General features: G+C 49.5%; 189 protein-coding genes, 3 tRNA genes, 3 rRNA genes, 1 other RNA gene, 4 pseudogenes and 1 riboswitch (1 of these 201 running past the window's edge). Of the genes and pseudogenes, 85 read left to right on the forward strand and 115 right to left on the reverse strand.

From position 1 onward, the window contains the following. From FQV43_RS09080 to FQV43_RS09110, 7 genes are all read left to right on the forward strand, one after another. On the forward strand, positions 1 to 935 hold the 3' portion of the coding sequence (locus FQV43_RS09080; protein ID WP_146340110.1) for an alpha/beta hydrolase family protein. 139 nt of this gene lie to the left of the window's left edge; only the last 935 of its 1074 coding nucleotides appear in the window; its start codon lies beyond the left edge, outside the window; it ends in the stop codon at positions 933 to 935. A gap of 69 nt (positions 936 to 1004) precedes the next feature. Continuing rightward, positions 1005 to 2390, forward strand: coding sequence for a M1 family metallopeptidase (locus tag FQV43_RS09085; protein ID WP_146340112.1), 1386 nt, complete (start codon positions 1005 to 1007; stop codon positions 2388 to 2390). Positions 2391 to 2392: 2 nt separating this feature from the next. Further along, a complete protein-coding gene (gene rfbB, locus FQV43_RS09090; protein WP_146340114.1) occupies positions 2393 to 3403 on the forward strand; it encodes a dTDP-glucose 4,6-dehydratase in 1011 nt (336 codons plus the stop codon). Positions 3404 to 3445: 42 nt separating this feature from the next. Next, positions 3446 to 4891, forward strand: coding sequence for a dTDP-4-dehydrorhamnose reductase (rfbD, locus tag FQV43_RS09095; RefSeq protein WP_246847012.1), 1446 nt, complete (start codon positions 3446 to 3448; stop codon positions 4889 to 4891). Continuing rightward, the gene (gene rfbA / locus FQV43_RS09100) at positions 4892 to 5752 is read left to right on the forward strand and encodes a glucose-1-phosphate thymidylyltransferase RfbA (protein ID WP_146340116.1); all 861 of its coding nucleotides are present in this window, start codon (positions 4892 to 4894) and stop codon (positions 5750 to 5752) included. A gap of 84 nt (positions 5753 to 5836) precedes the next feature. Next, a complete protein-coding gene (locus FQV43_RS09105) occupies positions 5837 to 6748 on the forward strand; it encodes a thioredoxin domain-containing protein (RefSeq protein WP_146340118.1) in 912 nt (303 codons plus the stop codon). Between the two features lie 20 nt (positions 6749 to 6768). Beyond that, on the forward strand, positions 6769 to 7605 hold the full coding sequence (locus FQV43_RS09110) for a cytochrome c biogenesis CcdA family protein (RefSeq protein WP_146340120.1): 837 nt from the start codon (positions 6769 to 6771) through the stop codon (positions 7603 to 7605). A 165-nt stretch (positions 7606 to 7770) separates the two neighbouring features. Here the strand turns inward: FQV43_RS09110 and FQV43_RS10145 are convergent, their stop codons facing one another. The 4 genes from FQV43_RS10145 to FQV43_RS09125 form a co-directional block, all read right to left on the reverse strand. After that, the gene (locus tag FQV43_RS10145; RefSeq protein WP_168195085.1) at positions 7771 to 7929 is read right to left on the reverse strand and encodes a hypothetical protein; all 159 of its coding nucleotides are present in this window, start codon (positions 7927 to 7929) and stop codon (positions 7771 to 7773) included. A gap of 274 nt (positions 7930 to 8203) precedes the next feature. Continuing rightward, a complete protein-coding gene (locus FQV43_RS09115; RefSeq protein WP_210415242.1) occupies positions 8204 to 9802 on the reverse strand; it encodes a DHA2 family efflux MFS transporter permease subunit in 1599 nt (532 codons plus the stop codon). Positions 9803 to 9958: 156 nt separating this feature from the next. Further along, entirely contained in the window at positions 9959 to 10597 is a 639-nt protein-coding gene (locus tag FQV43_RS09120) for a response regulator transcription factor (RefSeq protein ID WP_146340122.1), read from the reverse strand. After that, the gene (locus FQV43_RS09125) at positions 10594 to 11631 is read right to left on the reverse strand and encodes a sensor histidine kinase (protein ID WP_146340124.1); all 1038 of its coding nucleotides are present in this window, start codon (positions 11629 to 11631) and stop codon (positions 10594 to 10596) included. The genes FQV43_RS09120 and FQV43_RS09125 overlap by 4 nt, the downstream gene beginning before the upstream one ends. A 113-nt stretch (positions 11632 to 11744) precedes the next feature. Here FQV43_RS09125 and FQV43_RS09130 point away from each other — a divergent pair, with 113 nt between their 5' ends. From FQV43_RS09130 to FQV43_RS09155, 6 genes are all read left to right on the forward strand, one after another. Continuing rightward, entirely contained in the window at positions 11745 to 12674 is a 930-nt protein-coding gene (locus FQV43_RS09130; protein ID WP_146340126.1) for an FtsX-like permease family protein, read from the forward strand. After that, on the forward strand, positions 12668 to 13441 hold the full coding sequence (locus FQV43_RS09135) for an ABC transporter ATP-binding protein (protein WP_146340128.1): 774 nt from the start codon (positions 12668 to 12670) through the stop codon (positions 13439 to 13441). The genes FQV43_RS09130 and FQV43_RS09135 overlap by 7 nt, the downstream gene beginning before the upstream one ends. A 229-nt stretch (positions 13442 to 13670) precedes the next feature. After that, positions 13671 to 14903, forward strand: coding sequence for an MFS transporter (locus FQV43_RS09140; RefSeq protein ID WP_146340524.1), 1233 nt, complete (start codon positions 13671 to 13673; stop codon positions 14901 to 14903). Between the two features lie 62 nt (positions 14904 to 14965). After that, complete coding sequence (locus tag FQV43_RS09145) at positions 14966 to 15973, forward strand: IS1595 family transposase (protein WP_146339836.1); 1008 nt, start codon at positions 14966 to 14968, stop codon at positions 15971 to 15973. Positions 15974 to 16428: 455 nt separating this feature from the next. Beyond that, complete coding sequence (locus FQV43_RS09150; protein ID WP_146340130.1) at positions 16429 to 17109, forward strand: NAD(P)H-binding protein; 681 nt, start codon at positions 16429 to 16431, stop codon at positions 17107 to 17109. A gap of 157 nt (positions 17110 to 17266) precedes the next feature. Continuing rightward, positions 17267 to 18283: an iron-siderophore ABC transporter substrate-binding protein gene (locus tag FQV43_RS09155; protein WP_146340132.1), complete on the forward strand. Its 1017-nt coding sequence runs from the start codon at positions 17267 to 17269 to the stop codon at positions 18281 to 18283. A gap of 129 nt (positions 18284 to 18412) precedes the next feature. Here FQV43_RS09155 and FQV43_RS09160 read toward each other — a convergent pair whose 3' ends face one another. From FQV43_RS09160 to FQV43_RS09195, 8 genes are all read right to left on the reverse strand, one after another. Then, positions 18413 to 18739 (reverse strand): hypothetical protein, encoded by a 327-nt coding sequence (locus FQV43_RS09160; protein ID WP_146340134.1) that lies wholly within the window; start codon positions 18737 to 18739, stop codon positions 18413 to 18415. Positions 18740 to 19025: 286 nt separating this feature from the next. Next, positions 19026 to 19769, reverse strand: coding sequence for an ABC transporter permease (locus tag FQV43_RS09165; RefSeq protein ID WP_146340136.1), 744 nt, complete (start codon positions 19767 to 19769; stop codon positions 19026 to 19028). 6 nt (positions 19770 to 19775) lie between these two features. Next, positions 19776 to 20504, reverse strand: a complete 729-nt coding sequence (locus tag FQV43_RS09170) for a hypothetical protein (RefSeq protein ID WP_144275182.1) — start codon at positions 20502 to 20504, stop codon at positions 19776 to 19778. Positions 20505 to 20508: 4 nt separating this feature from the next. Then, entirely contained in the window at positions 20509 to 21402 is an 894-nt protein-coding gene (locus FQV43_RS09175; protein WP_146340138.1) for an ABC transporter ATP-binding protein, read from the reverse strand. A gap of 496 nt (positions 21403 to 21898) precedes the next feature. Further along, on the reverse strand, positions 21899 to 23494 hold the full coding sequence (locus tag FQV43_RS09180) for an MDR family MFS transporter (protein WP_246846910.1): 1596 nt from the start codon (positions 23492 to 23494) through the stop codon (positions 21899 to 21901). Between the two features lie 57 nt (positions 23495 to 23551). Continuing rightward, the gene (locus tag FQV43_RS09185) at positions 23552 to 24151 is read right to left on the reverse strand and encodes an EXLDI protein (RefSeq protein ID WP_210415243.1); all 600 of its coding nucleotides are present in this window, start codon (positions 24149 to 24151) and stop codon (positions 23552 to 23554) included. Positions 24152 to 24278: 127 nt separating this feature from the next. Next, positions 24279 to 24351 (reverse strand) — tRNA-Thr (locus FQV43_RS09190). Positions 24352 to 24435: 84 nt separating this feature from the next. Continuing rightward, entirely contained in the window at positions 24436 to 25668 is a 1233-nt protein-coding gene (locus FQV43_RS09195) for a DNA polymerase III subunit delta' (protein ID WP_146340528.1), read from the reverse strand. A gap of 93 nt (positions 25669 to 25761) precedes the next feature. Between FQV43_RS09195 and FQV43_RS09200 the strand changes: the two genes are divergently transcribed. Next, complete coding sequence (locus FQV43_RS09200) at positions 25762 to 27288, forward strand: adenylate/guanylate cyclase domain-containing protein (RefSeq protein ID WP_144275174.1); 1527 nt, start codon at positions 25762 to 25764, stop codon at positions 27286 to 27288. A 33-nt stretch (positions 27289 to 27321) separates the two neighbouring features. On the opposite strand, the gene topA is transcribed toward FQV43_RS09200, so the two are convergent. Beyond that, positions 27322 to 30228: a type I DNA topoisomerase gene (gene topA, locus FQV43_RS09205; RefSeq protein WP_146340140.1), complete on the reverse strand. Its 2907-nt coding sequence runs from the start codon at positions 30226 to 30228 to the stop codon at positions 27322 to 27324. A gap of 396 nt (positions 30229 to 30624) precedes the next feature. After that, entirely contained in the window at positions 30625 to 30828 is a 204-nt protein-coding gene (locus FQV43_RS09210; protein WP_144275170.1) for a cold-shock protein, read from the reverse strand. A gap of 267 nt (positions 30829 to 31095) precedes the next feature. Here FQV43_RS09210 and FQV43_RS09215 point away from each other — a divergent pair, with 267 nt between their 5' ends. Beyond that, a complete protein-coding gene (locus tag FQV43_RS09215; protein WP_146340142.1) occupies positions 31096 to 33492 on the forward strand; it encodes a DEAD/DEAH box helicase in 2397 nt (798 codons plus the stop codon). Positions 33493 to 33527: 35 nt separating this feature from the next. On the opposite strand, the gene FQV43_RS09220 is transcribed toward FQV43_RS09215, so the two are convergent. The 11 genes from FQV43_RS09220 to FQV43_RS09270 all read right to left on the reverse strand — a co-directional run bounded on the left by FQV43_RS09220 (position 33528) and on the right by FQV43_RS09270 (position 42622). After that, positions 33528 to 33863: an Rv3654c family TadE-like protein gene (locus FQV43_RS09220; protein ID WP_168195086.1), complete on the reverse strand. Its 336-nt coding sequence runs from the start codon at positions 33861 to 33863 to the stop codon at positions 33528 to 33530. Positions 33864 to 33870: 7 nt separating this feature from the next. Then, complete coding sequence (locus tag FQV43_RS10220; RefSeq protein ID WP_246846914.1) at positions 33871 to 34302, reverse strand: hypothetical protein; 432 nt, start codon at positions 34300 to 34302, stop codon at positions 33871 to 33873. Positions 34303 to 34371: 69 nt separating this feature from the next. Beyond that, positions 34372 to 34563 (reverse strand): DUF4244 domain-containing protein, encoded by a 192-nt coding sequence (locus tag FQV43_RS09230; protein WP_146340146.1) that lies wholly within the window; start codon positions 34561 to 34563, stop codon positions 34372 to 34374. A 139-nt stretch (positions 34564 to 34702) separates the two neighbouring features. Then, positions 34703 to 35350: a type II secretion system F family protein gene (locus FQV43_RS09235; RefSeq protein ID WP_146340148.1), complete on the reverse strand. Its 648-nt coding sequence runs from the start codon at positions 35348 to 35350 to the stop codon at positions 34703 to 34705. Then, complete coding sequence (locus FQV43_RS09240; protein ID WP_146340150.1) at positions 35347 to 36162, reverse strand: type II secretion system F family protein; 816 nt, start codon at positions 36160 to 36162, stop codon at positions 35347 to 35349. Before FQV43_RS09240 ends, FQV43_RS09235 begins: the two co-directional genes overlap by 4 nt. Further along, entirely contained in the window at positions 36144 to 37235 is a 1092-nt protein-coding gene (locus tag FQV43_RS09245; RefSeq protein WP_146340152.1) for a TadA family conjugal transfer-associated ATPase, read from the reverse strand. Before FQV43_RS09245 ends, FQV43_RS09240 begins: the two co-directional genes overlap by 19 nt. Positions 37236 to 37240: 5 nt before the next feature. Next, positions 37241 to 38344 carry a septum site-determining protein Ssd gene (gene ssd / locus FQV43_RS09250; RefSeq protein ID WP_168195087.1) on the reverse strand — a complete coding sequence of 368 codons (1104 nt, stop codon included), beginning with the start codon at positions 38342 to 38344 and terminating at the stop codon, positions 37241 to 37243. 287 nt (positions 38345 to 38631) lie between these two features. Then, on the reverse strand, positions 38632 to 40092 hold the full coding sequence (locus FQV43_RS09255; protein ID WP_146340156.1) for a hypothetical protein: 1461 nt from the start codon (positions 40090 to 40092) through the stop codon (positions 38632 to 38634). Between the two features lie 383 nt (positions 40093 to 40475). Beyond that, complete coding sequence (locus FQV43_RS09260) at positions 40476 to 40835, reverse strand: DoxX family protein (RefSeq protein ID WP_144275152.1); 360 nt, start codon at positions 40833 to 40835, stop codon at positions 40476 to 40478. Beyond that, positions 40832 to 41431: a TetR/AcrR family transcriptional regulator gene (locus FQV43_RS09265; protein ID WP_246846916.1), complete on the reverse strand. Its 600-nt coding sequence runs from the start codon at positions 41429 to 41431 to the stop codon at positions 40832 to 40834. Before FQV43_RS09265 ends, FQV43_RS09260 begins: the two co-directional genes overlap by 4 nt. A gap of 21 nt (positions 41432 to 41452) precedes the next feature. Next, entirely contained in the window at positions 41453 to 42622 is a 1170-nt protein-coding gene (locus FQV43_RS09270; RefSeq protein WP_146340158.1) for an ATP-binding protein, read from the reverse strand. A gap of 138 nt (positions 42623 to 42760) precedes the next feature. Here FQV43_RS09270 and FQV43_RS09275 point away from each other — a divergent pair, with 138 nt between their 5' ends. The 3 genes from FQV43_RS09275 (at position 42761) to FQV43_RS09285 (ending at position 44292) form a co-directional block, all read left to right on the forward strand. Further along, on the forward strand, positions 42761 to 43354 hold the full coding sequence (locus FQV43_RS09275; RefSeq protein ID WP_146340160.1) for a DJ-1/PfpI family protein: 594 nt from the start codon (positions 42761 to 42763) through the stop codon (positions 43352 to 43354). A gap of 130 nt (positions 43355 to 43484) precedes the next feature. Then, complete coding sequence (locus FQV43_RS09280; RefSeq protein WP_146340161.1) at positions 43485 to 43964, forward strand: hypothetical protein; 480 nt, start codon at positions 43485 to 43487, stop codon at positions 43962 to 43964. Positions 43965 to 43974: 10 nt separating this feature from the next. Beyond that, positions 43975 to 44292 (forward strand): transcriptional regulator, encoded by a 318-nt coding sequence (locus FQV43_RS09285; RefSeq protein WP_144275146.1) that lies wholly within the window; start codon positions 43975 to 43977, stop codon positions 44290 to 44292. A 210-nt stretch (positions 44293 to 44502) separates the two neighbouring features. Here FQV43_RS09285 and FQV43_RS09290 read toward each other — a convergent pair whose 3' ends face one another. Continuing rightward, the gene (locus FQV43_RS09290) at positions 44503 to 45183 is read right to left on the reverse strand and encodes a hypothetical protein (protein ID WP_146340163.1); all 681 of its coding nucleotides are present in this window, start codon (positions 45181 to 45183) and stop codon (positions 44503 to 44505) included. A gap of 113 nt (positions 45184 to 45296) precedes the next feature. Between FQV43_RS09290 and FQV43_RS09295 the strand changes: the two genes are divergently transcribed. Then, positions 45297 to 45800: a phage holin family protein gene (locus FQV43_RS09295; protein ID WP_144275142.1), complete on the forward strand. Its 504-nt coding sequence runs from the start codon at positions 45297 to 45299 to the stop codon at positions 45798 to 45800. A gap of 15 nt (positions 45801 to 45815) precedes the next feature. Continuing rightward, positions 45816 to 46748 carry an alpha/beta fold hydrolase gene (locus tag FQV43_RS09300; RefSeq protein WP_144275139.1) on the forward strand — a complete coding sequence of 311 codons (933 nt, stop codon included), beginning with the start codon at positions 45816 to 45818 and terminating at the stop codon, positions 46746 to 46748. Between the two features lie 7 nt (positions 46749 to 46755). Here FQV43_RS09300 and FQV43_RS09305 read toward each other — a convergent pair whose 3' ends face one another. The 5 genes from FQV43_RS09305 to FQV43_RS09325 form a co-directional block, all read right to left on the reverse strand. Continuing rightward, complete coding sequence (locus FQV43_RS09305) at positions 46756 to 47949, reverse strand: MarP family serine protease (RefSeq protein WP_146340532.1); 1194 nt, start codon at positions 47947 to 47949, stop codon at positions 46756 to 46758. Between the two features lie 125 nt (positions 47950 to 48074). Next, positions 48075 to 48821 (reverse strand): CoA pyrophosphatase, encoded by a 747-nt coding sequence (locus FQV43_RS09310; RefSeq protein ID WP_371710943.1) that lies wholly within the window; start codon positions 48819 to 48821, stop codon positions 48075 to 48077. Between the two features lie 2 nt (positions 48822 to 48823). Continuing rightward, positions 48824 to 49396: a TlpA disulfide reductase family protein gene (locus tag FQV43_RS09315; RefSeq protein ID WP_146340165.1), complete on the reverse strand. Its 573-nt coding sequence runs from the start codon at positions 49394 to 49396 to the stop codon at positions 48824 to 48826. Between the two features lies 1 nt (position 49397). Then, complete coding sequence (gene nth, locus FQV43_RS09320) at positions 49398 to 50210, reverse strand: endonuclease III (RefSeq protein WP_146340167.1); 813 nt, start codon at positions 50208 to 50210, stop codon at positions 49398 to 49400. 10 nt (positions 50211 to 50220) lie between these two features. After that, positions 50221 to 50856, reverse strand: a complete 636-nt coding sequence (locus FQV43_RS09325) for a TetR/AcrR family transcriptional regulator (RefSeq protein ID WP_168195088.1) — start codon at positions 50854 to 50856, stop codon at positions 50221 to 50223. 109 nt (positions 50857 to 50965) lie between these two features. Here FQV43_RS09325 and FQV43_RS09330 point away from each other — a divergent pair, with 109 nt between their 5' ends. Together FQV43_RS09330 and glxR are read left to right on the forward strand one after the other, a co-directional pair. Then, positions 50966 to 52033: an ABC transporter permease gene (locus FQV43_RS09330; RefSeq protein WP_168195089.1), complete on the forward strand. Its 1068-nt coding sequence runs from the start codon at positions 50966 to 50968 to the stop codon at positions 52031 to 52033. Positions 52034 to 52224: 191 nt separating this feature from the next. Then, entirely contained in the window at positions 52225 to 52908 is a 684-nt protein-coding gene (gene glxR / locus FQV43_RS09335) for a CRP-like cAMP-activated global transcriptional regulator GlxR (RefSeq protein WP_144275130.1), read from the forward strand. Between the two features lie 56 nt (positions 52909 to 52964). Here glxR and FQV43_RS09340 read toward each other — a convergent pair whose 3' ends face one another. The 4 genes from FQV43_RS09340 to FQV43_RS09355 all read right to left on the reverse strand — a co-directional run bounded on the left by FQV43_RS09340 (position 52965) and on the right by FQV43_RS09355 (position 54860). Beyond that, positions 52965 to 53777: an MBL fold metallo-hydrolase gene (locus FQV43_RS09340; protein WP_146340173.1), complete on the reverse strand. Its 813-nt coding sequence runs from the start codon at positions 53775 to 53777 to the stop codon at positions 52965 to 52967. A 91-nt stretch (positions 53778 to 53868) separates the two neighbouring features. After that, positions 53869 to 54345, reverse strand: a complete 477-nt coding sequence (locus tag FQV43_RS09345) for a RidA family protein (RefSeq protein WP_146340174.1) — start codon at positions 54343 to 54345, stop codon at positions 53869 to 53871. Beyond that, on the reverse strand, positions 54345 to 54500 hold the full coding sequence (locus FQV43_RS09350; protein WP_146340176.1) for a DUF4177 domain-containing protein: 156 nt from the start codon (positions 54498 to 54500) through the stop codon (positions 54345 to 54347). Before FQV43_RS09350 ends, FQV43_RS09345 begins: the two co-directional genes overlap by 1 nt. Before the next feature lie 33 nt (positions 54501 to 54533). Continuing rightward, entirely contained in the window at positions 54534 to 54860 is a 327-nt protein-coding gene (locus tag FQV43_RS09355; RefSeq protein WP_144275123.1) for a WhiB family transcriptional regulator, read from the reverse strand. Between the two features lie 138 nt (positions 54861 to 54998). Here FQV43_RS09355 and FQV43_RS09360 point away from each other — a divergent pair, with 138 nt between their 5' ends. Next, complete coding sequence (locus FQV43_RS09360) at positions 54999 to 57395, forward strand: transglycosylase domain-containing protein (RefSeq protein ID WP_146340536.1); 2397 nt, start codon at positions 54999 to 55001, stop codon at positions 57393 to 57395. Here FQV43_RS09360 and codB read toward each other — a convergent pair. The 4 genes from codB to FQV43_RS09380 are packed head-to-tail and all read right to left on the reverse strand — an operon-like array spanning position 57392 to position 61184. Next, complete coding sequence (codB, locus tag FQV43_RS09365; RefSeq protein ID WP_144275121.1) at positions 57392 to 58645, reverse strand: cytosine permease; 1254 nt, start codon at positions 58643 to 58645, stop codon at positions 57392 to 57394. The two genes, FQV43_RS09360 and codB, sit on opposite strands and share 4 nt — an antisense overlap. Then, entirely contained in the window at positions 58638 to 59099 is a 462-nt protein-coding gene (locus FQV43_RS09370; RefSeq protein WP_144275120.1) for a nucleoside deaminase, read from the reverse strand. Before FQV43_RS09370 ends, codB begins: the two co-directional genes overlap by 8 nt. Before the next feature lie 24 nt (positions 59100 to 59123). Then, on the reverse strand, positions 59124 to 59879 hold the full coding sequence (locus FQV43_RS09375; protein WP_146340179.1) for a creatininase: 756 nt from the start codon (positions 59877 to 59879) through the stop codon (positions 59124 to 59126). Continuing rightward, positions 59880 to 61184, reverse strand: a complete 1305-nt coding sequence (locus FQV43_RS09380; RefSeq protein ID WP_144275116.1) for an MFS transporter — start codon at positions 61182 to 61184, stop codon at positions 59880 to 59882. Positions 61185 to 61369: 185 nt separating this feature from the next. On the opposite strand from FQV43_RS09380, the gene FQV43_RS09385 reads away from it, so the two are divergent. Further along, complete coding sequence (locus FQV43_RS09385; RefSeq protein ID WP_146340181.1) at positions 61370 to 62611, forward strand: amidohydrolase family protein; 1242 nt, start codon at positions 61370 to 61372, stop codon at positions 62609 to 62611. Here the strand turns inward: FQV43_RS09385 and FQV43_RS09390 are convergent. Then, entirely contained in the window at positions 62605 to 63066 is a 462-nt protein-coding gene (locus tag FQV43_RS09390; protein ID WP_144275113.1) for a GatB/YqeY domain-containing protein, read from the reverse strand. The genes FQV43_RS09385 and FQV43_RS09390 overlap by 7 nt on opposite strands. Before the next feature lie 71 nt (positions 63067 to 63137). Between FQV43_RS09390 and FQV43_RS09395 the strand changes: the two genes are divergently transcribed. From FQV43_RS09395 to FQV43_RS09405, 3 genes are all read left to right on the forward strand, one after another. Next, positions 63138 to 64031: a metallophosphoesterase gene (locus tag FQV43_RS09395; protein ID WP_146340183.1), complete on the forward strand. Its 894-nt coding sequence runs from the start codon at positions 63138 to 63140 to the stop codon at positions 64029 to 64031. 8 nt (positions 64032 to 64039) lie between these two features. Continuing rightward, positions 64040 to 64113, forward strand: a tRNA-Pro gene (locus FQV43_RS09400). Between the two features lie 101 nt (positions 64114 to 64214). After that, positions 64215 to 65177, forward strand: a complete 963-nt coding sequence (locus FQV43_RS09405) for an HNH endonuclease signature motif containing protein (protein WP_146340185.1) — start codon at positions 64215 to 64217, stop codon at positions 65175 to 65177. Here FQV43_RS09405 and FQV43_RS09410 read toward each other — a convergent pair. Then, positions 65174 to 65737, reverse strand: coding sequence for a nucleosidase (locus tag FQV43_RS09410; RefSeq protein WP_146340187.1), 564 nt, complete (start codon positions 65735 to 65737; stop codon positions 65174 to 65176). The genes FQV43_RS09405 and FQV43_RS09410 overlap by 4 nt on opposite strands. A gap of 16 nt (positions 65738 to 65753) precedes the next feature. Here FQV43_RS09410 and FQV43_RS09415 point away from each other — a divergent pair, with 16 nt between their 5' ends. Then, entirely contained in the window at positions 65754 to 67007 is a 1254-nt protein-coding gene (locus FQV43_RS09415) for an MFS transporter (protein WP_246846918.1), read from the forward strand. Between the two features lie 10 nt (positions 67008 to 67017). Then, the gene (locus tag FQV43_RS09420) at positions 67018 to 67323 is read left to right on the forward strand and encodes a helix-turn-helix transcriptional regulator (protein WP_246846920.1); all 306 of its coding nucleotides are present in this window, start codon (positions 67018 to 67020) and stop codon (positions 67321 to 67323) included. Here FQV43_RS09420 and FQV43_RS09425 read toward each other — a convergent pair. Then, positions 67291 to 68691, reverse strand: a complete 1401-nt coding sequence (locus tag FQV43_RS09425) for a hypothetical protein (RefSeq protein WP_146340191.1) — start codon at positions 68689 to 68691, stop codon at positions 67291 to 67293. The genes FQV43_RS09420 and FQV43_RS09425 overlap by 33 nt on opposite strands. A 151-nt stretch (positions 68692 to 68842) precedes the next feature. Between FQV43_RS09425 and FQV43_RS09430 the strand changes: the two genes are divergently transcribed. The 9 genes from FQV43_RS09430 to FQV43_RS09470 are packed head-to-tail and all read left to right on the forward strand — an operon-like array spanning position 68843 to position 77591. Beyond that, positions 68843 to 71704, forward strand: coding sequence for a DUF4040 family protein (locus tag FQV43_RS09430; protein ID WP_146340192.1), 2862 nt, complete (start codon positions 68843 to 68845; stop codon positions 71702 to 71704). Next, positions 71701 to 72102 carry a cation:proton antiporter subunit C gene (locus FQV43_RS09435; RefSeq protein ID WP_144275097.1) on the forward strand — a complete coding sequence of 134 codons (402 nt, stop codon included), beginning with the start codon at positions 71701 to 71703 and terminating at the stop codon, positions 72100 to 72102. The genes FQV43_RS09430 and FQV43_RS09435 overlap by 4 nt, the downstream gene beginning before the upstream one ends. After that, on the forward strand, positions 72102 to 73604 hold the full coding sequence (locus FQV43_RS09440) for a monovalent cation/H+ antiporter subunit D family protein (RefSeq protein WP_146340193.1): 1503 nt from the start codon (positions 72102 to 72104) through the stop codon (positions 73602 to 73604). The genes FQV43_RS09435 and FQV43_RS09440 overlap by 1 nt, the downstream gene beginning before the upstream one ends. A 1-nt stretch (position 73605) precedes the next feature. Continuing rightward, entirely contained in the window at positions 73606 to 73992 is a 387-nt protein-coding gene (locus tag FQV43_RS09445; protein ID WP_246846921.1) for a monovalent cation/H+ antiporter subunit E, read from the forward strand. Positions 73993 to 74033: 41 nt separating this feature from the next. Next, complete coding sequence (locus tag FQV43_RS09450) at positions 74034 to 74267, forward strand: cation:proton antiporter (RefSeq protein WP_370511225.1); 234 nt, start codon at positions 74034 to 74036, stop codon at positions 74265 to 74267. Continuing rightward, a complete protein-coding gene (locus tag FQV43_RS09455) occupies positions 74268 to 74555 on the forward strand; it encodes a Na+/H+ antiporter subunit G (protein WP_146340196.1) in 288 nt (95 codons plus the stop codon). It abuts the gene before it with no gap. Positions 74556 to 74566: 11 nt separating this feature from the next. Further along, a complete protein-coding gene (locus FQV43_RS09460; protein ID WP_144275089.1) occupies positions 74567 to 75556 on the forward strand; it encodes a BRCT domain-containing protein in 990 nt (329 codons plus the stop codon). Positions 75557 to 75582: 26 nt separating this feature from the next. After that, positions 75583 to 76860, forward strand: coding sequence for a MurT ligase domain-containing protein (locus FQV43_RS09465; RefSeq protein ID WP_146340198.1), 1278 nt, complete (start codon positions 75583 to 75585; stop codon positions 76858 to 76860). Next, on the forward strand, positions 76857 to 77591 hold the full coding sequence (locus FQV43_RS09470; protein WP_144275085.1) for a type 1 glutamine amidotransferase: 735 nt from the start codon (positions 76857 to 76859) through the stop codon (positions 77589 to 77591). The genes FQV43_RS09465 and FQV43_RS09470 overlap by 4 nt, the downstream gene beginning before the upstream one ends. 32 nt (positions 77592 to 77623) lie before the next feature. Here the strand turns inward: FQV43_RS09470 and FQV43_RS09475 are convergent, their stop codons facing one another. From FQV43_RS09475 to ffs, 11 genes are all read right to left on the reverse strand, one after another. Next, complete coding sequence (locus tag FQV43_RS09475) at positions 77624 to 81079, reverse strand: bifunctional proline dehydrogenase/L-glutamate gamma-semialdehyde dehydrogenase (RefSeq protein ID WP_146340540.1); 3456 nt, start codon at positions 81077 to 81079, stop codon at positions 77624 to 77626. A 400-nt stretch (positions 81080 to 81479) separates the two neighbouring features. Next, positions 81480 to 82136 (reverse strand): recombination mediator RecR, encoded by a 657-nt coding sequence (locus FQV43_RS09480; protein ID WP_144275081.1) that lies wholly within the window; start codon positions 82134 to 82136, stop codon positions 81480 to 81482. 54 nt (positions 82137 to 82190) lie between these two features. Next, positions 82191 to 82511, reverse strand: a complete 321-nt coding sequence (locus tag FQV43_RS09485) for a YbaB/EbfC family nucleoid-associated protein (protein WP_144275079.1) — start codon at positions 82509 to 82511, stop codon at positions 82191 to 82193. Positions 82512 to 82559: 48 nt separating this feature from the next. Next, positions 82560 to 84884, reverse strand: a complete 2325-nt coding sequence (locus tag FQV43_RS09490; RefSeq protein ID WP_146340200.1) for a DNA polymerase III subunit gamma and tau — start codon at positions 84882 to 84884, stop codon at positions 82560 to 82562. Between the two features lie 68 nt (positions 84885 to 84952). Next, positions 84953 to 85504 (reverse strand): suppressor of fused domain protein, encoded by a 552-nt coding sequence (locus FQV43_RS09495; protein ID WP_146340202.1) that lies wholly within the window; start codon positions 85502 to 85504, stop codon positions 84953 to 84955. 51 nt (positions 85505 to 85555) lie between these two features. Next, positions 85556 to 86854, reverse strand: a complete 1299-nt coding sequence (locus FQV43_RS09500; RefSeq protein ID WP_371710891.1) for an aminotransferase — start codon at positions 86852 to 86854, stop codon at positions 85556 to 85558. A gap of 271 nt (positions 86855 to 87125) precedes the next feature. Continuing rightward, positions 87126 to 87923 carry a hypothetical protein gene (locus FQV43_RS09505; protein WP_146340204.1) on the reverse strand — a complete coding sequence of 266 codons (798 nt, stop codon included), beginning with the start codon at positions 87921 to 87923 and terminating at the stop codon, positions 87126 to 87128. Beyond that, positions 87917 to 89434 carry a hypothetical protein gene (locus FQV43_RS09510; protein ID WP_146340206.1) on the reverse strand — a complete coding sequence of 506 codons (1518 nt, stop codon included), beginning with the start codon at positions 89432 to 89434 and terminating at the stop codon, positions 87917 to 87919. Before FQV43_RS09510 ends, FQV43_RS09505 begins: the two co-directional genes overlap by 7 nt. Continuing rightward, on the reverse strand, positions 89431 to 89814 hold the full coding sequence (locus FQV43_RS09515) for a hypothetical protein (RefSeq protein ID WP_146340208.1): 384 nt from the start codon (positions 89812 to 89814) through the stop codon (positions 89431 to 89433). Before FQV43_RS09515 ends, FQV43_RS09510 begins: the two co-directional genes overlap by 4 nt. Continuing rightward, positions 89801 to 93163 carry a hypothetical protein gene (locus FQV43_RS09520; RefSeq protein WP_146340210.1) on the reverse strand — a complete coding sequence of 1121 codons (3363 nt, stop codon included), beginning with the start codon at positions 93161 to 93163 and terminating at the stop codon, positions 89801 to 89803. Before FQV43_RS09520 ends, FQV43_RS09515 begins: the two co-directional genes overlap by 14 nt. Positions 93164 to 93297: 134 nt before the next feature. Next, positions 93298 to 93394: signal recognition particle sRNA small type (gene ffs, locus FQV43_RS09525), an RNA gene on the reverse strand. 133 nt (positions 93395 to 93527) lie between these two features. Here ffs and FQV43_RS09530 point away from each other — a divergent pair. Further along, positions 93528 to 93614: transfer RNA gene (locus FQV43_RS09530), tRNA-Ser, on the forward strand. A 47-nt stretch (positions 93615 to 93661) separates the two neighbouring features. Here FQV43_RS09530 and FQV43_RS09535 read toward each other — a convergent pair. Next, positions 93662 to 95482 carry an ATP-binding protein gene (locus tag FQV43_RS09535; protein WP_146340212.1) on the reverse strand — a complete coding sequence of 607 codons (1821 nt, stop codon included), beginning with the start codon at positions 95480 to 95482 and terminating at the stop codon, positions 93662 to 93664. Positions 95483 to 95806: 324 nt separating this feature from the next. Beyond that, complete coding sequence (gene glf / locus FQV43_RS09540; RefSeq protein ID WP_144275069.1) at positions 95807 to 96970, reverse strand: UDP-galactopyranose mutase; 1164 nt, start codon at positions 96968 to 96970, stop codon at positions 95807 to 95809. Between the two features lie 324 nt (positions 96971 to 97294). On the opposite strand from glf, the gene FQV43_RS10290 reads away from it, so the two are divergent. Next, entirely contained in the window at positions 97295 to 99436 is a 2142-nt protein-coding gene (locus FQV43_RS10290; protein ID WP_146340544.1) for an N-acetylmuramoyl-L-alanine amidase, read from the forward strand. A gap of 9 nt (positions 99437 to 99445) precedes the next feature. Here the strand turns inward: FQV43_RS10290 and FQV43_RS09550 are convergent, their stop codons facing one another. From FQV43_RS09550 to FQV43_RS09565, 4 genes are all read right to left on the reverse strand, one after another. Then, on the reverse strand, positions 99446 to 100282 hold the full coding sequence (locus FQV43_RS09550; RefSeq protein WP_146340214.1) for an HAD family hydrolase: 837 nt from the start codon (positions 100280 to 100282) through the stop codon (positions 99446 to 99448). A gap of 68 nt (positions 100283 to 100350) precedes the next feature. Next, complete coding sequence (glpK, locus tag FQV43_RS09555) at positions 100351 to 101889, reverse strand: glycerol kinase GlpK (RefSeq protein WP_144275065.1); 1539 nt, start codon at positions 101887 to 101889, stop codon at positions 100351 to 100353. Positions 101890 to 101983: 94 nt separating this feature from the next. Next, the gene (locus tag FQV43_RS09560) at positions 101984 to 102724 is read right to left on the reverse strand and encodes an MIP/aquaporin family protein (protein ID WP_144275063.1); all 741 of its coding nucleotides are present in this window, start codon (positions 102722 to 102724) and stop codon (positions 101984 to 101986) included. 33 nt (positions 102725 to 102757) lie between these two features. Beyond that, positions 102758 to 104479, reverse strand: a complete 1722-nt coding sequence (locus tag FQV43_RS09565) for a glycerol-3-phosphate dehydrogenase/oxidase (protein ID WP_146340216.1) — start codon at positions 104477 to 104479, stop codon at positions 102758 to 102760. A gap of 585 nt (positions 104480 to 105064) precedes the next feature. Here FQV43_RS09565 and FQV43_RS09575 point away from each other — a divergent pair. Beyond that, the gene (locus tag FQV43_RS09575) at positions 105065 to 105445 is read left to right on the forward strand and encodes a hypothetical protein (RefSeq protein ID WP_246846922.1); all 381 of its coding nucleotides are present in this window, start codon (positions 105065 to 105067) and stop codon (positions 105443 to 105445) included. 23 nt (positions 105446 to 105468) lie between these two features. Here the strand turns inward: FQV43_RS09575 and dcuC are convergent, their stop codons facing one another. The 3 genes from dcuC to serS form a co-directional block, all read right to left on the reverse strand. Then, positions 105469 to 106863, reverse strand: coding sequence for a C4-dicarboxylate transporter DcuC (gene dcuC, locus FQV43_RS09580; protein WP_144275059.1), 1395 nt, complete (start codon positions 106861 to 106863; stop codon positions 105469 to 105471). 23 nt (positions 106864 to 106886) lie between these two features. Next, complete coding sequence (locus FQV43_RS09585; RefSeq protein WP_168195090.1) at positions 106887 to 108707, reverse strand: 1-acyl-sn-glycerol-3-phosphate acyltransferase; 1821 nt, start codon at positions 108705 to 108707, stop codon at positions 106887 to 106889. Positions 108708 to 108899: 192 nt separating this feature from the next. Beyond that, the gene (gene serS, locus FQV43_RS09590; RefSeq protein ID WP_144275055.1) at positions 108900 to 110168 is read right to left on the reverse strand and encodes a serine--tRNA ligase; all 1269 of its coding nucleotides are present in this window, start codon (positions 110166 to 110168) and stop codon (positions 108900 to 108902) included. Between the two features lie 45 nt (positions 110169 to 110213). Here serS and FQV43_RS09595 point away from each other — a divergent pair, with 45 nt between their 5' ends. Further along, complete coding sequence (locus tag FQV43_RS09595; protein WP_246846923.1) at positions 110214 to 111341, forward strand: septum formation family protein; 1128 nt, start codon at positions 110214 to 110216, stop codon at positions 111339 to 111341. A gap of 30 nt (positions 111342 to 111371) precedes the next feature. Here FQV43_RS09595 and FQV43_RS09600 read toward each other — a convergent pair whose 3' ends face one another. After that, positions 111372 to 112013, reverse strand: coding sequence for a histidine phosphatase family protein (locus tag FQV43_RS09600; RefSeq protein ID WP_168195091.1), 642 nt, complete (start codon positions 112011 to 112013; stop codon positions 111372 to 111374). 25 nt (positions 112014 to 112038) lie between these two features. Then, a complete protein-coding gene (gene pheA / locus FQV43_RS09605) occupies positions 112039 to 113001 on the reverse strand; it encodes a prephenate dehydratase (protein WP_146340225.1) in 963 nt (320 codons plus the stop codon). Positions 113002 to 113043: 42 nt separating this feature from the next. Between pheA and FQV43_RS09610 the strand changes: the two genes are divergently transcribed. The 4 genes from FQV43_RS09610 (at position 113044) to FQV43_RS09625 (ending at position 117989) form a co-directional block, all read left to right on the forward strand. Continuing rightward, entirely contained in the window at positions 113044 to 114381 is a 1338-nt protein-coding gene (locus tag FQV43_RS09610) for an amidase (RefSeq protein ID WP_146340227.1), read from the forward strand. A 52-nt stretch (positions 114382 to 114433) separates the two neighbouring features. Further along, a complete protein-coding gene (locus FQV43_RS09615) occupies positions 114434 to 115162 on the forward strand; it encodes a CPBP family intramembrane glutamic endopeptidase (protein WP_246847015.1) in 729 nt (242 codons plus the stop codon). 57 nt (positions 115163 to 115219) lie between these two features. Then, entirely contained in the window at positions 115220 to 116467 is a 1248-nt protein-coding gene (locus tag FQV43_RS09620; RefSeq protein WP_144275047.1) for an LCP family protein, read from the forward strand. An 85-nt stretch (positions 116468 to 116552) separates the two neighbouring features. Continuing rightward, positions 116553 to 117989 carry an APC family permease gene (locus tag FQV43_RS09625; protein WP_210415244.1) on the forward strand — a complete coding sequence of 479 codons (1437 nt, stop codon included), beginning with the start codon at positions 116553 to 116555 and terminating at the stop codon, positions 117987 to 117989. Positions 117990 to 118047: 58 nt separating this feature from the next. On the opposite strand, the gene FQV43_RS09630 is transcribed toward FQV43_RS09625, so the two are convergent. The 4 genes from FQV43_RS09630 to FQV43_RS09645 all read right to left on the reverse strand — a co-directional run bounded on the left by FQV43_RS09630 (position 118048) and on the right by FQV43_RS09645 (position 122888). Then, positions 118048 to 119550, reverse strand: a complete 1503-nt coding sequence (locus FQV43_RS09630; protein WP_144275043.1) for a sodium:alanine symporter family protein — start codon at positions 119548 to 119550, stop codon at positions 118048 to 118050. A 146-nt stretch (positions 119551 to 119696) separates the two neighbouring features. After that, a complete protein-coding gene (locus FQV43_RS09635) occupies positions 119697 to 120608 on the reverse strand; it encodes a DUF5926 family protein (protein ID WP_144275041.1) in 912 nt (303 codons plus the stop codon). A 38-nt stretch (positions 120609 to 120646) separates the two neighbouring features. After that, complete coding sequence (locus tag FQV43_RS09640; protein ID WP_146340229.1) at positions 120647 to 121339, reverse strand: glycerophosphodiester phosphodiesterase family protein; 693 nt, start codon at positions 121337 to 121339, stop codon at positions 120647 to 120649. Positions 121340 to 121352: 13 nt separating this feature from the next. Next, a complete protein-coding gene (locus FQV43_RS09645) occupies positions 121353 to 122888 on the reverse strand; it encodes a catalase (protein ID WP_146340231.1) in 1536 nt (511 codons plus the stop codon). A gap of 222 nt (positions 122889 to 123110) precedes the next feature. On the opposite strand from FQV43_RS09645, the gene FQV43_RS09650 reads away from it, so the two are divergent. After that, positions 123111 to 123680 (forward strand): RNA polymerase sigma factor, encoded by a 570-nt coding sequence (locus FQV43_RS09650; protein WP_144275036.1) that lies wholly within the window; start codon positions 123111 to 123113, stop codon positions 123678 to 123680. Positions 123681 to 123685: 5 nt separating this feature from the next. Here the strand turns inward: FQV43_RS09650 and FQV43_RS09655 are convergent, their stop codons facing one another. The 3 genes from FQV43_RS09655 to leuA all read right to left on the reverse strand — a co-directional run bounded on the left by FQV43_RS09655 (position 123686) and on the right by leuA (position 128084). Then, positions 123686 to 124723 (reverse strand): aspartate-semialdehyde dehydrogenase, encoded by a 1038-nt coding sequence (locus FQV43_RS09655; protein WP_146340233.1) that lies wholly within the window; start codon positions 124721 to 124723, stop codon positions 123686 to 123688. A 77-nt stretch (positions 124724 to 124800) separates the two neighbouring features. Continuing rightward, positions 124801 to 126066 carry an aspartate kinase gene (locus FQV43_RS09660; protein ID WP_144275032.1) on the reverse strand — a complete coding sequence of 422 codons (1266 nt, stop codon included), beginning with the start codon at positions 126064 to 126066 and terminating at the stop codon, positions 124801 to 124803. Between the two features lie 197 nt (positions 126067 to 126263). Beyond that, positions 126264 to 128084: a 2-isopropylmalate synthase gene (leuA, locus tag FQV43_RS09665; RefSeq protein ID WP_144275030.1), complete on the reverse strand. Its 1821-nt coding sequence runs from the start codon at positions 128082 to 128084 to the stop codon at positions 126264 to 126266. Positions 128085 to 128389: 305 nt separating this feature from the next. On the opposite strand from leuA, the gene FQV43_RS09670 reads away from it, so the two are divergent. Continuing rightward, positions 128390 to 129625 carry a glycosyltransferase family 39 protein gene (locus FQV43_RS09670; RefSeq protein WP_146340235.1) on the forward strand — a complete coding sequence of 412 codons (1236 nt, stop codon included), beginning with the start codon at positions 128390 to 128392 and terminating at the stop codon, positions 129623 to 129625. On the opposite strand, the gene msrA is transcribed toward FQV43_RS09670, so the two are convergent. Beyond that, the gene (msrA, locus tag FQV43_RS09675; protein WP_144275026.1) at positions 129622 to 130281 is read right to left on the reverse strand and encodes a peptide-methionine (S)-S-oxide reductase MsrA; all 660 of its coding nucleotides are present in this window, start codon (positions 130279 to 130281) and stop codon (positions 129622 to 129624) included. The two genes, FQV43_RS09670 and msrA, sit on opposite strands and share 4 nt — an antisense overlap. Before the next feature lie 204 nt (positions 130282 to 130485). Here msrA and FQV43_RS09680 point away from each other — a divergent pair, with 204 nt between their 5' ends. From FQV43_RS09680 to FQV43_RS09695, 4 genes are all read left to right on the forward strand, one after another. Beyond that, positions 130486 to 131091 carry a superoxide dismutase gene (locus tag FQV43_RS09680; protein WP_146340237.1) on the forward strand — a complete coding sequence of 202 codons (606 nt, stop codon included), beginning with the start codon at positions 130486 to 130488 and terminating at the stop codon, positions 131089 to 131091. A 208-nt stretch (positions 131092 to 131299) separates the two neighbouring features. Beyond that, on the forward strand, positions 131300 to 132307 hold the full coding sequence (locus FQV43_RS09685; RefSeq protein ID WP_146339836.1) for an IS1595 family transposase: 1008 nt from the start codon (positions 131300 to 131302) through the stop codon (positions 132305 to 132307). A 360-nt stretch (positions 132308 to 132667) separates the two neighbouring features. Then, on the forward strand, positions 132668 to 133507 hold the full coding sequence (locus FQV43_RS09690) for an ABC transporter ATP-binding protein (protein WP_144275022.1): 840 nt from the start codon (positions 132668 to 132670) through the stop codon (positions 133505 to 133507). Between the two features lie 2 nt (positions 133508 to 133509). Continuing rightward, positions 133510 to 135108 carry a hypothetical protein gene (locus tag FQV43_RS09695; protein ID WP_146340239.1) on the forward strand — a complete coding sequence of 533 codons (1599 nt, stop codon included), beginning with the start codon at positions 133510 to 133512 and terminating at the stop codon, positions 135106 to 135108. On the opposite strand, the gene FQV43_RS09700 is transcribed toward FQV43_RS09695, so the two are convergent. Next, entirely contained in the window at positions 135099 to 136679 is a 1581-nt protein-coding gene (locus FQV43_RS09700; protein ID WP_146340241.1) for a TM0106 family RecB-like putative nuclease, read from the reverse strand. The genes FQV43_RS09695 and FQV43_RS09700 overlap by 10 nt on opposite strands. Positions 136680 to 136823: 144 nt before the next feature. On the opposite strand from FQV43_RS09700, the gene FQV43_RS09705 reads away from it, so the two are divergent. Beyond that, positions 136824 to 137456, forward strand: coding sequence for a DUF6474 family protein (locus tag FQV43_RS09705; RefSeq protein ID WP_146340243.1), 633 nt, complete (start codon positions 136824 to 136826; stop codon positions 137454 to 137456). Positions 137457 to 137479: 23 nt separating this feature from the next. Here FQV43_RS09705 and FQV43_RS09710 read toward each other — a convergent pair whose 3' ends face one another. Both FQV43_RS09710 and FQV43_RS09715 read right to left on the reverse strand, forming a co-directional pair. After that, positions 137480 to 138118, reverse strand: a complete 639-nt coding sequence (locus FQV43_RS09710) for a response regulator transcription factor (RefSeq protein ID WP_144275015.1) — start codon at positions 138116 to 138118, stop codon at positions 137480 to 137482. Positions 138119 to 138215: 97 nt separating this feature from the next. Further along, complete coding sequence (locus FQV43_RS09715; protein WP_144275013.1) at positions 138216 to 139454, reverse strand: sensor histidine kinase; 1239 nt, start codon at positions 139452 to 139454, stop codon at positions 138216 to 138218. A gap of 185 nt (positions 139455 to 139639) precedes the next feature. Here FQV43_RS09715 and yidC (FQV43_RS09720) point away from each other — a divergent pair, with 185 nt between their 5' ends. Beyond that, complete coding sequence (gene yidC / locus FQV43_RS09720; RefSeq protein ID WP_146340245.1) at positions 139640 to 140764, forward strand: membrane protein insertase YidC; 1125 nt, start codon at positions 139640 to 139642, stop codon at positions 140762 to 140764. Here yidC (FQV43_RS09720) and FQV43_RS09725 read toward each other — a convergent pair. After that, positions 140756 to 141400, reverse strand: coding sequence for a TetR/AcrR family transcriptional regulator (locus FQV43_RS09725; protein WP_144275009.1), 645 nt, complete (start codon positions 141398 to 141400; stop codon positions 140756 to 140758). The genes yidC (FQV43_RS09720) and FQV43_RS09725 overlap by 9 nt on opposite strands. A 113-nt stretch (positions 141401 to 141513) precedes the next feature. Beyond that, positions 141514 to 142407 carry a universal stress protein gene (locus tag FQV43_RS09730; RefSeq protein WP_371710944.1) on the reverse strand — a complete coding sequence of 298 codons (894 nt, stop codon included), beginning with the start codon at positions 142405 to 142407 and terminating at the stop codon, positions 141514 to 141516. Positions 142408 to 142520: 113 nt separating this feature from the next. Here FQV43_RS09730 and FQV43_RS09735 point away from each other — a divergent pair, with 113 nt between their 5' ends. Further along, on the forward strand, positions 142521 to 143522 hold the full coding sequence (locus FQV43_RS09735; protein ID WP_371710892.1) for a pseudouridine synthase: 1002 nt from the start codon (positions 142521 to 142523) through the stop codon (positions 143520 to 143522). A 119-nt stretch (positions 143523 to 143641) separates the two neighbouring features. Here the strand turns inward: FQV43_RS09735 and rrf are convergent. The 6 genes from rrf to FQV43_RS09765 all read right to left on the reverse strand — a co-directional run bounded on the left by rrf (position 143642) and on the right by FQV43_RS09765 (position 151587). Beyond that, a 5S ribosomal RNA gene (gene rrf / locus FQV43_RS09740) occupies positions 143642 to 143758 on the reverse strand. Positions 143759 to 143913: 155 nt separating this feature from the next. After that, positions 143914 to 146965 (reverse strand): 23S ribosomal RNA (locus tag FQV43_RS09745). Positions 146966 to 147293: 328 nt separating this feature from the next. After that, positions 147294 to 148812, reverse strand: a 16S ribosomal RNA gene (locus FQV43_RS09750). Together the 16S, 23S and 5S rRNA genes form the textbook arrangement of a ribosomal RNA operon. A 396-nt stretch (positions 148813 to 149208) precedes the next feature. Further along, positions 149209 to 150273: a hypothetical protein gene (locus FQV43_RS09755; protein WP_146340251.1), complete on the reverse strand. Its 1065-nt coding sequence runs from the start codon at positions 150271 to 150273 to the stop codon at positions 149209 to 149211. Beyond that, entirely contained in the window at positions 150263 to 151171 is a 909-nt protein-coding gene (locus FQV43_RS09760; RefSeq protein WP_146340253.1) for an ABC transporter ATP-binding protein, read from the reverse strand. The genes FQV43_RS09755 and FQV43_RS09760 overlap by 11 nt, the downstream gene beginning before the upstream one ends. A 41-nt stretch (positions 151172 to 151212) precedes the next feature. Then, positions 151213 to 151587 carry a GntR family transcriptional regulator gene (locus FQV43_RS09765; RefSeq protein WP_144273492.1) on the reverse strand — a complete coding sequence of 125 codons (375 nt, stop codon included), beginning with the start codon at positions 151585 to 151587 and terminating at the stop codon, positions 151213 to 151215. 260 nt (positions 151588 to 151847) lie between these two features. Between FQV43_RS09765 and FQV43_RS10295 the strand changes: the two are divergent. The 5 genes and pseudogenes from FQV43_RS10295 to FQV43_RS09785 all read left to right on the forward strand — a co-directional run. Beyond that, positions 151848 to 152427: pseudogene (locus FQV43_RS10295) on the forward strand (NYN domain-containing protein); the annotation flags it as partial. A 341-nt stretch (positions 152428 to 152768) separates the two neighbouring features. Continuing rightward, positions 152769 to 153260 (forward strand): annotated as a pseudogene (locus tag FQV43_RS10300) (NYN domain-containing protein); the annotation flags it as partial. A gap of 695 nt (positions 153261 to 153955) precedes the next feature. Next, complete coding sequence (locus tag FQV43_RS09775; protein ID WP_146340257.1) at positions 153956 to 154504, forward strand: hypothetical protein; 549 nt, start codon at positions 153956 to 153958, stop codon at positions 154502 to 154504. A gap of 44 nt (positions 154505 to 154548) precedes the next feature. Then, complete coding sequence (locus tag FQV43_RS09780) at positions 154549 to 155220, forward strand: hypothetical protein (protein WP_146340259.1); 672 nt, start codon at positions 154549 to 154551, stop codon at positions 155218 to 155220. 3 nt (positions 155221 to 155223) lie between these two features. Then, positions 155224 to 155841, forward strand: coding sequence for a hypothetical protein (locus FQV43_RS09785; protein WP_144273496.1), 618 nt, complete (start codon positions 155224 to 155226; stop codon positions 155839 to 155841). 79 nt (positions 155842 to 155920) lie between these two features. Here FQV43_RS09785 and FQV43_RS09790 read toward each other — a convergent pair whose 3' ends face one another. Together FQV43_RS09790 and trxA (FQV43_RS09795) are read right to left on the reverse strand one after the other, a co-directional pair. Next, the gene (locus FQV43_RS09790) at positions 155921 to 156676 is read right to left on the reverse strand and encodes a PspA/IM30 family protein (protein ID WP_146340261.1); all 756 of its coding nucleotides are present in this window, start codon (positions 156674 to 156676) and stop codon (positions 155921 to 155923) included. A gap of 84 nt (positions 156677 to 156760) precedes the next feature. After that, positions 156761 to 157123: a thioredoxin gene (trxA, locus tag FQV43_RS09795; protein ID WP_144273498.1), complete on the reverse strand. Its 363-nt coding sequence runs from the start codon at positions 157121 to 157123 to the stop codon at positions 156761 to 156763. A 98-nt stretch (positions 157124 to 157221) separates the two neighbouring features. Here trxA (FQV43_RS09795) and FQV43_RS09800 point away from each other — a divergent pair, with 98 nt between their 5' ends. Together FQV43_RS09800 and FQV43_RS09805 are read left to right on the forward strand one after the other, a co-directional pair. Continuing rightward, a complete protein-coding gene (locus FQV43_RS09800; protein WP_246846925.1) occupies positions 157222 to 157440 on the forward strand; it encodes a heavy-metal-associated domain-containing protein in 219 nt (72 codons plus the stop codon). Next, complete coding sequence (locus FQV43_RS09805) at positions 157415 to 159643, forward strand: cation-translocating P-type ATPase (RefSeq protein ID WP_146340550.1); 2229 nt, start codon at positions 157415 to 157417, stop codon at positions 159641 to 159643. The genes FQV43_RS09800 and FQV43_RS09805 overlap by 26 nt, the downstream gene beginning before the upstream one ends. Positions 159644 to 159732: 89 nt before the next feature. On the opposite strand, the gene FQV43_RS09810 is transcribed toward FQV43_RS09805, so the two are convergent. The 10 genes from FQV43_RS09810 to FQV43_RS09855 all read right to left on the reverse strand — a co-directional run bounded on the left by FQV43_RS09810 (position 159733) and on the right by FQV43_RS09855 (position 172084). Continuing rightward, the gene (locus tag FQV43_RS09810) at positions 159733 to 161406 is read right to left on the reverse strand and encodes a hypothetical protein (protein ID WP_146340263.1); all 1674 of its coding nucleotides are present in this window, start codon (positions 161404 to 161406) and stop codon (positions 159733 to 159735) included. A gap of 187 nt (positions 161407 to 161593) precedes the next feature. After that, positions 161594 to 163075 carry a replicative DNA helicase gene (gene dnaB / locus FQV43_RS09815; RefSeq protein WP_144273500.1) on the reverse strand — a complete coding sequence of 494 codons (1482 nt, stop codon included), beginning with the start codon at positions 163073 to 163075 and terminating at the stop codon, positions 161594 to 161596. A gap of 44 nt (positions 163076 to 163119) precedes the next feature. Then, the gene (locus FQV43_RS09820) at positions 163120 to 165030 is read right to left on the reverse strand and encodes a glycoside hydrolase family 15 protein (RefSeq protein ID WP_146340265.1); all 1911 of its coding nucleotides are present in this window, start codon (positions 165028 to 165030) and stop codon (positions 163120 to 163122) included. A gap of 746 nt (positions 165031 to 165776) precedes the next feature. Continuing rightward, the gene (gene rplI, locus FQV43_RS09825) at positions 165777 to 166229 is read right to left on the reverse strand and encodes a 50S ribosomal protein L9 (RefSeq protein ID WP_144273502.1); all 453 of its coding nucleotides are present in this window, start codon (positions 166227 to 166229) and stop codon (positions 165777 to 165779) included. Positions 166230 to 166321: 92 nt separating this feature from the next. After that, a complete protein-coding gene (locus tag FQV43_RS09830) occupies positions 166322 to 166891 on the reverse strand; it encodes a single-stranded DNA-binding protein (protein ID WP_144273503.1) in 570 nt (189 codons plus the stop codon). A gap of 86 nt (positions 166892 to 166977) precedes the next feature. Beyond that, positions 166978 to 167265 carry a 30S ribosomal protein S6 gene (rpsF, locus tag FQV43_RS09835; RefSeq protein ID WP_185967164.1) on the reverse strand — a complete coding sequence of 96 codons (288 nt, stop codon included), beginning with the start codon at positions 167263 to 167265 and terminating at the stop codon, positions 166978 to 166980. 176 nt (positions 167266 to 167441) lie between these two features. After that, positions 167442 to 167630: a hypothetical protein gene (locus tag FQV43_RS09840; protein WP_144273505.1), complete on the reverse strand. Its 189-nt coding sequence runs from the start codon at positions 167628 to 167630 to the stop codon at positions 167442 to 167444. After that, positions 167620 to 169203 (reverse strand): glycosyltransferase family 87 protein, encoded by a 1584-nt coding sequence (locus FQV43_RS09845; protein WP_146340267.1) that lies wholly within the window; start codon positions 169201 to 169203, stop codon positions 167620 to 167622. The genes FQV43_RS09840 and FQV43_RS09845 overlap by 11 nt, the downstream gene beginning before the upstream one ends. 74 nt (positions 169204 to 169277) lie before the next feature. Further along, the gene (locus FQV43_RS09850) at positions 169278 to 171695 is read right to left on the reverse strand and encodes a transglycosylase domain-containing protein (RefSeq protein ID WP_146340269.1); all 2418 of its coding nucleotides are present in this window, start codon (positions 171693 to 171695) and stop codon (positions 169278 to 169280) included. Positions 171696 to 171703: 8 nt separating this feature from the next. Continuing rightward, positions 171704 to 172084, reverse strand: a complete 381-nt coding sequence (locus FQV43_RS09855) for a DUF5318 family protein (RefSeq protein ID WP_144273507.1) — start codon at positions 172082 to 172084, stop codon at positions 171704 to 171706. 156 nt (positions 172085 to 172240) lie between these two features. On the opposite strand from FQV43_RS09855, the gene FQV43_RS09860 reads away from it, so the two are divergent. Genes FQV43_RS09860 through FQV43_RS09875 form a run of 4 tightly spaced genes read left to right on the forward strand, consistent with a single transcriptional unit; the run spans position 172241 to position 174992 of the window. Then, positions 172241 to 172702, forward strand: a complete 462-nt coding sequence (locus tag FQV43_RS09860) for a MarR family winged helix-turn-helix transcriptional regulator (protein ID WP_144273508.1) — start codon at positions 172241 to 172243, stop codon at positions 172700 to 172702. 50 nt (positions 172703 to 172752) lie between these two features. Continuing rightward, positions 172753 to 173766 (forward strand): universal stress protein, encoded by a 1014-nt coding sequence (locus FQV43_RS09865; protein ID WP_146340271.1) that lies wholly within the window; start codon positions 172753 to 172755, stop codon positions 173764 to 173766. Between the two features lie 23 nt (positions 173767 to 173789). Further along, complete coding sequence (locus FQV43_RS09870) at positions 173790 to 174479, forward strand: SDR family oxidoreductase (RefSeq protein WP_146340273.1); 690 nt, start codon at positions 173790 to 173792, stop codon at positions 174477 to 174479. 12 nt (positions 174480 to 174491) lie between these two features. Next, positions 174492 to 174992: a hypothetical protein gene (locus FQV43_RS09875; protein ID WP_144273511.1), complete on the forward strand. Its 501-nt coding sequence runs from the start codon at positions 174492 to 174494 to the stop codon at positions 174990 to 174992. Positions 174993 to 175021: 29 nt separating this feature from the next. On the opposite strand, the gene FQV43_RS09880 is transcribed toward FQV43_RS09875, so the two are convergent. Further along, a complete protein-coding gene (locus FQV43_RS09880; protein ID WP_146340275.1) occupies positions 175022 to 175978 on the reverse strand; it encodes a rhodanese-related sulfurtransferase in 957 nt (318 codons plus the stop codon). A gap of 39 nt (positions 175979 to 176017) precedes the next feature. On the opposite strand from FQV43_RS09880, the pseudogene FQV43_RS09885 reads away from it, so the two are divergent. After that, positions 176018 to 176850 (forward strand): annotated as a pseudogene (locus FQV43_RS09885) (Fpg/Nei family DNA glycosylase). On the opposite strand, the gene FQV43_RS09890 reads toward FQV43_RS09885, so the two are convergent. Continuing rightward, positions 176840 to 177937, reverse strand: a complete 1098-nt coding sequence (locus tag FQV43_RS09890; RefSeq protein ID WP_144273514.1) for an esterase-like activity of phytase family protein — start codon at positions 177935 to 177937, stop codon at positions 176840 to 176842. The pseudogene FQV43_RS09885 and the gene FQV43_RS09890 sit on opposite strands and share 11 nt — an antisense overlap. A gap of 163 nt (positions 177938 to 178100) precedes the next feature. Next, a complete protein-coding gene (gene leuS / locus FQV43_RS09895; RefSeq protein ID WP_144273515.1) occupies positions 178101 to 180989 on the reverse strand; it encodes a leucine--tRNA ligase in 2889 nt (962 codons plus the stop codon). A 334-nt stretch (positions 180990 to 181323) separates the two neighbouring features. On the opposite strand from leuS, the gene FQV43_RS09900 reads away from it, so the two are divergent. Next, positions 181324 to 182457, forward strand: a complete 1134-nt coding sequence (locus tag FQV43_RS09900; RefSeq protein ID WP_210415245.1) for a TDT family transporter — start codon at positions 181324 to 181326, stop codon at positions 182455 to 182457. 44 nt (positions 182458 to 182501) lie between these two features. On the opposite strand, the gene FQV43_RS09905 is transcribed toward FQV43_RS09900, so the two are convergent. The 6 genes from FQV43_RS09905 to FQV43_RS09930 all read right to left on the reverse strand — a co-directional run bounded on the left by FQV43_RS09905 (position 182502) and on the right by FQV43_RS09930 (position 188254). After that, positions 182502 to 183308 carry an energy-coupling factor ABC transporter ATP-binding protein gene (locus FQV43_RS09905; RefSeq protein WP_146340277.1) on the reverse strand — a complete coding sequence of 269 codons (807 nt, stop codon included), beginning with the start codon at positions 183306 to 183308 and terminating at the stop codon, positions 182502 to 182504. 18 nt (positions 183309 to 183326) lie between these two features. Beyond that, a complete protein-coding gene (gene cbiQ, locus FQV43_RS09910; protein WP_168195093.1) occupies positions 183327 to 184046 on the reverse strand; it encodes a cobalt ECF transporter T component CbiQ in 720 nt (239 codons plus the stop codon). A gap of 5 nt (positions 184047 to 184051) precedes the next feature. Continuing rightward, positions 184052 to 184384 carry an energy-coupling factor ABC transporter substrate-binding protein gene (locus FQV43_RS09915; RefSeq protein ID WP_144273518.1) on the reverse strand — a complete coding sequence of 111 codons (333 nt, stop codon included), beginning with the start codon at positions 184382 to 184384 and terminating at the stop codon, positions 184052 to 184054. Next, the gene (locus FQV43_RS09920; protein ID WP_144273519.1) at positions 184384 to 185094 is read right to left on the reverse strand and encodes an energy-coupling factor ABC transporter permease; all 711 of its coding nucleotides are present in this window, start codon (positions 185092 to 185094) and stop codon (positions 184384 to 184386) included. The genes FQV43_RS09915 and FQV43_RS09920 overlap by 1 nt, the downstream gene beginning before the upstream one ends. Before the next feature lie 41 nt (positions 185095 to 185135). Beyond that, positions 185136 to 185367, reverse strand: a riboswitch (cobalamin riboswitch). Between the two features lie 60 nt (positions 185368 to 185427). Further along, on the reverse strand, positions 185428 to 186924 hold the full coding sequence (locus tag FQV43_RS09925; RefSeq protein WP_255455978.1) for a DUF1846 domain-containing protein: 1497 nt from the start codon (positions 186922 to 186924) through the stop codon (positions 185428 to 185430). A gap of 94 nt (positions 186925 to 187018) precedes the next feature. Continuing rightward, positions 187019 to 188254, reverse strand: coding sequence for a dicarboxylate/amino acid:cation symporter (locus FQV43_RS09930; RefSeq protein WP_144273520.1), 1236 nt, complete (start codon positions 188252 to 188254; stop codon positions 187019 to 187021). A gap of 121 nt (positions 188255 to 188375) precedes the next feature. Between FQV43_RS09930 and FQV43_RS09935 the strand changes: the two genes are divergently transcribed. The 10 genes and pseudogenes from FQV43_RS09935 to FQV43_RS09980 all read left to right on the forward strand — a co-directional run bounded on the left by FQV43_RS09935 (position 188376) and on the right by FQV43_RS09980 (position 197920). Then, positions 188376 to 188903 carry an SdpI family protein gene (locus FQV43_RS09935; RefSeq protein ID WP_146340281.1) on the forward strand — a complete coding sequence of 176 codons (528 nt, stop codon included), beginning with the start codon at positions 188376 to 188378 and terminating at the stop codon, positions 188901 to 188903. Positions 188904 to 189158: 255 nt separating this feature from the next. Further along, positions 189159 to 190754, forward strand: a complete 1596-nt coding sequence (locus FQV43_RS09940) for an anthranilate synthase component 1 (RefSeq protein ID WP_146340284.1) — start codon at positions 189159 to 189161, stop codon at positions 190752 to 190754. Continuing rightward, the gene (locus FQV43_RS09945; RefSeq protein WP_146340286.1) at positions 190747 to 191424 is read left to right on the forward strand and encodes a gamma-glutamyl-gamma-aminobutyrate hydrolase family protein; all 678 of its coding nucleotides are present in this window, start codon (positions 190747 to 190749) and stop codon (positions 191422 to 191424) included. The genes FQV43_RS09940 and FQV43_RS09945 overlap by 8 nt, the downstream gene beginning before the upstream one ends. Before the next feature lie 18 nt (positions 191425 to 191442). Then, entirely contained in the window at positions 191443 to 192483 is a 1041-nt protein-coding gene (gene trpD, locus FQV43_RS09950) for an anthranilate phosphoribosyltransferase (RefSeq protein WP_146340288.1), read from the forward strand. Then, positions 192476 to 193900 (forward strand): annotated as a pseudogene (gene trpCF, locus FQV43_RS09955) (bifunctional indole-3-glycerol-phosphate synthase TrpC/phosphoribosylanthranilate isomerase TrpF); the annotation flags it as partial. The gene trpD and the pseudogene trpCF, both read left to right, overlap by 8 nt. A gap of 36 nt (positions 193901 to 193936) precedes the next feature. After that, positions 193937 to 195175 (forward strand): tryptophan synthase subunit beta, encoded by a 1239-nt coding sequence (gene trpB / locus FQV43_RS09960; protein WP_144273526.1) that lies wholly within the window; start codon positions 193937 to 193939, stop codon positions 195173 to 195175. Continuing rightward, entirely contained in the window at positions 195172 to 196017 is an 846-nt protein-coding gene (trpA, locus tag FQV43_RS09965) for a tryptophan synthase subunit alpha (RefSeq protein WP_146340290.1), read from the forward strand. Before trpB ends, trpA begins: the two co-directional genes overlap by 4 nt. Positions 196018 to 196120: 103 nt before the next feature. Next, on the forward strand, positions 196121 to 196525 hold the full coding sequence (locus FQV43_RS09970) for a Rieske (2Fe-2S) protein (RefSeq protein ID WP_144273528.1): 405 nt from the start codon (positions 196121 to 196123) through the stop codon (positions 196523 to 196525). Between the two features lie 47 nt (positions 196526 to 196572). Continuing rightward, positions 196573 to 197532 carry a bile acid:sodium symporter family protein gene (locus FQV43_RS09975; RefSeq protein WP_146340552.1) on the forward strand — a complete coding sequence of 320 codons (960 nt, stop codon included), beginning with the start codon at positions 196573 to 196575 and terminating at the stop codon, positions 197530 to 197532. A gap of 70 nt (positions 197533 to 197602) precedes the next feature. Continuing rightward, a complete protein-coding gene (locus tag FQV43_RS09980; protein ID WP_146340292.1) occupies positions 197603 to 197920 on the forward strand; it encodes a hypothetical protein in 318 nt (105 codons plus the stop codon). On the opposite strand, the gene FQV43_RS09985 is transcribed toward FQV43_RS09980, so the two are convergent. The 4 genes from FQV43_RS09985 to FQV43_RS10000 are packed head-to-tail and all read right to left on the reverse strand — an operon-like array spanning position 197917 to position 201098. Beyond that, positions 197917 to 198288, reverse strand: a complete 372-nt coding sequence (locus FQV43_RS09985; RefSeq protein ID WP_144273530.1) for a branched-chain amino acid transporter permease — start codon at positions 198286 to 198288, stop codon at positions 197917 to 197919. The genes FQV43_RS09980 and FQV43_RS09985 overlap by 4 nt on opposite strands. Then, positions 198281 to 199039 (reverse strand): AzlC family ABC transporter permease, encoded by a 759-nt coding sequence (locus FQV43_RS09990; RefSeq protein ID WP_146340294.1) that lies wholly within the window; start codon positions 199037 to 199039, stop codon positions 198281 to 198283. Before FQV43_RS09990 ends, FQV43_RS09985 begins: the two co-directional genes overlap by 8 nt. Further along, positions 199039 to 199644: a YqgE/AlgH family protein gene (locus tag FQV43_RS09995; RefSeq protein ID WP_146340554.1), complete on the reverse strand. Its 606-nt coding sequence runs from the start codon at positions 199642 to 199644 to the stop codon at positions 199039 to 199041. The genes FQV43_RS09990 and FQV43_RS09995 overlap by 1 nt, the downstream gene beginning before the upstream one ends. After that, the gene (locus FQV43_RS10000; protein ID WP_144273532.1) at positions 199644 to 201098 is read right to left on the reverse strand and encodes a CCA tRNA nucleotidyltransferase; all 1455 of its coding nucleotides are present in this window, start codon (positions 201096 to 201098) and stop codon (positions 199644 to 199646) included. The genes FQV43_RS09995 and FQV43_RS10000 overlap by 1 nt, the downstream gene beginning before the upstream one ends. A gap of 165 nt (positions 201099 to 201263) precedes the next feature. Here FQV43_RS10000 and FQV43_RS10005 point away from each other — a divergent pair, with 165 nt between their 5' ends. The 7 genes from FQV43_RS10005 to FQV43_RS10035 all read left to right on the forward strand — a co-directional run bounded on the left by FQV43_RS10005 (position 201264) and on the right by FQV43_RS10035 (position 212214). Then, positions 201264 to 202328 (forward strand): NUDIX domain-containing protein, encoded by a 1065-nt coding sequence (locus FQV43_RS10005; RefSeq protein ID WP_371710896.1) that lies wholly within the window; start codon positions 201264 to 201266, stop codon positions 202326 to 202328. Further along, a complete protein-coding gene (locus FQV43_RS10010) occupies positions 202325 to 205165 on the forward strand; it encodes a hypothetical protein (protein ID WP_146340298.1) in 2841 nt (946 codons plus the stop codon). Before FQV43_RS10005 ends, FQV43_RS10010 begins: the two co-directional genes overlap by 4 nt. A gap of 91 nt (positions 205166 to 205256) precedes the next feature. Further along, positions 205257 to 208631 carry a murein biosynthesis integral membrane protein MurJ gene (murJ, locus tag FQV43_RS10015; RefSeq protein WP_371710897.1) on the forward strand — a complete coding sequence of 1125 codons (3375 nt, stop codon included), beginning with the start codon at positions 205257 to 205259 and terminating at the stop codon, positions 208629 to 208631. Between the two features lie 267 nt (positions 208632 to 208898). Next, positions 208899 to 209531: a sigma-70 family RNA polymerase sigma factor gene (locus tag FQV43_RS10020; protein WP_168195094.1), complete on the forward strand. Its 633-nt coding sequence runs from the start codon at positions 208899 to 208901 to the stop codon at positions 209529 to 209531. Positions 209532 to 209670: 139 nt separating this feature from the next. Further along, complete coding sequence (trxB, locus tag FQV43_RS10025) at positions 209671 to 210603, forward strand: thioredoxin-disulfide reductase (RefSeq protein ID WP_146340302.1); 933 nt, start codon at positions 209671 to 209673, stop codon at positions 210601 to 210603. Between the two features lie 38 nt (positions 210604 to 210641). Continuing rightward, positions 210642 to 210968 (forward strand): thioredoxin, encoded by a 327-nt coding sequence (gene trxA / locus FQV43_RS10030; protein ID WP_144273537.1) that lies wholly within the window; start codon positions 210642 to 210644, stop codon positions 210966 to 210968. Positions 210969 to 211020: 52 nt separating this feature from the next. Next, a complete protein-coding gene (locus FQV43_RS10035; protein ID WP_144273538.1) occupies positions 211021 to 212214 on the forward strand; it encodes an N-acetylmuramoyl-L-alanine amidase in 1194 nt (397 codons plus the stop codon). 73 nt (positions 212215 to 212287) lie between these two features. Here the strand turns inward: FQV43_RS10035 and FQV43_RS10040 are convergent, their stop codons facing one another. The 7 genes from FQV43_RS10040 to rpmH form a co-directional block, all read right to left on the reverse strand. Further along, positions 212288 to 213436 carry a ParB/RepB/Spo0J family partition protein gene (locus FQV43_RS10040; protein ID WP_144273539.1) on the reverse strand — a complete coding sequence of 383 codons (1149 nt, stop codon included), beginning with the start codon at positions 213434 to 213436 and terminating at the stop codon, positions 212288 to 212290. Positions 213437 to 213439: 3 nt separating this feature from the next. Continuing rightward, positions 213440 to 214393 carry a ParA family protein gene (locus FQV43_RS10045; protein WP_146340304.1) on the reverse strand — a complete coding sequence of 318 codons (954 nt, stop codon included), beginning with the start codon at positions 214391 to 214393 and terminating at the stop codon, positions 213440 to 213442. A 46-nt stretch (positions 214394 to 214439) separates the two neighbouring features. Continuing rightward, positions 214440 to 215138 (reverse strand): 16S rRNA (guanine(527)-N(7))-methyltransferase RsmG, encoded by a 699-nt coding sequence (rsmG, locus tag FQV43_RS10050; protein WP_371710898.1) that lies wholly within the window; start codon positions 215136 to 215138, stop codon positions 214440 to 214442. Between the two features lie 60 nt (positions 215139 to 215198). After that, positions 215199 to 216149, reverse strand: coding sequence for a membrane protein insertase YidC (gene yidC, locus FQV43_RS10055; protein WP_146340558.1), 951 nt, complete (start codon positions 216147 to 216149; stop codon positions 215199 to 215201). Positions 216150 to 216222: 73 nt separating this feature from the next. Next, positions 216223 to 216471, reverse strand: coding sequence for a membrane protein insertion efficiency factor YidD (yidD, locus tag FQV43_RS10060; protein ID WP_144273542.1), 249 nt, complete (start codon positions 216469 to 216471; stop codon positions 216223 to 216225). A 2-nt stretch (positions 216472 to 216473) separates the two neighbouring features. Further along, complete coding sequence (rnpA, locus tag FQV43_RS10065; protein WP_144273543.1) at positions 216474 to 216899, reverse strand: ribonuclease P protein component; 426 nt, start codon at positions 216897 to 216899, stop codon at positions 216474 to 216476. Positions 216900 to 216931: 32 nt separating this feature from the next. After that, a complete protein-coding gene (gene rpmH / locus FQV43_RS10070) occupies positions 216932 to 217075 on the reverse strand; it encodes a 50S ribosomal protein L34 (RefSeq protein WP_144273544.1) in 144 nt (47 codons plus the stop codon). Between the last annotated feature and the right edge of the window lie 767 nt (positions 217076 to 217842).

Below are 217842 nucleotides of genomic sequence, written 5' to 3' on the forward strand. Positions count from 1 at the left end.
CAACAATTACGCAGGTCACAGTCTCTGAGCCGACTCCACAATGGCGCAATAAGCTAGATGGTGATCGGGTAGTAGAAATGGTGGCATCATCGCCGGCAATGAATGGTCGTCAGATACCACTCGTGGTTATTAAGGCAGCTCAACCTCATCGCCCCACTATTTATCTGCTCAATGGTGCTGATGGCGGCGAAGGCAATGCCAACTGGATTGCGCAGACAGATGTCATAGACTTCTATCGAGACAAAAACGTTAATGTAGTTATCCCCATGGCAGGAAAATACTCCTACTACACCGACTGGCTACAAGAAGTGCCTCAGCTAGGGGGCAAGCAGCGTTGGGAGACTTTTCTCACCAAGGAACTACCAGGTGCCATTGAAAAAGAATTATTAGCAAATGACAAACGTGCCGTCGTTGGTATGTCGATGTCTGCTTTGTCTTCCTTGCTATTGGCAGAGCATAATCCCGGTTTCTATGCCGCTAGTGCCGCCTTTTCTGGTTGTGCAGCAAGCGCTAGTCCTGTAGCACATCAACTCATTGGGATCACCCTCGACCAAGCACATGCCACTCCTGAGCAAATGTGGGGTGCGGCAAATAGTGAGATATGGAAGCACAATGATGCACTGATTAATGCGGAAAAATTACGAGGAACAGCACTATATGTTTCTAGTTCATCCGGTATCATCGGGCAGGCAGAGTTACCTGGTCCACAAGAGAATTTCCTCGAAGGTGCTCTAGAACGCACTCCCCTATGGATTGCTGGTGGTGGCATTGAAGCAGCAAGCAATGTATGCACGCACATTCTCAAAGCAAAACTTGATGAATTAGCCATCCCGGTCACTGCCAATTTCCGCCCTACTGGTATTCACTCTTGGAATTATTGGAGTGCTGACCTGCGCGATTCTTGGCCAGTGCTCAAGCAAGCCCTAGAGAATTAGTTTTTGTACTCGCTGTTGCTTGCCCCTGGCGTCGAAAAGCAAAAATAAGCTGGTAGTATTAGAAAACTGATGAAAAGTCTACGGCTACGCAAAACCCCTATCCCAGGAATTAAGGATGCCTACACCGGCATTGATTTTAATTTGGGTTATCATATTCGGCACTATCAGCTTGAGTTGGATTATCGTGTGGCGCCTAATTTCCTCAAGGCGCAGGCAGTATTGTCGCTGGATAATTACTTACCCTTAGCGTCACTGAGTCTTGACCTATCTCATGGGTTAAAAGTTACCGAAGTCAGTGCTCAGGGCACTGGCGGCACCAACATCACAGTAGCCAGGTTCCGGCATACTCAAGCTAAATTGCATATTCGATTTACTGAAGAAATACCAGTAGACCAGGAGTTTAAGCTCAAAATAAAATACCAAGGCAACCCTCGACCAGTGCGCAGTCCCTGGGGTTTGATTGGGTGGGAAGAACTCACCAATGGTTCCTTGGTCACCAGTCAGCCTTGTGGCGCACACAGTTGGTTCCCTTGCGACGATACGCCTGACGAAAAAGCCACCTATGACATCACAGTCACTGCTGACAGTCCATATACCGTGGTTGCTAATGGGCAACTTGTGCGTAAAACAGTCAAAGGTTCTCGTTCCACGTGGCATTATTCTTGCCCACAACCAATGGCCACTTATCTCGCGACTATCCAAATTGGCGACTACAAAAAGTATGCGCTCGGCGCCACCAAACATGGTGTCCCTGTCATTGCTTATGTTCCCGCACGCCTACACAAGGGTTTTGCTGCGGACTTTGCCGACCAAATCGCCATGTGCGAACTCTATACCGAGCTTTTTGGCTCTTATCCCTTTGATAGTTATAGCGTGGTCATCACCGAAGACGACCTAGAGATCCCACTTGAAGCTCAAGGTATCTCCATCTTTGGCGCCAACCACGCAAAAGGGGATAAGCAGTGGGAGCGTCTTATCGCGCATGAACTATCGCACCAGTGGTTTGGCAACTCGCTCGGGCTTGCTCAATGGGAAGATATTTGGCTCAACGAGGGTTTTGCCTGCTATTGCGAATGGCTGTGGTTTGAGCACTCCGCAGGAAAACCTGCTGCCCTATCCGCCCTCGAGCATTATGAGCAATTGGTTAAAAAACCACAGGATATTTTGTTAGCTAGTCCAGGCGCGCGCGATATGTTCGATGATCGTATTTATAAGCGTGGCGCTATCACTATTCATGCCTTGCGCATTCTGCTTGGCGACGATGCCTTTTTCGCCATGATTAAGCGCTATGTTCACGCTGGTCAGCATGGTGTGGTAGAGCCTATGGATCTTCTGCTTGAGTCACGCAAAGCCTGTCAAGAGTCGGGTGCTTCGGTAGAGGAGCTAGAAACTTTATGGCATAAGTGGGTCAAGGAAAAACCGTTGCCAGCTTTCCCTATTGCGGATGGACGATAATCATGTCGCTGAGAATACTTGTCACTGGTGGCGCTGGGTTTATTGGCTCAAATTATGTGCGACGCACCCTTGCCCAGCACCCGGATTATGATGTGGTGGTCGTCGATAAGCTCACGTATGCAGCTAATCCAGAGAATCTGGCGGGTCTAGGTATTGAGTTCGTCGAGGGCGATATTTGTGATGTGGATCTGATAGATCGCTTAGTTTCGCGCGTAGATGTGGTGGTGCATTTTGCGGCAGAATCGCATAATGACAACTCGTTGGCCAATCCTCTTCCTTTTGTGCACAGCAATATCATGGGCACATATACGCTGCTTGAGGCAGTGCGTAAGTATGATAAGCGCTTTCATCATATTTCCACTGATGAAGTATTTGGTGATTTAGCTCTCGACGATCCGGCTAGGTTTCATGAGCGCACCCCATACCGACCTTCTTCACCTTACTCAGCAACTAAAGCCGGTAGTGACCATTTGGTGCGAGCATGGGTGCGTTCTTTTGGAGTTGCTGCCACAATTTCGCTGTGCTCCAATAATTATGGCCCCTACCAGCATATTGAGAAGTTTATTCCTCGCCAAATCACTAATATCCTCGCCGGGTTCAGACCCAAGCTCTATGGCACGGGTGAGCAAGTGCGCGACTGGATTCATGTGGATGATCATAATGACGCGGTTAATCTCATTATCCAACGCGGACAGCTTGGGCAGAGTTATGTGATTGGTGCTGATAATGATCACATCAATAATAAGCAGGTCATTGCACTGATTTGCGAGTTGATGGGCAAAGACCCAGATTATGTTGAACATGTTGCTGATCGCCCAGGCCACGACCAACGTTATGCAATGGATTCGACGAAAATACGCCAGGAATTAGGGTGGCAGCCACGCTTTACCGATGTAGAACATGGAATGCGCCTGGGCTTGGCAGATACTATCGCATGGTACCGGGAGCACGAGTCATGGTGGCGAGCACATAAGGAAAAAGTAGAGCAGCGTTATAGCGCGCAAGGACACTAGGATCACTAGGAGCAAGAAATGACCATCTCAGGGGATACACCTATGGTGTTTTCTGCACCTTTGGGCGCGCACTATGTGTCCGAGATCGACGGCTTAATGATTTTCCAGCTCAGTGTGCATGGGGATCACCGAGGCTGGTTTAAGGAAAATTGGCAACGCGAAAAGCAACTCAAACTGGGATTACCCGATTTTTCTCCGGTGCAAAATAACATCTCCTATAACGCCCAGGCAGGAGTAACCCGTGGGTTGCACGCCGAGCCGTGGGATAAATACATTTCCGTTGCTTCGGGGAAAGTCTTTGGTGTGTGGTGCGATTTACGCCCCCACTCGCCTACGTATAAACAAGTCTATAGCACCATCATCACCCCAGATAAGAGCGTTTTTGTACCGCGTGGGGTCGCCAATGGATTCCAGGCTCTAGAACCTACTACGTACACATACTTGGTTAATGAGCATTGGTCCCCCGAGGCCTCTTATGCCTTTGTCAATATCGCTGACCCCGCTTTGGGCATCGACTTTCCCATCCCTCTTGAGCAGGCAGAACTTTCCGAAAAAGATCGTCATCATCCTTTGCTTGCCGACGCCCAACCAGTGCCAGAACAAAAGATCCTGGTATTAGGGGCAGGTGGACAACTTGGTAGCGCGCTCAAGGACGTACTGCCGCAGGCGGAATATCTCAACCGAGAAGAATTGGACATCAGCCATGCAGCAGAGGTGGATTGGCCTTGGAGTCAGTACCACACCATTATCAATGCAGCTGCTTATACCAATGTCGATGCGGCACAGCAGGAAGTGGCACAGGCGTGGCAGAGCAATGCCCATGCCGTTGCGACACTCAGCGAAATTGCGCGGCACTATCGCATTACCTTGGTGCATATCTCTAGCGATTATGTCTTTGACGGTAGCGTCGAAAGCCATGATGAGGAAGAACTGCCCAGCCCGCTCAATGTATATGGTCAGTCCAAGGCGGCAGGCGATTTAGCTGCGAGTTTATGCCCGAAGCATTATATTGTGCGCACGAGTTGGGTGGTGGGTAATGCGAAAAACTTTGTGAGCACGATGGCAGAGTTGGCGCTGGCTGGAAAAACAGTGCACGTGGTCGATGATCAGTATGGTCGTCCGACTTTTACCCACGATTTAGCTGCGGGGATTGCACACCTATTGCGCTCAAAGGCACCTTATGGAGTGTATAACCTGAGCAACTCTGGCGAGATCACCACATGGTATGAGTTAGCGCAGCGTACCTTTGCTGCGGTGAGTCAGAAAACTGGGGGCTGCGATGGAACTGTGCAGCCAATTAGCACTGCTCGGTATTGCGTCGATAAGCCTGGTTATGCACCACGACCGAGCCATTCCGCCTTGGATCTGCGTAAGATCCGCGGCACGGGTTTTACGCCTCGCTCTTGGCAAGAGGGATTAGAGGACTATCTTGAGCAGTATATGCAACAAGCACAAGCATTAGCTCGTGTGGCTAAGGAGGAACACTAAGTGAAAGGCATTATTCTTGCTGGTGGATCTGGTACCCGGCTGCACCCAATTACTCAAGGCATCTCAAAGCAACTCATGCCGATTTATGACAAGCCCATGATCTACTATCCGCTCACCACGCTTATTCAGGCTGGTATCCGCGATATTCTCATTATCACTACCCCGCAGGATCAACAGCATTTTATTCGTTTGCTTGGCGACGGCTCCGCATGGGGATTGTCGCTCAGCTATGCTATTCAGCCTCAGCCTGACGGTTTGGCGCAGGCATTTTTGATTGGTGAGCATTTCATTGGCGACGAGAGCGTGGCGTTGGTGCTGGGCGATAATATCTTCTACGGCTCGCAATTTTCTGCCACTCTCGCAGGGTGCCATGAGCCAGAAGGCGGCATTGTCTTTGCCTATGAGGTTGCAGATCCGCAGCGTTATGGTGTGGTGGAGTTTGACGATCGCGGTAGAGCATTATCTATTGAAGAAAAGCCCTCAATGCCAAAGTCGCACTATGCAGTGGTAGGGCTATATTTTTATGACAATACTGTGGTTGATATTGCACGTGATATTCGCCCGTCGCCGCGTGGTGAACTAGAGATCACCCATGTTAATGACGTGTATTTGCAGCGTAAGCAGCTAGAGGTAAAGCGATTGCACCGTGGTGATGTGTGGCTAGACACGGGAACTTTCGATTCTATGAGTGAAGCATCGAGCTACGTGGAGGTCATCCAAAAACGTACTGGAATTGTTATCGGATCACCTGAAGTTGCTGCTTATGAGGCGGGTTTTATTGATGCCGAGCAAGTCAATCGCCTAGCACAACCTTTGTTGAAGTCTGGTTATGGGCAGTACCTACTCGCGGCGCTGTCATGATTTCCGTTAGTATCTATTGCGTAGGAAAAAATAAGAAATAGCTGAGAAATATACTCAGGGATATTTTTAAGGAAAAAGCACTTTATGGCTCAGGAAAAAGCACAACAGAAACCGCACCTTACCCCAGCACTATGGGCACTGATTATCTCGCTGATTGTCTTGGCTGGCACTGCAGGTTTCTTGGGAGGGCGTGCGAGTGTCACCACAGCTGACACACAAGCTGCTCAGAACTTGGCTCAAACCGACAAGAAATCCACCGGCAAAACCGCTGGGAAGAAACCTAAAGCCGGTACTCAAAAGCAAAGCACCAACCCGAAAGACCTAGACCCATTCATCTATGGTCCTGGTGGGGAACCAAGCCCAGAAAATGTTACCGCTGTCCACCGACGCAACCCAGAGGATCCTTTTGCAATCGGTCCTGTGGATGCTCCCGTAGTTATTTCTGAGTTCTCTGACTTTGAGTGCCCATTCTGCTCTACCTTTGCCAACCAAGTGCTGCCAGAAATCATTGACACATATGTCGATGCTGGGCTAGTACGCATTGAGTGGAATGACACTCCGGTCAATGGTCCTAATGCCATTGCTGCTGCTAAAGCAGGGCGTGCCGCAGCTGCTCAAGGCAAGTTCAATGAGTTCGCCAAGGCGTACTATACTGCATCAAAGAATATCAATGGGCACCCTAATTTCACCCAAGCTGACTTCGAGCGTTTTGCACAAACCGCCAAGGTAGCCGACATGGATAAGTTCCGCACCCAAGCCACTGACAGCACTTTCGACGAAGTGGTCGAAGAAGCAAAGAATTACGCTACTGCCATCGGAGTCAGCGGCACTCCTTCCTTCTTGATTGGCGAACAATACCTCAGCGGTGCACAAAAAGCAGAAACATTCATGGAGATTATTGAGCAGCAACTTGAGCAGGCTGCAGATAAGCAAACCACAGGCAAGAGCGCTGAGAAGAGCACCGACAAAAGCACCGAGAAAAAGAAAAACAAGTAAGAATAGGTGAAGAGTTAGCTGTGACTGATATTGGAATGTTCAGTGCTTTTCTTGGCGGTGTACTAACCCTCATCAGCCCCTGCTCAGCACTGCTCCTACCAGGATTTTTCGCCTACGCGTTCCAAGGATTAACCGGACTACTCGCCAGAACCTGTGTGTTCTTCCTTGGACTATGCACAGTGCTGATTCCTATCGGCATTGGTGCAGGAACATTCGGCGCTTTCTTTGCCCAACACAAAACCCAGCTCATCAGTATCGGCGGTGTGGTAATGATCGTGCTAGGACTTATCACATTCTTTGGCGGTGGTTTTACGCTCCCCGGTCTATCCAGCCTGGCACAAAAAACCCAGCAACGCGGTACCAGCTGGATCACCACTTTTCTGCTCGGCATGGTCTATGGGTTCTCTGGTTTTTGCGCAGGACCATTACTTGGTGCAGTGCTCACCACCGCTGTTATAGGCGGCAATAGTCTCTATGGCGCACTCGTTCTCGTGTGCTATGCCTTGGGAATGTGCGCGCCACTGTTTGTACTTTCCTGGATCTGGCAGCGGTTCGACGTCGGCTCCTTGGCATGGTTACGTGGCAAAACCATTACTGTGGGTAAAATGCAGCTCAACTCCATCAGCATGATCTCAGGCGCTATGTTCATTGTGGTTGGTTGCTTGTTCTTTTTCACTCATGCAACCGCTACGCTACCGAGCATAATCAGCACCGACACCCAATTTGAGATTCAACAGTGGGTTGCCGAGATCGGTGAAAAGATAAACAACCTCACGGTGGTGTTCGGAATAGCGCTCTTGGCTGTGATTATTTTTGGAATTCGTGTGTTCAAGGAAAGCAAACAGTCTGAGAAATAAAACTTAACCACCAGCACAATAACAAACGTTTAATCGGTGGTACAGACTTACAGACAAATATCTAGCAAAATCTTGCCAAAACCATTGCGCAGCAGTATTGAGTTGTTTATTATTGAAGTTGAACCCTAGGGAATCGCCGTTCCCTAGAGTTAGTGAGTTGCCTCTCTAGTTAAAAAGTTCCTGCAAGAACTTAACTAGAGCAGTAACAAACTTCAGGACTCCAGTCGCTAGTTCTATTTTTTCTACTTTGCTAGCGGTGGAGTCTTTTCTGTTGTCACTGGTAACAGGCTTCTCACCATGTGGTTCCTCACCTTTAGTAGCCATGATGGCTCCTCTCGGCTTGTGCTTTCCCCTGGCGAACAGGGGCGGGTGATTCAACCCAAGCGAGGAGCTGCGAACCCGCCCGCCAGAGAAGGAATTAAAGATAATTCACCGCTAGTTAGTTTAGCAAAAATAATTATGTAGACAATAGTGATTGTTGCCCCCAAAAGCACAAGAGATCAACCAAAAACGTATAACATCCCCCGTAGCTGCGCTATCAGCTTTCTATAGCATGAGTAAAGGGGTGGTGATTTAACACCACCCCTTTTAGCGTCTCCTAATGCATAGCCGACGCCTGCTGGTTTCCAGTGGAAGGAACTTCGATTTTCAGAGCAATAATTGCTAGTGCCAAGATGAGGGTCACAGCAGAACCAAACCAGAATGCGACCTCAATACCGTGCCCCACAATATCCGCGGTGATCTTTGCCATCTGCTCCGCAGCAGGACCAGCTGCCGCACCAGCATCATCAGCCGGCGCACCATGCCCACCGCCAGAAGGAGCAGCCACATCGCCAAGCCCCAAAGACTTAGCATGCTGAGAGGAACCGTAAGTCATCACAGCAACAAAAATTGCAGTACCAATAGCGCCAGCAACCTGCTGGAATGTGTTAAGAATAGCCTGACCGTGTGAGGCCAACCGATCCGGAACAGCAGCCAAAGCATTAGACATCAACGGCGTGAGCATAAAACCAACACTCATATTCAGCAAAATAGCCAAAATAATTAAATGAACCAGAGCACCCTTATCCCCCAAGCCCTCAAACCAGCTCTGCGTACGCGACACATTCGCAAAACCCAACATAGACAAAAACAACACAATCGCACCAGGAATAATCAACGGACGCGCACCACGCTGATCATACAAACGCCCCACCACAGGCCCCATCACAGCCATAATCAAACCACCAGGTAAGCTCACCAAACCAGTAGCCTTCTGAGACATCCCCAACACATTCTGCGCATACAACGGCATCAAAATAATAAAACCGAAAAGCATCGAAAAAGCCACAAGCATGAACACCATAGACAGCACATACTCACGGGATGACAGCGGAGCAAGGTTCAACAACGGCTCCTTACCCGTTGATTGTTCATTGTGAGCCATGACCAGTTGGCGTCGGAAAAAGACAAAAAGAACAGCCAAACCAATAACCATGAACGCAACACGATCCCACGGAACACCATGAGGCAACTCAGACATACCCGCAATTCCATACAACGTTACGGAAAAGCCCACAGCGGACAACATCACGGACACAACATCCAGATACGGGCGAGTTGGCTCCTCAAAATTACGCACCTGCACAGCACCAACAACAAGAGCAACCAGCACCAGCGGGATCACCAAACCGAAAATCCAACGCCAACCCAAAGACTCCAAAACAATGCCAGAAAAAGTAGGGCCAAGCGCCGGTGCCGCAGCAATAACCACAGTCACCAAACCGAAAACAGAACCACGGCGTTCAACAGGAACCAGGCGCATGATGGTAGTCATCAGCAAAGGCATCACCAACGCAGTACCTGTCGCCTGAACCACACGCGCCACCAGCAACACAGCGAAATTAGGAGCAACCACCGCAATCGCCGTACCGATAAGAAAAGAAACCAATGCAGCGATATAAATGCTGCGCAGGGTAAAACGCTGCATGATGAAACCCGTCATGGGGATCACCACGGCCATCGTCAACATGAAAGCAGTGGTCAGCCACTGGGCCACAGACGCAGTGACATTAAACTCTTCCATCAAAACAGGCAACGCAACAGACAAAGTGGTTTCATTAAGAATCACCACAAAAGCCGCGGATACTAAAATGCCGATGAGTAAACCAACATTGACCTCTTTATTTCCAGAGTCTTGTTGCTGAGATTCAGACATGATTTTCCTAGTGCTTTCTATACGGTAAGTTTTCTGCACAATCACACAAACGGAAAAGTTCCCCTTTTCACAAAGTGTGATAATACGGAGAGACTCTCCTTTTTGCAAAAGATAGGAATAACCAGCTAAATCAGTCTCTTTGCCACACCAGCACCCCTAGATAATTCCACGTTCCCGCGCCACGGCAACGGCAGCTGTTCTGTTATTGACCCCTAACTTGTCAAAAACGTGCCCCATGTGGGTCTTGATGGTGGCTTCGGTCAGTACCAATTCACGTGCAATGGCTTTGTTGGATTTCCCCTCACTAGCAAGCCGTAGCACGTCTAGTTCACGGGCGGTGAGTTTTTCATAGGGGTTGGCAAGCCTTCCGATGACTTTGCCCATCACGGCAGAACTCATCACAGTTTCTCCACGTGCTGCGCGTTGGATACCGTCTACTAATTGTTCGGGTCCGCAGTCTTTGAGCAGGTACCCTACCGCTCCAGCACTCATAGCACCCAGTACGTCGGAGTCTGTGCTGTAGTTGGTTACCACCAGTACTTGTGGTGGTGTGGGCAGGGCGCGTAGTTGGCGGGTTGCCCACACACCGTCGCCTTCGCTGTCTCTGGGGGTTTCACCGAAGCGAAGATCCATGAGCACCACGTCTACTGGGTGTGTACTGCAATATTCTACGGCGGCGCGGGCACTTCCCACGCTGGCGTGTACTTCTATGCCTGCGTGCGGGTGTGTGCTCAGCATAGCTTCGAGCCCTGCTCGGACCATGGGGTGATCATCGACGATGAGAATACTGGTCATGTTGGTATCTCCACTGATATGCCGCAGCCGTGCCCTGGTTCTGATTCTATGGTCATTGTTCCTCCCAATGCGCGTGTTTTGCGTTGGATGGCTGCTAGTCCAACAGGCGAGAACTGGGTTGACACCACATCCATGCCACGCCCATTATCAACGACGTCCACCGTGAGCGTTTCTGGCTGGTAGGTCAGGGTCACGCGTGCCGCGGTAGCATGAGAATGTTTGACCACATTAGACACTAAGGACTGGGTGATTCTTAAGATTTCCTGTTGTGTTTTTTGCGGTATGGTGCGGATTGTTCCATCGACGCCGAATTGGAGCTTTTCTCCCATAGGGGTCGTGTCCACTATTTGTTGTAGTGCGAAGGGTAAATCTCCACGTTCAAGAGATGGAGATTGCAGGGCTGCGATGATGCGGCGTGTTTCTTCTAAGTTGTTCTCTGCGGTGTTTCTGGCCAGGCGTAGATCCTGCAGTATCTGTGGGTCTGTGAGTGTTTCCTCAGCTAAACGACGCTCCGCAGAGAACAATAGCATCTGGATAGACACGAGTCCTTGTGCCACAGTGTCATGTATTTCCCCTGCTAGGCGCATACGTTCAGCGGCGGCTGTTTCCCGGCGCAACATTCGGAATCCAATGCCTAGGCCAATGGCTACTACTGCCCCCATGATCGGGCCAATCACTCCACCGACTGTCCAGCCTTTGGAATACGCCAGTGCTCCAATGGCGATGATGGTTACCGCACTGACCGCAGGGATTGCGGCGCGCATGGGGAGGAAACGGATCAGCAAGAAGAATAGTGCGAAAGCAATAAATGCTGCGGTGGGTGCGCTCGCAAGGAGTACCGCCCAAGCTCCCACCACCAGCAGGAGCCATAACCCACGTGGACGCAGCCACATTCCCACAATGTAGATGAAGCAGAAAGCTGCTAGAGCCCAGCTCATACCATCTTTCACCAGGGTCACTAACGCCAGTAGTGCTACGAGGAAATGGAGCCCATGCCCTAGGAATACCCATGCTCGATCCAGTTTGTTCACCATGATGTGTCCAGCCTATCTCAGGCATATGGTGGCTACCTCACCCAAAAGTATGAAAAGAAGAACACCCTTAGACCCGATGTGTGTATGTGCTGTGCGCACAAGAATGGGACAGCATGAAAGGTTTTCTATTCCAGGGGCTCGCTGAATTGCGCACGGCAAAGGCGAGAACAGCTCTGATTATTACAACCGTGCTCATGATTACTCTCATGGTGACTTTTTTGAGCAGCCTCGCGGCGGGCTTGAAGCACCAGTCTGTGTCTGCTCTTGAGGAGGAGCTATCCGGCGGCAAGGGGCTGGTGATTCGTGGCACAAGCTTGTCCAGTAGCCAGCTCAGTCAGGAGGATAAAAGCAACATTCTGGGCTCGGGTGGTCGCGTGCTATATCTGGCGCGCACTCCGGAGGGGATATATCTGTCCGACGCACACACCAGCGCAAACGCAAGCACAGATGCGATCACGAACCTGGGCGGCGCTGACGGTAGAAACGCAAGCAATGCGGATAACACCGCACGCAGCACGGATCTGTTCCTGGATCATCAACCGGTCATCTGGGCGTCGGAGGAAGAGGTTGCGGCTATGCCGGGTGCGTCCAGCGTGGGAATTGTGGATAGCTCCTACCCTGGCGCGCTCAGCGGTAAAGATGCTCTCAACACTTCGGGTTCCTATAAGGGCGAGCAGCAATCCCTTGGGTTGATGATTAACCTGCTGTATCTCATATCTGCACTGGTATTGGGTGCTTTCTTTGCTGTGTGGACGGTTCAGCGTTTACGCTCCGTTGCCATCACTGCGGCCCTTGGCGCATCTCGCACAATCATTATGTTCGACGCCCTCGGTCAAGCACTCATCGTCCTCGCGGTGGGGATCAGCATGGGGGCACTGATCACGCTGGGGGTTGGTTCCCTCATCGCCGCAATCCCCATTGTGCTCAGCACACGCACCATCGTCCTACCTGCATTGATACTACTTGCGGCGGGCGTGGTTGGTGCTGCGTTGTCCATCAAGCCTGTTCTTTCTATCAATCCACGGAGCGCACTATCATGCTAGATCTACACAACATCACCCTCGATATTCAGGATGGTTCCACCACCCGTCGCCTGCTAGATAATGTCAGTTTACGCATTGAGGACGGGGAGGTTGTTGGATTGACCGGCCCATCTGGTTCTGGAAAGTCCACCCTGTTGGCGGTAGCCGCTGGTTTGCAACACCCAACCGGTGGGCGTGCAGTGCTCAATGGTTCGCTTGAATTAGCAACACCGCACGCACGCAGCCGGGTTGGTCGCAATGTTAAGGCTGGCTACAGTAGCCGATCTAGCCGCAATTCTCGGGCTAATCACGCTAGTCGGTCTGGTGCCGCTCTTCGACGCCGCACCATCGGCATTGTATTCCAACAACCCAATCTCCTGCCGGCGCTGACCGCCAAAGAACAATTGCTGGTTATGCACCGATTAGAACACCCCTTCGGGCTTAGTCGGCGGCGGTGGCGTGACAGCTCACGTCGGGCGTCGGAATTATTAGCCAACGTTGGGCTGGCGGATAAAGAAAACGCGCGCGTTAGTGAACTATCCGGTGGGCAGCAAGCACGGGTGAACCTTGCGCGGGCGCTGATGAATGACCCTCAGCTCCTGCTGATTGATGAGCCAACCGCAGCCCTGGATACCCAAGCGGCCACGGCGGTAACGGATCTAATTATGGACATCGCCCACCAGCGGCGTATCCCCGTGCTGTATGTGTCCCATGACCAGGCTCAACTAGAGCGGGTTGATCGTGTAGAGACAATGGTGGACGGGCGAATGCTGCTGCCGGTGGGGTGATTCTGGTTGAACGTCGAAAAGCGTGCAGAGCAAAGAGCAGCTTGTTATTGTAGAACAATACCGACACAACTTTGAGGGAAAATGTTTACTTTATTGCACCAGTAATTTCTCCACCACAGGTCATGCGGGGTTTTCCAGCTATGGGCAAGCGCAACGCTCCTGCCCTGACTTGTTACGCCTGCATGATATGTGTTCTCGCAAAATATCCCTCATTGCTTTTGGAGAAATCATGCAAAAAGAAACACAAGCTACACAAAGTTTTTGGGCTACCGTTCGCCAAGAACACCCAGACTATATGCGCTGGTTCATCTCAGACACCATCAGTGCACTCGGCACAGCCCTTTGCTCTATCCCGCTGTCCCTAGCCAGCCTGCACATCACGCACGACCTCACCCGAGCAGGACTCGTCGCTGCCGCCACCTCCCTAGGCTCCATGCTCATGGTCATTCCATCAGGAATGATCATCGACCACTTCGACAAGAAGAAACTACTCCGTTGCTACGGAATCACACAGTTGAGCCTATGGTCACTATTCACACTCCTGCTCGCCACCCACGCGTTCACCACCCCAACACTGATCCTCTTTGCCTTCTGCACCGGTATCACCAACGGCATCTTTGGAGGCTTAAACAACGCCATCCTGCGATTCATCATCACAGAAAACCTGTTTGTCCAAGCCCAAGGCAGAAACCAAACCCGCGACAGCACCATCTGGTTATGCGGCCTCCCACTCGGCGGACTGCTCTACAACATCTGCGCACCACTGCCCTTCCTCTGCCAAGCACTATCAGGACTCGCACCGCTATGGGCGGGCGCACGAATCACCACTTCTCTCGCCCCAACCCAACCCACTGACACCACACGCACAACATTGTGGGCCGATGTCAGATATTCACTGTCATGGATTTGGCGCTGGCGCATCATACGCACTAACTTCTGCGTCTCATTATTTTCTAATCTGGCGAACTTCTATCTCTTAGCAGCCATCGGACTCTGGTTAGCCTACCTCAACACCCCAGGATGGCTCATCGGTGTCACAACAGCCATGTTTACCATTGGGTTCATCGTCGGCGGTATCGTACAAGAAAAGCTCATCCGAATACTCCCAGGACGCAGCATTATTGCAGCTACATCACTATGGGAACTACTCTGGTATCTGTTCCTCGTGTGCTTTTCTACACACTGGGTTATTATCGCTATCACCGCTTTCTTTATCGTCATCCCCACAGTGGCACGTAATTCTTATAGCGGCAGCTACCTCATGCTCGCGTGCCCACCAGATAACATTGGAAAATGCTCCGCAGGCGCACGATTTATCATGGGAATCATGCCCATTCTCGCATCAGCAGGAGCCGGCATAATACTCTCGACGATTGGTTTTAGGCACAGTATGCTCCTATGCGCCGGGTGCGCCTTAATATCCTGGGTGCTTGCACTATCTGCTGTGTTCTACCAAAATTGACATCGAACATAACAACGAACACCCCGTTCTTCATGTCGGGGGAGGTTTTTACAATTTAAGACATGACAACCACAGACATCATTAACCAAGTCAAAGAGATAATTTCCACAGTCACACCAGAAGAACGACAACACTTGATTGAACAGCTGGAGCAGTTGTTTCACGAGCCAGAGTATGGTGAGATTCTGTCACAATGTCCACGCTGCGAGTGTGATTCCGTTGTGCGCAAAGGCACATCAAAGGGCGGGCAACGCTATTTGTGTAAAGGGTGCCAGCGCACCTTTGGACACTCCACAAACAAAGTTCTCAAAACCTCCAAACTGTCTTTAGAGACATGGAGGAAGTTCGCTGAATGTTTTATCGACGGTGTAAGTGTTCGTCGTAGTGCCGAACGCTGCGGGGTTGCTGTTGCCACTGCTTTCTTTATGCGGCACCGTGTTCTTGAGCTGGTTGAGAAAAATGCTAAAAAAGTTACGGTGAACAGGGGAAACTTAGCTTATATCGATGAAACGTTTTTCCCTATTAACTATAAGGGGGCAGCTGTGCCTGATGGTGTTAAAGCTAAAAAGCGCGGCGGGTTAAGGAAGGGGAAAAGTCAGTCAAGGTTGTTGGTTTGTGTGGTTATGGGCGTGACATCTACGGGAAGTATTTTCCATCAAATTGCTGGATACAGTAGTATTTCTAAAAATACCGCCCGCCTAGCCCTTGGTGACATTGTTACGTCTGGTTGCACTGTTATCACGGACAAAGGTTCAGGCTATGTTTCAGCGCTAGAAGAACTTGGTGCTACCCACAGGGCTTATCATTCTAAAGATGACCGCGGCAAACTTGCGCCAATCAACGCACTGCACTCTAAAACCAAACGGTTTATGAGGCGTTTTAGCAGTGTCGCCTCCAAGAACCTACACCGCTATCTATCATGGATGGAATGGATCGACAACAACACAGAACGTGAAACGCTGGATATTCTACGCCAATCCACATACACAGTTCATCGTTGCTCTATGAATAGTGAGCATATCCCACCAATGGATGATCTAACACGACGAACCATTACAGGCATGATGTAGCACGTAAAACGCCATAAACAAAGCTGGTTAATGTGCAGGAATCCTTGCTGGGATAAATGGTTGTGATACGTGGTAACTACACAACGTTATAGAAGCAATCATAGGTATGCGAAAAAAGGGAATGCCTAAAGCATTGAGTATCAATACAGTGCCTGCGCCAACCCACCGTTGGGGTTTAATGCCCTCCTTTTAGCACCAATCATATTATTAGGTTTCGGCAACTCTTGGGCAGTTGCGGTAATTGTTTCTCGTTCAATCACTGTTCGTGCAGGTGAGGGGGTTTATTGTTAGTCTATGTCAATTTTGGTAGAACACAGCATGCACTATCCCCCACACTTAAGACCATGCCGAAAGCAGACGATTTCGACAGCATCACCCCTTACCAGTGATTACTGCGGTCTAGGTTAGGCGTCGGCAAGCGTGCGTGTGTGCAGACTTAAGCGTAGGATCGGGGCATGAATCACAACAAAAAAGTTCTCTACATCGGTGGTCACGGAAAAATCGGATTACTCGCCACGAAAAAGATGGCTGACACAGGTATCAATGTGCACTCACTTATCCGCAATCCAGACTATGTAGGGGATACCGAGGCGCTCGGCGCACACGCTGTACTCGCCGACATCACCGCACTCACCACAGAAGAATGGGCAGACCTACTCACCCAATACGACGATGTCGTGTGGGGCGCAGGCAATGGTGGACGCAGTGGCGTCGATGCAACATGGGCAGTGGATCGCGATGGGGCAATGAACACAATAGACGCGCTGGAAAAACTCTCTGCTGAGGGGCGCCCCGTGCCTCGGTACATCATGATCTCTTACCTCGGTTCCATGACGAACACCGCCGAAGAATCAACCGGCTCCTGGTATGCCTACGTAGAATCCAAAAAGGCAGTGGACCAGCGCCTCACGAACACATCATTGCCGCATATCATCCTTGGCCCCTCAACTCTCAGCGACGCCCCCGCAACCGGCATCACTATCTATGACGCGGATACTGCGGCACTACCTGATTCTCCCCTCACTTCTCGTGAACTCGTTGCTGATGTGGTGTGTGAAATCATCACCCGCAAAGATTTTCCGCAGAATAATCCCCTTGAATTCTTCGACGGGGAGCTCCCCGTCGCAAAGATTTAGGGATTAGCCAGGCATCATCCCAGCTTCCCGCTAAAAGACTTCCGACCCTAATGCGCTCAGTGGAGTAGTGTGAACTCCACTGGGCAGCACAAAAGCACTTTTGCGTCTATGAACATACCTCACGTGGGTAATTGCTTATTATATTGATTGGAGAAAAATGAAAATTAAGAAAGCTCTAACCAGTACAGCTGTTGTTTTGGCACTGTGTGTAACCGTCGTTGGATGTTCTACGGATAAAGAGGAAACTAACTCTAGTAATGCCCAATCCAACCTGTCGGAACAGGGAGCTTTTCCCGTCACTATTGAGCATCGCTACGGTTCCACGGAAATTAAGGAAGCTCCACAGCGAGTGGTCTCATTGGGCTATACCGACCAGGACGCACTCCTGGCGTTGGGTGTCACCCCTGTATCTGTGAAGTACTGGGATGGAATGACACCGGATGGTCAGGCTGCTGGAAACTGGTCGAAAGATAAGCTTAAAGGTGAGCAGCCCCGGATCGATAAGGATACTGAGATCAATGTTGAAGCTATTGCCAAAGACAATCCAGACCTTATTGTGGCAGTATATTCCGATCTCGACAAAGACACATATAAGAAATTGTCAGAGATTGCTCCTGTCGTGGTGCAGAAAGGCGAGTATGAGGAATTACAGCAGCCCTGGGATGTTAGCACAGAGGAAATTGGGTATGCAGTGGGTAAGCCTGAGGAGGCTAAGCGCCTAGTCCAACGGGTCAAAGAAAAATTTACTGAGCTTAGGCAGCGTCACCCCGAGTGGGCTGAAAAGGAATTGGGCGTGGCTACTATTGATGACGATAATTTAGCTGTCTTCTCAGAGGGAGATCCTCGAAGCCGTTTCTTCACTGATCTGGGTTTCAAGATCAATCCTGCTTATGCAGCGATCACTAAGGGCAAGTTCTATGGTGAAGTGTCCAGGGAGAACGTTGACCAGGTTAATTCTGATGTGTTGATCTGGGATCAGCTTTCCTATTCTCCGAAGCAGAGTAAGGAATCTGTGACCAAGGATCCGATTGTGAGCAAGCTTCCAGCTGTCGAGCAGGGGCATAGTGTTTACTTGGAAGGGGACTTGGAGAAAGCCTTTGGATGGCAAACCGTTCTGAGCTTAGATTATCTGCTGGATAAGATCGAACAACCTTTGACTAACGCTGCGAAGTAAGGTGTTACGTTGTGTCTGCAAACCTCACTAATCTAAGAATCAGTGACATATGAAGCACTATCTAGACCAATTAGCTAACCCAGAACGCCCGCACTCTCCAATCAGCACATAGACACTATTGAGCAGCTACTAGACTCCTCTGACTATCACATCATCGACTACATCCCGTTTCATCCGCCCGCAGCCTCCTTCCTGGCTTTGGAGGAGTTCTGGGAAGAACAATACATACAAGAATTTGCCAACAAAATCGCTTTCATCTGCATGAATGTGCTGTACCAATGGCTCCCAGAACACACAATTATCCCCGACCAAGAAAACACCACTTTCATCGTCGGAACGCAGGAAAGAGAAGTTGAACCTCGTGATGTCTACAGCAAAATTCAACGCACAATCACAGAAATAAACGGCGGTAATTCCCTGCTGCTTTTCTTCGAGCAACGGGAATGCGTGATCCACATAAAATCAGGTTTCAGCGTAACTCTCTACGGGTTAAACGAACAGGAAACCTCCTTTATCCAACCCCTTGCAGCAGGTCAAGGGTTGTATCTCAAATACTATAAGGACGGCATTTTTCAATTCCAGATAAAGTAACCTCGATACAATCAAGAAACCGAACTCGCAATAGAAGCACAATAGAAGAAGCACGACGCATTATCAAAGGTGAAATACCCGCAAAACCTGTGGCAGTGTCCGAGTTACTAGGCGACTCACTAGAACCGATAATGGGCAAACTATGGATACCTTAAGCACGTGCGTTACGATGCCGCAAAAGCCAAACACTCAGGCAAAGAAAGACAGCAGACTGCAAGATGGAAAAAAGGACACAACCAAGTCCATTTAACAGCAAGTTACCTTGAATCTTAAAAGCAGCCGAGGATAAGGCGAGTGTATAGGTTCCGAGAGCTTGCGGGATAACAAACCGTAGAGACGCTAATGTCTCACCTGTAACAACCAAAAAACCACTTGCACAGAGTAATACACTAATTCCAACAGGCCACGAAAAGTTTCGTGTCGCAAAAGAGAGAAATCCCTGAAAAGTGGCAAAGGGAGCTGCTATAGCAAAAACTAGACAATTCACTGCTAGAAAGCTGCCTACTTGAATACCATCAATACTTAGAGCAATGGCTACACCGAGAGTAAGCAGCATATACAAAAGATGCATAACTACAATTGCCAGATACGAAACAAAACCCTTGGCAACAAAAATCAGTGCCCCCGACCTGTAACAACTGGATATAAGATTCCAATTGCTAGTACGGAAATCAGCACTCCAGACTGTAGACACGATAACGGAAGAACCCACTGAAAAAAAGACGAGAGCGTAGAACAAACCTGTCTGAGAGCTATATGAATCCCATCCATTTGTTAATTGGTCGGTATTTCCCAAGAAATTTAAGGTACCTAAAACCACCGATAATAGTGGCACACACAGACAAACAATCCACAGGCGCGTACGCTTTATCTTCACCAACTCACTTGCAATCATTGCCCTCTATCTCCAGATCCGAACGCGTTGTACCAACAGTAACCAAATAGCAATCCCCACAAAAATAAAACCGCAAACCGGAAGATACTCAATACTCACAGGAACTACCGACCTACCTTCCTGCTTGAAGGGAAGAATCATCGCAAAATAGGCCCACGGTAAAATATGTTTCAAGGTAATGTCGACAAGAAAGCAAAACACAGCAATGAAAGCAGAAACTACACCAGATACGAGCGCAAAGATTTGCTTTTCGAGTGCACAAGCCACCAATAGAAAGAATGCATAAAACACCGTCAAAACGAACCAGAGCAACAGATGATAGACAAACCAACCATCCTGATTCCCGTGGATGCCATTGACCTTACTGATTACCGTAATTAATCCAGCTTGTACCACTACGGCAAGCAAAATTAGCATTGAACCAATAGCTGCTTTGATATGCAAAACATCAGAAATTTTTAACCCTGACATAGCATTTAGAATCCAGCCTCGGTGTTGGTATTCTATTTCGGCCTGACGCGAGGCCAAGCCTGAAGCAATAATAGGCCAGATAATGGCTGAGAAGAAAGCCTCCGAGACGAGTACCGACCCGAAACCATTAGCACCTACATCGGAAGATTGCCACAGTGAATAGGTCGATAGAACCGAAACTACAACTGCTCCAAGTAAAGCAATAACAAACAGCCTATTCGCTCGTGCCTTACCTAACTCAATAAAAAAATATTGTCCCAACATATATTTACCGCTCTGCTGTTAGACTCATGAAAATTTCTTCGAGCGATTCTCTTGAGCGAGTTACCTCAAGTATTTGTAGATCACTCGCAATAATCGTTTCGCACACTTTGGTGATGCCATGGTCAGGAATACCTGGCAATTCCACTCCTCCGCCTACCTGACTCGCAGATGGAAATAGCGAAAGACACTTTTCAACGTTGTCCACTCGAACAAATAGTGAAGGCGAGTGAGCGTTAAGCAACTGTGAACGGGATCCCTCAAAAATCAGTTTACCCTTATTCAAGATGCCAAAGTGAGTTGAGACTTTCTCAAGTTCAGATAAAATATGTGACGAAACCATAATGGTTGTGCCCTCATTCGCAGCCAGATGGGCAAGTAAGTCTCTCATCTCATCAATGCCATAAGGGTCTAAACCATTGGTTGGTTCGTCCAGTACCAGAAGTGCTGGACGACGACAGATAGCCAATGCAATCCCGAGACGCTGTTTCATACCCAAGGAATATTGACTAACCTTTTTATTCTTTGCCTGCCCTAATCCGACGATATCCAGTGCCCACTCGATATTTTCTCTTGGAAATCCTAAGAGACGGCGGACAACCTCAAGATTCTCGATTCCAGTTAAGTGAGAATAACCTGCAGGCTCCTCAATCATTCCACCCACTTTAAGCATGAAATCACGCCGATTGCGTGAAGTAAGGCGCTCACCAAATACCTCTACCTCACCCTTACTAGGTTGTACAAGTCCTAAAATAATCTTCATTGTCGTAGACTTGCCAGCACCATTAGGGCCAATGAAACCATACACCGCCCCTTTAGGTATTGTTAGTGATACGTCACTGAGAACCGTAGTCTTGCCGTAAGTCTTTGACAAATGCTCAACACTAATTACATTATCCATCTAGACACCCTGAATCCTCATCCGGCGAGTTGACCTTAACTTTCCATTGAAAAGTGGTCATCGTCAAAACTCTTTCTCTCGACCGATACAGACACACGATCAAGATACTTTTCCTACAAGGCTAGCTCCCTGCTTGGAGCAGAATGACAGCAAGAGATTCGTCCAAAATAGTGCAAAACTTTTTGACACGGGGACTATAAGTTTTCGTTGTCATTGAGCAATGACTCTACCCCCCCCCCACAAAAAAATGTCAATAGCTTTTTTTGATTTTTCCTAAAAAATGTATAGAAATACCCTTATACTTACACCACAGTATTTATTCTCATTTCTCTCATTTCCGATGGCACTAGATACCTATCGGTCATGACAAGCACCTGAGTTTGCACTGCTATCTGCAACGCCTCCAGTTGACGTGAAAAATGATTTCCAGCTCTTTCAACAACATCTTACTGTGGTATTCGATGATATTTCCATGTCAAAAAACAAGATAAAAGTACTACGCCGCCTCATGCTCCAGTTTCTGTGCCAAAGATTCTTCACGCAATGGCTCATGCTTAATAAACAGCGCAAGAATCAGGGAGAAAACAATCATCGGCAACAAAATCAGGAACACGGGCACAAGGGCGTCGTTATACGCACCAATAAACACACTATGCAACGGCTCCGGCATGGCGTGGACAGCGGCAGGCGTGACGTCGTTGGTATCAATCTGCCCACCCTGCATACTCGCAGCCTGCTCCGGCGGCATGGATGCCATAGCCTCCGGTAGCCGCTGCCCCAGCAGATCCTTCAGATTCCCGACGAACACCCCGCCAACCAAAGCGGATCCCAAAGACGCACCAATCTGGCGGAAGAAGTTATTAACTGCCGTAGCGGAACCCACAACCTCCATAGGCAGCGTATTCTGCACAATCAAAATAAATACCTGCATCTGCAAACCAATACCCACACCCAGCAGGAATAGCAGCGCACCAATATGCCACAGCGAAGTTTCCACCGTTAATTGATTGAACAAAACAAGGTCAATGATGATCAAAATGGAACCAACAATAGGGTAAATACGGTAGCGGCCCGTTTTAGAAATCAAAGCACCGGAAATAATGGACAGACCCATCAGGCCAACCATCATTGGGATCATCATAAATCCAGCCTCGGTGGCAGAAATGCCGGAAACCATTTGCATATACGTGGGCAGATAAGCCAACACACCAAACATGGCAATACCCAAAACCAAACCAGCGACGGTTGTTAAAGCAAAGTTTCGGTTCAGGAAGAAACTCAGCGGAATGAGTGGATCCTTAGCGCGAGATTCCACCACAACCAACAGGATAGACGCAACAATAGTGATGCCAATCAGCCACATAATTACCGGATCAGACCACTCATACTGAGAACCACCCCATGTAGTGAACAGGATCAAAGAAACCGTAGCAATAATGACAAAGAATGTGCCCAGGTAATCCCAGTGAAACTCTTGCTTCAGGCTAGGAATCTTCAGCACAACAATGGCAATAGCAATCGCCAGCGCACCCAAAGGAAGATTCATCCAAAACGCCCAGCGCCAACCAATTCCTTCAGTAAACCAGCCACCAAGAAGTGGGCCAAGCACCGCAGATAACCCAAAAATGCCGCCCATCATACCCATGAAACGGCCACGTTCACGGGCGGGAATAATGTCAGCAACAATGGCTTGGGAAAGGATCATCAAACCACCGCCACCTATTCCCTGCACGGCACGGCCAGCAATGAGCATATCCATGGATTGCGCAATTCCACCCAGGATGGAGCCAATGAGGAAAATCACCAAAGCACTAATGAATAACTTTTTACGGCCAATGAGGTCACCAAGTTTTCCATAAATAGGCAGCGTGACAGTTTCTCCCACCATATATGCGGTAATAACCCACATCATGTGATCCACGCCGCCAAGCTCCCCAACAATAGTGGGCAGCGCGGTGGAGAAAATCATCTGGTCCAGGCTGGCAAGCAGCATGGATACCATCAGTGCTGCCATGACCCACCAGGCGCGTTTTATTTCCTCCGGGGTCATGGAGGATTCTCGTTTGGATTTTTTAGCTTTTTCAGCGGTCATTGTTGTTCTTTCTGTGTTTACTACCAGCAGGAGGCTACGACTTTTAATGTTTTGTTGTTAGATGTCCAGCACTTCGAAAGGTTTTGCTGAAAGTGCGGATTCACAACGCTCAGCTAGGTACTCATCCACCGACTGTAAACTTGCAATATCTGGATAAACAGCCAGAACTTTATCGCCTACCACCCAAAAGTCTCGCGACCATGTCTGAGGATTATCCCAGATACGGGAGCTCTCTTTGACCCAGTCGGGCAAGACCTTACGAGTTTTTGTTGCAACTGCAAGCTGCCCTTTTGCAGTTTCATAGATTGTATCGATCTGAATACCCTCTTCCACTGGACGTTCGACGCGGGTTATTTCTAGACCATGAAACATCACCTTTCTTCGCACACCATTTTCATGAAGCGTCAGTTCTATCTTTTCATAACCTTTGGCTGCGTGACGTCGGTCGCTCACATAGTCTTGAAGTGCTTGAATAACAGCCGCCGAAACGCTTTCGGCATGCTGTGCAGCCTCCTCAAAAAGTTGCATATCTGCTTCTGAGACGTAAATGTTCTTGGTAGGCATACTTATAAGTATGCGCATACCTGCTTTGCCTGTCAACCAGAAAACACAATCGTGCCAGATACGCGAATAACGGCACTTGGACGATGTTGCCATCGAGTACCCACTACTTGCCCCTCAGCAACCCACACAATCCGACCCCACCCCGGAACAGCAAAAACGCCACCCTGAACACTTCCTAGCTGAGCCAGGAATCCTTGTAACCAGAGTGACGTTCTGACAGAGCCGCTTGCGAGAATCGAACTCGCGACCTTCTCATTACGAGTGAGATGCTCTACCGACTGAGCTAAAGCGGCACGGTATCCAACACAACATACCGAGGGATTACTCTACAATATGTCCACCCCAAGCAGCAAATATCACCTACTCCACAGAGCACACTAGGAAAGCCCTAAAGCAAGTCGTATTTTGCCAAGCATAGCGTCGAGAGCTGTTTCTGGACGCACATTAACAGAAATGTCCTGCCTACATTCCATAATCGCGTCAATGCACGCAGTGAGACTTTCACTACCAGCAGCACTCATCTCCTGAGACAATCCAAACATATCGGGGTGAATCAACTCCACCTCTCCCGCCTGCTGCCCACTATGAGCACCTTTAGCCGCACCACTAGCCAACATCAACGCATCTCGATATAGCCCCGCTAAATCCACCAAACCCAGATCGAGAGCATCTCGCAAAGCACGCGTTTTCCGTTTCTTCTGCACCGCTTCCAACTCTTTGAGCTGCGTCGTTGCCCCTCGAAGGGCTTTTTGCGCGCCTTTCCCTTTAGCGCCCATACCCAAAGCAGTGCGGAGTTTTTCTAACTCCTGCTCATTTTCTTGCCCTAGGTCTTCGTCGACAGCCTTAGTAATGCGCTTGACAATATCACTAACAGCTAAAAAGGCTTGGTCACCATGCGACACTAATTCTGCAAGATTCAAGATACTCACGCGACGGCGTTGCGCCTGCTCATCATGCACTAATCGACGCGCACGCCCAATATGACTACCAGTGGCCACAGCCGCTAAATGCGCATGATTCTCAGGCACTCCCTCACCTATCAACAATTGTGCAACCTCCGCTGCAGTTGGCTGCGGAATATACACATGCCTACTGCGCGACACCAACGTCGGAATGACATCTTCCGGATCAGTAGACGGAGCACACAAAATAATAACAGCGTGCGTCGGCGGTTCCTCAAAAGTCTTCAAGAGCGCATTCGCTGCTTGATCATTAAGCCTGTCCGCATTATCGACGATCACCACTCGCCACGGCGCTACCATCGGTTTCGTTGCCACTGGTGCCACTATTTCCTCGCGCACCGTCTTGACCGAAACAATAAGTTCTCGCGGTTCCATAAAAAATACATCACCATGAGTACGAGCATGAACTGCCGTGCATTGCGCACATTGCCCACAACCAATAATGCTCGGGTGCTCGCACTCTAATGCAGCAGCAAATGCCAATGCCGCAGTAGAACGCCCAGAACCAGGGGAACCAGTGAACAACCACGAATGCGTCATCGCTGACCCCTGTTGTTTTTCTCGCGCTGCCTGAGCTGCTGCCCGCAATCGCACAGCAACGTGTTCGCTCACACCCCATTGGCTAAAAACATCATTCACGCTCTCCAGCCTACAAGCAACCTTGCTGCTATGGCACAGCGATACATAGTTTTTCAGCCACCGCTTTCCCAAAGCAGAGATTGGCTATTAAAGTAGTCAAATATGACCAGACTGTGGCGCGCACTCAAATGGCTTTTAGGAACCTCTTGGCCGCTCTATGCCGCTACCGTCATGGGAAGCAACGTACTAGCAGCCATTGCAGTGATGATGTTCCTGCGCTACCTCGTCCCCTTAGCGGAATTTCAAGAATTTCTCTCCGCACCTGGAATGTTGCGCACCATTGGCCCTGCATATCTCGTCGTTGCTGTTTTCCTAGGCATCGTCCTTACGTTTATGTTTTTCCGCCCGGTGCTTGACTGGCAACGCAACCCAGATAAACATGACCAAAACATGGTGCGCAATCTAGTTATGCGCATCCCTATTTACCAGTCTTTTCTGTGCGCTTTTATTTGGTTTATCGGCATTATTATTGTCACCATTGCCACGGCACAAACCTCAGGAAAACTAGCCCTCGTAGTTGCTATCGTCTCTGCTCTTGCTGGTGGCGTGGTCATGGTTCTCACATATCTGCAATCTGAGCACCTGATTCGCCCCTTGGCTGCCACTGCCTTAGCTCGTCGCTTTGAGGATTCCACCCTGGAGCCACCTATCGCCTATCGACTCCATCTGACTTGGGGGATTACTTCAGGAGTGCCAATTATCGGTATCTTGCTGATGTTTACTGGCCACGAAGCAGGCTATTTCACTGATGACATTCAAGACATCATGCCTGCTGTTATTGCCCTGTGTGTTACTGCCCTCATTACTGGTTTCTTGGGCACATATCTGGTGATTATGAGCGTCGTTGACCCCATTGTGGAATTACGCCGCGCCATTAACAAAGTGCGTCGTGGCGATACAGATGTCCAAGTAGATATTTACGATGGCTCCGAAATTGGTGTTCTCCAAGCCGGATTCAATGAAATGATGCGTGGCCTGCACGAACGCCAACGAGTGCGCGATATTTTTGGTCGTTATGTAGGCGTAGAAGTTGCCCGCCGAGCTTTAGAAGAACGCCCAGAACTTGGTGGTGAAGACCGTGAGGTCGCCGTCGTATTCATCGATGTTATTGGCTCCACTAATTTTGCGGTCAATCACGAACCCGAAGAGGTAGTAGAAGAACTCAATAAGTTCTTTGAGCGCGTCGTTAAGGTCGTGCACGAGCACAAAGGCATCATCAACAAGTTCCAAGGCGACGCAGCCCTAGCCGTATTCGGTGCTCCCATTTCGCTTTCCGACGCCACCAGCCACGCCCTGGCCACTGCCCGGGAAATGCGCCACGAGCTCAAAGATCTCCGACTCCAAGCTGGCATTGGCGTCGCAGCTGGTCACGTTGTTGCTGGTCATATTGGTGGGCATGATCGCTTTGAGTACACAGTCATTGGTGACGCGGTCAATACTGCAGCACGCTTAACAGAATTAGCCAAAGACGCCCCTGGGCGAGTCCTGACCAACGCAGCAACGCTGGCACAGGCAAATGAAGCAGAACAAGCCCGGTGGACGCTCATGAAATCCGTAGAGCTACGCGGTAGGAAAATGATGACGCAACTAGCACGCCCCATTCGCCCTACCTTGGCAGATCGCTCTTAACTAGCTCACCTAACTTACCGAGCACCTGGCCGCTTAGCGTTTCCTCGCCCCTGCTTTCACCACACGCTTTGTGGTTTTCTTTACTGCTTTCTTCTTCGTCGCCTTCTTCACCGGCTTGCCCTCGGCAGCCATTTTCGCCCGACGCTCAGAGAGCAATTCATTGGCGCGCGCGTCGGTAAGCGAAAGCGGATCATCACCACGACGCAGCGAAGCATTAACCTCGCCATCAGTGACATAAGGACCAAAGCGCCCGTCTTTCACACTCATCGGCTTACCAGACACGTCATTATCACCAAGATGTTTAAGTGCAGATGGAGTAGCACCACGCCCACGACGCTTCGGCTCAGCATAAATGCGACGCGCTTCGTCGAGAGTAATGGTGAAAATTTGCTCCTCACTACCCAAGGAACGCGAATCCGTGCCCTTTTTCAGATACGGCCCATAACGACCATTTTGCGCAGTAATCATCTGCTCATCGCTAGGGTCAATGCCTACTTCACGCGGCAAAGACATCAGCTGCAACGCCTCTTCTAGGGTGACCGTCGCTGGTTCCATGGAACTAAACAATGACGCAGTAGCCGGTTTAAGCGTATCTTCAATGATTTGGTTAATCCGCTTTTCTTTTTGCGCCGCTGCCGTCTTCGTCTCCCAATTCTTTGGGCGCTTGCCTTCTGCTGCACGCTGTGCGTCCTCTGCAGCGCGTTCTTCGGCAACGATTCGCTCAGCTTGAGCAGTGATTTTCTCGCGCTCATCCTCATTGACCAGCTCAGTCACATAAGGACCATAGCGACCTTCCTTAGCCACAATCATGCGATTATTCTGTGGGTTTCGTCCAAGCTCACGCCCTGATTGCGGAGTAGCAAAGAGTCGCTCTGCAAGCTCTTTATTAAGCTCATCTGGGGTAATTGTGTCGGAAAGGTTAGCGCGTTGATACTCTGGCTGCCCATCTTTGTGCCCAATCACACGCTCAATATAAGGACCATAGCGCCCGACGCGCACCACAACGGCACGCCCTTGGTCGTCGTCGAATAGCTTGAGGGAGTTGACCTCACGAGCATCGATGGACTCGAGGTTATCGCCAACAATTGCTTTGAGGCCGCCATCGCGCGCAATGGATTCTGCTGTGGCTCCTGACGCCTGGGCATCGCCAAAGTAGAAACCGCTTAACCAGTGGGTGCCATTTTCTCTACCTGCGGCAATGTCGTCGAGTTCATCTTCCATTGAGGAGGTGAAATCATAATCCACAAGTGAGGCAAAACTTTTCTCCAAAAGTCCCACTACTGCAAATGCTACCCAGCTTGGCACCAGGGCATTGCCACGGGAGTAGACATAGCCGCGGTCCTGGATAGTTTTAATAATCGACGCGTAGGTGGATGGACGACCAATGCCTAAGTCTTCCATTTTCTTCACCAATGATGCCTCGGTGTAGCGAGCAGGTGGGTTAGTAGAATGTCCATCGGCTTCGATTGCGTCCACGCCAATAGGATCACCTTTGGTAAGTTGCGGTAAATGGCGCTCTGCATTATCAGCCACATCCCGACCATCGGATAATCTGCTGGTTTCCACATAGGCACGCAAGAATCCCTGGAAACTAATGGTACGACCAGTGGTGGCAAACTCTACTTCAGAACCATCGATAGCAGCACCAGCCAGAGTTACTTTCATGGAAGTGCCTTTTGCATCTGCCATTTGAGAGGCAACAGTGCGCTGCCAGATTAATTCGTAGAGCTTAAACTCTTCTGCATCAAGCTGAGAGCGTAATTGATCTGGAATCATAAAGGATTCACCAGCTGGGCGAATCGCCTCGTGCGCTTCCTGAGAGTTCTTTACTTTACGGTCGTAGCGTCGCGGACTATCTGCCACATATTCTTTGCCATACAGCGATACTGCCTGCTCCCGAGCAGCCTTGAGCCCCTGCTCAGACAAGGTAGTGGAGTCGGTACGCATATAGGTGATATGACCATTTTCGTAGAGTCGCTGTGCAATACGCATGGTGCGCTCGGAGGTAAAGTGCAACTTTCGCCCTGCCTCTTGTTGCAGCGTAGAGGTCATAAAAGGCGCATAAGGCTTACGAGTATAGGGTTTTTCCTCCACTGCAGCTACTGTCATCGGTTGACCTTCAAGAGCAGCAGCTAACTCTTGCGCACGCTGAGCATTGATGCGCACCACATTGCCCTGTAATTCACCTTTGTCGGTGAAATCTCGCCCGGTAGCAACCCGACGCTTATCGACGCTGACCAAACGACCACTAAACGTGGTGGGTTCAGCCGCACTCGTTTGGGCTTTGCCGGTATTGAATTGAGCAGTTAAATCCCAATAATCAGCTGAAACGAACGCCATGCGCTCTCGTTCCCGCTCGACAATGACACGAGTGGCTACCGACTGCACTCGACCAGCAGAAAGCCGTGGCATAACCTTCTTCCACAGCACAGGTGAGACTTCATAACCATAGAGTCGATCCAGAATACGCCGAGTCTCTTGAGCGTCGACAAGATTTTCATCTAGATCGCGCGTATTTTGCGCAGCGGCAAGAATCGCAGGCTTGGTGATCTCATTAAAAACCATACGACGAACTGGGACTTTTGGCTTTAACACCTCGAGTAGATGCCACGCAATTGCTTCCCCCTCACGGTCAGGGTCAGTTGCCAGCAAAAGCTCATCTACCTGCTTAAGTTTGGCTTTAAGATCCGTTACTTTCTTTTTCTTCTCTGGGCTAACCACATAGAGTGGCTTAAAGTTATCTTCTGTATTGACCCCTAAGCGTGCCCAGGGTTCTTTTTTGTATTTGGTGGGCACATCAGCTGCACCGCGTGGCAGATCACGAATATGCCCCACTGACGCCTCGACGATATAGTCCGATCCGAGGTAGGGCGCAATTTTCTTGGCTTTCGTTGCAGACTCAACGATAACGAGGCTCTTGGTGCCTTTGCCATCTGCCATGAAAGATACAACCTCACTTCAGTGTTTAATGATGTTCTAGCAATAATCAATAATTATGTAATTTTGTTTCTTATTGCCTCAATAGTACGGTGCACCTATGCACTTTTACCTAAAAAAGCAGCATATAAGCTATTTTATTCTGCTCGGGTAATCGCACATTTGATACATTCGCTACCTTAGCTGCACTATCGGCTGCATGACCACAGATCATGACACCAGATAGCGCAAAACCCAGAAAATTAACACATGGGCAGAAAATTAAGGTCGTTTTCTTTACCACTGGGTTAATTGCCTGGGGTTATTGTTGCAGTTTCCCGCCCCACAATATGCGCTTTTCGTATTGCGCTCATGCCGTAGCGTGCAAACTGTAGTGTGCACAAAGCTCACTGATATGTTTTAGAGTGCACGTACCTGCTGTGCCTGTGGTCCTTTTGCGCCGTCGCCGATCTCGAACTCAACACGCTGGTTTTCTTCTAGAGTACGGAAACCATTACCAGTGATTTCAGAGTAGTGTACGAAAACATCTGCGCCCCCATCCTCAGGCGCGATAAAACCAAAGCCTTTTTCAGCATTAAACCATTTCACAGTTCCCTGTGCCATAAAAAATCCTCACTATATGTGTATTACTCGGTGCATTACCGAATTGCGGTGGGTCGATCATCCTCACAATGCGTAAGACACCACAGGCACTCAAGTCAATGGAACCCGCAGATCACTTTCGTAAAAATAATGCTCATCCATAAATCAAAGCGATTTAAGACAAGCCTTAGCGACCTCTTTCAGTCTGCCACGTTTATAATCACTTGGATACGTCGTTAGTGTTTTATGTGGATAAAATGCGCTCACCTGCACTGAAAGTAATGGACTATGCATGAAAATAACCCCGTATTGGGGGATCAGCTTGGTATGGAACTCACCAGAGCAATCACCGAAGCGCTGCCACATTCCTCTTACACCCACATTGCGCACTTAGCACCACGGCCTGCTCGCCATAGCCAATGGGCATCATGGATTCACCCAGCGCTTATTTCTTGGCTTTACGACGCCGGAATCAGCAAACCTTATCAGCATCAAATGGATTGCGCCGACGCTGCTTTTGCTGGGAAACACGTCGTGATTGCTACTGGAACATCATCAGGAAAATCATTAGGGTATCAGCTACCAATTCTGTCCACTCTCGCCACTGATCCTACTGCCTGCGCTATCTACCTCACACCAACCAAAGCACTAGGCGCGGATCAACTTGGAGCTATCACTGCGATGACCAGCGCGATTGAGGAATTATCCGATGTTCATCCTGCTCCTTATGACGGTGACACCCCCACAGATGCGCGCGCAGCCATCCGGGAGCATTCTCGATTTATTTTCAGCAATCCAGATATGCTCCACCATGCGATTTTGCCCAATCACGCTCGCTGGGCCAGACTATTACGACACGTAAAGTACATCGTTGTCGACGAGTGTCATTCTTATCGCGGTGTTTTTGGCGCCCATGTGTCTTTAGTGTTGCGAAGATTGTTGAGAATATGTGCTCGCTATGGCGCACAGCCAACAGTGATTGCTGCCTCTGCCACCAGCAATGATCCTGCCGCTCATGCCAGTAATCTCATTGGCGCTCAGGTTCATGCAGTAACTGAAGATTGTGCCCCCACAGGAGCACGCACAATCATGTTGTGGGAACCAGGATTGGTTAATGCTGCCGAAAATACTGCTGAGATTGCTGCGGCAGACGATACCGACGCTGATTCTCGTGTTCAGACTAAAGCGGTTGCACCCATTCGGTACTCAGCTTCACATGAAACAGCAGAAATTATGGCTGTTCTGGTAGCCGAGGGAGCACGAACATTAAGTTTTGTGCGTTCCAGGCGCCAAGCAGAGATTGTTGCCCTGCGCTGTAGCAGCATTTTATCCCAGAGAGATCGTTCCGATCTTGCTGAGCGTATTGCCGCATATCGGGCAGGATATTTGGCTGAGGAGCGTCGTAAGTTAGAACGCCACCTTGACGACGGTACTCTCCTTGGTGTCGCCTCCACTAATGCCCTTGAGTTAGGGATTGATGTTGGTGGTTTAGATAGTGTGGTTATGGCTGGTTATCCTGGCACTGCGGCAAGTTTTTGGCAGCAGGCAGGGCGGGCTGGGCGTCGAGGGCAAAGTAGCCTTATTGTTTTGGTGGCCAGGGACGAGCCTATGGATATGTTTTTGATTCATCATCCACAAGCGTTATTAGAACGCCCGATTGAGCGAAATATCTTTGACCCTACTAATCCACATATCCTTGTGCACCATGTTTTATGCGCTGCATTGGAAGCACCCCTCAGTGATGCAGAGCTTGCTGCTTTGCAGGCTGAACAGGTGGCAGCTGATTTGGCAGAGCAAGGATTGCTCCGACGACGTGCCGCAGGCTGGTTTACCACCTTGCCGCCACATTCTCCGGATCCTCATGCTCAGGTGTCTCTTCGGGGCAATGAAAGCGATTTTGTCATTGTGGACTCAAGCGATGGTCGTATTTTGGGTTCGATAAGTAGTGCGCAAGTTTTTGCCCAAGCGCACCCTGGCGCGGTGTATTTGCACCAAGGAGAGTCGTTTTTAGTAGAAGATCTCGATATAGCGGGCAAAATTGCTTTAGTAAAACCCGAAACCCCTGATTACATCACGCATTCACGCTCGACGACGAATATCCGTGTCCTTTCTAGTCCCGATCAACAGCATATAAGCAATCCTGCACCAGGAATCTGGATCTCTAATATCGATGTTGAGGTTACGACCCAGGTCATCGGTTATTTTCGATCGTATTTTGATGGCAGTTCCCTTGGGTTGATTCCCTTGGAACTTCCGCAAAGTCAGTTACGTACTCGAGCTGTGGCATATACAGTAGATCCCACGTTACTTTCTGCTTGTGGTATTGCTGATGTTCCTGGTGCTCTTCATGCCGCAGAACACGCCGCCATTGGTATGCTCCCGTTGATTGCCACGTGTGACCGGTGGGACATTGGCGGGGTGTCTACTGAGCTTCACCCTGATACTGGATTGCCGACTGTTTTTGTTTATGACGCTCATCCAGGTGGTGCTGGTTTTGCTGATTGTGGTTTTGAGCATTTTGGTGATTGGATTGCCGCGACTTATGCCGTGATTGATTCCTGTTCTTGTGAAAAAGGGTGCCCCTCATGTATCCAATCACCTAAATGCGGCAATGGTAATAATCCACTGAGCAAAGCCGATGCCTTATTGCTCCTAAAAGCATTGTTGAATGCCACCCAAGCCTAAAGCTCACCGTGTGTGACGACGTGACAGTGTGATGACTAGTGCACCGGACCCGCTCGGGAGGACGCCTGCACTTTTTCTATTTCGATGCCGATTTCAACATCTTCTCCTGAGCACACACAAGAAACCAGGAGTGCATCATTATCATGTGCTACTTCCTCAGCGCGATCACAAGCTGAATTACCGGCATAGAGTGCATATGCTCCTGCTACTGCTGATACGTCGGCAATGACTTTTGCTTGATGTCGATGTATTACGCGCGTGCTCATAGTTATGCACACGATAAAGATACTCACGCATACAAAGATCATCGCTATTGCAACAATCGTGACATTACCATCTTGATTGCACACAATTTTTCTTTGGCGTTGCATCAGCCTCCTAAAACTGTTCTTTAGGAAAGACAACACTGGACTGAACATCAATAAAAAATGCTGGAACAGTTGCCGTAACACTAATCAATTCCCCTTGTTCTTGCACACGTACCTTGCCATTGCTCGGCGTGTATTCTATTCCGATGCTATAAGCGCGCGCTGCAGCACCAGCAATATCAACAGCACTGATATATGCTCCGATAGTAAAAAGGGCACCAACAAGCAAAGACACAAACATCATCATGACAGCCATGACCAGTGCTGATTCCAGAGTCACCATGCCGTTATCTCTACCCACACACGATAGTCTCGGTGAGCTGAGCACCTTTGACCACCACCGCACTCTCCATTGCTTGAGTAATGTGTTTTGTATTTTTCTGCTGATATCCGTTGAAAATCGAGCACAAAAAGTATCCGCGTTGACTATCTGGTGCCGCATTACCTCCCCTTTCTCAATCCCCTGTTATGTTCACTTATTGCTCACTGATCGCGTAGTAACCCACAACGGTTATGAGGGGCGTTTCGACAGTGCATCAGTGATAATTGACTCAATCGCATCTGAAACTGTACCGCTGCTGACCACCATATATAAGGCAGCAGCTAATGCCATTGCGGCAAGTGCTCCCATTGCATATTCTAATGTGGTCATGCCTGCGTCATTGCAAAAGAGCTCGCGTAACCGTGTCTGGATAATGTTCATTGCTTATTCCTTTCTCATTCTTTGGTTTTTAGTTCTTTAAGTTCTTTAATTTTGTTGTGGATGTTATGTAATTCTTATGCACTGTTGAGCATTCGTTACGTCCCCCTAATCTCTATAACCGCTTATCTGCTTACAGCTGCTATAACTGCGCAATCCCAAGAGACACCACCAATGGAACGAGCCCCAGAATAAAAAATGCAGGTAGAAAGCATAAAGCTAGTGGTATGGCGATAAGCACTCCTGCACGTTGCGCCCGAGCAATAGATTGTGTTTGAGCTTGTGTACGTAATCGCTGAGCGAGCCTAGTACATCCTGTGTGCATAGCACTTCCAGATCGATGAGAGTTACGTGCAATGCTCAATAGTTCTGATAACCCATCTACTTGAGCCAAAGGTTGCCATGCTCGTTCACCATTCATTCCCAAGGCGAGTAATTGGGCTACTGCTTGCCACTGAACAATATGTGATTTACGCGCCACCGCAGCTGCCGCAGCACTGTGACTCATCCCTGCACTAATACAGGAAGCGTAAAGATCGACATCAGCAGCACAATCAAGCGGATGTGTATGGTTTTTATGTCCTGACACCAATGCCACCCAGCGCTCACACCATTTCTGCATTCCAACCCACCTTTTGCGACCTCCTCTGGTGCGACTTCCTTTGCGCTCATCGTGGTTTGGTCCGTCTCTGGGATTAATGCTGTGGGTAATAAGTAAATGCCAGCGCAATGCCCGGGAGGAATCCCATAGCAATAGTGAACACGCTATTGCACAGCAGAATGTAATCATGGGTTTCCTTTCTTAACGGAATCAATAATTTTGTGCGACACTTCTATTCCAGCGCTCAAAAACAACACTCCGACGACAAGCAGCACCCCACCTATGCCTCCGCCAAAGAGGAAATCTAGAGCATTGACCCCTATGGCTAGGCCCAAGAGCATTCCTACTATTGGCAAAATACTCACAATGATTGCGGTCAATTGTGCCCCTTGTATATCTGCGGCAACTAATCGTTGGAATTTTTGCTGCTCATCAAGGTATGTTTGCACTTGGTTAAAAAGTGGCACTTGTGCAATGCCATGCCGGTGGGATAGCTCCCATACCGCGGCGATACGAGCGAATGCTGGAATCTTATGGGCATATTCTTCTAAAGCCTGTACTCCTGCTAATGCTCCTGCTGCCCGCGCTCGTTTTACTGCTACGCGAACCCGTTGCGCAATTGTTTTATGCGAGGTTTCTGCTGCTGCTTTCCATAACCCCTGCTCAGTAGTAGCACCACTTTCTAATTCGCCAACAAGGACAGCCATAAATTGTCCCATATGTTTTTGTGCATAATTATGCTGACGCTGAATGAGAATTGCTTTCGTCACCCGGTACAGCGTGGCGCCAAGAAGTGCCACAGACAGAGCAATGCTTATCCGTTCTGTAGAGATAATGCACAACCCTACTATCACCACTGCTAACCCTATTTTTTGGATTTGTGGCACTCGGTATTGCTTGTCGCCAGTCCTTATTCCTGCACGAAGCATACTATGCGGTGCAGTGATAAGCATGGATCCAGCCAGGCACCATAATGCTGCGTTCATGTGTTTTTCTCCCATATCACTTTGATTTGCGTCGGGTTGCCAACTAACTCACCTATTTGTTGAAGTTTTCTTCCTTCTGGTGTTTTCTTCATCATCAATACGACTGGTTTTGCTGCCGCTAGTTGTGAATGCAATGCACTGCGGGATAATCCTCCTAAAGCAGCTAGTGCCTCTAGGCGTGCTGGCACTTCATGTAAAGAATTAGCGTGTACTGTTCCTGCACACCCCTCATGTCCGGTATTGAGCGCAGCAAGGAGATCAACCACCTCTGCACCACGAATTTCACCCACGACGATACGATCTGGCCGCATTCTCAGTGCTTGTTTCAGCAAGTCTGTCATGGTTATTTCTCCCTTGCCTTCGGTATTTTTTGCGCGTGTCACTAAGGAAATGCAATGTGGGTGTTCTGGTTTCAGCTCTGCTGTATCTTCGATACAAATAATGCGCTGCTTAGGCGATACCCTGGACAATAACGCACCAAGTAGCGTCGTTTTTCCACTTCCTGTGCCACCAATAACTAAGAGGGAGCGTCGTGAGTCTATTATTTGTTCCACGATACGTTGCGTCTGTGGGCTAAATGTGCCGTATTGGCATAGGTCATCTAGACCTGCCCGTGACTGTTTGAGTACGCGCAAAGAAATACACGTTCCGGTGTCAGATGGCGGGCTAAGGATCGCATGGACTCGCAAGCTACTGCCATCTTGTCGAGCTATTCTGCCGTCGGCAAAGCACTGTGCGTCGTCGAGTCTGCGTCCTGAGGCATTGAGCAATCTGGTTGCTAATTGCCTGACCGCGTTGTCGTCATCGAACTGTATCGCTGCACGTTCTAAGCCATTACCACGATCAAACCAAATATCACGGGCACCATTGACCACTACATCCGTGACGCCAGGTAACGCCACTAGGCTTTCTAATGGTCCGATACCGTCTGAATCGTGCCTTATTTTTCGTAGGATTTGGAATACATCACGATCACTCAACACACCACCAGCGACGTCGCGCACAAGACTACCGAGATCAGCAGGATTGCCTTCTTCTGCTATACGACGCTGCACTTGTTCAATAATTTTCACATAACCACCGCTCATTGTGATTATCCCTCCGGCTGCAGATGATCAAGTACGTGCGTAGCTGCTTTGGTCATTGCGCGGGGAAATTTTCCAGAGAGTCCAGTAGTTTCCGTGGTTTTTGCCAAAGCGGGAAGTTTAGGTATTTGGGCGCATATGGGTGCTTTGAGCAGGTACTCCATATCAGCTGTATTCATTCCCGACCAGCCTCTATGCACTAACACAACTGCTATGCGTATTTTTTGTGCATTTAACTGTTCAATGAGCACTGATGCCGAAGCAGCTGCACGCACTTCAGCTGGCACAAGGAGCACACATAATTGTGCAAAATCAATTACAGTGTGAGTGATATCTGTAGCTACCGGACAGTCAACGACCACGCTGGCACATCCACATAAACTCTCTAGCACGCCCGAGACTGCCTGCGCTGATATATCACTTGCAATACCTCGTGCATGGCTAAGCACACGCACACCAGATGAGCACTGCGGCAAAGCTGCCACCAGGTCTTTCCCGGAAATCGTGCCTTGGGTAAAAGAGAGATCTGGCCAGCGTACTCCCATTTGTGATTCAATGCCCAGAAGTAAATCCAAACCACCCGATAGAGGTTGCGCATCACACAGTGCAACCTCACTACTCGTGGAGTAAGAAAGAGAGTGCGCAAGACAAGCCGCGAAAGTCGAGGTACCAGCACCACCACTAGCACCTAGGACTGCAATCACAGGACTATCATGCGCGCTGTGGCTATTGGGGTTTTGCCCTAGTGTCTCTAAAAGTTCTAGCTCTTGAGCAGGTAACACAAAGACATCATCGCTATGTATTTTCATAGCTAGTTGCCAATCTATTTCTTCCGATTCGGTAGCAAGAAGAAAAATACGAGCAGACGTGTGGAGGGCAGCTTGTTGCACCAGTTTTTGCGCATAGTGAGTGTCGATAAGCACAACCGACGCCCGACGAATATGCCGAGAAAATTCTTGTTCAGGGTGCGCTAGCTCAATATATTTGCGTCCAGTAGCAGCGACTGCGTTAAGGACATCAGGCTTGAGTACCGGGTCTTTGATAGCAACTAATACAGGGTATGCGCTGGTAGGTGAAGTTATAGATGGAGCCACTGCAGATTCTATGTTCACACGGTTTCCATGCCGCGAATGTTCGACTAAAGCTGAGCTGCGAACCACAGGATACGGTCGGGAAGCAAGAGGTCGAGTGCTGAAAACAGTTTTGCTGTGTGCTTTTGTCATGTCCCACAGTGTGCCGCGTTTGCGCCGCAATTCCTAGATCATGCGACCATCCCTGTGAATAACCCTCGCTTTTGTTGATATATCAGCGTTATTGTTGTGGATAACCTTGCTATACAGCCTTAAAACCAAGAAAGCCCTTACAAAAATGTAAGAGCCTTCACGGAATATCTTTGCGACTACGCAGCGCGCAGGTGACCACCAGTAGTAACTTTAGGGCGGTCTTTCTTCGCTACAGTCTTAGCCTGCTTAGCGACGTTATCCTTCACGCTTTCAGCGATAACGGTCTTAGGTGCAGGCTTAGATTCTGGTTTAGAATCGGCAGGTTTGTCCTCAGGTTTTTCTTCCTTATCCTCAGGCTCTACGACTGTAGTAACAACCTCACCCTGCTCAACCTCAACATCTGTGTCAGGCACAGTCGGTGGAACAACAGGAATCTTAGGCTCCTCACGCTCCTCAGGATACTCAGCTGGCTTCACAGGCTTAGATTCAGAAGGAGTAGGTTCCTGAGTTTCCTCACTTGGAGTTGGCTCCTCAGACTCCTGTGGTTCCTCGCTAGAGGTTGGCTCCTCTGTTTCCTTAGAAGGCTTAGCAGGCTCAACTTCCTCTTCCTCAGAAGGAGTAGGTTCTTCAGACTCTACAGGCTCCTCACTAGGCGGCACCTCAGACTCCTCATCAGGACACAACGTAATATGCTGGAAACCCTGGTCACAGTTATCCTCACCACCAAGCAACGGACCAAAATAATTCACCGCAGGATTCAAGCGAAGATTAAACGTCTGCGCATACTTCCGATAACGATCACCAACAGTAGCCTCAATATCACCACCAATCGTATCGAAACGACCAATATCCGCCGTCACAGCACACGCACCCACATTCGTTAAACCGTGCTTCGAGCCTTGATTCTCGTATAATTCCACAATCTTGTTACGAGTATCCTCAGACTGCTCTTTGGTAGTAACAGGAGGCAACTCACCCGTACGACCCCACTCATAATCTTTCAAGTCCTGACACCCCTCTTCAACATTACCAGGTCCAAGAATCTCATCAGAGCACTTCCACAGCATATTCTCAGCGCGAATCGGCACATACGTATCATCACCAACCGCTTCCACAGTACCGGTGACCTCAAAGGTATAAACACCCAGCGCGTTCAAGCCGATTTGGTAGAAATCCCAATCAGGCTGCTCAGCAAAAGACGAAGGCTGAACCCCATATGAATTCTCTCCAGGCACCTCTGATGCAGATGCATTGCTCAAAGAACCATGAAGATTCTTCACAAACGACGACACCTTATACGTGTCGTTATCTGTTAGTTTCGCCGTCGAATCAACGATCGGAACCTGATACTCTACTTCTTTGGTAGGAACATAACTATCATTACCCCACCCAATGATTTTTTCTTCAGGTAGCGGATTACCATCCAAATCTTCCCAATAAGTTTTCTCAGGATCTTCCCCCTGAGCGGCAACACCTCTATGCCATTGCACATTAGGCATATGCGTCAACTTAATAGATACATCTTTCACAGTGGATGGGATCATAATCTGCGCACCACGAGAGGTTTGGATGTGATCCTCAGACATCACCAACGGCGATAACTGCACTTGCCACGTGACCTGTGTTTCATCCCCCACTTGCTTTACACAGGTAGAACCAGTGTCACAGTTCGCACCACCCCAATAGCCATGAACATTACTAGGCCCGCCAAGGTCGCTACCACTACCGTCGTCTTGACTAGCTAATACTGAGGGGGGGGGGCTAGAAAACCCGCACCAAGCATACTCACGGCAACCACTACCGCAGCACGCTTAGCAAAACGTTGTAAAAACATATTTCCTCTTATTTTCTTCCTAGGAAAAAGAACAAAAATACTTTCCAAGCCATCCTCAACCACACAAAGCTGAGAAAAACCTAAAAGCATTTCTCATCATAACCACAGAACCTGAGACATACCAATGGACAATGCGCCAGATTATCCTTCGCATTGATAAACGATGAGATTTTCGTCGAAAGTTTTTTATGAGTAAAGCATAACCCCCAGCACCACAATAGAGAGCGCAAGCATACCGAGGCAGTTGAGCCAGAACTCGGTACCAAGGAATTTGGCTTTTATGTGCGCAATTGCCGCAGCAATGAAATAGGCAACAACTGCAGCTGTGGTAGCAATCCCCACCCCAGGAATCCATATCCCGACAGTAAGACCAGCAACAGCAAGAGTTTTAATATAGATCAATATCCACCACCACTGTCGGGGCAGGTTGACACCTCGAAGGCATTTTTCAATAAAAGGCAGAGGTCGAATCGACATCAGTATGTCGCCAAGCAAAACAAGGGCAAGCAGGATAGGTGCCCATAGGGGCTGTGCGTCAATAATCATTGGGATACTCCAAAAGCGGTTTCTAGGCGGGTGATTGTTTTTTGGGCTTGAACATGGAGTTCTTCGTCGTTATGTAAACCGGCGGCCCATTCAATGAGTAAGCCAAGGTAGGTGTGATAGAGGATCTCCCCGAACTCTGTGGCTTCTTGTGCTGAGAGAGTGCTGTTGCTCAGGCGTGATTGAATTTCGTTCAGGAGTAGCTGTTTTAGAGATGTCAAGGTTTCGCTGTGATCGGATTCCTCGATGAGTGCGGCGCCAAAAGCTCTAGAGAGTTCCTCATGTCCCGTGAACATCGTGAGAAAAGGGGTTATGACTGACAGAAGATCAGTGGATTCTCCGTGTATTTCTTCGTGTATTTCCTGTATTGAGTGCCCAATGGTTTTGATGAGTATGCTGCGTTTATTGCCTACTCCCATGACTGTTCCCACGCTTACTCCTGCGTGAGTGGCTATATCTCGAATGCTGGTGTTGGCGTACCCGTTTTTAATAAATAGTGTGTGCGCTGCGTGTAGAACTTTCTTTTGTGTGGCTTCTTTTTGTGCTTGACGACGTACTGACAGGTTTTCTAACTGAACTTGTTCATTGAACATATTCATTATGGTAGCTTATATGGAGTTTTATAACAATACCTTTTCAACATTCACCACGGAATACGCCCCACCATCAGAACCATGCTGCCCTTGATAAATCACCTGCCGTCTCCCAGCCGGAATGTCCAGTTCTTGACCTACAGAAACAAGGTGGCGCCCATAGTCTTTCTTAAAAGTATGAGACGCCTTAATCTCATAGGCGTGGAGGTTGCCGTCAGTGGCATCTAATAAGTCAATCTCTCGTTTAGAATCATCACGATAAAAAGATAATTGCGGCGTTTTCCCAGCATGAAGATACTTTTTCGCAGTTTCAGCAATAACAAAGTTCTCAAAAATAGCCCCTCGGAAAGGACTGAATAGTAACTGCTCCGCCGACGATATTCCCAGAAGGAAGCATAGTAATCCCGTGTCATAGAAATAGAGCTTTGGTGTTTTAGTGAGCGCCTTGCGCGGATTGTGATGATACGCAGGAAGAGTGAAAGTGATAAAACTGGATTCAAGGACACTCAGCCAACTCTTGACAGTCTGGAATGATATATCCAGTTCATTGCCCATAGTAGTGTAATTCACAAGGTTACCGGCACGATGAGCGCAAGAGATAAGAAATTTTCTAAAATCTTCCGCACGACGCACCCCAAGTAGTCCACTTACATCCCGTTCAATATAGGTGCGAATATAGTTTGCAAAATAAATATCAGTGGGAATATCCACGTTATACATACGTGGATACCCTCCACGGAGTAAAAACTCATCTACTGTCATAGGTTGCAGTTGCTCTTGTGCGGATGCCTGGGCTACTTCCGAAAAGCTTAAGGGCAATAGATGACTAACCCCCACGCGTCCCGCAAGTGACTGGGTAATACGTTCCATCAGCAGAAAGTTTTGAGAACCGGAAAGAATATATTGCCCGGGCGTTCCCCGTTGATCTGACACTAACTGCACTGCAGAAAATAAATCCGGAACATATTGAGCTTCATCAATAATGAGCTTATTGCTTTGGCTTGCAAGAAAACCCATCGGATCTTTTTCTGCAAGGGCGCGAATACCCGGATCTTCCAGATTCAGGTAACTCATATCAGGAAACATTCCCTGCAAGAGGGTAGATTTTCCAGATTGCCGCGGGCCAGTAAGACTGACGACGGGAAACCAAGTCATGAGCTTGCCTATGTGCCCACCAAGAGCACGCGGGATGAACATAATTACCAAAATCCTAAAGTAGACTGTACCAAAATCCTAAAGTAGACTGTACCAAATTTCTAAAGTAGATTGCACCAAAATCCTAAAGTAGACTTCTTTTCCGCAGATAAGGACTCTCCAGCAAAGAGGGAAACCGCCATGACCCCCACCCGCATTTCCATTATCCTTTTCAAGGATTTCGAGCTTCTTGATGTGTTTGGTCCAGCAGAGTTCTTCTCACACGTCGAAAACTTGGGCGTCGAATTCCTATCCCCAGACGGACAACCCATCGCAAGCTCACAAGGCGTCGAAATAATCCCCGACGGTTCCTACTCACAGATAAGCGGCGACGTCCTCATGGTTCCAGGAGGGCTAGGCACCAGATCCCTAGCTACAGACACACATTTTCTACAGGAGCTCCGGAAACTAGCGCACAGCACCACACTGACACTATCGGTATGTACCGGCTCCGCACTGCTTGCCGCAGCAGGATTATTAGACGGCTACCGCGCAACCAGCAATAAACAGGCTTTCAACTGGGCACGCTCCCACGGAACCACCGTGGATTGGGCACATAAAGCCAGGTGGGTACATGACCGCGACATATGGACATCCTCGGGAATCGCAGCTGGAATGGACATGGCGGCAGCCTTCGTGGCGCATTATTTCGGAGAAAACACTGCCGACAATATCGCCCAAAAAATGGAATTACGCATTTCCAAAGATCCTGATAGTGACCCTTTTGCGGTGTGACTATCCCACATAACCATCACCCCACCCCTTGTTTTCCATTTCGGAAAGTGTTATATTTTCCATTATGGAAAGTAAATGAGTTTTACTTTCCTCACATAAAACGCTCAAGAAAACACCAAAGGAGAACGTCGTGAGCGACACATATGAGGCACTTCAATTCGACAATCACCACAAAAGAAAAATTGCCAGCAGGAAAAGCAGTCACCCAGTCATCATCGCCATTTTCGGCATACTCATTGCAAGCTGCACTTTCCTATACAATTTCTCAAAACTTTATACAGAACAATCATGGTCATGGATTGCAATAGCATCCCTATTCGCTTTGGTCATCATCTTCTTTATTGCACAAGCACTCCAAACCAGCGCTAGTGCCGGATTACGTAGCCGCGCAGCTGGACAATCATCACAAGGATCAAGCACCCTGAAGTTCATCATCGGCTTTGCGCTCATCATGGTCATGGTGTATGCACCAACAGGTCTGGCAAAAATACTCAACCCTTTTCCGCTATGGGCGCTAGTGATCTGGTCGATCATTGCAGGTATCTGTGCCGCTATCATCTATAAAACCGGTATGCTTAATCGTCGTAAGTTCATATCCCAAGGGGAATAATCACAGCACCATGAATGACTTTGCCCAGTTAGATCCAATCATTCATCCACTTAATCGTTTTAAGATCTGCTCTATCCTCAACACATATGGTGCAACCGAAGACACAGAAACCCATATGCAGTTTTCCGTATTACGGCTCAAAACAGGCCTATCCGACGCCACCCTATCGAAACAGTTGAGCATTCTGGAAGAAAAAAACTACATCAGCAGGTTTCGGGAATACGGCTCTTCTCGGAAAAAAGATATTGTGTGGATTACACTCACGCAACAAGGCAAAAAAGCATTCGACGCTCACCTAGCAGCTCTCAAAGAGCTCAGTGGGCTTTAAGCCTCGCTACCAACCAGGAAAATTAAAACGACCCGCGCAAGGGGGGGGTAAACGCGCGGGTCGCAATTCCCGGTCACAGGGGGGCGGACCGGGGCAGGCCACACTGTATATCGGGGCCTTGCACGAGCAATTATTACATACACCACACACAAACGCAACCAACAGTGCATATAATCCACACAATCCAATACCCAGTTCTATATTAGGCACTTAAATAGTGCTCATTGTCTGAGCAATTCCTTCCCCCTCAGCAGCTCCCGCAATATAAGCCTTAAAATGATGTTCCAAAAAAGGCACCAAGGCCTGTTCCGTCATATCACTAGCACCTAACTGATTCACCAGGCGCACATATTCTTTACTATTGCGGTGATAATACACTTCCGGAACACATAGCCCACGTGGATCAAACCCACCTGCCATAGCACTCAACCGCATAGCAACCCTGGCAACAGTGCCACTACGCTCGCCAAAAAATTCTCGAGAGGCGATCTCACCATGCACTAAAGCAGGAACGAGAACATGATCAGAATGCATCGTAATCATGCGTGCCAGCAAAATAAGTCGCTGCCCCTCACGCACAGGTTTAGCATCTCCACCAGCAAGAGCGTCGATACGCGCCAATACTTGCAAGGGCGCACGCACAAATGTTTGCACACTCTCTGCCACCACCCCAGGTGCTAAAACACTATAGGCGCTCATAGCCACATGCTCACTCATGTGTGGGCTTAGAAAACAATTCAGACGAGCACCCCGCACAATAGCTTCTGAACTGGTAACATCGGAACGTCGTAAGTTGATGCGGGAACGATGAACAGCATTAACCGCCTGTGTTGCCTGAGCAATGAGCGGCGCAACACGTAGGTTCTGAGCTAAATGTTCCAGCTGATTCATAATAATTTATACTACGAATCCACAACAATTAATGCTAGGAGTTCACTTTATAAGCGAATTCGTGGCACCATATATACTAACTGCACTTTTTATTCATTGGAGGGACTCCACTCGTGAGCAACAATAACGGTCTTTTTACCGACGGCGCTGAAACATTCAACGCACAAGTTAATGCCATTCCGCTAAGCGACGTAGACGCAACCAACAACAAATCCATTGGTGCACTCGTGAGCAACGCGACCTCACAAATTTCCACTCTTGTACGTTCCGAAATCGAACTCGCAAAAGCAGAAATTGCTGGCGAAGTTAAAAAAGGTGCCATCGGTGGCGGACTCTTTGGCGTAGCGGGAACCATCGCACTATATAGCTCTTTCTTCTTTTTCTTCTTCCTCGCAGAACTTCTTGCAGACCTATGGCTACCACGCTGGGCTTCATTCCTTATCGTCTTCGTATTCATGCTCGTCCTAGCTGGTCTATTCGCATTCATCGGATTGCAAAAAGTAAAGAAAATTGGCGCACCAAAGAAAACCATCGAAAGCGTCGGCGAGCTCAAGAGCCTTGTACCTGGTCAGGCTCAGGCAAAACTAGAAGCTAGCAACCGCGGTATGTATAGCTAAGGGCAGATATCACCTATGCCCCCAAAGACGAGCGACTTAGCCCACAAAACGCTCACGCCCCAAATCGTAGCTCTCGACGGCTACCAGCATCAGTCTTTACATACCCGGGGCATTAGGCTCCATGCAGTTACCGCAGGAGAAACACACAATCCACTCATTGTGCTATTGCACGATTCTTATAGCGGGTGGATTGATTTTCACCGTAGTCTGCAACCACTAGCAGACTGTGGTTTTCATGTAGCAGCACTTGACCTACGCGGCTATGGGCTTTCCGATAAACCCCCGGTCACCTATGGTATCCACGATATTCTTGGCGATATCTCTGGTGCCATTCGCACTCTCGGCCATGATGATGCCCATATCATTGCAGTAGGCGCTAGTGCTGCAATCGCCTGGATCCTCAGTGGCACCAACCCCAGTCTTGTCCGCAGCATGATTAGCGTCGACGGACTCCATCCCTGTGACCTTCGACTTGCCCTATCACGAGCACCGTGGTCATGCAGCGAATTTATCCGAGAATCTCTACTAGCATGGTTACCTTTCCCGGTAAGCAACAAACTCTGGCGCTATAAAAAACACATTCTCACCAAGAACCTACGTGCGCTGACTAGCGCGCAATATCAACTCAGCCCCTATTTCAAGCAGGATCTCGAGCTACGCTGCAATGCCATGTCCATTGACTCAACATTCCCAGCAGTCATGCAACTACTGCGCCTGCAAATAGCACCTGTACCACTAAAATGGCGCAATATCGACGTTGCCGTTCCCGTTCTAGCCATTAACGACGGCTCACGCAGAAGCATGCACTTGCTGCGCCAAGCACAAAAAAGAGCGACCGGTGTGTTCATTCAGCGCAATGTTCCCGGAGCAAATTTACGCCCACACCTTGAAGCACCCCATGCTTTTGCCGCTGTAGTTTCCGGTTTTATCAACCGAGTAGACCGATAGTACACTCCTAATTTGCTACGCACTCCCCGGTAGCCACTGTATTTGTCAAGGTAGAAACATCACCAATGGCGTCTTTGACCTCCTCAGCAGTAAGTACATAGCCTATATCGCTAGTATCCATAGAAGCACCAAAAACCACGCCGAGAACTTCACCATTCATATTGATCATTGGCCCACCAGAGTTCCCTTGGCGGATATTGCCGCGAATCTCATAGGTATCACGTTCAACCCTGCCAGAAGCATAAATATCTGGCCCGGACACAAGAATTTTATCTGCAACACGTGCAGGAGAAGCCTCAAAAGGACCAGAGAGCGGAAAGCCCATCACTATTGCGTCGTCAGCACTTAGGGCTTCTTTCTGCGCCCATGACAAAGCAGGTAATTCTAAATCATCACTTTCAATGACAGCAATGTCGAGTTGCGGATTGTAATAGACCACCACAGCATCTTTCATCCCCATCACTGTGTCTAACTGCACATGATCGGTACCGGCAACAACATGGGCATTAGTAATCACATGACGCTCGTCGAGCACAAAGCCTGACCCCATGAGTCGGCGAGCGCACTGCTCAGCCTCGCCAATGACATGAATAACCGACGGGCGGAGTCGATCCACCAAAGCAGGATCTGCAATGTCAAGGTCCGGTGCTGGCACGGTTTTCGTCGAAAATTTGCTCAGTGGAGACACCAAAGGAGGCAGCCCTGACTCATCAAGCATAGAGGAGATTTTGGCAGGCACGTTATCAAGAAAAGACGGCACATAATTATTGATCTTCTCAAGTGTCTTAGACGTCTTTATGCCAGTAGCCACCGCGCCAGAGACACCCGTGGCAAGTGGCACTGCAATGATCCAGAGCACAATCACGGCACAGAAGCATTGAAAAATAGCGCCAATAATAGAATCGAGTTTGAGCGTAGATTTCCATCGCACCTGGTCACGTAGGGAATTACCCAATAGACCACCAAGCAGATTCCCCAGACCAACAAGGAGAGTCACAACACTGAGCAAAATAACAAGACGCAAAGGCAAAGAATGAATCTTCTGCGCAATGACCGGCACTAACGCCGCACCACAAATCAGTCCCGCAAGTACCCCAACAGTGGAAAGTATCGACACAAATGCGCCTTGCCGCCACCCAAGCACGAATGACAGTGCTACCGCAACAATGATAACGCAATCGACGATAACCCCTGGGCTAATACTCACAAGCTCATACTTCCCTTCTCACAGCATCTGTATCGTACAACTCTAATCTCCTCAGCTACGAAGTCGAGTATGCACAACCAAAAAGTGCAGATAAATCCTCAATTGACCACAAAAATTTGCTAATATCCACTGCTCTCATTATTTTTAGACCGCGCCAAAACTTGCGCCAAGGGATATATGCGCTCGCGCTGCCACGGCTGTTCCCACCCAGCGTGTTGGATAAGTGCCGAAAGCACCAAAGCAGTAAAACCCCAAATTACATATCCCTCATAGAAAAACGCATCTCCCACCCAAGAACCATAACTCACCCGAAACCGCTGCTCAGGGTCGATAAGGTGCGCTAGTTTGGCGTGGAATACGTCGTCGGTTTCTGCATAATCAATAACGCCCACTGCTGTTTCTTGCGCAGCAAAACCAAGAACCGGACGCACCGGGTACTTAGTGGCGCGAATATACGTTTGGGGCAATAGTGCCAATGGAATAACACTCATACGGTCAAGCCCTGTCTCCTCCCATGCTTCACGCAACGCACAATCCACTTCGTTGAGATCTGTGGAATCCACACGCCCGCCAGGAAAAGAAATCTGCCCAGAATGACTCCGCAAAGACGGCGAACGATGCGTCAGCAACACCCTCGCATCTGCTGGCAACTGTCGCGCATGAGCCTCCCCGCTCAACAACACTAAAACCGCAGCTTGCTTAGCATGATTTTGCACCATAGCGCCGAGTTCCCGATCTGCATGAAAATGCTTTTCGACGACACCCAAATCGATATTTCCCATTAAGGGTCCAAGCCATGCTGGTCGCTCCTGCGGCTGAAGCTGTGTGTTGCGCCCTGGACGATCTGGGATATCTGGTCTAATCAGCACTACGATGCTCCTGCGATAAGTGAGGCTACTGCTTGTTCTAACTGAGCATAATCAGTAAAGGCTTTCGCCTGATACCCCAACATGGTGCCACGCTCATCAAAAACAATGGTGATGGGCACAACCGATGGCAATCCCAACGCGGCGGCAAAAGTACCCCGATCATCGTGATATGAGGGCAACTCCACGTTAAGATCAGTGAGCAGTTGTGCACCAGGAGCTGCTACTTTATCCGCATGCACCCCGATCACATTATATTCTGGATGTTCATTGCGTAGCTGATCGAAAAGTGGTAATTCCACACGACACGGCTGGCACCACCATGCCCATAGGCTCACCACTGTGTACTGTGCCTTTGACGTGTTGGGCACGCTATCTGCACCAAGGCAAGGCAAAGAAACCGGCAAGGCAGTTTCCGGACATTCCGGTCTAGGAGCAAGCGCAGCGCTTGGCTCAGCGCTGTTGGTTTTCGTCGTTTGTGTGGTGGAAAAATGCTCGCGGTTTAGGAAGAAAAGCAACAGGGCAAGCCCCAAGACAAAAACAAGGCTGGAAAAGAAAATAGTTTTTTTCGGCATCCTAACCTACCCCACCAATACCAGCTAAATGGAGTAAATGCTCCCGGTTATCTCCTTTTACCAGGGTTTCTGCCTCAGCTGGCGTCGTAGGCCCTAAGCCAAAACTAGGACAATCCTGCGCAATAAAACACGCGCCGCAAGCAGGTTTGCGTGAATGACACACTCGCCTGCCATGAAAAATGACGCGATGGGAAAACATAGTCCACTCACGTTTTTCGATAATTTCAGCAATCTCGTGCTCGACTTTAACCGGATCCTCTTGTTCAGTGAGTTTCAGTCGACGCATCAACCTGCCAAAATGCGTGTCGACGGTCAAGCCTGGTTTATCAAAAGCATTACCGCGAACCACATGCGCAGTCTTGCGCCCGACGCCAGGCAAACTCATCAGTTCCGCAAGTCCAGTAGGGACCTCGCCGCCAAAATCACTCAGCAGCTTTCTGCCCATGCCGATCAAATGCGCTGCCTTTGCCTTATAAAAGCCAGTAGGTTTGATCAGTTCCTGCAATTGGGTTTCGTCTGCGGTTGCATAAGCTGATGCCGTAGGAAAACGTCGAAAAAGCTCAGGGGTGACCTGATTGACCCGCACGTCCGTACACTGGGCAGACAAAATCGTGGCAACGGTAAGCTCAAGCGCATTAGAAAAATCTAGTTCCGCGCGCGCATGAGGATACCCCTGAGCAAGTTCTCTATTGATTTTGCGCCCACGACGAACTTTTGCCAGCTGCGTCTGCCCCGTTAACGCCGAATGCGCCCCCACTTTTACCCGCTCTATTGGTGGCGCGGTAGCAGGTACTGGCAGATGAGATGCAGACATGAACTCTACTCTAATTCTTTGCCGCGTCTTTCTCACATTGATGTTGACGCAGAATAGGCGTTTCTACCTCTTTGAGGATTTTCTCTAGGGCTGCTGCGAGTGTGTCAATGTCTGCATTGAGCACGGCATGCTGCACCAGTAGCCCTTGGATGAGTGCAATGATTGCTTGCACTATTTCTTGAGCTTTCTCCTGAGCATGTGGGGTTTTTTCTTGCTCGTGCCATTGGGTGAGGTAGTTTTCTAGGGCTGAGTGGAATTGTGTAAATACTCTTTGCACAATTTTTTTCATTTTTTCATCACTCAGGGCTTGTCCCCATACCTGCACGGCGCTGATTCCTATATCTGTGTTATCGCCGTATGTGGTGCGAAAAAATTGTGGCAGCATTTCTGAAGGGGCTGGAATGTGCCCGTTAAAGGGATTCTCTAAGACATCGAGTTTATCTACCAGTATTTGCTCTACTGCTGCCTCAAATAGTTCATCTTTGCTGGCGAAATAGCCGTAGACGGCCCCTGCTGATAGTTCTGATTGTTTAATGATTGCCGCCATAGAGCTTGCTGCGAAGCCATTTTTTTGGATAACGGCGACGGTTGCGTCGATGATGCGTTGGCGTTGTGCTTCTTGACGGGCTTTGGTGAGACGAGGCATAGGGGCATTATAAACACACCCACAAAAAAGAACGTTCATTTTGCTTGTCAGGCACGGTAAGACTATAGTCATAAACAGAACATTCATTCTTTTTGTGAAAGGTTGCCCCATGACCACCAAAAACCAGAGCTCATGGACAAAAGTTCTGTCCATCGGACTCCTCGCCTCAGCAATCGTGGCAGTCATCGCCCTTGCTATCAGCTGGCCCAGCGTGACATCATCACCCAAAAATATCCCGGTGAACGTCGTCGCATCTGAAGAATCATTCCAGACCATGACTCACACCCTGGAATCAACAGGAAAAGAACTCCCTTTTGAGCTCACCCGCGTTGATTCCCGTGCTGAGGCTGAAGAAAAAATCACAACCCGTCAGTCCTATGGCGCATTCATTCTCCCCTCCCCAGAACAACCCACCCTGGAAGTGCTCACCGCACCTGCGGCAAATAAAGCCATTGCCACAATGATCTCCACTGCAGGCGGACAAATGCACAAAATGAGCGTCGCAGCAGCCATGCAGAAAATGCAGAACGCCCCAGCAGCACAGCCTGTCAACCCGGAAATGCTCAGCACCCTCACTCAATCCGCACTGCAAGACCCAACAATCACCGAAGTTGTGCCTCTCACCAGCAAAGACCAACAAGGTAGCGGCATGATGTACGCATTCCTCCCGCTACTTATCGGCGGTCTTGTCGGTGGAGTGCTAATCAGCCTGAAAATCTCAGGGATATGGAACCGAGTGCTAGCACTTGTTGTCTTTCCGGCGCTGGAAGCACTCACTATTTTGCTCATCATGCACAACTGGTTCGGACTTCTTCCACAAGCAACCTTTACACTGTGGGCAGGCTTAACGCTGGCTATTAGCGCAATCAGTAGCTTGGTTGTGGGGCTACACTCCCTCAAAGGCGCAGCTGGTATCGGCATTGCCGCAGTGCTCACCATGTTCATTGGTAACCCTATCTCCGGGGCAATGCTGCCACTAGAGTTCCTCCCCTGGCACTGGGCAACAATCAGCTCATGGCTTGTCCCCGGAGCAGCGCAGCAACTACTACGCAACCTCAGCTACTTCCCAGACGCAAGCAACGCATCTTCATGGATTGTCTTAAGCATCTGGCTTCTTGGTGGGCTGGCGCTACTAGCTCTTTCAGCTACCAAAAAGAAAGCAGCCTCAGAAAATTAACCCCAGACTGGGCGAGAAAAGTCACGTCTAGTGAACAGTTGTGGCAGCAAAGTGCATTTGTTACATATTTCATAGTAGTATGAAGAGGTAACCATATAAACATTCAATGTGGCGTATGGGCACAATATGACACACGGGTACATCCCGCCAAGTAAGCCACCAACGCCACCATTGCAGAGGAGTTGTAAGCCGTGGAAGGCACGCACGATATTCTTGCCCGCGCTGGTATTTTCCATGAGGTCGATCCTGCCGCTGTCGATAGTCTCATCAGTGAGCTAGAAACAGTACGTTTCTCACGAGGCACCACCATTTTTGAGGAACACGAGCCTGGTAATCGCCTCTACATCATCACCTCTGGAAAAGTGAAACTAGCTCGTCACTCCACCGATGGGCGAGAAAACCTACTGGCGATCATGGGACCATCCGATATGTTTGGTGAACTCTCCATCTTCGACCCAGGTCCACGTACTTCATCTGCTGTATGTATCACTGAAGTGTATGCCGCAACAATGGATTCAGAAACTCTCTACAAGTGGATCGACGCGCACCCTGAGATTTCCAAGCAACTATTGCGAGTACTCGCCCGCCGCCTGCGCCGCACCAACACCTCTCTTGGTGACCTTATCTTCACCGATGTCCCTGGTCGCGTCGCAAAGACACTATTGCAACTCGCTAACCGTTTCGGCACCCCAGAAGGTAGCGCACTACGCGTTAATCACGACCTCACCCAGCAAGAAATTGCTCAATTAGTTGGTGCCTCTCGAGAAACTGTCAATAAAGCACTAGCCACTTTCGCACAACGTCAGTGGATTCGCCTCGACGGCAAATCCGTGCTCATTGTCAATCCAGAACATTTAGCAAAGCGCGCACGCTAATCGAATAAATAAAACCGGGCAAAGAGTTTTCTCTCTGCCCGGTTTTTGCATCTCGCTTACTTTTGCTGCGCCAAATACCGCAATGCTACTCGAGTTGACTGCTCAGCAGCACCACGCAAAACTGGATCAACATCATCGTAGATTTCGTCGATAAGGTGCTTAATCTCAACATCGTCGCCCAATTTACGCTGGGCAGCAATAATCTGCTCCAAACGCTGCTGGCGGCGCTCAATATACCACTTAGCATAAGAGGAAACATCCTCCCCATCAGGACCATGCCCTGGCAGCAGATGCACGTCGACGCCGCGCTGCTCCAAAATCGCCAAAGAATCAAGATATGCCCCAAGATCGCCATCAGTTTCAGAGATCATGGTGGTATGGCGACCAGCAATAGTATCACCGGTGCAAATGCCCTCCAGAGTAGAGTTATGCGGCTCATGACTCCAGATAAAAAAGCTTACCGAATCACCAGTGTGCCCAGGAGTATGCACCACTTCAATCTGCGGCGTAACCCCTTCAACACTGATGATTTCGCCATGCTCCAACGCAGCACCATCAATACAATACGATGGGTCGAAAGCGCGAACGCTTGCCCCAGTTAATTGCTTGAATCGCTGCGCACCATCAGCATGATCATGATGGCGGTGAGTCAAAAGCACCACGCCTACTTCTTGCGCCTTAGCATGGAGCACATTCAAGTGCCCCTCGTCGGCAGGACCTGGATCGATAACAATACTGCAGGTATCCTCAGGTGCACGAATTACCCAGGAATTAGTCCCCTCCAATGAGGAATATCCAGGGTTTGGACATAAAACAACAGAGGCGGACGGTGTTACCGGACGCAACTGACTATAAGCAGGATGTTGCATATTCACTAGCTTAGTTACTTTTTTATTTTTTGCAGAGTTTTAACAGTACCCCGCGTTATGAAATTTTGCTTTTCGACGCCCATCCTGCCAATTACTGCGCCTGCGCGACTTCAACCACAAGCTCAATCTCAACTGGCGCACCCAACGGCAATTCAGCAACACCCACGGCAGAACGCACGTGCATACCTGCATCGCCAAAAATCTCTGCCATAAGCTCAGATGCGCCATTAACGACGGCGGGTTGCGCATGAAAATTCTGAGCGGAAGCCACAAAACCAACGATTTTTAGAATACGAACCACATTGCCGATCCCCACAACTGCGTCGACCGCAGCTAAAGCATTAAGGGCAGCAATCCGTGCGTATTGATATGCCTCATCAACGCTTACTTCAGCGCCGACCTTTCCTACAGCTGCAAGCTCTCCCTGGACAAAAGGCAACTGACCTGACGTCCACACTTGATTCCCCACCCGAGCAGCAGGGATATAAGCCGCAACTGGCGCAGCAACTGCAGGCAGTGTGATATTCAATTCTTTTAATCGGCTAGTAACACTGGTGTCGCCAGACATTACTGCACCTCACGCTTCATATAAGCGACTAGGTTCTCTGGATTAGCGCCTGGAAGTACAGTGACAAGCTCCCAGCCTTCTTCGCCCCAATTGTCAAGAATCTGCTTTGTTGCATGAATGAGCAAAGGTACAGTTGCATATTCCCATTTAGTCATGGCTACTACTCTAGTGGGCTGTCAGAGGTGGCGCTACAGTCCGAGAAGTTCTCCCCCCTCGGCGAGATAAGTTGCCCAATCAGTAACATCGGGATTCTTACGCAAAATGGCACGACGCTGACGCTCAGTAAGCCCACCCCATACGCCAAACTCAACCTTATTATCCAATGCGTCGGACCGGCATTGCATCATCACAGGGCATTTACGACATAAAGCTGCGGCTTCGCGCTGTGCAGCACCACGTACAAATAATGCGTCTGGATCCCCATCTCGACAAATTGCCTGTAATACCCACTCATTACGAAGATTAGCTGCCGAGCTACTTGAATTTTTCGGGCTACTAAGTAGTGAAGTAGTCATACTTTCCATCCTCGATATTCACGCCGATAGGATCACCATGTAAGTGTACTCACATAGCCCATATTGAGTCTAATGGATCACACATTAAGGGGGTCTGGTTATTCCCCCTAGCATAAAAACATGACTAATGTAGTAAGGGTGTCAAAGTGGAAATCAATTGGAGAAATGCTCGCAGCAACCGTTGGCGCCGGCATTGTCTGCGCACTCGCCATCAGCCCGGTCGCCGCGATTGGCAGCGTTGCAGTCAAAGAAACAAATGAGACAATGCAATCAAAATTTGAGGATCTCTCCACTGGATCCACCCCCGGGGTTACTACCGTTACTGACAAGAACGGTGACCCTATAGCTTGGCTCTACGATCAACGCCGCTTCGAGGTCCCCAGCGACGCCATCTCCCAAAGCATGAAAGATGCCATCGTTTCCATCGAAGATAGACGATTCTACGAACACAAAGGCGTAGATATTCAAGGTAATCTCCGCGCCATTGCCGCCAATGTGGTTGCAGGTGGCGTCGAACAGGGCGCATCAACTATCGACCAGCAATACGTCAAGAACTATCTCCTTCTTGTCGCCTCTCACAATGAAGATGAGCAAGCAGCAGCAATCGAAACCTCTATCCCGCGTAAATTACGCGAAATGCGCATGGCATCCGACCTGGATAAACAGCTACCCAAAGACGAAATCCTCACGCGCTATCTCAACCTCATTCCCTTTGGCAATGGCGCCTACGGTATCGAAGCAGCAGCACAAACCTACTTTGGTATTCCTGCCGCACAATTGAATATCCCACAGTCGGCAATGTTAGCGGGCATGGTACAAAGTTCTTCCTACTTAAACCCCTATACCAACCCAGATGCAGTGACCCAGCGTCGTAACGCAGTGCTCGACGCAATGGCCAATGCAGGAGTTATCTCACCTGAAGATGCCGCCACGTTCAGCGCAGAACCACTAGCAGTGCTAGAAACACCGCAAGGATTACCTAATGGCTGCATCGCAGCTGGCAATAGTGGCTTTTTCTGCGACTACGTGCTTGATTACCTCTCGCAAAAAGGCTTCGACATCAACCAGATCCACAAAGGTGCCTACACCATCAAAACCACCTTGGATCCCGTCGTCCAGCAAAGCGCACAAGATGCAGTAAGCACACAGGTCAGCCCAGATGCAGTGGGTGTTGCCGATGTCATGAATGTCATCGAGCCAGGAAAAGAATCAAGGCGAGTCCTCGCCATGACCTCCTCCCGCAACTACGGACTAGACCCCGAAGCCGCCCAAACAGTATTCCCACAAGCATCCACGCTGGTCGGCAATGGCGCTGGCTCGATTTTTAAGATCTTCACCGCCGCCGCCGCACTCGAACAAGGCTATGGTTTGGACACCATCTTCGCAGTGCCCAACCGCTACGAAACCCAAGGCATGGGCGAAGGCGGTGCCGAAAACTGCCCAGCAGGCAGCTACTGCGTAGAAAACTCCGGCTCCTATGCCTCCCAAATGTCACTACGCGACGCACTGGCATACTCACCCAACACCACCTTCGTCAAACTAATCGAACAAGTTGGCGTAGCAGATGTCGTCGACATTTCCGTACGCCTCGGACTACGCTCCTACACCAACCCTGGCACCTTCGACGGAGAAAGCTCCATCGCAGACTACGTCAAAGACCATAACCTCGGCTCCTACACCCTAGGACCCACCGCAGTTAATCCACTCGAACTATCCAATGTTGCCGCCTCCCTAGCTTCCGAAGGAACCTGGTGCGAACCCAACCCCATTGAATCAATTACCGATGCGCAAGGCCAAGAAGTATCACTACCCACTCCACCTTGCGAACAAGCCCTAGACCGCGACGTTGCCAATGCACTCGCCGCCGGCATGAGCCAAGACGCCACCAAAGGAACAGCACAACGTGCTGCCCGAGCAGCCGGCTGGAAAGGGCAATTAGCTGCCAAAACCGGCACAACCGAATCCCATGAATCAGCAGCATTCCTAGGATTCAACAGCAACTTTGCCGCAGCCTCCTATATCTACAACGATGGCACCACCATCGTGCCACTATGCACCTCCCCTGTGTACCAATGCGGCACCGGTTCCCTCTACGGTGGCGACGAACCCGCACGCACCTGGTTTAGCGCAGCAGGACAACTCAATGCAGCCGCAGGAACCTTGCCTGGCTACGACGCAAAATACAACCAAGGATTTGTTTCTTCCCTCAGCGCCAGCTACCGTGGACGCGACGTCGAAGAAGTACGCAAAGAACTTACCGCTCGTGGCTATGATGTACTCACCCAAGTCACCAGCGGCGACGGCACAGAAAAAAATCATGTGATGCGCGTCGATGCGCCAGTTCCACTCAAACGAGGCGCAAGAGTAACCGTCTACGTTTCCGACGGCACCATTCCAGTGCGTCCGACACGAAACTACAACCCACCCACCACATCCAATAGTTACACCAGCCCCGACATCAACATACCAACTATCGAGACACCTAACTTGGATGGGATCGTCGATCAGCTACAAGATCTACTCAACCAACGCTAAGACCGCACACAATGGGCAACGACCACCGCGAGAATAGCAGAAAAAATGCCCACTAGCGGTGGAATGCCTATACCCAGCGTCGTAGAGCCATAAGCTAATGCAGCCGCTACCACATAGCTCAACAAATTAGGCAGATAATAACGCGGCAACTCCACATCGGTTGGCATTTGCGTCCGACGCCAGCGCATAACATAATCACCAATAATCACCCCACCGAGCGGCGGAATGAATACGCCCAATAGGTACAAGAAATCAATAAGATGATTGTGCACGCCCAAAATCGCAAAAACAGTGCCCACCACAGAACCTGCCACCACAAAAGGCGCTTTCCTATTCTTGCCAAAAATCTCCGCACCGGCGACGCCAAACGCATAGGCAGTATCGGCATTCGACTTCCACAAATTACCAAAGAGCAAGAACAAGCCCAAAGACACCAAACCGAGTTGGTAGAGGATCACCACAAAGTCGCCTTCGCCAAAGGTCATCGCCCCAATAGCGCCAAAGAAAATCATCAAACCATTGCCAAAAATAAAACCAATAACACACGCCAACACAGCATGAGTGCCACTCTTGGCAAACCTAGTCCAGTTAGGCGCCTGCGTACCGGCAGACACAAAGGTACCGACCACCGTCGTAATAGCTACCGCCAAAGACAGCTGAGCCCCCGGCTCTAACGCAAAAAGACCAGACCAGCCGCCCACCTTATCCACACACTTGTAGACCACCCACACTGCTAATACCAGAATCAACGGCGTCGTAATAGCAGACACCCAGTACATTCCTCTATAGCCATAGCACGCAGTCAAACACATCAAGGTGCTGGAAATAATCATCACCGCCACCTGGGCACCATAAGACTGCCAACCAAAAGCCTGAGCAGTCATCGACCCCACCGTACCAATAATGACCCCATACCAACCCAATTGAGTACCGCCAAGTAACAGCGAAGCCACCTTCGCCCCATGCGTTCCCAACGTATAGCGAGCCATCACCACAGTGGTCAACCCAGTACGAGCCCCAACCCAACCCAAAGTCGCCACATACGCACCCAGGATCAAGGAACCAAGACCCACCACCATGAGCAGCTCGCTAAAACGGAAAGCAACGCCGAGTTCAGCGCCGGAGATCATCGTCGGGGTGAAAACAGTAAACCCAAGCAGCACCACGACGAGCGAGAAGAAAGTTTTGCGCGCCTGCACTGGCACAGGGGTGACCGGATAATCTGGATCTGCGTGCTTAGCACTATTCATGTGGTTCTCCAATATCTTCCGCCCACAACTGCGGGCGCTGCTCAAGCATTTTTTGCATAAGTTCATAGCACTGGGGATCGTCGGCAATGATAAGTTCCTTGCCCATCGTTTTTAACCACTGCTCCGAAGCCTGAAAACTACGATTCTCCCCAATCACAATGCGCGGAATGTCATAAAGGGTGGCAGTACCAGCACACATATAACACGGAGACAACGTGGTATAGAGCGTGGCGCGACGATACACCTCGGCCGGGAGACGTCCCGCGTTTTCAATACAATCCGTCTCGCCATGCCTAATCGCAGAACCCAACTGAATACGACGATTACGCCCCACTGCAAGCACTTTTCCATCTGCCACCAAAGCCGCCCCGATAGGAATACCACCTTCATCCCAACCGATGCGAGCCTGTTCAATTGCGAGATCAAGAAACCGGCGATCATGTTCACTGAGCATACTTTTTCCTATCCACTACTTTCCTTAGCGCTTTCTTAGTGGAAACTCTAGCGCACACATATCCACAATGCCCGCGATAGCCGCCTGCGCAATAATCTTGCCCTTAGCAGCGCTTGCCCCAGCAGCCGACGCCAACGCCCCATGCGAAGGAATATCAGTTTTTTGACTTGGCACGCGCAGATACGTCGGCGGCGAAAACGACACTTCTTGAGGATAATTCTGCTGCCGCACCGCATCCGGCGCAATATGCAACATCAGTGACGTTTCCGTCAACGCACCATGCTCTAGTGCCCAACCCGGGAATGTCCCCTGATCAAATAGTTGATTAAGAATATGCTCAGGAAGAGGATCCCACCAGTTTGTCTGCATGATTTTCACGTCACGCCCCGCCTGTTGCTGAGCACAAATCATTGCTTCCTGGAGAGGAAATTGATTCTCAAAGTGCGAGTTGATGATCAGCACTTTGCTAAACCCATCTGCCAGTATTTCCGTGAGGATATCCGTCGCCAAACTTATCAAGGCCATCGCGCTAAGGTCTATCGTCCCAGGAAACAAAGGGCCACCGCCGCTAAAAGGATTCGAGCGATACCCATAATGAATCTCGGGGAAAACCACTGCATCAATGAGCTTTTCGACGCCCGCCGCAATGTGTTGCGCAATGATAGTGTCCGTGGACAGTGGCAGGTGCCGACCATGTTGTTCACAAGAACCAACAGGGACAATAGCAATGCTATCGGTGGCAGCAGCAATATCTTCCCATGTCGCCGCAGCAGCGTACATTTATTCATCTCCTTGACGATCACGAGCAAAAGCAACGGCAATACCAGTAATGACTGCAGCCAACGCTAAGTAGTATCCAGGGGCAAGAACAGTGTTACACCTGCCGATAAGCCAGGTGGCAATCATGGGTGCAGTGCCGCCAAACACAGCATTGGCAATGTTGAAGGTCAGCGCAAAGCCGGTTAGTCGCACCTGCGTAGGGAATTGTTCGGCGAGGAATGCCGGGAGCACGCCGTCGTTAAGCGCAAGAACACCACCGAGGCACACTTGCACTATGAGCACGAGTACCAATCCTGAGCTTCCGAGCAGCATAAAAGCAGGCACAATGCTGATTCCCATGACAGCTGCCGCGATGAGCATGGTGGTGCGTCGTCCGAGCTTATCGGATAACGCGCCCGTGATCAGGACGAAAATGATATAGAACGCAGAGGAAATACTCGAAACGATAAAGGCTGTGCTGGCATTCATGCCAATTTCCTCAGACAAATAAATGGGAACATAGGTCAAGATGACATAGAACCCGATCGCGTTAAGGATGGCACCGGCAAAAGCAACGATCAACGCCCGCGGATAGCGAATTACCTCGGCGATTGGCAGGCGCTGAGATTTATGCGCCTGGGTAAAAGAATCCGACTCCCCCGCTTTACGACGAATATAAAACCCATACAAGCCCAATGGTGCAGCGCAGAGGAAAGGTATGCGCCAGCCCCAGGTGGCCAAGGCAGAATCAGAAAGCACACCGCTGAGCAGCGCAGCCAATAAAGAGCCAAGGAGCAGCCCCGATGCAGTTGCCGAGGGAACCACAGCCGCGTAAAGCCCACGCTTATGCGCGGGAGCAACCTCAGCCAAGTGAGTGGACGCGCCCGCATACTCCCCAGCAGCGGCGAAACCTTGAACCATGCGCAAAATCAGCAACGGGATGGGCGCAAAGGCACCAACACTGGCGTGAGTGGGCAAAAATGCAATGCATAAGGTCGCTGCGGACATCATCACGACGGAAATGCTTAGGGTATGAATGCGGCCGATTCTGTCGCCAATGTGACCCCACACCACTGCCCCCAGCGGGCGAATCAGGAAAGAAAGCGCGAAAAGGGCAAATGTCTGTACTAATGCGGTTCTTCCTGAGCTCTCTGCGAAAAATACCTTTGCGATGATCGCCGACATGTAGACGTAGGCTGCGTAGTCGAACCACTCAATGAACGTGCCGATGAAGGCCGCTTTGGTTGCCTGGCGCAATTGCCTGTCTGCTGGCACAGATTGGGCAACGGTTGTTATGCGTGTGGGTGCGTATTCTAAAACCGACATTGTCCATTACTCCTCCGACTGCTCGACTGAGATGAGAGTAAGGGTTGGATAAGAAAGCTGTCAATACCTATCGACCTATAGAACAATGAGGTGGGTGCCGGATTGCGCCAAATCCGCGAGCATATGTTAGATTTTTCTATTATCTGACAGAAAATGGGGAGTGCCCCCAGAAAGGGGAACGCATAATGCTCATCACCAACGCACGTATCGCAAACCACAACGACGATGCCCACTACGACATCCGCATCACCAACGGAAAAATCGAAAGTATCACCCCGGCAACGCACGCCACAGATAACGACAGCTACAATGCCCACGGGCGCATCGTAGCCCCGCAATTCGTCGAAGCACACATCCACCTCGACTACGCCAACACCGCAGGCACACCCCGCGACAACCAATCAGGAACACTCTTTGAAGCAATAGAAATCTGGCGCGAACGCAAAGAACAAGGACTCAACAACCCAAAGCTCATCCGCGCCAACGCCATCGCCGCCGCCCGCTCCGCCGTCGCACACGGCGTAGGCACCATCCGCACCCACGTCGACGTAACAGACCCCAACCTCGTCGCCTTCTACGCACTACAAGAAGTCAAAGAAGAAATAAAAGACTGGTGCGAGATCGAAATCGTCGCCTTCCCCCAAAACGGCATCTACGCATACCCCGGCGGCGACAAACTAGTAGCACGAGCCCTCGACGAAGGCGCCGACGCAATAGGTGGCATCCCCCACCTAGAACCCACACGAGAAGACGGCATCGCATCACTCGACTACCTCTTCGACCTCAGCGAAAAATACGGAGTACCCATCGACATCCACTGCGACGAAATCGATGACGAACACTCCAGATTCACAGAAGTCATTGCAGCCCAAACCAGCAAACGCTCCATGCACGGATTAGCCACAATTTCCCACGCAGTAGCCATGAGCTACTACTCGCCAGGCTACCTATCCCGACTACTACCCAAACTCGCCGCAGCCCAAGTGAACTTTGCCGTATGCCCCAATGAAAACCTCCACCTACAAGGGCGCGGGTTTAGCAGCGCCGTCCCTCGGGGCGTAGCACCAATAAAACAGCTCACCGAGTTTGGGATAAACGTCGCACTGTGCCAAGACTCAATCTCCGACCCCTGGTACCCCCTAGGCAATGGCGACCTATTGCGCATACTCGACACCGGGCTACACGTCAGCCATATGCTCACCCCCACCTACCTCGACAATTGCCTAGAGTTCATCACCACAAACCCAGCACGCAACCTCAGGCTCAACAACTACGGGATCGCCGAAGGCAACCCCGCCAACCTCATTGTGCTCGACGCCACGTCGCAACGCGACGCATTGCAGCACAGCGCCCCCGTACTGCTATCCATACACAACGGGAAGAAAATTTTTGAGCGAGCAGCAGCGCCCGCCCAATGGGACTACTGAAGCAACTCACGCACCGCAGCAGAAAGACGCTTACCATCAGCGCGACCAGCAGCACGAGCAGTAGCAACCTTCATGACCTGCCCCATCTGCTTCATCGTCGCCTCGCCCTGCTGCTCCTTCACCTCAGCAATAGCAGCAGCAACCAACTCGCCCAGCTGCTCATCATCCAACTGAGCCGGCTGGTACTCGCTGAGGATGCGCGCCTCAGCCAACTCATTATCCGCTAACTCCTGACGACCCGCCTCAGCATACACCTCGGCAGACTCGCGGCGCTTTTTAATCTCACGAGCAATAACCTTCAGGACATCGTCGTCAGTAATCTCATGCTTAGAACCATTAGTCTCCTCAAGCTGAATCGCAGCAAGAAGCATACGCAACGCACCAACACGCTCCTTATCGCGCTCCTTCATGGCAACGGTCATATCAGAACGGATCTTTGTCTTTAATTCACTCATAACACCCCATAGTACCCATTTGTCGAGTATCCTAAACACTTTAGAGTTAGCAACAAACAAGGAACATACACATGAGGACACTCCTGGCCGGATTGGGAATCGCCAGTGCCGCAACCACCATATGGGGCATACGCGAATGCGAACAATTTGAGCTCAAAGAAATTACCCTACCCCTGCTAGCCCCCGGCACCTTACGCGGCGCCAAAGACTTCAAGATACTCCACATCAGCGACCTACACATGGTTGCCTCCCAAACCAAAAAACAACAATGGGTCGCCCAACTCGACGCACTGCAACCAGACCTAGTCGTCAACACAGGCGACAACCTCTCCGACCCCAAAGGCGTACCCGGCGTACTACGCGCGCTCAACCCACTGCTCAAGCGCCCAGGCATCTTCGTCTTCGGCAGCAATGACTACTACGCCCCCCGCATGGTCAACCCGCTGACCTATTTGCTCGGCAAAAAACGCAAAGTCAGCAAAATAGAATTACCGTGGCAAGGAATGCGAGCTGCTTTCGTCGAACATGGCTGGTACGACGCCAACCAACGCCGACACGAATTCCAAATCGGACACGTGCGCATTGCCGCCACCGGCGTCGACGACCCACACCACGACCTCGACGACTACACCCAAATCCAAGGCGCACCCCACCACGACGCCGACCTAAGCCTCGCACTCCTCCACTCCCCAGAACCACGCGTACTAGAAAAATTCGAGCAAGACGGCTACATGCTCAGCCTTTCCGGACACACCCACGGCGGGCAAATCTGCCTACCCGGCTCGCGCGCAATCGTGACCAACTGCGGAATCGACCGACGCCGCGCCCAAGGCCTCCACCGCTACGGCAACCTCTGGATGCACGTATCCAATGGGCTCGGCACCTCACGCTACGCACCAGTACGCCTCTTCTGCCGCCCCTCCGCAACACTGCTACGTATCCAAGAGCAGCATTTGCTACAGTAATGAGAACGCGGGATATGGCGCAGCTTGGTAGCGCACCTCGTTCGGGACGAGGGGGTCGCAGGTTCAACTCCTGTTATCCCGACTTGTGAAAAACCTGTGGAAACCAATGGTTATCCACAGGTTTTTCTGTATGCGCATTAGCAACGTGCCGTGCAACCACACCCATGAATTACAGTTACCCCCATGACTCTACTGCACGCTTACCTCAACGCCCATGCACAAGGCATGGCGTTGGTTCAAGCTGCAACAGGAATGGACGCCACGCAGCTCATTGAGCTCGGTGCGGATCGCGCCACCGCCAAAAACCTCAGCAAACTCGCGGAAATCTACTTTGGGAACACCAGCTTCACCAAGTACCAAGCGCAATGCGCAACGAACAGCCATAATCTCAGCGCTCTCATCACCATCGAACGCTACGTCGCACGAGTAAAAAAGGTGCGCGACCAATGGAAATTACGCGAAAAACTCTGCCGCACTCCGGAAAAACACATAGCGCGAGTAGCCAAGCAGCATCTACCTGCCGCTACGCCTAAAGAAGGCATAAAAATCATGCGGCGGGACAACGGGGCACCCATGACCGTATCGCTCACCGGGGCGTCTACTATCCTCGCCGACTTTGTCAGCGCTCTCGACCCACACAATCCCATCGCCTCGCTCAACAATCTGCTTGACGGCAGTGTGGCTCGTCCACAAATACACGCCAATGTGATTGTTCCGCTCGATGCACACACGCGCATCGTCCAAGGCGATAACGACGTCATCCTGCACACTTCCCACGGCGCTACCATGACCGGTGCCGAGTTTGTTGCGCGTCATCTGGCGCAAGAGGGATTCGCCACCTTGGTATCGCCGATGCAGGGGGCGGTAAATCTCTACCGCACCAGCAGGTTCGCGTCGTCGAAGCAGCGTATCATGCTTCAAGCCGAGACGAGCACCTGCGCATGGCCGGGGTGTCGAAAGCCTATTGACCACTGTCAAACGCACCACATCATCGGGTGGAAATACGGTGGCGAAACGAACATAGATAATCTCGTACCGTTGTGCACATATCACAATGGCATCAACGACGACCGAGCCGCGGCGCAAAATACGCCATTCACCACACGCGGGTGGATCGCCAAACGGACCTGGCATCCGCCTAATTAGGCGCGCGCAATTTTTTCGAGTAGCGTCGCCAATTCTTGTGCGCCGTGATCTACTGCGTCACCCCAGATGTCTGCCGATTGTTCATTGGCACTGTCACTGACCTGCTTGATTAGGGTTATAGGGATGCCAAAATGCTGCGCCACCAGGGCGCAGGCGTACCCCTCCATGTCGCACAGCTGTGCCTTGTGCGCAAGACGGGTACGTGTTTGCTCGTCTTGGATGAAAGCGTCTCCCGTGGCGAGGCGCGCCTTGGGCAGGTTTGTGACCGGGGCGAGGTCGATTCCGTTGGTGAAGTGCTGCCTCGTAATGCGTTCGAGGGTGGCGTGGTCGAAATCGTGTTTGTGTACGTGGCTGATTTCATACACACCGTGGTGGCCGTCGACGAGCGCGCCGGCTGTACCAGCGTTGATGATGCGGCTTGGACGTGGCCCATTCGCGAGCGCTTCGGTCAGGCTGATCGCGGCTGCAAGGGTGCCTATTCCGGTGATGAGCAACGGTACGTCTGCGGGCAGGGCTGCCATTTCCTCTTTTGTGGCGGCAACGATGAGTGGTTGGTTCATAGTCGTTTAGTTTAGCTTGCACACCAAAGCTACTAGATTTATAGTAGCTACTAACTTAATAGTAACTGAAGGGATTTTTATGCTACTCATCGTCCTCATCGCGCAATTCATCACCCCCATGTCGATAGCTGGAACCGCCATCGCACTACCACAAATCTCCACCCATTTAGGGGCGCATACCACAGCCCTGCAATGGATTATCAACGGATTCAACCTCGCCTTTGCCCTCAGTGTCCTATTCTGGGGGACCTTAAGCGACAGAATCGGCTACCGGCGCACCTTCACGATTGGTACCGCACTCTTTTCCGCTGGCAGCCTAGTCAGCGCAATCAGCCCTTCCCTACTGCTGATCGACATAGCCCGAATCTTCGCTGGCATCGGCGCGGCAGCAGTGCTCACCGGATCCAGCTCACTCTTGTCCACCGCATTTTCGGGCAGCGCAAGAGACAAAGCCTTCGCCCTATTCGGCACCGTCAATGGCCTGGGGCTTGCCCTTGGCCCCACATTCTCTGGCTTCCTCGTCGACAGTTTGGGGTGGCGCGGAGTTTTTGCAGTGCATGGCTGCATTCTCGGCGCGATCGCGCTCATCTGCCTGTGCACTGAGCTGCTGCCAAAGACCAGCGGCAGCGAAAAAGCCCCGCTTCTCGACCTCTCGCTACTCAAAAATCGGGAGTTTCTTGCCATGTGCCTGGTGCCGGTGGCCGCAGCCATCGGTTTTGTCACGCTTTTGACTTATCTACCCTCGGCGCTCAGCGCTATCACAGCGCTAAGCCCTGGCCGTGCCGGCGTGCTCATGCTCGCCATGACTGCCCCCATTGTCGTCGCACCGCTGGTGATTGCGCGCACCCGCCTGGGCACAAACACGGTCATCTACGCCAGTCTTGCCGCCCTCATCCTGGGCAATTGCGGTCTGCTTTTGTTGTCGGAAGATCGCAGTGTCGCCATCATTATCATTCCTATGATGCTGCTCGGCTGTGGTTTTGGACTCCCCCTCGGGCTTATCGACGCCCATGCGCTCAGCGTCGTCCCGCCACAACGTGCAGGCACAGCCGCTGGGTTACTCAACTTCTTTCGCATTGGCAGCGAAGCGATATTCGTCGCCCTCTATGGGGCATTATTGTCCTTGCTTATCCCCGATAGTGCCACTGCCGCTGGGCAACCAGGACACCCCGATATGTACCACCATGCTTTTACCATGCTCATCACAGGAATTGTCGTGCTCGTCGGGGCGCTCAGCTGCACCATCGTGCTGATTCGACGTCGAGAGTAGTATGGACGGCATGGATGAACACCCACGGCGCGAGGACTTTGACCTCTCAAAGATATTGCATGCTTTATCAGATGAAAATCGACGCCGCGTTATCGTGGAATTAGCGCAGCAACCTGAGGGCACAGAGCAATTCTGTAGTTTCTTCCGTACCCCGTGGGCCCCGTCGACCCGAACGCATCATTTTCGCATTCTGCGCAATGCCGGTCTGATCTGGCAGCGTGACGTCGGCAACGGCAAAATGACCAGGCTGCGTCGCGAGGACATAGACGCTGCCTTCCCCGGACTACTCGATAGCATCATCAGGCACGCTACTTAGTGGTGTACGTGCCAGCAACCGCTCTGCCCCATACGCGGCAGCCACAAACAAAACGATAACGCCTATGCTCACCCACAAAATATGCGGAGCGCCATTGTTTGCAAGCGCACTCAACGCTGCCGTGGGATAGTGCAACGGCATAAGATGTACCAGCACTCGCCAAGCGGCCGTAAGTTCGACACTAGCTGCATGAGTCCACACCCAGCCAACAACCCCCACTTGTACCGCTACCAGCCCAAGGGTGAGCTTTTCGCCACAGATCCGCACCGCCAAAGCCGCACCCACCACAAAAAGACCAGCAACCACTGCCGACGCAGCGGCAATCCCCACGCCAACGCCAACACCAAGCAGGTACACCAACCCACCGGCGATGCTTGCGAGCGTGACAACTGCTAGCGCCATAGTGCGCTTACTTCCCGACCAGCGTCGCAATGCCGCCCCAAGGAGTACCGCAGCAGAGATTAAGAAAGCGTAGAGAGGCGCTAGGGTGCGCACTGATTGTTGTGCCTGTGGAGTCTGCTGCGGTGCGGCAGGCAATGCACGTTGAGCTTGGGCTATCGAATCTTTGGTTTTCTTGGCAAGGCCATCGACTTTATGCGCCCCATCATTAAGCTCGTCGACGCCAGCCAATGCTTGATCAACCCCCGAGGTCAATTCTTGCAGGCCTGCAGCCAGCTGCTGCGAACCAGTGGTTGCCGAGTAGATGCCGTCGTGGAAGCCATAGCCTGGCACGTTGAGTTGATTGGCGAGTTCTCTGGTTCCAGACTTGAGCTCTTCTAGCTGTGCGGTGGTGTTTTGGTCGATAACGAAGTTTTCCACTTGGGCGCGCAAGGTGGTTAGTTGGTCGCGGAACCGCACGATTCTGGGATCGGTGTCGGTTTTGATGTCCTCGAGCATTTGGTCGATTGCGCCGAGCAGCTGCCCACGGATTGCTTCTAACCCTACGAGCTGGCGTGATGCGGATTCAATGCCGTCGGCAATTTTGGTCGCTCCCGCGCCTAGTTGACCAGTGCCGGCTTGGAGCTGCGTCATGCCGTCGGCAAGCTGGGAGGCACTGTCGCTGGCTTTGAGTGCGCCTTGGGATAATTCTTGGGCGCCGTCGGCAAGTTTGGTGGTGCCTTGTGCTAACTGGCCAGTGCCGTTTTTTAAGAAACCAGATTGGCTGCCTGCTTCTAGTGTTGCTTTGCGGGCGAGCGTTAGTGCTTGGGCGTCGGCGGCAGAGTAGCTTGGCGCGGGCGCTGCCTGTGGTTGTTCTTCGCGGCTCCAGATTTGTGCGAAGTCGTCTGTGCCGACGAGGGCATAGATTGCACCAGCGATAAAGGGTAAGCAGAGGATAAGTGCTGCTAGGTATCTGGTTTTTGTGGTCATGTCTGTTGAAGTGTAGTGGATATGTCAGAATTATTTTTAGACGCACCGACACTCCATTTATTATTTTCACTTTTTTCACATAAACCACATTATTTTCATGCAATGTTAGAATAAGCAGAGACAAGTCCAAACTAGGGTATGCGAGGAATCTGTGACTTTAATTTACGTACTAGCACTAGCAGTATTCGCCGTGCTCATCTCGCCCGCAGCAGTGCGAATGTTCAACCGCAAAGCCGGACTCCCCCTCGCCGCCATCTTCCTTGGCGCAGCAGCACTACTCTTTAGCAAACTAGGGCGCATCCTGCATGAACAACCACTAAGCTACACCAAACAATGGATCCCCGACCTACTCGGCTCCGGAGTGGGCATTAACTTCACCCTCAAGGCAGACGCACTCAGCGTCTTTTTTGCTTTACTCGCCCTATGCATCGGCGCAGTGGTCTTTATCTACTCTGCCAGTTACCTCCCCAAACGCTCAGGAAACACCAGCTTCTACACCATCATGAGCGCCTTCATGGCAGCCATCCTCCTCCTCGTGCTTGCCGACGACGCCTTCCTCCTATTCATCGCATGGGAATTAGTCTCACTGGCATCCTTTATGCTCATTGCCCGTTCCGGCGGCAAAGGCGGCGAACTAGGCTCGCAACGCACCCTGGTGCTGACCTTTGTCGGCGGCCTTACCTTACTCATCGCCTTAGCTATCGCAGCCACCCAAGCGCATACCACCAGCATCAGTGGCATTATCCACGCCGACTTCTGGGGCGAAAACCCCCGCTTGAGCGCGATCATTGCCATCTTGATTGCCCTTTCTGCATTTAGTAAATCCGCGCAGCTGCCCTTCCACTTCTGGCTGCCTGAGGCAATGGCAGCAGCCACACCAGTATCTGCATTCCTCCATGCAGCGGCAGTGGTAAAAGCCGGCGTGTACTTGCTCATGCGATTTTCCGCCGTATTCCATAGCACACCGGCGTGGAATTATTTGCTTATCGTCGTCGGTATGGCAACAGCAATTATGGCTGCGCTTTTTGCCATCCAAAAGACCGACCTCAAAAAGCTCACGGCCTATTCCACAGTGTCGCACTTGGGGTGGATTGTTGCCACCATTGGCGTAGGCACCCCCTTTGCCTTGGGGGCAGCATTGGTGCATACCCTGGCGCACGCCTTATTCAAGTCCTCGCTGTTCATGCTCATTGGCGTGGTCGACCACCAAACCGGAACTCGAAAAACCACTCGCCTTGGCAGCTCTTGGCGACGCCTGCCCTTTACCTTCAGCTCAGTGCTCATTGCCACAGCGTCGATGGCTGCACTACCACCTACGATGGGGTTCATCTCCAAAGAAGGAATGCTCGAGGCCTTTAGCGAAGCACCCCTAGGAAACGCAGGGGTCATAGCGCTCCTAGTCGCTGCCGGTCTTGGCGCGCTATGCACATTTACCTATTGCGCGCGCATTGTCTGCGATGGCTTTATCGACGGCGACCGAGACATGAGCGAGGTCAAAGAAGCACCACTGAGCTTGTGGATGCCAGCTGCACTACCTGGCGTGTTATCCCTGCCGTTGGCTTTTGCTGTCAGTAGCTTAAATGAGCCAATCTCTCAGGCAGTTGCAGTGGTGAGCGAAAACCCCCACGCTCATCTTGGACTATGGCATGGCATTAGTATGCCGCTAATGATCAGCACCGTGGTAACCATCCTTGGTGTTGTAGGCATCGTGGTGCGTAAGCGTATTTGGGCAGCGCTCGACGAAAAGAAATTGGCACCACTCAGTGGCAATGAGCTGCTCAATAGGCTCATCAGTCTACTGAGTTATTGCGGCAAAGGGTGCGCCTGGCTTGCCGATACGCTCAGCCCCACCAGACATCTTGGTTATATGTTTGCGTTGATCATTGTATTCGCAGCAAGCGTTACTATTCCTGGATTGATTCGCGGTGGCGTCGATGGCTTTCCTCTGCCGGCACGCCTGGGCACTGACTACCCCATTGACATTCTGGTGTTAGTGCTGATCTTGGGCACTGTTTTTGGTTTGGTACGGGCCAAAAAGCGAATTAGCGCGGTGGTCTTTACCAGTGGTGTAGGTGTTGCGGTCACTTTGCAAATTCTTGTATTGGGCGCGCCCGACGTAGCGCTCACGCAATTTATGGTTGAGGCTTTGGTCATCGTAATCATGATGCTGGTGATTAGACAGCAGCCAGATACCTTCCACCCGCAACACACGCGCAGCAAAGTAACTGCCGCAGTTATTGCACTAGGCGTTGGCGTCGCCACTTTCCTCGCTGTGTATGTGCTTGTTGGTAGGCGAGAGCGCAGCGAACTTGGTATGTGGTATCTGGAGCAAGCACCAAAAATCACTAATGGCGATAACGTGGTCAATACGATTCTGGTGGAGTTCAGAGCGCTCGACACCATGGGTGAACTTTCGGTACTTGGCATGGCTGCCATTGTGATTGCCGCAGTTGTTACCTCCATGCCACGCTATCCTTTTGCCAAGGGCACCCACCCCAAGCCGCTCAAAAATGCGCAGCGCAATGCCATTCCTTTGCGTATGCTCCTGCGCATTCTTACTCCGCTGCTGCTCATTCTGAGTGCACTGGTGTTTTGGCGTGGTCATTCAAGCCCTGGCGGTGGGTTCATTGCAGCGCTCATTGCTGGTGGCGCGCTCATGTTTTCGTATCTTGCCAAGGACAAAGACCAGCACATTTTCCCGATCAAGCTGCCGGTGTACCTCACTGGGGCAGGTATTCTCATTGCGCTAGGGGCAGGTTTTATTGGTTTGCTCGGTGGTTCTTTCCTCTATGCGTTCCACGGTCATTGGCTCGGGCAGCACTGGACTACCGCAATGATCTTCGACGTCGGCGTGTACTTGGCGGTGATCGGTATGCTTTCTATGGCTATCAATGCCCTTGGTGGCTATTTGCGCCCCGGAATGGAGTATCAGGATCTCAATTTCACCAGGCAGGATTCTCCGCTGGGATCTCCACCCAAGATTGAAAGGATTGGACAGGAGGGCGAGCTATGATTTTGGCATTGAGTATCGCTATTTTGATGGCAGGCGGCGTGTACCTGGTATTACAGCGTGGTATGTTGCGCATTATTTTGGGCATGACGCTCATCAGCCACGCCACCAACCTGCTGATTTTGAGCGTGGGAGTTCCTGCCTGGCGCGGCGAACCCTTCCCAAGCCTCACCCCGCTTACCGAGGCCGCCGACCCAGTGCCGCAGGCTTTTGTCCTCACCGCCATTGTGATCGCTATGGCAACCACCACGTATATGCTTACCTTGGCCGGGTTAGGGCGTTCCGACGACACTCTCGCCGAGGAAGTGGCCGATGAAGATTCCCCGCTACAAACTTTGGGACGCTCCACTAGCAGTGCCGAATTAGTGGCAGAACAAGCTACCAAGGAGGCAGATCGCTAATGGGTTCACTCTTAACACTCTTTCTCGCTATCCCCCTAGCCTGTGTTGCCCTGGCGACGATACTGCCCTGGCGGTGGGCTCGTGACGGTTTAGCATTACTCACTCCCCTTGGTACTGCCCTCGCAGGTGTCTGGCTCTTTGCTTATACGGCAGCGCATGGGATTCTGGGGCACTCCGTTGGCCTTTATATTGGTGAAGTGGCGATTACTTTCGTCGCTGATCGCTTGAGCGCCATCATGATTGTGGTGGCGTCGATAGTTACTTTTGCCTCGAATTGGTTTGCGATCGTCGCTGGTGAAACTCTCTCGCGGTTTTATTCCGCACTCTCCCTCATGCTTCTCAGTGGTGTTATGGGTGGCTTGCTCACCGCCGATTTATTTAACTTCTTCGTTTTTATTGAGGTCATGCTGCTGCCGAGCTATGGGCTCATGGCTATGACTGGCACATGGGCACGACTATCTGCTGGACGCACTTTCGTACTGGTCAATCTCGCCACCTCTACCCTGCTATTGATCGGCGTCTGCATTGTCTATGGGGTCAGCGGCACGGTCAATATCGCATTGCTGCGCGGTACTGCAGCAGGCAACGGACCTATGGTCGTAGCAATGGGAATCGTAGTCATTGCTTTGGTAATTAAAGCGGGTCTTTTCCCTGTGCATACCTGGCTACCGCGTTCCTATCCAGCGACGTCAGCCTCAGTGATGGGTCTGTTCTCTGGGCTGCACACAAAAGTGGCGGTCTATATGCTGCTGCGTATCTATGTCATCATCTTTGACCTTAGCGCTCGTTGGATATGGCTGATCACTGCCGTGTGCGTAGCATCCATGCTCGTTGGTTCTTTCGCAGGGCTTGGCGAGAACTCAATGCGCCGTGTCCTGGCTTATCAAATGGTTGGCGGTATGCCTTTTATCGTCATTACCTTTGCATTTAGCGCAGGCACCGATAATGCAATAATGGTGCTTGCCGCCGGCATCTTCTACGCAATTCACCATATGGTTACCGTCGGCTCGCTCATCCTCACGGCGGGGGCGCTGGAAGAAACCTATGGCACTGACTTGCTCAGCCGACTCTCCGGGATAGCCAAGCGCGACCCGTGGGTAGCGGCAGTCTTTGCGGCAGGTTCCCTGTCGGTTATTGGTTTCCCGCCTTTTTCTGGACTCTGGGGCAAAGTGGGCGTTGTCCTCGGTGTTGCCGGGGCGCATAACGAGCAAGCATGGTTTGTGCTGGCGGTGATTGCAGTGGCCAGCTTCGGCGCTTTCTTAGCTATGCTGCGACTATGGCGCACAGTCTTTTGGGGAGCAGAGATGAACCGTGAGCGAATCCCGCATAATCTACACGTCCCAGCACGTCGATTAGCTCCTGGCGCAACCCTCATTGTGGTATCTTTCCTCATGTTCTGTGCTGCCGGTTTTGTGGTCGACAGTACCCAGGGCGCAGCTCGGGACTTGCTCAATACCAAAGATTACGCACAAGCAGTATTGTCCCAGGAAGGAGCCCACTGAGGTGAAAAAAATTCCGCATTTCTTTGGTTATGCCTTGTGGCTTATCTGGCAGATCATTCTCGCCACCTGGGTGGTTACCTGGGATGTGCTCACTGGCTCTAAAAAAGTTGATCCCTGCGTCGTGCATTATCCGCTGCGGGTCACTACCCCCGGTTATCTCACCGCTTTCTCAGCGTCTATCACCATTACCCCGGGCACGTTGTCACTCTCTTTTATCGACGACACCCACCTTGCAGTTCATGCAGTACACGGCAGCAATCCACAAGAGGTACTTGCTGATCTTGCGCATATGGAAGAAAAACTCGCGCCACATATTCGTGGCATCAAACACGACCTCGACCAAGCCCCCGTTTTCTATCCTGCACCAACCCCAGGAGAACACCACTAATGTCTACTTTTCTCACCTATGCGCTCTATGTATCTTTTGCCATGATTGCGCTTTCGCTACTGCTCTGCTTACTGTTGATGCTCAAAACTAAAGATCAGCTCAGCATTGCGGTTATTGCCGATATGCTGTTCTATGCCATGATCGGCTGCTATATCGTGTGGTCATTTTTTGGTCGCACCCAGATTGCCTATGAGGTGATTTTCCTGGCAGCGATCGTCGGCGGCACACTACCGACGATCTCCGTAGCTCGTATTATCTCCAAGGGGCGCAGATAAATGATATTAGAAATTATTGCTGCACTATGTGCGATACTCGCAGGGATATTGATGCTCACCACTGCCATTGCACTATGGCGCGCACCTGATGCCTTAAGCAGAGTAAACCTTTTAGGACCTGCCACTGGCGTGGCTGTACCTGCGCTTATTGTGGCTAAGCTGTGCGTCGACGGTGGTAGCGTTGGGGAGATCATTCGCGGTATCCTTGCCATTTGTGCTTTTTGGGTTGTGCTCGCGATTGGTTCCTTTATCATGGGGCGCTCGCTTTATGGGCTTACTCAGGATTAGGATAAGAAAACATGACTGATGATCTCGTCGCTTTGACGATAAAAGCATCGGGTATCCACCCCTCTACGTCGCGCGCAATAATTATTGACGCGCTCAGCTTTGATGAGGACGGACAAGAAGTAGGGCGATTCTACGCAGTGCTCAACCCAGGCACTGACCCAGGGCCGACACATCTGCATGGGCTCAGCCATGAACAAGTACAGCACGGAAAAAGATTTTCCCATATCCTCAAACCACTCGGGCGCTTTATCGACGGCAAAACACTCATCGTGCATAATGCGCCAACCACATGGGGATTTATTGTTTCGGAGGCGCGTCGAGCAATGAGTAGCGCCGCCAGAGCAAACCGCGCGCGAGGCAGAAATAGGCGACGCCAGCGAGTAGGTCATATCCCCGTGCCAGAAAAAATCATTGACACCCTCGCTACTGCCCGCAGGCAAGGACTGGATATAGCAGACACTCGGATTCGTTCCGTAGCACAGGCACTCGGGGTGGAAAGCACTCCGGCGCACGCAAGTCTGGCACGCGCCGCACAAAAAGCAGCGGAAACCATTAGAGAAGAAACCAGACTCTGCGCGCGCATTTACTTTGTCGAGGACGCGCGTGGTGAAGTGGTCAGCATGACCCCAGACTCACTGTGCCCCGACCGATTTGGCTTGCAACGCAGCGAGATACGCGTCGATGCCATGAACGCACCACGCCCCTTTACCAACCCCGGGGTCTACAGCACCACCACTGGATTAGTGCAAGGAATGGAAGTAGTAATCACCCCAGAGATTACTGCTGATCCCGATGAGCTTATTGCCGCCGCCGTACGCGAAGGGCTTGCCTACTCCGAAAAAATTACGCGCGCATCCAGCGTGGTGGTCTGCAATAAAAAAGCAGATTGGACGGGCAAAGCCATGCACGCTATGCGCAAAGGAATTCCGCTGCTCAGCGACACAGAGTTCCTCGACGCAGTCACACAGGTCGCCCCTGGGGTTTTGGTACATGATAGTTAGCTTTTCGGCGACTACACTTAGCGAGCATGAGTTCATCTCTTTTTCAACGAGCACGTACTGAACTTGCGATACGTGCAGCACAATTAGCCACCGTTGCTTCTCGAGCAACAGGGCGCGGATCAGGCGGCATGATCGGCGGGTTAGTTGCCGAAAAAATTGATCCCGATATTATGCGCTCACTGGGCAATGATCGCCCAGTCGCCATTGTGACTGGCACGAATGGTAAATCTACTACCACTCGAATGCTTGCCCGTGCCGTGCGTAGCGCACACAGTGTTGCCACCAATGAGGGGGGCGACAACATGGATGCAGGCATCATCTCTGCACTGCTGGCAGGAAAAAATGCCAGCCATATTGTGCTAGAAGTAGATGAGTTGCACGTGCCTGCCGTCGCGAGGCGGCTCAAACCACAGTGTTTGGTATTGCTGAATCTTTCTAGGGATCAGCTCGATCGCGTTGGTGAAATCAACAAAATTGAGCGTGCGCTGCGGGATTGTGTTGCGGAAAATCCACAGATGACCGTCGTCGCTAATTGCGACGATGTTCTGGTCACTTCCGTCGCCCTAGAGGCACAGCACGTGGTGTGGGTTTCTGCTGGTGCTGGCTGGTTTGGCGACGCGGTTTCCTGCCCACGCACTGGTGGGCATATTGTGCATGAAAAGCCGCATTGGTATGCGGCAAAACCACTAGAGTCAGGCGCACGGTTCGAGCGCCCACAGCCTGATTGGGCAATCGATCACGATGGCGTGCACAGTCCTGGTGGCGCAACCACTGCCTTGGAATTAAAATTGCCGGGGCAAGCGAATAGAGGAAATGCCACCCAGGCCATTGCCGCAGCTGTGGAATGCTTTGACATTGGGCTAGCGCAGGCTGTTCAGGCAGTGGCAGAAGTCGACGATGTGGCTGGTCGCTATTCCACGTACACGCTTGGAGAGCACCAAGTACATTTATTGCTCGCTAAAAACCCTGCTGGGTGGCAGGAAGCGCTCTCTATGGTCGATCGCAGTGCTGAAGGACTGGTGATTGCGGTCAATGGGCAAGTTGCCGATGGCGAGGATCTTTCTTGGCTCTGGGATGTGCAATTCGAGGATCTCGCCCAGCTCGATGTCAAAGCAGCTGGGGAACGCGGCACTGACCTAGCAGTACGCCTGACCTATGCCTCCGTGCACCATGAATTAGTCAAGGACCCGCTCAAAGCTATCCGCGCCTGCCCGCCTGGGCGCGTGGAGGTGTTGGCAAATTACACGGCTTTCCGCGATCTCAAAAAAGCAATCGACCATGAGCTAAAGGAGAAGAACTCATGAGTACCTTGTCCATTGGTTTAGTATTGCCCGATGTACTAGGCACCTATGGCGACGACGGTAATGCCCTGGTGCTGCGCCAACGCGCCAGAATGCGTGGCATTGATGCCGAGATTGTCACTGTTCACCTTGGTCAAGCAGTGCCCGAGCACCTGGATCTCTACTGCCTTGGCGGCGGCGAGGACACTGCACAGATTTTGGCAGTTGAGCACTTGGCCAAGGAGAAAGGCTTGCAGCGGGCGGTGCGCAATAATGCGCCAGTGTTGGCTATTTGCGCTGGGTTTCAGATCCTCGGCGAGTCGTTTAGGGCAGGTGGCAAAATTATTGATGGTTTGGGGCTTATCGACGCCACCACAGTGTCTATGCAGCGGCGTGCTATTGGCGAAGTGCGTTCCACCCCCGCACTGAGCGAATTATCCGAACCGCTGACTGGTTTTGAGAACCACATGGGTGCCACTATTTTAGGTGCCGACGCCACTGCGCTGGGTACGGTGAGCAAAGGAATTGGCAACGCCGACGCCTACGCGGTGGAAGAAACCGGCGCACCTAGTGAGCAGAAAGTAGCCGAGGGCGCTATTCAAGGTAGCGTTTTGGGCACCTATATGCATGGTCCTGTTTTGGCTCGAAACCCTGAGCTTGCGGATTTGTTATTGGCGCGCGCCTTGGGTACGCACCTTGAACCTTTGGATTTGCCGGTGGTAGACCAATTGCGTAAAGAGCGCTTGGCTCAATAAGAAAAGCTCCAGGTTTCCCTGGAGCTTTTGTGTTACTTTTGCAAAACGCCGAAGCGGTGGCGGGTTGTGGATACTGCCTGTTCTAGGAGGAAGTACAGCAACTCACGACGGCCGTCGGCAAGCACTGGCGCATCGAGAATCACAGAGGAAGACTCCACGGCACTGCTGTAGAGCTGCTCAGGTACCTCGCCAATGGCACGAATGCGTTGGAAGGAGGTGCCTGCAACACTAGCTGCGAACTCTTCATCAGAAATGACCTCTACTGGCACTGGTAGCTGCTCAGCTACCTCAGCAGCTGCTGAGAATACAGTTTCGGTGCCGCTGAGTTGCGCCGCCAATTTCAGGCGCAGAATCTCCACTGCACGAGCGCCTGCACCAACGCGTACTTTAAGTGGCGCAAGCAATGGGCGGTAGCGGAATACATTGGACTCGCTACGTAGCGCGGTGCGGTCATGTTCTACTCCGAACTCTTCACGCCATGCGATTGCGTCGAGACGCGCAGCTGCGTCGAGGAAAGCGCGATCTTCTTCGCTAAGCTCGACTTGGCGAGTAAGCTCACGCAAGGTACGTGCGATTTCTGGATCCAAGGTAGTAGCTGGGATATTGTCCAAGTCGCCGTCGCGCCATGTACCCTGCTGGGCTACGTAGTTTGGTCCGCCTGCTTTCGCACCTTGGCCAATGGCGGAGTTCTTCCAGCCGCCGAAGGATTGGCGTTGCACGATTGCGCCAGTGATACCACGGTTGATATAAGCGTTACCCACCTCAACGTGCTCACGCCAATATGCGATTTCTTCTTCGTCGAGAGAGTGCAAGCCGCCAGTGAGTCCGTATCCTGTGGCGTTTTGGAGCTTAACGGCTTCTTCGAGAGTCTTAGCGCGCATAATGCCCAGCACTGGACCGAAGCACTCATTGGTGTGGTACCAAGAGCCTGGTGCGACGTTGTCACGCACGCCTGGTGACCATAGGGTGCCTTCTTCGTTGAGTTTCTTGGGCTGGATGAGCCATTTCTCACCTGGCTCAAGGGTGGTCAAACCACGCAGTAGTTTTTCACCTGGAGCTTCGATGACACCATTCATGGTGGTGGTGATGTCGGTACCATAGCCGACTTTGAGGGTGTTCACTGCGTCGAGCAGCTGTCCCATGAAACGCTCTGATTCTCCTACGCTACCGACGAGGATAACCAAAGAAGCAGCGGAACATTTCTGGCCTGCGTGTCCGAATGCGGAGCGGTAAACGTCGTTCACTGCCAAATCTGGGTCGGCTGCCGGGGTGACCACAATCGCGTTCTTACCGGAAGTTTCTGCGTTGATAACCATCTTTGGTTTCCAGCCGCGGAATAGTTTTGCGGTATCGGATGCGCCGGTGAGGATCACGGAATCGACATCTTCATGGGATACGAGCCTGCGTCCTGCTTCTGCTTCATCAGCGTTGATGAGCTGGACAAGATCGGTGTCCACACCCGCTGCTGTCAAGGCGCGGTGCACGGCTGCGATGGCTACCTCTGCACAGCGCACTACCTGCGGCGCTGGTTTGATGATGACTGCGGAGCCAGCAGCAAGGGCGGCGAATACACCGCCGAGTGGGATTGCCACTGGGAAGTTCCACGGTGGAGTGATAACTGCCACCTTGTATGGGGTGAATACGCTTCGGCTGTGTTCAAGCGCGCGAGCTGACTCGGCGTAGTACACGGCGAAGTCGATTGCCTCAGAAATCTCTGGGTCGGCTTCCGCGACGGTCTTGCCTGATTCATGGGTCATGACGCTGATAAGCTCGCCGCGTGCGTCGGCAAGTGCGTCGCCGATTGTCTCTAGGATATGAGCGCGCTCTTTGGCACTTAGCGCTGCCCACTGTTGCGCCTGAGCTACTGCGGTAGCTACTGCGGTGTCGATTTCAGCAGGGTCGGTAATGACTGGCGATACCACTTCACCTGGGTCTTTGCTTAAACAATCCAGTGCCCATTCGCGGTTTTGTCCCAATGATGGGTCGGTGTCTGGTTCGTTGATGAACCCGCCAGGACGAGAATGAGACTGTCGACCGGACTCCGTCAATCGGTTCTGGGTGCGGTTAGGTCCGGCAAAAGTGCTCCAGCGGTCGCGTACTGCATTGCGGAAGCGTAGCTCTTGATCCTCGAGAGGAGTGAGGTGATCAGGACCTTCTACCTCTGGGGCGAAGAGTGCATAGAGGAAGTTTTGTTTCTCGCCATTTTCTTCCAGACGACGTACCAAGTAGGACACAGCAACGTCGAAGTCTTCTTCGTGAACCACTGGGGTGTAGAGAATAAGCCCACCGACGACTTCCTTCACTGCACGAGATTGCGCAGGTGCCATACCCTGTAGCATCTCGATGTCGAGCTGCTTATTGACGCCACGAGCTGTGGCAAGTTCATGGGCGATGGCCACGGTGTAGAGGTTGTGCGAGGCAACACCAATGCGCACATTTTCTGCGTGTTCTGGCTGCAGAATGTAGTCCAGGAGTCGAAGATAGTTCGCATCTACTTCTTCTTTGGTGTGGTATGGTGCTTGCTCCCAATCGTGGATTTCCGCATCAACGCGTTCCATTGAAAGGTTTGCACCCTTAACCAGGCGAATTTTAATTCCTGCACCGCCTTGCGCGCGACGCTGCTTGGCAAACTCAGCAAGTTGCACGAGTGCGTCGAAAGTATCTGGCAGATACGCCTGCAATACGATACCGGCTTCAAGGTCAAGGAATTCTTCTTCCGAGAGCAATTCGGTAAAGAGTTTGATGGTCAGGTGAAGATCCTTGTACTCCTCCATGTCCATGTTGATGAAGGCGTGTGGGCTGCGCTTTTTGGCTTCGCGGTACAGTGGACGCAAGCGGTCTTTGAGGCGTTCGGTATTGCCTTCAATATCCCAAGGATTCAATTGGGCGCACACGCTTGATGCTTTGATCGACGCGTAGGTAACCAATGGGTTTGCCAATAGTTGACGAGTGCGCTCAAGGCGTGACTTTGCTTCTTTTTCGCCGAGCACTGCCTCACCGAGAAGGTTGAGGTTGAGCTGGAATCCATCAGCTTTTGCTTTGGCAAGCATTGCGTTGAGGGCTTTGCCTTCTGCGTCGAGCACAAGGTGCCCAACCATTTGGCGCATACGCTTGCGAGCCAGTGGCATAACCAGTTTTGGTGCCAGTGGTGCTACGAGAGAACCAGCGGTTACTAATCCTTTGTCGATTGCGCCGATGAAGTCAGGGAGAGTTGAGCCTTCGGCGAAGGGACTAGCGAGCCGACTCAGTTCTTTTGCAGCAACTTTATTGTCTTCAGGGCGTGCTACGCGGTCGACGAATCCCATGGTGAATTGGATGCCGTCGGCGTCGCGTACCAAAGCCGCAAGCTGTTCGGTGGACTGTGCTTCTTTTTTAGAGGCAGCGTTATTGGTTACCGCTAACCATTCTTGAGCACGGACAACTGCTTTTTCGACAACATTGTCAAGATCTGCTGCATTAGCAATAGGGGTATTTGCAGGAGTAGTCATCATTATTTCTTTCATGAACTAATGTACATTCACTGGCACTGTGCCACGGCAGCATGAACTGCTGGCATAGTTGAAGTGAAATGTGAATAAAACTGATGGTGATACCGGCAAGGAGTGCCTGGGTATCAAGATTTTGCTAAGAAATGTTAGACAACAGGTGGGCGATCAGAGACATGACGTTCACGGTCACGAGTGTTCACTAGCGCCAGCCTCTCTTTCAGTACCCGAATTATCAACCTTCGGTGATAAGTACACACGAATTGAGGTGAGTATAAGCAGCAATAGAGAACTCAAACAACACACAGAACTCACCCTTGCCTTATTTTTACCCCCGCACAACAAAAACACGCAGTTAAATGGCGTTTCCACTCAAAGGTGATGGTGTAAAAATACCCCCAAACTAGAGTCGTAATCTACCGCTAAGGGCACGCGAAAGAGTAAGTTCATCCACAAATTCCAGGTCGCCTCCCAGGGGCATACCAGATGCTAGACGAGAAACCACTAGACCAGGAAACTCTTTGATAAGGCGCACCAGGTAGCTTGCGGTTGCTTCGCCTTCGGTGTTGGGGTCAGTGGCAAGAATAACCTCGCTGACGGTTGGGGGATCGTCGTATAGCGGGGTGGCTTCGGTCGAGTCTGCCAGTTCTCGGTCTGGCAAGGTGCCACCGATTCTTTGTAGGAGTTGTGTGATATTGAGCTGCTGTGGACCGATATTGGCTAGCGGGTCGAGGGAGCCACCGAGCACATGGTATCTGCCGTGGTATTCACCGGTTCTTTCGATGACTTGGATGTCTTTTGGTTCTTCTACCACGCAGATTATGGTGCCGTCGCGCCCTGAGTCGGCACAGATGCGGCATACGTCTTCGCGAGAAACATTGCAGCAGATTCGACAGAAGCTCACACCGTCGCGTACTGCGGCGAGGGCATCACGCAGGCGATCAATATCTGCTGCTTCTTGGTTGAGAAGGTGAAAAGCAATGCGTTGTGCACTTTTAGGTCCAATGCCTGGCAAACGCGAAAATTCGTCTATGAGATCTTGCAGGGGACCTTCATACACTTGGCTTTTCCTCTTTTCTTGGTTTCTGGTTTCTCAGCGTGTGGGTTAAGGGGCTTAGAACATTGATCCCATGCCGTCGAGCCCTTGGGAGAGTGGTCCCATTTTTTGTTCTGCCAGGCTGCTGAGTTTGCTGTGCGCATCAGCAAAAGCACCCACGACGAGGTCTTGTAGTGTTTCTGGATCTTCTGGGTCAATAACCTGCGGGTCGATAGTCACGCTGCTGACTTTTCCATCACCCACAAGATCAATGCTCACAAGCCCATTCCCTGCGGTACCTGTGACTGTGGAGTTGAGGATTTCCTGCTGGGCTTCTTGCAATTTTGCTTGCATTTGCTGTGCTTGGGCAAGCAGTTGAGACATATCTGGCTGAGTCATAGTTGTACCTTTCTTTTGCTTTTTTAAGACTACTGGCGAGTGTACCTGTTAGAGGCGACGCGCACCGAGTTCTTGCTCAAGAAGTTCCACTGCCACGGTCATGGCGTCGCGGTGATCAAAGTTCCCAGGCTCGCGCGCCTGCGACATCATCATTTCTTCTTCCTCTGCAATAGACGAATCCACTATATGCTGAGGTTCCGCCCCCGACGCTTTTTGCGCCTGTGGCTCAGAGTCTGCCCATTCAGGTTCCGGTGCTTCAGGCAGAGGAGCACCGTCGCTAAACGAATTTTTCTGCTGTTCCTGGGCTAATTGCTCAGCCCTCTCCCACCGACGACGCCTACGCGGTGGCTCTGGTGCGGGGGTCGCAGGAGTAGGAGCAGAGACTTGGGCTGGCGTAATCGGGGGAGCTACAGGTTTTTGAGGCTCATCATCGGTTATTGCCTGCCCTATGCGAGCGGGCTCTCCCCAACCATCGGTTTCTTCTGCTACTGGTTCTTGTGGTTCTTGCGCCGCCGTTTCTGCTACCTTTGCTGTCGCGGCCGTCTCTGGCTCAGGCTCAGGTTCCGATTCAGACTCTGCGGTGTCCTCTGTTTTCTCTGGGTTCCACACTGTAGGTTCTTGAGGTGTAGCCACATTACCCACTACATAGTGCGCATTTAATTCATGGCCAAACTCTTGGTTGAGCACATTTTTGATAATGCCATTATGCGGATCATTGTTGAGTCTATGGGCAAGTGCACCGGTGCTATGCATGAACACAATGGTGTTTTCTGCACTGTCAAAGTGATTCGGGCGTGCTCCTAGCAGCAAAATACCTGTGGCAGTATTTTCTTTGTGCACCTGAGCACGTATCTGCTCCCACTTTTCTTTTAATTGTGCAAAATTAAATTCGTGCTGTTGTTTGTGCTGTTCCTGCCCTTTGGACTGCTCTTGCTGCGCTTGTTGTGCTTGCTGCTCCGGTTGCTTCGGCTCTGACTGTTCTTTCTCACCGCGACTATGAGCACGCTCATCCACCACATCAGCAGGTGCTGCTGATTCTTGCTGTGCAGGAGGATTAGCAAGCTGTGCAGCTGCTGCTTGTGCTTCCCGCTCGGCTTTTTCTCGAGCAAGACGCACAGATTTGCGCTCATATTTCAGAGGGGCAGCTGCCGTATCCGCAGCGTTAGTCGCCACGCTAGCCGCAGCACCAGAATCAGCAGATCCAGCTTCAGTACGAGCAGGAGCAGCTGCCGCCACAGGCCGCGCTGGAACACCATGATCGTGTTGCACAGAGGATACGCCACCAGGAAGAAGCATTTTGGCACAGAGGATCTCAAGCAGTAATCGAGGCGAAGTACTGCCTTTAAGGCTTGAGAGTCCGTCGTTAAGCGTGGTAGCTAAGCGTGGCAAATCCGCATGACCAAAATGCGCTATTTGCTCCACTAACACCGCAACACGTTCTGGTGGCACATCGACTAATCCCATATCTACTGCTTGAGGCACTGCCTGGAGCAGCATGAGGTCCCGCAAGTGGTCGAGTAAGTCACCAGCGAATCTGCGTGGATCCAACCCGGCTTCAATAACTTTATCCACTGTGCCATATAGTTGTGCTGCGTCTAAGCCGCTGAGGGCATTCACGGCGGCGTCGATCAGTGTTTCATCGGTAGCGCCAAGCAGCATACGGGCACGAGAATAGCTCAAACCGTCTTTCTCTGTGCCGGCTAGGAGCTGGTCTAGCACGGATAACGTATCACGAGGAGAACCACCACCTGCGCGAATGACGAGTGGATACACAGATTCTTCTACCGGTATCCCCTCCCCCGCTACAGCATGAGAAATAACCTCACGCATTGCTTGTGGGGTGAGCAACCGGAAAGGATAGTGATGAACACGAGAGCGAATAGTGGGAATCACTTTTTCTGGCTCTGTAGTCGCAAAGATAAAAATAAGATGCGCAGGCGGTTCTTCCACCACCTTGAGCAGTGCATTTGCTCCGGCATTGGTAATCATGTGGGCTTCGTCGATAATGAAAATGCGATAGCGCGAGTCCGCTGGCGCATAGGCTGCCCGATCACGCAATTCACGCATATCATCGACACCATTGTGGCTTGCCGCGTCTAGCTCTGTGACGTCAAGAGTGCCAGGACCATTGGGGGCAAGCGCAATACACGACTCACACACACCGCAAGGGGTAGAGGTGGGACCTTGCGCACAGTTAAGACTACGCGCCAGGATACGTGCCGATGAGGTTTTACCGCAGCCACGCGGACCGGAAAATAAATAGGCGTGATTGATGCGCCCATTATCTAAAGCGGTGGATAATGGGGCAGTTACCTGTTCTTGACCAATGAGTTCTGCAAAAGATCCCGGTCGGTATTTACGATAAAGAGCCACGATTCATAGATTACCTAATGCTCTCGACGCGGGTGCCCCCATTGCCAATGAGAGAGGAATTTGGGGGTTTAGCGCGACCAATTATTGAGATCAATCTGTGCTTTCCCCATTTCTTTTTGCAACTCCACCACACCATAAGCAGTGGCGTATTCATATTCTTCTTGGGTGAGCATAACCACTTGCAGCAGAGCTGTGAGCTGCTGCTTTTCTGTGTATTGAGGCACTTGCCCTTGCCACACAAATGGGGAGATACACAGTCCATGCCGCACACTAATTGTTTCTGGCAGAGATGCCCGCTGGGCAAGGTCGGTAAGCATTGTGCCTGGTTGAGCAGTCAGAGTGCCGATATTCTGGGCAAAAGTATCCGCAGCAGCAAGCACAACACTGGCAACAGCGGGCATTTCGGCACGGGCAAGTGCAAAAAGCTCACTGCGTACACTTTTGTCACCGGCAACTAGACCAGTGTCCACTGCGTTGAAATTAAGCGTCGCCGCTAGTGTCTCCTCCGCCAATTGCGCAGTGGCTATATGGAACCCCTGCGGATTACCCACAGGAGCATTGAGCTGTATTTCAGCGGGAATGATGTTGCGATACCACTGAGCGACTTCTGCTATGTCCATCTCGTTCCCATCACACTTATCGACGCACCACGCTTGCCGACGCTCACCTGCTTAAAGGTCAAAATGCCCAGCCTCTACCGCAGCGAGCAAGACACAGGTAGCCACACCATCCATAGCAATCTCCAACTCCTCAATTGGCGGCAAAGAAGGCGCAAGGCGGATATTGCGATCAAGCGGATCATGATGCAATGGATAAGCAGAACCTGCCCCAGTAAGCGCAATACCTGCTTCTTTCGCTAACTCGACCACCCGGGCAGCAGTCCCCTCAATCACGTTGAGGGAAATGAAATAACCACCTTTAGGTTGGGTCCACTCGGCAACATCATACTCAGCTAAACGATCGTAAAGAATCTCAAGCACGCACTCAAACTTTGGCGCTAAAGAAGCAGCGTGCTTGCGCATAATTTCGCGCACACCATCAGCACTGCCAAAGAACTGAGCATGAGCAAGCTGGTTGATTTTATTGGGACCAATTCCACGAATAGCAGCATGACTCTCATACCAAGCGATATTTTCCAGTGAAGACGCAAAGAACGACACACCTGAACCAGCGTGGGTAATCTTTGAGGTAGAGCTCATGAACCAGAATCGGTGCGGATTACCTGCCTGCTGTGCAAAATCAATCACATTATGCACCTGAGGGAACTCGTCGTTTAGCGTATGCACTGCATAGGCATTGTCCCACACAATCCTGAAATCTGGGGCAGCTGTTTCTAGCGCAGCTAGCCCGCGACACACCTGCTCAGAATATGTAACACCCGTGGGGTTGCTGAACACCGGAACCGCCCACATCCCCTTAACCTGAGGGTCTTTCACCAACTCGCGCACAGCATCAATATCAACGCCGTCCTCGGTTAACTCCACTGGAATCATCTCAAAACCAAAATGCTCGGTGATAGCAAAATGGCGGTCATAACCTGGCACAGGACACAACCACTTGACCTTTTCCTCATCCTTCCAAGGGCGCTCAGAATCCTGAGTACCAAAAGCATACGCCCAGCTGATGAGGTCAAACATGATGTTCAGACTAGAACCATCACCAGCAATGAGCTTATCGACGCTTATCCCAAGCACCTCAGCCCATATAGCACGAATATCCTTAATACCTTTAAGACCACCATAATTACGGCAATCCGTGCCGTCGGCAGCGAGGAAGTTTTCCCCAGGCAAAGCCAACAACGGATTAGAAAAACTAAGCTGCTCAGCAGAAGGCTTACCGCGGGTGAGGTCGAGCTTAAGGTTACGAGCTTTGAGCTGCTCATATTCATGCTCAATACTGCTACGCAACTCCTCTAAATCAGCCTGCTGCATTGCGAGAGCAGCCTCTTCCATATCATGGCGTTGTGTCATTTTGATGCTCCAGGGATTGTCTCGTACGACCAGGAAAATAATTAATTTATACCTTCAAGAGTAGCTAAGTTTGACAGAAAAAACAGCCCCTCGAGCAGAACTTTTTAGATTAACTTTACGCACTTAATCCGATACCGCTCGCAGCTTTTCGACGTTGTGTTGAATGTGAAAAGTGGGGTGGTGCTTTGTCACACCACCCCACATCTGCGCCCACACTATACGTGCTATACGCGTGCAGGACACACCATCCCGTCTAAGAAGCAGGCTCCAACTACGCTGCTAGATGACCACCCGTAGTTACCCGCACACCAGACTTCTGAGTCTTGCCACCAGTATTAGTCTTAGCACCAGCCTTCACCGTCTTAGCGGTCTTATCCGCACCAGGCTCAGCCTTCACAGGCTCGCCAGACTCGGCAGGATTGGTGCCAGACTGGGCAGGACTATCACCAGGGTTGGTTGGTTTCTGGCAATGCTTCACAACCTCACCAGCAATCACACCACCAGACTGGCCAGGCTCAGACCCAGGTTTGCTGGACTCAGGTTCGCTTGGTGTGCCACACGCAGGCTTAACACCCACAGACTCACCACACGACCCAGCAGGCTTGTCCGCCTCAGGCTTGGAAGGCTTAGCAGGCTTAGCAGGTTTAGAAGGCTTGCCTTCCTCAGGCTGCTCTGGTTGTTCTGGTTGGTCAGGCTCCACCACCACAGCACGAGCCACATCAACATCCAACACAGGCTGATCAGAACCAGTCTCACCATCACCATACACAGGAGTTGCCTGGGCGGTTGCGATATTCACATGATCACCAGACGATGGTGCCTTGAGTGTCGCATGGCAGGTGAACGACTCACCAGGCTTGAGTGACTCTGGTTTATCCTCACACGTGATCTGATCCGATGGAATCACATTATCCGCAAGATCAATGTCTTCCAGTACTGCCGAACCAGTATTAGTCACCTCAAACACGATGTTCATGTCTTCACCTGGTTGTACTTTCACACCAGGCTTACTATTGGCATCATCACCATTAATCTTCTTCACCACTGTAATGGAAGGAACCTTCACCACCTCTCAGGCTCATCCACCCACGCACGAGCAACATCAGAATCCATAACAGGATCAGTCGGACCAGACTCACCCTCACCGTAGACTGGTGTGCCTTCAACCGTTGCGATATTCACATGATCACCAGACAATGGTGCCTTGAGTGTCGCAGAACACGTGAAACTCTCACCAGGATTCAACGTGTCAGGCTTATCCTCACACATAATATCTTTCGCATCAACCACATTATCCGACAATGCAACGTCCTCTAACGCCACATCACCATCATTCGATACCTCAAACACGATGCTCATATCCTCACCAGGTTGAACCTTCACACCAGGCTTCGCATTGGCATCCTCGTCGTTAATCTTCTTCACAACTGTAATAGACGGATTCATCACAGGTGCATCAGGAACATCCACCCACGCATTCGCCTCATCAACATCCTTAACCGGCCCATCAGAACCAGTCTCACCATCGGCGTACACCGGTGTGCCTTCAACCGTTGCGATATTCACGTGATCACCCGTACTTGGTGCCTTGAGTGTCGCATGGCAGGTGAACGACTGGCCAGGGTTGAGTGTTTCAGGTTTATCCTCACACACAATGTCTTTCGCTGGAATCACATTATCCGACACAGTAATGTCACCGAGTGTTGCGGTACCAGTATTGGTCACCTCAAACACAATGTCCATATCCTCACCAGGTGACACCTTCACACCAGGCTTAGAATTCGCATCATCGTCGTTAATCTTCTTCACCACTGTAATGGAAGGCTTCTTGACTTCTTTCTGTGGTTCATCCACCCACGCATTCGCCTCATCAGAATCCCGCACAGGAGAATCAGGGCCAGTCTCACCCTCACCATACACTGGTGTGCCTTCAACCGTTGCGATATTCACATGATCACCAGACGCTGGTGCCGCCAATGTCGCATGGCAGGTGAACGACTCACCAGGCTTGAGTGTTTCAGGTTTATCCGCACAGGTGATGTGGTCTGCTGGAATCACATTATCCGACACAGTGACATTGCCTAGTGTTGCGGTACCAGTATTGGTCACCTCAAACACGATGTCCATATCCTCACCTGGTTGAACCTTCACACCAGGCTTCGTGTTCGCATCCTCGTCATTAATCTTCTTCACCACAGTAATAGAAGGCTTCTTCACTTCTTTTTGTGGTTCATCCACCCACGCACGCGCAGGATCATCATCAGACACAGGGCTTGTGGGACCAGACTCACCATCACCATACACAGGTGTTGCCTGGGCGGTTGCGATATTCACATGCTCACCCGTAGCAGGAGCCTTCAATGTCGCAGAACACGTAAACGACTGGCCAGGCTTGAGTGACTCTGGTTTATTCTCACAGGTGATGTCTTTCGCTGGGATCACATTATCCGTGAGATCAATCTTTTCCAGTGTTGCCGAACCAGTATTGGTCACCTCAAACACAATGTCCATGTCACTACCTGGCCCAACTTTCACACCAGGATACACATTCGCATCATCACCATTAATCTTTTTGATCACACTAATAGCAGAGTCTTCACCACCGAAGCTGGCTCATCCACCCACGCACGCGCAGGATCAACATCCGACACAGGGCTTGTGGGACCAGACTCACCCTCACCATAAACAGGTGTGCCCTCTACTGCCGCGATATTCACATGCTTACCAGACACAGGAGCCTTCAACGTAGCAGAACACGTAAACGACTGACCAGGCTTAAGTGACTCTGGTTTATTCGCACAGGTGATGTGGTCTGCTGGGATCACATTATCCGTGAGATCAATGCTTTCCAGTGCCACATCACCATCATTCGTCACCACAAACGAGATGCTCATATCACTACCAGGGGCTACACCCACACCAGGATACGCATTCGCATCATCACCATTAATACTCTTCAACCTTCACAGAAGGAACCTTGGCTACTTTTACTGGTTCATCCACCCACGCACGCGCAGGATCAACATCCAACACAGGGCTCGTTGGACCAAACTCACCATCACCATACACCGGGGTACCCTCTACTGTTGCGATATTCACATGATCACCAGACACAGGAGCCTTCAATGTCGCAGAACACGTAAACGACTCGCCAGGATTGAGGGTTTCCGGTTTGTTCGCACAGGTGATATCTTTCGCAGGGATCACATTATCCGTGAGATTAATGTTCTCTAGTGCTGCCGAACCATCATTAGTCACCTCAAACGACACCTTCATATCCGCACCAGGGGCTACCCTCACACCCGGTGCCACATTCGCATCATCACCATCAATCTTCTTAATCACTTTAATCGATGGGATTTTGGCTACTTTCGCTGGCTCATCCAACCACGCAAACGCCGAATCATCATCAGTGACAGGAGTATCACCCACAGGATGACCCTCCTCATCCACCGGAACACCAGTTACTGTCGCAGTATCCTTATGTGTGACACCAGAGCTTGGTGCCGGCAACGTGGCCGTACACGTAAACGACTCACCCGGTGCAAGAACATCTGGTTTATTCTCACACACAATATCCTGAGCATTCTTAATCTGATCGTCAGACACTGTCACGTCTTTGAGTGGTGTTTCACCCGTGTTCGACACCTCAAACGAAATGTTCAACGACTCACCAGGTTTCACAGCAACACCAGGCTCACGATTCGCATCATCACCATTAATCAACTTCACCACCCGAACACCAGGAACACGTGGTTTCAGTTTGTGTGCATGCGCTGGATTCGACCCAGTCACCTCACCCGCAGGACCAGTCGTACCCTCCTCATACACAGGCACACCTTTTACCGTCGCAGTGTCTTTATGCGTTTGGCCAGCCTCAGGTGCCGGTACTGTCGCCGTACACGTAAACGATTCCTTCGGCTGTAACACTGCTGGTTTATCAGCACACACAATAGCCTGAGCATCAGTGATCTGATCATCTGTTACTGTCACGTCTTTCAATGGTGCCTCACCGGTGTTAGTGACCTCGAACGACACAGTCATCGTATCGGCATCAGAAGCAATCACAACACCAGGTGCCGTATCAGCATCATCACCATTAATCTTCTTCACCACCCCAATACCAGGAACCACAACTTTAGGCTCAGGAACAGGAACCACAGACGACGACGTAGGAGCAGAAGAACTAGATGTAGGCTCAACCGACGAAGTAGTAGGTGCCACAGAACTAGACGTAGGCTCAACCGATGAAGAAGAAGTAGTCGACGGTGCCGCAGAACTAGAAGTAGTTGACGGTGCAGACGACGAGGTAGTTGGTGTTGACTCAGGAACATGCGCATTCGCAGGATCCTGCCCTGTCACATCCCCACCATCAACAGGATTACCATCCTTATCCACAGGTGTTGCTGTTACCGTCGCAATGTTTGTATGCTGCTCACCCGCTTTCAGAGCAGGCAATGTTGCAGAACATTCCACTGTTTCAGCAGGCTGCAACACAACAGTGTCAAGACTCGTATCACCACAAGTGATTTGATCAGCTGGGATCTTATCATCGACAAGCTTCAGGTTCTTCAGCACAGTATTACCCGAGTTACGGATCGTGAACGTGAAATTCAACTTGTCTTCAGTCTTCACCGCAACACCAGGAGCCTCATTCGCATCCTCACCATTGACCTTCTTGGTCACACTCACACCAGGAACAGGTTTTGCTTGGAGTGGATCACCATGAGCAATACCCTCCTGAGCAGCAAACGGCGTAGCACCTGCGTCACCACAAGAACCATAGTGTGCACTATTTTCGACATGTCCCTGACCAGACTTATAGCTTTCAGGATCAGTGGAATACGTCAGGATAGTGTTGTACTTCGCAGCACCAGAATACGGAGCAAACACATCAGAACCCAAAAGACCTATGCTATACAAAGAGGATTTACTGAGTACATCAGCGACAGCATTAGCGCTAGCATTACCATTTTCATCAATGTCTGTAGTAGTTTTTTGAGCTTTCAGTGATGTGACCTCTTCACCCCAGGCGTTTTTCATGATCACAGGTTGTCCCAACCCAGAAACCTTGTAATCCACGTACACGGTGCCGTTTGCAGGATCATCATTGGATCCAATGATTTCAGGTTTATGAGCTTTCTGCCAATCTAGATAGGTAAAATGAAACATCGCTCCTATTATGTCGGCGTCTTTTTGGGTGATTGTTTTACTGTTCCAGTCAAAGGACTCGCTTAGTCCGTTGGTTCCTGGTTGTGCTTTCGCTTTGATACTTTCAACATCGAAGTCAGGTGGATATACAGAGGCTTGTGGTGGCACAGGAGTACCCTCAGGGTACTTCGTGTCTAGATCAGCAGGCTTCCACCCACCATTCTTATTGGCAAAACCATCCCGAGCATTCAGTAAAACTGTACTACTTTCAATGAGTTTCGTCATTTTCATGGGTGTTTGTGCTTCATCGACACGTACACGTACATAAATGTCTTGGAAGGTTTCGTTCGCGGCACCCGCATCACCAATCGGTGGAGTCACATATACACGACCTGTCGCCGACCCATACACGCCAGCACCTTGTGTAGCGGATGAACTGGTAGCTGAATAATACTTCAGATACATGGGCTCCGTACTACATGCCATGACTGGAATGGGCATTCCCACAACCGTGCCACGAGGAGTAGGGTTCGTGTTGGTGTTACATTTTCCGCCATCACGTTCAACTGTAGTGTATAAATCCCACTCATGATTGTTACCCTGCGAGTCAGTTGTCGTCGCAGTGTATTTCACAGATTCCGGATCGCGCTCACATGCACCTTGAGGAATCTCCTCTGTACGTGTGAACTGTGCCGTACGATTCACTAATCCTTCAGCCTCTGCTTGCAACGTCACACGATAACCACCGTTGTCTATCGACTCGGCAACAGCGATGACTTTTCCTGTCTCAGTATCCTTCAGTAGCAAATCACCACTGATAACAGGAAAAGCAGAATGAGAAGAATCTCCTTCTGCTTGCCTATTCACCTTGAACTCAACATAATCTCCTGGTTTCGCGTCATCAGGGAAAGCGAAATCAACAGTCAACACAACCTTATCTTTATTATTAGGATCAGCTGTTACTGTTTTGTTCACAATCACCGAATCAGGCAGCTGCTTCCCACTAGCAGTATCTGCTGCTGGCGTGGTGTCATCAGCAGCCCACACTACAGGCGCACCAACACCAGAGCCAGCACCTCCCCACATACCACTGGACAATAATCCAGTAGTCATAATCACCACACCTACCCGGCGCAGCAACCAGTGTTTCTTCCCCATGAACACTCCTTAGAAAAACCTTAAGAAAACATAAAACACCTAAAGAGTAGCCCCCCCCCCCCATAAAAATGTCCAGCCGAAAAACACACCAAAAACGCACGACTACCCCCATAAACACCCCGTACCACCCCATAAGAAAAGGGACCCCGCACACCCGCCAGAGCCCGCTGACCCTTGCTGCATTCCTGCCCTGGGGGAGTTCACGGGATAAACGCCATGCGAAGTCCTGCCACACACAATAGCGCATTTTCTTATAAAGCCCAAAGTGTGCCTTGACATGACGTCGATAAGCTGCGTATAGCTTGTGATTTGCAGTTGAGGCACCCCTATGTGTACTGTCTTTCGAGTACACATTTTGTGTGTTGGAGGATTCGACTAGCGGCCTATGTCACACGCCTGGAACGCGTGCGGGAGCAATCCCTCAGGGGTTCAAATCCCCTATCCTCCGCCAACTCCCTCTAGCCCTTACCGCTAGAGGGAGATTTTTGCTACATACCTCTAAGTCCGCGCATATTTTGTGTCTCGACGCCCCTGCTTACCAAGCATCTGAATGTATCCGCGCTCAATGAGCCAACTTAGGGCAAAACGAGTTTGACCTTCGCTAAGACCTGTGACTGCTATGAGTTCCTGTAAAGTTGCCGGTTTGTTGATTGCAGCCAATTGATCCAAAGCATCAAGAATCGCAGGACCGTTCTTTGTAAGTGGTTCACTCCTTTCTCCTTCAAGTTTCTCCCCATCGGTTATTTCAACGGCTGCTTTAGCAGAATCAGCAGATATTTTTGTAGTGTTAGCTCCTTTCACAAGATTTTTAGCACGATAAAGTTTCACTCTATTAACTGTTTTGGTGGTAACATCTTCCATGCTTTCTATTTCTTTGAGGATTGACCGTGCTTGGTAAGCATCCACACCAAACTCTTCCTTAATTCGTGGCGCAGACCATTCCTCTCCATCACGTAAACTCATAATTATCTTCACCGCAGTCTCCGACAGAGGAGAAACTTGAAGATTATTCTCGTATCTGGACAAATCCTCATGCGTTAGGAGAGCATGACGAGAAAGCTGCGCCATGAACATGATTCCTTGATCCTTGAAATGAGGGGATCGTAAGCCTGCCTGCTGCATAGCCGTTATAGTTTCTGCAATGCCACCGCCTTCTCCTTCGATCACACGATTACCGTCGTGCATCCGGAGATGTTTACAAATCTCATACAGAGTTGGATTGACTGCTGATTTTCCTCCCGGTTGTCCCAATTGGCTCTCTGAAACACCCCATAACCCACCTGGACTTGTGATGATCAGGGAATCATTTTTAATACGAATCTCAATGCGTTTTGTGTCTGTCACGGAATCCAAATTGCGGTGGATCAAGGCGTTAGCAATGATCTCACGAACCGCACGCATTGGTAGTTCACTCTGATTTTGTCCGTGACCTGCGGTGGTATAGCTTATGCGAGTCAGTGTATTACGCATAACCCACTCTAGTGACTGTTCTAGTAAGTCTGGGATTGGTCCTGTGAAATGCTTAAGGTCTTGGGTTCGTGCTCCGTCGATTATGGAATCAAGTTGAACAGCACAAGTGATGCCCAAACTTGGGTTAATTCGCTGCGGAGCAATGCCAAGGGCATAAAGACCAGCAAGGGAGGCACGACCATCCCTGCTGGTTACCCCAGTATTAAATAGGATCTGTTCATCCGTTAATGCAGCTTGACGACGCGACTGTATGCGAACTTCCCTCAGATAAACAGCAAGTAAATCTGGATCCAGGTCATCAATAGCACTGTCATCCACAAAAACACGATCCGGGTGAGTTCGCTGGAAAGCTTGAGTTTTGAGGAGCTCAAGCTGGGCAATTTCTTGCACACTGAGCTCATAGTCACCATCTGCTTGGCGCAGGTATGCGGAACCAGCGTAGTAAGCTGGGCGATCTGATAATGGAAGCCCTTGAACGTGAACGATAAGCACTGTTTTATTTGCTGATTCAGTTGCTGAGGATGTGGAAGCAGAAAGATCTGCAGGGAGAGTAACAGTTGAAAATGAGCAGTTCACGGGAGGAGTGATAGAGTCACGGGCTTGGCTAGCGATGCTTTGCTCATAGCTTGCGACATCACTAATTCCAGTTACAGAGAATCCTGCTTTTTCGTCAATTCCTATGACAATAACGCCACCATCAGGCGTGTTCCCAAAAGCAGAAAGAGTCTCTCCGAGGTGTGGGACTCCATTTCTGCCGGTTTTTACTTCCACCTCGTACTTATCGCCACCACGAAGGCGTAGTTCATCAATAAGGTGAAGCACATCATCATCAGTCCAATTCAGAGTCACACTTAAACTTTAAGTGTGCAAGACTTAAACTTCAAGTGTGGACAAGAGTTTAAGTGTGAAAAATCCTGCCAACCCTATTCAACAGGGAAAACTCCCGCTTTAGAGATTTTTAGAGTTTTCCAACACTCTCACACTTAAACTTTTAGTACACAGACTTAAACTATAAACCCCACACTTAAACTTTAAGTGTGGGAAAGTTGCAGTCTTAAAGTTTAAGTGTGAGGTGGGTCATTTTCAGGCACCAAACCGGAGCCAGGAACCATACGAACCACACCCAGCACCTCCAGGAATGATTCAGCCTCTCTCGCCTTTAGCTTAAAGCGGCTAGCTCAGTTCGTCGATAAGCTTGTTATCAAACATGGATAGCGCAGATGCAATCGCCATGTGCATATCGAGGTACTGATAAGTGCCGAGCCTGCCACCAAAGTAGACCTTATTTTCTGCGGTTTCAGCGTCGGCAAGCTCACGGTATTTGAGTAGCTTTTCGCGGTCGTCAGGAGTGTTGATTGGGTAATATGGCTCGTCATCTCCCTCGGCAAAGCGTGAATACTCTTTCATAATGACGGTCTTGTCTTTGGGGTAGCTGTCTTCGCGCTCTGGGTGGAAGTGGCGGAATTCATGAATACGTGTGTAAGGGAACTCGGCATCGTTGTAGTTCATCACTGGCGTACCTTGGAAATCGCCTGTAGGCAGCACCTCTGTCTCAAAGTCGAGCGTGCGCCAGCCTAATTTTCCTTCCGAATAGTCAAAGTAGCGATCTAGCGGTCCGGTATATACAACAGGCGCATCGGGATTCTGGGCGCGTAGTTCTTCTCGCACCTCAAACCAGTCAGTGTCTAGGCGTACTTCAATGTTTTCGTGCGCTGCCATATTTTCCAGCCATTGCGCATAGCCGTCGACGGGCAGGCCTTCGTATGTGTCGTTGAAATAGCGGTTGTCGAAGTTGTAGCGCACTGGCAGACGGGTGATATTACCTGCTGGCAGCTCTTTTGGATCTGTTTGCCATTGCTTGGCGGTGTAGTCGCGGATGAATGCTTCGTAGAGTGGGCGACCGATAAGCGAGATTGCTTTTTCTTCTAAATTGGTAGCATCTTCGGAGTTGATTTCGCTTGATTGCTGCGCAATGAGTTCGCGGGCTTCATCTGGGGAGTAATAACGACCAAAGAATTGGTTAATCAAACCAAGCCCCATCGGGAATTGGTATGCGGTACCTTTGTGCATGGCAAAAACGCGGTGCTGGTATCCGGTGAAGTCGGTGAACTGATTAACATATTTCCACACTCGTTCATTGGAGGTGTGGAATAGGTGTGCACCGTATTTATGGATTTCAATTCCGGTTTCTGGTTCCGCCTCGGAGTAGGCATTGCCGCCAAGGTGGGAGCGACGTTCTACGATGAGAACTTTTTTATCTAGTTGGCTTGCTGCGCGCTCTGCGACGGTAAGCCCAAAAAGACCAGAACCGACCACGATTAAATCGAAATTACTCATAGCCTCGAGACTATCCTAAACCCAGTGCTAATTCAGGGAAGCAACCAGTTAATCACCGATTTAATTGGATTTAATTGCATATGGAATAAAAAATTTTTAGAATTCACAGTTTTCATCGAACACCGCGCTCATGCACCATTTTTCACATATGCAACATAGAAAACTACAGGATTATAGCACCTCATCTGTTTCATTAACCTCATTCATATACTAGACTTGCCAAAGATTGAAAAATGTCCCAGCAGCACCACGACGATATGAGTAACTAAGGGAGTGTTCTACGTGCCGCAACGGAAAAAGAAAAAACTCGCACCGCGCACAGGCTTGAGCGCGCTTATTGTTAAGCCACTCAGCGCGGCTGTCATAACGACCACTGTGGTTGCCACAGGTCTTGTCGCAGCCGGCGGTACCTCCATCCTGCGTACCGACGGCGATGCCATCGCCCCCATCGACCCCACCCTTGCCACTGACTCTCTTGCCTCCGGCGAAAACGTCGTCATTGACGATCCAGCAATCGCCACCCAAGGCACAGGCGAGGCAGCACGCACGGTAAAGCAATTCAACCGTGCTGATGAGTTCTCTCAATTCGCCCTGACCTGGACCGGCGAAAAAGACATAGCCGCCTTTGTGCGTAGTCAACGCAACGACGGTTCGTGGACCTCCTGGTTTAAGGCAGAACCTGCGGATAACGCCGTAGACACCCCAGGTGCAAAGCACGGTACCGACCTGGTTTATGTGGAACCCACTCATACCGTGCAAGTTTCTCTGGCAGGCGTCGATCTGCTCAGCCCAGCTAACACTGATCCTGCTGCACCTGCCTCCGCCGCAGCCAAAGCAGCAGATTTCGACGTAGTGTTCATTGACGGTGGCGAATCCACCACTCCAACTGGTGGCATCAATCTCACCGCAGACTCCGACGGAATGCCACGCGTTATCTCCCGCGCGGGTTGGGGAGCTGATGAGTCGTTACGCTGCCAACAACCTACCTACAACGATGGTGTTTCCGCAGTAACCATCCACCACACAGCTGGTTCCAATGACTACACCGAAGCACAAGCACCTGGTATCGTCCGCGGTGTCTACAAGTACCACGCTCAAACCCTCGGCTGGTGCGATATTGGTTACCAATCCCTTGCTGACAAATACGGCAACCTCTACGAAGGACGTTTCGGCGGTCTGAATAAAGCTGTTGAGGGCGCTCACGCAGGCGGATTCAACGAAAATACCTGGGCAATTTCCATGCTTGGCAACTACGATATTGCAGAAACCACCCCGCAGATGATTAAAGCCGTCGGAGAGCTTGCTGGTTGGCGCGCAAAGGTAGCTGGCTTTGATCCAACTGGTTCCGACACTCACTATTCAGAGGGATCCTCGTACACCAGCTATGCCTATGGCACCCCAGTTACTTTGCCTAATATCTTCGCGCACCGCGACGTTGGTCTAACCTCGTGCCCTGGTGAATATGGTTATGCGCAAATGGATAATATCCGCAGAATTGCCAAAGAAAAATATGATTCTTTGATTGCAGGCGCTAACCCACCTGCACCTGCACCTGCACCTGCACCTGCACCTGCACCTGCACCTGCACCTGCACCTGCGGAGAATAGCACGACAGCAGCACCAGCAACTACTAGCACTGCCGCACCAGTTACCCCTGCGGCGGCAGCAACACCAGCTGCGCTCGTTCCTGCGGCAATCCAAACCACAAGTGCCAAAACCGAAGCAGCAACGACAACTGAACCAACTGTAGTCCCTAGCCCTATTGCCCCAGTGACTCATACCGCTACTACTGCAATAACCACCACTGCTACGGCAACTACTACAGCTATCGAAACAGAGACTGCCACCGAGACAACAACAGCAACAGCAACAAAAACGCTGACCACCCAGGCTGTCGCAGAGCCAGAAACTCATGCGAGCACCACAAACGCTGCTGAACCAACATCTGCGGTGAGCGTCGAAAAGCAGACGCAAGAGCAAAAATCAGCGCCCGAGCATGAGAAAATTGCCCAGGCAGGACTCAGCGAAATCGAGGACACCACCGAGGCTCCTAAGCGACAATCCTCCGGAATCCGCTTGTCTGATTTGCGCGCACTGCTCAATAATATCGCCTCATTCTTCAATGACCTGCGACTCACCCTTGGTTACGCTCACACTGGTTCTGCAACCAGCTCACCGCTGGGCAAACCACGTTCTGGTGTGAATACTTATACTGATTCACAAGGCCAACCCGTGCGCTATGTGCTTTTCGACAATGGAATTCTGGTTGATTCTCAAATCACTGGCGTACAAGCACTGTGGGGTCGCATTGCCGACGCATGGGCTAACCAAGGACTTAGCCTTGGGGCACTCGGCTTGCCGATTAGCCAAGAATACCCAGCTGGCGGGCTTATTCGTGCTGATTTTCAACATGGATACATCACTTTCGACCCAGCCACAGGGCAGATCCAAGTGATTAATTACTAGGACACATCCCTAGAACCAGCGCTCTAGTACCTGCGCCACTCCGTCGTCCGTATGGGGTGGTGCTATTTCTTGCGCAACCTCTTTCACCTCTGGGCGGGCATTACCCATTGCCACGCCATGCCCAACCCAGGAAAGCATTTCGATGTCATTAGGCATATCGCCAAAGGCAATGATTTCATGCTGTGCTACCCCATACTGCTGGGCAAGATAGCGCACCCCGGTAGCCTTGGTGACCCCTGGTGCAGTGAACTCCAGTAATCCCTTGTCCATCGAATAGGTCATATGCACGCGGGTGCTATCAATATGTGGGGCAAGAGCAGCGTACATATCTGCTGCTTTCAGCTCAGGATTCAGCAGGAGCATTTTTACTGCTGGGCGCGCGATAACCTCGTCAGGAGCAGCTATCCCAAACCCCTCTTTGCCAATGAGGTCACTGTAGCGATGATCGGAAATGAACAAGCTATCAACGGGATCATAAGCCGATTGTCCTGCCCGCTCACAGGCTATATTGATCCCGCCCAATGGGGTAAAGACCTCTGTAGCGATGCTATATACATGGCTCATTGCCTCAGGGGTTAGTTCATGCGCGTGCACTATATGGTCATGAGCACTGTCATAAATAACTGCACCATTGGAAAGCACGCATAATGGTTTCTGGCTAAGCTGCTCGACGACCTCCAATAGCCACCTATGCGGTCTGCCCGTCGCTAATGCAAAATGCGTGCCCTGCGAGGTGGCGCGTTCGACGACTGCACGAGTGCGTGGTGCAACTCGAGCATTTTCCCCCAAAAAAGTGCCATCAATATCACTGACAATAAACCGAGGAGCTGCACCAAAATCGACCATAGCCTTTAGCCTACCTCAGTCGTCAGTGCAGCTCTTCTCATGATGAGTAACCTAACGCATAAGCGGGATCAGATTACATCGTCTTCTACAGTGTCTTCCCAGTCTAAGGAGCGCTTTATCGCACGTTTCCACTCACGGTAGAGTTCTTCTACCTTTTCTTTTTCCATCTTTGGTTTCCAGATTGTCGGTTCGCCCTTTTGGGAACCAAGCACCTCGAGATTCTCCCAGAAACCAGCGGCAAGACCAGCAGCAAAAGCGGCACCTGTGGCAGTAGTCTCCACGTTCTTTGGTCGGTGCACGTTCACGCCCAAGACATCAGCCTGGAATTGCATCAGCAGCTCGTTATAGGTCATGCCACCGTCGACGCGCAGGTCAGTGATAGCAACACCAGAGTCTGCAACCATCGCATCGGCGACATCACGGGTTTGGTATGCGGTTGCTTCGAGCACTGCGCGTGCAATGTGATTGCGATTAGCAAAGCGAGTAAGACCAACGATTACACCGCGAGCGTCTGGGCGCCAATATGGGGCAAAAAGTCCAGAGAACGCGGGAACAATATACACACCACCATTGTCTTCTACTGACCTTGCCAAGTTCTCTACCGCAGCTGAGTTAGGAATGAGCTGCAAGTTGTCACGCAGCCACTGCACCAGAGAACCACCCATAGAAACAGAACCTTCGAGAGCATACACTGGTTTTTGCCCTTCGATCTGGTAGCACACAGTGGTAAGCAAGCCATTATCAGACCACTTCGGTGTAGTACCAGTGTTAAGCAGCAAGAATAGGCCAGTACCATAGGTATTCTTGGCATCGCCTGGGCGGAAACAACCTTGACCGAACATTGCCGACTGCTGGTCGCCCAAAATTGCCTTAATCGGCACGCCGCTGAGTGAACCACGTTCCCGAACTTGGTGGAAATCGCCTACCGACGGGCGAATTTCCGGCAACATTGACATAGGAATACCCATAGCCGCACATAGTTCGGTATCCCATTGCAGCGTCTCAATATCCATCAAGAGGGTACGTGAGGCATTCGTTACGTCGGTAGCGTGGAGTGCTTCATGACCATTATCGCCTTCAGCACCACCGGTGAGGTTCCACAGCAGCCACGTATCAGTGGTGCCAAAGAGCAGATCTCCTGCCTCGGCGCGTTCGCGGGCACCAGGTACGTTGTCGAGAATCCATTTGATTTTTGGACCTGATGGGTATGAATTAATCAGCAACCCAGTTTTGCGACGCCACTTGTCAGGGTCTTTGTCGCCAATAAGTTCTTTACAAATCTGCGTGGTACGCGTGTCCTGCCACACGATCGCGTTATACACTGGCTCACCAGTGTTTTTATCCCATACGACCGTGGTTTCACGCTGATTGGTAATACCAATGGCAACCAGGTCAGAAGGAGAAACATCGCCGTCGGCAAGGGCGCTGCCTACTGCGCGACGAGTGTTATCCCAGATCTCTTTCGGGTCATGCTCTACCCAGCCTTTTTGCGGAAAGATCTGCTCGTGTTCGTATTGCCCCACTGAGACTTGATTGCCGTCGTGGTCAAAGATGATAAAGCGAGTAGAGGTAGTGCCTTGGTCAATCGCACCAACATATTTAGTCATAATTTTCCTTCACGTTTTTGGTTTGTATGGTTGTTGTGGGCTTTATCGGCTTTATGTTCACAGCTTTTCGACGCCACGCCGGGCCCCACAGAACTTAAAGAGCAACAAGCGCAAGCAATCCTGTTGCCACGGCAGCAAGCAAGGGACCAACGATAGGAACCCATGCGTATCCCCAGTTCGCGCTACCTTTTCCTTTGATAGGCAGGACAAAGGCATAGGCTAGGCGTGGACCAAAGTCACGCACTGGGTTGATGGCATAGCCTGTAGGAGAACCAAGGGACAAACCAATTCCGACCACTGCGAATGCCACAGCTACATATTTGAGTCCACCGATTTCCCCGCCACTTGGACCAAATGCAATAAAAGACAGAAGTACAAATGTACCAATAAACTCGGTAACCACATTCCAACCATTGTGTGGGTGTGCCGGTGCAGTGAAGAAGATACCGCCGGTATCTTTGTTTGCGCCCGTTTCTTTGCCGTGCTCATCGTAGTTATTCGCGTCGAAAAGCTGCTTAAATGCAGCCCATGCCGCAATCGCCCCGACAAAAGCCCCAGCTAGTTGTCCAACAACATACCAAGGCACTAAAGACCACGCTAAGCTGCCTTTCACGGCGAGCATGAGCGTTACTGCTGGGTTGAGGTGCGCTCCAGACGCGTCGGCAATGCTTGCACCCACAAACACTGCCATGCCCCACCCCAAAGCGATGACGATCCAGTCAGAGTTTTTGGCTGCAGAGGTGCGCAAAGTATTTAATGCACATACGCCATTGCCAAGCAAGAGCAGTATTGCTGTTCCAAAAAACTCCCACATCATCAATGATGCACCGGACATATTTTTGCCTTTCTACTTCTACTTTCCTTCGACCTAGAGCTCAGTTATTTCCGCTCTGGTATCAGCCGCAGCTGTGACAATGCCATTTGCTTCCTCGTCGGTGAGGGCTTGTTCTGCTTCTAATTCAGCCGCAACACGCGCACGGAAGTTTTTAAGCTCAGCTGCAATGTGTGTGTCATCCCAACCCAATAGCGGGGCGACGAACTTCGCTACGTCTTCAGCACTATCGACACCACGATGGCCATATTCCATTGCCACGCGCAATCGACGATTCAGAATATCCTCTAAATGCAATGCCCCTTCATGGGTAACTGCATAGCGAACCTCAGCCCATATATAGCCCTGTGCTGCTGTTACTGGTTCAAGCAAAGAGGAATCTTCTTGGGCTGGTGCCAGCACTTCCGCAATAAGAGAGCCATAGCGATTGAGTAGGTGCTGCACAGTTTTTTCGGTAATGCCATAGCGCCGCGCCAACGCTGGCACTTGATTAGCCAAAGCATGATAACCATCAGCACCCAAAATAGGGGTGCGATGAGTGATGGATTCAGAAACAGCAGAAGATAATTCTTGTGCAGCTAAATCCACAGCGTCTTTGCCGATAACTCGATATGTGGTGTACTTGCCACCTGCTACCGACACTAAACCAGGCAACACCTTTGCCACAGCATGATTGCGAGAAAGATTCGACGTGGAATCAGATTTTCCACTGAGCAAAGGACGCAAACCTGAGTACACGCCCACAATATCTTGATGAGTAATTGGGTTTGCGACGCGCTGATTAACCTGGTCAAGGATGTAATCAATGTCAGCACGGGTAGGAGCTGGATCAGGTTTGGATAGATGTCTTTCCCAATCGGTATCAGTAGTACCGATAATCCAATACTCACCCCACGGAATAACAAAAAGTACTGATTTTTCAGTAACAAAACACAATGCTGCCTCGGCATCAAGTTTTGCTTTCGGAACCACAATATGCACACCTTTAGAGGCATGAACAGAAAACTTACCTTGTGCACCTGCAAGTTTTTCTATTTCGTCATTCCACACTCCGGTGGCATTGATAAAGACCTTGCCTTTGATTGTGGTCTGTTCGCCTGTGTCGCTGTCTCGCAAAGTAGCAGCAACTACTCGGTTGCCTTCTTTCACAAAATCTACTAGCTGCGTCGAGGTGCGCACTGTTGCCCCATACTCCGCGGCAGTTCTCAGCACTGTCATGGTATGACGAGCGTCGTCAACGAGAGTGTCATAGTAGCGCACCCCACCGACGATGGCATCATTTTTGAGCCCCGGTGCAATGTTGAGCACACCCTTACGACTCAGGTGCTTTTGCATCGGTACTGATTTCGCGCCACCCATGAAGTCGTACAAGGTAAAGCCACCAAACATCATCACGCGTTCCCAAATGCGATGCGTCAGCGGGAAGATAAAGCGTAATGGCTTCACCAAATGCGGTGCCAGGGTAGACATATTGAGCTCACGCTCATGGAGTGATTCGGCAACAAGACGGAAGTCAAGCATTGCGAGATAGCGCAGTCCACCGTGGAACATTTTAGAAGATCGTGATGAGGTGCCGGCGGCAAAATCACGCGCTTCAATCACGGCAGTTTTAAGACCACGTGTTGCAGCGTCTACTGCCGCACCTGCTCCCACGGAGCCACCGCCAATGATGACTACGTCGTATTCTTCTTCACTAAACTTTTGCCATGCCTGCGCAAAATAATCAGGGTTAAACTGCTGTGTGCTTGTCGATGCCATATCTTATGGCAACTCCTCTCAGCCAGGTTGTAGTGCACCAGATACTGCAGATACCGCAGATAGATTATCTCGGGTTCTTCAGTTTTCAGTGCATAGGTATTTGTCATTCCGTTCTACATAGTATGCCTAAACATAACATCAAGAGTATGTGATGGTACTCACAAATCACTATATAACCTATAAGCTGGCTCTATAGAAAAACATAGAAACCACTAGTAGCACTCCGCCCCTTTTCGGGGGAAGTCCTATACAAACCCACGCCCTCCGACGCCCATCACAAGACCTCACTGATTGAATTTCTTTTTCACTATTTTCTTAGTGAAAATTTGTCAATATACTATAGAATTAACTTGTCTATCATTAGTAGACTGACCATGTGAAGCGAAGTGCAGTAATCAAAAAACTTCGATATGAGGCAAAGCGAAGAGGATTAGAATTTGTAGAAATTAAGCTCAGCCGTCACGATGCCTATCGTGTCGGTAACACAACGAGAACTCTTGGGCGACACCGAGAAATAGACGATACCACTGCAAGGAAATTCTTTGACCAATATGCCTCTGAACTAGGAAAAGGATGGTGGCGATAATGGCAACATTCACAGTTACAGCCGAACGTGGCTCCTCTAGCCCAGTATGGGTTTTAGAATGCGCACAAGTAGGAGCAGTCTCCCAGACCAAAAGACTCGATCATGCAGCGGAAGAAATGCGTGAAGCAATTGCGTATCAAGCAAAAATTGATCCAGCCGAGGTTGAAATCATCATTAAACCAATCCTGCCTTCCGCAGTGGCAGAATTAAAAACCCATGCCGACCTGTTAAAACAACAAGCAGAAGAAACAAAAAAAGAAGCCTCCGACGCCCATCACAAACTAGCGTCGGAAATGAAAAAACAAGGCTTTAGTGTTCGAGAAATAGGCATCATCCTAGGTGTTTCCTACCAGCGTGCGGCGCAACTTGCCGCACGCTAACCCTCTGGCGCTATCCCCGCAACCTACGCGCTAATCAATAGGAAACTCAGCAGCACATTGACAATGGTCGCCACAATCATCGGCACCGATGTGCGTTTCACTAAGCGAATCGGATCCACTTTAATCGCAGCACACACAATAAGCACTGCTGCATTTACCGGAGATACCTGACGCATAAGATTAGAAGTACCCCAGATGGCAGTAAGCATTTGCGCAGGATAAATGCCCATTTGCTGAGAAATCTTGGGGACGACCTCAGCAAAAGCAAAGTATGGTGCGGTGCCTGAGCCAGTCAGAGATGCCATCACAGCAGTCGCAGCCACAAAAATCAGTACCACTATTATTGCGGCACCAGAAGTATGTTCCGTGGCGTCGATAAGCATAGAAATAATACCCAACTGGGTAATACCCTCGATCAATACCGCAGCAGCAACCAACAATGCCACCACGCCAGCAGCACCCTCACCCATGCCACTGAAGAACGACTTGAGCGAATCAACACTATGCGCGATATTGCGATGACGAATCACCTCGATAAGCAATGCAATGAACAAAGAAAGCACTGTCACCGGCAAAATTTCCGCCTCAAAAGACAAAATACCCATATTCTTAAGCAATGCAGACACCACAATAAGCACCAAAGGCAACAGCGGCAAAACAGCGTAATACGCAGGTAGTTTTTGAGCTTTCTCCAATGCCGCCGCAGTAGTGACATCATGAGCCAAGGCTCCTGCACTAGCACCTGCTTTTTCTTTCCTATCGCAACGTCGCTGCCACCACATATGCACAAAAGCAGTAATAATGATGGTAGGCACAGTAGACCTGGCAACAAAACCATACACAAAGGTAGAAATAGGCATATCAGCCAAAGAAGCACCTTGAATAAGTCCCGCCTCCAAAGGAGTAGGCACAATCGTCGACGACGTAACCACAATGGCGGCCACAGTCAACGGGGTCAAACCAGCAGCAATAAGTGCCGGCATGAGAGTGGCGACCAAAAGCAAAGAAAGCGCAGAGGTAGACGCGATCACCATTGACAATAACGTGCCAATGAAATAGCCCAATGGCACCAACCAATACGAACCATTAAAACGCTGTAATGGCTTAGAAAGCATCACCACGGCTTTAGTGTCAGCACCGATATGGCTCATATAGGACACAAAGCCAAAGAGCACCATAATCGCCATGCCAATTCCAGAAAAACGCGCCTTAAACAGGGCTTCTACTACCAAAAGCTGATCGTAGAAAGCATTTCCTGAAGACTCTATCTCTGTAGTGGGTTGCGCTTTGCCCAACAGTGCTGCAAGCATAAGCACGATCACACCAACGGCAAAAATTGATGCCGCCGCATTGACTTTTCGCACGATTAGATATATCACTGCGGCTACTGCCAGCGCGGCAATAATGAGATACACCATGATTAATCTCCTTTGACAGTTTTTTAAGCAGTATCCTGGTTATTCTTCAGAATTAACTCCACGATATTGGCAACGCCTTCGTCATCACGCGCACTCGTCAAAGATGACGCGCGCTGCACCACGCTTGGGGCGCTGCCATAGAGCGCAACACACGTTCCGACCTGTGACATGAGCACCAGATCACTCTGCGTACCAGCAAAAAGCACTGCATCCTCTGCAACACATGGCTGTTTCTGACGCGCAGCCATAGTCATAACTTGCGATAAGGCACTCGCCTTATCGACGCCCTGCGCACCCACAATTACGCCTTTTGCATAGGGGGTAACGCACAGCATTTCCGCGAGCTTGGTCACAATATCTTTGTGTTGTACTGGGTCAAGCTCAACCTTGCCACTGAGGATCATGCCATCGACGCCAGACCAGGAAACCAGTAATTTATTTTCTTCTAATAGCGCAGTCACTTGCTCAATATGCGCGGCAGAAATACCAATGACCTCAGCATTATCAGTATTATCAGCATGAGTAATCAAGGCACCATTGTGTGCAATATACCAACTCTGTGGGAACAGCGTACGCACATCTTCCCGAGGCGCTTGTTCACTCGTGAAAATGAGCGTGGTGCCCCGCTCGGCAATATCGGTTAGTGCCGCAACGGTACGTTGTGGCACTGGCTCCCCAGTAGGACAAAGAGTATGCTCTACGTCGCAAATAAGTGCCGAAGGAAGAGCAGAAAACTCCGTTTTTACCCGGTGTGGCAAAGAAGACACGATAAGCCGCGAATATGCCCCCACATTAACCAAGGCTTCTTCAAGCGCTGACCCCTCATAAATTTCTCTACTGGTATGTGCTAAAGAGGCATACATACTCGCAATTTCCGCCCGCAACTGCTGTACGCTGGCAGTAACTCGCCCCTTGCCTTCATGCAAACCTCGCGAGGTTTCACTCAACACCGCATCCAAGTTCTCTTTGAGCCAGGTCATTTGACTACTTGCAGCTAGTCTCGACTTCTGCTCTGCTGTCTCAGCAAAAATCGCTCGCGTTGCTTCCTCAACCTTGCTGCGCAGGCGCGTTAAGTCTTCGCTCAACCGACGAACACGATGGCGTTCTTCTTCAACAGCTTGATCTCTTTGCTCCATTTCTTCCAGACTGGGCGCGCCTCCGCCTAAACGAGCAGGAACCCAATATGCCCCAGCAGGGAAATCACCACATTCCTCTTGGTACTGCTGCCATACTTCAGCTAACGCATCACTCATGATCTGGTGCAGTTGTGCATTATCTGCCTCGACGTCGCCAGTTGGATAAAAAGGTGGGCAGGCTTTCACCATGATTGGGATATGCGAACGACCCATATTACGCTTATGCCCTTTTGTCCATATCCGCTGCGAACCAAAAATGATTTGGACAATAACAGGCACCCCTGCCTCGTGGGCAATTCTGACTGCACCGGTGCGCAATGACCGAATCTCAAAACTACGCGAGATCGTTCCCTCTGGGAAAATGCCAACTAAATCGCCTGCTTTTGCTTTGGCAACTGCTTTATCAAAGGAAGATGACCCATCAATGCGATCAACGGGAATATGCCCCATGATCTGCATGAGTGAGCCAATAATCGGTTTCTGAAAAATGGACGCTTTAGTGAGATAATGCACCACGCGCCCTTTGGTTCGGGGCAAAAAGCCACCGAAGATAAAATCTAAATAGCCAGTGTGGTTAATGGCAAGGACTGCACCGCCGGACTCAGGAATATGCTGCTCACCAATAAGATGCAACTTGATGTCTTGCAGTTTAGTAATACCACGAATTATCTCAGTAATACCGCGATATATTGTTTTGCTCTCACGCATAATCATCAAGCTCCGAGTCGGCAAGGGTACAGGTCAGGTACATATATTTAATGTCTACTTAATAAGTATGGCAAGAAAATATCCTGCCGTCTTTGTTCGTCCCCTTCCCCACCCCCTTTTAAGTACATAAATAAACAGCTCACCACCCTGTAGTGAGCTGCTTATGGAATTCCTTGCGCCTTGTGCTAGATATTATTTCGCGCTGCGCACAGGTTCAATAACCTCTTTGCCAACAAAAGGTCGCAACGCCTCAGGCACGACGACGCTACCGTCTGCTTGTTGATTATTCTCCAAAATGGCAACCAACCAGCGAGTCGTCGCAAGTGTGCCATTAAGTGTGGCAGCAACCTGGGTCTTTCCGTTTTCATCACGGTATCTGGTTTGTAAACGACGCGCCTGGAATGTGGTGCAATTAGAGGTAGAAGTAAGCTCTCGATAAGTGCCTTGAGAAGGAACCCACGCCTCTGTGTCGAACTTACGAGCCGCCGAGGAACCTAAATCGCCACCTGCAACATCAATGACGCGATAAGGAACCCCCACTGCTGCCAGCATTTCTTTTTCCATATCCAATAACGCCTGGTGCTGGGCTTGTGCTTCCTCGGGCTTGCAATACACAAACATCTCTAGTTTATCGAATTGATGCACGCGCAAAATACCACGAGTATCTTTGCCATAGGAACCAGCTTCACGACGGAAACAAGATGACCAACCAGCATATTTCTTCGGCCCCTGAGAGAGGTCAATGATCTCATCCTGATGATAGCCGGCAAGAGCCACCTCTGAGGTACCCACCAAATACAATTCATCGCGCTCAAGATAATAAATCTCATCTGCGTGCGCCCCCAAGAAACCAGTGCCTTGCATCACCTCAGGGCGAACAAGAACTGGTGGAATCATCAGCTCAAACCCAGCAGCACGTGCTTTTTGTGCAGCGAGCATCAACATTCCCAGCTGGAGGAAAGCGCCATCACCAGTGAGGTAATAGAATCTGGCACCGCCTACTTTTGTACCGCGCTTGACGTCGATAAGCCCCAAAGATTCACCCAGGTCAAGGTGATCTTTTACCTCAAAATCAAATGTGGGTTGCTGGCCGACGTGTTCCAACACGACATAGTCGTCTTCGCCACCAGCTGGTGCGCCTTCGACGATATTCCCCAGGCGCATTTGCAATGCACTCACTGTTTCTTCAGCGTGCTTTTGATCTTCTTCTGCCTGTTTTACCTTTGCTTTTAGTTCATTAGAACCTTGTAGCAAGGCTGGACGCTCAGCAGGATCAGCCTGTCCGATTTTCTTACCAAAGGCTTTTTGTTCAGCTCGCAACTCGTCGGCAGTTTGGATTGCTTGACGACGCAGCTCGTCGGCAGCAATGAGCTGATCCACGAGGGCAGGATCTTCCCCACGGGTGAGCTGGGACTGGCGGACAATATCAGGATTTTCGCGGAGGAACTTGAGATCAATCACGCGCCATATTCTAGCATTTTCTAGCGCGAAAACTTTTTAAGTGGCATGATTGTGAGCATTATGGTCAGTTCTCAGCAAAAAAAACGTCTTATCACCATTGGTGTCATTGTGATACTTATCATTGCCACCCTTTTCACCGGGTATTTTCTCACAGTCCTGCGGCATAAAAATAGTGAGACTCCAGATACCACTCTTGGTGCCACTGCAACCAATAATGAAAAAGATGGTGATGACAGCGCACATAGTTCTTTTACTACCGCTAATGCTGGCGCCTGCCTTACCTGGAATGATTCCGAGAGCACCAAAACAAACAATGCTGGTAACAGCAATCCCGGCAGCACACCGGTGAGTGATTTTGAGCAAACAAGCTGCGACAATGAACACCGCTTTGAGGTGTCTTCCCGCGAAGATCTCTCTACTTACCCAACCTCTGAGTTCGGCGATAATGCGCCACTGCCAGATATTACTCGCCAAGCACAATTGCGTGAAGAACTGTGTTTAGCACCCACGCTGGCTTATCTTGGCGGTACCTTCGATCAAGCCGGAAAATACTCTGTTGCCTCAATTTTGCCACCGGCAGCAGCATGGGAAAACGGCGACCGCACCTTGTTATGTGGTGTCCAAGCTACCGACGAAAACGGCAAGGTAATTTTGACCACCGGTAACGCCGCAACCCAAGACCAATCTCGGGTGTACGCTCCTGAGCAATGTGTAGCAATTACCCCAGCCCAATCCACTCGCGTTGTTGATTGCGCCCAGGATCATCAGCTCGAGATCACCCAGATCGTCGATCTGAAAACGATTTTCCCTGAAGGCGTGCCAAGCATTGAAGATCAAGATAGCCACCTGCGCGATATATGCACCCAGGCAGCTATTGACTATCTCGGTGGCGACGATCCACTCTATTACTCCACCTTGCAGCCCTTCTGGACGGCTATCAATGAAAATTCCTGGACTGGTGGCTCACATAGTGCCAATTGTGCCTTGGTATTTGCTAACCCAGAGGCTACTTTTGGCACTTTGACCGGCAGCGCCAAGCATGACTTGCTAATCAATGGGCAGCCACCTGCACCGCGCCCAGAACGTGCACCTGTGGTAAATCCGGAGGCAGCGGCATCAGTTCACCCACCAGAAGCTGCGGAACCAGCTGTAGCAGAAGAACCGGCGGAATAAAACCCTCAGACAATAAGCAGCTTAGGTTGCTTAAGCACTATGAAGTGGTGTTACCCAGTGGGAGCAGTGCCATTTTCCAAATTCGCCGCTGGGTTCGAGCACAATAAAACCACAGTTCGACATATATGTTTTCTGAGCATGGTGTGGGTCGATGTCGCTGGCGTATAACCCAGCAATGCGCATGGCACCACCGTGAACTACCAGTACATAATCGCCTGTGCGTTCTGCTGCCATTTCCATGATGGGCTGATAGCGCTCTACGAGGTCTTGTGCACTCTCGCCACCAGGAAGTCGTACCTGATTCACCCCGGACATCCATTGCCGAGCAGTATTCCCATACGCCATATGCGCGTCCTGATCATTTCTGCCTTCATAATCTCCGACGAAAATCTCATGCAAACCAGGCATAACTTCGAGGGGAATACTCTCTGTCTCAATCGCCCGAGCCTGGGCATACGCTGTGCGAATACGCAGTGCGGTCTGCTGGGCACGGATTGCCACTGAGCAGAAAATACCACCAAGGTTATCGCTGAGCTGTGCTAGTTGTAGACCAGCGTCGTCTGCTTGGGTTTTTCCTATTTCGGTCAGTTCTGCACCCGGTGGGCGGGTGTCGAGGATATGCTGTGCGTTAGAAAAGGTGCGTCCGTGTCGAATAAGAATTACTCTGCCCATATCATTCCTCTTGTGTCTGTCAGGGTTAATCCACCATGGGTGTACGTCGTCCCGCGCGCGCATCGCGTACCCATTGCTGAGCACTAGCTAAGAGTTTATTATCTTGTGCATTTTTCTTCTCAGCATCTGGGGTATCTGCTGGCCAGGAGCCGAGAAAATGGATGGAATCACAGTGGACGTACACTGCGCGCAGTGCTTCGGCTACGGATAAGTCGTCGATGTGTCCGGCAATATCTACCTGGAATCGGTACATTCCTAGTTTTTGGGTGGTTGGTCGTGACTCAATACGGGTTAGATCCACTCCACGCAGGGAAAACTCGGTGAGAAGCCGCACCAAAGAACCAGGTTCATTACGCACTGTGAAGATTACTGCCGTGCGATCTATTCCAGTAGGTTGTGGTACTGGACCAGGTAGTCCCACTACTACAAATCGTGTTCTTGCCCCCGGAACATCTGCAACCTCCTCCGCAATGATGCTCAGGCCACAGATTTCAGCTGCTCGACGCGGTGCAATGGCAATATCGGCTTGTCCACGAGCAACCATATGGGCTGCAGCGGCATTAGATGATGCTGCGAGGAATTCATGCTCACCTATATTATCCGCCAGCCACCCCTTGACCTGCTGATATGCCACTGGGTGTGTTGCTACTGTTGGTTTGTCTGCCACTATTTCCTGACGTTTCATTGCGCTAAAGGCAATGGGAAGATCAAGTTCTGCATAGATTTGCACACCACTGTGGTGTGTGTTGGCGCTAGCGAGTGCATCAAATGTGGGAGTCACTGCCCCATCTACTGAGTTTTCAATCGCAACGCAGGCAAAATGCGCGTGCCCTGCGTGGATTGCGTCGATTGCCTCGCGCGGACTGGTGCAGGCCAATAGCTCAATGTCTTGTTTGTGTGCACCAAATTGTCCTTTGTCTGCCAGCGCCCACAATGCTTCTTCTGTAAAAGTTCCTTGTGGACCAAGATAAGCAACAATGACACTCATATGTTCCAGCATAAACTCAAATCATTCGCGTACGCTATCCCCATGCCTTCTTTTCAGGATCTTCATGAGCTTGTCGACGCCCACCGCAAGGACGTCGATAAGCTCATGCCCCAAGAACATGGCTATAGCTTTTTTGCTCCCGACTATGCTCATGAATATATCGAGCATCAGCATTGGCGTGAGCGCCACGATGATTCTTATCGCTCGCCATTGCGTGTGGGTCGGTTGGCTGGTTGGTTAATTCCAGCTAAGGATCTTTCTGATGTTGCTGGACTACCTACGTCTTTTGGCAGTGTGCAGCGCACTCGCTGGGCAGATAAAACTGATGAGTTCATTGACAAGTATCTTCAGCAGGGCGCGCTGGTGCCGGGGAAAACTCTGACTCCTGAATTAGGGTTATGTGCCTATACCGAACCTGTGGGGCTGCCTGCTCCGGAGAATCCGCTCTATCCTGGTGCGACTCCTGGTGGCTCGACCGGTGGTGGTGCCGCGATGGTAGCACGAGGTTTGGTGCGTGCTGCTCATGCTTCTGATGGGGGTGGTTCTATTCGGGTTCCTGCTGCGGCTTGTGGCATTGTGGGGTTTAAGCCAGCTCATGATACGGCAGGCGCTAATCCGGTTGTCCAGGGTTTTGTGTGCCGTAGTGTGCATGATTGTGCTTGGCTTTATCCTCAGGTGCCCGCTGCTAAGACCGGGGTTGGTACTGGGGCTAGAGCAAAAGTTTGCGCTGACAATGCGCAGGTCGCTGGCAAGGCGCAGGTACACCGTCCGCTGCGCATTGGTGTGCTGAGTACCCCGGTTCATGCCGAGGTGGAGGTGAGCGAGGATATGCTCATTGCGCTCGATTACACAGCACGGATTTTGGGTCAGGCGGGGCATGAGGTTTATCCTGTCGCTCGTCCTTATGGCGATCAGCCTTTTCAGGCTTTTCACGATGTATTATCCCTGCGCTGTGCGACTATCCGTGGCGAGGCTTCGCCTTTGGTGTCGTGGTTACGTGAGCGCGGTCAGAGTTTATCCGAGCAACGCGCTGCTCAGGCGCGCCAGATTTTCCTTTCTGTTGATTCTTTGCTGCGCACGGCATGGGACTGTGATCTTCTCCTCACTCCTACCTTGGCTTTTGATCCGCCTCCTGTGGGATTTTTCGCTGCTCAAGCTCCGCCGGATGATTTTTATGCTCAAACGCAGTGGACTCCGTGGGCAACAATGTTCAATATGTCTGGTGGTGCTGCGTTGAGTATGCCTGTGCCTCTTTCTGGTCGCCCACCTGTCGGTATTCATCTTGGCGCGATACATGGCTCCACTGCTGATATTTTTGCTGCTGCCTATGCCCTTGATGCTGCTGCCGCCCCACACCAGGAGGTCAATTGTGTGCACTAAAAAACGTGCCCTGCTGTGGGAAATAGTCCTCCTGCTCACCATTACTTTCGGTATGTCAGGGCTACGCTCTGCATTAAAACTTATCGACGCAGCTCTCGACCCTACCCCACTGTCCCAACAGAGCACGACTCTCAATGGTGCGCAATCAACCCTGCCTTGGCTTGATCTCGCATTACAACTATGCAGTGCCGCATCCCTAATCGGCTGGGGGTTGCTCGCGCTTTTTCTACTCCGCATTCATTACCCACCACAGCACCGACCACAGCATCCACCACAAGCTGCGCGCCCACGTACCACAACGGCACAGCGCTTTCGCTCTGGGCTGAAGAATATAGGTTATGGTGCTGCCCTAGCTGCACTTATTGGTATTCCTGGGCTTGGTCTATACCTTTTTGCCCTCGATCATGACTTAACAAAACAAGTTATCCCCAGCCAAATGCTAGCTGCACACAGCATAATGAGCGTGCTCATTTTATTGCTGTGGTCTTTCGCCAATGCCTTTGCTGAAGAAATCGTGGTGGTGCTGTGGCTGAGCACCAGATTGAGCCAACTTCACCTCACTCCCATTGCCATCGTTGCCATCTGCGCTCTCTTACGCGGCAGTTATCATCTTTATCAGGGTTTTTCTGCTGGTGGCGGCAATATCATCATGGGAATAATTTTTGGTATCTTCTTCTACAAAACCAAAAAGATCACGCCTCTCATCATTGCTCATTTTCTTATCGACGCCACTGCCTTTGTTGGATATGCCTTCTTGGCGCAATTTTTGAGCTTTATCTAGTGCGAGCTGCCCAAGTTAAATGTTTCCCCTGGGTAGGTATTTCTGTAGAATTTTGTCATGTCTTCTCATGATGAGTATCTACTCGACGCACAAGGTAATCCCGTGCGTGATCGTTTTGGCAGACCAGTGCGCCGTCGTCCGGCAGCAAACAACACAGGTAATCCTACGGCTGCACCTGTGTCACCTGTGTCGCAGCCGGAACCGACTCGGGTAGAAGACTTCGCACATCCGCAGCAATCTTCCTGGCAAGCGCAGGGGCAGCACCCCCAGTCACCGCCGCAGAATCAGCAAAGACCACAGCAATATATTCCCTCACCTCAGGTGCAACAAGCCCAAGCGTTGCAGCAATCTCAGCTTGGTCACGCACCAGGTGGGCGTCGCAAAGCTCCTCGAGTACGACGCCGAGCACGTGGCTGTCTGACTGCTGTTTTGTGGTTACTCATTATTGGGCTAGTGCTTAGCGCGGCAAGTATCATATGGTTTGATACCAAACTCAACCGCATTGAGGCGCAGCCGGCAGAACATATTGCTGATACTGCCGGCACCAATTGGCTGCTTGTGGGCTCAGATTCACGTACTGGTCTGAGCGAAGAAGAAGCCGCGCGTCTTGGCACCGGCGGCGATATTGGCTCAGTGCGTACCGATACCATCATGGTGCTGCATATACCTGATAATGCTGAGCCTACGTTGATGTCCATTCCACGCGATTCTTATGTTCCCATTCCTGGCTATGGCGAGGATAAAATCAACGCTGCCTTTACTTATGGCGGCGCACCCCTGCTTATTCAGACTGTGGAGCAAACTACCGGATTGCGCATTGATCACTATGCAGAAATCGGCATGGGTGGGTTAGCTAGTGTGGTCGACGCACTCGGCGGGATAGAAATCTGCCCCAATGAGCCTATCGACGATCCCCTAGCCGGAATCACCCTTGATGCAGTATGCCAGCAAGCAGATGGGCCTACTGCCTTGGGTTATGTGCGTACCCGCGCTACTGCATTAGGTGATATTGACCGCGTGGCGCGCCAACGCGAATTTTTTGCGGCACTGGTCAAAAAGCTCACTTCCCCTGCTACAGCGCTTAATCCATTGCGGGTATTTGGCACCGCCAATAATGTTGCTGGTTCTTTTACTGTCGATCATGATGATCATATTTGGGATTTGCTCAAAGTTGGCTTAGCAATTCGTGGCGGTATGCGCACAGTCACTATTCCTTACTCTGGTTTTGCCGATACTGAATCAGGCAATGTGCTGTTGTGGGACGAACAGCAATCGCAGGAACTTTTTGATTCACTACGGCAATAACATACCTAGCAGCATACCTAGCACACGCCACTGACCACACTGACTGCGCCCCTGGGCGCACAATAGCGAAAGGCAAGGAATCATCATGGCAAACACCCAATTACATCGTTCCCTCGGTCTATTTTCCCTCATTGCGCTGGGTGTTTCTGGAGTCATTGGCTCTAGCTGGATTTACACCAACGGCACATTCTTTGATACCTATGGTGCCGGCGGCATGATTTTCGGACTTGCCCTTGGCACTTTATTAGCAGCCTGTGTCGCCCTTTCCTACGCCAAACTCACCACCCTTTTTCCACGCGCAGGTGGTGAAGTTGTTTTTGGCTACACTGTTCTTGGCAGAGGAGTTGGGTTCCTCGTTGGTTGGTTGCTCATCGGCGCGTATATTTCTTCTCTTGCTTTTTATTTCACTGCTTTTGGCATTTTGCTTGGTCGTGTCTTTCCATTCATGGATAGTCTCCCGCTCTATTCCATTGCTGGTCAGCAAGTCACCGCTCCGGTGCTACTCTGTGGCTTGGGTATCACCCTGTTATTCTTCTGTTTTAATGTGTTCCGCGTGAGCATTGGGGCAAAGGTACAAACCGTATTCTTCGCCATTCTCATTTTCATTGGGCTCTGTCTCGCCTTTGTCGGTTTTTCTCAAGGCACTGTCGATAATTTCCTGCCGGCTTTTCACCCCGACGATAACCCACTCACACATACCTTGCGTTTTGTGGTTCCAGGGATGACCTACATGGCTGGTTTTGGGCTAGTTGCCACCTTAGCTGAGGAAGCAAAACTCAGCCCCAAAACAATCGGGCGTCTCGTGGTTATTACCGTACTCTTAGCCGGTAGTTTTTATTGTTTAGTATTACTCGCCTCAGCTTTTATCCTGCCCTGGGAAGAAGTCGCCACTATGGAGCAGGGAACAATCACTGCATTTGCCACCGCCGGTCATAAATGGTTGTCCTGGGGTGCGTATCTCATTGCCCTGCTAGGCTTGCTTACCTCATTCCTTGGACTCTATATGGCAACCAGTAGGATCGTCGTTGCTATGGCACGCGTAGAGCTATTACCTGCTGCACTAGCTCGTCTCGATCACCGCCATAACACCCCAAAGAACGCCCTGCTCTTCGTTATGTTCATCACCATTGCCCTCGGATGGCTCGGCAAAGCAGCAGTGGTATGGTTTTTGGATACTGGTGGCATTTACCTGGGCTTGGTATGGGTTATCGTCGTCGGTGCGCATATTCGCTTGCGCAGCATATATCCACACTTAGCGCCAGAATCACGGTGGTCCTTGGTATTGCCACTATGCGGAGCGGTAGGTGCTGTTTTGGTCATCGCACTCGCTCTTGTCCCAGGTTCTGGGTTGTCTTTAGTATTTCCAGCGGAATATCTCATTCTTGGGGCATGGGCGCTACTTGGCGCGTTTTTCTACCTCACCAATAAGAAACACACCCCTTCTGAGCAGGCATTACATTCCTTGCTTGGCGACTATGCGCATACGCTCACCCAGGCAACAGAGCCTGATCCTAAAAAATAGCAAGGCGAGGCATTTCGCCTGAGCCTTGCTTGGTATGCACGCAGGTATGCGCTGTATGCTATGCGCTGGCGTGTTCTTTCTTGCGTTCTACCCAGAAATCAGCATTTTTAATGCCCAATGCCTCAGGATCGAAGTCAGGATCTTGCCCAGCTTTCTTTTGCGCCAAGTAATCTTTGAGCGCCTTATGCGCTGGCACTTGTAAGAACAGCACCGCAACGATATTGAGCCATGCAGTCGATCCCATACCGATATCACCTAGCGCCCAGGCATCACCTGCGCTGCTGGTTGCACCGACAAATACAGAGATAATCACCACGATACGCAGTGCCCAAATCAACCCACGACGCACCTGCGGATTCTTCACCCACCTATTGAGATAAGCGAAATTAACTTCCGCCATGTAGTAGTAGGCGAGAATCGTCGTAAAGGCAAAGAACACAATAGCTAGTGCCACGAAACTAGGTCCAATACCTGGGGCAAAGGAATCCAAGCCCGATTGCACAAAACCTGGTCCAACATCCACCCCTGCTGGCACACTACCAGGGTATATTACTGCACCATCTTCACTCTCACCGCGGAACACCTTATACATATCAGTGGAAATGATGATGAATGCTGTCGCAGAACACACAAAGAGCGTATCGACGTACACCGCAAAGGCTTGCACGAATCCCTGTTTCGCTGGATGCGATACCTCAGCCACTGCGGCCGCCTGTGGACCAGTACCCTGACCTGCTTCATTGGAGTAAATGCCGCGCTTGACACCCCACATAATCGCAACGCCTAACATTCCAGAGAAAGTAGCTTCAGCATTAAATGCCGACTTAAAAATAAGGCTGAATACGTGCGGAATCTCATTGAAGTTCACACACAGCACAACAAGAGCAATGATAATATACACCACTGCCATAAACGGCACGACAAGAGAGGCAAAGTTCGCAATACGCTTAACACCGCCGATAATAATGATCGCTACCACAAGGGCAATGAACACAGCGGTAATTTTCACATCCACATTCCAGGCATTCTGCACTGCAGTAGCAAGCCCATTAGCCTGAACACCAGGTAAGAAATAGCTGGTAGAGACAATCATGGCAATAGCAAAAAGGATAGCGTAAAACAACATAAACGGTGCTGCGGAGGTATGTCGATATGCTTTTTCAATGAAATACGCTGGACCACCACGATACTCACCAGTATCCGGATCTTTTTCCTTATAGATCTGCGCTAGGCAGCACTCCATGAAAGACGTTGCAGATCCCAATAATGCAACTGTCCACATCCAAAACACAGCACCTGGCCCACCGAAGGCAATTGCAGTGGCAACTCCGCCGATATTACCAACGCCAACGCGCCCAGCGAGAGAGATCATCAGTGATTGGAAAGAGGAAATACCGCTTTCTGATTTTTCGCCATTGACTAATTGCTTGAGCATATCGGGTATGCAACGAATTTGCAGAAACTTTGTGGATAAGGTGAAGAAGATACCAGCACCCAAGCATAGAAATACTAATGCTGGCGACCAGACAATCTCATTGACCTTAGCGATTATCTCCGACATGAACAGCTCCCTTCGTGATGACTATCACTCAACTACCCATTAACTATAGGGTTATAGATTTAATATAGCCATTTTCTACCCCTACCACTGCCCTCATAACAAAAAATGCCAGGGAAAACCCTGGCATAGCGTCGACAAGCATACACTTAGCGGATTGTTACCTGACGCGATTTGATATTTTCCAGCTGACGACGCTCATCAGCACTCAACTGCGCATCATTATCTATCTCAGCAATAATTTTCTCATTGAGCGCTTCCACATCAGCACGATAATCCGAAGGCTCACGCTGTGGATCAAGATCCCACACTGGCACCGCCAAACCATTAACTCGGAACACACCAGCAAACTTTGTCTCTGCACCCAATTTCAACTCACCACGAGCAGCAATACGCGCCAAAGCTCGCAAAAGCGTATCCTCATCTTCATTGCGCACCCAACGAATATGCGCCTTATCGCCTGGGTTAATCCACCACACCGAGCCTGGTACTTCAGCCTCAACTTTGCGAGAAGGCAAAATAGAATCATTGGCAGCCTGGATTGCCTGCGCATACTCAGGTTGCAGCTGAGAGCCCTCAGGAATCCACCAATTAAAATCATCTTTGACCTCAACCTTAAACTCCTGCTCAGCTACCAACAGTTCTGCAATATCTGGCTGAGTACCATCGGCAATACCCACTTCAAGAGTTTGAGCTGGTTGAGCAGTACGCACCCAGTCCAAAGCAAAAGCTAAATCACGATTAGGATTATGCGAGTGCTTTTGGGTTTGTAACGCCACAAACGCAGCACCCCCTACCTGCTCATCACGAACCAAAGCAGCACTACCACCAGGAAGTACCGTACAGAGATATACCTCACGCTCGACCCCTTTGACCTGCACTTTGGCCAGTGCCGCAGGCACAAACTCCTGCATTGCCACCAATTCTGTCTCAAATGGGAAGGAAGCATAAGGGCGATGATCCCGCTCTAATGCAGCACGCTGCGCTGCTCGAGCTGCCAACTTCGCTTGCCTGCGACTCATGCCTTCAGGCAGTTGCTCTTTCTTTTTCTTTTTAGCCATGCCTACCAATGTACCTGCTCGCTGGCATTATGTAAGCATTAGCCCAGCACGTCGAGAGCAATATCTGGAAAATCTGTAGCCATAACTTTGACTCCCCGATCACGACAATAGCGCATATCTTGAGGATCATTGACAGTATAAATGTAGGTTGGCTTTGCTTTTGCCCCGATAAGCTCTGGGCTGAGTTTTGCCCGCGCAATACTCATCCCTGCACCATGCGGACGAGAAAAGAATATATCTGTGGGATTGAGATTATGCTCCCAATGCCTGCGCAAATAAAAAGTTTCTATCTGTGGCGCCAATGCTGCCATGCGACGAACCATACTGTGCGAAAAGGAGATAACATGAATGCGCTCATCCGTTAATAGTTTGTGATGGCGCAAACAACTCGCGAGCTGGTGCTCTACTAGACGACCAGCCCGCGTGGGATGTTTAGGCTCAATATACAGGTGTTTTCCAGGATAAGAAAACACCATTTCGATGAGCTCATCGAGGGTAAGGACACCAGGATGCGTATCTTTAATCTCCTGCAGTGTGGCACTCGAAATGACAGTCCGCCGCCCCGATAAGCGCAGCAAATCCCTATCATGCACACAGACAATATGCCCATCACGGCTGAGCCGAATATCACATTCCACACCCGCGATCGGCAATTCTAGTGCCTTTTCGTAGGCAAGCGGACTCATTTCTGGGTATCGGCCACTAAAACCACGATGAGCAATAATGTGCATACCGTCGATAGTATTACTTCTTGGTCGCAAATACCTCTCGAACGCGTTGCCCTAATTGCTTATCGACGTTATCCCAATACTGGTACACCCGCTGTTCTACCTGCTCAGAAACACCAACCATCGCCCCAGCGATATTATGCGCTAGGCGTTCTTTCTCGCCCTCATCCATGACCTCACGGTAAAGAATTCCCGCCTGAATGAAATCATCATCGGCTTCATGCTTAACATATGCCTCACGCACCAGATCGGTACCGTGCGGGTCAGGATTAATGTAGAGGTCATGCGCCTGACCATATCCCACACCTGAGGAAGATGTTGCACCATCATCGAGATAACCAGCACCTTTATCAAAGCGATTAGGGCTATACACTGGCGCATCGGCCGGGTTGAACTCATAAGCCATAGCGCCTTCATGGGAATAAGTATTGACGGTGTTTATTGGCTTATTGATCGGAAGTTGGCGATAATTTGCCCCAATGCGATACCGCTGAGCATCGGCATAGGCGAACACACGAGCTTGCAACATTCTATCTGGTGATAGTCCAATACCAGGAACAAGATTGGATGGATCAAGAGCTAGTTGCTCAATCTGTGCAAAGAAATTATGTGGGTTGCGATTGAGAATGAAATACCCGACGTCGATAAGCGGATAATCCTGCTGTGACCAAGTTTTTGTGAGGTCAAAAGGATTGTACTTGTAAGTCTTTGCCTCCTCGAAAGGCATTATTTGCACTTTGACATCCCAGATGGGGTAATCGCCTCTTTCGATGGCATTGTAGAGATCTTCACGATGATGATCGGCATTCTTACCTGCCATTTCTTGAGCTTGTTCATCGGTGAAGCAGTCCCAGCCCTGGCGAGTCTTAAAGTGATATTTCACCCATACCGGTGTTCCTTGTGCATTGATCCACTGGAAGGTGTGCGAGCCAAATCCATCCTGGTGGCGCGAGGTTTTTGGTGTTCCCCGGTCCCCCATAAGATAGGTAACTTGGTGTGCTGATTCTGGTGTTCGGGTCCAGAAGTCCCATTGCATATCAGCATTGCGCAATCCGTTTGCACCCATGCGTTTTTGGGAGTGGATAAAATCTGGGAACTTTATGCCATCGCGCAAGAAAAAAGTTGGGGTGTTATTGCCAACGATGTCATAGTTGCCTTCTTTGGTCCAAAATCTTAAGGCAAAACCGTGCACATCACGCCAGGTATCTGGGGAGCCTTGTTCACCAGCGACGGTAGAAAAGCGTACTGCCATAGGCGTGACCACGCCTTTTTGGAATAACTGTGCTTTGGTATAGCGCGAAACATCCTCGGTGATGTGTAGTTCGCCAAAGGCGCCGTGGCCTTTTGCGTGTGGATTGCGCTCTGGGACACGTTCGCGATTGAAATGCGCTAATTTTTCAATGAGGTGAATGTCATTGAGCACATTAGCTCCTTGAGCGCCTTGGGTGATAGAGATATTTTCACTGGCTACTGGAGCACCATTATGGCGTGTGGTATGAGAAGATGTGGCTGGTATCTCCCCGTTGCTCAGAATTGGATCGACAGCTGACATTGTGCCTACAGCTCCTTCACTGATTATTCCATGACACTTATAGGTGAGTGTTGATTGATAGTTGTTACCTACTCACTCCAGCGTAGATTAAAAAGAAAAACCTAGCAAGCGATAAGAAATCATTAGGGTTGGCTTATATATCCCTCGATATTCCTCGCGGATAACAAGCAGAAAGCAAGCGGATGACAATCCGCCCCACCATACCTGCTAAAATCACTAACCATGACCGACGGCGATCACCGCACAGCACATGATAATTATGTCACCGAACTAGCCCTTGCAGCAGGCAAAGGCGATCGCCAAGCACTCAACACTTTTATCAAAGAAACACAATCCGACGTATGGCGGTTACTCGCCCACCTCGGCGGCGTCGACAGTGCCGACGACCTCACCCAAGAAACATATCTGAGAGTTATTAAGTCACTGCCACGCTTTGCCGCACGCTCCTCTGCCCGCACCTGGCTCCTCGCCGTAGCACGACGCGCATGGCTCGACAATATCCGCCACGACATGGCGCGCCCCAAAAAAGCTAGTGCCCAAGTAGAACACGTTAGCGCAATAAGCGAAGCCACATGGTCAGAATGGGTAGATATTCACCTACTTATCGACGACCTTCCCCCGGAGCGTCGTGAAGCACTTATTTTGACGCAAATACTGGGCTACTCCTACGAAGAAGCAGCAAAAATAGCCAATGTTCGCATTGGCACGATTCGATCTCGAGTAGCACGGGCACGCGCAGACATCATTGCTGCTGCGCACCCGAACCACACCCAAGAACGTAAACTCTCCTAATGCGATTAGCCCTGCACTAATAGCTCGGCAATCTGGATGGTATTCAATGCCGCGCCTTTGCGCAGATTATCACCCGAAACCACAAAAACTAAACCACGGTTATCTGCCACAGTTTGATCTTGGCGAATACGCCCCACCAAAGACTCATCACGGCCAGCAGCAGCCAGAGGCGTAGGCACATCGACAACCAACACTCCTGGCGCTTGCGCGAGAACCTCACGGGCTTGCTCTGGGGTAATCGCACGCTCAAATTGAGCATGAACTACCATCGTATGCCCAGTAAACACTGGAACACGTACACACGTACCAGCAACACTAAGATCTGGCAGACCCAAAATCTTACGAGACTCATTGCGAAGTTTTTGTTCCTCATCAGTCTCTAAAGAACCATCATCGACGAGATTCCCCGCAAAAGGCAACGCATTAAAAGCAATAGGTGCCACATAAGGACCAAGATCCTCCGGCTCTAACACACTACCGTCACGCACCAACTCAGCAGCACGATCACCAATCTGAGCAGTCTGCTTGAGCAATGTCTCAACACCAGCAATCCCAGAACCAGATACCGCCTGATAAGAAGCAACATGAAGAGTGCGTAACCCAGCCACATCATGCAATGCCTTTGCCACAGGCATCAATGCCATAGTGGTGCAATTAGGGTTAGCGATGATTCCCTTAGGCAAATGATCCTTATCTGCTGGGTTCACCTCGGAAACAATCAGCGGCACCTGCTCATCTTTGCGCCATGCAGAGGAATTATCCACCACAGTTGCGCCTGCCGCAGCAAAAAGTGGTGCATAGCGCTGAGACGTAGCACCACCAGCAGAAAATAATGCAATATCAATACCAGCCAATGAGTGCTCATCTTGAATTGCCACATCTTCAACTTCGATGTCCTCACCACGGAAACTCAAAGTTGTACCAGCAGAACGCGCAGAGGCAAAAAAACGAATAGCCTCACATGGAAAAGCACGCTCCTCTAGTATGTCGCGCATTACTCGTCCAACTTGCCCCGTCGCACCAACGATTGCAATGGTAACCATGTATAAAACTTCTTTCTGGCTCTAGCAGTTTTCTCGTATCTCTACTTGTATCTCTATGGGAATGCCTCTATAGGAATCTAGCGACCGGTACCAGCATAAACAGTAGCTTCTACCTCGCCGCCCAACTCAAAAGCATCATGGATAGCTCGTGCTGCTTCATCTAATTCAGACTCTCGAATCAACACCGAAATGCGAATCTCAGAAGTAGAAATCAACTCAATGTTGATACCTTTATCGCGCAATGCCTCACAGAACACTGCAGTCACACCTGGGTGCGATTTCATACCAGCACCCACCAAAGAAACCTTGCCGATTTGATCGTCGTAAAGGATATTTTGCCAATCACCTTTTTCTTTTAATGGGGTCAGCAACTCCATAGCGCGCGGACCGTCGGCACGCGGACATGTGAACGTAATATCTGTGCGGTTATCTTCCAACGAGGAGATATTCTGCAACACCATATCAATGTTAATCTCGGCATCAGCAAGAGCACGGAATACCGTCGCAGCAGCACCGGGCGAGTCTGGAATACCCAACACCGTAATTTTTGCCTCAGACTTATCAGTTGCCACACCAGTTAATACTGCTTCTTCCACAGGAATATCCTCCATTGAACCGGTCACCAACGTACCGGGATCATTGCTATACGACGAACGAACACGCAACGGCACCCCAAAAGCACGGGCATACTCCACGCTACGCAACACAAGAATTTTTGAGCCCACAGCCGCAAGCTCAAGCATCTCCTCAAAAGAAAGCTGCTCTAACTTACGCGCCTTAGGAACAATACGCGGATCAGCAGTATAAACACCATCAACATCCGAGTAAATTTCACACACATCCGCTTTTAAGGCAGCAGCAAGAGCCACAGCCGTAGTATCAGAACCACCACGACCAAGGGTAGTGATGTCCTTAGACTCACGATTAACCCCCTGAAAACCAGCAACAATGCAGATTTTTCCTTCGTCGAGAGCTTCGCGCACACGACCTGGAGTAACATCAACAATACGCGCATTACCATGGCGTTCTGTAGTAATCACCCCCGCCTGCGAACCCGTAAAGGATTGCGCCTGCGCACCAAAGGACTCAATTGCCATTGCCACCAAGGCATTAGAAATGCGCTCGCCTGCGGTAAGCAACATATCTAACTCACGAGCTGGCGGCACCGGATTAACTTGCGCTGCAAGATCAAGCAGCTCATCGGTGGTATCTCCCATAGCCGAGCACACAACAACGACATCATGCCCACGCTTTTTGGTCGCAACAATCCGTTCCGCCACTCGTCGGATTCGTTCCGCGCTCTCTAGCGAAGAACCTCCATATTTCTGCACCACAAGTGCCACCGGGCGACACCTCTTTCGGATTTCTCAACGATTCGTTCTTGTACATTCTTGTACTACTGAACTTTTATCGTACCTAATTTATCTTCCTCAGGATACCCAAAGTTATCCCTAAGACAGCAATCCCTGCGCATATAAAACACAAGCGGGCAGCCAAGAGCCTTAATCTGCTCTCTAGACTGCCCGCTACAAAACTCACCCTAGCTGCTCAAGCTACGATTCACCGCAGAGGTAATCGCCTTAAGCGACGCATAGGTAATAGAACCAGCAATCCCCACACCCCAAGCTAAGGAACCATTGACCTCAGCCAAAATATAAGCCGCTGCTTCTGCATCATCACCTGCTGCACGAGCGTGCTGCTCATAAATCTGCACATCGACGGCAATGCCTAAGGATTCAAGCGCATGAGCATAAGCAGCAACCGGACCATTGCCCCGACCCTCAACAACAACCTCTTTGCCTTCATAAATCAGCTCTGCCTTGATATGCGCCTCATCATTTTCATTACGAGCCGCTTCAACCTGCACCGACACTTGCTCTAACGGACTCGTACGATCCAAATATGCCTGGCTGAAAATATCCCACATATTCTTGGAATCTACTTCGCCGCCCTCAGAATCGGTCACTTCCTGCACAATGCTAGAGAACTCAATCTGCATTGGACGTGGCAAAGCCAAACCATGATCAGTTTTCATGATGTAGGCAACACCGCCCTTACCTGATTGGGAGTTCACGCGAATCACAGCCTCATAGCTGCGACCAACATCTTTAGGATCAATAGGAAGATAAGGCACCTCCCATTGTTCCTCACGCAATTCTTCCCACTTCACATCGGTATGCGTTGCTCCTGGACGCACTCGGGTTGCCATTGCGTCTAGACCCTTATTCACTGCATCTTGATGCGAACCAGAGAACGCAGTAAATACCAAATCACCACCATAAGGATGACGCTCTGGCACCCGCAACTGGTTGCAGTATTCCACCGTGCGACGAATTTGATCGATATCAGAAAAATCAATCTGAGGATCCACACCTTGGGTGAGCATATTCAGCCCTAAGGTCACCAAACACACATTTCCAGTGCGCTCGCCATTACCGAAAAGACAACCCTCAATGCGATCAGCACCTGCCAGATAACCCAACTCTGCAGTAGCTACACCGGTGCCGCGGTCATTGTGTGGGTGCAAAGACAAGATGATACTGTCTCGTCGGTTAAGATTGCGGTGCATCCATTCAATAGAGTCGGCGTACACATTAGGGGTGATCATCTCGACGGTGGATGGCAAGTTAATAATCATGGGATTTTCTGGAGTAGGATCCATGATCTCTACCACTGCATCACATACTTCTTTGGCATAGGCTACTTCCGTGCCAGTGTATGATTCTGGCGAGTATTCCCAGCGCCAATTGGTTTCTGGGTAGTCCTTGGCGATTTCTTTAATTAACTCCGCTGCGTCGGTAGCTAATTTTTTGATAGCGTCCTTATCTTTGCGGAACACCACTCGACGCTGCAAAATCGACGTAGAGTTATAGAAATGCACAATCACGTTCTTGGCACCTGCGCACGCCTCAAAGGTGCGGCGAATCAAATGCTCACGAGCCTGCACTAGAACCTGAATCGTGACATCATCGGGAATCATATTCTGCTCGATAATCTCACGAACAAAATCAAAATCTGTTTGAGAAGCCGAAGGAAACCCAACTTCAATTTCCTTGTAGCCCATTTTGACCAACAAATTAAACATTCGACGCTTACGCTCTGGGCTCATTGGGTCAATCAATGCCTGATTACCATCGCGCAAATCTACTGCACACCACTGTGGTGCGGTAGTAATTTTTTTATCTGGCCAGGTACGATCCGGCAATACAATATCTTCTACTTCATCAGCAAAGGCTTGATAGCGTTTAACTGGCATAGCAGAATTGCGCTGCTTATTCCATGCAGGTTGTCCAGGGGCACGATCTCCGGCTGGAGTAGTGATATCTGCTGGCGCGGAGATAAAAGAATCAGAAGGGGTCATTGTGATTAGTCCTCAAAAGTTTATAGAAAACCACGACCGGCATACACAAAACCCCGCGACGGGGTGCCAGCCGTGAAAATATCTTAGACCTGTGACCCGCCGCGGCAGCTAAGGAGAAGTAATCCGTAGTACACGCGGGAATACATAAGACACATAGTACACATAATTCTATGCACACGTAATATCAGTAGCAAAGCACAAGCAATGGCATTAGACTACAAACGCTGTATGAGCGCATATTGTGCGGTCACTTTACGAGAGAGAATTTGCTGAGAAAGCACTTTGTTTTAATGAAAAACACATCTATGACATCGAATACGCCCACCACAGACGCAGTTCCGTCATCTTCTTCGCGTTTAGCTACATCGCATACCACACGCTCATGGCCGAGCTATCTGGATAATCTGCGCGCGATGAATAAAACTGTCAGGTATTGGTGTAGCGCTGCCGGATTATTCCTGTTCAGCACCCTCATTCATCTCCTCGTCCTTTCTTGGGTGAATACTGGTCACGCCCGCAGCAGCAATGTTGATCCCACGCCCCTCAAGGATTTATTAAAGATGTGGGATGGTGAACATTATGTTGCACTAGCCCAACTTGGCTATGTAACTCCCCCACAATCAGGAGGCGACGGTTTATCAATAGAGGAAACACGCTTTGCATTCTTTCCAGGTCTGCCTGCACTTATCCGCCTATTGCACTTCTTCGGGCTCGACTATATTCCGGCAGGAGTTATTCTGTCCACTGTATTCGGGATTATCCTTACCGCCGGCATACTATTTTTAGTTGATCATCTTGGTGGTTCCTCTGCCGCACAACTTAGCGCTGCTCTCTTGGTGTTGGGAGCACCTATGTCCCTGACTTTCACCATGGTCTATACCGAAGCACCTTTTATGGCATGCAGCATGTGGGCACTCTATGCGATGTGTCGTCGCCAGTGGTTTTCTGCTTGTCTGTGGGTTTTTGTTTCCTGTTTCTTTAGACTCACCGCCATCGACCTATGGCTGACACTTATACTGGTTATTTTTATCTATGCCCGCACGCAATGGCGCGTATGGGCATGTGCCTGCGCAGCGCTTGCCCCCTTGGTTGTGTTTATTGCTTATGCTTCTGCGCAGACTCGTGACTCTGGTGGTTATTTCGGACTTCAGAACAAAGGCTGGAATTCCCATTTTGATTTTGGAGTTGCCACCTGGAAGTGGCTGCGCGAAACTCTCAGTTCCTCAGAAAACTTCGGATATGTACTGAGCAGTTTGTGCATTATCGCTGCGATTATCACTGTTTTTAGTAGCTTTCGACGCATCCCCTGGCCGCTATGGATCTTTGGCACGGGGATCGTCGCAAATATCGTGCTGTCCGATGGCATCATGCACTCACGACCACGACTACTCCTGCCGGCAATTATCTTATTGCTGCCAGTCACGCTTTACATTGGCAAATACGCCTCTCGACGCAGCCTTATTCTTGCAGGCGCTGCATGGCTGTTATTGGGCAGCTGGCTTGGCGCGCATATGCTCGTTATTTTCGAGTATGCCATCTAAGCCAAGCGGCACGCTACGCCTGTAGAGTGATGCGGACAATAGCCATCAGGCACTTTGTGCAGATATTGCTGATGTTCTTCCTCTGCCAGGTAATATGTGCCTGCCGGGGTATCAGCTAGCACCGCTACTTCTGTCGTAATATCGCCAAAACCAGCCGCAGCCAATTGTGGCGCATACTGACTGATAATTTCTCGAGCACGCTCTGCTTCTTCAGCAGTGTCGGTATACAGAGCTGAACGATATTGAGTACCCACGTCATTACCCTGGCGATACCCCTGGGTTGGGTCGTGAGCTTCAAGGGCGCGTACCACCAAGTCCTCAAAGCTGATACGCGCTGGATCATAGACAACCTCTACTACTTCAGCGTGGTTTGTTTTGCCGGTACAGACTTCCCGATACGTGGGGTTAGGGGTAATACCACCTGCATATCCCACGGATGTGGCTTCTATGCCTTCGATTTCCCAGAGCATTTTTTCCGCGCCCCAAAAGCATCCAATACCGATGAGTAATCGTCGCTGCTCTGCACGCCACGGCCCGGTAATAGGTGTGCCTAATACTGCATGGGGTGCCGGGTCAGTCACAATTGCTTCTCGACGACCAGCCAATGCTTCTTCAGCGCTTACTAATTCTGGTGCTTTTCCATAAATCCATCCCATGTGGCTACTCTACGCCTTATATAACCCTCTCCACATATTTCCTTGCCATGAATGTGAATTAATATCGTTGCCTAACCTAGTCGGCATATCCCTTGATATCCCTTGCCAATTTTTTCGCACCCCCCTACCATTGGAATCATTGTGCATGAGTTACACATGCACAGCCTTAACATACATGAACCTTAGGAAAGGGAAAACCTCATTATGGCTACCTATGAATTGCCTCAGCTTGACTATGCATATGACGCGCTAGAGCCACATATCAGTGCAGAAATTATGGAGCTGCACCACACCAAGCACCACCAGAATTATGTTAATGGTGCAAACGCTGCCCTAGAGAAGCTAGAGCAGGCTCGTAAAGATGGTTCTATCGCTGCCGTTGTTACTGCTTTGTCTAAAGATTTAGCGTTCAACCTGGGCGGACACACTAACCACTCTATTTTCTGGAAGAATCTTTCTCCTCAGGGCGGCGGTGAGCCAACTGGTGAACTCGCTGAAGCTATTGAGCGTGATTTTGGTTCTTTTGCTCAGTTCAAGGATCACTTCAGCGCTGCTGCTTTAGGTTTGCAAGGTTCTGGCTGGGCGGTATTGGGCTATGACCGCATTGCTAACCGCCTCGTTATTGAGCAGATGACTGATCAGCAAGGCAACCTTTCTGTTAATCTCACTCCACTTCTTATGCTCGATATGTGGGAGCACGCTTTCTACCTGCAGTACAAGAATGTTAAGGCAGATTATGTTAAGGCTGTCTGGAATGTATTTAACTGGGAGGATGTTGCAGCTCGTTTCGCAGCGGCAACCGCACAGTAATTTCTAACTTTCTATCACCCCCATCTTCGTACAAAAATGAAGATTGGGGGTTTCTCCTATCTAAGACAACCTGCTTTTAGCAGCACTAAAAAATAAAGCCCCCCCCCCAGGGGTAATGCCGATATGCTGTGTTCTACCAAAATTGACATCGAACATAACAACGAACACCCCGTTCTTCATGTCGGGGGAGGTTTTTACAATTTAAGACATGACAACCACAGACATCATTAACCAAGTCAAAGAGATAATTTCCACAGTCACACCAGAAGAACGACAACACTTGATTGAACAGCTGGAGCAGTTGTTTCACGAGCCAGAGTATGGTGAGATTCTGTCACAATGTCCACGCTGCGAGTGTGATTCCGTTGTGCGCAAAGGCACATCAAAGGGCGGGCAACGCTATTTGTGTAAAGGGTGCCAGCGCACCTTTGGACACTCCACAAACAAAGTTCTCAAAACCTCCAAACTGTCTTTAGAGACATGGAGGAAGTTCGCTGAATGTTTTATCGACGGTGTAAGTGTTCGTCGTAGTGCCGAACGCTGCGGGGTTGCTGTTGCCACTGCTTTCTTTATGCGGCACCGTGTTCTTGAGCTGGTTGAGAAAAATGCTAAAAAAGTTACGGTGAACAGGGGAAACTTAGCTTATATCGATGAAACGTTTTTCCCTATTAACTATAAGGGGGCAGCTGTGCCTGATGGTGTTAAAGCTAAAAAGCGCGGCGGGTTAAGGAAGGGGAAAAGTCAGTCAAGGTTGTTGGTTTGTGTGGTTATGGGCGTGACATCTACGGGAAGTATTTTCCATCAAATTGCTGGATACAGTAGTATTTCTAAAAATACCGCCCGCCTAGCCCTTGGTGACATTGTTACGTCTGGTTGCACTGTTATCACGGACAAAGGTTCAGGCTATGTTTCAGCGCTAGAAGAACTTGGTGCTACCCACAGGGCTTATCATTCTAAAGATGACCGCGGCAAACTTGCGCCAATCAACGCACTGCACTCTAAAACCAAACGGTTTATGAGGCGTTTTAGCAGTGTCGCCTCCAAGAACCTACACCGCTATCTATCATGGATGGAATGGATCGACAACAACACAGAACGTGAAACGCTGGATATTCTACGCCAATCCACATACACAGTTCATCGTTGCTCTATGAATAGTGAGCATATCCCACCAATGGATGATCTAACACGACGAACCATTACAGGCATGATGTAGCACGTAAAACGCCATAAACAAAGCTGGTTAATGTGCAGGAATCCTTGCTGGGATAAATGGTTGTGATACGTGGTAACTACACAACGTTATAGAAGCAATCATAGGTATGCGAAAAAAGGGAATGCCTAAAGCATTGAGTATCAATACAGTGCCTGCGCCAACCCACCGTTGGGGTTTAATGCCCTCCTTTTAGCACCAATCATATTATTAGGTTTCGGCAACTCTTGGGCAGTTGCGGTAATTGTTTCTCGTTCAATCACTGTTCGTGCAGGTGAGGGGGTTTATTGTTAGTCTATGTCAATTTTGGTAGAACACAGCAATGCCGATATCCCTCAAGAACTTCCGATATTATCGGAGGTTATGACGATCAATCACACACTCAATACCCCTCAGGATAGCCACCCGAACGCTGCGCTATCTCTACGTAATCTCACAAAAAATTATTCCGGGCATTTAGCAGTTAATAACCTTTCCCTCGACATCCCCCGCGGCAGTTTCTATGGCATTGTCGGCCCTAATGGAGCTGGCAAAACCACCGCCTTGATGATGGGCACCGGAATGCTCGAACCTTCACAGGGAAATGCGTGGGTATGCGGGCACCCACTGTGGGAAAAGGCTCCGCAAGAAGAAATCCTGGCAGCAAAACAATCCTATGGCCTGCTTGCCGACGGCCTGCCCGTCTTTGACCGACTCAGCGGCAAAGAATACTTAGAATATCTTGGCTATCTGCGTGGACTGGGTACTAAAGAGATTCAGACCCGGTCGGAAGAATTACTCCTCGCCCTTGATCTCCAAGATGCAGGTAAGAAATACATTGTGGATTATTCCGCAGGTATGACCAAAAAGATTTTGCTTGCTGCTGCTCTATTGCACAGCCCTGAGGTATTGATCCTCGACGAGCCACTAGAAGCCGTCGACCCTGTATCAGCGCAAATTATTCGCCAGATTCTTCACCAGTTCGTTTCCGCTGGCGGCACTGTGGTGATTAGCTCTCATGTGATGGAATTGGTGGAAAATATCTGCTCACACGTCGCCATTATTAACAAAGGTACGGTACACGCTGCCGGCACTCTCGACGAAGTCCGCAACGGAATGTCATTGACCGATCGTTTCGTTAATGCAGTTGGTGGCAAGACCCTAGCAGATGGCAGCCTGGGCTGGCTCAACCATGCACAACCAGCAGCAGAACACGAGGAATAATCATGAGTATCACACGCACTTTATTAAAACTGCAGCTTACTCTGTGGTGGCGTTCCGTCTCTACCCAAGCAGTCATGCTGCTGCTTTCCTTGCTTCAAGCAGGATCTCTCATTTTAACCACCCTAGCGTTCGGATTTTTTAGCTACTTCTCCCTTGTAGAAGACAAAAACATAACTGTTTTCATTAGCGTTATGGCACTAGGTACATTGGTATATCTATTTGCAGCTTTCGTGTTACCTACTGGGGAATCCCAACCCGATCTAAGTGTTTTTGCACCACTACCACTGACCGCAAAGCATATTTTTCCTGGCTATACCATTGCGTTATTCCTCCAAACCCGCAGCATTACCGCCACGATTAACACCATCATCATGATGGTCATGGGAGCCTTGGGGTTTTCTCACGTGCACGGTGCTCTAGCAGCCCTACTATGGTGTTTAGGTTGCATAGTGCAATTGGTCATTACGGTTCTCCTTGGCGAAACACTAGCCGCCACTTTGACTACCAGCATTGGCTCTGGCAAGCGTGAAACACTCAACTTGATTTTGGGTGTGGTATTCATCGTCATTATTCTCGGTGGTGCTTTCTTAAGTAATGTCGGGATTAGCACTGGGGCACAGAACGTAATGTCAATGGCTCTTTCCGGAGTTAAGACCATCGGGGAATGGACACCGCTGGCCATCGCCGTTGCCACAGCTGCGCATTTACCGCAAACACCTGTGCTGGGCGTCGCGATGCTAATCCTCACTGTGATTTATGTGGCAGCAATTTTCTACCTATGGAAGGAATACTTACGCCGCGGTTTGACTCAGGTTTTGTCCGAGGGCAAGGACAGCGGTCGTGACGCAAAAAATTCTTCTTTGCTCCTACCTTCGCTACCAGCCACTACCCGCGGTGCACTCTACTCACGATACATTCGGTATCTCGTCCGCGATAAGCGCCTGCTCTACTCCATGCTGGTGTACCCATTGGCTATCATTTTTTATATTGGTGTTGGCCTATCCGCTAGTGATGTTGGGCACTTCGCCTGGATTGGCTGCTATTTTTCCAGCGTATTCGCTTTCCTTATGATCAGTAACACGCTAGGATTCGACGGCCCCTCAAATTGGGTACATATGTCTGCGGGAATACGTGCTCGTGACTTATTACAGACTCGTGCACGAGTGCTTATCGTAATCAACACTATTGCCATCATCGTTTTCACCAGTATCGTTGGCGCCTTCAAGGGCTTTAACGTCGTGTGGGGCATTAACACTTTCATGGCACTGTGCATTATGTTCTTCTCTACCGCACTCGGCTGTTATCTGGCAGTCAAGTTCCCAGAACCAACGAATAAACCAGGCAGCAATCTCTTTAAGGCAAGGCGCAGCAAAAACCTCGCGTCTCTCCTAGGACTCGTGCTCATTATCGCCTTCTCATTACCAGCAATCGCGTTGCTTATCTTCGGCTATAAGTTGGATTCTTCCGCTTTGCTCTGGGCTGGACTAGGCGCAGAACTCATCATCACAATATGCGTATCTTTTTTCGCAATGCGTATGGCAGCCACAGCACTGGATACCTCCTGGCATAGGGTCTTTGCGCGAGTCAAAAACTATAACTGAGCCACCACTTGTTCTACCTGCGATAAGAGCGGTACACCAGGCGCGCCTTGGGCGAGCCAATGGCGTACTGCTCTTGTTGCTTTGCAATCGTCGCCATTGTAGCTCAGTAGCATTTCCTTAGCTTGCTGTGGCGCTACGGCGCTATCCATGCCTATATCCATGCCTATTGCTTGGCGGTAAAGATTCATGCTCTCTTCGCCGTCAACGCCCTGTTCTCGCCATTGAAAACCTGCGATAGGTGCTACTTGTTTGAGCCCTAGCCCATGCGAGCCGGCAAGATATTTTTTCACATAGGCAAACACATCTATCCACTGGCTCGAACTGATAAATTCTTGTATCTCCTGTGGATGTGGCACTCCAGGCACTACGCCATAAAAGCGTTTGGCGCTAAACTTCAGCCAATGATTTTCTCCATGCGCGGAGTAGCAAAAAACCCCAAAACTTTTTCCCGCCGCTTGTGCTTCAGCGCGTTGAGTACATAGCCATTGCCAGAATTGGGCAAAATTATGCCCTTCTGCCTCTGTGCCCACCTGCTCCCATAAGGAGAAACAACGATAGTGGTTGCCGTCGTAAGTTCCCCATAAATAGGCGCCTTGATCTAGATACGCTTCCACATCAATGTCGATTTCTACGTCGAACTGCGCAATACTATTGCGGTCGGTCAAAGTATCTCGTTTTAGCACCTCAATGCCAGTGCGCCACGCATAAGCCAGCACGGAATCTTCACCCTGATCTGCCCTAATGAGCTCCTCGACGGTGTTAATTCCTCGCTTTTGATATTTGCGAGCCAGATCCCCGCTCAGGAATAAGGACAAATCATCAGCCGCTATCAGTTCTGCCTCGCATTGGTGCCAGAACCGACATCCTGCGCATTCTCGTACTCGGTGAGGGCGAGTGGGAGTTGGTATTGCCAGAGCGCGGTCTAGTCCTTGTTGGAAAAAGTCAGTGTTGAGCAAAAACACCAAGGTGGAGTCTTGGCCGATCAGACCACCACGATGGCAGCTCAGCCCCATATCGGTTAAGGCACGGTCTGCCATAGCAAGCCGGAATGAGTCGATGGCATGGTTTTTGAGCCGATAGTGCGCCCATGCGGAATTGCCTAAGCCTAATCGCTTAGTTGCTACTACTTTCACTTTCGACGTCGGGTCAGGGCGCGCAACCCGATGGTGGGAGATAACCACTGGATAGTAGCTTCCATCTTTGCGACGCACCAAGGCAGCTACCTCTACTCGCATTTTTTGCTGATAGGCACTATTAACCTGTGGTTCTAGCGTCTCTAGCACTGCGTGCGTGATGATATGTGCCCCTGCGGCAATGGCTTCGAGCGTGTCAAAGAATCGCAACTGGGCACTTTTTTCTTTATCCAAATCTATCCTGAGAAAATGGCGATTATCGCCTAATTGAGGTTTGAGAGGAAGAAGATCAAACACGCTCTGAGCTGCACTGGCATGACGCTGTTTGCGCTGGATAGCTGCGGTAGTTGCCGCTATATGCGGGTAGCGTTGTTTTTGCACCAAACGATAGCGACACCCTACTAGATTATCGGGGGTCAGAAAGTCATCGGTGCACACAATTTATCTAGCATAACTGCTTACCTCGGTTCCAAGCTAATGAAGACCACAGCATTTATGAATATAATGAATGAGGTATTAGGTACTAGCTACCCGTGGCTATTGCGGTTTTAGCAAAATAACTCAGGAGTTGTGATCTTTTCTATGGGACTACTAAAGAAAGCACGTAAAAAGCGCGCGCAGGCTAAGAAAGAGCTAAAAGTGGCTAAGTCACGTGCACGTCAAGAAGTAAAATCAGCTGCAAAATTAGACCTCAAGCGCGATAAATTGCTTGCTAAACAGGAAAAGCACCTACTCAAAGAAGAGAAAAAAGGGCTAAAAGCAAAGCGTAAGCATGAAAAAGGACTTGCGAAAACTGAGTTAGAAAAACTCAAAGCAGGACAATTCAATAAAGACACTGTGCTGCGCTATTCCGGTGCTGCACGTACCTTAGCACCGTTTATTCTGCCGCTACTCTACCGTGGTGTTGTTGCTGTGCGCGGACAACTCGACGCAAAGCGTGCCCAGCGTTTGGGAATCAGCAGTGAAGAACTAGGGCAATTCTCTGGTCATGGTGCCCCGCTCAAGGCACGTATTCTCAAAATGCGTGATCATGTCAAAACTACTCAGTTAGCTCCTGGCTTTATTCAGGATGTGCACGATCGCCTTGATGAGCTTAGTGCTGCTGTCGATAATGCGGAATATATGACTACCGAACAGCGTAAACGCGCGCACCGCAGTATTGCTGCTGAATTAGATGCGCTCGCTCGTGAGATTCAGCATAAACTCACTAAATAAGCCACTGGCTTACGACCAAGGGTCTAGAGCACGCCTTGTTCACGCGCTGCGGCCACTGCTGAGGTGCGTGAACGCACGCCTAGTTTGTCATAAATATGTACCAGATGGCTCTTTACTGTTGCTTCTGAGAGCAAGAGGAGCCTGCCAATATCGCGGTTCGACGAACCTGAGGCAACCAATTTCAACACTTCTAGCTCACGCGGGGTCAACGAGGTTCGCGGGGCGCGGACTCTGGTCATCAAGCGGTTAGCTACCGTAGGTGAGAGTGTGGAATCGCCTTCAGCGGCAGATCTTACTGCCGCTAGTAGTTCTTCTGGTGGTGCATCTTTGAGTAGGTATCCCAATGCGCCTGCTTCAATTGCCCCCAGAATATCAGCATCGGTGTCATAGTTTGTGACCACCAGCACATGAGGTGGCTTATGCATAGTGCGCTTAATCTCCGCTGTGGCATCCGCCCCCGACGCTAAACGCGTTCCTTCCACACCAGCGCCAAACCGTAGATCCATGAGAATAACATCAATGCCTCCTGCTTGTGCTGCAGAAATAGCTGCTTCTGCCGTTGCGACTTCTCCAATGACCTCGATATCCTCTGCGCTTTCTAATACCGCACGCAGTCCCAAGCGAACTATCTCATGGTCGTCGGCAAGCAAAACTCTAATCATCTGCTGTAGTACCACCTTTCGCACTAGCTATATCATTATTTAGTTTAGCCACTTAGGTCGCAAAAGAATGACTTAGTGACTGTGGCACTGGCAACTTTTACGCCTCCACCGGCAATGCAACCGAAATAGCTGTCCCCTCCCCAGGCGTGGACTCCACCACCAAATTTCCGCCCTGCTCCTGGGCGCGCTGCCGCATGGCAGAAATACCGATATGCCCTAAACCTGCAGGTTGTGCTGCTAATTTTTCCGGATCAAACCCCTGCCCATTATCGACAACATCCAACCGCACTTCATCCTGAGCATAACTGAGAGTCACATGGCATAAACTCGCCTGCGAATGTTTTGCCACATTCCCCAATGCCCCCTGAGCAATCCTGAGCAACGCCGCCTCTGTGCGCATTGGCAATTGCTGTTCTTCTCCCTCCACCTCGATAATGACCTCGGGGCCAACAATATGCTCTGCAGCACGATGCAATGCCCCCTCCAAAGAGGTTTTAGATAATGCAGCAGGTTGCAAAGCTGCAATCATTGCGCGCGCCTCAGAAAGATTATCTGCCGCTGTTCGACGCGCCAATGCCATGCGCTCTAGTGGTGCTTTTTGTTCTTGTTGACTCAAGGAAGATTTCTTAATCTCCTGCTCAGCAACTCGTAATAACATCTGAATGCTCGATAATCCCTGAGCAAGCGTGTCATGAATTTCGTGTGCGATACGTTGACGTTCTGAAGCAATACCAGCAGCACGTTCAGTTTCTGCAAGTTGTTGTTGGGTTTGCAATAGTTGTTCAATCAGGCTTTCGCGTTCTCTGCTTGCTTTCCACAATGCCTTAAAAGTCAGGTGGATACCGATGCACACCAGGGCAGATACTGCCGGACCCATAATTGCACCGATAGTCAAATGTGGCCACTGGCTAATAATTGCCACCAGCATTGCGCCAAGCACACCAATGATTCCACGCGCATCTGGCCATAGTCGCAAGCATAAAAAGAATATCGGGAACACGAGATACACCGAAACTGGGATAATCGGCAGCATAATGATCCAAACGATCAACACAATAACCATGCTGACCAGTGGTTGCCATGCATATCTATTCTGGATAATGCAGCTGGTATAAGCGGCAATGAATAAGGTACACAGCAGTACCCCAAGAAGCGCAACAGAGCGTTCGACGCCCACCAATGCCCCTAAACTTGCCATGATCAGCACAGCGGTGAGGATATTCATGGCTCGCTTAAAGTTGGCTGCTCCTGGCTGCGCATCATAATTATGCGCTGTGATATCAGTATCAGCGATATTTTGGGTGACTTTTCGCAGTGGTGCCACACTAATGTGCATGGACTATCCTTTTCTTTTGGGTTTTTCTGTTCCCTCGGCAAGTCGAACTATGCTGCCTCTATTCTATTGGGGATATGTGCCAGGTAAAAACGTGCTTTGGAATTTCATTTTGCATCTTATATACGTTGTTATGGTGTGAGCTGCACGCTATTATCGCTTAGGGAAGAAAGGATCTATGAGCTACCATGCTTGAAGTATTTGCATACCCAGTCTCAGGTGTGATGAAACTGTGGCATTTACTTCTCTTCCATGTATTTCATCTCGATGAAAACCACGCATGGTTGCTGTCAATTTTCGGCTTAGTCATCACAGTGCGTGGTCTTATTGCGCCATTATCTTGGCTGCAACTACGTGCTGGACGCATTAGTGTGCTTATGCGCCCAGAGCTGAGAAGATTACAAGCCGAATATGCACGCAATCCGACTGAAAAGAATCTACGCCTGCTCAAGCATAAGCAGCATACGATTAAGGCAGAAAATAACTACAACCCTGCCGCCGGTTGTTTACCGATTTTCATTCAGATACCGGTTTTTTTGGGATTGTACCGCGTCGTCAAGCGTGTTTCTACTGTTAGCGATAATACTCACGCGACGCAAAACGTTGGTATGCTCAGTAACAATGATGTGAATGCGTTTTTAGCCACAAAACTCAGTGGAATGCCCTTATCGGCTTTTCCACGGATGGGTACAGAACGCCTTGCAGAATTAGGCACCTCTGTCGCTGAGGTTCGACATTTTCTCCTGCCGTTAATCATACTGGCCTGCATTTTTACCACTACTAATATCTTGCTTGCTCTAGTACGTAATTCTTATGCTCTCGATCATGGATCACCGGTGGCAATCTACCTCAATCGCATTGTGATATGTATTCTTATTGCTGCACCACTGCTTTTGCTCAGTGCTGGTCTTGGTGGTGCGGTGCCCATTGCCGTTGCTCTGTATTGGGTGAGTAATAACCTGTGGACAACCGCGCAAAATATCACACTCTATTCCATTATTCGCATTAAATATCCTTATGGTTCCGAGCATTTTCAGGCACAAGCTGCCGCAAAAGAGCAGCGCGCAGCTTATCTGCGGCAAAAGAAGGAAATCAATAGTTATCGTCGTATTTTAGGGCTTGCCGGCATTGTCGATCCGCAAGCGCGAGCAGAATATCGCCAGTTTTATAAAAAATTGCGGGAACACAAAAAGCAGCTTAAAACGGCGCACAAAGAGTATCAGCGCCAACATTCAGCTGCATATAAGCAGTACAAGGCAAAACCGCCCAAAGATTATACTGGGCGGCACCGTAGACCTGAGGAATCAGATTGAGTAATCGACCGGTGGAGCCGATAAAGACATGAGGGCGAGGTCGCGCGCAATGTTTAATGGCTCAATTGAATGTGCAAGCTGTGCTCCTGCTAATCCACCATCAAGGAAAATAAGTATTTGCTGAGCCTGACTGGTGCCAGGATAACCATTTTTTTCTTCAAGCAATTGTGCAATAGTATCCAAGCACCATTGTCGATGAGCGGTTGCTGTGGCAACGATTGCTTTCTCACTATCCGCCTCTGGGCACGGGTATTCATTTACTGCACTGCGAAATAGAGAACCACGGAAGTCTTTTTGCGGTTCTTCTTCAATGCACTGATCGAAGAAAGCAAGGATTTTATCGCTCGGATTCTCCATATCCTCGATGCGCTTTGCATAACGGGCACGCCACTGTTCGTCGAGTTGCTGCAAATAGGCGATGACCAGTGCATCTTTAGAGCCAAAGAGTGAGTAGAGGCTGGCTTTTGCCACATCCGCTTCACGCAGAATGCGATCAATTCCTACTACGCGTATTCCTTCTGTGGTGAAAAGGGTGGTGGCACTATCTAAAAGTCGCTGCCTGGGGCTGGGACGATTCCGACGGCGACCAGCATTACCTGATGATCGACCACTCTTTTTTGCCTTTTCCTCAGCCACTGTATTTCTCAATCCCTTTCATGCCGCACCCAAAAGAACACTGTGGACACAGCAATCTTATATGAACTATCCACAGTGTTCTAGTTTATAGCGACAGATTGGTCTATCTGTATTTATTCTGTTGGTCGCACCACCACAAGCGGACACGGTGCAGAGTGCAGAAGTGCACGCGAGGTAGAACCAAGCAGCATCCCCTTAAAACCACCACGACCATGCGACCCCACAACCAATAATTGTGCTTGTTTCGCTATCTCCGCTAAGGCATGTACCGGACGATCATGCGTGATAACCGTTTCCACCTCAACATCTGGATAATGCTCAAGCGCTGGGGCGAGCTGCTCTCGAACCACTTTATGCTGTTCTTTTTCAATGTCTGCCCAAATATCAGCGCCAAGAGCCATCGCAGAAAGCGCACCTTGCATATGAGTGTCTACCCATGTGTGCAGCGCAATCACTTTGACCCCACGAGCCTTGGCCTCGGCAAAAGCAAATTCCGTTGCTTTCTTCGATATTTCTGAACCGTCAATACCTACGACGACAGGTCCATATTTATTTTCTTCTGTTAGTTCATTATCAGAACGCAATACCACCACCGGGCATTGTGCATGGCTGACGACGGCTGCCGATACCGAACCAAGCACCATGCCGGAAAAACCACCAAGCCCACGTGAACCCATGACAATCATGCTTGCATCTGCGCTGGCGTCGAGAAGCATATGTATGGGACTTTGTTGAGAAATCATATGGTCAATCTCTAGGTCAGGGGCGATTTCTACGGCTAGCTCTCGAGCTTGCTCGATTTTTTCCATGGCCTCATCTTTGAGTTCGGCATAGACTTCCTCTGGTGGTGCAAGCCCCTCGGCGTAGAGAAATTCTGGAATGGAATACGCTGCTGCTAGTCGCAAGACGACCCCACGCTTGTGCGCTGTGTTAGCTGCCCATTGAACAGCTCTTTGAGAAGCAACAGAGCCATCAACTGCAACGAGAATATAGTCGCTCATGTTCAACCTCACAATCACATTGAAGTTCTACTTTTATTTTATTCCTCATAGTGCAGGGGCAAAAGCCCAATGGTCGACAATTATCTGCCAGATATGTCACTCAAGTAAGATAAATCACTGTGAACAAGATAATTCGACTCCATCGTGGTGAAGATCCCTTACCCATCAAGGATGGGCTCAATCCCACCAGGATTCGGATTCCTGAAGAGTATGACGGGCAAAGCGCCTATGAAGTTTTGCAAGAATTTATCGCTACTCAGCGCTCTAGGCATCCACAAGATGATGAGGCTGCTTTGCTCAAACGCTTTCGCGATGCAGAAGTAGTCAGGGTACGCGGTGTGGAAAAAACCATTCTCGCACCTCATGACACTCTTCATGCAGGAAATGACCTGTGGTTTTATCGCATTCCCCCCGAGGAAAAGCCCATCCCCTTTTCCTGCGAAATAATCCATTCCGACGACGATCTGCTAGTAATCAACAAGCCCCCTTTCATGGCAACCATGCCACGAGCTAAGCACATTGTCCAGACGGCAACAGTACAGATGCGTCGACTTACTGGAAATAATGAACTGACTCCAGCACACCGTCTCGACCGTATGACCTCAGGCGTTCTTCTCTTTACCAAGCGCAAGGAAATTCGTGGTGCATATCAGAAAATTTTTTCTGACCGCAAAGTCTCTAAGGTCTATCACGCCATTGCACCATACAGACCTGACATTATTCCTGGTACCCGCTGGCACAATCGAATTGAAAAAACACCTGGAATCATGCAAGCACGCATTGTCGACGGCGCGCCTAATGCCACAACAATCGTCAATGATGTTCAGATCCTTAATTCCGACCTGCAGACCAGTCTGAAACAAAAATACGGACACGATCATGAAGAATTAGCCCTGTATGAACTACATCCAATAACTGGGAAAACACACCAACTCCGGCTGCACATGCACGCCGCCGGTGCCCCCTTGCTTGGTGACGATACTTATCCACGCATACTCACCATCGCTGAAAGCGAGGACCATAATAAGCGACTATGCCTACACAGCCACAGTATTTCCTTCCACGACCCCTTCACCCAACACCCCCACCACTTCATATCAACTCCACAATGGATAATGTAAACCCCTGTGTGTGCCACACCCCCCTGTGCGCCACACAACACACAAGCAAGCACACAAAAAAAAAAGGGGGTGTGCACCACCAACGGCACACACCCCACAACACAATATTAAAAAACCAATGTTGGCAGCGACCTACTCTCCCACACCCTCCCAGATGCAGTACCATCAGCGCAATCAGACTTAACGACCGGGTTCGAAATGGGACCGGGTGTACCCCTGACACAACAACCACCAACACAACCACAAGAAACACCACAAAAGGATGCCCCCCATGCCATGCCAGACACTGCACAGCAAACACAACACAACTCTTTCTTCACCACCACACAACACACAGCAGCACACATCTACCCCAAATGCATCCCAACAACCATATATTTTCCCATTATTGTTGTTGTTTTTTATCGGCCAATTAGTACCAGTCACCTCCACCACTCACATGGCTTCCAGACCCAGCCTATCAACCCCATCATCTACAGGGAACCTCAAACGAAACCTCATCTCAAAACAGGCTTCCCGCTTAGATGCTTTCAGCGGTTATCCCTCCCGTACGTAGCCAACCAGCCATGCCCCTGGCGGAACAACTGGCACACTAGAGGTACGTCCGTCCCGGTCCTCTCGTACTAGGGACAGCCTTCTTCAAGTTTCAACGCGCGCGGCGGATAGAGACCGAACTGTCTCACGACGTTCTAAACCCAGCTCGCGTGCCGCTTTAATGGGCGAACAGCCCAACCCTTGGGACCTACTCCAGCCCCAGGATGCGACGAGCCGACATCGAGGTGCCAAACCATCCCGTCGATATGGACTCTTGGGGAAGATCAGCCTGTTATCCCCGGGGTACCTTTTATCCGTTGAGCGACACCACTTCCATACGTAGATGCCGGATCACTAGTCCCGACTTTCGTCCCTGCTCGAGCCGTCACTCTCACAGTCAAGCTCCCTTATACACTTACACTCACCACCTGATTACCAACCAAGCTGAGGAAACCTTTGGGCGCCTCCGTTACACTTTAGGAGGCAACCGCCCCAGTTAAACTACCCACCAGGCACTGTCCCCAACCCGGATCACGGGCCAAGGTTAGATGCTCAATACAATCAGAGTGGTATTTCACCAACAACTCCACCACAACTAGCGTCACAGCTTCACAGTCTCCCACCTATCCTACACAAACCGCACCAAACACCAATACCAAGCTATAGTAAAGGTCCCGGGGTCTTTTCGTCCTGCCGCGCGAAACGAGCATCTTTACTCGTACTGCAATTTCACCGGGCCTGTGGTTGAGACAGCAGGGAAGTCGTTACGCCATTCGTGCAGGTCGGAACTTACCCGACAAGGAATTTCGCTACCTTAGGATGGTTATAGTTACCACCGCCGTTTACTGGGGCTTAAATTCTCCGCTTCGACCACAAGGATCTAACAGGTCCTCTTAACCTTCCAGCACCGGGCAGGCGTCAGTCCGTATACATCAACTTCCACGTTTTCGCACGGACCTGTTTTTAATAAACAGTCGCTTCCCTCTCTCTGCGACCACCACCAGCTCAACACGTCGTTCAAACAGTGGCCCCCCTTCTCCCGAAGTTACGGGGGCATTTTGCCGAGTTCCTTAACCACAGTTCACCCGAACGCCTTAGTATACTCTACCTGACCACCTGTGTCGGTTATGGGTACGGGCCATACACACACTCGCTAGAGGCTTTTCTCGACAGCATAGGATCACCAACATCCCCACAACGGGTACGCATCACGCCTCACCCACATGTACACCGGATTTACCAAGCATACGGGCCACACGCTTACACCACAATCCAATAAGTGGCTCGGCTACCTTCCTGCGTCACCCCATCACTTGACTATACCAGCTCAGATCCCACGCATCCACACAACAACACACAAAGCCATCACATGCTTCAGGGCAGTTAGTATCACCGATTCACCACTTGACGCGCATATACGGGTACCAGAATATCAACTGGTTATCCATCGACTACGCCTGTCGGCCTCGCCTTAGGTCCCGACTCACCCTGGGAAGATTAGCTTAACCCAGGAACCCTTAGTCATCCGGCGGAAAAGTTTTCCACTTCTCATTCGTTACTCATGCCTGCATTCTCACTCGCACACAATCCACAACCCATCACCAGACTGCTTCACACCATGCACGACGCTCCCCTACCCAAACAACAAAAAATTGCTTGCCGCGGCTTCGGCGGTGTACTTGAGCCCCACTACATTGTCGGCGCAGAACCACTCGACCAGTGAGCTATTACGCACTCTTTCAAGGATGGCTGCTTCTAAGCCAACCTCCTGGCTGTCTTCGCGATCCCACATCCTTTCCCACTTAGTACACCCTTAGGGGCCTTAACCGGCGATCTGGGCTGTTTCCCTCTCGACCAACGGAGCTTATCCCCCGCAGTCTCACTGCCATGCTCTCACTTCACCCGCATTCGGAGTTTGGCTGACATTGCTAAGATGATAGTCCGCTCAACCAACCAGTAGCTCTACCTCAGGCAAGAAACACACAACGCTGCACCTAAATGCATTTCGGGGAGAACCAGCTATCACGGAGTTTGATTGGCCTTTCACCCTACCCACAACTCATCCCCTCAGTTTTCAACCCTAAGTGGGTTCGCGCCTCCACAACCTCTTACAGCTGCTTCACACTGGCCATGGGTAGATCACCCCGCTTCGGGTCCAGAACATGCCACTCACACACCCCATTAGGATTCGCTTTCGCTACGACTACCCCACACGGGTTAACCTCGCGACATGCCGCTGACTCGCAGGCTCATTCTTCAAAAGGCACGCCATCACCCCAAAAGGCTCTGACGGATTGTAAACACACGGTTTCAGGTACTATTTCACTCCCCTCCCGGGGTACTTTTCACCATTCCCTCACGGTACTCATCCGCTATCGGTCAATGCAAGTATTTAGGCTTACCAGATGGTCCTGGCAGATTCACAGCAGATTCCACGAGCCCGCTGCTACTCGGGTAACGCAACAACCCATGACACACACACTTTCACGTACGGGACTCTCACCCACTACGGCAGGCCATTCCAAACCACTTCCGCTAACACACATGCCACAAGCAACCAGCAGACAGACCAGTCACATCACACACCCACAACCCCCATCATGCAACCCCTGCCCGGTATCACACACAACAGGTTTAGCCTCATCCACGTTCGCTCGCCACTACTAGCAGAATCATTATTATTTTCTCTTCCTACGGGTACTAAGATGTTTCACTTCCCCGCGTAACCCCCACACCACCTATACATTCAATGGCGGGTAACCACACATAACTATGGCCAGGTTTCCCCATTCGGACACCCTCGGATCAACGCTCGATTGACAACTCCCCGAGGACTATCGCGGCCTTCCACGTCCTTCATCGGCTCACACTACCAAGGCATCCACCGTGTGCCCTTACACAAAAACAACAAACAAAAAACAAAAAAACAACTAAGACACAAAAAAGAATAGACACAAAAAAAAATTGCATCGCGTCCACTATACAGTTCTCACACAACACAAGAAACACCCCACACACACAAAACCATGCGCGCACAGCAGCATCCCCACCAAGGACAAACACACAGTGCCATCCCAGACACCCAACAATGCACCAACAACAACCACAATCCAACAATCAACCAACACAAACCAACCACACACACAAAACCATGCGCGCAGCATCGTCCACAAAAAACAACACCCCACAAACAACCAAAACAAAACAAAAAAAGGGGGTGCACAAAAAACTCCCTAGAAAGGAGGTGATCCAGCCGCACCTTCCGGTACGGCTACCTTGTTACGACTTCGTCCCAATCGCCAATCCCACCTTCGACCACTCCCTCCCAAAAGGTTAGGCCATGGGCTTCGGGTGTTACCAACTTTCATGACGTGACGGGCGGTGTGTACAAGGCCCGGGAACGTATTCACCGCAGCATTGCTGATCTGCGATTACTAGCGACTCCGACTTCATGGAGTCGAGTTGCAGACTCCAATCCGAACTAAGACCGGCTTTAAGGGATTAGCTCCACCTCACAGTATCGCAACCCACTGTACCGACCATTGTAGCATGTGTGAAGCCCTGGACATAAGGGGCATGATGATTTGACGTCATCCCCACCTTCCTCCGAGTTAACCCCGGCAGTCTCTCATGAGTCCCCACCACCACGTGCTGGCAACATAAGACAAGGGTTGCGCTCGTTGCGGGACTTAACCCAACATCTCACGACACGAGCTGACGACAACCATGCACCACCTGTATACAGACCACAAGGGACAACACATCTCTGCGCCAATCCTGCATATGTCAAGCCCAGGTAAGGTTCTTCGCGTTGCATCGAATTAATCCACATGCTCCGCCGCTTGTGCGGGCCCCCGTCAATTCCTTTGAGTTTTAGCCTTGCGACCGTACTCCCCAGGCGGGGCGCTTAATGCGTTAGCTACGGCACAGGAATCGTGAACAACCCCCACACCTAGCGCCCACCGTTTACAGCATGGACTACCAGGGTATCTAATCCTGTTCGCTCCCCATGCTTTCGCTCCTCAGCGTCAGTTACTGCCCAGAGACCTGCCTTCGCCATCGGTGTTCCTCCTGATATCTGCGCATTCCACCGCTACACCAGGAATTCCAGTCTCCCCTACAGCACTCAAGTTATGCCCGTATCGCCTGCAGACCCGAAGTTAAGCCCCAGAATTTCACAGACGACGCAACAAACCACCTACGAGCTCTTTACGCCCAGTAATTCCGGACAACGCTCGCACCATACGTATTACCGCGGCTGCTGGCACGTATTTAGCCGGTGCTTCTTATCTAGGTACCGTCACTTACGCTTCGTCCCTAGCGAAAGAGGTTTACAACCCGAAGGCCGTCATCCCCCACGCGGCGTCGCTGCATCAGGCTTGCGCCCATTGTGCAATATTCCCCACTGCTGCCTCCCGTAGGAGTCTGGGCCGTATCTCAGTCCCAATGTGGCCGTCCACCCTCTCAGGCCGGCTACCCGTCGACGCCTTGGTAGGCCATTACCCCACCAACAAGCTGATAGGCCGCGGGCTCATCCTCCACCGAAAAAACTTTCCACCACACACACTAAAGCATGGTCCTATCCAGTATTAGACCCAGTTTCCCAGGCTTATCCCAGAGTGAAGGGCAGATCACCCACGTGTTACTCACCCGTTCGCCACTCGAGCACCCCGCAAGCAGGGCCTTTCCGTTCGACTTGCATGTGTTAAGCACGCCGCCAGCGTTCGTCCTGAGCCAGGATCAAACTCTCCACAAAAACACTCACAAACAAAAAAGTAAGCAAGCACAGGCCGTGAAAAGCCCAATACCCAACAAAAAACAAAAACCAGCAAACCAACCAACCACACCACACAACACACAACCATGCCATGCAGCGCAATCAATCAATCCACCAAAAAAACAAATGAAGAGCATCCCATCGACGAGACAAAAACACTCCCCACAAAAAACAATGTTAATCAACCATCAAAAAATGATCACTATCAGTACACTATCGAGTTCTCAAACAACACAAGACCCCACACAACACACAACAAACCATGCATCACAATGGAATCCCCCACCACCCACAAGCACAACCGCCCTGAGCGACTCACACAAAGTTACACACCCCAACAAAAAAACACAAATCCCCACCACAACACCACAAAAACTAGATTCCAAAAAACTTTGATAAGCCATTTTTTGGTGTGTTTGTTCTTAGCGTTTTCCATACGTAGCTCATCATCGCGCAATAGGCGATGGCAACTAACACGAGAGCGAGCCAACCAGAAATTATCTGACCGGACCAGAGCATGAGGATACCGATAAGCGCAGCAATCACCAGTAGTGAAACCAGAACATTTCCCGACTGAAGCACAAAGTGAGGAGTGAATAGAATAAGCAGAATCATCACTGCGTACTGCTCTTGAGACACAGGAGTAGACGTCGAGAGCGTAATGGTGAATAGAAAACCGATTTGCACAATGACAAAGAGTGCAGAAGATAGGTAGTAATCTCGAAGCCATTGTGCCCTCTGGCCGCCCAAAGCTACGAAATCGGCTAAAGATTTCTGGGCTGGTCGCGCATTCATTACTGCGAAGAAGCAGGTCAAAAATGTGGAGATGAAGAAACTGTCGCTATCTAGCGACGTATTTTTTAGAATGCTCACTACCGCGGCGCAACCGATCGCTATCCAGAACACTATGAAAGCGCTCAACCACATATCAATGAGTGGCGCATAGGTAATCTGACCACGCAAAGTATCAGGAATCCTCTTGCGCACCCACCGCTGCTTATGCGATGCGATAGACCGATCTTTTATTTCTCCTCTTATTTCTTCTTCAAGATGAGGCTGCGCAGTACACAGCAGACGATAGACCATCCCAAAACCAAAAATACCTGCTAGCACCACGACTTTTTTCGGCGCCACAAACACATAAACCACGGTAAGCGCAAACAAAATTGCGTTAAAAAACACGCCAATGAGCTTTTGATCGCGTCGCCAAGTTGCAATATCAATACTCAGAGCGCGATAAGGCATATAGCTATCAAACGTGAAGATAGACACAATAGCTGCAACGCATAGCGCCCCAAGAGCAAGTAGCACAAGACTATGCTCACTATGAACCAGTCGAAAAACAAAATAACCATAGGCAGCGCAGTAAATAACGCGCCATAACACACTTTCTGCGTTAAGATGCCACCATAGTTTTATCGGATGTGCACTATGAATCATGAGAATCTCCCGTCATGAGTGTGATTACTTGTTCTAGTGTTACTTCTCTGAGCGCTGCACCACTCTCGTGAGCTCCCTGGATTAAATCCGGAATAAGATTTTCGCCTTTGCGCAGGTCAATGAGCGCTTTGCTACCGCTTACTATGTGCGTTTCTTGCACAATAAACTCGCTGGGTATTGGGCTCAATGCCGCTGCCACTTGCTTTTTCGTGCCTCGGATCTCAAAAATGCTACCGAGCAATTCGGAAATATCAGCGGATAACGCGACTGTCCCTGCGTCGATAAGCACAATGTGGTCCAGAATTGGCTGCGCCTGGGCCAGTTGATGCGTAGCTATGATAAAAGTACGCTCTGAACTGCGATAATTGCGCAGTGCGGCATAGAGTTTTTCTTGCTTTTCGACGTCCAACCCCAAATATGGCTCATCGAGTAATACGAGAGGACACCCGCTTGCCAGTGCAATAATGAACCCCACGCTTGAGCGTTGTCCACGCGATAGCTCTTTGTAATCTTTATCCATTGGCACCGCGAAATCCTCGACGAGTTTCTGCGCTAATTCCGCCGACCAATTGACCCATCGGCTAGCACACATGGCGAAGATTTGTGAGACTTTACGATTGGGCAATTCGGTATCAATGCCCATGAATACTGTCCGATCGAGCACATGCGCATTGTCAAACGGAGTTTGTCCAAAAACTCTTAGCTCCCCTTGCACCGCTAATTGCCCTGCTAGTGCTCGTAATAATGTCGTCTTTCCCTGCCCATTGGCACCTACTAGTCCATAGATACCGCCGGCAGGCAACGCGAGATTCACATTGCTAAGAATTGGTGGTTCTTTTTCTTTTTTATGACTTCCATAGCCAATACTGAGATTCCTGGCTTGGATCAATACATCCATGTCCTCAACTCTTTTCTGTACTTTCGGTACTTTTTCTTGCTTTACTGATACAAACCACGAGATTCTGCAACCTTTTCGATAAGATCGTGCAACGCTTCTCGACGTAGATCGAGTTTCACGGCTTCGTCGATAAGCGGGGCGACGTAATCAGCGGCAAATTTCTCTGTTCTTCTGGCGATAATGTTGGTTCGAGCATTATGCGTCACAAACATTCCTAGCCCTCGACGTTTTTCCAGCACTCCTATGTCGACCAAGAGATTCAGTCCTTTTCGAGCTGTAGCTGGGTTAATGGAATGGAATTCAGCTAATTCATTTGTCGATGGAGCTCGGTCACCTGGAACTAGCGTGCCATCAACGATGGAATCTTCAATGAGGACAGCGATTTGCCGGAACAATGGTGCTGCTTGATCATCCATAACACCTCCACATAGTTGGTTAGTTACTCATGTAACCAACCATATAACTAAGGGAGGTTGCTGTCAAGAGTTTTCGACAAGCCCAATCGACATTTTGCCCCCACAAGATACTTCTACCACCAGCACTTACTGCACTTTTAGAATTTTCTATCGCCTAACACCCTGCAATAAGGCATAGTAGAAGATGTAACAGAGTCACAATATGTGATCGGTTAATTTAATGAAAAGTTTTACCCAAAGATAGTGAAAGTTTTAGAACCATGCTCGAAAGAACACAGATTTTTGTTGATACCAGTTATTTACTAGCAAGTTTTTATAATTCCTGGGAAATAGGTGCCAGATCGCAATTAGAAATAGACCTTCCCGAAGTAGTCACCACCTTAGGAAATATGGTTAGCCAACAATTAGGGCAACCCGTTCACCGACAATTATGGTACGACGGCATTCCAGAATCAGGACCACACCGCTATCAGCGAGCATTACGCACCTGCGACGGAGTTCAACTTCGCGCTGGTCAACTCATTGAATGGGGCGAACGCCGTACACAAAAAGCAGTTGATACCCGCCTAGTAGCCGATATGGTACTGACAGGTGTTCGTCGAGAAGTTAGTGACATTGTCATCGTTTCTGGCGATGCGGATATGATTCCAGGGGTACAAGAAGCAGTAAATGCCGGTGTTCGCGTACATCTCTATGGCTTTGGCTGGGACTCCATGTCCTCAGCACTACGCCATGCCTGCGATTCCACCACCATCCTTGACCCACGAGAAGACTTCGCAGAATGTATGCAACTTGAAATCCTCGAAGGTCCGCTTCCCCCAGTAATCAGACAAAAACCAGAAGAAGCCTGCGCACAACATCAAACAAACGATCCGGCACATAATGACACCATACAAGGTAATCATGGTGATACCGATGAGGCTATCGACGTCCATGTAGCGCAATTATTTGATGAAGAAGACAAAGAAGCACTAAACGACGTGCACAGCGAAGCGAAAAGTGCTGGTTTAACCGAACCAGAAACTAAAAAACCGCAGATGATCGTCGATAAAGCACGTGAAGATAGCACGCCGACGGCACAGCATACTGATCCACACGTTACCCAACCAGAAGATTCTGCAGCGCAGACAAGCGAAACCACAAACTCGGATGAATCTGCACACCATACCACCAACAACGCACGAACTATTAAAGTGACTTCAAGGGTTGAGGAATCATTAGAGGTAGAGATCTCTGATTCCACTAGCACCAGCCCGAATAATGCAGCAGACGCTGAGGATAAAGCTACTCAAGATAAGCCAGCGCCTACTCCAGGCACAGTTCCTACGCCACGTGCCGTCCCAAATCCATCAATGATGGCTCCACGACGCAAACTACGTTCCCGCTACGTACCATTACCAAGTGAAGTATGGTCTTCCTCTGGCTATCAAACACCTTTTGACGTGGGACAACAATATGCTGTGTGGTGGTACGACAATGCAGCAAGCACTGCACAACGCGATTCCGCCCATATGCTTTCTGGTGGAGGATTGCCTCCAGAGATTGACCGCCCACTTTTGCAATTCGCCTGCGAAACTCTCCATGAATACACCCTGACCGAAACTCAACGAGTCAATTTACGCGACGGATTCCATTCTGGAATACGTGGGATACTATTGCGCAATAGCCAATAGGCAGCTCATAAGCACAGGGGTAAAGGGTTACATAGGTGAGCAGCGCATAGGGCTAATATGCTCGGAAACGCGCTGCTGCTAGAACGCATTGGATATGTCTAGAAAGCATGATGCATGCACGCGTGTGCGTGTGTGCGCGTGCGTGTGCGTGTGTGCGCGCCATCAAAAGTTTTCCTGAGTTTTTCTCAGGTTTCCTTAGGGGCGAGAGCGGATTTTCCATAGTGACGCTCCTCACCCAGAGCAGAGCTTTGATTACGTTGATAAAAGTGGGAGTTTTTCCAACTTTTCACCCTTTTACGCTGCATATAACGCTAAAATTCAAGGAGAACTTGGGCGAAAGTTATTTCACATTTCCACTGCACACTAGATACCCACCAAAGGGAATCACCCCCAAAATAGGGCATTTTCTTTTTAAGAAACAAACTGTCGATAGCTTAGAAAAATAATAATTTCTCATATTCATGCAGAGAATACTGAGAAAAGTATAAGCAGGTCGCACGGCATTCAGACGCTTTTGGAGCGGAAATAATTAACCGCCAACCACCTTGTCCTGATATCCATCCCCACCACACGTCGATAAATAATATGCAAAAGGGGCTAGCGCATACGCAATAACTCATTCTAAGATAATTCTAAGTATTTTCCTTAGGGGAGCCTAAGGATCGCTTATTTTTCTTTCACAGAAAGGCTTTCTCATGCGTAAACGTCTCATGACTGCTCTTAGCGCTGGCGTATTGGCAGCGTCCACTCTTCACGCTCTTCCTGCACAAGCAGCTTCTTACACCGAGGTAAACCCTGGTGTAGTTGGTGGATCTTGCTCTCGTGAAGGAGCAGCAGGTCAGGAACTGACCATCACCGGCTCCAACTTCGAGATCGAAGGCACCGCTACCGTTGCTAACTACAACGACGAAGACCTGCCACTAACCCAGACCATCCGCGAAGGCAAGACCAAGAACTGGAACTTCGGCGGAACCGTAAGCTTCGACCTACTGAAGCTGATCAACGTTTCCCTGAACGCTGGCTACTCCTCCACCCAGACCTGGGAAGTTGGACAGACCCTAGGCCCATACCCAGTAAAGCCTGGCTACACCGGCGTTCTGCAGTACGGCTTCCTGATCAGCAGCTTCGAGGGTAAGAACCTGCGCTGCCAGGGTGGCCAGTGGGTAGACACCAACCGTCCTTTCTGGGGCAACATCCCTAAGGAGCGCCACGTTCGCGTTTCCATGCGCTCTAACGACGCTTAAAGATCCTTTTCCTTCCAACCAATGATCAATTGATCGAGGAATATATGAAGAAGAAAAACATCGGATCGCTCCTTGCAGCAGCAACTGTGGTGTCGGTGCCTATGGTTTCTGGTGTGGCAACCGCTACACCAGTTACCAAAACACCAGATCAGCATGAGCACCGTCAGGACTTTGTCAATGACGACACCTGCAACTGGGAAGCAGATCAGAGCCGTCACCCATACGAAAGTTGGATCACCAACGAGTATGACCGCTACAACGGCACCAACTCTTTCACCAACAACACGGACCGTCCAATCCAGTTCTCCCTTGAGGTAACCGAGGGCGTGAACGAATCTGTAAAGGCCATGAGCTCCGGTAACACCTGGGAGCCTTTCTTCGGCCACCTGCAGAACAAATACGGCATTGTGCAGACCAGCAACTGGGCTGTTGGTGACAAGCTGGGCCCTATCACGGTTCAGCCTGGTGAGACGGTTCGTGCTGACTACGGCGTACACATGAAGGAATTCATTGGCCGTGTTCGTACCTGTGACAAGAACACTGGACTATGGCGCATGGAGCCTTACTTCGGCAAGTACGTTGGTAAAGGTCCTTCCACACGTTTCGTTGTATGGCACCACACCACCAAGGAAGGTGACTACTCCGAGAACTACGTGGAGATGCCAGCTATGAGCGATAGCGGCCCAGGTGCCGCAACGATCGACGGCAAGGAGTAAGCAATGCGCACAATCAACAAAGCAGCTGTTGCTCTGGCAACCGTAGGTCTGGCATGCGCGGGATTCACCCCGGCACAGGCCGAGATCACCAGTGCATACGCAAACACTGAAGGCGCTCCTACTGAGGAGTGGACTCCGGTAGCAAAGCCACAGGCTCTTGATTCTGGCCCACAACCAGGAACAACCTGTGAGCGCGTTGGCGCTACTGCCGAGTACGTAGAGATCACTGGTTCTCGCTTCGACGTCGAGGGTTCCGCTTCTGCGGCAAACACCTTGGATGAGGGCGAGATTCCACTGAAGCAGACCATCAACGAGTCCAAAACCAAGAAGTGGTGGACATCCGTGAACGTGTCTGTGAAGTACACAGAGGAAATCACCCGTAAGTACGGTTGGGAATACAGCCGTGAAATGATCTGGTCTATGGGACAAAACATTGGCCCATACCCGATCTACCCAGGTGAGATTGGTACATTGCGCTGGGGATTCATCGTTGATGAGTTCATCGGCCACCGTGTACGTTGCAATAGCAACCGCACGTGGGAGCAGCTTGGTGCACAGTTCTACGGTGTAGCTCCTCGTGAGCGCCACGTTGATGTGACCGTGCGGCAGCTCGACAGCTAAAACTGCCTAAGCAGCGCTGATCTGGATGTTATCTCTTAGAGGTAGCATCCAGATTTTTGTCTTAGCACACGACAGCTCGCTACTGCTCAATTTCACCCTGAGCTTGAGTTTTACCAGCATCAAGCTCGGCACGAATCTCGGCTAGTCTACTTGCTGCCCGCATATCCTGACCTGAAACATCAATCTCAGCGATACGACCATCGACGCTATCCTGCATGAGTTCTTGAGCACCCAAAGCCTGTGCGTAACGTCGTTCGATTTTTTCCCGCACACTATCCATGCTGGGCACTGTGGAATCAGCCTGAAAAGCCCCTAGCTGTTCGACGTTACGCGCGCTGCTCTCCTGCATCTGCGTTTGCTGAACCTGGCGCATAAGTTCATCAGCTTGCGCTAATTGTTCTTTAAGTTTTATTTCTGATGCTTTAACTTGTTGTTTTGCCTGCTCCGCAGCACTAACTGACTGCTTATGCAAGGTTTTTGCCTCTTCCAGCTGCTGCTCGACGCTCACCAATTGGGTCGCGTAAATCTCAGCTACATGAGCAAACTTAGTGTTTTCTTCTGCATCACCTGTGCGTTGGGCTGCGTCGGACTGCGCCAGAGCTTGGCGTGTTTTTTCGGTAAGATCCTGTTGTTCCTGCACTAGCTGATTGAGTTTCATCTCAAGCTGGTTTTTGTTGCCAATAACTGCACTGGCTTGCTGAACAATCTGTTCATGCTGCTGCTTAGCTGCTGTTACTGCCTGGTTGATCTGCACTTTTGGATCAGCATTTTCCTCAATTTTCTGATCCAAAGAGGCAGTGAGATATTTCCAGCCTTTTGCAAAAGGATTAGCCACCTAAAGTCACCTTCACTCGTTACATATCTTTTTTGGTCCTTTAGGTGGCAGTATACCTATTTATCCTGCTTATTGCTGGTCTTGTTAGTCTTGCTGCTCAGCAACCTGACGCTTTACTTCTTCCATATCCAATGCTTTAACCTGAGCAACAAGGTCTTCCAATGCTGCGGCAGGAAGAGCCCCGGCTTCTCGGTAAACAAGAACGCCATCACGGAAGGCCATCACTGTTGGGATGGACTGAATCTGTAATGCTGCAGCTAAACCTTGGTTTGCCTCGGTATCGAGCTTGGTAAAGGTCACATCGTCATGGTTCTCAGATACCTTTTCATAGGTTGGTCCAAAAGCACGGCATGGTCCACACCATGATGCCCATGCGTCGACCAAAACAATGCCGTCTTTGCTTACTGTTTCCTCAAATGTGTCTTCGGTTACTGGTACAGTTGCCACGGGAATAACTCCTTCTTATGAAATGTTGCTTTCACTATAGGCTAACCAATCAATGAGAATCTTTATTCCCTCACCTTTTTCAGGAAGGAAACCCCAGAATGACAATGACAACAAAAGACTATTACGTGTCGGGCATGAGCTGCCAGCACTGTGTTCATGCAATCACAGAAGAACTCAATCAGCTTGCCGACGTCCACAGCGTCACCGTTGATCTGGAATCTGGTCAGGTTAGGGTAGTAGGTACCCAGCTCAATGACCAAGATATTATCGCCGCCATCGACGAAGCGGGTTATGCTCTTGCCGACACTGTCGAATAATCACAGCACCCACATTGAACTTGCTATCACCGGCATGACCTGCACAGCATGCTCAGCACGTGTGGAACGCAAGCTCAACAAAACCCCAGGAGTAAACGCCCAGGTCAATTTTGCGACAGAAACTGCCACCATTGCTTTCGACGAGACTCAGGTCAGCGTCGACAAGCTGATTGAGGTTGTGCAGCACACTGGCTATGGCGCGCACCTTATCACTGCACAGGAAACGACACAGAGCAGGGGAGAGTCGCTGAAGAAACGGGCACTCATCTCTGTGATCTTTGCCCTGCCGGTGCTTGTCATTTCTATGGTGCATTCGCTGCATTTTCCGCATTGGGAGTGGACTGTTTTTGCGCTCAGTACCCCAGTGTATTTTTGGGGTGGGTATCCATTCCATGCTGCTGCATTGCGAAATCTCAAACATGGTTCTTTCACAATGGATACGCTCATTAGTCTTGGCACCAGCGCAGCATATTGGTGGAGTGTAGCCACCATACTCAACCAGTGGGGGACAGCCCTCTATTTCGAGTCGGCAGCAATGGTCATTGTGTTTTTGCTATTCGGCAAATGGTTTGAGTCTCGTGCCAAATCACGAAGCGCACAAGCATTACATTCCTTGCTGGAATTGGGCACCAAAGAAGTCCACGTGCTACGCGAGGGCAAAGAACTCACGCTGCCCATTGAGAAACTAATGGTAGGGGATATTTTCTTGGTGCGCCCTGGAGAAAAGATCGCTACCGACGGCGTGGTTGTGCGCGGCAATTCCACTCTGGATGAATCCATGATTACTGGCGAGGCGTTACCCGTAGAAGTCGCGGAGAACTCCCAAGTAACTGGGGCAACAATAAATATCACTGGCACTCTCGAAGTACGAGCCACGCGCATTGGCAAGGACACCACACTGGCACATATCGCTGCGCTTATCACTCAAGCACAACTGGGGAAGGCACCCGTCGAACGGCTCGTGGATAAAATTGCCCAAGTTTTTGTGCCCATTGTCATTGGCATTGCGCTGCTAAGTTGTGCGATTCACCTATGGTTGGGAAATACTCTCAGCGATTCCATTGCGGCTATGGTTGCCGTACTCATCATTGCCTGCCCGTGTGCACTCGGATTAGCTACGCCAACTGCACTGCTCGTGGGAACAGGTCGAGGCGCCAAAATGGGCTTATTGATTAAAAGTGCCGAGGTGCTAGAGCACACACGCCAAGTCGAAACCATAGTGCTAGATAAAACTGGAACATTGACAACGGGGCAGATGAGCGTCGAAAAGCTCTATGTGACAGCTGAATCAGTAACACCACTTGGTATAACTAAACTCACTGAGGAATGGGTACTGCGGATAGCTGCAGCAATCGAACAGGGTTCCGCTCACCCTATTGCGCGCGCAATTGAAACAGCAGCCCAGCACTACGGTTCTTACCCCTATTTACCTGATTCGTTGCAACCTGAGAATCTTCGCACGCTCGCTGGATTAGGTGTGCAGGCAGATATCAATGGGGTAGTAGTGGCATTAACAAAGCCGCAAGCGGATGTCGAGTCACAATTAGCAGCATTTATCACAAAAGAGCAGGACAAAGGCGCCAGCGTGGTGGTTATGAGCGTTGATCAGGTAGCGGTTGCTGCACTGAGCATTCGTGACCAGGTCAAACAGGGGAGTCAAGCTGCCATCAGCGCATTAAAAGATATGCACCTGACCCCAATTTTGCTCACCGGCGACAATACAGGAGCGGCACAAAACATTGCTCAAGAAGTGGGGATAGCGCCAGAAAATGTGATTGCAGGCGTGTTACCTGCGGATAAGGCAGCAACGATTATGCGCTTGCAGCACAAAGGAATGCGCGTGGCAATGGTTGGCGACGGCATCAACGACGCCGCAGCACTTGCGCAAGCAGACCTAGGGCTAGCGATGGGTGCAGGCACTGATGTTGCTATTGAAGCGAGCGACATCACCATTATGAATAGCGACCCGCGCTCTATTGTCGACGCACTGCGGCTAAGCAATCGCACTCTCGCAACCATAAAAACCAATTTATTCTGGGCATTTGCTTATAATGTCATACTCATTCCAGTGGCAGCCTGGGGGTTGCTTGATCCCATGCTTGCCGGTGCCGCAATGGCGCTAAGCTCTGTTTTTGTACTCAGCAACTCACTGCGACTCAACAGATTTCGCTCCGCTTTTGGAGTTGAGGAGCAGAATCAATAGGTATCTTAAGACAATGCCCATAAGAAAGCCGGCACAACAAGCAACTATCTGCTGTGTGCCGGCTTTGTGGTAATGCTCATGCATGAGCATTATGCTGCGCGCAGATGTCCACCAGTAGTAACTTTAGGACGGTCTTTCTTCGCTACAGTCTTAGCCTGCTTAGCGACGTTATCCTTTACGCTTTCAGAGATAACGGTCTTAGGTGCAGGCTTAGATTCTGGTTTAGAATCGGCAGGTTTGTCCTGCTCAGGCTCTACAACGGTGGTAACAACCTCACCCTGCTCAACCTCTGTGTCTGTGTCAGGAAGAGTTGGTGGAACAACAGGCTTAACCGGTTCCTCACGTTCTTCAGGACACTCAGCTGGCTTCACAGGTTTCTCCTGCTCAGGTTCCTGTGGTTCTTCAGAAGGAGTAGGTTCCTGAGTTTCCTCACTTGGAGTTGGTTCCTCAGACTCCCGTGGTTCCTCAGTTTCCTTGGAAGGCTTAGCAGGTTCAACCTCCTCTTCATCGGAAGGCGTTGGTTCCTCAGATTCTACAGGCTCCTCACTAGGCGGAACCTCAGATTCTTCGTCAGGACACAACGTAATATGCTGGAAACCCTGGTCACAATTATCTTCGCCACCAGTAAGTGGACCATAATAGTTCACTGCAGGATTCAAGTAAAGGTTAAATGTCTTCGCATACTGTCGGTAGCGATCACCACCAGACTCAATATCAGTACCAATCGTATCAAAACGATCAGTGTTACGAGTAACTGCACAGGTTCCCACACTTGTTAAGCCATGGCGAGTACCCTGATCAGCATACAAAGCAGCAATCTTTTCATTCTCCAACGCAATTTCTTTATTGCGTTGGACAATTTCTGCTTTACGAGCTGGAGACGCAGACTCATCCTCCGGAATCATCGGAATAGACACAGGAGGCAACTCACCAGTACGACCCCACACATAATCCTTCAAGGATTGGCACCCCTGTTCAGGACTACCAGGTCCACCACCCTCAACAGAGCACTTCCACAGCATATTCTCAGCACGAATCGGAATATAGGTATCATCACTGACTGCTTCCACAGTACCGGTGACCTCAAAAGTGAACACACCCAGCGCGTTCAAGCCGATTTGGTAGAAATCCCACTCAGGCTGCTCAGCAAAAGACGAAGGCTGAACACCATATAGAGCCCCTTCATCATCAGCTAAAGAACCATGAGGATTCTTCACAAACGACGACACTTTATACGTGTTATTATCAATCAGATACGTTACCCCTTCATCGTTCTTCTCGAAAGAATCAACGATTGGAACCTGATAGTCCACTGCCTTGGTAAGAACATAACTATCATTACTTGATGAGATGATATTTTCTTCAGGTAGCGGATTACCATCCAAATCTTCCCAATAAGTTTTCTGAGTGTCTTCCCCCTTAGCGGCAACGCCTCTATGCCATTGCACATTAGGCATGTGCGTCAGCTTAATCGACACATCTTTGACTGTGGACGGGATCATAATCTGCGCACCGCGACTATTTTGGATGTGACCTTCTTCCATCACCAAAGGTGATAGTTGTACTTGCCAGGTAACCTGTGTTTCATCCCCCACTTGTTTTACACAGGTAGAACCAGTGTCACAGTTCGCACCACCCCACGAACCAAGAACATTATGAGCATTGCCGCCCTGGGAGCCACTATCATCAGAACCGCCACCGCTATAAGTACCAGTACCGCTGCCAGCGGCTAATACTGAGGGGGGGGGATAGAAAACCCGCACCAAGCATACTTACGGCAGCAACCGCCGCAGCACGCTTAGCAAAACGTTGTAAAAACATATTTCCTCTTATTTTCTTCCTAGGAAAAAGAACAAAAATACTTTCCAGATTCCCTCAACCACACAAAGCTGAGAAAAACCTAAAAGTCTTTCTCATCATAGCCACAGAGTAGTCGAGATGCTAATTCAACTAGCCACGAGCCATATCCACAAACCGGGAATAATGCAGCTGGTGCGCCACTTCCACAGTATCGATTGGACCACCACGGTGCTTCGCCAAAATAATATCTGCCTCACCGGCTCGTTCATTTTCCTTATCCTGCGAGTCTGGTCGATAAAGCAACATAACCATATCCGCATCCTGCTCCAAAGAACCAGATTCACGCAGGTCAGCGATCTGCGGTCGTTTATCAGTGCGTGATTCTGGCCCACGGTTAAGCTGAGAAATAGCAATCAGTGGCACATCAAGTTCTTTTGCCAACAGTTTCAGCTGACGCGAAAACTCAGACACCTCTTGCTGGCGCGATTCCACTCTTTTACCCGAGCTCATCAACTGCAAATAATCCACTACGATCATCTGTAAATCATATTTTTCTTTGAGCTTCCTCGATTTAGAGCGAATATCCATCATCGTCAAACTCGAAGAATCATCAATAAAAATAGGAGCCTTCTCGATTTGCCCTACTCGACTTGCTAATTTTGTCCACGCATGGTCGTCGAGCCGCCCGGCTCGCATATCAGAAAGTTTGATCTCGGTTTCTGCAGAAAGCAGGCGCATCACAATCTCGCTCTTAGACATTTCCAAGGAAAAAATGACACTAGCTTTATTGTGCTTAATGGAGCAAGAGCGCACAAAATCAAGCGCAAGAGTCGATTTACCCACACCAGGACGCGCAGCAACAATAATCATCTGCCCGCCATGTAACCCATTGGTGAGATTATCCAAATCGATAAAGCCAGTGGGAATACCCATTGCCAAACCACCATTTTCGGTGATCTCATCGAGCTGATCCATCGTCGGCTGAATGAGATCAGCAAAAATTGAATAATCCTCAGCAGTATTTTTGCGTGAGATACCATAGACTTCCTGTTGGGCAAGGTCGAGCACAGTTTCAATCTCAGCACCCTCAGTGCCCTCATAACCAAGTTGCACCACACGCGTACCTGCATTAACCAATTTACGCAAAATACTTTTCTCGCTCACGATCTCCGCATAGTAGTGAGCATTAGCCGCCGTAGGCACAACAGAAGTAAGTGTATGTAAATATGGTGCTCCGCCGACGCGTTCTAGATCATTATTCCGATCCAAACGCGCTGAAACAATAACCGGGTCGATTTCCTTGCCGTCGGTAAATAGATCAATAATCGCAGAATAAATAAGCTGATGTGCTGGTAAATAAAAATCTTCTGGCAGCAATAACTCGATAATATCCACTACTTTCTGTGGACTCATGAGCATAGCGCCTAACACACCTTGCTCAGCATCTTTATCATGCGGGGGCTGGCGAAACTCATTAGGAAAATTATTGCCTTTTCGGTACCCGCCGTGCCCGCCGTTCCCGCCGCCATATGAGTACCCAGCATCAGACTCAGCATAGTCTGGTGGCTCCGGCGCAAACTGCGCCGATGAATCATCAAAACTATCAAAACTCTGTGCTGATTGTGTGCTCATTCTTCTCTGCCTTCTCACTACGTCAGGTTCACGATTTGCCTATTCTAGCTCATCTTTTCGCTTGCCGACGCCCGACCAATAGCATCCGAGGCACGAATGAGCGACAAGTGCGAAAATGCCTGCGGAAAGTTGCCCGTCAAACGTTGATGACGAGGATCATATTCCTCAGCCAATAACCCGAGATCATTCGCTGCCTGACATACCACTTTCATTCTTTCCTGAGCATCTGCTACCCGCCCAGACGCCGCATATTGCTCAATCAACCAGAAGGTACAAATGAGGAATGGGGCTTCGTCGCCACTCAACCCATCGACACCATCTTCAGTGCGATAACGATAGACGTAGCCATACTCATCGACAAGGTCTTGCTCAATAGCTGCCACAGTACCCAGCATTTTCGGATCGTCGGCAGCAATGAATCCAGTGGCCGGCAATTGCAAAAGTGACGCGTCTACCTCTGTGCCCCCATAGAACTGAGTAAAGCACCCCCGATCAGTATCAAAGCCATGTTCGAGAATTTCATCGCGCAAACGATCGCGATGATACTTCCAACTCTCCACATCGCCATCGAGCCCATGCTCTTCCACGGCACGAATACCCTCGTTGTAGGCAGCCCACATCATCACGCGACCATGAGTGAAATAGTGGAGTTCACCACGCATTTCCCAAATACCATGATCTTTTTGGTGGATATTATTAGTCTGATAATCCAAAAGACGCTTTTGCAATCCCCAAGAAAACTCATCCTCCGCCAATCCCGCATCACGCAAACTGGCCAGCGCAAGCATGACTTCGCCCACCACATCAGCCTGATATTGACCAGCAGCACCATTACCAATACGCACCGGGCGTGAATCCGCATAACCACGCAAATTAGGCAATTCTTTTTCATCTAGTTCGCGCTCCCCGCCCAAACCATACATAATCTGTAGATTTTCTACATCACCGGCGACGGCACGCAAAAGCCAGTTACGCCAATCCATTGCACCATCGGCAAAACCATGCGAAACCATAACCTCCACGGTCAAGGCAGCATCTCTAAGCCAGGTATAGCGATAATCCCAATTGCGCTCCCCACCAAAATCTTCCGGCAAACTTGCCGTCGGGGCAGCAACAATTCCACCAGTATCAGAGTGAGTCAATGCGCGAAGAACCAGCAAAGAACGCTTAACGAGCGTGCTCCACGGAGAATCCACCTCAAAATTACTAATCCAGTCTTGCCAAAAATCAGTAGTAGTCTCTAGTGCTACATCAGCTTGAGCAGGAACAGGTGTCTGCTGCCACGATGGGAACCAGGTGAGTGACCAGTCGAGTTTATCCCCAGCTGTGAGCGTGAAATCGCCGATAAGGCGTGGTAAAAGATTAGATTCCCCTTCCTCCGAGAGATCCTCTGGCGAGGCGCTATAAAGCCGAGGGCCAGAGATAAGTAAGCCATCTGGACCCGCTTTACACAGCAGAGCTGGTTCCTCTGTTCCAGGGATTGTGGTCGGGCTAAACCAGGGCAGTGCCCGCGCATAGTTGAACCTGACTCGAAGATCGTGGGTAATGGTGATCTCACCTTCGAGACATTCCACCGCACGAATGAGATCCGCTTGAAGAGTGGCAGGGGGCAGGAAATCAGTTACTTTAACTTTTCCAGTGGCGGTTTCCCATATAGTTTCCAAAATGAAGGTATTGGGTTTGTATCTACGCTCGACGACCATTCCGCCGCGTACTGAAAGTTTCCACCTGCCGTCGTCGGGACTGCCTAGGATGCCACAGAAGATAGCGGGGGAGTCAAAACGGGGGAGGCAAAGCCAATCTACAGAACCTTCTTTACTGACTAATAGCCCTGTTTGCAGATCGGATAATAATGCATAATCTTCTAGAGGAACATCGTTGTACCTGCTTGACCCATTTGCTGTGCTAGTTTTTGCTACGAGATGGGGGTTAGTATTCTGTGTATTTTTTGTCATGCTCTCTATTCTCGCACACGAATCCTCATTTGTTTTCCACAGAGTTATCCACAGTTATCCACAGGGGGTAATTCTTTTTCACATTTTCCCTGCTATTTTTTCACAACCACTGTGGAAAACTTGTGGATAACCTCCATTTTCCCCTCGGAGAAATCTATATTTCAGCAGTTTAAGTGTAGTTTCTTCCTTGTGGATACCTTTCAACAGACAAAAGGTTTTGTCCACAATAAGGCATTTGACAAACCAAAAGAAAAGTGTTTTTATCTTTGCTTTCTCCGTCGTTACTCACATAGTTATCCACAAAAAGTATTCTGTCCAAGAGACTCTGGCATACCAAAATTAAACGATTAAAGCACCACCTTAAACTGCTGCTTTTCCATTTAGCACGTGCTCTCATGCCGTTTTTGCTAGCCAAGGTACCCTTATGTCAATCTTGGTGCAATAGAGAAACCAGGTCATAAGCATTTTTGCTTATGACCTGTCAAAATTATTATGCTCTACTTTTTTCTATCCTTAAGTAAAAGGACCAGTATCACAATGAGAATAACTGGTACAAAAAGTTTTATAGCGAGAGCTAGTACTCCAATTGCTAGTTCAGCCATAATTACTCCTCAATCATTACGCATGCCATACTTTGTCTACAACAATAAAAAAATAACCCTGCGCCCAGCAAATTCTGGGACACAAGGTTATTTTATGCTGTTGTCGGATGGGCTAACTCACATTAGCCGTTACTGCTTTCTTGGTTAAGAAGCAGCAACCTCAAAGTTCACTGTAGCTGCAACATCAGAGTGCAACTTAACATTAGCGGCATAAGAACCAACGGTCTTGATGTGACCTTTTGGTAGCTCAATGGCACGCTTGTCCAAGTTAGGGCCGCCAGCTTTCTTTACTGCTGCGACAATGTCTTCAGTAGAAACAGAACCGAAGATCTTGCCCTTTTCTGATGTACGAACTGAAACAGAAACGCCGTCGAGCGCCTCTAGTTGTTCCTTTACCTCACGTGCATGATCAAGGTCGCGAATAGCGCGAGCTTGCTGTGCACGCTTGATTCCTTCAATCTGCTTTTCTGCACCACGAGTAGCAACAATAGCTAGCCCGCGAGGAAGCAGGAAGTTACGTCCATAGCCGTCCTTGACCTCAACGATGTCACCTGGGACACCGAGGTTATCAACTTCGGCGGTGAGGATCAGTTTCATGATCCCTGCCTTTCCTATTACGGTCCCTATATAAGCTATATAGAGATGGAGTGAAATGGTTGATGTAGAGCAGATACTGTGCTTTTAGATTCTTAGAATGGTGGCTCAGTATCTTCATTATCAAATCCACCAGCTACTGGCGCGCTACTCCACGGATCATTGTGTGGAGCAGCCTGAGGTTCACGAGAAGACTCACGAGAACCACCAAAACCGCCTTGGCTACCATAACCACGGTTTTGTCCACCCTGGTTAGAGCCACCAAAGTTTCCATTATTGCCACCATAACCACCCTCACGAGGGTTACGAGCAATCTGGGCAGTAGCATAACGCAATGAAGGACCCACCTCATCGACTTCAATCTCCATAACGCTACGCTTTTCACCCTCGCGGGTTTCATAGCTGCGTTGACGAAGTCGACCAGTAACGATAACGCGCATTCCCTTTGTCAAAGATTCTGCGACATTTTCTGCCGCTTGACGCCATACGTTACATGAGATGAACATAGCCTCACCATCTACCCACTGATTAGTCTGTGCATCAAAACGACGCGGGGTAGAGGCAACACGGAAATTAGCCACAGCAGCACCTGCTGGGGTAAAGCGTAGTTCTGGATCGGCAACAACATTGCCAATCACAGTGATATTCACATCTCCTTGTGCCATGTTTCTTCCTTACCTTGATTATTGATTAACTGCCCATAGAAATTGTAGCTGGGAATTAATGTGCATAAAGGTGTGCGCGGATAAAATTATTTATCGCCGCGAAGCACCTTGGTGCGCAAAACGCTGTCGTTAAGGTTAAGAACACGGTCAAGCTCCTGAACGGTGCTGGACTCACAGCTGAGATTAAGCACAGCGTAGATGCCCTCTTCCTTCTTAGCGATTGGATATGCCAAACGGCGCTTACCCCAAATATCAACCTTGTCCACCGAACCGTTATCTTTACGGACGATCTCAAGGAACTTGTCTAGGGACGGGGCAACGGTGCGTTCATCCTGGGTTGGATCCAGAATAATCATAACTTCGTAGTGACGCACGGACCTCATCACCTCCTATGGTCTTGTAGTTCTTATCGGCCATAACCCTTTTGGCTATGGCAGGAGGATCGTTGCGTCAGCAACCTATCTAATGTAGCTAAGAAAAAGGCAAAAGTCTATTTATCGCGTTTTATTTGCTTTGGATTGGCGTCGAAAAGCAAAAAAGCTTTTCGACGTTATGGGCTACTAGCCACAAAAACTGCTAAACACACTGGGATAAGCGCGATGAATACTACTGCGACTCCAAAAAGCGACCACACCAATACCTGAGATTTTTTATACATGAAACAAGCAAAGGAACTACCAAAGCACAAGAATCCAATAAAAACGCTAGCGATAGTCCACAGCACAACCTCATCGACCATCTCTATGTCCTTTGCTGTACTTTCCACTAGGCTGCGCTATCGCTTCTCCAAGGGCAGGAGCAGAAATAGGGGCAGGGGCAGGAGCAGGGGCGAAAACACCACTCAATAGATCCACACCGCCATTATCGCGCAACACTACATCTTCTTTTTTAGAAATCATCTGCATAATGATTCCTACTGCAATCGCAATGACACAAATATCCCGACCAAGAATGAATAGATCAAGGAAATGCGCTGATACACCTTTGTTTTCCTTACCCATCATGTGCCACATCAGCACCAACCACGTCAGCGAATCAATAACACCCCACGTAAAGATCAAACGCCATTTCGGAAACGCTAACACAGCAAAGCACAACAACCAGAGAGAATACTGAGGACTCCACACTTTATTGACTAATAAAAAGGCAGCAATAATGAGATAAGCAAGCTCAGCTACACGAGGCTGTCGGGACACACGCAACCCAAAGATGAAGATCGCTAAACACGCACAAACAAAAAGACCGGAACTTACTACATTAAGCACAGCATGGTTGCCCGCAGAGCCAAAACCCTGCCACGGGGTTTCTCGGTAAAATACCGCATAGAGCGTTGTCCATTCCCAACCACGCTCAGAATTGAGGCGGAAAAATTCTTTCCACGCCTGCGGATATTTCAACATGATAGGCACATTGACGACTAACCATGTGCCCACCGCAGCCATAGTCATAGTAAACATCGGCATAAAGCGCTTCGTGCGAATCGCCACAATCAGATACGCACCCAAAAGATAGAGTGGCCATAATTTTAAGGACACGCCAATACCAATAAACACACCAGCCCATAGAGGTTTTTTCCTGGCCACAAACCATACTGCCAGCATAGCTGCGGCAATTGACGGAATATCCCAATTGGTAAAAGCATGCGCAATGAGCAGGGGAGAGCACGCAACCACGAGACTATCCCACACTCGGTTACCGCATAATTGCGCCACGATCCATAAAATCAGCAGCCACAAGAATCCATAGCAGATGGCGGTAATGGAAAAATAGACCGCTACCTCACTAATTTTGAGTGGAATATGGCGAACAAGTGGATAAACGATATGAGTAAGCGAGGCCATAATCCATTGGAATATGCCAGTTAACACCGGATACTCCATATAGCGAGTAACCCCATCGTCTACCCAAGAATACGCATAGGGGAAACCGGAATGATCGAGTCCTCTACCAGAATAAAGCGGGACAATATCGTTATAACAAGCAGAGACGTACTGTCTATTATTTATCCACGACGACCGCACAATGCCATTATCGAGCCGACCCTGTAAACAAGGCGCCTTCGCTAAAAACCCGGCGCTAAGCATCCCTAACCCTAATGCGAAAATTACTCGCAGCGGGCTAAACAGCCTTTGCGTGCCTACGACGGCAAACCGCCCTAGTGCGCCGCCAAGAAAAGTATGCAATCCTGCCGCCGAGTTATCAGCATGGAGAACCTGAACGCGATATCGTGGATCACCAATTTTTCCTGGCACTAATCGAGCTGGTGGTCGAGAATCATTCTGCTCACGCACTTGTCGACGCATAGTGGTCATGCGTTCAGTTCTCCTTCATTCAAGCAGTTATACAAAACTTATCGGCTCATACAGCCGTGACATCATCCTAGATTCTAACCGCCACCTAGTAATTCTTGCAGGATGTCTAAGCCGCCTTGATCCTGTTCTCCAGTATTGGCTCCGCCACCAGTGCCACCAGTGCCACCTGTTCCACCTGTTGCTCCGCCGCCGGTTCCAGTGCCGGCACCAGTGCCAGTTCCACCACCTGCACCGGTACCGCCAGTTCCAGTCGTAGTACCCGTGCCGCCTTGGGTTATGCCAGTTCCGCCACCTGTATTGGTAAGATCAGTCGTATCTGTTGCTGCGGAATCTTGCGGAGCAGGATCATTAGCGGAATTAGTTGTTCCCGATGTACTAGAAGAATTACTGCTTGAGCTGGAGTTAGAACTCGTAGCCTTAGAGCTTGAGCTACCCGAGTTACTTGGCGCGGTGCCATAATATACCTTTGCGCTATACCCTAAGGACATAGGGGAGCGGAAAGACATTACTTCTTCGTCTTCTAATGCGTTGTCAAGAATATCTTTCCATGTTGAGGCAGGTAAACCAGAGCCGTACATTAATCCGCCCCAGGAATTAAAAATGGCAGATCCATCAGCTGTACCTACCCATACTGCGGTAGACAATTGCGGAGTCGCACCAATCATCCACGCGTCTTTATTATTCCCAGTATCGCCAAGCTGCACAGTTCCTGTCTTGGCAGCAGAAGGACGACCACCAGCAAGGGCATTATAGCCTGACCAATTAGCAATCGGCGCCATTGCATCGAGCACATTGCTTGCTACTTTTTCGCTCACTCGACGCTCACCAGGAGAGTTTTCATGCTGATAAAGCAGATCGCCATTAGCGTCCTCGACCTTTTCGACGAAATACGTATCGTGATAAACGCCCAAGTTTGCCAGAGTAGCTAAGGCATGAGCCATATCAATCGGACGGGTTTGATACTGACCGAGGATAATGCCTTCATAAGGTTGGGCACCATTTTCTGTTAATGTCTCTGGGATGCCTGGCAAAGAACGCGCAACGCCAAGAGCATGAGCCATATCGGCAGTATCTTGAGTGCCATTGGCAAGATCTTCTTGGAGCCGAAGGAAACTCGTATTGTAAGAGTTCTTTAAGGACTCTTTGATGGTACAAGAGCCACAACCTGAATCACCATCATTATTAGTAACGGTAATACCACCAGGGAGCTGGAAAGGCGCAGAACTGTAATACGCAGAAGTAGGAATACCTTGTTGTACTGCCGCAGCTAATCCAAAAATCTTGAATGAGGAACCAGTCTGCAAAGCAGCATTAGCGAAGTCGAAACCAGTAGCTTCTTCACCGCCATAATAACCACGTACCGCACCTGTTGCCGGTTCTACAGATACCGCTGCCATCCGAAGATTCTCATTCTCGCCAGATAGGTTTTCTTCCACGGCATCTAATGTTGCTTGCTGAGTTTTAGGGTCAATAGTGGTGGTTACTCTCAAACCTTTAGTATCAATATCATCTTGAGTAATGCCCAAAGCAAGAAGTTCCGCACTGACTTGGTTTTTAATATGCCCATTGGTCCCTTCTGCCTGTGCAGAGGTTTGACTAATTGCTGGGTCCAGGGTTTCAGGATAAACCAATCCAGCACGCACATTTTGATCTAACCAACCAGAAGATACCATGCCGTCGAGCACATAGTTCCATCGTTGTTGTGCTTCTTCGATATTGACCCAAGGATCCAATTGGCTTGGTCGCTGAATTGCAGCAGCTAATACCGCTGCTTGTTCGACGCTTAACTCAGCCGCTGGGATACCAAAATATGCACGAGCAGCTGCTTCGATTCCATAGGAGTTACGCCCAAAATAGATGGTGTTGAGATAGGCTTCGAGCACTTGATCCTTGGACCATTCTTGGGACATCTTGACCGAATACACGAGCTCTTTTGCCTTACGGCTGTAGGAGCGTTCATTACCAACTACCGCATTCTTTACATACTGCTGGGTGATCGTCGAACCGCCACCGGCAGAGTCATTGCCAGTGAGCTGCCCCCATACTGCGCGACCAAAACCGGTGAACGAAAACCCAGAGTTAGTGTAGAACTCTCGATCTTCTGCAGCAAGAACGGCGTGTTTAGTGGTATCCGACAATTGCGATACTTTGATCTCACTGCGATTACCCTCGGGTGGAACAATGCGCGCTAATTCTAACTTGGAGTCCGAAGCGTAGATCTCAGTAATCTGCTTGGTTTCTAACTCGCCCGGCTCAGGTACATCGGCAAGAATATACGCCACTATGAATGTGACAATGGGCACAAGGATGACAGCAAGAATGACACTCAGCAAAGAAAACTTCAGCCAGCGCCTAGAACTTTTCTTTACTTTATGCTGTGCTCTACCTTTTCTTTTAGGTGACGAACCAGATGTTTTTGATCTCTTATTTTCGGTCACTAGATCTGCACTTTCTGCTCTGTCATTACTGTCTTTACTATTTTCATCGGCCATTGTAAGCCCTATTCCTCATGTCGTGTAGCCACTGCTTCTTCAAGCACATGATTCCACCTACAGACAGGACACACTTCTACAGTGTGGATGGAAAAGCTTTTCCCCTTTTCGACGTACTCCTGTATTTCTTTGAGAGTACGTGCACTTGAAGAAATTCTGCCTAACTCATCGCCATAGACCCAATACACAAATAATAACTGATTGTTGGCACAGATAGGGCATTGATAAGGTGCTGAAAAGCCATGATGCTGTGCAGCAGTAACCAGGATAAAGTCAGCATCACATATTTCTTCACGACGAATATGCCCACCACGCCACGCTTGGAGCACCTGCAATCGCTGCAACTTATGCGAAATGACATTACAAAACTGAACTGACTTCGTTCTCATCGTTGCTTTGCCCATAGCTGTGTACACCCTCATCGGCTTTGCTGTATCTTGGTTTTATCCTGCTAGTTAATATACTCAATTTTATTTTTCTGATTTTCTTCTAATAGAATTACTGAAAAAATACTATCGAAAGCAAAAACAGCTAAACTACAGAGCATGTCTAATTTAACCCCATACGAAATTGCGGCACTTATCCGTCCAGCACTGACAAAACTGCATGTGCTTTATTTCCGTGTCGCCGAACATTCCGACCTCTCAGGTCCACAATTAACCATCATGACACTCCTGGCAGAGGAAGGTCCTCAACGCATTAGCAGCATCGCTAAAGCAGAGGGCATCCGAATGCCTACCGCTTCTAACGCGCTCCACCAACTCGAAGAGCGTGGCATGATTGAACGCACTCGTGATGAAACCGACCGACGCGGTGTACGCGTACGGTTAACCCAACTCGGCACCCAAGAACTAGAACGAGTAGGGCAGGAGCGCAATAAATACCTCGCGGATATGCTTTCTTCGCTCAACCAGAATCAACTAAGCCAATTAGAAAAACTGGCAGACATCATTAACGAACTTGCTGATTCCTATTCTGGCGCTGAGTCATCCGTCGAAAAGCGTTAGTCTGCCGCCTCACCCGTTATTCCGCTTAGTTCACTTCGCTAGAGAGACTTATGGAAACTAGCCTTAGCCATTGTCCACTGCGCATACTCGTCGCGTGGTCACCTGCCGATTCCAGCACAGACGCCATTGAAATGGCAGCCTGGCTCGCGCGTACTGCCGATGTAAAAATACGATGCATCACCACCTTGCTACGCCCGTGGCCATCAACTGTCATAGCACGTCTAGGCAGCAAATATCGCAAATGGCTCAAGAAAGAATCTGAACGTCTCCAAAAAACAGTGCACAGCGAACTACTGCGAGCGGGAATTAAAGAAAGCCAGCTCAGCAAGCACTTTTCTGTGCTTGCCGACGGCACCAATGAGGCAACACTGCTCAATCAAGCCGCTAAAGACTTCAAGGCAGATCTCATCGTCCTCAGTTCTGGGGTAGCCACCCCTAGAAGTCGGTTTCGGCTGGTTTCTACTGCCGACTCTCTCTACCGCTCTTCTTCCACTACGTTGGGGCTGGCACCCCTTTCGCCAAAATTATCAAAACGCGGCGTAACCCGTATTAACTTCGGGCATATCAGCGAAAATGACTCCCCCGAAGGCTTATATCAAGCAGCGCAACTAGCACATTCTTGGAAAATACCACTGAGAATCCTCTCACTATCTCCTAGTGAGTTCGGTGAAAGTGTTATCTCAGAGCGTCTCGAACTACCGCATGAGCTCACGATGGAATGGCATGAAAATACCCTCGCCAACCTCGATAGACTCAGCGATAAAGTGCATGAGCACTTTCCAGATGTGGTTATCGAAAGCGACATCGGCTCCGGCATTGGTTGGGCCGGCGCTTTCGACGGCGTGAAATGGAAAAAAGGCGATTTGCTCTGCCTTGGTGCCACACCTCAAGGAACAGTGGAACGCGTACTCATTGGCTCACATACTGCAGAGATTCTCCCTCATAGCAAAGTTCCTATCATTATGTTCCCCTATGCTTGCCATCAGGAGACATCTCAAATACACCACATACCTGCACAAGAAAACAGTGGTAATAGTGGTAATGAAAGTGCCACCACTATTTAGGAAGAAGAGGAGTATCAGTTCCAATGAATGCTGCTCACCAGGATAAACCAAAAACAATAGTAATCACGGGGGCAAGCCAAGGAGTTGGTCTAGCCCTCACTCAGCTTTTAGCTACCCGTAGCTGGCATATTCACGCACAATATCGCAGTGCTATACCCGAACTTGATGCTGATATTGCCCAGCATATTACCTGGTGGCAAGCAGATTTCTCTCGCGGGGACTCAATTGCTATCCCACAGGTAGACACCGTAGATGCGCTTAATCATTGCGCGGGAGTAGCTGTTCTTGGCGCGTGTGCTCACACCGCACATGAACAATGGGCGCAGCATATGAATATCAATTTCCATGCCCCTATCAACCTCACAAATGCACTATTGCCGCAGCTACGTCATGCTCATGGCCATGTGGTCTATATCAACTCTGGGGCAGGGCTGCATACTCACCCGCAATGGGGAGCATATTCCGCTAGTAAACACGCAGCGCGTGCCTGGTGTGAAGCATTGCGTCAGGAAGAACCGCAGCTACGAGTGTCCTCGATTTATCCTGGTCGTATTGATACGCAAATGCAACGATCAATCGTCGCACAGGAAGGAAAAGAATACCATGCAGATTCTTTCTTACGTGCCGATACCGTCGCAAAGTCTATTCTCCATCTGCTTGATACCCCGCACGATGGAGTCATTCATGACTTAATGATCCGCCCCCATAACTAGCAGGATGGAAATATGAGCCCCTTTGAGTATCCCATCCTGGAACCAGACCAGCCAGAACATCCAGAAAATGATTTGCGATCTGATGCTGATTACGCCAACCGCTATCGACCACAACCACAAACTTTTGATGAGCTAGCGGATCAACCTGACCCCGTGGCACAAGCAGCAGCCAATAAGCGTTCCACAAAGCAAGCAATAATTTTTGCCTGTTTCATTCCACTACTTACTGCTGTTCTTTCTCTGCTCAGCGCAATGTTCATCCGCCACTTAGGTGGTATCCGCTGCGAGAGTAACCAAGCAGTATGGTTATGTACTCATGCGGCACAGGTTTGGTGGCCAATCCTTACCAGTGCCATTCCGGTAAGTGGCACTCTGATCTGCGCATACATTACCTACCACAAGTATAAAAACTATCTGCGGTGGCGCCCGTGGATGGGAACCTTTTGGGCGCTTATCACTTTCAGCATGGTCTGGATGACCTCAGTGCTACAAATCAGCATCACCGCACACTAAACGCAACGAAGGGCTGCCTGCAAATCAGCCTATTCTGCATTGCTTGCTGCTACTTCTTTTTCTTTCTGCGCAAGTTCTGCAGCAACCTCAGCGCACTCTTCTTTACCGCAATGACGAGTCTCAATGTTGTCGAAACAATCACGACACATCAACACTAAATCGCGACAAGTGTTTTCATTGACACAGTGATCAAATTTATTAGTTGGCTTACCACATTTACAATGCCCAAGCTGCACGAATCCTGGATCTTCGACACCAGCACCAAACTCCATGTGCATTCTCTTGTCAAAGACGTAGAGGGAGCCTTCCCACAGTCCATTGTTGCCATAGCGCTCACCATAGCGAACAATGCCACCATCAATTTGATAAACCTCCTTGAACCCACGATTAATCATGAGCGAGGAGAGAATTTCACAACGAATACCACCAGTACAATAGGAAATAACTGGCTTGTCTTTCATCCAATCATATTTCCCAGATTCTAACTCACGGATAAAGTCGTGAGTAGTTTCCACATCAGGAACGACCGCATTCTTGAACTTACCGATTTCTGCTTCCATCGCATTACGTCCGTCGAAGAACACAACTTCATCGCCTCGTTCTTCAACTAATTGGTTCACCTGCTCTGGTTTGAGGTGCACACCACCACCGACGACGCCCTGCTCATCCACTTTCAACTCATCAGGCGCGCCAAAGGCAACGATTTCATCGCGTACTTTTACCGATAGGCGAGGGAAGTCGTCGGCACTGCCCTCTGACCACTTGAATGAGGTTTTATAAAAAGGTGCATACTCCCTGAACCGCTTGACATAGGTTTTGCAGGCTTCAATATCGCCGCCGACGGTGCCGTTAATGCCATGCTTAGAGATGAGGATACGCCCTTTGAGCCCCAACAAAGTACAGAGTTCGCGCTGCCATAGCATCAATGCTTTGGGATCCGCGATCGGGGTAAATTTGTAATACAGCAGAATTTTGTCATCAGTCACATGCTTATTCTAGCGCGCTAAGCGCGTAGCATATATTTCATGCCCGAGGGACACGTTATTCACAAGCTCAGTCACGACCTTAACCATGCCTTTTGCCATAGCTCACCACTGGTCAGCTCACCGCAAGGACGTTTCGCACACGAAGCACAACTACTCACTAACCATCCTTTTGTGCGCGCCTCTGCCTGGGGAAAGCATTTATTTCTGGAGTTTGAGAATGACTCACCCACGCATATTGTTCACATTCATCTTGGGCTTATCGGTAGTTTTCGTTTTGAGCCACGCGAGCACACCCCTGGTCATATTCGATTAAAAATTGATACCCAGACAATAGGGATATTCTCTCTGCGCACTTGCGCGGTCCACAATGGTGTCGACTCATCAGCGACCAAGAACAACACATAGCTACAACTAAACTCGGTATTGATCCTTTGCGCGCAGATACCCGCACCGAGCATATTGCGAAAATTAGAGAAAAGGTCATGCGCTCACAGCGCAGTATTGCTTCACTGCTGATGGATCAAAAATTATTTGCTGGTGTGGGCAATATCTATCGTGCTGAAACCCTATTCCGATTGCGGATTAACCCTTTTACGCCCGGAGCCCAGCTGAGCGCTTTCGACGATATCTGGCAGGATCTCGTCTTTTTGATGAATGAGGGGGTTAAGACAGGCAGGATAGATACGGTTCGCCCAGAACATACCCCCCAAGCAATGAATCGCCCACCGCGCAAAGATGATCACGGTGGGGAAGTGTATGTGTATCGTCGACAGCTGTTACCCTGCTATATCTGCGCAAGCCCTATTGCGCACACAACTGTGGAAGGCAGGAATCTATTTTGGTGCCCAACCTGCCAAAACACTAATTCTTAGCGATGGCAATGCGGTCTAAGAGGGTGCGCTGAGTCTCGTTGAAATTATCATCGGCAATGACAATTAACTGGGCGCGACCATCAGGTAGCACAGGTCCCCAGGATAATGCTTCCACATTGTCAATGGGGTCGGTGCCGTCGTTTTTGAGCATTGAGGCAAAGTCAAAAACTAATTCTTTTTTCACTGGGACTTCAGTGCCGTCGAGAGCGCTGCGCCCAAGCACATTGGTCGCGCCGTCGAGGGTGATGCGGTAGATTTCGCCTAAGTTGCCATTGTCTGGGATATAACCGCGCTCGATGATATAGAAACTGCCGTCATTAGCTGCGATAATTTCAGAAGGTCCGCGAAGTTTCGAGTGTGGATAACGCGGTCCAATCTCTACAACATATTCCGCAATTGCTTCGCCCTTGCTCAAGGAGTATTGGGTCAATCGCACTTTCATGCCGTGTTCTTCGGTATTTTGTTCACCGTCTTGTATGAGTGTTCCCTCATTGATGGTCATAAGAATGTCATCGTTGCCGTAAATGCGGGTGAGCCCTTCATTGGCTTGATTATGTGAAATACCCATTTTTCCATCTGGGGTTGGCGCATGATATGCCGGCGCTGCTATACGACGTAACTCTTTGCCCTGTTGATCGCTAATGATGATGCCTGGTGCAATGAAGTTACCGTCTTTTGCCCATCCTTCGGTGGTCCACGCTAGGGTGCCGTCGGGAAGCAAACGGATTGATTCTGGGTCTACTGACTCTTTAGGGTATGGGTTTCCTTGTGGGTCGTGCAGCATGATGGTGTCTGTGACCTTGATTTTGTCATTAGCATTGTAGTCTGCGGGGATGGTCATGCGGTACATCCGAGATTTGCCAGTTGAGTCATCGCTAAGCGCCATGTATTCATCGCCGCCGAGGTGAGTAAGCCCGGAGATACCACCGAAGCCTTCTGCTGGTTCTCCTAGGTCAATGGTGGAAAGTAGTTCGCCAGTGTATTTTTCCTCAGCCTGAGCTGTGCCAGTAGCAAAGGTTAATTGTGCGGTAGCAATAAGACCAATAGTTGTGGCTGCGAGTGTTGATACAATGCTTTTTCGGTTCATAAGCGCTAAGCCTAGGATCTCTGAGTAAAACTTATGTGAATACTGTGTGCATTCTTGTAGAAATATCCTTGCAAAAATTATCTTGCACGGTACTCAGAAAATTGTGAGGCACCAAGCTCAATGCCTAGCGCCTCACATCCAGTGTCTCAAGGGTTCCACGGGGTTATTTGACCACAAAGTTAATCATGCGTCCTGGCACCACAATGCTCTTAATGAGTTGCTTACCTGAGATTTGCGCCTGCACACTCTCATTATCGAGTGCTACCTGGGCAATCTGCTCTTGGGTGGCATCAGCCGGAACCATGACTCGTGCTCGAACTTTTCCATTGATCTGCACAGGTAGTTCAATTTCATCATCCTTGAGCCAGCGTTGTTCATGCGTCGGGAAGGCTTGGAATGTGATGGTGTCTTGGTGGCCAATTCGTTGCCATAATTCTTCAGCAATATGTGGCGCAATAGGAGCAACCATGATGATCAGTGGTTCTACTGCAGCGCGTGGTACCCCATGTGGATAGGTTTTGGTGAGGTAATTGACGTACTCAATTTCCTTTGCTACCACGGTGTTTATCCGCAAGTTGTCATAGTCGTCACGAATACCAGCAATACTGCGGTGCAGTGCTTTATTGTCTTGGTCGCTTAGTTCAGCGTCGATAAGCGTGGTATTGCCAGTATTTTCATCAACAACAAGACGCCAGAGTCGTTGTAGGAATCGTTGCGCACCGACGACGTCTTTTGTCGCCCACGGGCGAGAGGTATCCAATGGTCCCATTGCCATCTCATAAACGCGCAGGGTATCAGCACCAAAGTCACGACAAATGTCGTCGGGAGCAACGGCATTCTTGAGCGATTTACCCATTTTTCCATATTCTTGGCTGACCTGTTCGCCCTGATAGTAGAAGGCACCGTCTTTTTCTTCTACCTCTGCTGCCGGCACATAGACACCCCGAGCATCAGTGTAGGCATAGGCTTGGATATAGCCTTGGTTATACAGACGTCGATAAGGTTCCCTTGAGCTAACAAACCCTAGGTCAAAGAGCACTTTATGCCAAAAACGTGCATAAAGCAGGTGCAATACAGCGTGCTCGACACCACCAACATAGAGATCTACACCACCTGGATCATTGCTGCCGTATTTCTCTGGCTGCGGACCAGTCCAATAGCGCTCATTGTCAATGTCACAGAACTTCTCTGAGTTATGTGGATCAATATAACGCAATTGGTACCAAGAAGACCCTGCCCATTGGGGCATGACATTGGTATCACGTGTGTATTTTTTCAGACCGTCACCAAGATCAAGCTCCACATTGACCCATTCTTCTGCCTTTGCTAGTGGTGGCTGTGGTTCAGAATCTGCGTCCTCGGGATCGAAAGATACTGGTTTATAGTCGGCAACCTCAGGCAATTCGATTGGCAACATCGACTCAGGTAGCGCGTGTGCTAAACCATGCTCGTCATAGACGATAGGGAAGGGCTCTCCCCAATAGCGTTGGCGAGCAAAGAGCCAATCGCGCAATTTATATTGGATTTTTTCCTCACCATAGTCGTGAGCCACTAACCAATCGATTACCTTGGCAATGGCTTGGGTCTTATCCAAACCGTTGATGTCGAGTCCACGTTCATTGGCAGAGTTAATGTGGGCATTATCGTCGATAAATGCTTGTTGAGAAATGTCACCTTCTACCACGGGGGTAATAGGCAAGCCGAACTCTTGGGCAAATTCATAATCACGCTGGTCATGGGCAGGAACTGCCATCACTGCACCAGTGCCGTAGCCGAGCAACACGTAGTCACTGATAAATACTGGAATCTCTTTGCCATTAACGGGATTTACGGCGTGAACACCCAGGTAGACACCGGTTTTTTCTTTATTCTCCTGGCGCTCAACATCACTTTTAGCAGCAATAGCTTTGCGATACTGAGCCACAGCAGCACGGGGATTGTCCTGTCCAAAAGTCCAGCGTGCATCACAATCGGCATAGGCTGAGTCGGTATTCGCCGCAGCCAATAGCTCATCAACTAATTCATGCTCTGGTGCAAGAACAAGGAAACTAGCCCCAAATAGGGTATCTGGTCGGGTCGTAAAAACAGTGATGTCATGTTCGAGAGCGCTAAAACGCACGTGCGCACCCCGGGAACGACCAATCCAGTTGCGCTGCATACTCTTTACCTTGTCTGACCAATCAAGATCATCAAGGTCGTCGATAAGCCGATCAGAGTATGCGGTAATACGCATCATCCATTGAGAAAGATTCTTTCTGAACACAGGGAAATTACCCCGCTCAGACCGCCCGTCGGGAGTGACCTCCTCATTGGCGAGCACTGTACCCAAACCTGGGCACCAATTAACCGTGGAATGGCTGCGATAGACCAAACGGAAACTATCGACGACTTTGCGTTGCTCAACTGGATCTAGCTCGCTATATGGCGCGCTGAACCCTTCCGGCACTGCCATCTCCCCCGACTCTAATAAGGGAATCAACTCACTAATGGGACGAGCTTTTTGCTGCTGCTTATCAAACCATGAGTTAAAAATCTGTAAGAAAATCCACTGAGTCCACTTATAAAACTCTGGATCAGTCGTGGTTACTTTACGACGACGATCATGCCCAAGACCAAGCTGGTTAAGCTGACGCTCCATGTTTTCGATATTGGTCTGCGTCGTCGTGCGTGGGTGAGTGCCTGTTTGGATTGCATATTGCTCTGCAGGCAAGCCAAAAGCATCATAACCCAAGGTATGCAATACATTTTTGCCGAGCATTCGGTTAAAACGAGCATAGACATCTGTGGCAATATACCCCAATGGGTGCCCCACATGGAGTCCAACTCCGGAAGGGTAGGGGAACATATCCTGAACGAAGAGTTTATCTTGAGCCAGCTGCTGTTTCGTTGCACCTGTGTTTTCCGCAAGATCGCCTACTGGGTTTGGCGCATTAAAAGTACCATTATCGATCCAGTATTTTTGCCATTTGCGTTCAATTTCACCAGCTATTTCTGCGGTATAACGACACTGTGGCGCAGCAGAAGTAGCAGTATTTTCTTTCGTTTCAGTCATGGGTAAATAGTTTAGTCGAGTCTTGATGGAGATGTACCAGGCACAAAGTCAAAGCCGCAATATACCGCAATATACCTTAAGCCTGTCCTTGAACTAGCCAAAGATACCCAAGCACAGCAACAGCCGCAGCAAAAGCGCGAAAACCCAAAAGAAAAATGCGCAACATGAAGGGAAAACCACATTATGCCCCTAAAATGTGGGTAAAATCTGCAGGCAATTTTAGGGATGTGCAGGGCATATAATAATTTTTATGATTACAGATTGGACTCGATATACCTCAATATAGCTACACCATAAGCTACACCTATGCAGCAGATAAGGAGTGCTTCCGGTCATGGCAACAGCTCAGCCCACTTCTAAAAAAGTATTTCGCCAAGTAGAACACAAGAGAATGCTCTTTGCGCATATCGTACCCAATTGGTACGCAAGCGTCATGGGAACGGGAATCGTCGCTAATGCTGCGGCAACATTACCGCTACAATTTCCTGGGTTACATACTTTTGGCTTTATTATGTGGCTACTCGCAGTATTGATTTTCCTTGCTGTGACTATTGCTACAACTCTGCACTGGTTTATGTTCCACGAACGTGCCTCAGCACACCACACACATCCTGTATTCCAACATTTCTATGGTGCGCTACCGATGGCGATTTTGACTATCGGAGCTGGTTTTCTTATTTACGGCAAAGAGATTTTTGGAATAACTATTGCTTCTCATATCTCCATCGCACTGTGGAGCATTGGTACCATTCTTGGCTTAGCCACTGCCATTATCGTCCCTTATTTCTGGTTTAATCGCACTGCTTCTGCCCAGCAAGCAGGAATTGAGGGGGCTTTTGGTGGTTGGCTGATGTCTATTGTGCCCCCTATGGTTTCTGCTGCACTCGGTCCTGCGCTTATTCCATACCTGCCACAAGGTCAGTGGCAAGAAACACTCCTATGGTGTTGCTATGGAATGTTCGGTATTTCGTTAATGACTGCCGTGCCTATCATTGTGCTCCTCATTGCTAAATTGGGACTCCACGGTCCAGGCCCAGTGGGAATGGTTCCCACCCTATTCATCGTGCTTGGCCCATTAGGGCAATCTGTTACCGCCGTCGGTAATATGGCGGAAAAATCGACAATTGTAGTAGATGAATCTACCGCAGAGATTTTGCAAATTTTTGGGCAAATATACGGTATGGCAGTGCTCGGTTTTGCGTTGCTCTGGACAGCAATCGCTGTGCTTATCACCTTCCATGCCGCACGCAATGGCATGAATTTCTCCCTTACTTGGTGGTCTTTTACCTTCCCAGTTGGTACGTGTGTCACCGGCTTTAGTGTTATGTCACGCCATATAGACATCGCCGTGCTCGATTTTTGGGCAGTGGTCTACTATGGCCTTCTTGTAGTGGCGTGGTTTATTGTTGCAGCACGCACCTTCCATGCGTCGATAATTACCGGTGCGCTATTGCTACCACCAAAGTAATATGCGTTTTACCGCTATGGCTAGGCAACTGGATGAAACTATGTCTAGCCTTGTGTTTTCTCAACTAAATCAGCTACCCGACGAATATCCCGCCCCAAAATTTCACTTACTCGCAATGCCCAGGGGACGGTGAGCCCAGCATGAGTGAGCAAATTTTGGTCAGCGAGAATTGTCCGAGTTTCTCCCATGCGCAACGTACCATCCGTCAAAATGGCAACACGATCGGCAATTTCATAAGCAAAATCGACGTTGTGTGTTGCAAAAATAATCGTCGTGCCGGCTTGTGCTAGCTCATCTATGAACCCACGCACTGCCTCTTGGCCTTCCGGGTCTAAGCCAGCAGTTGGCTCGTCTAATACTAATACTGCTGGTTGCATTGCTAAAGCCCCAGCGAGACTGACTCGTTTCCGCTGCCCAAAAGATAAATGGTGTGGTACGTGGTTGGCATATTCGACAAGTCCTGTACGTATCAAGGCAGATTCAACTCGCTGTGCTACCTCTTCCTCAGATAAACCCAAGTTAATGGGACCATAAGACACATCAGCGCTAACTGTTGTGGAAAAAATTTGTTCATCAGGTTCTTGGAGTACAAGCTGAATGGCTCGACGTACTCTATCGCGTCCTGCACGGTGATAACTATATGGTTGCTCGTTAAGAAATACTGTCCCGGAATCTGGTTTCCATGCCCCCGCGATAATACGGAATAATGTGGATTTACCTGCACCATTGCGTCCGAGCAACGCAATAACTTCACCCGGGTGTGCCCAAAAATTTATCGCGCGCAATACTTCGGTGTGTTCGTGGCTAAACGACACATTATCAATCCGAATAATCGGCGGGTTTTCTGGCATATTTTTGTCCTATCGCGCTCATATACTTGCAGCAATAATAAAACCAAAAAGCACACTAATGGCAATAATGCGGATCACATTTGCCTGACGTCGGGGCAGCATGACCTGCATTGCCGTTGGATCGGCGCGCAACTCCAAACCTGCGCCAAGATTGCGTGCCTTTGTAAAAGAAATCACAAAGAGCGAAGCTGCTTGAGCTGCCGCCGACTGCACCATACGCCGCTTATTACTATGCCCTAAGCGTAACGCTTGAGCTTGCCACATTGACTGCGCCGTGGTCAGCATAATACTAATCATGCGATACATGAGCATAATGACATAGCACAAGGTCTGTGGCAGCCCTATTCTACCCAGCCAAGCAATCACTTCCGCTAGGGGAGTGGTCAAGCTAAAGAGCACCACCGCCGCAGAAGCAATCACACTTCGACAAAGTAAGAGTGCTGCACGCTGTAGACCTGCGTCGATAAGCTCAATGCCATGCAGGCTCAAGCGAAATATCAGCGGCAAAACACCCAGCGCGATAAAAAAACTCAACGCACTCATGGTGGCACAGAACAGGCTCAGTGGCACCTGCGTTCTCAGTACCAATAGTCCCAGGCAGAGCGCACATAGCGGCAATGTCGGCAGCGGTGCAAGCCCAATACTTAGCACAACAAACCCAAAGAATAAAAAGGCTTTTTCCCCAACACTACGCTTTGCCCAGGGATTACGTACAGCTGCTTTTTCTAGTGGATTCACAATATCTATGTGTCTTTATGCACTTTCGACGCACTACCTGCGCGTTCTTTAGCGCGCCCCCGATACACGCCGAGTGTGTATCCCACCACGCCTGCGCCTAAGGCTGCTTGGAGTGCAAATAAGCCGGACTCTACTTCACCGGGTAGCTCACCAATAATCGACTGGAACCACGGCTGATAATCAGGAGAATACTGCGTGATAATTTCTTCTGCACCATCATCAGTACCGCCAAAGGCTTCTTCACCAGCAGAATTAGTGGAATGAATCATAAAGGGCAAAACAGCAATAACAATAATAAGCGCGATAAGCCCCAAAGATACCCATGTTGATTTTTTCATTATGCTGACACCTCTTGGTTAGGAGTAGGCTGCGCTGTCTCCTCTATGCTCTCTGATGATGTCATAACACCCAGACGGATCAACTCAGCAGCAGCGATACTCTTTAGTGCTCGGATAATCAGTACCGTAACAATAGCTTCAATAAGCGCCAATGGCAGCTGCGTGGGAGCATAGAGTGCCAAAAAGGAACCTAATGCTGAGAAGAAATTGCCACCATGATGCGCCAATGCAAGTTGGGTAGCAGTAACCATGTAGGTAGAAATATCGGCGAAAAATGCGGCACCGAAAATAGCTACTTCTATCCCGATCTTTGCTTTTCTCAGTGCCGACCAGCACGCATAGCCCACCCACGGACCAACTATTGCCATGGAAGTCACATTGGCACCCAAAGTAGTAATGCCACCGTGAGCTAGTAATAATGCCTGAAATAGCAGCACTATTGTTCCAATAAAGGCCATGACTGGGGGCTTGAATAATACTGCCCCCAGTCCAGTGCCAGTGGGGTGAGAGGAAGAACCTGTAACAGAGGGGATTTTTAATGCACTCAGAACAAAACTGAAAGCACCAGCGGCTCCTAAGAGCAATCCTGTTTCTGGTTGTTCTTTTACTTGTTTATGCACACAATAAGCACCATAGGCAACAAAAGGTGTGGCTACCGCCGTCCACCCTATTGCGTGTGAGATTGGCAAGAATCCTTCTGCAATATGCATATGCTCCAACTTTCGATCGGCACCCGAGTCCTCGCAGGTGATAACGCTATATGTGCCATAGTCGGTCTCCTGGCTTTAAGGCGATAACGCGTGAGCCTTCCCATTGCATACGCAACAGTGGCTGGCCAATACCGTGACGCGTTATGTCGCAAGTATTCAATGCTTATTGATACTTATTACCTCATACAGTGGCGAGGTCCGCTGTCGGATTCGCACCGACATTCCCGTTCACTACGACGACATCAACTATAAACCATAGTCACACTCTTATGCACCACCGGTGTACTGTAGGATCGATCAGGAAAGTGATGAGAACAAGACAAAGGTACAAGCTCAGTGCTTTTGATAGAGTGATTTTCCTTGATACTGAGCATCACTGGTCACCCATACTCCCAGATTGCGGAAAATACCTTCATCGACTGAGCCAAGGATGGTCGTCGTATGCACATCAACACCGCGAAGATTCTTAAGTTGCTCCAGTGCAGCTCGAGCATGAGGATCACTAGAAGCAGACACTGATAACGCAATGAGCACCTCGTCGGTGTGCAAACGCGGATTCACACTACCCAAATGCTTTGTTTTGAGATTCTGAATTGGCTCAATGGCAGCAGGAGAAAGCAAGTGCTGCTCATCAGGTATGCCGGCTAGATATTTCAATGAATTGAGTAACATAGCAGCGCAACATCCTAGTAGGGCAGAGGTGCGCCCTGTGATAATCGTTCCATCGGCAAGTATGGCTGCACACGCTGGTTCCTGTGTTTGCGCTGCCCGTTCACGTGCGATAGTAATAATCCGCCGCTGTTCTATACCAATATCTGCTTTTGCCATTATTTGCGCGGCACGCTCGGAGATCGCACTGCTATGCCCATATCGCACCTCATCGACGCGTGCTTTTGCATAACGACGAATAATCTCTTGCTGGCTCGCCTGCCTGCATACTTGATCATCGGTAATGCAAAAACCAGCCATATTGACTCCCATATCAGTAGGGGATTGATAAGGTGTTTTGCCGGTTAAGCGCTTAAGTAGTGACTTGAGCAGGGGAAATGCCTCAACATCGCGATTATAATTCACACTCGACGTGCCATAGGCGCTCAGATGAAAATGGTCAATGACGTTAGCGTCAGCCAAATCCACTGTTGCTGCCTCATAAGCCAGGTTGACTGGATGTTCAAGGGGGAGATTCCATATTGGAAAAGTCTCAAACTTGGCATAACCAGCGTTTATGCCACGACGATGTTCATGGTAAATCTGGCTCAAGCAGGTTGCTAATTTTCCTGAACCTGGACCTGGTGCAGTAACCACCACAAGATCACGTGTGGTGTGGGCATATTCATTGCGTCCCAAGCCTTCTTCCGACACAATATGCTCGATATTCGAGGGGTAGCCTTCAATAACACGATGACGTGCAACTTTTACCCCAAGACGGATGAGCCTTTCCCGAAATTGCGCTGCTTTGTGGTTATCCTCTTCCATTTGGGTCAGCACGACATTTTCGACCAAAAATCCACGCTCGCGGAATACATCAATGAGACGCAGCACATCATCTTCATAGCTAATATCGAGGTCAGCGCGCATTTTATTGCGCTGCAAGTCTTTGGCATTGAGGCAGATGAGAATTTCCAGCTCGTCTTTAATGCGATCGAGCATGGCGATTTTATTGTCAGGGCTAAATCCCGGGAGCACCCGAGAGGCGTGCAGATCGTCGAAAAGTTTACCACCCATTTCCAGATAGAGTTTTCCGCCAATTTCTTCACGCCGTTGTTGGATATGCTGCGATTGCATTTCAATGTATTTATCGCGGTCAAACCCTATTTTATGTGCTTGCACTACTGTCCTCTCTCTACGCGTTTCATGTGAAACCACATAAAACACAAAAATCCCGCCACCAGTTTAGCAGCGGGAGAACAAGGCTTAAGCGTACTTAATCATCAGCACCAATAGCAACTGCCAGCCCTAAATCATCTTCATCAAGTAACTCGGTGCGCTGGATATTACCCTTAGCAAACTTATCGACGACCATCGCAATGGCACCATCACCAGTAACATTGCAGGCCGTGCCAAAGGAGTCAATCGCTATATAGGCAGCAATCATCAACGCAACTTGATCTTCACTGAAGCCAAGATTTGCCGACAGCAAGCCCACCGCTGCCATGATAGCGCCACCAGGAACACCAGGAGCTGCCACCATAGTCACACCGAGCATAAGGATAAAACCGATTGCAGTACCCAAACTCAGATCCATGTTGTCCATGAAGATAATCGCAAAAGAGAAAAGCGTAATTTTCATCATGGAACCCGAAAGATGAATGGTGGCGCACAGTGGAATAACGAAACCGGCTACTGAAGCATGGACATCATTCTTACGCGCTGCTTGATAGGTAACCGGAATTGTCGCTGCTGAAGAAGAAGTACCTAGAGCAGTGAAATACGCAGGAAGCATATTCTTCAATGAACGAAATGGATTCTTACCAGCAATAGCACCTGCAATAATGAATTGGATAAGTAACAGGATAAAACTCATCACGATTGCCAATACCAGCACCTTAGAAAAGGCAATAAGCGTTGTCTTGAGATTGCCATTCATGCCCAACGACAAAAACATTCCGAAAATATAGATAGGCAGTAGTGGCACAATGAATGAGGAAATAATTTTCATGACCACTCGTCGTAAGTCTGCAACACCACCATAGAGCGTATCTGACTTTACTGCCGTCATCGCTACACCTACGGCAAAGGCAAGAATGAGCGCTGTCATCACTTCCATAGGCGCTGGAATGTCAATGGAAATATATGAGCTAAGCGCGCCTTTTTCAATATCCGCCGCCTTTATCGACTTCTGCCCAGCCAAGAGTACCGGATACAAGGAAGTAGCCACTAGCCAGGACAATAAACCAGATACCACAGCAGACCCATAGGCAATTCCTGTAGTAATGGCCAGCCACTTACCAGCTCCTCGACCAAGACCAGCAATTGCTGGGGTAATCAATGCGAAAATAAGCACTGGGATAAAAAAGCCAAGGAAGTTACTAAACAGCCCATTAAAAGTAACAAAAACCCGTGCTAGGGGCACTGGGAAGAACAGACTGCACAAGGAACCAAGAATAATTGCGAGAATAATCCGAAATAATAGCGACGAGGATAACCGCTTAATGTCCATGTCAAACCCCTTAAAGGTGGGAATAATTAACTTTGCTGTTACTATACCGAACTTTCGACGGCAACCAAGCCTTTAATCATGAATTAGCAAGACGCAACCAGCCAGCGTTAAACTAAAACTCATGAATACCGGCATTATTATCGGCACTGCCCTCAGTCTATGCTCACTTTTTCTCCTCACCATCGGTGTCTTGTCCTGGTGCAATGCATTACGCGGCAATAAGATCATTGGTATTCGGGTTCCAGAGGTAAGAAAATCTGAAGAGCTTTGGAATGCTGCTCATCATGTCGCAGGACCCATATGGGTACTGGCATCAATCAGTCTTTCCTTTGGCGGACTCATGTCATTCAATGCCCACGGGTGGGAATGGCTTTTGCCGATAGCTTTTTGCCTAATCACATTGGTGCTCATTAGTCTTGGCGCTAATTTAGGTGCTCGGACAGCCGCAATTTTGGATCAACAGCAACAACAAAGCACTGATCAAGGGTGTGATTGTGGCGGCACCTGCAGCACAGAAACAAATGCAGAACCTGCTGCTACTCCCGAGGTAGATGTGACGGCTCTGCGTCGGGCAGCGCATACTGCAGATGCTGCTGATTCAGCTCATGCAGGTGCCGAACCTGCCGCTAAACCTGTTACAGAGGGCTGAGTTTTACCCCACCTGGGGTGAAACTTGCGAAAGAACCATGCTCACAGTAGGTTTACAAAGTATGGCTTTGGTAACTAATTCACGTACATGGTGGTGGCGCGCTTAGCGGCGGGTCATGCCACAAGAATTATTACCTCATTTATTTTATGACCCGCACTGCCTGGCGCTGCGGGTCTTTTTGGATAAACCTTAAGTCCTTATAGCACCAAGCACACTGGTCATACGCATTTGCTTGAGTATCTTTAAGGAGTAAGGATGGAGATATTCGTCGAGAAGCGCTCAGTCGCTTATCACGAAGATGTAGCTGGGCTATTTGCCACCCTCGGGGGAGTAACTGCCACCGATAGCGTGTTGCTGGAGTCTAGTGATATTGATTCTAAGAAAAAAACACTCTGCATTGGCATTCTCGACGGAGCAGCTCGGGTTACCTGTGTGGGGCAGCAGGTATATGTCGAGCCATTAACCACAGCAGGCGAGCTCATTGCCCAGCGCATAGCTGAACAATTAGCTGAGTATCTCGTCGAACAGCGTAAAGACCGCACTGTGGTTTTTGCTTTCCCGCCAGCCGATGAGCTTGATGAGCGCAAGCGTTTGCAGGCTCCTAATCCCTCATGGGTACTGCGTGCTTTACAATTGGAGGCCGGGTATCAAGGCGAGTTTTTGCCGTTTCTAGGCGGCGCCTTTGCTTCGGATTATATTGAGACTTTTGAGCACTTTGCTAGCGTGCCTCCGGGGTCTAATTCTTATCCGGATTATCAATTTTTATTAGCTCAGACCTATCTGCGCGTTGATCACCTCTCTGAGCAGGCTGTTATTGAGGCAATTGGCGTAGATAAGGAACAACTCCACGCTCATCTTGATCAATTAGCCCAGCTTATCGACGATTTCCATAGTGATTATGCGCCATTGGCACACACAGAGGAAAAGGCATACGCCTATGCAGAAACCACTGACGATGAATTCTGTGCGCAAGTGCTCAAGCTCCAAGAAAATATCCGCCAGGGTGATATCTACCAGGTTGTTCCAGCGCGCACTTTCCGCATGGACTGTCCTGATGCTTTTGCGGCGTATCGGACTTTGCGCGAGACAAGCCCCAGCCCATATATGTTTTATGTGCGTGGTCATGTCCCAGCTGAGTTTGGTGAGCACATTCTCGGCAGCACAACAGCCCAGGACTTTGAGCTCTTTGGTGCTTCTCCAGAAACAAATCTGGCTTTTGATGCCCATACGCGCCAGGTTGAGCTTTATCCCGTTGCGGGTTCTATTCCCAGAGGCTTGAACCCCGATGGCACAGTTAATCACGAGCTGGATATTCGTGCTGAATTAGAGATGCGTAGTAATGCGAAAGAGATTGCTGAGCATATTATGCTTATCGACCTGGCCCGTAATGATTTAGCTCGCATTGCCCAGCCCGCTACTCGTAAAGTCGCTGAGTTTATGAAGGTGGATCGTTATTCTCGCATTATGCATTTGGTGAGTAGGGTAGTGGCTACCTTAGATACGGATTTGGATGCCCTCGACGCTTATCGCGCCTGTATGAATATGGGTACTTTGACCGGTGCACCTAAATTGCGCGCAATTGAATTGATTAGGGAGGTAGAAGGTACTCGGCGCGGTTCCTATGGCGGTGCTGTAGGTTATCTTAGCGGCAATGGTTCGATGGATACCTGCATTGTTATCCGCTCTGCCTTTGTGCGCGGCGGTACCGCTTTTGTTCAAGCAGGCGCCGGTGTGGTTCGTGATTCTGTTCCTATTAAGGAAGCATACGAGTCTTATCACAAGGCTTATGCCACATTGTCAGCTATTGCCCAGGCACAGGGGAAAAAGATTGAGGTAATCACCCATGACTAAAGATATTCACGTTGTCCTTATCGATAATCGAGATTCTTTTATCTATAATCTCGTCGATACTTTCCTTGTTGGTGGCTACCGGTGCACAGTGTTCCGTAATAATGTCACCCCTGGGCAGGTTCTTGCAGCCAAACCTGACTTGATCTGTTTATCTCCTGGACCTGGGCACCCACGTGAAGCTGGCTCCATGATGAGCATTATCGAGCATGCTTTAGGCACGGTGCCCATACTAGGTATTTGTTTAGGGTTCCAGGCGCTACTGGATCATTTTGGTGGCACCGTGGAGATGTGTGGACCTGTTCATGGCGAAACAGATTATATGAGTCTTAACCAGGCGGGAGAAGCCAGCGGCATTTTTTCTGGCTTAACCATTACTGAGCAACCAGGACAAACACATTCCGCACCTCGCGTTCCAGTAGCACGCTATCATTCTTTAGGCTGCACTCACGTCCCTCATGGCATGAGTGCCTTAGCGACGTGCCCCTCTGATATTGGTGAAGTAATTATGGCGGCGTGCACTGATAATTTTGTGCAGAACCAACAGGACTCCCAGGACTCTACCCGTGATCAGGCAGGAGCTATTGGATTGCAATTCCACCCTGAGTCCATATTGACCCCTCAAGGACCTATTATTTTGGATAGGTGTATTCAGAAATTATTGCAGCACTAGTTTAAGAAAAGAATTGTTATGACTAATCAAACCATGCTCAAGACGCTTCTTGACTATCTCGATAATCCTCAGCCCACCATCGCTCAGGCTCAAGCGGTATTCCAACCATTGACCCAAGGCGAATATGACGATATTCATATTGCAGCGTTACTCGCCACATTGCGTACTCGTGGTGAAACCTTTGCGGATATCGTCGGGGCAGCTCGTGCTTTTCTGGATGCAGCCCGACCTTTCCCCGTTTCAGGTGCGGGCATTATTGACACTGCTGGTACTGGTGGTGATGGTGCCAATACCATCAATATCACCACCGGTGCATCGCTGGTTACTGCTGCAGCTGGGTGCAAGGTAGTAAAGTGCGGTAATCGTTCAGTGAGTTCACGTTCAGGCTCTGCCGATGTGCTGGAGGAGTTGGGCATTCGTCTCGACGCGGACTCTGATCAAGCACTCAAAGAGCTTGAGGACAGCAACTTCACCTTTCTCTTTGCTCCTGCATATCATCCCGCAGTTGCCCATGTCATGCCGGTGCGTCGCGCCCTAAAACTCCCGACGATTTTCAACACTCTTGGTCCTATTTTGTCACCTGTGCGTCCTGAGCTGCAGATTATGGGCATTGCCAAGCCAGCGATGGGGCAGCTTATTGCAGAGGTGTTCCGAGAGCTTGGACGCAAACGTGCGTTGGTTATTCATGGCAGCGGCACTGATGAAATTGCTCTTCATGGCACAACCCTTTTCTGGGAGTTACATGAAGATGGTGATATTACGCATTATGAACTCTCGCCGCAGGATTTAGGGGTAGCATCTCAACCACTCAGTGCACTTGTTGGTGGTGATGCTCAAGAGAATGCACGACTTATGCGTGCCAGCTTTTCCGGTTCGGGAGCCATTGCACATCGTGATGCTCTAGCAGTTAATGCCGGAGCGATGCTCTATCTTCACGATAAGGTCGATTCTTTGGCACAAGGAACTCACTGCGCCCAGGAGCTCCTAGATTCCGGTGCAGTTGCCGAGTGGTTGGAGAGTCGTCAGAAATATAGCGTTAAGGATGGTCACCATGAGTAATTCTTTACCTACTGTGCTAGAGGATATTGTTTCTCATCGTCGTGAGCATCTTGCCGAAATACGAGCACGCATTGCTCATGTCGACGTGCAGGCATTAGAAAAATCCGATCGCAGTCTTTATGATAATCTTTGCGCTGGCGGCAGGGGAGCAGCGCATTTCATCATGGAGTGCAAATCCGCTTCCCCCTCTTTAGGGCTCATTCGTGCTGATTATCGCCCAGCAGAGATTGCCAGTATCTATTCCCGCTACGCCGCTGGCATATCAGTGTTATGCGAACCAGAGCGTTTTGGTGGCGACTACGATCATCTTGCTGCAGTACGTGCAAGTACACATTTACCAGTGCTCTGCAAGGACTTCATTATTGATGAGGTGCAAGTATATGCTGCTCGCTATTTTGGCGCCGACGCGATTCTGCTCATGCTTTCCATTCTGGATGATGAAACCTACACTCGGTTAAGCACTTTAGCGACTCACCTCGGGCTGGATATTCTTACCGAAGTCATTGACGAACACGAGGTTTCACGTGGAACGGCATTGGGTGCACAGATTTTTGGCATTAATCACCGCAATTTGCACGACCTTAGCATTGACCTGACCCGTTCTGAGCGTCTTAGCACACTCATTCCCGATAATGCCCTGGTTGTTGCAGAATCCGGCATTCGTGACGTCCATACTGTGCGCAGTATTCGCTCTCATTCTCATGGCTTCTTAGTAGGCTCACATCTCACCGGTCAGGAAGATATTGATAGCGCAGCACGAGAACTCATCTATGGCAGCAATAAAGTATGTGGCCTACAAACCCCTGCAGCAGCCAGTGCAGCACGCGCTATGGGTGCAGTTTATGGCGGACTCATTTTCCACGAACCAAGCCCACGGAGCGTTTCACATGAAACGGCAAAAAAAATTGTCACCGGCGAACCCCACTTACGCTATGTCGCCATTACGACGCTCACCAATAACTTCACCGACTTCCTTAACCAAGCACAGGAGCTCAAGCTGAGCGCACTCCAACTCCATGCACCTTATCAGGGCAGCCTCGAAGCAGAACTCAATCTCATCGACCAAGCACGCACTGCAATACGCAGCAGTGGTGCACATATAGAGTTATGGCGTGCAGTTTCTATGACTCATGCAGAGCAACCAGAAGAACTTGCCCGCAACCTTATGGAAAACGTCGATAAGCTCGTCTTGGATGCTGGAAATGGAGGCACTGGCATGAGTTTTGATTGGTCACGTATTCCTCATGAAATAAAAACCAAGAGTTTGCTTGCTGGCGGCATAGGAACCAAGAACATCGAGGAAGCTCTTAGGGTAAATTGTCTTGGTGTAGACATTAACTCTGGAGTGGAATACCCACAGACAGCTCAGAAATGGGCAGGGCAGAAGGATTCCGCTCAGCTGAGAGAAATTTTCGCAAAAAATTCGCAACTTCAACCCAAAGAAATAACAGAAATGACAGAAAAAACATTATTACCAGCATATTTTGGTGAGTTCGGCGGACAGTATGTCCCAGAATCACTCATTCCGGCGCTTGATCAATTAGAACAAGCCTTTGTCGATGCCATGAATGACGAAAGTTTCCTCACCGAACTACGCGGCTATTTCCGTGATTACCTCGGGCGCCCAACACCGCTTACCCTATGTTCTAATTTACCGCTACCAGGAAAAGGGAAGGGCTATGCACAGATTTTCCTCAAACGTGAGGATCTGGTACATGGCGGTGCACACAAGACCAACCAAGTAATTGGTCAAGCACTTCTGGCTAAGCGCATGGGCAAAAAACGCATTATCGCAGAAACCGGAGCTGGACAACACGGCACTGCAACTGCCTTAGCTTGTGCACTACTCGGACTAGAGTGTGTGATCTATATGGGCGCTACCGACGTGGCACGCCAACAACCAAATGTATATCGTATGCAACTGATGGGTGCACAGGTTGTTCCAGTCGATTCTGGTTCAGGCACACTCAAAGACGCTGTGAATGAGGCATTACGGGATTGGACTGCCACATTCCATGAGTCGCACTACTTACTTGGCACAGCGGCCGGCCCGCACCCATTTCCCACCATTGTGCGAGAGTTCCACAGAGTAATTTCCACCGAAGCAAAACAACAAATGCTAGAGCAGACGGGTGGATTACCTGACGTTGTGGTTGCCTGTGTGGGTGGTGGATCCAATGCCATTGGCATCTTCGCCGACTTTATCGACGAAGAATCCGTGGAATTAGTTGGCGCAGAACCAGGAGGTGCTGGTCTAGCCAGCGGCAAGCATGGTGCAACCATTAACAATGGTCAAATGGGTATTCTGCATGGAGCAAAAAGCTATCTCATGCGCGATGAAGAAGGACAAGTGGAAGAGTCATATTCCATCTCTGCGGGATTGGACTATCCAGGTGTCGGACCACAACATGCTTATCTCGCTGCTACTGGACGTGCACAGTATGTTGCTGTCACTGATGAGCAGGCTCTCCAGGCCTTTCAACTTCTCTCGCTAAAAGAGGGGATTATCCCTGCTCTTGAGTCAAGTCACGCTCTCGCCTATGCCCTTGACCGTGCTGCTCAGGCAGAGGAAAAAGGCGAGCACATTAGCATTCTCGTTTCGTTATCGGGTCGTGGCGACAAAGATGTGGATCACATTCGTCGCACGCTTGAACAACGCCCCGAACTCAAACTCCAGGAGATCGCCCAATGACACACAATCGCTACGCCCAACTATTTGACACCCTATCCGCAAAAAACGAAGGTGCCTTTGTACCCTTTGTCATGCTTGGCGACCCTTCTCCTGCAGAATGTCTGGAGATCATCCGCACGCTTATCGACGCAGGAGCAGACGCTTTAGAACTCGGTGTCCCTTTTTCAGATCCAGTTGCCGACGGACCAACAATCCAAAAATCACACCTGCGAGCACTTGATAATCACGCAACGATCGACTCCGCCTTAGAACTGATTAAGGTTATTCGTTCAGAAAATCCACAGCTCCCCATTGGAATGCTCATTTATGGCAATGTTCCTTTTAGTCGTGGAATCGATGCCTTCTATCAAGAGTTTGCTCAAGCTGGTGCCGATAGTATTTTGCTGCCAGACATTCCAGTGAGAGAGGCTAATGAGTTCATTAAAGCTGCTGAAGTAGCTGGTATTGCACCTATTTTTATTGCTCCTGCTGCTGCAAGTGCACAAACTCTTGAAGGAGTGGCAAGACATTCTCGCGGATATATTTATGCCATTTCACGTGATGGAGTAACTGGTACTGAGCGTGAATCACAGACCACTGGTCTAAAGGAGGTAATTGATAATATCACTCGTTATGATGGAGCACCGGTATTGCTTGGGTTTGGTATCTCTACACCAACCCATGTAGCTGATGCTATTTCCGCGGGTGCCGCTGGAGCAATCACCGGTTCTGCGATTACTGCTATTATCGAATCACACACAACTGGTACTCATCCCAACCCGGCTCATATTACCAATATGCCAGCTCTCAAAAAAGAACTCCATGAGTTTGTTTCTGCTATGAAAGCAGCGACTCGTCACTGACAAAAGATTTTTAGCAATTTTCTAGCCAGCCCTGAAGCCATTAGAATTACGTCACAGTGATGTAATTGCTTACCCATAGGAACGACTGAGATATAATGGAATCATGTCTACTCACTCCCAAAAATCTGCCACAGTTTGTTCCCGTCGCTCTTTCTTACTTGGTACCGCAACCACTTTCGCCGGCGCTCTTGCTCTGAGTGGTTGCAGCCAGGGTAGTGGTGGCAGCGGCTCCGCATCGGTTTCTGTCCAAGATGTACCCGTCGGTAGTGCGATCATTGTTGATAAGTTCATCATCGCCCAACCCACTAAAGGAGAGTACAAAGCCTATTCTGCGATATGCCCGCACGCTAATGGCATTATTACTATGGTCAACGGCAACACCGTGCGCTGCCCAAAGCATGGGTCAGAGTTCAATATCGCTGATGGCTCAGTAAGTAGCGGACCTTCTCGGGCACCACTTACCGCGGCTACACTCAAAAATGAAGGTGAAAAGCTCAGCGCCTCTTAGCTAAGAGTTTGCCTGACACCAGGGAAAATACCCTCTAGAATATGACCATGCTCCACTGGCTAAAAAAACTGGACCCACTGATTGTCATTATCCTTTCCGCGGTTCTTATCGCGATTATTTTCCCTGCTCAAGGCAGATTTGCTGAGCTATTTAGCTACGGTGTCAAGCTAAGTATTGCACTGCTGTTTTACCTCTATGGCGCGCGCTTATCCACCAGAGAAGCTCTCGACGGGCTGAAAAACTGGAAGCTACATCTTACAGTTCTCAGTTTTACTTTCGTCATTTTCCCGCTTATTGGCCTGGGACTACAACCACTAACACATCTTTTAGGGTCACAACTCTATCTTGGTATTCTTTATCTAACTCTGGTTCCATCCACGGTACAATCTTCTGTAGCATTCACTGGGATGGCCAAGGGCAATGTTGCAGGAGCTATTGTCGCAGCGTCTGTCTCTAATCTGGCTGGGGTTGTCTTGACACCATTATTGGTATTCCTATTAATGGGCAATTCCAATAATGGGGAATCCGTCAGTATAGACATTTCGGTATTCATGGACATATCACTACAACTGCTAGTTCCGTTTATTCTAGGTCAACTCACTCGCCCCTGGGTCGCCCGTTTAGCAGCAAGCAAAGCAACGAAAATTGTGGATAGGGGATCCATAGCCATGGTTGTCTATTCGGCTTTTTCTGCAGGAATGGTGGAGCATATCTGGTCAGCAATAGCACCCTGGCAAATAATCACTCTCATCATATTCTCTGTTTTACTCGTAAGTTTTATGCTATTTCTAAGCAAAAAAATCGGTGCACTGCTTCGGTTCAACAGAAAAGATACCATTGCCATTAGTTTTTGCGGCTCAAAGAAATCACTAGCGTCTGGACTACCAATTGCCGCAATTATTTTCCCAAGCACTAATCTCAGCATTTTAATTCTGCCGTTGATGATTTTCCATCAAGTGCAACTAATCATTTGTTCTTGGTTAGCCGGTCGCTATGCCCGTGAATAGGGCATGAGTAACGCAGGGCAGTTTCACGTGAAACTGCCCTTAAAAAAATCATGCGTTAAACTAAAACTCTATGAGCAAATTACTTTATATACGCTTAACGATGACAATCCCACAAGTGGGCACCAGCACTCATATCGCACAGCTGCAAGAGCATATAGCAGGACAACCATGTTCTTTGCTCAAAATTATTGAATTGGATCCTCACGGCAGAGTTCAGGGTGCCGCCAATGAAAGCACCACACGTAATCTTGCTGCACCGCCGGAAAGAACCGTGCCTCATCCTGAAAAGTATAAGAATTTTCCCGATATTAAGAGTAGCTACCTCACAGAAAAGGACTTCTTTGCTTTATGGCAAGAAGTCCTAGAAAAATTCCCGGAATTAGGCTAAGCAAACACAATGTTCACTAGCAGCATATAACACACAACTCCGCCCACGATCGATAGCCCAGCATTCCTGCGCCACCAATGCAGGAGCAATGTAGCAAATAACGCTAATGCAGAAGCACCTATACCGCCTGGATTAGTTCGGGAACTATAGAGCGTATAGATAACGAGCACTGTCATAACACCCACAGGCATTGTTCGCGACAATAATGCCATAAAAGAGCTTCCCTTAAGAAAGCGAACAGCACTAAAGGGAAGTTGACGCAATAAAACGGTGACAATACCCACGGGCAACAGCACAGCCACAACTTTTTCTAAAGTTACCTCTGGCGGGAGCCCTGCTAGGGCAGTAGCAGTGAATTCGTTAATCATGCTTTGTATCCTTATCGCTACTCCCTAGTTGAATTTCTAATGCTTTATCCAATCTCGGTGAGAGATGCCGCAGCACTAGACTCAGAAAGTAAAGGGTCAGTGCGAGGACAAGTATTTTATCTGGAGCCAATACGATTACAGCCAAGGCAAGACAGCTGGCGATAATTATCAATGATAAATCTTTGTGAGCAGCAAAAGCCTCCCACGCTAAAACTGCGAAAAGGGCAGTGAGTGCAAAATCCATACCTTTAATGTCTGCAGGCAAAAACGCTCCACACAAGGCACCGAAAATACCTGACACTACCCATAGCAATTGGCACCAAATGACAATAGTAAGTATCTGCCTACCAGAAAGCTGTTTTTCAACTCGACGAGTTGCAGCTAGATCATGGGCTGAGACTATGGCATAGGACTCGTCAGTAAGTGCATAAGTCACATAACCTTTGGCGTATTTATTCGTGATCCGATGTCGTGGAAAAGTCAGTCCATAAAAAATATGGCGGAAATTCACCATAAAACCAGTCAAAGCAGCAGAAAGAGGACCAACACCCTGGGTTACTAATCCCACAGCAAGAAACTCCATAGAACCTGCATAGATAACGATGGAGAAGATAGGCGTCCACCACCAGTCAAAACCAGATTGTGTGAGAAAAAGACCAAAAGCAAGACCTAGCGGAATAAGCCCCAAACCCACTGCCCACGAAAGTTTAATGGCAGCGAGTATTTCTTTGCGCGTTTCATGTGAAACCATCAGTTATCGGTAATCTCTTCTGGATAGGTTGAAAACAACGGTAATGGCATTGGCTGCCGACGCATAATACTGCCCCATACATCAACAACACCGGCAGCCGTAACGTCGGAAGGCAGGGCAGGAGTAACATACCATTCGCCGCATTCGATTTCTTCCGCTAATTGACCAGGCGCCCACTCTGCATAACCAACAAACATACGCATTTCCTGAATGAGGTCATCAAGCTGCTGGGGTGGAGTATGCAAATCAATATGCACCAGTCGATTAGCTAAACGGGTTAGACAATCATGCTGCGCAATATCCACATCAGGCTTAGTCACACCAACACCAACAACAGCCTGTTGATTGATCGGACCACCAATGTAGAGAACTTTGGGCTTTGCTACCAGATCAATCCACTCAGGCAACACATTACCGATGGCAATGTCGCTACGAGCAACCAGGTTCACCCCAAAACTTCTCATCTCATTATGCTCCAAGAGCAAAATGACGCTACGGGCAAAGTCATCACTGGCAAGACCAGGGGAGGCCAGGAGCAACATCCCAGGCGCAGGATCAATTTTTTCCATCGCATTGAATAAGGAATCCGCAAATAACCGAGACATCATTTTCCTTCCTTCTGCGTATGCGCCCACCACTGCTGTAATCGGGTAATCGCTTCTTCTCTCGGCAATGGTCCACATTCAAGCCGCAATTCCTTGAGGAATGTCCATGCTTGTCCCACCTCTGGACCGGGCTGTAAGCCGAGGATTTCCATAATCTCATTCCCATCCAGATCAGGGCGCACTCGTGCAAGATCCTCCGCAGCAGCCAAGGCTTCAATGCGTTCTTCTAAGCGATCATAAGCACGAGCTAAACGATCTGCTTTTTTCTTATTACGCGTCGTGCAGTCAGAACGAACTAGCTTATGCAAACGTGGCAAAAGTTCCCCAGCATCTGCTACATAACGTCGTACCGCGGAATCAGTCCAATCAGAGTCGCTGAACCCATGAAAACGCATATGCAAATAAATCAGCTGGCTCACATCACTAATCATCTGCTTGGAGTATTTCAATGCGCGCATACGTCGTCGAGCCAACTTAGCACCCACCACCTCATGCTGGTGAAAGGACACATGACCCTGCTCATTAAAAGCACGCGTATCCGGCTTGCCAATATCATGCAGTAAAGCTGCCCACCGCAGCACCAAATCAGGCTCTTGCTCATGCCCAATCGCCTGCCGCAGCACCTTAAGAGAATGAGCATAAACATCCTTATGCTGTTGATGCTCATCCTGCTCTAATTGCAAAGCAGGAATCTCAGGGAAAATAATATCTGCGATATGCGTATCGACGATCAGCCCAATGCCTTGCCACGGTGCTTGACCAAGCATCAACTTATCTAATTCCGCTCTAATCCGCTCAGCAGTAATGCGCGCAATATCCTGAGACATCTGCGCCATTGCCACCCGGACCCGCTCAGCAACCTCAAAGTTTAATTGAGCAGCAAAACGCGCCGCGCGCAACATTCGCAACGGATCATCATGAAAACTTTGCTCTGGGGTAGCAGGAGTATCCAAACGCGATGCCATGAGATCATCAAGCCCACCCATAGGGTCGTGGAATTGCATAGAACCATCGGGAAGGATCTCAATCGCCATTGCATTAACCCGAAAATCTCGACGAATGAGATCGTCTTCAAGCCGATCGCCAAAAAGCACCTCAGGATTACGACTATGCCCATCATAAGTATCAGAACGGAACGTCGTTATCTCTAGTTGCCGCTCATCTTTCTCTGCAGAGATTGTGCCATAAGCAATACCTGGCTCCCAGATAGCGTCGGCAAAGCCAGAAAGAATTTCCTTAATGGCTTGTGGGCGAGCATTGGTTGTGAAATCCAAATCATTGCTTAAGGTTCCCAACAAGGCATCACGAACACACCCACCAACCACATACAGCTGATAACCATGCTCATGGAATAGCTGAGCTAATGGTTGCAGCAGTGCCTTTTCCTGGTTGAGGGCTGCCTGTGCACGAGCTAAAACACCAGCTAACTGAATATCAATATGTTGTGGATTCACTCAGAACATCCTACCTGCTCTAGTCGGCTTTTCCATTGTTTCCACCACGCTAATGGACGAAAAACAGAATAGGGTAAATCGACTCTACGTCCATCGACTCGGTATGCTTAAATAATTCTAGTTAAAAGCGGTTCGTAGCACCGCTACCCCCTCCTAGCAGTTAGCATGACAGTAATGAACGATAATTCCCAGGCACAACCAGCGCAGACAGGTCGAACACCTGCAGCACAGCGCAGGCGTCGCCGTAGGCGTTCACATTCCCAAGCACACACACGTGCTCACAATAATAATCACAATAATAATGCTGCCCATGCTCGCGAGGATCAGGATAAACGCACCTCGAAGCATTCCTCGCAACATTCCTCGAAGCAATCAGGGCAACAATCACAGCAGCAAGTTTCTCAGACAAAAGAGAAGAAAAAACAAAATAAAAACAATCAAGGTGCGCGCCGACGGGGCAACTCTCATGCAGAAAGCGCACAAACTCATTCCTCAGAAACAAAGAAAAATACGCGTGCTGGGCAAAAACCACGGCAAACGGACAGTGGAACTGAGAATAATAAAGGCGCAAAACGTCGTCGTACCGCTCGCAATAGAAAAAATAATGCTGGTGCACCACATTCACGTGCTACACGTAATTCACGTGGTCGTAGGCGGAATCACAAGAATGGAACGAGTGGAAAGAATTTCCGCCAATCGCCAAAGCGTAGTAGCCACAACAGCACAATGGTGGTGCGTAATGAAACCTCAGCCGGCGGCTTGGTCATGTCAGGGCTGGCAGAAGCAATACGCGAAGACGGAAGTATCGCACTCGATAGGGTATATGTTGCACTCATCGGTCGACTCGACCGCCGCGGACGAATTCTATGGTCCATGCCTAAAGGTCACGTAGAAGATGGGGAAGATATTGCCGCTACTGCCGAACGCGAGGTCTGGGAAGAAACTGGTATTCATGGCGAAGTATTTGCCGACCTAGGCACCATTGATTATTGGTTTGTCTCCGAAGGAGTTCGGATCCACAAAACAGTTCACCACCATTTATTACGCTATGTTGATGGTGACCTCAATGACGAAGACCCTGAAGTTACCGAAGTGGCATGGATACCTGCCTCACAGCTCATTGAGCATTTTGCCTATGCAGATGAACGCAAACTAGCTCGTATCGCCTACGAACTTTTACCTCAATACGCAAGGCAGGAGGCAAGCGAGGGGAGGAGCACACCACGATGAGAAAAAACCACACCGCTCATCGCCTTGCCCGACACATATCTGCAACCATGCTCATATGTGCACTTGGTTCTAGCACAGCCATAGGACTAACTCCTATACCCAGGGCACAGGCAGAGGTTTTTCCACTATCACCGACTAACCCAGACGTAGCAAACCTGTGGGTTAACCCAGAACTACGAGTCGAAGATACCTCAATGAGTCTAGAGCTTCACGACGTCCCCTCAAAGACAATGCTCGGTGATTCCATAAAAATAGGCGTCACGATCACTAACCATAGCGATCATGCCATCAATACATCTGACTTGGTATTAAGCGTCTCCCATGCCGACGCAGAACAAACATTAGCTGGCACACGCAAAGTGCTCGTAGGTGACCCTAGTTTTTTCCCTTATCAAGCACAAGAAAAAACAGTTGATTCCCTAGCAAATACAGTGATTCAACCAGGGAAATCAATAGAAATCTCGCTTCCGATTACCACAACTGGCGACGCAGAAAGCCTCAACCTACTCACCGCAGGTTTCTATCCTATCCTCATCAAACTCAGTGATGAAGAAGGAAAATACACCACAAGCAGATTCACCCTTTCCGTTTCTGAACCACCGCAAGCACCCACACCGCCAGCAGAAAATAAAGAACCGGAAACAAAACAGACAGCCACACAGCCAGAACACACCCCTGCACAGCTCAGTATTATTTATCCCATCACCACCAACATCGATATTCTTCCTGGTGAAACTGGGGATGCGCCCAAAAAAGCTCCCCTTATTTTGCGCAATGAAAACTTAATTGAACAGCTCAAAGAACAGGGTCGCGTCGATAAGCTGCTTGATGTCTATGAACAAGCAATAGCAGCACATCCGCAATTAGCTCATGCCAGTTGTGTGGCACTCGACCCACAGCTAGTGGATACACTCAGCAGAATGCAAGAGGGATACCAGGTAGCTGATACACGTCCAAGTGTCGTATCGAAGAAGCAACGCTTACGCGACTCCTGGGGACTCGATACCCAAGAACTCACCCTTGCCGAAGGCAAAGGCGCAGCAGAAGCAAAAAAAACTGTAGCACGCCTAAAAGAACTAGCGAAAAACTCATGCACCATCGCATTGCCCTGGGCAAATACCGATCTCAATGCTGTTGCTGCAACGAATAATTCTTGGCTTATGCGTGAAGCAACTCTACAAGGAAAACGCACCTTAGAAAAGGTACTTGACGCACATCCTCTCGACGTCCTTATCGCGCCTAGCGGCTACATCGAAGAAAAAACAGCGCATAACCTCGGCTTTGCAGATAGCAGTGCGCTCAATAATGAACTCGAACACAGTGCTGACCTTGCTGAAGAATGGGATACTCAACAAAAAAATACTGCACCACAAAATCCGGATCGCAATAACTCTAGCTCCAGTTCTCTCGAAGAAACTAGACGCAGCAGCGTCGACAGTGCTACTCACCCCACACCGGCACAACCAGTGCGGGTAGTAGTGGCAGATAACTCCTTGTGGCAAGTCCCACAAGTAGATCAGTTCAGCTACTTAGCGCCACAAATATATGCCATTAGCTTTGATAGTTCCCTAGCAGCATCACTGGCAACAATGGGCGATAATCCACAGATGATCGGCTATGGCAACACTGCTACACGCATTGATCCTTACCGTGACTCCCTAGCAGCACGCAATGCCACAGCAGATGCAGCACTACGACAAAGCATTGCAACTGCCACCAAGCCAGTGCTTGCCATGCTGCCGACGTCGATAAGCGATCCTAGTCAGTTGCTCGATACCGCAGCACAGCTCTTAGCAGAAAATGAGGCACAAGCACTAGCGGTGGAAAGCTATATGCAGCTCGACGACGCCAAACGAGAACAATTAGAACAACTCAAAGAACAACAGGATAGCCAAAATGACAGTGAGCATTATGGCTCGCCTTTCGACGACCCGACTGTGCTATCCGAAACCGAAATTATGCGCGCCAAGCAGCAGGCAGATTATATCGATGACCTCACTTCATTGATGATCAACGATAAAAAATTAGCCCTGTCTCCCTATAATTTCACCGCACCCCTACGCCGAGATATTTTACGCGCACTCACTCATTCTGGGCGCGATACTATCCGCAGCTTTGATGAGAGCGTGAACAGGGCATATGCCATTCTTGACGCGAATCGAGATACCTTAACTCAATTACGTAATTCGGTTGGGTTATTGCCACCGGGCAATGTATATACTCGGATCAGTGATTCTTCTCCTATTTTGATCGTGGCTCAAAATGGCTTGCCATTGCCGGTAAATGCAAATATCCAATATAACGGTCCTGCTGGAACTAGCGTTGATGTGCCAGATTCTTTGATTATTCCAGCAAAAGGGTCTATTACAGTGTCGATGACTGCTGAATTGGCCACTGACAATAAGCGCACTGATTTGTCCTTATGGTTGGCGACACCGCAGAATGCTGCCATTAGTCCACCAGTTACTATTGGGGTGCAAACGCGTTCTGGAATTTTTGGTTCTTCCATGCTCACGATCATTATGGTTTTTGGTCTGACCGCATTATTGCTGGGTAGGGTAGTGTTGCGCCGTAGAAAAGTGCACCACACTGATGGTTCACGTTCGCAATCGCGGCAACAATCTGGTCGAGTTGCGTGGAATCTCCAAGAGATAAAGACCATGCGAGTTCGGAAGAAAAGTACGCAGATACGTAATCGTATGAAGTCGAGGATTCATAACCGGGCTCAAGACAGTTATAGTGTTAGAACTCGTCGTAGCAGGCATTCCGACAAATCTGAGCATAATGGCGAGCATAATGCCAACGACACCACTCGTAACACTGATGGTGGTAGTTAAGTAGTTCAGCCTGATATGTCCTTATATATTCTTCTATATTCTTCATATTTGGCACTGGATAATGTATAGATAATAGATTGCGAGACTCATTGTGGATGCACACAGGGAATCTTCTGGTGTTCGTCGTCGTTTTGTGCAAGCAGCAGCACCGGCGCCAGTTCCTGAACAAACACCTAAGGGAGATGACAAGTGTTTGGTGGCGCAAAAACACGATCGTTCTTTGCTCCAAGAAAAGCCAATGCAGAAGGCACATTCTGATCAAAGTGCGTTGAGTGCTGCTCAGCCTAAGGATGATACCAAGGCTCAGCAGGTCGAAGGCACGCAAAGCACCGAGGAAGAAAAAGCAGCTGAGAATTACTCGACTGTGGTGCGCTCTACTGGTTCGATGGCCATTGCGACGCTTTTTTCGCGTATCACTGGTTTTTTGCGCAATGTCGTTATTGTTACGACCTTGGGTTCAGCGATTTCCTCTGCGTTTAATACCGCAAATACCTTGCCTAATCTCATTACTGAGATTGTGCTCGGCGCGGTGCTGACCTCGTTGGTTATCCCAGTTTTGGTGCGTGCTGAGAAGGAAGATCCTGACCGTGGTGAACGTTTTGTGCGTCAGTTATTTACTCTTGCCACAGCGCTTTTAGGTTCTATCACTATTATTTCTGTGCTGGCTGCGCCTTTTCTTACGAGGCTCATGCTAAAAAGTGATGGCAAAGTAAATGTTATTCAGGCGACGAACTTTGCTTATTTACTCTTGCCGCAAATTATTTTCTATGGGCTTTTTGCGCTGCTTATGGCAGTGCTGAACACCAAAGGGGTGTTTAAGCCAGGGGCGTGGGCTCCGGTAGCTAATAATGTTATCGGGTTGGCAGTCATGCTTGCTTATCGCTTCTTGCCTGGGCAGTTATCTCCTTCGGAGCCAGCGTCGCTGAGTGATCCGCATATTTTGTTGTTGGGCTTAGGAACCACCTTGGGTGTGGTAGTGCAGATGCTCATTTTGTTACCGGCAATTCGTCGTTCAGGTATTTCGCTTAAGCCTTTGTGGGGAATTGACGCTCGCTTGAAAGAATTTGCTGGGATGGCTTTGGCTATCGTCGTTTATGTTGCTATCTCGCAATTTGGTTATAGCATTACCACTCGCATTGCCTCCAGTGCAGATGGTGGGGCACCAAATATCTATCAGCAAGCGTGGTTATTATTGCAGATGCCTTATGGCATTATCGGGGTAACGCTTTTGACAGCAATTATGCCTCGGTTATCGCGTAATGCTGCCGACGGTGATAATAATGCAGTGGTCAAGGATTTGGTGCTTGGCTCTAAGCTGACTTATCTGGCGCTTATCCCTATCGTGGTGTTTTTTACTGCCTTTGGTACTCCTATTGCTACCGGGTTGTTTGCCTATGGTGAATTTGATCATCACGATGCCACTATTTTGGGTATGACCTTGAGCTTTTCAGCGTTTACGCTTTTGCCTTATGCCACAGTGCTATTGCATTTACGTGTGTTTTATGCGCGCGAAGAAGCCTGGACGCCGACCTTTATTATCGCTGGTATTACGGTCACCAAGGTTTTGTTATCGTGCTTGGCTCCGTTGCTTGCTAACCGACCAGAAAATGTGGTGATTTTGCTGGCTGCCGCAAATGGTTTTGGTTTTATCAGTGGTGCGGTTATTGGTGGTTTTTTGCTCAGGCGCAAATTAGGTTCTTTAGGCAGTGCAACGGTTATGCGCAGTGTATTCTGGGCTCTGGGAGCATCTGGTATCGGTGTTATTGCTGCTCTTGGTTGTTCTTGGGCGCTTAATGCCCTGGGCACTGTGCTGCCCGTGGTGAGTTCTCTAGGCAGTGCGCATCACATTATCTTTTTGCTTTTCGACGGCACGGTATTTCTTCTTGTGACTGGTATCGTATTAAGCCGCTCTAAGCTAGAGGAAGTAAATAGCATTGCCCGCTCACTAACTCGCATACCGGGGCTTAATAAAATTATTCGTGTTTCGCCTGTTGGTGAGCAGGAAACTCCTCAATTAAATGCGCAATCCTTTGTTAGTGCAGAAGCCCTTGCTTTCGACGATTCCTTTAATTCCACACCTGTTCCACCTCCTATGTCTGCTGGTATTGTGCATGGTCCACGGCTTATCGCTGGCGCAGAGGTGTCAGCGGGTAGATTCCGACTCTTAGCAGCTCACGGTGGTGTTACTGGCGCTCGTTTCTGGCAGGCTAAAGAAAGCGCCACGGGTAGGGAAGTGGCTCTTGTATTCGTTGATCTCAGCAAATTGGCAGCACAAGATAGTCCGCGCAATATCACTCCTACTGGATTGCGGATCAAAATTGCGCAACTCAATGCGCAGGTTACTCGTCGCACGCGAGTATTGGCTGCTCTTAATCATCCTGCTATTGCTAGTGGTATCGCAATTGAGCCTTATGGAGATGGGGTGCTGATTATTGCTGATTGGGTTCCTGGGCGTTCGTTGAGTTCTATCGCACAAACTAACCCGAATCCTTATGCTGCTGCTTATGCTTTCGAGCCGCTTGCCCAAGCAGTGACGAAAGCACATGAGATAGACACTCCGCTGGGGTTGGATAACCGAGCACGTATTCGTATTTCTACTGAGGGTCATGCGGTGTTGGCTTTCCCTGCGGTTCTTCCTGGTACTCATGCGGAGAATGATTTGCGTGGTATTCGTGCTGGTTTGGGTCAATTGATTGATCCGGAAACTGCACCTGCTGATATTGCTGCTCTTATGCACACACCACCAGAGCAATTGCCCGAAAAATTGGCTGGCCTTGAGTTACCTCATGCTGATGTGGATGAGAAACAGCCCACTGCTCTTGCTGTGACTGAGGATAAGGCACCACGACCGGCAAATGTTCCTGGTTTTGGTCGAGCAGGCTATAGCAATAAGGGTATCGGGATTTTGACTATAGTTGCCGTGGTGTTGGTGCTGATTTGTGCATTGCTTACTGCTTATTTGACTACCCTTTTGTCGCATGACTCCAATGATGCCCCTATTTCTGCTGATAACATTGTTGGTTCTAAAACCCAAGCTGTGCCGTCGCCAGAGCTCATTCGTCCTATTAGTTCTGTCCAAGCATGGGCACAAGATCCGACTATGCTCAGCCAAGATAGTGTCAATAGCAGTGCTTTTACTATCGACGGTGATCCTCAGACTTCTTGGCTTGTTCATAGCCAACAAGGACTTGAGGTACGCACTGTTGTGCCAGGCATTATTAGCGAATTAGAAGTTACTACGGTCAATGATCAGCCAATGGATGTCAAGGTATATGGCATTGTTGATGAGGAGCAGGTAGATTCTGTGAATAACTTGCCACTATTGGCAGAAAAGACGCTTACCACCACAGAAAACTCGATTACGTTTTCATCTAAGCAGCAATTGGCTGGTGTGCTGCTTTATATCACCAGTGCTCCTGAGGATAATCAGAATGCAATTGTGGAGTTGGCAGTGATTGGCAATTAGTAAGTTCTTGGGCGGATTCCTGTAGCTATCCCTTAAAGGTGTGTAACCCTTTAGGGGATAGTGTGCTTTTATCACTGATATTTCCTGTGCATAAACGCTGCACAAGCGCAGTGTGGGCACAGTATGGTTTTCTGTTCACTGCGGTGTGCATATGACGATAATAACCATAGCGGTAAAATTTTGTTTTCCAATACTAATCAATAATTTCTCATTGTTTAGTAATTCAATCGACATTCTTCATACGTGAGTGGGGGAAATATGCCCATAGTGCCTATACCAGCTACGACAGGTATCACACCATGTTTCATGCTCAAACCTGCTGAATATCTCGCAGCCCTTGGCGATATCGTCATCACTACCGAGGATGATTTGCTCATTGATGATTTTTTGGGTGGCAATTATGCCTCATACAATGACCTCGTGGCCAAACATTTTCGACGAGTGTGGGCCATCGCCAAGCGCTATACCAACACTATTGAAGATGCCACCGACGTCCTGCAAGATGGACTGCTCAAAGCCTTTTACAAAATACATCTTTATAGTGGCAAATCAAGCTTTTCGACGTGGCTGCATAGACTTATCCAAAATAATGCGCATGATCTCTACGCGAAACGGAAAAATCATGATAATCACATCACCATTGACGATGTACTATCTCAGCAAAAAATTACCAAAGCAACGAGTGCAGATCCTACAGAGAGCTTTACGACCGGCATCATGATTAACTCAGCCCTGTTTCTTTTACCAATGGAGCAAAGAAATGCAGTGACACTTGTTGATCTTTTAGGTTTTGACACTACTCACGCTGCCCAAGAATTAGGGGTACGTCCTGGCACTATTAAGTCTCGTCGTTCGCGCGCACGAGAAAACCTCAAGACACATTTAGCGCTCAATGCATGATGTTTAGTTCAGAATGTAGTGGAATAATGCCTATGGCAGCGTCGTTAGAAGAACATGGCGGTCACGATTACACTTGAGTTAACTGCACTCAGTATGCACTAATACTCAGCAATAGTCATAAGCATTGAAAGGTCATGCAATGAACGATACCAATACAATTCACAATGTCATCATTATCGGTTCTGGTCCTGCAGGTTATACTGCTGCTCTTTATGCAGCACGTGCAGAATTAGCGCCACTTGTTTTTGAGGGTATCGAATATGGTGGTTCCCTCATGACCACTACTGAGGTAGAAAATTTCCCTGGTTTCCCAGACGGCATTATGGGACCTGATCTTATGGAAAATATGCGCACTCAGGCACAACGATTTGGTGCTGATCTCAGAATGGAATTGGTCACCCGTGTTGATCTCGATGGCGATGTGAAAAAAGTTTGGGTAGATGATGAGCTCTACCAAGCAAAAGCTGTTATTCTTGCCACCGGTTCTGCACCTCGTTATCTTGGTGTCCCTGGTGAACAAACCCTTTTAGGACGCGGAGTATCTGCCTGTGCTACCTGTGATGGTTTCTTCTTCAAGGATCATGATATTGCTGTTATTGGTGGTGGTGATTCCGCTATGGAGGAAGCAATTTTCCTCACCAAATTCGCTAAATCAGTAACTATCATTCACCGCCGAGACGAGTTCCGTGCCTCAGCAATTATGTTAGAGCGAGCAAAAAACAATGAGAAAATCACCTTCTTAACCAATAAAGCCGTGGTAGAAGTCACCGGTGAGAACTCTGTTAGTGGGCTTGTATTACGTGATACTGTCACGGAAGCAACCAGCACTCTCGACGTAACTGCTATGTTCGTCGCCATCGGACATGATCCACGTTCTGAGATGTTTAGCCCACAGGTAGACGTCGACGAGCATGGATATGTCATCGTTGCTCAGCCTTCAACTCGCACTAATGTTCCTGGCGTATTTGCCATCGGCGACCTTGTTGATGACTACTACCAGCAAGCAATTACTGCCGCTGGTTCTGGTGCACGCGGCGCTATTGATGTAGAACACTATTTGGCTAGTGTATAACTTGATATGACTGAATATAACTAATTTTGGGAGCACATATGAGTACAAATGTTATTAATGTTACGCAAGATACATTCCGATCTACCGTTATTGAGGCTGATCGACCAGTATTAGTAGATTTTTGGGCTGAATGGTGCGGTCCATGCAAAAAACTAGGTCCAATTATTGAAGAAGTTGCCGCTGAACTAGGTGATCAAGTAGTTGTGGCAAAGGTAGATGTTGATGCAGAGCGTACCCTTGGTGCCATGTTCCAGATCATGTCAATCCCTAGCGTGCTTATTTTCCAAGGTGGCGAGAAAGTCTCAGAATTTGTGGGAGTTCGCTCTAAATCTGAGATTGTTGCTGAACTAAAAAAGTATATCTAACTGGTATCCTAGAGCAGTATCATTCTAGTCAGCTATATGAGGAACCTATAACGTGTCTGAAACGCTAAAAGTCGGTGATCGTAGCCCACGAGTTGCCGAAGTCAGGTTATCGCTTGCGCGCCTGGGATCACTTAATGAATCCGAAGGTGCGGCGACAATCAGCATCCAAGATGCTAAAAAGCAAACATACACTGATGCAGACACACTTTTCGACGAGGATCTCGCGCACGCTCTCAGGGGCTTTCAGCAATCTCGTGGCATTATCGCTTCAGGAGAAATTGATGAAACAACTTTGCGAGTGTTGCGCGAGGCTTCCTATACCCTGGGGGCGCGTGTTCTTAGTTACCAGCCTGGTAATCAATTAGTTGGCGATGATGTCGCCCAATTGCAGAGCCAGCTCCAGGAACTCGGTTTCTATACTGATCGTGTTGATGGGCATTTTGGTGAGCATACTCACAAAGCCCTAGTAAATTATCAAATGAATTATGGACTCAACATTGATGGTATTTGTGGTCCTAACACTATCCGCGCTTTTAAGCGCTTGGGCAGAAGAATCACTGGCGGTTCTCCGCAAGTGCTTCGCGAGCGTGAAATAGTCCGCGCTGCGGGACCACAATTAGCTGGTAAAAGGGTAGTTCTTGACCCAGCTCTAGGCGGAAATGATAAAGGCATTGTTGTCAAAGGACCTTTTGGTGACATCACTGAAGAGGAAATCATCTGGGATCTCGCGAGCCGCATCGAAGGGCGCATGATTGCTGCCGGTATGGAAACCATTGTTTCCCGATCACGCCACGATAATCCGTCGCATAAGGATCGTGCTGAGCTAGCTAATGCTTTCGACGCTGACCTAATGATTTGCCTACAATGCGATCACTATCATAATGAAAAAGCCAATGGTGTAGCCACCTTCTATTTTGGTTCTCAGCAGGGAACTTCCTCGGTTATTGGCGAGCTACTCTCTAGCGTTATTCAGCGTGAGATTGTTGCCCGCACCTCGCTTATCAACTGTGGTAGTCATGGTCGCACCTGGGATTTACTACGCATGACCAAGATGCCTACTGTGGAAATTGTGGCTGGTTATCTCACCAATCCTGGTGATGTTGCTATTTTGGCTGATCCTGCCCAACGTGATGCTATTGCAGAGGCTATCGTTGTTGCGGTAAAGCGACTTTATCTACTTGATAATGATAATCAGCCTACTGGTACTTATAAGTTCAGTGAGTTACTTGCCAAAGAAGGATTGTGATTCCCTTGCGATAGCTGAAAAAATATAGCGCTGTGTTTCCCACAGCGCTATATTTTTCTATTTATTGAGGGGCTTATTGATGTTTAAGAATCTCCATGATGCGGTCAAAATCATCACGACCACCAAATTCCACCACAATTCTTCCTTTACGTTTACCCACAGTGACAGATACTTTAGTGTCAAGATCATCTGCTAGAGTCTGAGCCGCTTGAGAGAAATACTGCGGTGTAGGTGCTTTAGCCCGCTTGACTGGCTGCGCTTTTTCTTCTCCACGATTGAGCAAAGTAACCGCTTCTTCCGTGGCGCGCACAGACATTCCCTCAGCGATAACGCGTTCTGCCAGCGTAATTTGTGCTTGTTCGCCTTGCTTTAGACCCAGGATTGCTCTGGCATGTCCAGCGGAAAGCACACCTGCAGCAACTTTGCGTTGCACAGATACAGGCAAACCTAATAGGCGAATCATGTTAGAAATCATGGGACGCGAACGACCTAATTTATCCGCCAATTCATTTTTTGTTACCCCAAACTCTTCAAGAAGTTGTTGATAAGCAGCAGCTTCTTCTAGTGGGTTGAGTTGTACTCGGTGGATATTTTCCAGCAGAGCGTCGCGCAGCATATCGGAATCGTCTGTTTGACGCACAATGGCAGGTATCGTTTTTAATCCTGCTTTAGAGGATGCTCGCCAACGACGCTCACCCATGATGATTTCATAGCGCCCATCACCAGTAGAACGCACCACGATTGGTTGTAATAGTCCAAATTCGCTAATGGAGTGCACTAGCTCGCCAAGATCATCCTCATCGAATACTTGACGTGGGTTTTTGTCATTAGGAATGAGTAGGCCAATGGGTATTTCTTGATAGCTAGCCCCAAATTGATCCACTTGGTCTTTGGTACTGGCCTCTTGTTGTGCCTTATCCTGTATTGCCTGGGCGATAATGGGATTAACACGACCAGTGTCGCTTATATTCTTTGCTGCTAGATTTTTATCAGCGGATTTCTTTGCTTTAGCAGCCTTTTTGTTTTTTGATTTACCGGTGCCATTAGTAGCTTTTTCCGCTTTGGGTTCAGTCTCTGTGGCCTGAGGATCTTTGTTCGTGGATTGTGGACCAAAGACAACGTCGGCAGCGCTGCTACCAATGCGGGTGTCAGGGCGTGGACTCGAAGTGATCAATGCGGCAAGACCCCGACCTAAACCGCCTTTGCGAGTTTCTTGATTCACTAATTACTCCTTAGTTTCTGCTGAGTCTTGTGCCTCTGGCTGCGGTGCCACACCAATAGCACCTGAATCTTCGTTTGGTACATAGTCACCACGACGAGCAAGTTCACGCGCTGCATCTAAATATGCCATTGCCCCACGAGAACCTGGATCATAGGCCAACACGGTTTGCCCATAACCAGGTGCTTCTGAGACTTTGATGGAACGCGGAATTTTTGTCCGCAATACCACATCACCAAAATGCTCCCGCACTTCTTGGGTGACTTGTTCCGCTAGCTTGGTGCGTCCATCGTACATGGTAAGCAAAATGGTGGAGATATGCAGTTCTGGGTTGAGATGTTGGCGAATCATTGCAATGTTATTGAGCAACTGCCCAACACCTTCTAGCGCATAATACTCACATTGAATAGGAATAAGTACCTCATTAACTGCGGTCATAGCGTTAATTGTGAGCAATCCCAGCGAAGGCGGACAGTCGATGAAAATATAATCGAAGTCTGCCTCTTGGATAAATGGTGAATCGAGAGCATCACGTAATCGATACTCACGACGCACCATAGACACTAACTCAATTTCTGCACCAGCAAGATCAATAGTGGCGGGAATGCAATAAAGGTTTTCGCTTGCTGTCGATTGTGCCATTGCTTGCTCGGCGGTACATTGCCCAATAATCAGCTCATAGCTTGAGGGGGTTCCTGCGCGGTGTTCCACACCGAGTGCAGTAGAGGCATTGCCTTGTGGGTCAAGATCTATGACGAGGACTTTAAGCCCATTGATTGCCAGTCCTGCAGCAAGATTTACTGAGCTTGTGGTTTTCCCGACCCCACCTTTTTGATTGGCAACGGTAAGTCGTCGTGGTGTGGTTGGACGAGGCAAGCTGAGGCTGTTGGGGGTCAATACCTGGGCTGCCCGACGTGCTGCTGCGGCAATCGGCGTATCATCCCAGTTTAACTCGTCCATACAGACCTTTCTTCGTCGTTGGTATTAGTCGTGTATTTATCCTACTCTACTTCTTTATCGAATCTAGTTTTGGGATTCTCACCACGGTCGTTGGCTGCGTTAATTGCTTACCGACGACCAAAACCTCAGCTGTACCACCGCCTGCTTTTTTAATTAGCGCAGCATCTCTGGCGATTTCTTCCCTGACAGTTGTGCCTTTCATGGCGATCATAGCGCCGTGTTTTTTGCAGAGTGGCAATGACCAACCAGCTAATTTTCCAAGCGGCGCTACAGCTCTCGAGGTCACGAGGTCAACGCTACCTATTTGCTTTTTCACTGTTTTTTCCTCGGCACGACCACGAATCACCTGCACATTTTCTAGCGTTAATTTTTCGCTTACTTCTTGGAGAAAAGTAGCACGCTTAAGCAGTGGCTCGACGAGAAAAATGTCAATGTCTGGTCGCGCTAACGCAAGAGGGACACCTGGTAATCCTGCGCCTGACCCAATATCAACGATTGTTGGTTGTCCAGCTATAGGCACAAGTTCACTAATGACAGCACAGTTAAGAATGTGTCTATCCCATAGTTTTGGTATTTCCCTAGGTCCCATAAAACCACGGATAGAACCGTCGGTAGCGAGAAGACGATGATATTCAATGGCTTTTTCCGCATGAGTGCCAAAGATGTCTTCCACAAGGGTGAGTATTTCTGGCGAGGTGACTATCTCATTGCCGTAGGCATCTACATTGTGCATAGTGTTCATCATAGAGGGTGTCGTAGAAGAAAAATCACCAGCCGTGGTGGGCTGGTGATAACCATGAGAGTGTTATTTCTTCTTGCGTTTTGGATTATTAGGACGCTGTCCTGGTTTTGGTGCGCTAGCGCGTTTTGCTTCTTTCTTTGCCTGAATTTCTGCCTCTTCTTCAGCATCCATTTTGGCAAACACCATACGCTGCTGGAAGAAAGTCCAGATGTTATTGGATGCCATATACATGAGCAAACCAATGTGCCAGAATACACCCGTAAACAAAATAGTTAGAGGGAAGAACCAGAGCATCATTTTGTTCATGATATCTGCCTGCATTTGAGCTTGAGAAGAAGTAGCAGCTTTTTGTTTACCGGAGGCAATGCGCTCTTTTTGACGAGCCACACTCAACCGAGCGTTCATGTGAGTAGCAGCAACGATAAGCACAATCAGTGGTACTGCAACCAACATGATACTGACACGGGTGAAATCAACCGGTTGGAAAGCTGCATACATATTTTCCGGCATAGAGATGTAGGCAGATAGTGGAACACCAAAAAGACGCGCATCCAGGAAGGATTGCACATCTTGTGGGGAGAAGATGTAGTTAGCCATTTGGCGATTTTCTTCAATGCTCAAGCCCATCTGACCTATACCGGTACCAGTGCGGTTAAAGGAACGCAGCACATGGAACAAACCGATAAATACAGGGATCTGGATAAGCATAGGTAAACAACCAGCTAATGGATTGATGCCCATTTCTTTTTGGAGTTTACGAGTTTCCTCCATCATTTTTTGCTGGTCTTTTGCGTATTTTTTGCGTATTTCCTGCATTCTAGGCTGGAATTCTTGCATACGACGCATAGAACGCATTTGATTGATGGTTGGTTTTAAGAGCAAAAGACGAACTGTGAATGTAAGCAACACAATTGCTAGTAACCAGGAAATACCGGATCCAGGATCAAGTACAAAACTGACGACTTTATGCCAGAACCATAAAATGGCAGAAATCGGCCAATAGATTAAATTCATAGGCCATGTGATGATACTCACCTTAGCTTTAACTCCTCCACTACACGCAAGATCTTGGACGTTTTAGACACACTCACCGCGACTTTACCGGAACTGGATCGAATCCGCCTGGATGCCACGGTCCACACTTTGCCAATCGAACACAAATGAGAATGCAACCTTTGACTGCACCATGATTAGTCAGTGCGTCGAAAGCATAGGCACTACATACTGGCTCAAAACGACACGTAGAACCCATTTTAAGTGCAGAGAGATACTTTTGGTAAAACTCAACTGCTTTTAATAGTCCACGAGTAAGAAAACTTTGTTGTTTTTGTGCCATGATTATGTGTTTACCAGGGGTGTTAACCGAGAATATGCTTTTTCCAACGCCATACTCACATCCTGTTGCATTTGGCTAAAACTAGCAGTGCTAGCCGGTGCCAATAACCGTACAACGATCAACAACTCCCTATCTGCGCGCAGTGTGGAATTGTGTTTTATCTGATCCATTATTATCACACGCAACCAACGCGAAAGATGGTGACGCTTAACCGCATTTCCTACTGCTTTAGAAACAATCAAACCACATCGAGGTCCACCTGTTGTGATGTGGGGATATGCAGTGGCGTCTTTGGAAGACGTGGTGGAATGGGCATAGTTTTCTCGGTATAAATGAACAACAACGGTGCTCCTACCAGCACGTTTACCATTCCGAATTACTTTTCTGAAAGTAGCAGAATCAGTTATTTTATGCTGTGAAGGAAACACCGTTATCGAAACACTTAGGCAGCACTACTGCATTAGGCAGTAACGCGTGCGCGTCCCTTACGACGACGAGCCGCTACAATTGCACGACCAGCACGAGTAGCCATGCGGGTACGGAAACCATGCTTACGTGCACGACGGCGGTTATTCGGCTGGAATGTCCGCTTTCCTTTAGTCACGATTAAACTCCTCAATAACAAAGAAAAATAATCAGCGCATATCGAACGCGCATGACACGGTAGGTCATGCGTGCGCATTAAGCGCTGGATCATTTTTCACAAACAAAAAATGATATCTGGTTTCTCTTGAATAACTCAGGAAACCTCAACCGCTAGATATTCATTTGTTGGATAAACATCAATGCGATTTTCATAATGCATAAGCGAGAGGCAAACCATCACTGGAAATCAGTAACAACTAGCACATCGCTATGCGAAACTTCCTTAAGAGTACGCGAGAAAAGCTGTCCTAACCAAATCGACATACGAATACCCCAATTTTACCCCTGAAATAACATTTTTGTAATTTTTGCTCTTGGTAGGGTATTGAGCCTTTCCAGCCATCAATAAAAATGTAGAAAATCGCACTACTCATGCACTTTATTCACCGTGAAACAATATGTAGTTTTCTTAATGAAATCTGAACTAAAAGTAACACATCACGCTGCTATAAGGCTGTGAAAAAAATTATTTTCATTCTCATTTAGACAACGCTGGTGTGTTCAAGTAAGAATGTGTGGAGTTCTTTTGTGAATAACTTTTTCTGTGGATAACTCTCAACGTGAGGTTGAGACTTTGTGGGAAACTAAATGTTTTTGCTGGTAGACGGCTTAAATTTAGTTTTTAACATTATCCACAGGCTTGTGAATTACTTGTGGATAACTTTTCCACAAGTAATCCTGTAGAGTTTTCCACAGCTGTGGAAAACTCTGTGGAATTCCAGGTCA

Source organism: Corynebacterium sp. sy039 (genome assembly GCF_007904105.1).
In the GTDB taxonomy this organism is placed as follows: domain Bacteria; phylum Actinomycetota; class Actinomycetes; order Mycobacteriales; family Mycobacteriaceae; genus Corynebacterium.

Coding starts and splice junctions, on each gene's coding strand:
- FQV43_RS09085 (WP_146340112.1), top strand. CDS start 1,005: ATGAAAAGTCTACGGCTACGCAAAACCCCTATCCCAGGAATTAAGGAT.
- rfbB (WP_146340114.1), top strand. CDS start 2,393: ATGTCGCTGAGAATACTTGTCACTGGTGGCGCTGGGTTTATTGGCTCA.
- rfbD (WP_246847012.1), top strand. CDS start 3,446: ATGGTGTTTTCTGCACCTTTGGGCGCGCACTATGTGTCCGAGATCGAC.
- FQV43_RS09105 (WP_146340118.1), top strand. CDS start 5,837: ATGGCTCAGGAAAAAGCACAACAGAAACCGCACCTTACCCCAGCACTA.
- FQV43_RS10145 (WP_168195085.1), bottom strand. CDS start 7,929: ATGGCTACTAAAGGTGAGGAACCACATGGTGAGAAGCCTGTTACCAGT.
- FQV43_RS09115 (WP_210415242.1), bottom strand. CDS start 9,802: ATGTCTGAATCTCAGCAACAAGACTCTGGAAATAAAGAGGTCAATGTT.
- FQV43_RS09120 (WP_146340122.1), bottom strand. CDS start 10,597: ATGACCAGTATTCTCATCGTCGATGATCACCCCATGGTCCGAGCAGGG.
- FQV43_RS09125 (WP_146340124.1), bottom strand. CDS start 11,631: ATGGTGAACAAACTGGATCGAGCATGGGTATTCCTAGGGCATGGGCTC.
- FQV43_RS09130 (WP_146340126.1), top strand. CDS start 11,745: ATGAAAGGTTTTCTATTCCAGGGGCTCGCTGAATTGCGCACGGCAAAG.
- FQV43_RS09135 (WP_146340128.1), top strand. CDS start 12,668: ATGCTAGATCTACACAACATCACCCTCGATATTCAGGATGGTTCCACC.
- FQV43_RS09140 (WP_146340524.1), top strand. CDS start 13,671: ATGCAAAAAGAAACACAAGCTACACAAAGTTTTTGGGCTACCGTTCGC.
- FQV43_RS09145 (WP_146339836.1), top strand. CDS start 14,966: ATGACAACCACAGACATCATTAACCAAGTCAAAGAGATAATTTCCACA.
- FQV43_RS09150 (WP_146340130.1), top strand. CDS start 16,429: ATGAATCACAACAAAAAAGTTCTCTACATCGGTGGTCACGGAAAAATC.
- FQV43_RS09155 (WP_146340132.1), top strand. CDS start 17,267: ATGAAAATTAAGAAAGCTCTAACCAGTACAGCTGTTGTTTTGGCACTG.
- FQV43_RS09165 (WP_146340136.1), bottom strand. CDS start 19,769: ATGATTGCAAGTGAGTTGGTGAAGATAAAGCGTACGCGCCTGTGGATT.
- FQV43_RS09170 (WP_144275182.1), bottom strand. CDS start 20,504: ATGTTGGGACAATATTTTTTTATTGAGTTAGGTAAGGCACGAGCGAAT.
- FQV43_RS09175 (WP_146340138.1), bottom strand. CDS start 21,402: ATGGATAATGTAATTAGTGTTGAGCATTTGTCAAAGACTTACGGCAAG.
- FQV43_RS09180 (WP_246846910.1), bottom strand. CDS start 23,494: ATGACCGCTGAAAAAGCTAAAAAATCCAAACGAGAATCCTCCATGACC.
- FQV43_RS09185 (WP_210415243.1), bottom strand. CDS start 24,151: ATGGCAACATCGTCCAAGTGCCGTTATTCGCGTATCTGGCACGATTGT.
- FQV43_RS09200 (WP_144275174.1), top strand. CDS start 25,762: ATGACCAGACTGTGGCGCGCACTCAAATGGCTTTTAGGAACCTCTTGG.
- topA (WP_146340140.1), bottom strand. CDS start 30,228: ATGGCAGATGGCAAAGGCACCAAGAGCCTCGTTATCGTTGAGTCTGCA.
- FQV43_RS09210 (WP_144275170.1), bottom strand. CDS start 30,828: ATGGCACAGGGAACTGTGAAATGGTTTAATGCTGAAAAAGGCTTTGGT.
- FQV43_RS09215 (WP_146340142.1), top strand. CDS start 31,096: ATGCATGAAAATAACCCCGTATTGGGGGATCAGCTTGGTATGGAACTC.
- FQV43_RS09220 (WP_168195086.1), bottom strand. CDS start 33,863: ATGCAACGCCAAAGAAAAATTGTGTGCAATCAAGATGGTAATGTCACG.
- FQV43_RS10220 (WP_246846914.1), bottom strand. CDS start 34,302: ATGCGGCACCAGATAGTCAACGCGGATACTTTTTGTGCTCGATTTTCA.
- FQV43_RS09230 (WP_146340146.1), bottom strand. CDS start 34,563: ATGAACATTATCCAGACACGGTTACGCGAGCTCTTTTGCAATGACGCA.
- FQV43_RS09235 (WP_146340148.1), bottom strand. CDS start 35,350: ATGATTACATTCTGCTGTGCAATAGCGTGTTCACTATTGCTATGGGAT.
- FQV43_RS09240 (WP_146340150.1), bottom strand. CDS start 36,162: ATGGGAGAAAAACACATGAACGCAGCATTATGGTGCCTGGCTGGATCC.
- FQV43_RS09245 (WP_146340152.1), bottom strand. CDS start 37,235: ATGAGCGGTGGTTATGTGAAAATTATTGAACAAGTGCAGCGTCGTATA.
- FQV43_RS09260 (WP_144275152.1), bottom strand. CDS start 40,835: ATGATTATTGACGCACAGCCCCTATGGGCACCTATCCTGCTTGCCCTT.
- FQV43_RS09265 (WP_246846916.1), bottom strand. CDS start 41,431: ATGAATATGTTCAATGAACAAGTTCAGTTAGAAAACCTGTCAGTACGT.
- FQV43_RS09270 (WP_146340158.1), bottom strand. CDS start 42,622: ATGTTCATCCCGCGTGCTCTTGGTGGGCACATAGGCAAGCTCATGACT.
- FQV43_RS09275 (WP_146340160.1), top strand. CDS start 42,761: ATGACCCCCACCCGCATTTCCATTATCCTTTTCAAGGATTTCGAGCTT.
- FQV43_RS09285 (WP_144275146.1), top strand. CDS start 43,975: ATGAATGACTTTGCCCAGTTAGATCCAATCATTCATCCACTTAATCGT.
- FQV43_RS09290 (WP_146340163.1), bottom strand. CDS start 45,183: ATGAATCAGCTGGAACATTTAGCTCAGAACCTACGTGTTGCGCCGCTC.
- FQV43_RS09300 (WP_144275139.1), top strand. CDS start 45,816: ATGCCCCCAAAGACGAGCGACTTAGCCCACAAAACGCTCACGCCCCAA.
- FQV43_RS09315 (WP_146340165.1), bottom strand. CDS start 49,396: ATGCCGAAAAAAACTATTTTCTTTTCCAGCCTTGTTTTTGTCTTGGGG.
- nth (WP_146340167.1), bottom strand. CDS start 50,210: ATGTCTGCATCTCATCTGCCAGTACCTGCTACCGCGCCACCAATAGAG.
- FQV43_RS09325 (WP_168195088.1), bottom strand. CDS start 50,856: ATGCCTCGTCTCACCAAAGCCCGTCAAGAAGCACAACGCCAACGCATC.
- FQV43_RS09330 (WP_168195089.1), top strand. CDS start 50,966: ATGACCACCAAAAACCAGAGCTCATGGACAAAAGTTCTGTCCATCGGA.
- FQV43_RS09340 (WP_146340173.1), bottom strand. CDS start 53,777: ATGCAACATCCTGCTTATAGTCAGTTGCGTCCGGTAACACCGTCCGCC.
- FQV43_RS09345 (WP_146340174.1), bottom strand. CDS start 54,345: ATGTCTGGCGACACCAGTGTTACTAGCCGATTAAAAGAATTGAATATC.
- FQV43_RS09350 (WP_146340176.1), bottom strand. CDS start 54,500: ATGACTAAATGGGAATATGCAACTGTACCTTTGCTCATTCATGCAACA.
- FQV43_RS09355 (WP_144275123.1), bottom strand. CDS start 54,860: ATGACTACTTCACTACTTAGTAGCCCGAAAAATTCAAGTAGCTCGGCA.
- codB (WP_144275121.1), bottom strand. CDS start 58,645: ATGAATAGTGCTAAGCACGCAGATCCAGATTATCCGGTCACCCCTGTG.
- FQV43_RS09370 (WP_144275120.1), bottom strand. CDS start 59,099: ATGCTCAGTGAACATGATCGCCGGTTTCTTGATCTCGCAATTGAACAG.
- FQV43_RS09375 (WP_146340179.1), bottom strand. CDS start 59,879: ATGTACGCTGCTGCGGCGACATGGGAAGATATTGCTGCTGCCACCGAT.
- FQV43_RS09380 (WP_144275116.1), bottom strand. CDS start 61,184: ATGTCGGTTTTAGAATACGCACCCACACGCATAACAACCGTTGCCCAA.
- FQV43_RS09385 (WP_146340181.1), top strand. CDS start 61,370: ATGCTCATCACCAACGCACGTATCGCAAACCACAACGACGATGCCCAC.
- FQV43_RS09390 (WP_144275113.1), bottom strand. CDS start 63,066: ATGAGTGAATTAAAGACAAAGATCCGTTCTGATATGACCGTTGCCATG.
- FQV43_RS09395 (WP_146340183.1), top strand. CDS start 63,138: ATGAGGACACTCCTGGCCGGATTGGGAATCGCCAGTGCCGCAACCACC.
- FQV43_RS09405 (WP_146340185.1), top strand. CDS start 64,215: ATGACTCTACTGCACGCTTACCTCAACGCCCATGCACAAGGCATGGCG.
- FQV43_RS09410 (WP_146340187.1), bottom strand. CDS start 65,737: ATGAACCAACCACTCATCGTTGCCGCCACAAAAGAGGAAATGGCAGCC.
- FQV43_RS09420 (WP_246846920.1), top strand. CDS start 67,018: ATGGATGAACACCCACGGCGCGAGGACTTTGACCTCTCAAAGATATTG.
- FQV43_RS09425 (WP_146340191.1), bottom strand. CDS start 68,691: ATGACCACAAAAACCAGATACCTAGCAGCACTTATCCTCTGCTTACCC.
- FQV43_RS09435 (WP_144275097.1), top strand. CDS start 71,701: ATGATTTTGGCATTGAGTATCGCTATTTTGATGGCAGGCGGCGTGTAC.
- FQV43_RS09440 (WP_146340193.1), top strand. CDS start 72,102: ATGGGTTCACTCTTAACACTCTTTCTCGCTATCCCCCTAGCCTGTGTT.
- FQV43_RS09450 (WP_370511225.1), top strand. CDS start 74,034: ATGATTGCGCTTTCGCTACTGCTCTGCTTACTGTTGATGCTCAAAACT.
- FQV43_RS09455 (WP_146340196.1), top strand. CDS start 74,268: ATGATATTAGAAATTATTGCTGCACTATGTGCGATACTCGCAGGGATA.
- FQV43_RS09460 (WP_144275089.1), top strand. CDS start 74,567: ATGACTGATGATCTCGTCGCTTTGACGATAAAAGCATCGGGTATCCAC.
- FQV43_RS09465 (WP_146340198.1), top strand. CDS start 75,583: ATGAGTTCATCTCTTTTTCAACGAGCACGTACTGAACTTGCGATACGT.
- FQV43_RS09470 (WP_144275085.1), top strand. CDS start 76,857: ATGAGTACCTTGTCCATTGGTTTAGTATTGCCCGATGTACTAGGCACC.
- FQV43_RS09475 (WP_146340540.1), bottom strand. CDS start 81,079: ATGACTACTCCTGCAAATACCCCTATTGCTAATGCAGCAGATCTTGAC.
- FQV43_RS09485 (WP_144275079.1), bottom strand. CDS start 82,511: ATGACTCAGCCAGATATGTCTCAACTGCTTGCCCAAGCACAGCAAATG.
- FQV43_RS09495 (WP_146340202.1), bottom strand. CDS start 85,504: ATGGACATAGCAGAAGTCGCTCAGTGGTATCGCAACATCATTCCCGCT.
- FQV43_RS09500 (WP_371710891.1), bottom strand. CDS start 86,854: ATGACACAACGCCATGATATGGAAGAGGCTGCTCTCGCAATGCAGCAG.
- FQV43_RS09520 (WP_146340210.1), bottom strand. CDS start 93,163: ATGGGGAAGAAACACTGGTTGCTGCGCCGGGTAGGTGTGGTGATTATG.
- glf (WP_144275069.1), bottom strand. CDS start 96,970: ATGAGTAATTTCGATTTAATCGTGGTCGGTTCTGGTCTTTTTGGGCTT.
- FQV43_RS09550 (WP_146340214.1), bottom strand. CDS start 100,282: ATGGTCGATTTTGGTGCAGCTCCTCGGTTTATTGTCAGTGATATTGAT.
- glpK (WP_144275065.1), bottom strand. CDS start 101,889: ATGACTAAATATGTTGGTGCGATTGACCAAGGCACTACCTCTACTCGC.
- FQV43_RS09560 (WP_144275063.1), bottom strand. CDS start 102,724: ATGTCCGGTGCATCATTGATGATGTGGGAGTTTTTTGGAACAGCAATA.
- FQV43_RS09565 (WP_146340216.1), bottom strand. CDS start 104,479: ATGGCATCGACAAGCACACAGCAGTTTAACCCTGATTATTTTGCGCAG.
- FQV43_RS09575 (WP_246846922.1), top strand. CDS start 105,065: ATGGCAACATTCACAGTTACAGCCGAACGTGGCTCCTCTAGCCCAGTA.
- dcuC (WP_144275059.1), bottom strand. CDS start 106,863: ATGGTGTATCTCATTATTGCCGCGCTGGCAGTAGCCGCAGTGATATAT.
- FQV43_RS09585 (WP_168195090.1), bottom strand. CDS start 108,707: ATGCGTGAGAGCAAAACAATATATCGCGGTATTACTGAGATAATTCGT.
- FQV43_RS09595 (WP_246846923.1), top strand. CDS start 110,214: ATGATTGTGAGCATTATGGTCAGTTCTCAGCAAAAAAAACGTCTTATC.
- FQV43_RS09600 (WP_168195091.1), bottom strand. CDS start 112,013: ATGGGCAGAGTAATTCTTATTCGACACGGACGCACCTTTTCTAACGCA.
- pheA (WP_146340225.1), bottom strand. CDS start 113,001: ATGAGTGTCATTGTTGCTTATCTTGGTCCACAAGGAACTTTTACAGAA.
- FQV43_RS09610 (WP_146340227.1), top strand. CDS start 113,044: ATGCCTTCTTTTCAGGATCTTCATGAGCTTGTCGACGCCCACCGCAAG.
- FQV43_RS09615 (WP_246847015.1), top strand. CDS start 114,434: ATGTCAGGGCTACGCTCTGCATTAAAACTTATCGACGCAGCTCTCGAC.
- FQV43_RS09620 (WP_144275047.1), top strand. CDS start 115,220: ATGTCTTCTCATGATGAGTATCTACTCGACGCACAAGGTAATCCCGTG.
- FQV43_RS09625 (WP_210415244.1), top strand. CDS start 116,553: ATGGCAAACACCCAATTACATCGTTCCCTCGGTCTATTTTCCCTCATT.
- FQV43_RS09630 (WP_144275043.1), bottom strand. CDS start 119,550: ATGTCGGAGATAATCGCTAAGGTCAATGAGATTGTCTGGTCGCCAGCA.
- FQV43_RS09635 (WP_144275041.1), bottom strand. CDS start 120,608: ATGGCTAAAAAGAAAAAGAAAGAGCAACTGCCTGAAGGCATGAGTCGC.
- FQV43_RS09640 (WP_146340229.1), bottom strand. CDS start 121,339: ATGCACATTATTGCTCATCGTGGTTTTAGTGGCCGATACCCAGAAATG.
- FQV43_RS09645 (WP_146340231.1), bottom strand. CDS start 122,888: ATGTCAGCTGTCGATCCAATTCTGAGCAACGGGGAGATACCAGCCACA.
- FQV43_RS09650 (WP_144275036.1), top strand. CDS start 123,111: ATGACCGACGGCGATCACCGCACAGCACATGATAATTATGTCACCGAA.
- FQV43_RS09655 (WP_146340233.1), bottom strand. CDS start 124,723: ATGGTTACCATTGCAATCGTTGGTGCGACGGGGCAAGTTGGACGAGTA.
- leuA (WP_144275030.1), bottom strand. CDS start 128,084: ATGACCCCTTCTGATTCTTTTATCTCCGCGCCAGCAGATATCACTACT.
- FQV43_RS09670 (WP_146340235.1), top strand. CDS start 128,390: ATGACATCGAATACGCCCACCACAGACGCAGTTCCGTCATCTTCTTCG.
- msrA (WP_144275026.1), bottom strand. CDS start 130,281: ATGGGATGGATTTATGGAAAAGCACCAGAATTAGTAAGCGCTGAAGAA.
- FQV43_RS09680 (WP_146340237.1), top strand. CDS start 130,486: ATGGCTACCTATGAATTGCCTCAGCTTGACTATGCATATGACGCGCTA.
- FQV43_RS09685 (WP_146339836.1), top strand. CDS start 131,300: ATGACAACCACAGACATCATTAACCAAGTCAAAGAGATAATTTCCACA.
- FQV43_RS09690 (WP_144275022.1), top strand. CDS start 132,668: ATGACGATCAATCACACACTCAATACCCCTCAGGATAGCCACCCGAAC.
- FQV43_RS09695 (WP_146340239.1), top strand. CDS start 133,510: ATGAGTATCACACGCACTTTATTAAAACTGCAGCTTACTCTGTGGTGG.
- FQV43_RS09705 (WP_146340243.1), top strand. CDS start 136,824: ATGGGACTACTAAAGAAAGCACGTAAAAAGCGCGCGCAGGCTAAGAAA.
- FQV43_RS09710 (WP_144275015.1), bottom strand. CDS start 138,118: ATGATTAGAGTTTTGCTTGCCGACGACCATGAGATAGTTCGCTTGGGA.
- FQV43_RS09715 (WP_144275013.1), bottom strand. CDS start 139,454: ATGCACATTAGTGTGGCACCACTGCGAAAAGTCACCCAAAATATCGCT.
- yidC (WP_146340245.1), top strand. CDS start 139,640: ATGCTTGAAGTATTTGCATACCCAGTCTCAGGTGTGATGAAACTGTGG.
- FQV43_RS09755 (WP_146340251.1), bottom strand. CDS start 150,273: ATGATTCATAGTGCACATCCGATAAAACTATGGTGGCATCTTAACGCA.
- FQV43_RS09760 (WP_146340253.1), bottom strand. CDS start 151,171: ATGGATGTATTGATCCAAGCCAGGAATCTCAGTATTGGCTATGGAAGT.
- FQV43_RS09765 (WP_144273492.1), bottom strand. CDS start 151,587: ATGGATGATCAAGCAGCACCATTGTTCCGGCAAATCGCTGTCCTCATT.
- FQV43_RS09775 (WP_146340257.1), top strand. CDS start 153,956: ATGCGTAAACGTCTCATGACTGCTCTTAGCGCTGGCGTATTGGCAGCG.
- FQV43_RS09780 (WP_146340259.1), top strand. CDS start 154,549: ATGAAGAAGAAAAACATCGGATCGCTCCTTGCAGCAGCAACTGTGGTG.
- FQV43_RS09785 (WP_144273496.1), top strand. CDS start 155,224: ATGCGCACAATCAACAAAGCAGCTGTTGCTCTGGCAACCGTAGGTCTG.
- FQV43_RS09800 (WP_246846925.1), top strand. CDS start 157,222: ATGACAATGACAACAAAAGACTATTACGTGTCGGGCATGAGCTGCCAG.
- FQV43_RS09805 (WP_146340550.1), top strand. CDS start 157,415: ATGCTCTTGCCGACACTGTCGAATAATCACAGCACCCACATTGAACTT.
- dnaB (WP_144273500.1), bottom strand. CDS start 163,075: ATGAGCACACAATCAGCACAGAGTTTTGATAGTTTTGATGATTCATCG.
- FQV43_RS09820 (WP_146340265.1), bottom strand. CDS start 165,030: ATGACAAAAAATACACAGAATACTAACCCCCATCTCGTAGCAAAAACT.
- rplI (WP_144273502.1), bottom strand. CDS start 166,229: ATGAAACTGATCCTCACCGCCGAAGTTGATAACCTCGGTGTCCCAGGT.
- FQV43_RS09830 (WP_144273503.1), bottom strand. CDS start 166,891: ATGGCACAAGGAGATGTGAATATCACTGTGATTGGCAATGTTGTTGCC.
- FQV43_RS09840 (WP_144273505.1), bottom strand. CDS start 167,630: ATGGTCGATGAGGTTGTGCTGTGGACTATCGCTAGCGTTTTTATTGGA.
- FQV43_RS09845 (WP_146340267.1), bottom strand. CDS start 169,203: ATGACCACTATGCGTCGACAAGTGCGTGAGCAGAATGATTCTCGACCA.
- FQV43_RS09850 (WP_146340269.1), bottom strand. CDS start 171,695: ATGGCCGATGAAAATAGTAAAGACAGTAATGACAGAGCAGAAAGTGCA.
- FQV43_RS09855 (WP_144273507.1), bottom strand. CDS start 172,084: ATGAGAACGAAGTCAGTTCAGTTTTGTAATGTCATTTCGCATAAGTTG.
- FQV43_RS09860 (WP_144273508.1), top strand. CDS start 172,241: ATGTCTAATTTAACCCCATACGAAATTGCGGCACTTATCCGTCCAGCA.
- FQV43_RS09865 (WP_146340271.1), top strand. CDS start 172,753: ATGGAAACTAGCCTTAGCCATTGTCCACTGCGCATACTCGTCGCGTGG.
- FQV43_RS09870 (WP_146340273.1), top strand. CDS start 173,790: ATGAATGCTGCTCACCAGGATAAACCAAAAACAATAGTAATCACGGGG.
- FQV43_RS09875 (WP_144273511.1), top strand. CDS start 174,492: ATGAGCCCCTTTGAGTATCCCATCCTGGAACCAGACCAGCCAGAACAT.
- FQV43_RS09890 (WP_144273514.1), bottom strand. CDS start 177,937: ATGAACCGAAAAAGCATTGTATCAACACTCGCAGCCACAACTATTGGT.
- leuS (WP_144273515.1), bottom strand. CDS start 180,989: ATGACTGAAACGAAAGAAAATACTGCTACTTCTGCTGCGCCACAGTGT.
- FQV43_RS09900 (WP_210415245.1), top strand. CDS start 181,324: ATGGCAACAGCTCAGCCCACTTCTAAAAAAGTATTTCGCCAAGTAGAA.
- FQV43_RS09905 (WP_146340277.1), bottom strand. CDS start 183,308: ATGCCAGAAAACCCGCCGATTATTCGGATTGATAATGTGTCGTTTAGC.
- FQV43_RS09915 (WP_144273518.1), bottom strand. CDS start 184,384: ATGAAAAAATCAACATGGGTATCTTTGGGGCTTATCGCGCTTATTATT.
- FQV43_RS09920 (WP_144273519.1), bottom strand. CDS start 185,094: ATGCATATTGCAGAAGGATTCTTGCCAATCTCACACGCAATAGGGTGG.
- FQV43_RS09930 (WP_144273520.1), bottom strand. CDS start 188,254: ATGGACATTAAGCGGTTATCCTCGTCGCTATTATTTCGGATTATTCTC.
- FQV43_RS09935 (WP_146340281.1), top strand. CDS start 188,376: ATGAATACCGGCATTATTATCGGCACTGCCCTCAGTCTATGCTCACTT.
- FQV43_RS09940 (WP_146340284.1), top strand. CDS start 189,159: ATGGAGATATTCGTCGAGAAGCGCTCAGTCGCTTATCACGAAGATGTA.
- FQV43_RS09945 (WP_146340286.1), top strand. CDS start 190,747: ATGACTAAAGATATTCACGTTGTCCTTATCGATAATCGAGATTCTTTT.
- trpD (WP_146340288.1), top strand. CDS start 191,443: ATGACTAATCAAACCATGCTCAAGACGCTTCTTGACTATCTCGATAAT.
- trpB (WP_144273526.1), top strand. CDS start 193,937: ATGACAGAAAAAACATTATTACCAGCATATTTTGGTGAGTTCGGCGGA.
- trpA (WP_146340290.1), top strand. CDS start 195,172: ATGACACACAATCGCTACGCCCAACTATTTGACACCCTATCCGCAAAA.
- FQV43_RS09970 (WP_144273528.1), top strand. CDS start 196,121: ATGTCTACTCACTCCCAAAAATCTGCCACAGTTTGTTCCCGTCGCTCT.
- FQV43_RS09975 (WP_146340552.1), top strand. CDS start 196,573: ATGCTCCACTGGCTAAAAAAACTGGACCCACTGATTGTCATTATCCTT.
- FQV43_RS09980 (WP_146340292.1), top strand. CDS start 197,603: ATGAGCAAATTACTTTATATACGCTTAACGATGACAATCCCACAAGTG.
- FQV43_RS09985 (WP_144273530.1), bottom strand. CDS start 198,288: ATGATTAACGAATTCACTGCTACTGCCCTAGCAGGGCTCCCGCCAGAG.
- FQV43_RS09990 (WP_146340294.1), bottom strand. CDS start 199,039: ATGGTTTCACATGAAACGCGCAAAGAAATACTCGCTGCCATTAAACTT.
- FQV43_RS09995 (WP_146340554.1), bottom strand. CDS start 199,644: ATGTCTCGGTTATTTGCGGATTCCTTATTCAATGCGATGGAAAAAATT.
- FQV43_RS10005 (WP_371710896.1), top strand. CDS start 201,264: ATGACAGTAATGAACGATAATTCCCAGGCACAACCAGCGCAGACAGGT.
- FQV43_RS10010 (WP_146340298.1), top strand. CDS start 202,325: ATGAGAAAAAACCACACCGCTCATCGCCTTGCCCGACACATATCTGCA.
- trxB (WP_146340302.1), top strand. CDS start 209,671: ATGAACGATACCAATACAATTCACAATGTCATCATTATCGGTTCTGGT.
- trxA (WP_144273537.1), top strand. CDS start 210,642: ATGAGTACAAATGTTATTAATGTTACGCAAGATACATTCCGATCTACC.
- FQV43_RS10045 (WP_146340304.1), bottom strand. CDS start 214,393: ATGGACGAGTTAAACTGGGATGATACGCCGATTGCCGCAGCAGCACGT.
- rsmG (WP_371710898.1), bottom strand. CDS start 215,138: ATGATGAACACTATGCACAATGTAGATGCCTACGGCAATGAGATAGTC.
- yidC (WP_146340558.1), bottom strand. CDS start 216,149: ATGAATTTAATCTATTGGCCGATTTCTGCCATTTTATGGTTCTGGCAT.
- yidD (WP_144273542.1), bottom strand. CDS start 216,471: ATGGCACAAAAACAACAAAGTTTTCTTACTCGTGGACTATTAAAAGCA.